The 214,621-nt window shown below is 69.0% G+C and carries 181 protein-coding genes, 2 tRNA genes, 2 rRNA genes, 1 other RNA gene and 2 pseudogenes; 51 read left to right on the top strand and 137 right to left on the bottom strand.

The annotated features are described in order from the left end of the window. From ACOOGH_RS00940 to trpS, 3 genes are all read right to left on the bottom strand, one after another. Positions 1 to 300, bottom strand: a 300-nt coding sequence (locus ACOOGH_RS00940; RefSeq protein ID WP_420447142.1) for an Ig-like domain-containing protein, incomplete at its 3' end; no start/stop codon positions are given. Between the two features lie 290 nt (positions 301 to 590). Further along, positions 591 to 1,637: a D-2-hydroxyacid dehydrogenase gene (locus tag ACOOGH_RS00935; RefSeq protein WP_420447136.1), complete on the bottom strand. Its 1,047-nt coding sequence runs from the start codon at positions 1,635 to 1,637 to the stop codon at positions 591 to 593. A gap of 13 nt (positions 1,638 to 1,650) precedes the next feature. After that, entirely contained in the window at positions 1,651 to 2,760 is a 1,110-nt protein-coding gene (gene trpS, locus ACOOGH_RS00930) for a tryptophan--tRNA ligase (protein ID WP_420447135.1), read from the bottom strand. A gap of 143 nt (positions 2,761 to 2,903) precedes the next feature. Here trpS and ACOOGH_RS00925 point away from each other — a divergent pair, with 143 nt between their 5' ends. Continuing rightward, positions 2,904 to 3,833 carry an inositol monophosphatase family protein gene (locus ACOOGH_RS00925; RefSeq protein ID WP_420447134.1) on the top strand — a complete coding sequence of 310 codons (930 nt, stop codon included), beginning with the start codon at positions 2,904 to 2,906 and terminating at the stop codon, positions 3,831 to 3,833. A 271-nt stretch (positions 3,834 to 4,104) separates the two neighbouring features. Here the strand turns inward: ACOOGH_RS00925 and ACOOGH_RS00920 are convergent, their stop codons facing one another. The 8 genes from ACOOGH_RS00920 to ACOOGH_RS00885 all read right to left on the bottom strand — a co-directional run bounded on the left by ACOOGH_RS00920 (position 4,105) and on the right by ACOOGH_RS00885 (position 10,280). After that, positions 4,105 to 4,497: a hypothetical protein gene (locus ACOOGH_RS00920; RefSeq protein ID WP_420447133.1), complete on the bottom strand. Its 393-nt coding sequence runs from the start codon at positions 4,495 to 4,497 to the stop codon at positions 4,105 to 4,107. Positions 4,498 to 4,633: 136 nt separating this feature from the next. Next, positions 4,634 to 5,818, bottom strand: coding sequence for a DUF1611 domain-containing protein (locus tag ACOOGH_RS00915; protein WP_420447132.1), 1,185 nt, complete (start codon positions 5,816 to 5,818; stop codon positions 4,634 to 4,636). After that, the gene (locus ACOOGH_RS00910) at positions 5,815 to 6,720 is read right to left on the bottom strand and encodes a PspA/IM30 family protein (RefSeq protein WP_420447131.1); all 906 of its coding nucleotides are present in this window, start codon (positions 6,718 to 6,720) and stop codon (positions 5,815 to 5,817) included. The genes ACOOGH_RS00915 and ACOOGH_RS00910 overlap by 4 nt, the downstream gene beginning before the upstream one ends. A gap of 29 nt (positions 6,721 to 6,749) precedes the next feature. Then, positions 6,750 to 7,154 (bottom strand): CesT family type III secretion system chaperone, encoded by a 405-nt coding sequence (locus tag ACOOGH_RS00905; RefSeq protein WP_420447130.1) that lies wholly within the window; start codon positions 7,152 to 7,154, stop codon positions 6,750 to 6,752. Next, positions 7,154 to 7,420 carry a hypothetical protein gene (locus tag ACOOGH_RS00900; RefSeq protein WP_420447129.1) on the bottom strand — a complete coding sequence of 89 codons (267 nt, stop codon included), beginning with the start codon at positions 7,418 to 7,420 and terminating at the stop codon, positions 7,154 to 7,156. The genes ACOOGH_RS00905 and ACOOGH_RS00900 overlap by 1 nt, the downstream gene beginning before the upstream one ends. Positions 7,421 to 7,599: 179 nt before the next feature. After that, a complete protein-coding gene (locus ACOOGH_RS00895) occupies positions 7,600 to 8,070 on the bottom strand; it encodes a hypothetical protein (RefSeq protein WP_420447128.1) in 471 nt (156 codons plus the stop codon). 315 nt (positions 8,071 to 8,385) lie between these two features. Next, positions 8,386 to 8,649 (bottom strand): hypothetical protein, encoded by a 264-nt coding sequence (locus tag ACOOGH_RS00890; RefSeq protein ID WP_420447127.1) that lies wholly within the window; start codon positions 8,647 to 8,649, stop codon positions 8,386 to 8,388. Positions 8,650 to 8,783: 134 nt separating this feature from the next. Beyond that, complete coding sequence (locus tag ACOOGH_RS00885; RefSeq protein WP_420447126.1) at positions 8,784 to 10,280, bottom strand: Ig-like domain-containing protein; 1,497 nt, start codon at positions 10,278 to 10,280, stop codon at positions 8,784 to 8,786. 268 nt (positions 10,281 to 10,548) lie between these two features. Between ACOOGH_RS00885 and ACOOGH_RS00880 the strand changes: the two genes are divergently transcribed. The 3 genes and pseudogenes from ACOOGH_RS00880 to ACOOGH_RS00870 all read left to right on the top strand — a co-directional run bounded on the left by ACOOGH_RS00880 (position 10,549) and on the right by ACOOGH_RS00870 (position 13,305). Beyond that, the gene (locus ACOOGH_RS00880; protein WP_420447125.1) at positions 10,549 to 10,764 is read left to right on the top strand and encodes a hypothetical protein; all 216 of its coding nucleotides are present in this window, start codon (positions 10,549 to 10,551) and stop codon (positions 10,762 to 10,764) included. A gap of 183 nt (positions 10,765 to 10,947) precedes the next feature. Further along, positions 10,948 to 11,907 carry a hypothetical protein gene (locus ACOOGH_RS00875; protein ID WP_420447124.1) on the top strand — a complete coding sequence of 320 codons (960 nt, stop codon included), beginning with the start codon at positions 10,948 to 10,950 and terminating at the stop codon, positions 11,905 to 11,907. 218 nt (positions 11,908 to 12,125) lie between these two features. Next, positions 12,126 to 13,305 (top strand): annotated as a pseudogene (locus ACOOGH_RS00870) (IS3 family transposase). A 356-nt stretch (positions 13,306 to 13,661) separates the two neighbouring features. Here the strand turns inward: ACOOGH_RS00870 and uvrA are convergent. Genes uvrA through ACOOGH_RS00855 form a run of 3 tightly spaced genes read right to left on the bottom strand, consistent with a single transcriptional unit; the run spans position 13,662 to position 21,245 of the window. Next, a complete protein-coding gene (gene uvrA / locus ACOOGH_RS00865) occupies positions 13,662 to 16,544 on the bottom strand; it encodes an excinuclease ABC subunit UvrA (protein ID WP_420447123.1) in 2,883 nt (960 codons plus the stop codon). Positions 16,545 to 16,587: 43 nt separating this feature from the next. After that, positions 16,588 to 17,991: a sodium:solute symporter gene (locus tag ACOOGH_RS00860; protein ID WP_420447122.1), complete on the bottom strand. Its 1,404-nt coding sequence runs from the start codon at positions 17,989 to 17,991 to the stop codon at positions 16,588 to 16,590. Between the two features lie 32 nt (positions 17,992 to 18,023). Then, complete coding sequence (locus tag ACOOGH_RS00855; protein ID WP_420447121.1) at positions 18,024 to 21,245, bottom strand: glycoside hydrolase family 3 N-terminal domain-containing protein; 3,222 nt, start codon at positions 21,243 to 21,245, stop codon at positions 18,024 to 18,026. A 220-nt stretch (positions 21,246 to 21,465) separates the two neighbouring features. Between ACOOGH_RS00855 and ACOOGH_RS00850 the strand changes: the two genes are divergently transcribed. Both ACOOGH_RS00850 and ACOOGH_RS00845 read left to right on the top strand, forming a co-directional pair. Then, entirely contained in the window at positions 21,466 to 22,656 is a 1,191-nt protein-coding gene (locus ACOOGH_RS00850) for an exo-beta-N-acetylmuramidase NamZ domain-containing protein (protein WP_420447120.1), read from the top strand. A 175-nt stretch (positions 22,657 to 22,831) separates the two neighbouring features. Further along, entirely contained in the window at positions 22,832 to 24,247 is a 1,416-nt protein-coding gene (locus ACOOGH_RS00845; protein WP_420447119.1) for a DUF222 domain-containing protein, read from the top strand. A 22-nt stretch (positions 24,248 to 24,269) separates the two neighbouring features. Here ACOOGH_RS00845 and ACOOGH_RS00840 read toward each other — a convergent pair whose 3' ends face one another. The 33 genes from ACOOGH_RS00840 to rnpB all read right to left on the bottom strand — a co-directional run bounded on the left by ACOOGH_RS00840 (position 24,270) and on the right by rnpB (position 60,617). Next, the gene (locus tag ACOOGH_RS00840) at positions 24,270 to 25,196 is read right to left on the bottom strand and encodes a diacylglycerol/lipid kinase family protein (protein ID WP_420447118.1); all 927 of its coding nucleotides are present in this window, start codon (positions 25,194 to 25,196) and stop codon (positions 24,270 to 24,272) included. A 19-nt stretch (positions 25,197 to 25,215) separates the two neighbouring features. After that, complete coding sequence (locus tag ACOOGH_RS00835) at positions 25,216 to 29,871, bottom strand: translocation/assembly module TamB domain-containing protein (RefSeq protein ID WP_420447117.1); 4,656 nt, start codon at positions 29,869 to 29,871, stop codon at positions 25,216 to 25,218. 185 nt (positions 29,872 to 30,056) lie between these two features. Next, positions 30,057 to 32,258 (bottom strand): BamA/TamA family outer membrane protein, encoded by a 2,202-nt coding sequence (locus ACOOGH_RS00830; protein WP_420447116.1) that lies wholly within the window; start codon positions 32,256 to 32,258, stop codon positions 30,057 to 30,059. Continuing rightward, entirely contained in the window at positions 32,255 to 33,088 is an 834-nt protein-coding gene (locus tag ACOOGH_RS00825; protein WP_420447115.1) for a prolipoprotein diacylglyceryl transferase, read from the bottom strand. The genes ACOOGH_RS00830 and ACOOGH_RS00825 overlap by 4 nt, the downstream gene beginning before the upstream one ends. A gap of 96 nt (positions 33,089 to 33,184) precedes the next feature. Then, positions 33,185 to 34,228: a tRNA (adenosine(37)-N6)-threonylcarbamoyltransferase complex transferase subunit TsaD gene (tsaD, locus tag ACOOGH_RS00820; protein ID WP_420447141.1), complete on the bottom strand. Its 1,044-nt coding sequence runs from the start codon at positions 34,226 to 34,228 to the stop codon at positions 33,185 to 33,187. A 26-nt stretch (positions 34,229 to 34,254) separates the two neighbouring features. Further along, entirely contained in the window at positions 34,255 to 35,202 is a 948-nt protein-coding gene (locus ACOOGH_RS00815) for a CdaR family protein (RefSeq protein WP_420447114.1), read from the bottom strand. Positions 35,203 to 35,208: 6 nt separating this feature from the next. Further along, positions 35,209 to 35,997 (bottom strand): PASTA domain-containing protein, encoded by a 789-nt coding sequence (locus ACOOGH_RS00810; protein ID WP_420447113.1) that lies wholly within the window; start codon positions 35,995 to 35,997, stop codon positions 35,209 to 35,211. 7 nt (positions 35,998 to 36,004) lie between these two features. Further along, complete coding sequence (locus ACOOGH_RS00805; RefSeq protein ID WP_420447112.1) at positions 36,005 to 37,318, bottom strand: RsmB/NOP family class I SAM-dependent RNA methyltransferase; 1,314 nt, start codon at positions 37,316 to 37,318, stop codon at positions 36,005 to 36,007. Between the two features lie 16 nt (positions 37,319 to 37,334). After that, positions 37,335 to 38,126 (bottom strand): thiazole synthase, encoded by a 792-nt coding sequence (locus ACOOGH_RS00800; protein WP_420447111.1) that lies wholly within the window; start codon positions 38,124 to 38,126, stop codon positions 37,335 to 37,337. 1 nt (position 38,127) lies between these two features. Next, positions 38,128 to 38,334: a sulfur carrier protein ThiS gene (gene thiS / locus ACOOGH_RS00795; protein WP_420447110.1), complete on the bottom strand. Its 207-nt coding sequence runs from the start codon at positions 38,332 to 38,334 to the stop codon at positions 38,128 to 38,130. After that, complete coding sequence (locus tag ACOOGH_RS00790; RefSeq protein ID WP_420447109.1) at positions 38,334 to 38,945, bottom strand: thiamine phosphate synthase; 612 nt, start codon at positions 38,943 to 38,945, stop codon at positions 38,334 to 38,336. Before ACOOGH_RS00790 ends, thiS begins: the two co-directional genes overlap by 1 nt. A 124-nt stretch (positions 38,946 to 39,069) precedes the next feature. Continuing rightward, positions 39,070 to 40,050 carry a methionyl-tRNA formyltransferase gene (fmt, locus tag ACOOGH_RS00785; RefSeq protein WP_420447108.1) on the bottom strand — a complete coding sequence of 327 codons (981 nt, stop codon included), beginning with the start codon at positions 40,048 to 40,050 and terminating at the stop codon, positions 39,070 to 39,072. Positions 40,051 to 40,066: 16 nt separating this feature from the next. Then, positions 40,067 to 40,561, bottom strand: a complete 495-nt coding sequence (gene def, locus ACOOGH_RS00780; RefSeq protein ID WP_420447107.1) for a peptide deformylase — start codon at positions 40,559 to 40,561, stop codon at positions 40,067 to 40,069. A gap of 57 nt (positions 40,562 to 40,618) precedes the next feature. After that, the gene (gene yajC, locus ACOOGH_RS00775; protein ID WP_420447106.1) at positions 40,619 to 40,912 is read right to left on the bottom strand and encodes a preprotein translocase subunit YajC; all 294 of its coding nucleotides are present in this window, start codon (positions 40,910 to 40,912) and stop codon (positions 40,619 to 40,621) included. Further along, on the bottom strand, positions 40,906 to 42,111 hold the full coding sequence (gene tgt, locus ACOOGH_RS00770; RefSeq protein WP_420447105.1) for a tRNA guanosine(34) transglycosylase Tgt: 1,206 nt from the start codon (positions 42,109 to 42,111) through the stop codon (positions 40,906 to 40,908). Before tgt ends, yajC begins: the two co-directional genes overlap by 7 nt. 24 nt (positions 42,112 to 42,135) lie before the next feature. Beyond that, the gene (gene queA / locus ACOOGH_RS00765) at positions 42,136 to 43,272 is read right to left on the bottom strand and encodes a tRNA preQ1(34) S-adenosylmethionine ribosyltransferase-isomerase QueA (protein WP_420447104.1); all 1,137 of its coding nucleotides are present in this window, start codon (positions 43,270 to 43,272) and stop codon (positions 42,136 to 42,138) included. After that, on the bottom strand, positions 43,262 to 44,323 hold the full coding sequence (gene ruvB, locus ACOOGH_RS00760; RefSeq protein WP_420447103.1) for a Holliday junction branch migration DNA helicase RuvB: 1,062 nt from the start codon (positions 44,321 to 44,323) through the stop codon (positions 43,262 to 43,264). The genes queA and ruvB overlap by 11 nt, the downstream gene beginning before the upstream one ends. After that, a complete protein-coding gene (gene ruvA, locus ACOOGH_RS00755; protein ID WP_420447102.1) occupies positions 44,320 to 44,913 on the bottom strand; it encodes a Holliday junction branch migration protein RuvA in 594 nt (197 codons plus the stop codon). The genes ruvB and ruvA overlap by 4 nt, the downstream gene beginning before the upstream one ends. Beyond that, complete coding sequence (gene ruvC, locus ACOOGH_RS00750) at positions 44,910 to 45,386, bottom strand: crossover junction endodeoxyribonuclease RuvC (protein ID WP_420447101.1); 477 nt, start codon at positions 45,384 to 45,386, stop codon at positions 44,910 to 44,912. The genes ruvA and ruvC overlap by 4 nt, the downstream gene beginning before the upstream one ends. A gap of 2 nt (positions 45,387 to 45,388) precedes the next feature. Then, the gene (locus tag ACOOGH_RS00745) at positions 45,389 to 46,141 is read right to left on the bottom strand and encodes a YebC/PmpR family DNA-binding transcriptional regulator (RefSeq protein WP_420447100.1); all 753 of its coding nucleotides are present in this window, start codon (positions 46,139 to 46,141) and stop codon (positions 45,389 to 45,391) included. A 22-nt stretch (positions 46,142 to 46,163) separates the two neighbouring features. Then, complete coding sequence (gene fusA, locus ACOOGH_RS00740) at positions 46,164 to 48,254, bottom strand: elongation factor G (protein ID WP_420447099.1); 2,091 nt, start codon at positions 48,252 to 48,254, stop codon at positions 46,164 to 46,166. A 163-nt stretch (positions 48,255 to 48,417) separates the two neighbouring features. Continuing rightward, positions 48,418 to 49,302 carry a rhomboid family intramembrane serine protease gene (locus tag ACOOGH_RS00735; RefSeq protein ID WP_420447098.1) on the bottom strand — a complete coding sequence of 295 codons (885 nt, stop codon included), beginning with the start codon at positions 49,300 to 49,302 and terminating at the stop codon, positions 48,418 to 48,420. Then, positions 49,299 to 50,516: a D-alanine--D-alanine ligase gene (gene ddlA, locus ACOOGH_RS00730; protein ID WP_420447097.1), complete on the bottom strand. Its 1,218-nt coding sequence runs from the start codon at positions 50,514 to 50,516 to the stop codon at positions 49,299 to 49,301. Before ddlA ends, ACOOGH_RS00735 begins: the two co-directional genes overlap by 4 nt. Continuing rightward, on the bottom strand, positions 50,509 to 50,934 hold the full coding sequence (locus ACOOGH_RS00725; RefSeq protein ID WP_420447096.1) for a TonB family protein: 426 nt from the start codon (positions 50,932 to 50,934) through the stop codon (positions 50,509 to 50,511). Before ACOOGH_RS00725 ends, ddlA begins: the two co-directional genes overlap by 8 nt. Continuing rightward, the gene (gene mutS, locus ACOOGH_RS00720; RefSeq protein ID WP_420447095.1) at positions 50,927 to 53,578 is read right to left on the bottom strand and encodes a DNA mismatch repair protein MutS; all 2,652 of its coding nucleotides are present in this window, start codon (positions 53,576 to 53,578) and stop codon (positions 50,927 to 50,929) included. The genes ACOOGH_RS00725 and mutS overlap by 8 nt, the downstream gene beginning before the upstream one ends. A gap of 7 nt (positions 53,579 to 53,585) precedes the next feature. After that, positions 53,586 to 54,434, bottom strand: coding sequence for an SPOR domain-containing protein (locus tag ACOOGH_RS00715; protein ID WP_420447094.1), 849 nt, complete (start codon positions 54,432 to 54,434; stop codon positions 53,586 to 53,588). Next, positions 54,431 to 55,441 carry a DNA polymerase III subunit delta gene (gene holA, locus ACOOGH_RS00710; protein ID WP_420447093.1) on the bottom strand — a complete coding sequence of 337 codons (1,011 nt, stop codon included), beginning with the start codon at positions 55,439 to 55,441 and terminating at the stop codon, positions 54,431 to 54,433. Before holA ends, ACOOGH_RS00715 begins: the two co-directional genes overlap by 4 nt. A gap of 40 nt (positions 55,442 to 55,481) precedes the next feature. After that, a complete protein-coding gene (locus ACOOGH_RS00705) occupies positions 55,482 to 56,057 on the bottom strand; it encodes a zf-HC2 domain-containing protein (RefSeq protein WP_420447092.1) in 576 nt (191 codons plus the stop codon). 113 nt (positions 56,058 to 56,170) lie between these two features. Beyond that, on the bottom strand, positions 56,171 to 56,827 hold the full coding sequence (locus ACOOGH_RS00700; protein ID WP_420447091.1) for a sigma-70 family RNA polymerase sigma factor: 657 nt from the start codon (positions 56,825 to 56,827) through the stop codon (positions 56,171 to 56,173). A gap of 30 nt (positions 56,828 to 56,857) precedes the next feature. Further along, entirely contained in the window at positions 56,858 to 57,505 is a 648-nt protein-coding gene (locus ACOOGH_RS00695; RefSeq protein WP_420447090.1) for an NUDIX hydrolase, read from the bottom strand. Positions 57,506 to 57,512: 7 nt separating this feature from the next. After that, complete coding sequence (locus ACOOGH_RS00690) at positions 57,513 to 58,877, bottom strand: M16 family metallopeptidase (protein WP_420447089.1); 1,365 nt, start codon at positions 58,875 to 58,877, stop codon at positions 57,513 to 57,515. Beyond that, positions 58,874 to 60,163: a M16 family metallopeptidase gene (locus ACOOGH_RS00685; protein WP_420447088.1), complete on the bottom strand. Its 1,290-nt coding sequence runs from the start codon at positions 60,161 to 60,163 to the stop codon at positions 58,874 to 58,876. Before ACOOGH_RS00685 ends, ACOOGH_RS00690 begins: the two co-directional genes overlap by 4 nt. A gap of 58 nt (positions 60,164 to 60,221) precedes the next feature. After that, positions 60,222 to 60,617: RNase P RNA component class A (gene rnpB, locus ACOOGH_RS00680), an RNA gene on the bottom strand. 159 nt (positions 60,618 to 60,776) lie between these two features. Here rnpB and ACOOGH_RS00675 point away from each other — a divergent pair. Genes ACOOGH_RS00675 through ACOOGH_RS00665 form a run of 3 tightly spaced genes read left to right on the top strand, consistent with a single transcriptional unit; the run spans position 60,777 to position 65,427 of the window. Next, a complete protein-coding gene (locus ACOOGH_RS00675; protein WP_420447087.1) occupies positions 60,777 to 61,883 on the top strand; it encodes a YncE family protein in 1,107 nt (368 codons plus the stop codon). Next, positions 61,880 to 64,777, top strand: coding sequence for an IPT/TIG domain-containing protein (locus ACOOGH_RS00670; RefSeq protein WP_420447086.1), 2,898 nt, complete (start codon positions 61,880 to 61,882; stop codon positions 64,775 to 64,777). The genes ACOOGH_RS00675 and ACOOGH_RS00670 overlap by 4 nt, the downstream gene beginning before the upstream one ends. Then, positions 64,774 to 65,427, top strand: a complete 654-nt coding sequence (locus ACOOGH_RS00665; RefSeq protein WP_420447085.1) for a hypothetical protein — start codon at positions 64,774 to 64,776, stop codon at positions 65,425 to 65,427. Before ACOOGH_RS00670 ends, ACOOGH_RS00665 begins: the two co-directional genes overlap by 4 nt. Here the strand turns inward: ACOOGH_RS00665 and ACOOGH_RS00660 are convergent. Genes ACOOGH_RS00660 through ACOOGH_RS00650 form a run of 3 tightly spaced genes read right to left on the bottom strand, consistent with a single transcriptional unit; the run spans position 65,424 to position 72,335 of the window. Continuing rightward, positions 65,424 to 69,170 carry an FG-GAP-like repeat-containing protein gene (locus ACOOGH_RS00660; RefSeq protein ID WP_420447084.1) on the bottom strand — a complete coding sequence of 1,249 codons (3,747 nt, stop codon included), beginning with the start codon at positions 69,168 to 69,170 and terminating at the stop codon, positions 65,424 to 65,426. The genes ACOOGH_RS00665 and ACOOGH_RS00660 overlap by 4 nt on opposite strands. A 19-nt stretch (positions 69,171 to 69,189) precedes the next feature. Continuing rightward, on the bottom strand, positions 69,190 to 71,739 hold the full coding sequence (locus ACOOGH_RS00655) for a prolyl oligopeptidase family serine peptidase (RefSeq protein WP_420447083.1): 2,550 nt from the start codon (positions 71,737 to 71,739) through the stop codon (positions 69,190 to 69,192). Beyond that, positions 71,736 to 72,335, bottom strand: coding sequence for a hypothetical protein (locus ACOOGH_RS00650; RefSeq protein WP_420447082.1), 600 nt, complete (start codon positions 72,333 to 72,335; stop codon positions 71,736 to 71,738). Before ACOOGH_RS00650 ends, ACOOGH_RS00655 begins: the two co-directional genes overlap by 4 nt. A gap of 167 nt (positions 72,336 to 72,502) precedes the next feature. Here ACOOGH_RS00650 and ACOOGH_RS00645 point away from each other — a divergent pair. Next, positions 72,503 to 72,576, top strand: a tRNA-Arg gene (locus ACOOGH_RS00645). A gap of 61 nt (positions 72,577 to 72,637) precedes the next feature. Then, complete coding sequence (locus tag ACOOGH_RS00640; protein ID WP_420447081.1) at positions 72,638 to 73,114, top strand: YbaN family protein; 477 nt, start codon at positions 72,638 to 72,640, stop codon at positions 73,112 to 73,114. Here ACOOGH_RS00640 and ACOOGH_RS00635 read toward each other — a convergent pair. From ACOOGH_RS00635 to ACOOGH_RS00565, 15 genes are all read right to left on the bottom strand, one after another. Beyond that, on the bottom strand, positions 73,111 to 73,536 hold the full coding sequence (locus tag ACOOGH_RS00635; RefSeq protein WP_420447080.1) for a type II toxin-antitoxin system VapC family toxin: 426 nt from the start codon (positions 73,534 to 73,536) through the stop codon (positions 73,111 to 73,113). The two genes, ACOOGH_RS00640 and ACOOGH_RS00635, sit on opposite strands and share 4 nt — an antisense overlap. Beyond that, positions 73,533 to 73,769, bottom strand: coding sequence for a FitA-like ribbon-helix-helix domain-containing protein (locus tag ACOOGH_RS00630; protein WP_420447079.1), 237 nt, complete (start codon positions 73,767 to 73,769; stop codon positions 73,533 to 73,535). Before ACOOGH_RS00630 ends, ACOOGH_RS00635 begins: the two co-directional genes overlap by 4 nt. A gap of 79 nt (positions 73,770 to 73,848) precedes the next feature. Next, positions 73,849 to 75,228 (bottom strand): pyridoxal-phosphate dependent enzyme, encoded by a 1,380-nt coding sequence (locus ACOOGH_RS00625; protein ID WP_420447078.1) that lies wholly within the window; start codon positions 75,226 to 75,228, stop codon positions 73,849 to 73,851. A 38-nt stretch (positions 75,229 to 75,266) separates the two neighbouring features. Further along, a complete protein-coding gene (locus ACOOGH_RS00620) occupies positions 75,267 to 77,531 on the bottom strand; it encodes a DUF5916 domain-containing protein (protein WP_420447077.1) in 2,265 nt (754 codons plus the stop codon). 7 nt (positions 77,532 to 77,538) lie between these two features. After that, positions 77,539 to 78,501, bottom strand: a complete 963-nt coding sequence (gene mmuM / locus ACOOGH_RS00615; RefSeq protein ID WP_420447076.1) for a homocysteine S-methyltransferase — start codon at positions 78,499 to 78,501, stop codon at positions 77,539 to 77,541. Continuing rightward, positions 78,498 to 79,475, bottom strand: coding sequence for an MBL fold metallo-hydrolase (locus ACOOGH_RS00610; RefSeq protein WP_420447075.1), 978 nt, complete (start codon positions 79,473 to 79,475; stop codon positions 78,498 to 78,500). The genes mmuM and ACOOGH_RS00610 overlap by 4 nt, the downstream gene beginning before the upstream one ends. Then, on the bottom strand, positions 79,456 to 82,725 hold the full coding sequence (locus ACOOGH_RS00605) for a VPS10 domain-containing protein (protein WP_420447074.1): 3,270 nt from the start codon (positions 82,723 to 82,725) through the stop codon (positions 79,456 to 79,458). The genes ACOOGH_RS00610 and ACOOGH_RS00605 overlap by 20 nt, the downstream gene beginning before the upstream one ends. Then, positions 82,706 to 85,948 carry a VPS10 domain-containing protein gene (locus tag ACOOGH_RS00600; protein ID WP_420447073.1) on the bottom strand — a complete coding sequence of 1,081 codons (3,243 nt, stop codon included), beginning with the start codon at positions 85,946 to 85,948 and terminating at the stop codon, positions 82,706 to 82,708. Before ACOOGH_RS00600 ends, ACOOGH_RS00605 begins: the two co-directional genes overlap by 20 nt. Before the next feature lie 125 nt (positions 85,949 to 86,073). Continuing rightward, entirely contained in the window at positions 86,074 to 87,258 is a 1,185-nt protein-coding gene (locus tag ACOOGH_RS00595; RefSeq protein WP_420447072.1) for an acyl-CoA dehydrogenase family protein, read from the bottom strand. After that, positions 87,255 to 87,536 (bottom strand): hypothetical protein, encoded by a 282-nt coding sequence (locus ACOOGH_RS00590; RefSeq protein ID WP_420447071.1) that lies wholly within the window; start codon positions 87,534 to 87,536, stop codon positions 87,255 to 87,257. The genes ACOOGH_RS00595 and ACOOGH_RS00590 overlap by 4 nt, the downstream gene beginning before the upstream one ends. Next, entirely contained in the window at positions 87,518 to 87,862 is a 345-nt protein-coding gene (locus tag ACOOGH_RS00585; RefSeq protein WP_420447070.1) for a hypothetical protein, read from the bottom strand. Before ACOOGH_RS00585 ends, ACOOGH_RS00590 begins: the two co-directional genes overlap by 19 nt. After that, positions 87,863 to 88,894 (bottom strand): isocitrate/isopropylmalate dehydrogenase family protein, encoded by a 1,032-nt coding sequence (locus ACOOGH_RS00580; protein WP_420447069.1) that lies wholly within the window; start codon positions 88,892 to 88,894, stop codon positions 87,863 to 87,865. Between the two features lie 2 nt (positions 88,895 to 88,896). Beyond that, positions 88,897 to 89,508 carry a hypothetical protein gene (locus ACOOGH_RS00575; protein WP_420447068.1) on the bottom strand — a complete coding sequence of 204 codons (612 nt, stop codon included), beginning with the start codon at positions 89,506 to 89,508 and terminating at the stop codon, positions 88,897 to 88,899. Next, positions 89,505 to 90,746 (bottom strand): LeuA family protein, encoded by a 1,242-nt coding sequence (locus ACOOGH_RS00570; RefSeq protein ID WP_420447067.1) that lies wholly within the window; start codon positions 90,744 to 90,746, stop codon positions 89,505 to 89,507. The genes ACOOGH_RS00575 and ACOOGH_RS00570 overlap by 4 nt, the downstream gene beginning before the upstream one ends. Then, complete coding sequence (locus ACOOGH_RS00565) at positions 90,743 to 91,735, bottom strand: sugar phosphate nucleotidyltransferase (protein ID WP_420447066.1); 993 nt, start codon at positions 91,733 to 91,735, stop codon at positions 90,743 to 90,745. Before ACOOGH_RS00565 ends, ACOOGH_RS00570 begins: the two co-directional genes overlap by 4 nt. A gap of 135 nt (positions 91,736 to 91,870) precedes the next feature. On the opposite strand from ACOOGH_RS00565, the gene ACOOGH_RS00560 reads away from it, so the two are divergent. The 5 genes from ACOOGH_RS00560 to ACOOGH_RS00540 are packed head-to-tail and all read left to right on the top strand — an operon-like array spanning position 91,871 to position 96,346. Then, positions 91,871 to 92,323, top strand: a complete 453-nt coding sequence (locus tag ACOOGH_RS00560) for a DUF1499 domain-containing protein (protein ID WP_420447065.1) — start codon at positions 91,871 to 91,873, stop codon at positions 92,321 to 92,323. Continuing rightward, positions 92,320 to 93,273, top strand: a complete 954-nt coding sequence (locus ACOOGH_RS00555; protein ID WP_420447064.1) for a hypothetical protein — start codon at positions 92,320 to 92,322, stop codon at positions 93,271 to 93,273. The genes ACOOGH_RS00560 and ACOOGH_RS00555 overlap by 4 nt, the downstream gene beginning before the upstream one ends. Continuing rightward, positions 93,273 to 94,862 carry a DUF445 domain-containing protein gene (locus ACOOGH_RS00550; RefSeq protein ID WP_420447063.1) on the top strand — a complete coding sequence of 530 codons (1,590 nt, stop codon included), beginning with the start codon at positions 93,273 to 93,275 and terminating at the stop codon, positions 94,860 to 94,862. The genes ACOOGH_RS00555 and ACOOGH_RS00550 overlap by 1 nt, the downstream gene beginning before the upstream one ends. After that, a complete protein-coding gene (locus ACOOGH_RS00545) occupies positions 94,859 to 95,551 on the top strand; it encodes an SCO family protein (protein WP_420447062.1) in 693 nt (230 codons plus the stop codon). The genes ACOOGH_RS00550 and ACOOGH_RS00545 overlap by 4 nt, the downstream gene beginning before the upstream one ends. 9 nt (positions 95,552 to 95,560) lie before the next feature. Beyond that, positions 95,561 to 96,346, top strand: a complete 786-nt coding sequence (locus tag ACOOGH_RS00540) for a cytochrome c oxidase assembly protein (RefSeq protein ID WP_420447061.1) — start codon at positions 95,561 to 95,563, stop codon at positions 96,344 to 96,346. Positions 96,347 to 96,378: 32 nt separating this feature from the next. Here the strand turns inward: ACOOGH_RS00540 and cutA are convergent, their stop codons facing one another. The 5 genes from cutA to folE all read right to left on the bottom strand — a co-directional run bounded on the left by cutA (position 96,379) and on the right by folE (position 100,481). Then, positions 96,379 to 96,699 carry a divalent-cation tolerance protein CutA gene (cutA, locus tag ACOOGH_RS00535; protein WP_420447060.1) on the bottom strand — a complete coding sequence of 107 codons (321 nt, stop codon included), beginning with the start codon at positions 96,697 to 96,699 and terminating at the stop codon, positions 96,379 to 96,381. Then, the gene (locus ACOOGH_RS00530; protein WP_420447059.1) at positions 96,696 to 98,567 is read right to left on the bottom strand and encodes an AMP-dependent synthetase/ligase; all 1,872 of its coding nucleotides are present in this window, start codon (positions 98,565 to 98,567) and stop codon (positions 96,696 to 96,698) included. Before ACOOGH_RS00530 ends, cutA begins: the two co-directional genes overlap by 4 nt. 4 nt (positions 98,568 to 98,571) lie before the next feature. Next, positions 98,572 to 99,009, bottom strand: a complete 438-nt coding sequence (locus ACOOGH_RS00525; protein ID WP_420447058.1) for a tetratricopeptide repeat protein — start codon at positions 99,007 to 99,009, stop codon at positions 98,572 to 98,574. Between the two features lie 84 nt (positions 99,010 to 99,093). Then, entirely contained in the window at positions 99,094 to 99,822 is a 729-nt protein-coding gene (locus ACOOGH_RS00520; RefSeq protein ID WP_420447057.1) for a hypothetical protein, read from the bottom strand. A gap of 44 nt (positions 99,823 to 99,866) precedes the next feature. Beyond that, a complete protein-coding gene (gene folE, locus ACOOGH_RS00515) occupies positions 99,867 to 100,481 on the bottom strand; it encodes a GTP cyclohydrolase I FolE (protein ID WP_420447056.1) in 615 nt (204 codons plus the stop codon). A 389-nt stretch (positions 100,482 to 100,870) separates the two neighbouring features. Here folE and ACOOGH_RS00510 point away from each other — a divergent pair, with 389 nt between their 5' ends. Together ACOOGH_RS00510 and ACOOGH_RS00505 are read left to right on the top strand one after the other, a co-directional pair. Further along, on the top strand, positions 100,871 to 101,155 hold the full coding sequence (locus ACOOGH_RS00510; RefSeq protein ID WP_420447055.1) for a hypothetical protein: 285 nt from the start codon (positions 100,871 to 100,873) through the stop codon (positions 101,153 to 101,155). Further along, positions 101,148 to 102,896 (top strand): amidase, encoded by a 1,749-nt coding sequence (locus ACOOGH_RS00505; RefSeq protein WP_420447054.1) that lies wholly within the window; start codon positions 101,148 to 101,150, stop codon positions 102,894 to 102,896. Before ACOOGH_RS00510 ends, ACOOGH_RS00505 begins: the two co-directional genes overlap by 8 nt. Positions 102,897 to 102,919: 23 nt before the next feature. On the opposite strand, the gene ACOOGH_RS00500 is transcribed toward ACOOGH_RS00505, so the two are convergent. Together ACOOGH_RS00500 and ACOOGH_RS00495 are read right to left on the bottom strand one after the other, a co-directional pair. After that, positions 102,920 to 104,824 carry a gamma-glutamyltransferase family protein gene (locus ACOOGH_RS00500; RefSeq protein ID WP_420447053.1) on the bottom strand — a complete coding sequence of 635 codons (1,905 nt, stop codon included), beginning with the start codon at positions 104,822 to 104,824 and terminating at the stop codon, positions 102,920 to 102,922. 83 nt (positions 104,825 to 104,907) lie between these two features. Next, on the bottom strand, positions 104,908 to 106,128 hold the full coding sequence (locus ACOOGH_RS00495; RefSeq protein WP_420447052.1) for a DEAD/DEAH box helicase: 1,221 nt from the start codon (positions 106,126 to 106,128) through the stop codon (positions 104,908 to 104,910). 78 nt (positions 106,129 to 106,206) lie between these two features. On the opposite strand from ACOOGH_RS00495, the gene ACOOGH_RS00490 reads away from it, so the two are divergent. Beyond that, positions 106,207 to 108,069 (top strand): M1 family metallopeptidase, encoded by a 1,863-nt coding sequence (locus ACOOGH_RS00490; RefSeq protein WP_420447051.1) that lies wholly within the window; start codon positions 106,207 to 106,209, stop codon positions 108,067 to 108,069. On the opposite strand, the gene lysA is transcribed toward ACOOGH_RS00490, so the two are convergent. From lysA to tyrS, 13 genes are all read right to left on the bottom strand, one after another. Then, positions 108,032 to 109,396, bottom strand: coding sequence for a diaminopimelate decarboxylase (lysA, locus tag ACOOGH_RS00485; protein ID WP_420447050.1), 1,365 nt, complete (start codon positions 109,394 to 109,396; stop codon positions 108,032 to 108,034). The two genes, ACOOGH_RS00490 and lysA, sit on opposite strands and share 38 nt — an antisense overlap. Further along, positions 109,393 to 110,829 (bottom strand): Na+/H+ antiporter NhaC family protein, encoded by a 1,437-nt coding sequence (locus tag ACOOGH_RS00480; protein WP_420447049.1) that lies wholly within the window; start codon positions 110,827 to 110,829, stop codon positions 109,393 to 109,395. Before ACOOGH_RS00480 ends, lysA begins: the two co-directional genes overlap by 4 nt. A 49-nt stretch (positions 110,830 to 110,878) precedes the next feature. Further along, entirely contained in the window at positions 110,879 to 111,430 is a 552-nt protein-coding gene (locus tag ACOOGH_RS00475) for a DNA-3-methyladenine glycosylase (protein WP_420447048.1), read from the bottom strand. Between the two features lie 50 nt (positions 111,431 to 111,480). Next, on the bottom strand, positions 111,481 to 113,736 hold the full coding sequence (locus ACOOGH_RS00470) for an NYN domain-containing protein (protein WP_420447047.1): 2,256 nt from the start codon (positions 113,734 to 113,736) through the stop codon (positions 111,481 to 111,483). A 182-nt stretch (positions 113,737 to 113,918) separates the two neighbouring features. Then, positions 113,919 to 115,514 (bottom strand): class I adenylate-forming enzyme family protein, encoded by a 1,596-nt coding sequence (locus tag ACOOGH_RS00465; RefSeq protein WP_420447046.1) that lies wholly within the window; start codon positions 115,512 to 115,514, stop codon positions 113,919 to 113,921. Positions 115,515 to 115,581: 67 nt separating this feature from the next. Continuing rightward, positions 115,582 to 116,709 carry a 3-dehydroquinate synthase gene (gene aroB, locus ACOOGH_RS00460; protein WP_420447045.1) on the bottom strand — a complete coding sequence of 376 codons (1,128 nt, stop codon included), beginning with the start codon at positions 116,707 to 116,709 and terminating at the stop codon, positions 115,582 to 115,584. Beyond that, positions 116,706 to 117,200, bottom strand: a complete 495-nt coding sequence (folK, locus tag ACOOGH_RS00455) for a 2-amino-4-hydroxy-6-hydroxymethyldihydropteridine diphosphokinase (protein ID WP_420447044.1) — start codon at positions 117,198 to 117,200, stop codon at positions 116,706 to 116,708. Before folK ends, aroB begins: the two co-directional genes overlap by 4 nt. Positions 117,201 to 117,307: 107 nt before the next feature. Beyond that, positions 117,308 to 117,502 carry a hypothetical protein gene (locus tag ACOOGH_RS00450; protein ID WP_420447043.1) on the bottom strand — a complete coding sequence of 65 codons (195 nt, stop codon included), beginning with the start codon at positions 117,500 to 117,502 and terminating at the stop codon, positions 117,308 to 117,310. A 188-nt stretch (positions 117,503 to 117,690) separates the two neighbouring features. After that, on the bottom strand, positions 117,691 to 119,424 hold the full coding sequence (locus tag ACOOGH_RS00445; RefSeq protein WP_420447042.1) for a hypothetical protein: 1,734 nt from the start codon (positions 119,422 to 119,424) through the stop codon (positions 117,691 to 117,693). A gap of 53 nt (positions 119,425 to 119,477) precedes the next feature. Beyond that, positions 119,478 to 122,801, bottom strand: coding sequence for a SusC/RagA family TonB-linked outer membrane protein (locus tag ACOOGH_RS00440; protein WP_420447041.1), 3,324 nt, complete (start codon positions 122,799 to 122,801; stop codon positions 119,478 to 119,480). A 469-nt stretch (positions 122,802 to 123,270) separates the two neighbouring features. After that, positions 123,271 to 124,995, bottom strand: coding sequence for a hypothetical protein (locus tag ACOOGH_RS00435; protein WP_420447040.1), 1,725 nt, complete (start codon positions 124,993 to 124,995; stop codon positions 123,271 to 123,273). A gap of 100 nt (positions 124,996 to 125,095) precedes the next feature. Then, complete coding sequence (locus ACOOGH_RS00430; protein WP_420447039.1) at positions 125,096 to 128,416, bottom strand: SusC/RagA family TonB-linked outer membrane protein; 3,321 nt, start codon at positions 128,414 to 128,416, stop codon at positions 125,096 to 125,098. Positions 128,417 to 128,906: 490 nt separating this feature from the next. Next, positions 128,907 to 130,094: a tyrosine--tRNA ligase gene (gene tyrS, locus ACOOGH_RS00425; protein ID WP_420447038.1), complete on the bottom strand. Its 1,188-nt coding sequence runs from the start codon at positions 130,092 to 130,094 to the stop codon at positions 128,907 to 128,909. Positions 130,095 to 130,433: 339 nt separating this feature from the next. Here tyrS and ACOOGH_RS00420 point away from each other — a divergent pair, with 339 nt between their 5' ends. Further along, positions 130,434 to 132,515 (top strand): penicillin-binding protein 1A, encoded by a 2,082-nt coding sequence (locus ACOOGH_RS00420; RefSeq protein ID WP_420447037.1) that lies wholly within the window; start codon positions 130,434 to 130,436, stop codon positions 132,513 to 132,515. A gap of 64 nt (positions 132,516 to 132,579) precedes the next feature. On the opposite strand, the gene ACOOGH_RS00415 is transcribed toward ACOOGH_RS00420, so the two are convergent. Continuing rightward, the gene (locus ACOOGH_RS00415; RefSeq protein WP_420447036.1) at positions 132,580 to 133,881 is read right to left on the bottom strand and encodes a thymidine phosphorylase; all 1,302 of its coding nucleotides are present in this window, start codon (positions 133,879 to 133,881) and stop codon (positions 132,580 to 132,582) included. A 75-nt stretch (positions 133,882 to 133,956) separates the two neighbouring features. Between ACOOGH_RS00415 and ACOOGH_RS00410 the strand changes: the two genes are divergently transcribed. From ACOOGH_RS00410 to thiE, 4 genes are read left to right on the top strand one after another with little or no spacing between them, the layout of a single operon-like run. Then, a complete protein-coding gene (locus tag ACOOGH_RS00410; protein ID WP_420447035.1) occupies positions 133,957 to 134,442 on the top strand; it encodes a V4R domain-containing protein in 486 nt (161 codons plus the stop codon). A 2-nt stretch (positions 134,443 to 134,444) separates the two neighbouring features. Next, a complete protein-coding gene (gene ruvX / locus ACOOGH_RS00405; RefSeq protein WP_420447034.1) occupies positions 134,445 to 134,909 on the top strand; it encodes a Holliday junction resolvase RuvX in 465 nt (154 codons plus the stop codon). Next, positions 134,906 to 135,937, top strand: coding sequence for an endolytic transglycosylase MltG (gene mltG / locus ACOOGH_RS00400; RefSeq protein ID WP_420447033.1), 1,032 nt, complete (start codon positions 134,906 to 134,908; stop codon positions 135,935 to 135,937). The genes ruvX and mltG overlap by 4 nt, the downstream gene beginning before the upstream one ends. A 12-nt stretch (positions 135,938 to 135,949) precedes the next feature. Beyond that, positions 135,950 to 136,603, top strand: a complete 654-nt coding sequence (gene thiE, locus ACOOGH_RS00395) for a thiamine phosphate synthase (RefSeq protein WP_420447032.1) — start codon at positions 135,950 to 135,952, stop codon at positions 136,601 to 136,603. A gap of 808 nt (positions 136,604 to 137,411) precedes the next feature. Here the strand turns inward: thiE and rrf are convergent. The 12 genes from rrf to ACOOGH_RS00335 all read right to left on the bottom strand — a co-directional run bounded on the left by rrf (position 137,412) and on the right by ACOOGH_RS00335 (position 148,285). Continuing rightward, positions 137,412 to 137,528, bottom strand: a 5S ribosomal RNA gene (rrf, locus tag ACOOGH_RS00390). A 77-nt stretch (positions 137,529 to 137,605) separates the two neighbouring features. Further along, positions 137,606 to 140,630: ribosomal RNA gene (locus ACOOGH_RS00385) — 23S ribosomal RNA — on the bottom strand. A gap of 179 nt (positions 140,631 to 140,809) precedes the next feature. Then, positions 140,810 to 141,100 carry an ATP synthase F1 subunit epsilon gene (atpC, locus tag ACOOGH_RS00380; RefSeq protein ID WP_420447031.1) on the bottom strand — a complete coding sequence of 97 codons (291 nt, stop codon included), beginning with the start codon at positions 141,098 to 141,100 and terminating at the stop codon, positions 140,810 to 140,812. After that, a complete protein-coding gene (gene atpD / locus ACOOGH_RS00375) occupies positions 141,097 to 142,533 on the bottom strand; it encodes a F0F1 ATP synthase subunit beta (RefSeq protein WP_420447030.1) in 1,437 nt (478 codons plus the stop codon). Before atpD ends, atpC begins: the two co-directional genes overlap by 4 nt. A 52-nt stretch (positions 142,534 to 142,585) precedes the next feature. Next, positions 142,586 to 143,452, bottom strand: a complete 867-nt coding sequence (gene atpG, locus ACOOGH_RS00370) for an ATP synthase F1 subunit gamma (protein ID WP_420447029.1) — start codon at positions 143,450 to 143,452, stop codon at positions 142,586 to 142,588. Continuing rightward, positions 143,449 to 145,062, bottom strand: a complete 1,614-nt coding sequence (gene atpA / locus ACOOGH_RS00365) for a F0F1 ATP synthase subunit alpha (protein ID WP_420447028.1) — start codon at positions 145,060 to 145,062, stop codon at positions 143,449 to 143,451. Before atpA ends, atpG begins: the two co-directional genes overlap by 4 nt. A gap of 50 nt (positions 145,063 to 145,112) precedes the next feature. After that, a complete protein-coding gene (gene atpH, locus ACOOGH_RS00360; RefSeq protein ID WP_420447027.1) occupies positions 145,113 to 145,646 on the bottom strand; it encodes an ATP synthase F1 subunit delta in 534 nt (177 codons plus the stop codon). Positions 145,647 to 145,676: 30 nt separating this feature from the next. Next, the gene (atpF, locus tag ACOOGH_RS00355; RefSeq protein WP_420447026.1) at positions 145,677 to 146,231 is read right to left on the bottom strand and encodes a F0F1 ATP synthase subunit B; all 555 of its coding nucleotides are present in this window, start codon (positions 146,229 to 146,231) and stop codon (positions 145,677 to 145,679) included. Next, a complete protein-coding gene (locus tag ACOOGH_RS00350; RefSeq protein WP_420447025.1) occupies positions 146,228 to 146,476 on the bottom strand; it encodes an ATP synthase F0 subunit C in 249 nt (82 codons plus the stop codon). Before ACOOGH_RS00350 ends, atpF begins: the two co-directional genes overlap by 4 nt. 108 nt (positions 146,477 to 146,584) lie before the next feature. Beyond that, positions 146,585 to 147,574, bottom strand: a complete 990-nt coding sequence (gene atpB / locus ACOOGH_RS00345; RefSeq protein ID WP_420447024.1) for a F0F1 ATP synthase subunit A — start codon at positions 147,572 to 147,574, stop codon at positions 146,585 to 146,587. Then, positions 147,564 to 147,974: a hypothetical protein gene (locus tag ACOOGH_RS00340; RefSeq protein WP_420447023.1), complete on the bottom strand. Its 411-nt coding sequence runs from the start codon at positions 147,972 to 147,974 to the stop codon at positions 147,564 to 147,566. The genes atpB and ACOOGH_RS00340 overlap by 11 nt, the downstream gene beginning before the upstream one ends. Beyond that, positions 147,971 to 148,285, bottom strand: a complete 315-nt coding sequence (locus ACOOGH_RS00335; protein WP_420447022.1) for an AtpZ/AtpI family protein — start codon at positions 148,283 to 148,285, stop codon at positions 147,971 to 147,973. Before ACOOGH_RS00335 ends, ACOOGH_RS00340 begins: the two co-directional genes overlap by 4 nt. Positions 148,286 to 148,530: 245 nt before the next feature. Between ACOOGH_RS00335 and ACOOGH_RS00330 the strand changes: the two genes are divergently transcribed. Beyond that, positions 148,531 to 149,541, top strand: a complete 1,011-nt coding sequence (locus ACOOGH_RS00330; protein ID WP_420447021.1) for an AAA family ATPase — start codon at positions 148,531 to 148,533, stop codon at positions 149,539 to 149,541. Between the two features lie 80 nt (positions 149,542 to 149,621). Next, positions 149,622 to 150,845 (top strand): hemolysin family protein, encoded by a 1,224-nt coding sequence (locus ACOOGH_RS00325; protein WP_420447020.1) that lies wholly within the window; start codon positions 149,622 to 149,624, stop codon positions 150,843 to 150,845. Here the strand turns inward: ACOOGH_RS00325 and ACOOGH_RS00320 are convergent. Both ACOOGH_RS00320 and ACOOGH_RS00315 read right to left on the bottom strand, forming a co-directional pair. Beyond that, the gene (locus tag ACOOGH_RS00320) at positions 150,842 to 151,606 is read right to left on the bottom strand and encodes a prepilin peptidase (RefSeq protein ID WP_420447019.1); all 765 of its coding nucleotides are present in this window, start codon (positions 151,604 to 151,606) and stop codon (positions 150,842 to 150,844) included. The two genes, ACOOGH_RS00325 and ACOOGH_RS00320, sit on opposite strands and share 4 nt — an antisense overlap. Then, positions 151,603 to 152,370 (bottom strand): TrmH family RNA methyltransferase, encoded by a 768-nt coding sequence (locus ACOOGH_RS00315; RefSeq protein WP_420447018.1) that lies wholly within the window; start codon positions 152,368 to 152,370, stop codon positions 151,603 to 151,605. The genes ACOOGH_RS00320 and ACOOGH_RS00315 overlap by 4 nt, the downstream gene beginning before the upstream one ends. 88 nt (positions 152,371 to 152,458) lie before the next feature. Here ACOOGH_RS00315 and thiD point away from each other — a divergent pair, with 88 nt between their 5' ends. Beyond that, the gene (thiD, locus tag ACOOGH_RS00310; protein WP_420447017.1) at positions 152,459 to 153,274 is read left to right on the top strand and encodes a bifunctional hydroxymethylpyrimidine kinase/phosphomethylpyrimidine kinase; all 816 of its coding nucleotides are present in this window, start codon (positions 152,459 to 152,461) and stop codon (positions 153,272 to 153,274) included. A 3-nt stretch (positions 153,275 to 153,277) separates the two neighbouring features. Here the strand turns inward: thiD and ACOOGH_RS00305 are convergent, their stop codons facing one another. Together ACOOGH_RS00305 and deoC are read right to left on the bottom strand one after the other, a co-directional pair. Beyond that, positions 153,278 to 155,683 (bottom strand): aldehyde dehydrogenase family protein, encoded by a 2,406-nt coding sequence (locus ACOOGH_RS00305; RefSeq protein WP_420447016.1) that lies wholly within the window; start codon positions 155,681 to 155,683, stop codon positions 153,278 to 153,280. A gap of 40 nt (positions 155,684 to 155,723) precedes the next feature. Further along, a complete protein-coding gene (gene deoC / locus ACOOGH_RS00300; protein ID WP_420447140.1) occupies positions 155,724 to 156,674 on the bottom strand; it encodes a deoxyribose-phosphate aldolase in 951 nt (316 codons plus the stop codon). Between the two features lie 192 nt (positions 156,675 to 156,866). Here deoC and ACOOGH_RS00295 point away from each other — a divergent pair, with 192 nt between their 5' ends. Beyond that, positions 156,867 to 157,160 carry a HigA family addiction module antitoxin gene (locus tag ACOOGH_RS00295; RefSeq protein ID WP_420447015.1) on the top strand — a complete coding sequence of 98 codons (294 nt, stop codon included), beginning with the start codon at positions 156,867 to 156,869 and terminating at the stop codon, positions 157,158 to 157,160. Between the two features lie 125 nt (positions 157,161 to 157,285). Beyond that, positions 157,286 to 159,412 (top strand): catalase/peroxidase HPI, encoded by a 2,127-nt coding sequence (gene katG, locus ACOOGH_RS00290; protein ID WP_420447014.1) that lies wholly within the window; start codon positions 157,286 to 157,288, stop codon positions 159,410 to 159,412. Positions 159,413 to 159,436: 24 nt separating this feature from the next. On the opposite strand, the gene ACOOGH_RS00285 is transcribed toward katG, so the two are convergent. Both ACOOGH_RS00285 and ACOOGH_RS00280 read right to left on the bottom strand, forming a co-directional pair. Further along, on the bottom strand, positions 159,437 to 160,582 hold the full coding sequence (locus ACOOGH_RS00285) for a hypothetical protein (RefSeq protein WP_420447013.1): 1,146 nt from the start codon (positions 160,580 to 160,582) through the stop codon (positions 159,437 to 159,439). Positions 160,583 to 160,812: 230 nt separating this feature from the next. Next, complete coding sequence (locus ACOOGH_RS00280) at positions 160,813 to 161,979, bottom strand: hypothetical protein (protein ID WP_420447012.1); 1,167 nt, start codon at positions 161,977 to 161,979, stop codon at positions 160,813 to 160,815. A gap of 227 nt (positions 161,980 to 162,206) precedes the next feature. Here ACOOGH_RS00280 and ACOOGH_RS00275 point away from each other — a divergent pair, with 227 nt between their 5' ends. Next, entirely contained in the window at positions 162,207 to 162,545 is a 339-nt protein-coding gene (locus ACOOGH_RS00275; RefSeq protein ID WP_420447011.1) for a hypothetical protein, read from the top strand. 2 nt (positions 162,546 to 162,547) lie between these two features. On the opposite strand, the gene ACOOGH_RS00270 is transcribed toward ACOOGH_RS00275, so the two are convergent. Further along, positions 162,548 to 163,393, bottom strand: coding sequence for a purine-nucleoside phosphorylase (locus ACOOGH_RS00270; protein ID WP_420447010.1), 846 nt, complete (start codon positions 163,391 to 163,393; stop codon positions 162,548 to 162,550). Next, positions 163,390 to 164,808, bottom strand: coding sequence for a NupC/NupG family nucleoside CNT transporter (locus ACOOGH_RS00265; RefSeq protein ID WP_420447009.1), 1,419 nt, complete (start codon positions 164,806 to 164,808; stop codon positions 163,390 to 163,392). Before ACOOGH_RS00265 ends, ACOOGH_RS00270 begins: the two co-directional genes overlap by 4 nt. Positions 164,809 to 165,118: 310 nt before the next feature. On the opposite strand from ACOOGH_RS00265, the gene dnaK reads away from it, so the two are divergent. The 12 genes and pseudogenes from dnaK (at position 165,119) to ACOOGH_RS00205 (ending at position 177,708) form a co-directional block, all read left to right on the top strand. Then, positions 165,119 to 167,065, top strand: a complete 1,947-nt coding sequence (dnaK, locus tag ACOOGH_RS00260) for a molecular chaperone DnaK (protein WP_420447008.1) — start codon at positions 165,119 to 165,121, stop codon at positions 167,063 to 167,065. Positions 167,066 to 167,229: 164 nt separating this feature from the next. Then, positions 167,230 to 168,837, top strand: a complete 1,608-nt coding sequence (locus tag ACOOGH_RS00255) for a S1C family serine protease (protein WP_420447007.1) — start codon at positions 167,230 to 167,232, stop codon at positions 168,835 to 168,837. A 99-nt stretch (positions 168,838 to 168,936) separates the two neighbouring features. After that, positions 168,937 to 169,019: transfer RNA gene (locus ACOOGH_RS00250), tRNA-Leu, on the top strand. Positions 169,020 to 169,093: 74 nt separating this feature from the next. Then, positions 169,094 to 170,365: a trigger factor gene (gene tig, locus ACOOGH_RS00245; RefSeq protein WP_420447006.1), complete on the top strand. Its 1,272-nt coding sequence runs from the start codon at positions 169,094 to 169,096 to the stop codon at positions 170,363 to 170,365. Between the two features lie 30 nt (positions 170,366 to 170,395). Next, positions 170,396 to 171,031, top strand: a complete 636-nt coding sequence (locus tag ACOOGH_RS00240) for an ATP-dependent Clp protease proteolytic subunit (protein WP_420447005.1) — start codon at positions 170,396 to 170,398, stop codon at positions 171,029 to 171,031. A 36-nt stretch (positions 171,032 to 171,067) separates the two neighbouring features. Further along, positions 171,068 to 172,315 carry an ATP-dependent Clp protease ATP-binding subunit ClpX gene (clpX, locus tag ACOOGH_RS00235; protein WP_420447004.1) on the top strand — a complete coding sequence of 416 codons (1,248 nt, stop codon included), beginning with the start codon at positions 171,068 to 171,070 and terminating at the stop codon, positions 172,313 to 172,315. Positions 172,316 to 172,349: 34 nt separating this feature from the next. Next, positions 172,350 to 172,919 (top strand): annotated as a pseudogene (yihA, locus tag ACOOGH_RS00230) (ribosome biogenesis GTP-binding protein YihA/YsxC); the annotation flags it as partial. A 6-nt stretch (positions 172,920 to 172,925) separates the two neighbouring features. Continuing rightward, positions 172,926 to 173,741, top strand: a complete 816-nt coding sequence (locus tag ACOOGH_RS00225) for an SDR family NAD(P)-dependent oxidoreductase (RefSeq protein WP_420447003.1) — start codon at positions 172,926 to 172,928, stop codon at positions 173,739 to 173,741. Next, positions 173,738 to 174,934: a DUF1214 domain-containing protein gene (locus ACOOGH_RS00220; RefSeq protein ID WP_420447002.1), complete on the top strand. Its 1,197-nt coding sequence runs from the start codon at positions 173,738 to 173,740 to the stop codon at positions 174,932 to 174,934. The genes ACOOGH_RS00225 and ACOOGH_RS00220 overlap by 4 nt, the downstream gene beginning before the upstream one ends. Positions 174,935 to 174,954: 20 nt before the next feature. Further along, positions 174,955 to 176,253 carry a sulfotransferase family protein gene (locus ACOOGH_RS00215; RefSeq protein ID WP_420447001.1) on the top strand — a complete coding sequence of 433 codons (1,299 nt, stop codon included), beginning with the start codon at positions 174,955 to 174,957 and terminating at the stop codon, positions 176,251 to 176,253. Between the two features lies 1 nt (position 176,254). Then, entirely contained in the window at positions 176,255 to 177,247 is a 993-nt protein-coding gene (locus ACOOGH_RS00210; protein ID WP_420447000.1) for an SDR family NAD(P)-dependent oxidoreductase, read from the top strand. Further along, positions 177,244 to 177,708, top strand: coding sequence for an SRPBCC domain-containing protein (locus tag ACOOGH_RS00205; RefSeq protein WP_420446999.1), 465 nt, complete (start codon positions 177,244 to 177,246; stop codon positions 177,706 to 177,708). Before ACOOGH_RS00210 ends, ACOOGH_RS00205 begins: the two co-directional genes overlap by 4 nt. A gap of 25 nt (positions 177,709 to 177,733) precedes the next feature. Here ACOOGH_RS00205 and ACOOGH_RS00200 read toward each other — a convergent pair whose 3' ends face one another. The 24 genes from ACOOGH_RS00200 to ACOOGH_RS00085 all read right to left on the bottom strand — a co-directional run bounded on the left by ACOOGH_RS00200 (position 177,734) and on the right by ACOOGH_RS00085 (position 201,860). Continuing rightward, on the bottom strand, positions 177,734 to 179,371 hold the full coding sequence (locus ACOOGH_RS00200; RefSeq protein ID WP_420446998.1) for a sigma-54 interaction domain-containing protein: 1,638 nt from the start codon (positions 179,369 to 179,371) through the stop codon (positions 177,734 to 177,736). Further along, the gene (gcvT, locus tag ACOOGH_RS00195; protein ID WP_420446997.1) at positions 179,371 to 180,960 is read right to left on the bottom strand and encodes a glycine cleavage system aminomethyltransferase GcvT; all 1,590 of its coding nucleotides are present in this window, start codon (positions 180,958 to 180,960) and stop codon (positions 179,371 to 179,373) included. Before gcvT ends, ACOOGH_RS00200 begins: the two co-directional genes overlap by 1 nt. Then, positions 180,957 to 181,874 (bottom strand): ornithine carbamoyltransferase, encoded by a 918-nt coding sequence (argF, locus tag ACOOGH_RS00190; protein ID WP_420446996.1) that lies wholly within the window; start codon positions 181,872 to 181,874, stop codon positions 180,957 to 180,959. The genes gcvT and argF overlap by 4 nt, the downstream gene beginning before the upstream one ends. Before the next feature lie 37 nt (positions 181,875 to 181,911). Beyond that, on the bottom strand, positions 181,912 to 183,396 hold the full coding sequence (gene hslU / locus ACOOGH_RS00185; RefSeq protein WP_420446995.1) for an ATP-dependent protease ATPase subunit HslU: 1,485 nt from the start codon (positions 183,394 to 183,396) through the stop codon (positions 181,912 to 181,914). Further along, positions 183,393 to 183,953 carry an ATP-dependent protease subunit HslV gene (gene hslV, locus ACOOGH_RS00180; RefSeq protein WP_420447139.1) on the bottom strand — a complete coding sequence of 187 codons (561 nt, stop codon included), beginning with the start codon at positions 183,951 to 183,953 and terminating at the stop codon, positions 183,393 to 183,395. Before hslV ends, hslU begins: the two co-directional genes overlap by 4 nt. Positions 183,954 to 183,958: 5 nt before the next feature. Next, complete coding sequence (locus ACOOGH_RS00175; RefSeq protein WP_420446994.1) at positions 183,959 to 184,903, bottom strand: tyrosine recombinase XerC; 945 nt, start codon at positions 184,901 to 184,903, stop codon at positions 183,959 to 183,961. Further along, entirely contained in the window at positions 184,900 to 187,455 is a 2,556-nt protein-coding gene (gene topA / locus ACOOGH_RS00170) for a type I DNA topoisomerase (protein ID WP_420446993.1), read from the bottom strand. Before topA ends, ACOOGH_RS00175 begins: the two co-directional genes overlap by 4 nt. A 10-nt stretch (positions 187,456 to 187,465) precedes the next feature. Continuing rightward, positions 187,466 to 188,065, bottom strand: a complete 600-nt coding sequence (locus tag ACOOGH_RS00165; protein ID WP_420446992.1) for a shikimate kinase — start codon at positions 188,063 to 188,065, stop codon at positions 187,466 to 187,468. A gap of 1 nt (position 188,066) precedes the next feature. Then, positions 188,067 to 189,254 carry a chorismate synthase gene (gene aroC, locus ACOOGH_RS00160; protein ID WP_420446991.1) on the bottom strand — a complete coding sequence of 396 codons (1,188 nt, stop codon included), beginning with the start codon at positions 189,252 to 189,254 and terminating at the stop codon, positions 188,067 to 188,069. Positions 189,255 to 189,360: 106 nt separating this feature from the next. Then, positions 189,361 to 191,187: a secretin N-terminal domain-containing protein gene (locus tag ACOOGH_RS00155; RefSeq protein ID WP_420446990.1), complete on the bottom strand. Its 1,827-nt coding sequence runs from the start codon at positions 191,185 to 191,187 to the stop codon at positions 189,361 to 189,363. Then, on the bottom strand, positions 191,184 to 191,594 hold the full coding sequence (locus tag ACOOGH_RS00150; protein ID WP_420446989.1) for a hypothetical protein: 411 nt from the start codon (positions 191,592 to 191,594) through the stop codon (positions 191,184 to 191,186). Before ACOOGH_RS00150 ends, ACOOGH_RS00155 begins: the two co-directional genes overlap by 4 nt. Further along, entirely contained in the window at positions 191,594 to 192,184 is a 591-nt protein-coding gene (gene pilO / locus ACOOGH_RS00145; RefSeq protein ID WP_420446988.1) for a type 4a pilus biogenesis protein PilO, read from the bottom strand. The genes ACOOGH_RS00150 and pilO overlap by 1 nt, the downstream gene beginning before the upstream one ends. Further along, positions 192,181 to 192,828, bottom strand: a complete 648-nt coding sequence (locus ACOOGH_RS00140; protein WP_420446987.1) for a PilN domain-containing protein — start codon at positions 192,826 to 192,828, stop codon at positions 192,181 to 192,183. Before ACOOGH_RS00140 ends, pilO begins: the two co-directional genes overlap by 4 nt. Next, positions 192,825 to 193,817 (bottom strand): type IV pilus biogenesis protein PilM, encoded by a 993-nt coding sequence (pilM, locus tag ACOOGH_RS00135; RefSeq protein ID WP_420446986.1) that lies wholly within the window; start codon positions 193,815 to 193,817, stop codon positions 192,825 to 192,827. The genes ACOOGH_RS00140 and pilM overlap by 4 nt, the downstream gene beginning before the upstream one ends. 1 nt (position 193,818) lies before the next feature. Further along, positions 193,819 to 194,670, bottom strand: a complete 852-nt coding sequence (locus tag ACOOGH_RS00130; RefSeq protein ID WP_420446985.1) for a PilW family protein — start codon at positions 194,668 to 194,670, stop codon at positions 193,819 to 193,821. Beyond that, positions 194,667 to 195,083: a type IV pilus modification PilV family protein gene (locus ACOOGH_RS00125; protein ID WP_420446984.1), complete on the bottom strand. Its 417-nt coding sequence runs from the start codon at positions 195,081 to 195,083 to the stop codon at positions 194,667 to 194,669. The genes ACOOGH_RS00130 and ACOOGH_RS00125 overlap by 4 nt, the downstream gene beginning before the upstream one ends. Beyond that, positions 195,080 to 195,529: a prepilin-type N-terminal cleavage/methylation domain-containing protein gene (locus tag ACOOGH_RS00120; protein ID WP_420446983.1), complete on the bottom strand. Its 450-nt coding sequence runs from the start codon at positions 195,527 to 195,529 to the stop codon at positions 195,080 to 195,082. Before ACOOGH_RS00120 ends, ACOOGH_RS00125 begins: the two co-directional genes overlap by 4 nt. 85 nt (positions 195,530 to 195,614) lie before the next feature. Next, on the bottom strand, positions 195,615 to 196,037 hold the full coding sequence (locus tag ACOOGH_RS00115) for a type IV pilin protein (protein ID WP_420446982.1): 423 nt from the start codon (positions 196,035 to 196,037) through the stop codon (positions 195,615 to 195,617). 127 nt (positions 196,038 to 196,164) lie between these two features. Continuing rightward, positions 196,165 to 196,671: a hypothetical protein gene (locus tag ACOOGH_RS00110; protein ID WP_420446981.1), complete on the bottom strand. Its 507-nt coding sequence runs from the start codon at positions 196,669 to 196,671 to the stop codon at positions 196,165 to 196,167. A gap of 11 nt (positions 196,672 to 196,682) precedes the next feature. Then, a complete protein-coding gene (locus tag ACOOGH_RS00105) occupies positions 196,683 to 197,810 on the bottom strand; it encodes a type II secretion system F family protein (protein ID WP_420446980.1) in 1,128 nt (375 codons plus the stop codon). 2 nt (positions 197,811 to 197,812) lie between these two features. Continuing rightward, positions 197,813 to 198,910 (bottom strand): type IV pilus twitching motility protein PilT, encoded by a 1,098-nt coding sequence (locus ACOOGH_RS00100; RefSeq protein ID WP_420446979.1) that lies wholly within the window; start codon positions 198,908 to 198,910, stop codon positions 197,813 to 197,815. Positions 198,911 to 198,945: 35 nt separating this feature from the next. Next, entirely contained in the window at positions 198,946 to 200,406 is a 1,461-nt protein-coding gene (locus ACOOGH_RS00095; RefSeq protein WP_420446978.1) for a GspE/PulE family protein, read from the bottom strand. Beyond that, positions 200,406 to 201,110, bottom strand: coding sequence for a ComEA family DNA-binding protein (locus ACOOGH_RS00090; RefSeq protein WP_420446977.1), 705 nt, complete (start codon positions 201,108 to 201,110; stop codon positions 200,406 to 200,408). Before ACOOGH_RS00090 ends, ACOOGH_RS00095 begins: the two co-directional genes overlap by 1 nt. A gap of 117 nt (positions 201,111 to 201,227) precedes the next feature. Beyond that, a complete protein-coding gene (locus tag ACOOGH_RS00085; RefSeq protein ID WP_420446976.1) occupies positions 201,228 to 201,860 on the bottom strand; it encodes an energy transducer TonB family protein in 633 nt (210 codons plus the stop codon). 222 nt (positions 201,861 to 202,082) lie between these two features. Between ACOOGH_RS00085 and tdh the strand changes: the two genes are divergently transcribed. From tdh to ACOOGH_RS00055, 6 genes are all read left to right on the top strand, one after another. After that, the gene (tdh, locus tag ACOOGH_RS00080) at positions 202,083 to 203,114 is read left to right on the top strand and encodes an L-threonine 3-dehydrogenase (RefSeq protein ID WP_420446975.1); all 1,032 of its coding nucleotides are present in this window, start codon (positions 202,083 to 202,085) and stop codon (positions 203,112 to 203,114) included. Between the two features lie 6 nt (positions 203,115 to 203,120). After that, positions 203,121 to 203,822: a hypothetical protein gene (locus ACOOGH_RS00075; RefSeq protein WP_420446974.1), complete on the top strand. Its 702-nt coding sequence runs from the start codon at positions 203,121 to 203,123 to the stop codon at positions 203,820 to 203,822. 67 nt (positions 203,823 to 203,889) lie between these two features. Continuing rightward, positions 203,890 to 205,089 (top strand): glycine C-acetyltransferase, encoded by a 1,200-nt coding sequence (locus ACOOGH_RS00070; protein ID WP_420447138.1) that lies wholly within the window; start codon positions 203,890 to 203,892, stop codon positions 205,087 to 205,089. Between the two features lie 79 nt (positions 205,090 to 205,168). After that, entirely contained in the window at positions 205,169 to 205,834 is a 666-nt protein-coding gene (gene rpe, locus ACOOGH_RS00065) for a ribulose-phosphate 3-epimerase (protein ID WP_420447137.1), read from the top strand. A gap of 7 nt (positions 205,835 to 205,841) precedes the next feature. Continuing rightward, positions 205,842 to 207,020, top strand: a complete 1,179-nt coding sequence (moeB, locus tag ACOOGH_RS00060) for a molybdopterin-synthase adenylyltransferase MoeB (RefSeq protein ID WP_420446973.1) — start codon at positions 205,842 to 205,844, stop codon at positions 207,018 to 207,020. An 18-nt stretch (positions 207,021 to 207,038) separates the two neighbouring features. Continuing rightward, positions 207,039 to 207,968: a cobalamin-binding protein gene (locus tag ACOOGH_RS00055; RefSeq protein ID WP_420446972.1), complete on the top strand. Its 930-nt coding sequence runs from the start codon at positions 207,039 to 207,041 to the stop codon at positions 207,966 to 207,968. 30 nt (positions 207,969 to 207,998) lie between these two features. On the opposite strand, the gene ACOOGH_RS00050 is transcribed toward ACOOGH_RS00055, so the two are convergent. The 6 genes from ACOOGH_RS00050 to ACOOGH_RS00025 form a co-directional block, all read right to left on the bottom strand. After that, positions 207,999 to 208,289: a BrnA antitoxin family protein gene (locus ACOOGH_RS00050; RefSeq protein WP_420446971.1), complete on the bottom strand. Its 291-nt coding sequence runs from the start codon at positions 208,287 to 208,289 to the stop codon at positions 207,999 to 208,001. Continuing rightward, positions 208,270 to 208,548 (bottom strand): BrnT family toxin, encoded by a 279-nt coding sequence (locus ACOOGH_RS00045; protein ID WP_420441709.1) that lies wholly within the window; start codon positions 208,546 to 208,548, stop codon positions 208,270 to 208,272. The genes ACOOGH_RS00050 and ACOOGH_RS00045 overlap by 20 nt, the downstream gene beginning before the upstream one ends. Before the next feature lie 61 nt (positions 208,549 to 208,609). Continuing rightward, entirely contained in the window at positions 208,610 to 209,026 is a 417-nt protein-coding gene (locus ACOOGH_RS00040; RefSeq protein ID WP_420446970.1) for a type II toxin-antitoxin system VapC family toxin, read from the bottom strand. Then, positions 209,023 to 209,367: a hypothetical protein gene (locus ACOOGH_RS00035; RefSeq protein ID WP_420446969.1), complete on the bottom strand. Its 345-nt coding sequence runs from the start codon at positions 209,365 to 209,367 to the stop codon at positions 209,023 to 209,025. Before ACOOGH_RS00035 ends, ACOOGH_RS00040 begins: the two co-directional genes overlap by 4 nt. 50 nt (positions 209,368 to 209,417) lie before the next feature. Continuing rightward, positions 209,418 to 211,028, bottom strand: a complete 1,611-nt coding sequence (serA, locus tag ACOOGH_RS00030) for a phosphoglycerate dehydrogenase (RefSeq protein ID WP_420446968.1) — start codon at positions 211,026 to 211,028, stop codon at positions 209,418 to 209,420. 24 nt (positions 211,029 to 211,052) lie between these two features. Beyond that, positions 211,053 to 212,153 carry a pyridoxal-phosphate-dependent aminotransferase family protein gene (locus ACOOGH_RS00025; protein ID WP_420446967.1) on the bottom strand — a complete coding sequence of 367 codons (1,101 nt, stop codon included), beginning with the start codon at positions 212,151 to 212,153 and terminating at the stop codon, positions 211,053 to 211,055. Positions 212,154 to 212,275: 122 nt separating this feature from the next. Here ACOOGH_RS00025 and ACOOGH_RS00020 point away from each other — a divergent pair, with 122 nt between their 5' ends. Then, complete coding sequence (locus tag ACOOGH_RS00020; RefSeq protein ID WP_420446966.1) at positions 212,276 to 212,539, top strand: hypothetical protein; 264 nt, start codon at positions 212,276 to 212,278, stop codon at positions 212,537 to 212,539. Between the two features lie 13 nt (positions 212,540 to 212,552). Then, a complete protein-coding gene (locus ACOOGH_RS00015; RefSeq protein ID WP_420446965.1) occupies positions 212,553 to 212,828 on the top strand; it encodes a hypothetical protein in 276 nt (91 codons plus the stop codon). On the opposite strand, the gene ACOOGH_RS00010 is transcribed toward ACOOGH_RS00015, so the two are convergent. Beyond that, positions 212,825 to 214,180, bottom strand: a complete 1,356-nt coding sequence (locus tag ACOOGH_RS00010) for an alanine/glycine:cation symporter family protein (RefSeq protein WP_420446964.1) — start codon at positions 214,178 to 214,180, stop codon at positions 212,825 to 212,827. The genes ACOOGH_RS00015 and ACOOGH_RS00010 overlap by 4 nt on opposite strands. A 148-nt stretch (positions 214,181 to 214,328) precedes the next feature. Here ACOOGH_RS00010 and ACOOGH_RS00005 point away from each other — a divergent pair. Further along, a partial coding sequence (locus ACOOGH_RS00005) for a hypothetical protein (protein WP_420446963.1) occupies positions 214,329 to 214,621 on the top strand: 293 nt, incomplete at its 3' end.

Below are 214,621 nucleotides of genomic sequence, written 5' to 3'. Positions count from 1 at the left end.
GAGGGCCAACTTCGTGACCCTCCCGGAAGCGTCCGTCTCCACGCCGAACCAAGCGCCCAGCGGGGCGTCCGTGCCCCAGTTGTCCGACCTCGTCCAGTCGGGCCCGCCCGTGGAGTGGTAAAGCGCCATCAGGGTCGCTGCCTGCGACACCGTCACCGTCGCGCTCCCCTGCGCAGAGCCCGATGTCGCCGTCACCATCGCGCTCCCGTCGCCGACCGCCGTCACCAGACCCGTCCCGTCCACCGTCACCACCGACGCGTCGCTCGAAGCCCAGGTCACCGCGGCACCCGGCAACGGCATCACGGCGCAAGAAACCCATGTCCTTCCGTCACTTCGCAGAGTGACACCCCAAACGGGAGAGAGGCAAGAGGACTTACATCGATAGCGTATCAATCTAGCTGGTTTCTGCACTACTCCGTCCGGCTGCTAGGGTCGCCGGGCGGGTCCTGCGGGAATCCCGCGGCTGAAGAGAGGATCGAACGATCCGGATTGCTCTGCAGCAGAAACGGAATGACCGTGAGGTCGAGCACCGGCATCTCTCGAAAATCGACAGACATCAGGGAGAGAAGCCATGACGCCGCGGTACGTCATCAGTAGCCGCGCGTCTTGTCCACCCGGTTTTCGAGCGGTTCGCCGCGCTGGTAGCGGGCGATGTTGCGCACGATCAACTCCGTCTCGCGCTCCCAGAAGCGGGCCGAAGTGCCGCCGACGTGCGGGGTGACGAGGACGTTTTCCATGCGCCACAGCGGGTGGCCGGCGGGGAGCGGCTCCGTCTCGAACACGTCCAGCATGGCGCCGCGCAGGTGTCCCGTCTCGAGCGCGGTGACGAGCGCCGCCTCATCGACGAGGGTGCCGCGGGCGAGGTTGACGAGCACGGCACCCGGCTTCATACGGGCCAGCGCCGCGGCGTCGAGGAGGCCGTCCGTCTCCGGCGTCTCCGGCGCCGTGAGCGCGACGAAATCCGAGGACTCCAGGAGTTGCGGCAGGTAATCGGGGCCCTCGAGGCGGTCGAGCTCGGGGGGCTTGGTGCGGGGGCGCCGGCGAATGGCCTGAACTCGCATGCCGAGGGCGTGCGCGCGGCGGCCGAGCGCCGATCCGATGCCGCCGTAGCCGATGATGCCGAGCGAGGCTCCGGCCACTTCGCCGCGGGCGGGCGCGGCGTGCAGGGGACTGCGGGGCGAGTTCAGCGCGGTCTGGACCCACGTGCGCTCGCGCTGCGCCCGTACGGCGAGGTCCAGGCCGCGGACGAAATACAGGATGCCGGCCAGGGCGTGGTCCGCCAACGAGTCCGCGTACATGCCCGCCGAGTTCGTGAAAATGACGTCGCTTTCGCACATCTCGCCGAAGAGCGAGTTCCGCGCCCCGGCCGCGCCCGAGTGGAACCAGCGCAGCTTGCGGGCGGCCTCGAAGACGTCGCGACGGATCCCCCACCCGCAGTAGACCTCCGCGTCGACCACGGCTTCGAGAAGCTCGGGCGGCGTCACGCGCACGCCGTCGCCCGACGCCTCGAGCGCGACTCGCACCGATTCGATCTCCCACTCTGGGTCCAGCGCGGCACCGATCCGCTCGAAGGACCAGTCGGGCATCGACCAGTGGGGGGTTTCCGGCGCGTACATCCAGATCACGAAGCGGCGCAACGTGCCTCCCGGCTCAGCTCCCGGAGCCCGCCGAGCCGGTCCCGGCGCCGTTCGCGGCCAGGTGGGGGAGGTCGACGTCGAGCGTGCGGGGGCCGACGCCCATGCGCTCGCGTACGACCTCCATCGTGCGGGCGGCCTCGGCGCGGGCGCGCTCCGCTCCGGCCGCCAGGATCTCGATCACCTGCTCCGGGTGCGCCCGGAGCTCCGCCGCGCGCTCCCGCACCGGGGCGAGGTCCTCGGCCACGTTGTCCGTGAGCTGCCGCTTGCAGGCGACGCAGCCGATGCCCGCCGTCTGGCAGAGGATCTCGATCTCCTCGCGCTCGGCCGGGTCCGTGAAGAATTCGTGCAGGGCGAAGACGTTGCACACGTGCGGGTTGCCGGGATCGTCCTTCCGCACCCGCGCCGGGTCCGTGACCGCCGTGCGCAGCCGCGCCCACAGTTCGTCCGGCTCGGCGACCATGCGCACCGTGTTGTCCTTCGACTTCGACATCTTCGCCACGCCGTCGAGCCCGCGGACGCGGGCCCCCGTGCCCACGAGCGTCTCCGGCTCCGGGAAGAAGCTCCCGAAGCGCGCGTTCCAGCGCCGCGCCACCTCGCGCGACAGTTCCAGGTGCTGCCGCTGGTCCTCTCCCACCGGCACGTAGTGGGCCCGGTAGAGGAGGATGTCGGCCGCCTGCAGCACCGGATAGTTGAGGAGTCCCGCGTTCACCGACTCGCGGCCCTGGGACTTCTCCTTGAACTGCGTCATCCGTCCCAGATCGCCCACCGGCGTGACCGTGTTGAACATCCACTGGAGTTCGCTGTGGTAGGGGACGTGCGACTGGGCGAAGAGCGTGCAGCGTTCCGGGTCGATCCCCGAGGCCACGAGCGACACCGTGAGGTCGAACACGCGGCGCAGCAGGTCCTCGCGCTCGTACTCGCGCGTGATCGCGTGCAGGTCGACGATGCAGTAGAAGCACTCGTACTCGTCGACCATCGCCGCCCAGCGCCGGAACACGCCGAGATAGTTCCCGAGGTGCGCCTGACCCGTGGGCTGGATGCCGCTGAAGACGCGCTTGCGCGGACCCGGCGGCGCCTTGTCGCTCGTGGGGGTCGGGGGGTTGGTAGGATTCGTAGCGCTCATGGTGCGCGTAGTATCGCGTCACGCGTCACACGATGCGACCCTGACGACCGTCCCGTGTCTTCGGGAGGACGGGAAACGTTCCCGCGGGAACGTCCGATGGACGTTGAAACCGGAAGAACGAACGTGAGATCGGAAGGACGAAGGTGACGCCGGAAGACGATGCGCTGATCGAGACGAGCCTCCTGGCGGCGCGGGAGGCGGCCGCGTTGCAGCGCGAAATGCAGGGGGCAATCGACCCTGCTGAGGCGGTCGACAAGGGCTGGCGCGACTTCGTCACCGTCGTCGACCGGGAGTCCGCCCGCCTCATCGTGGACCGCGTCCGTGCCCGCTTTCCGAGGCACGCGGTCCTGGCCGAAGACGACCCGCGCGAGATGTCCGACGCCGGCGGTTCCGACGAGCGGATGCTGTGGGTCATCGACCCGCTGGACGGGACGACCAACTGGCTGCACGGCTACCCGTCGTGGGGTGTGTCGATCGCGACGGTCGATGCGCGCGGGCTGAGGACGGCGGTCGTCGTGAACGGGGCCAACGGGGAGGAGTTCACGGCGCGCAGAGGAGGTGGAGCCAGGCGGGACGGCGAGCCGATCCGGGTGTCGGCGGTATCCGATCCGGGGCTCGCCCTTCTGGGGACGGGGTTTCCGTTCAAAAGGCGGGAGATGATCCCGCGCTATCTGGCCGTCCTCGGGAGGATGCTGGAGGCCTCGAGTGGGGTGCGGCGGGCCGGGGCCGCGGCGCTCGACCTGTGCGATGTCGCGTGCGGACGCCTCGACGGCTTCTGGGAGCACTGGCTGATGCCGTGGGACGTGGCCGCGGGCGCCCTCATCGTGCAGGAGGCCGGCGGCAATTTCAGTGCACTGCCGTCAGCGGAGGACGCGGTCGGCAACCCCCTTGGCGACCCCCCGCTGGACGAGGCGATCCGGGGCGGCGACCGGATCATCCGCGCCTTCGCCGGCGAGACCGAATTGGACCGCGAGATTGGATTGGACCGCAAGACGGGGGGCGGATTTCTGGCCGGAAATGGCCGCCTCGAGCCCTGGCTACGGGAAGTGTGGTCCGAAGCGGCGAGGTCGTAGGCGGCGAGGTCGTAGGCCGCCTCGAACGTGGGTGGCGTCTATTGGCTCGACGCGGGACACACTCTCGACGAGGGCTACCTGCGTCTCGCGAAAGGTTGTCATCTCGTCCCACACGAGCGTGAAGGCACCCGCCACGACCGTGAGCGCGATGGTGAGCGAGAGGCCGAGATTCCAGCGCGTGATCGTGATCCCGTCCGATGCGCGGTAACCGTCCGCACGCGACCGTCGGCCGGTGGCAGCGTGCCGTGCGGGAGGCCGGGTGTGACCGGTCTCAGGAGTCCGGCGAATTGAACCCCACCTGACGACGCGGAACATCGAGTTCGGCGATCTTCTCCACGATGGTGACGATCCCCTGTTCGACGATTTCGACTCTCTGCTCGACCCTCTCGACTCTCTGTTCGATCCTCTCGACTCTCTGTTCGACCGCGCCAACCCGTTGCTCGACCGTATCGAGCCGCTCTTCCACGGCAGTGAGCCGCACGTCCAGGTGTTCGCGCAGGTCCATGAACCGGTCGCGCAGGTCGAGGAATCCCTCGCGCAGTCCCAGTACCGTGGACTTGAGTTCCATGAAGCGGGCGTCGAACCTGGCTTCCACGGCCGTGACGATGGCATCTACGAGATCGGCGTAGTCGCCGGCGGGAGCGAGGGCTTCCTGTGTGGGCAAGAGCGGTCCTCCTGAGGCTGTCGTTCAATGTAGGGCATCGGGCTCGTGGGCGGGTCTCGTCCTGTCGACACCGCGCTCCCACAGAGAATCCGGCCGCAAATCAACGGCGGCTCAACGGCGGCTCAATGGCGGCCGATCAGCAGGCGGGGGCCGCGGACTCCCGGTGGGCCTCGCGGGCGTGGAGGATGGCGTCGACCAACGGCTCTGGGCCGAAGCGGATGGGGTCGGTGGCGGGGAGGCCGGTGACCTCGCGCGCGTGTTCGACGGCGGCGCGGGCGCGGTCCTCGGAGATGTCGTAGGTCGCCAGCGAGACGCCGATCACGCGGCCGGGGACCTCGGGGCAGGCCCAGGCGAGCGCGTCCTCGTAGCGGCGGATCACCTCGTCCAGGTCGGGGAGGACGACCCAGCTGTGGTTGCCGCCGTAGATGCGGGGGCGGCTCGGCATCCAGGTGAGGATCATCGCCTGCGGCAGCGTGCCCTGCAGCAGGCCCAGCGTGACACCGGAGTAACCGGGGTGCATGAGCGACCCCTGCCCCTCGACGAGGACGATGCCCGCGCCGCCGTCGTCGCCCCCGCCGCCGTCGTCGCCCCCGCGGTCGCCGGAGCCGGCGTCCTCGGCGAGACCCCCGATGGCCTCGAGCGTGAGACGCTCGGCGGCGCCCGAGATGAAGTCGGAGACCACGGCGTCGACCGCGATCCCCGTGCCCGCGATGAGGATGCCCGTCTGCCCCGTGGCGGCGAAGGCCGCGCGCACGCCCCGGGCCGCCAGCGCGCGCTGCAGCTCGAGCGAGACCGTCATCTTCCCCGTGTTGCAGTCCGTGCCGACGGTGAGCACGCAGAAGGCGTCCGTCCCCATCACGCGGCCGGCGCCCACCGGAAGGTCCGGGGGCGGCTTGCGGAGGTCGAAGAGAGTGCAGCCGTGCCGTTCCGCCAGCGCCGACAGCCCGGGGTCGTCGGAGAGGAAGAAGTGGAGGCCGCTGATGATGTCGAGGCCCGCCTCGAGCGCGGCCACGAGCACGGCGCGCCACGCATCGGGGAGCTGTCCGCCCTGGGGCGCGATCCCTACGAGGAGCACCTCGGGACGGGGTTCGAGCGCCATCGCCTCGGCGAAGGTGGAGACGATCGGGGTGTCGCCGCCGAAACCGAGCGTCTCACCAACCGTGCTCCCGGCGAAGCGGGAGTCGATGACCGAGGCCACGCGCTCCGGCTGGTAGCGGACCGCGGAGGAGGCGGTCTTCGCCGTCTCCACGCCGAAGGCTCCCTCGGCGAGGATCGTGATGCGAGAGGAGGAGAGTCGCTTCCGCCTCCGGTCTCGGTTCATGCGCCCCTGGCCGCCGCCTTGTCATCGCCGCCGGCATCGTCATCGCCGCCGCCCTCAAGGTCGCTCAGCAGGTCGAGGAGTTCCGCTTCGGGGATATCGTCCCCGTCGTCGTCGCCCGACCCCGTGTCCGCCCCGGCGGCTGCGCTGTCCTCCGCCGGCCTTGCCTCCACCCCTGCCTCCGCGCCGGAGCCGAGCGCCTTCACCTCCTCCGGCTCGCCGGAGGAGAGGAGGCCCATGGAGGCCTTCATGGCCAGGAGCTTGTCCTCCACGGCCGCGTCGCCACCCGCCTCCAGGGCCGCGAACTCGCTGATGAGGGTGTCGCCCGTGAGTTCCTCCGTAACCTCCGCGCTCGCCAGCGCCTGGCGCTCCGCCTGCTCGATCTTCTCCGTCATCTGATCGAAGGCACGGAAGGCGCTCTTGTCCTGCAGTCCCTGCATGGTGTCGTGGATGCGCTTCTGGGCCTCGGCGCGCTTCTGCTTCGCGATGAGGAGGTTCTTCTTGCGCTTCGCCTCCTCGATCTTCGCGTTCAGCTGTCGCAGTGAGTCCTTGAGCTTCTCCGTCTCGGCGCGGTGGTTCTGCCACTGCTCCTCGAGCTCGGTCGCGTGCTGGGCGTGCTCCTGTCCGCGCACGAGCGCCTGGCGCGCGAGGTCGTCGCGACCCTCCCGGATCGCGAGCCGCGCCCGCCGCTCCCACTCCTGCGCGCTGGAGCGCGAATCCTCGAACTGCGCGCGCAGCTTGCGTTCGTCGGCGATCGCGACGGCCACCTCCTGCTTCGCCTGCGCGAGCTGGCGGCGCATGTCCTCGATGATCGTGGTCAGCATCTTCTCGGGGTTTTCGGCCCGAGCGATGAGGTCGTTGATGTTGGATCGGATCAGCCGGGAAAGACGGTCCAGGACACCCATGGTCTATGCTCGTTTCCTGTGCTTGCTCTTCAGTCGTTGGGGATGTCGGCGGTGAGGCTGTCCCAATGCGAGGTCAGCGCGAGGGTGAGGCTCTCGAGCGTGGCGCGGAACTCGGAGAAGTCGAGGTTCTCCAGTTCCAGCGTGTCGCTCAGGATGACCTCGCCGTCCTCGAGGCCGTAGGCCCCGTGGATGAGGTCCACCGCGTTCAGTTCCAGGAGCTTCCGGTACAGCGCGAGCTGGTCTTCGTCGTCGATCGGGAGGTCGCGGATGTCGGCGCGGCACACGAGAACCGGCGGCTGGTAGTTCACCAGAATCCTCGGCTGCCACTCCGCGCTCTCGCCCTCCGGGTGGACGATCCACAGCCCATCGTCGAGTTCCTCGAAAGCCGCGCCGGTGCGGATGAGGAAGCTCTCTATGTCTTCTCTGTTCAGCATCAGTTCGATCCCCCCAATCGTGAATCGGGTCGCCGTTGCTGGCGAGGCACATCCGTCTCGAGGAGCCGCGTCATGAAGCGTTGCTCCTCGGTCAGCCGGTCCACCTCGCCGGCCAGCAGCGCGACCTGCTCCCGCAGGCTCTCGATCTCCGTCTCCCGGCCGGGTTCCAGCGCCGGCGGCGCGGAGCGGGCATCGACCAACTTCGAGACCACCTTCCCGAACGTGACGAGCGCCACAATCATGATGACAAAAAAGAAGACGCTCATCGCTGTCCTTGCCGCAACTGGTACCCTCCGGGACCGGCCGCCATCAGTGAAACGAATCTACGAGGCGGCCTGGGCCGAAGTTTCCCGGCGGACGGCCGCGCGAACCGCCGGCGGCGGGCCATGTTAACGCCCGGACACCCGCCACGGAACCCGCGCGCGGGCAAGGGGAAGGGGGGCTACTACTGGGCCGCAGCGTCCGGGGTTTCGCGGGACGAGGCGGAGTCCCGCATCTCCTCCCGGAACCGGCGCATCTCCTCGCGAAACTGGCGCATCTCCTCGCGGAAATCACCGATGTCGCTGCGGACTTCCTCGCGGAGAGTACCTATGTCGCTGCGGACTTCCTCGCGGAGATCGCCGATTTCGCGACGAACTTCGTCGCGGAGACTCCGGACCTCCACTTCGACGCGAGACAGGCCGGTGACGAGTCCCACCTGCGTGTCGCGAAGATCCGTGACCTCGTCCCAGACGAGCGTGAAGGCTCCCGTCAACGCCGTGATGGCGATGGTGAGCGAGAGCCCGAGACTCCAGCGGCTGATCGTGATCCCGTCCCTCGTCCGGTCCCGGTCCCCGCGCGGACGCGCGTCCGTACCGGCGCCGGGGGTTTCAACGGCGGGTCGAGACTTGGCAACGTCTGCCCTGGACTTCGGCATGGCGACTCCTGGTAACGGGTTGGAACGTAACCGATTGGCGTGCCGCGCGAAAATCTCGCCCGCACACCACGCACTACAGGATCGCAGCGCCTATCAAGAGAGGATCAACCGATCATCAGCAGGAGACCGGAGGGGGCGGAAGGAGCGACCTCAGCGGGGCGGGATCACGCGCGTGACGCGGCCGTCGCCGTCCACGATCTGTATGGGAACGCGCAGGAGGTCGTCGCCCAGTTCGATGAACGGACCCAGGTCGGCGACCCCGATATCTCGTTCTCGACGGGCACGACGACCCCAGCAAGGTAGAGCGAACTGCCGCTACTCCCGTTGCGCCGTACGCGGCTCGAGTAAAGCAAAGCCGGGATGGTCAGGGGGCGGGGGTGTACCCAGGGAGCGTATGTCTTCATGGATCTGCGCGAACCCCTCGGTCATCCTGCCCTCCAGCCGATTGATGCGCCGGTCCAACTGTTCCAGGTGTCGCTCGAGCGGTTGCGCGAACAGCTTCGTCATCGTCCACACCGAACCCACCAGCATGGCGAAACCGTCATCATCGGCAGGACCGATTCCCAGTTCACGCTGCACCCTCCTCTCCAGATCGCTTCCCCCTCCGAAGGTAGTCCCTCCGGTTACCGTACCAAAGTCGCGTACGGGGTCAACGAGCTATCAAGTGGGTTGGCTTGCGTCGCCGCCCCGGTCGAAGCGGCGGGGGGCAGGCCTCAGCGCGGAATCACGCGCATGATGCGTCCGTCCGGGTCGACGAAGACAAGCGGTCCTCTCCAGATGTCGTCTCCGTAGGGGATCCGCGGCGCCGCTTCGAGCGCCCTTGCGACATCCGCGCCGGGCAGCCGGTAGGGTTCGGCCAACGTCGAATCGACGTCGTAGCCGAGATCCGCGAGGGACTGAATGGTGATCGCGCTCAACGGTTCGCGCACCCCGGCGTGCAGGTACGACGTCATGAGTTCCAGGGACAGGACCGATTCTCGCCAGTGCCCGTTGCGGCTGCCCGCGCCGCCCACGTTTTCCACCGGCACCCTGGCGCCCGTGTAGCCCGTGCCGCCCGCTTCGTCGAACGCCGCGATGGCCAGTGGACCCGTGAAATGAGTATCGGGCGACCGGGTGTCCGAGGCCGGGTCGCGGAGCAGTCCCAGCCGATCCCAGATCGTTCCGATGCCCAACACATGTCCCATCTCGTGAAGGACCAACTCCTCCAGGTCACCGGCTTGCTCGAGTCGATCGAGATCGGCGCCGTCAAGCTCTATGCGACCGTAGAAGGGCAACGAACTCCCTCCCCGGAGCCAGCAGGGTCCCGCTCGTCCGAGCACACCGCCCGGGCCATCGATTTCGGCCACGGCCACCACGGCCATCACGTCGTCGATCGTCCCCACGGATCGCTGGAATCTCGGGTCGCTGCCGCAATTCAGGGTCCGGTCCACCGGGACGTCCGGGAGGTCCGTCGGCGCCAGGATCGCCATCCAGCGCTCAGCGGCGGCCCGGAACGCCGCCTCCTGGGGTCCGGTTACCGAAGTTGCGAACACCAGTTCGATGTGGAAGGTGCCCGGCGCGGAGGTCTCGACCGTCACGCCGAACGACGATGTCGCGCTCAGTCCGCCGGGGTCCGTCGCCGTCACGGTCACGGTGGCGACCCCCGCCGCGAGCGCGGCCACCGCGACGGAACTCGCCGTCGCCGAAGCCTCGACGACTCCGGCGTTCGAGGACGCCGCCGCGTAGGAGAGCGGGTCGCCGTCGGGGTCCCGGAAGTAGGCCGACACGTCCACCGACACAGCCTCGCCGATGGAAAGCGCTTGAGCGGGGATCTCGCCCACCGCTCCCGGCGCCCGGTTGGGGACGGTCACCTCGAAGCGCTGTTGCACGGCCAGGCCCTGTGGATCCGTCGCCGTCACGACGACCGTGACCACGCCACGGGCGCGCCCCGCGAGACGGACGGAGCTGCCGGCCGCGGACGCGCCGGCGACTCCGGGGTTCGAGGATGCCGCCGTGTAGGAGAGCGGGTCGCCGTCGGGGTCCCGGAAGTAGGCCGACACATCCACCGACACGGTCTCGCCGATGGACACGGTCCGGGCGGGGATTTCGCCCACTGCCTCGGGCGGCCGGTTGGGCACCGTCACCTCGAAGCGCTGTTGAGCGGCCAGGCCCTGCGGATCCGCCGCGGTGACGGTGACCACGCTGTCCAGAGTATAGCTATACAGTTGCATAGCAACGAGTTGCACTACGATTGATTCGAATGTCCCCCCATTCCATCCCTCTTCCCAGACGGGAACACAGTAGGCCTCCAAGGACCTCCTTGGAGCCCCGGGGGACTCGCGACCACAGCAGTTGCAGTTGACACCCGCGCTGCTTGGAGTACCTTCTCATGTGGTCGTCCACACGGCCAGATCCACGGCGCGCTGATCGTCGGAGCGCAATGGGCCTCCTCTCAATCTCCTCCCTTCCAGCCGATCAGGCTATAGGAGAACGAATCCGATGAAACTCCTCAAGCAAACCTCACGCCCGAAGCTGCTCTTGGCAGCTGCCCTGGTCTTCGCAATGTCGCTCTCGGTTCCGCTCATGGGATCTCCGGCAGGTCAGACGGCGGCCGCAAGCGAGGCGAGGTTGCAGGCGTGGTTCATCCCCTTCTTCGGGATCGTGTGCAAAGGCGAGTGCCGAGGCGGCTTCTGCTGCACGCTCACGCCCTTCTAGGGCAAGCACCCCATGTCGGCACCGGAGTCTCACCGAAGCCGCGGCAATCCGCCACATTCTTCTAATTCTCATGCTACCTTCCGGGTTCTTGGTTTATTCCTGCCCGCGGCACTAGCACTGGCATGTGGGGGCGACGCAAACGGACGAGGCGCGGGCTACTCGTCGGACATCGGACGGGAACCGTTGGTCGACACGGTTGCGTTCGTCGAGGCATTTGAGGTGGTGAGGTCGCTGACTCTGGAAGAGACCGAGGAGGTTGTCACCGTCTCTCCCAGAATCAGCACCGACGGCACTGGTGAACTGCTCGTTGCGGACCCTCAAGAAGCCCAAGTACGCGTATATGACCGATATGGATCCCTAAGGGGCGTCTTGGGTCGAAAGGGTACCGGTCCCGGGGAGTTTCAGATGCCACTCTCGGCCCGACGAGCCACGGATGGGCGTATCGTGGTTGCGGACGCGATGCTCGCGAGAGTGACTTTTTTCGCCCCGGAATCAGATTCCACGAGCACGGTCATACCACCCGTTCAGCTAATCATGGACGCTTACGACCTAGATAACGACCGCTTCCTGTTTGCGGGTCCGGGTGGTGAGGGTGACGCACCACGGTTCTTGCATATTTGGAATGCTCAGGAAGACCGTGTCGAACGCCGGTTCTTGCCGATGGGCGTACCTGAGGAGTCGCGGGCTGTGGCGAGCACGTTCACATCCGTCAGTGCCGCGCTTGAAGCCGATACGATCTGGGCCGTTTGGGCGCTGTCCGACACGCTCTACAAGTTCAGCCGCCGTGGGGACGCTCTCGGCAAGCTTCCCTTGGCGTTGCCACGACCGATGGGACAGCTTCCCACACCTGACGAGTTCGCTGTTGGGTACACGGGGATGAGCGGAGCTCTTGATTCGATCACCCAGCTCTCCGACGTGTTCGTCACGGCGGGGGGCGACATGGTCATCCAAGCGGTGCAGCCGCGAGGGCGCCTCTTCGAGTGCGACCTTCTGATCATGAACCGGCTCGGGCAGGTGCAACTCCAGTTGGTCGGAAGCCCGCGACTGCTACTCGTGGACCAAGACCTCTTTTATTTCGCGGATCCAACCCATCTCATCCCCAATCGCATCGTGGTGGCCAAGAGACGGATCAACTCCCAGTGAGGCGCCGAGCCGCCTTTCTGGCCATGCTGGGATGGATCTTGTTGGGTGCGGGCTTGGCCAGCACGCTCGGTTGCGAGAAGCCAAGCGAACCGCTGGTGGTCGGAGATGCGCTGCCTATCCCTGAGCTTTCACCGAATCGCCTAGCGCTGGTGTGGGTGTTTGGAGTTGCCCCGCTTTGACGGACACCTATCCATTGGGGTCAAGCAAGGAGGTGTCCTATGGCGGGCCGGCAGGGGCGGTATCCGTCCGAGTACAGGGAGCGGCTGGTGGAACTGGCGAGGAGCGGGCGTAGCGCCGCGTCACTCGCCCGGGAGTTCGATCCGTCGGAGCAGACGATCCGGAACTGGGTCCGGCGGGCGGACGTGGACGAGGGGTTCCGTAGCGACGGGCTGACGACGGAGGCGCGCAACGAACTGCGGCGCCTGGAGCGTGAGAACAAGCGGCTCAGGATGGAGCGGGACATCCTAAAAAAAGCCGCGGCCTGACCACCGCTGCGCGGCGGTGCCCCGCGCAGGAGAGCGGATCGATCCCCGGCGGGGGTACGCGTTCATGAAGGCGCACCGGGCCGAGTTTCCGCTTCGGGCCATGTGCCGGGTGCTGGGTCTCTCCCCCAGCGGCTACTACGACTGGCTCAAGCGTCCTGCCTCGGACCGCGCGCGGCGGGACGCGCAACTCGAGGCGCGGATCGGGGCGATCTGGACCGGGAGCGGCGAGACGTACGGCCGTCCGCGGATCCACGCGACGCTCAGGGCCGAGGGCGAGCGGGTGGGCCAGAAGCGCGTGGGGCGGCTGATGAGGGGCTTGGGGATCGAGGGCGCGACCAGGCGGCGCTTCAAGACGGCGACGACGAAGAGGGACACCGAGGCCCGGCCCGCGCCGGACCTGGTGAGGCGGGACTTCTCGGCCTCCGGGCCCGACGAGCTGTGGGTGGCCGACATCACGTATGTGCCCACTTGGGCGGGCTGGCTGTACCTGGCCGTTGTGCTCGACGTCTGGAGCCGTCGCGTCGTCGGCTGGGCCATGGCGACGCACATGCGGACCGAACTCGTCGAGGCCGCGCTGTCGATGGCCCTCGCGCGCCGTCGTCCCCGGGGGCGCATCGTCCATCACTCCGACAGGGGCTCGCAGTACACCTCGCTCGCCTTCGGGGAGCGCTGTCGCGAGTCGGGCATCGCCCAGTCCATGGGCTCGGCGGGCGATGCGTACGACAACGCCATGTGCGAGTCGTTCTTCGCGACGCTCGAGTGCGAGCTGATCTGGAAGCGCTCCTTCCGCACGGCGGACGAGGCGCGACGGGAGGTCTTCGGCTTCATCGAGGGCTTCTACAACACCCGGCGGCTGCACTCCGCACTCGGCTACGAGTCGCCGGCAGACTACGAGAGGAACCATGCGGCCTGAGGCGCACCGGCGGCGCGCACGGACGTCCTCTCCCGAGCGCCTGAGAGAGGCCGAAAGGAGAAGAGCCCGAGACGATCAACCACAGAAACTAACCGTCCGTGAAAGCGGGACAGCTCCACCTTCTTCATTCAACTCCTCCTTGAAAGGAAGTTTCGGGGTGGGAACGGACCAATGGCTCTCGATGCACCACACCCCAGCCCATGAAGGCCCATGTGAAAATACTCCCCCGCTTTGGCGTGCACGCCTCCCAAACGGGGGGTAAATCGGGTCTTAAACGCCGTGTTTTCAGCCTTTTCGGGCACCGACTGAGGATAGGGGGAGTCGCCTGACGCAGCGCCTCCAAAACAGGGGGGTGATTACTCCCGGGCGGCGAGGCTCGCGGCGGGGGGGGCGAGGCGGTCTTCGAGCAGCGAGACAAGGTGTTCGCCGGTGTGGCTGCCGGGGGTCTCGGCCACCAGTTCCGGGGGGCCCGCGGCGACGATGCGACCGCCTCCGGCGCCCCCCTCCGGCCCCATGTCGATGACCCAGTCGGCCGTCTTCACGACGTCCATGTGGTGCTCGATGACGATGATCGTGTTGCCTCGGTCGGCGAGGCGGTGGAGGACGCCGAGGAGGAGGCGCACGTCCTCGAAGTGGAGGCCCGTCGTCGGTTCGTCGAGGATGTAGACGGTGCGCCCGGTGCTCGTCTTCGCGAGTTCGGTGGCGAGCTTCACGCGCTGCGCCTCCCCGCCGGAGAGCGTGGTGGCGGGCTGGCCCAGGGTGACGTAGCCGAGGCCGACGTCGGACAGGGTGCTCAGGCGGCGCTTCACCGAGGGCACGGCGTCGAAGAACTCGAGCGCCTCGTCCACGCTCATGGCGAGCACGTCGGCGATGCTGCGCCCGCGGTACAGGACCTCGAGCGTCTCCCGGTTGTAGCGCCGCCCCCGGCAGATGTCGCACGGCACGTACACGTCGGGCAGGAAGTGCATCTCGATCTTCACGAGCCCGTCGCCGCGGCACGGTTCGCAGCGCCCGCCCTTCACGTTGAAGGAGAAGCGGCCCGGCGCGTAGCCGCGGATGTTCGACTCCGGCAGCCGCGCGAACAGGTCGCGGATGGGGGTGAAGAGGCCGGTGTAGGTGGCCGGGTTCGAGCGCGGGGTGCGGCCGATGGGGCTCTGGTCGACATCGATCACCTTGTCGAGGAGGTCGATGCCCTCGATGGCGTCGTGCGCGCCGGCGACGAGCTTGGAGCGGTACATCTCGCGCGCGAGCCGGCGGTACAGGATCCGCTCGACGAGGGTGGACTTGCCGGAGCCGGAGACGCCGGTGACGCAGATGAACGTCCCCAGCGGAAACTCGACATCGATGGCCCGCAGGTTGTGCTCGCGCGCGCCGCGCACGATGAGGCTGCCCCGGTCCGGGGGGCGGCGGCGTTCGGGCACGGGGATCTCGCGCTCGCCGCGCAGGTAGGCGGCGGTGAGGGAGCGCTTGTCCGCCAGCAGGCGGTCGATGCCGCCGGAGACGAGCACTTCCCCGCCGTGGCGGCCCGCGCCGGGTCCCATGTCCACGATGTGGTCGGCGCGGCGGATCGTGAGTTCGTCGTGCTCGACGACGAGGACGGTGTTCCCGAGGTCGCGCAGGGCGCCGAGCGTCTGCAGGAGTTTGGTGTTGTCCCGCGGGTGGAGCCCGATGCTCGGTTCGTCGAGCACGTAGAGGACGCCGACGAGGCGGCTCCCGATCTGGGTCGCCAGGCGGATGCGCTGCGCCTCGCCGCCCGAGAGGGTGCCGGCGGAGCGCGACAGGGTGAGGTAGCCGAGCCCCACGTGGTCGAGGAACTCGAGGCGCTCGACGACTTCCTTCAGTATCGGAACCCGGATCTCGGCCGTCTGGCCGCCGGCCGCGCGCGCCCGCTCGAGCCAGCCGCCGAGCAGAGGGCGGAGTTCGGCCACCGACTGCCCGGTGAGCGCCGGCAGCGAGAGCCCCTCCAGCGTGACGGCCCGGCTCTCGGCCCGCAGCCGGCCGCCCTCGCAGGCGAGGCAGGTGGAGAGCGTCATGTATTCCTCGAGCGCCAGGCGCACGCGCTCGCTCGTCGTCTCGTGGTAGCGGCGCAGGGTGGCGGCGATCGCTCCCTCCCAGCCCACGTCGGTGTCGCCGTAGAGAATTGCCTCCTGCTGGTCCTCGTTCAGTTCTCCCCAGGGGGTGTTGAGGTCGAACGCCATCTTGCGCGCGAGCCGCGGGAGGCGGTGGCGGCGGGCGCTCCCGCTCGGCGTCCCCATGGGCAGGAGGACCCCCTCGAGGATCGATATCTGGTCCCCGCCCACGATGAGGTCGGCGTTGGGCACGCGCTGGGAGCCGAGCCCGTCGCACTCGGGACAGGCGCCGAACGGAGAGTTGAAGGAGAACTGCCGCGGCTCGAGTTCCGGCATGCCGAGCCCGCACCCCGGACAGGCGTACCGCTCGCTGAACAGGTGCTGCGTCTCGGCTCCGTTGTCGGCCCCGGCGCCGTCTCCGGCCCCACCCTCCCCGTGCAGGGCGACTTCGACGACGCCGTCGGCCATGCGGAGGGCGGTGGCCACGGAATCCGACAGCCGCTCGCGGTCGGAGGCGCGCACCGTGAGCCGGTCCACGACGACCGAAATATCGTGGTTCTGCCGCCGGTTCAGGAGCGGCGGGTCGGAGAGGTCGATCAATTCTCCATCCACGCGTGCGCGCACGAAGCCTTCGCTCAGCGTGCGCTCGAACAGTTCGCGGAACTCGCCCTTGCGCCCCCTCACCAGCGGAGCGCGGACCTCGATGCGGGCGCCGGCGGGCCACTCGAGGATCTGCTCGGCGATCTGCGACGGCGACTGCGGGCGCACCGGGCGGCCGCACGAGGGACAGTGGGGCGTGCCGGCGCGGGCCCACAGGAGCCGCAGGTAGTCGTAGATCTCGGTGACGGTGCCGACCGTGGAACGCGGGTTGCCGCCCGCCGTGCGCTGCTCGATGGCGATGGCGGGCGAGAGCCCCTCGATCACATCGACGTCGGGCTTCTCCATAACGCCGAGGAACTGCCGCGCGTAGGCGGAGAGCGACTCGACGTAGCGGCGCTGCCCCTCCGCATAGATGGTGTCGAAGGCGAGCGACGACTTGCCGGAGCCGGAGAGCCCGGTGACGACGATGAGCCGGTCGCGCGGCAGTTCGACATTGACGTCGCGCAGGTTGTGCTCCCGCGCCCCCCGCACGATGAGAGCGCCGCTGTCGGCGCCGTTCGAGTCTCTCATAGCCGGGGATCGTAGGCGCGGGCGGCGCTCCCGCGCCAGTTGGCTACCTTCCGTGACGAGCCGGAGCCCGCCTGACACCCGCGAGGAGCCCGACCGCCACCGTGACCGCCGCGCCGATGAGGACGAACCACGGCCAGGCGACCGCCGCGCGCGCCCCGATCCATATCGCGGTGACCGATCCGATCCCGACCACGATCCCGACGCGGACCGAGCGGCTCGTGGCGCGGCGCGAGAAGCGGGCGAGCGCAAAGGCCCCGAGCAGCCCGCCGTAGACCAGCGACGCGATCCCGAGCGACACCTCGACGGCGGTGCTCTCCTCGCTCAGCGGGATGAACCCGATCGCCGCCGCCACGAGCAGCACCGTCCACACGACGGCCCCGATCCTCCCCACGCGCAGGATCCGCCTCTCGTCCGCCCCGGGACGGGCCGCCGCCCAGAAGTCGTAGGCGGTCGCCGATGAGAGGGCGTTGATCGAACTGGAGAGGGTAGACATCGCGGCCGCGAACACGCCGGCGATGAGGAGACCGCGGACGCCGGCCGGGAGCGCCTCGACGATGAAGCCCGCGAAGATCTCGTCGGAGCGCGGGAAGGAGGCTCCGTCGTACCACGCCCAGAGGCCCAGACCAACGAAGAGGAAGAGGGTGAACTGGAAGAGGACGGCGAAGCCGCTGCCGATGAGGGCGCGGCGGCTCGCCGCGAGGTCGCGACAGGCGAGGAGGCGCTGGACGATGAGTTGGTCCACGCCGTGCGAGCCCATGGAGAGAAAGGCGCCGCCGAGGAGTCCGGCCCACAGCGTGTAGGGTCGCCCGAAGTCGAGCGAGGGGTCGATGACGGTGAGCTTCCCGGCCTCCCCTGCACGGGCGAGGATCTCGGGCCAGCCGCCGGGCACGGCGCCTCCGAGGACGACGAGCGCGATGAGCCCCCCGGCCACGTAGAGCGCCATCTGCGAGGCGTCCACCCAGACGACCGCGCGGATGCCGCCGATGTAGGTATAGATGAAGGTGACGGCCCCGATCACGAGCACGGAGGTGATGAGCGGCCACCCCGTGACCAGCGTCAGCGGAATCGCCGTCGCGAACAGCCGCACCGAGTCCGCGAGAAGGCGCGTGATCATGAAGATTCCGGAAGTGAGGCGCCGGGTCTCCGTCCCGAACCGCGCCTCCAGCATCTCGTAGGCCGTCCGCAGCCGGCCCTCGCGGTACGCGGGCAGCAGCCACGAGGCGACCGCGATCCGCCCGAGTACGTAGCCGGCCGCGATCTGCACGAAGGCAAGCGACCCTCCGTACGCGATGCCGGGGATCGAAAGAAAGGTGAGCGTGCTCGTCTCCGTCGCCACGACGGAAAGGAGGACGACTGCCCACGGCAGGTCCCGGCGCCCGAGGAAATACTCCTCTCCCCCGCGCGCGCCCCTCCCCAGCCACGCCCCCCACGCCGTGACCCCGCCCAAATAGACGACGAGGATCGCGAAGTCGAGAGGCGTCAGCGGTCGCCCCCGTCGCCCGCATCGCGTCGCCGCACCGACCGGTCGCGGATCGAGGTGGCGACGGCGTCGTGCACGGCCCGCCGGAGTTCGATGTGCTTGCGGTTGTCCCGCGTCGGATTCACGCGGTTCGTGAGCAGGACGACGAAGAGATCCAGCTCCGGATCGACCCAGAAGCTCGTCCCGGTGAACCCGGTGTGCCCGAACGCCTCCTCACCGAAGTAGTCGCCCGACGACGAGCGTCCGGAGGGCGTGTCCCAGCCCAGCGCCCGGCTCGAGCCGGGGGCGGCCCGTGCCGTGAACCGCGCCACCACCTCCGGCGAGGGCGAGCCGAGACGTGCCGAGAATGAACGGGTGTACGGCCCCCGCGGCGGGCGCTCGGTGACGGGAAGACTCCGTCCTTCGCGCGCGGCGGCGAGGATCCAGGCGGCGAACTTCGAGAGGTCCCAGGCCGAGGAGAAGAGTCCCGCGTGTCCCGCCACGCCCCCGAGCGCGTAGGCGTTCTCGTCGTGCACTTCCCCGAGCACGTGCCGGTGCCGGTACACGGTGTCCACTTCGGTCGGAGCCGTGCGGCTGTACAGCGAGCGCGGCGGATTGAACCAGGTCTCCAGCATCCCCAGCCGACGGAAGACGGACTCGTGCAGGTAATAGTCCAGGGGCTGTCCCGTGATTTCCTCGATCAGGAAACCCAGCGTCATGAACCCGATGTCCGAATAGACGGTGCTGTCCCCCACCGCATAGTCGGGTTCGAGCGTATCGATCGCCTCGCGGTACGCCTCTTCTCCCTCGAGGGTGCGCCAGAAGGGACGGAAGGGCGGCAGTCCCCCCCGGTGCGTCAACAGGTGGCGGACGGTGACATCCCGCTTCCATCCCTCCGACCACTCCGTCAGGTGTTCGCCGATCCGGGTGTCGAGCGTGAGATCGCCGCGGTCGACGAGTTGCATCACCCCCGTCGTGGTGGCGACGACCTTCGTGAGCGACGCGAGGTCGTACAGACTCGAATCCGTCGCGGGAGCCCCGACGATCTCCGGAGTCCCGGGCCCTGACGGCGCCCCGGCCTCCGCCGGTGCCCCGACTGCCCAGTCCAGGCTTCCGTAGCCGCGCAGCCGGACGACGCGGTCTCCCCGTCCCACCGCCAGCACCGCGCCGGGCGTCGCGCCGTCCCGGATCGCCGCGTCGATGATCCGGTCCACGCGGGCGAGGGAATCCCCGTCCATCTCCACGTTGACGGGCCACTCCTCCCACGGCCGCCGCACGCGCCCGGCCGTGACCGGCAACCCCTGCCCGCCGCTGGGCGCCAGCCCTGCCACCGCTTCCGCTTCCGGGCTCCCGCCGCTGACCAGACCATCGCCGAGCGCGTGACGGGGCGGGAGCGAGATCGGCAGGCGGCCCGAGACCGGGGCGCCGAGGAGCGCCAGGGCAGCGGCCTCCTGCGAAGCGTCCCCCCCGCCCCACGCGATGAGGTACGTCCCGGCCTCCGGCACCGACGTGAGCAGGTAGGGGCTCCCGAACGAGACGAGCACGGATCTGCGGCCGGCGTCGTCGAGTCGGCGGAGGAAGCGGCGGACTTCCTCGGGGAGGTCGTTGGAGTCCTCGGCGGCGCCGGGCCGGACGTAGGCGGAGAAGATCACGGCGTCGGCGGAGCCGGCGCGGCGGACGAGCGCATCGTAGACGCTGGGATGCGTGTCGAAGCCGACCCGCGCGCGTCGGACGCGTACGGCCCGGCCGAGCTCGCGGTCGAAGGCGCGCCCCGCGGCCAGGTTGTTGTCGCTGGCGAAGGTCACCGAGAGCACGGAGCGCGTCTCGAGGCTGTCGAGCGGCACGGCGCCGGCGTCGTTGCGCACGAGGGTGATGGAGCGCGCGGCGACCCCGCGGGCGAAGGACTCGTGCCACCGGGTTCCCACGAGCCGCGGGACGGCGGCGGGGTCGACCTCGGCCGCTTCGTGCAGGCCGGCGCGCGCCTTCAACTCCAGGACCCGCCGCGTGGAAGCCTCGATGCGCTCGGGCGTGAGCCGGCCGGAGCGGACGGCGCCGACGACGGCCGCGATGGCCCGCAGCGGCTCGCGCGGCATGAGCAGCACGTCGCTTCCCGCCTCCAGCGAGCGGATCGCCGCCTCGCTCGCCCCGTAGTCGTCAGCGATGGCGGCCATGTCGAGCGCGTCGGTGAAGAGGACGCCGTCGAAGCCGAGGTCTTCGCGCAGCATCTCCGTCATAAAGTACGGGGAGAGCGTCGCGGGCGGGGCCCCGGGGCCGAGGATGCCGGGGGCCGCGACGTGGGCCGTCATCACCGCATCGACACCCTCCTCTATCGCGCGCCGGAAGGGAACGAGTTCCAGGCTGTCGAGTCGCGCGCGGTCGCCGGGTATCGTCGGAAGCGCGAGGTGGGAGTCCGTGCCGGTGTCCCCGTGACCGGGAAAGTGCTTGGCGGTGGCGAGGAGTCCGGCCTCGCGCGCGCCCCGGATGAAGGCCGCGCCCAGCGCCGCCACGCGCTCGGGATCCTCCCCGAACGAGCGCGTGTTGATGATGGGATTGGCGGGATTGTTGTTGACGTCGAGCACCGGCGCGAAGGTGATGTGGACGCCGAGCGCCCGCGCCTCGATGCCGGTGATCCGGCCCGCCTCGTAGGCGTAGTCCTCATCGTCCGCGGCGCCGAACGCCATCGCCGGTGGAAGGACGGTCGCGCCGGGCATCTCGAGCATGTTGGGCAGCGCGAACACGCCGCTGACGCGGAACCCCGCTCCCGACTCGAAATCCGCGGCGACGAGCAGGGGCACGTCGGCCGATGACTGCAGCTGGTTGAGCCGCGCCGCGTATCCGAGGGGGGTCCCGAGCGAGATCACGATGCCGCCGATCGCATCGTCGTGGACGAGCGACTCGATGCGCGTGAATTCCTCGTTGTCGCGCGGCGCGTAACCGCCGCTCATCCACACCATCACCAGCTGCGCGACCCGCTCCCGAAGGCTGAGACCGGCGAGCGTCTCCTCCACCCAGATCTCCGCGGCGGCCGACGGCGTGGGCTCGACCGGCGCGCCGCCGAACGGAGACGGCCGGGCACCCGAGGCAGCCGCGGGGGCGGCGCCGGCGTCAGTGGGGGCGAGAGCGGAAGCGGCGGGGTTGGAGGAGGAGAGGCAGGCGAAGGCGCCGGCGGCCAGGAGCGTGGCCAGCCCGAGGGTCGCGACCGTCCGCCTGTTTCGTCTGTCCCGCTTTCGGGCGCCGCTCAACGTCTCTAGTCTCCGCACCATGCCGACCTCCACCCGCCCCGCGTCTCGCGCTCGCTGCCCCGAACCTACACGGCGCGAGCGGAATCCGCTCTCCCGTTTCCTCCTCCCTCTTCTGCGTCTTCTTTCTCTTCTCCCTCTTTTCCCAATCCTCGGGTGTGCGGAGGCCGGGGGGGGAGCCGGCGACCAGGGAGCGGAGACACAGGCGGCGGCCGAGTCGTCGGTGTCGGACGCGCCGGCGTCGACCGTCCGTCCGGGGATCGATGTACTGCTCGCCGACTCCTCCCATCTCATCGACGGGCGGCGCGTGGGACTGATCACGAACCGGAGCGGCGTGGGGCGCGATGGCACGAGTTCCATCGACCTCCTGCACGGCTACACGGGGGCGGAACTCGCGGCGCTCTTCGCCCCGGAGCACGGGATCCGCGGCACGGAGGCGGAGGGATCCGCGATCGAGGACGCGACGGACGAGGCGACGGGGCTGCCGATCTACTCGCTGTACGGCGAGACGCGGGCGCCCACGCCGGAAATGCTGGCCTCGGTCGATGTGCTCGCCTTCGATATCCAGGACATCGGCGCGCGCTACTACACCTATGTATCGACGATGGCGCTCGCGATGGAGGCGGCCGGGCGCGCGGGCATCCCCATGATCGTCCTCGATCGTCCGAATCCCATCGGAGGTCTCACGCAGGGTCCCGTGCTGGACCCCGCCTTCGCGACCTTCGTCGGTCTCTATCCGGTGCCCGTGCGGCATGGACTCACGGCGGGGGAACTCGCGCGCCTGTATCGGGGAGCTTTCGGCGTGGAGGTGGCGTTGCACGTCGTCCCGGCCGCGGGCTGGTCGGCGGAGCGCTGGTTCGACGAGACGGCCCTGCCCTGGATCGCGCCCTCGCTCAACATGCCGTCGCTGGAGAGCGCCGCCCACTATCCCGGCACCTGTCTGTTCGAGGGCACGAACCTCTCCGTCGGCCGCGGGACGCCGACCGCGTTTCAGGTGCTGGGCGCGCCATGGCTGGACGGCGACGCCTGGGTCGCCGAGATCGAGAGCGTGGCAGGCGGGACGGGCGTGGCGGGGCTGCCGGGGGTCGAGATCCGGGCGGTCACCTTCACGCCGGAGTCGCCGAGCGACGGGAGGTTCGGGGGCGAGGAGATCGGGGGGATCCGTCTCACCGTGACGGACCGGTCGACCTACGATCCCGTGCGGACCGCCGTGGCCGCGCTGCTCGCCGCGCGTCGACTCTCCGGCGACGCCTGGGAGTGGAGGGTGCGGCACTTCGACCGTCTCGCCGGCTCCGACCGCCTCCGGCTCGCCATCGACCGCGGCGCCCCGCTCGAGGAAGCCACGTCGGAATGGGCGGCCGATGTCGCCGCCTTCGAGGCCCTCCGCCGCCCCTACCTGCTCTACTCCCGCTAGCCGGGACTCCCAGACGTTCCCGCGGGAACGTGTGGCCTGCCCGGGGCTCCTCACCGGACGCGACGGCGCGAGCCTTCGTTGATACGCCGTTGAGACTTGGCCGAATAATAACCGAAGAGGCGCCTTGCCCGTGATCGGGCCTGTACGCCAGCACCCTCGACTTCGGAGATACGCCATGTTCCACGACATGCCACACGGTGGCGACGGCCCCGCGAGCGGCGACGACCCCCGCCGCACGACGGCGCCGGACGTTCGCACGCCCATCGATCCCCTCGGCGATGAGATCGCCCACCTCTGCGCCCACATCGACGCCAGCCAATACCGGCTTCTCACGCTGCTCCAGCGCTTCGACGCGGCGGAAGGCTGGAGCGGCTGGATCTCCTGCGCGCACTGGCTTTCCTGGCGCACCGGCATGACGACGGGCACGGCGCGCGAACGGGTGCGGGTCGCCCGGCGTCTCGCGGTTCTGCCGCTCGCCTCCACCGAGATGGAGAAGGGACGCCTCTCGTGGTCCAAGGTCCGGGCCCTGACCCGGATCGCCACGGACGAGAACGAAGAGCGGCTGGTCGAGTTCGCCCTGCACCACACGGCGAGCCAGGTCGAGCGCTTCGTCCGCGCCTGGCGTTCGGCCGAGGCGGCTGCGGACGCGTGGGACGACCATTCGCAAGTCGCGACTCGCCGCTACCTGAACGTGCAGGTGCTGGAAGACGGTATGTATCGCGTGCGGGGCTGGCTCACGCCGGAGCTGGGCGCCCTTCTCATGCAGGCGCTGGAGGCGGCGGGCGACGAACTGTACCGCGCGGAACGGGCCACCGAGCGAAAGGCCGAGCAAGAGGCCGAGCGAGAGGCCGAACGGCGTGACCGGGAACCGCCCGCACCCTGGGAGCCGAGACCTCTTAGACTGCCGCGCACGCCGGGGCAGCGGCACCACGACGCACTGCAGGCGTGGCTCGAAGACACCACGAGCGCGAACGTCCAACTCGTCGTCCACACGGTGGCCGGCGCCCCCGACATCGTGAGCACCGAGGAGTGTTCACACGTTCCCGCGGGAACGTCGCGACGCCTCTCCTGCGATGCCGAGGCGGTGCGGGTCACCCGCGGCCTGGACGGCTCTGTGCTGGACGTCGGCCGCCGCCGCAGAACGGTGAACTGGCGCCTGCGCAAGGCGCTCGAAGTCCGCGACGGGGGCTGCCGGTTTCCGGGCTGCGGCTCGCGCTACACGCAGGCTCACCACGCGATCCCCTGGGCGGAGGGGGGAGACACCGCCCTGGACAATCTCATCCTTCTCTGCCGTTTCCATCACCGGATGGTGCACGAGGGCGGTTGGCGTGTGGAGATGAAGCCGCGGGAGTCCGGCGCTGGGGGCGCGGCACACTTCAGGGATCCCGATGGGACCGCGGTCCCGGCTGTCGCACCGCTACGCGAGGACGTGGAGGCCCCAGCGACGCCCGACGCGGGGCTCGCCGACTGGCACCGGCAGAAGGGGATCGACCCTTGGACGGGAGCCGGCCTGTGGGAGGGGGACCGGCTGGACATGGACTGGGCGCTCTGGGTTCTCTGGGGCCAGTACGGAGACGCCCGGGCCGCCTGAGCGCACGCTACCTGAGCGCGCGCTACCTGGGGACGATGATGCGGGCGGCGAGGGGTGAGACCTTCGCCTCCATCGGCGTCTCTCCTCGCGGATCCCCGTCGATCTCTATGGCGACGGGCGGGTCGGCCTCGATTCGCACGCTGCGGGCCTGGAAGAAGATGATCTTGTCGTCTCCCGAGTACTGGTTCCGCGTGACGCGCCAGATGATACGGGCGACCTCGGGCAGGTTGCTGGGCGCGTAGATGCACACGTCGATGAGGCCGTCCTGGAACGAGGCCCCGGGCGCCATCCGGAACTCCACGGGGAAGGGGCCGGCCCCGAGCTGGCCCGCGTTCGCGACAAGCACCATCGACGCCTTCACCTGCACTTCCTGATCGTCGGCGGTGATCCGGAAGTCGGCGCCGGGGCGGTTGATGACGTTCTTGAGTCCGCTGTAGATGTAGGCCCCGAAGCCGAGACGTCCCTTGAGTTCGGCGGTGGCGTCGGCCATGACCTGCGCGTCGAGGCCCGCGCCGGCCATGAGCGCGAACGTCTCTCCGTTCGCCTCCGCGAGGTCGATTCTGGTCACCTTGCCCTCGACCGCGACCCGGACGCTGTCCTCCAGCGACGTGGGAATGTCGAAGTTGAGAGCGAGTTGATTGGCGGTTCCGAAGGGGATGATCGCGACGGGCACGGACGTTCCGGCGACGCCCCGCAGGGCCACGCTCACCGTGCCGTCGCCTCCCGCGGCGACGATGGCTCGGTACCCCCGCGCGGCAGCCTCGCGGGTGACGTCCAGACCTTCCTCGGAATCTGCGGCCTCGATGATGTCGAAAGGGACCCCCCGCGCGGCGAAGGCGCCCCCCAGCCGCCGGCGCAACGTCTCGGGCTCCGCGTGCCGCCCCCCCGCGCCGGGGTTGAGGAGCACGAGGAATCGTTCCGAATCGGGATAGAGATGGGCGCCGGACATGGACGTAAGCTAGGGACCGTTACCGGGAACCGCTGCCGGAACCGTTGTCGGCGTCGTTGTCGGCGTCGTTGTCGGAGCTGTCGCCGGAGTCACTGTCGGAGTCACTGTCGGAGTCACTGTCGCCGAACACCCACTCGCGGAAGAGGAAGAGGCTGTAGGTGCGGTCGTTCGCGAGGTTGGTGCCCAGGGTGAGGCCGAACAGCCGCTCATCGAAGCGGCTCGCGGTGCGGCCCTCGATGGACCAGCTGGGGAGGAACGCCCACTCCACAGTCGCCCTCGGAGGCCCGCCGCCCAGCGGCTGCCAGTAGGAAAGGAAGAGCTCGTTGTTCGCGTACCACCCGACTTCCAGCGCCGTCCGGTCGAACACGCTTCGGCTGGCCGCGAGTCCACCGGCACCGCGCGGAGTCGCGATCGACGTCAGATTGAAGTAGGTGATGCCCGTCGCGCCGCCGAGAGCGGATGTAATCCCGGAACTCAGCGGACCCAGCAGGGTCTGCTGCGCGAGCCTCTGTCCCAGCTGCGGGTCGGCGGAACGGTAACAGGGCGTCCCCACGGCGAGCAGGCAGTACTGGTCGGTGTCGCTCATGGGCGGGTTGCTCGTCACGAGGAGTTCAGGTGCGATCGGCGTCCCGGTGATCCGAACTTCGACGGACACGGCGCCGTCGACCGTCCGATCCTGGTATCCGGCGGTGATGTCGAGCAGCGGATTGAAGCCGGCGTCCCCCACGAACTGCATGCTCCCCGCGGTGATCCGGAGAGGCCGGACATAGGGTGGCACGCGGTCGAAGATGTATGTGCCACGCGGTATCTCGGCGCTTCCGCTGATGTAGAGCGAGTCGATCGAACGGTCCAGGTAGACGGCCAGCCCCTCCGCCACGACCTCGGCGTCGAGCCGCGCCGAGCGCAGCGAGAGGTCGGAGCCGAGATCGACGTTCGCGTCCAGGACGAGGTTGTCGAGGAACGGGTTCCGGAACCGCGCCAGATCGCCCTCGGCGGAAACGTCGAGGAGGTCGAGGAATCCCATCTCGCCGGGATTGAAGACCTCGAGCCCGCGCAGGAACTCGTCCTGCTCCAGGTATCCGTCTGAGAGGACGACATCGCCGCTCACAAAGGGCCTCGCGTAGGCGCCGTCGAGCCGTGCCCGGCCGCTCACGGCAAACGCCATGTCGTTGCGCACGATGCCGTGGAATTCGTCCGCGTCGAAGTCCAGAGCGAAGATCGGATTGGTGATGCGGGCGATGTCTACCGTACCGCGCGCCTGCAGCGAGCCGCCCAGGTCCGACCCCACATGGGACGAATCCACGGAGGCGATGGAGGAGCCCCGGAACGCGACTCGCGCGCCGACATCGGTGAGCCAGACGCCGAGGTCCGGTACCCAGCCCCGTCCGTTCACGAGGCGCAGACCGCCGTCGTAGCGGAACGAGCCGGGGGCGCCGCGAATCGCGAGATCGCTCTCGGCGGTGCCGCTGACTTCCTCGAAGGTCCCCAGCACCAGCTCGACGAGCGCCAGCGGAAGGCGGTCGCCGGACAGGTAGAGGTCGAGCGGGTCGTCGAGGAGTCGCCGCTCGACAGGGAGGATCGCCAGATCCGTCGCCAGGGTGCCGCTGAGCCGCCCCAGGGGCGCCCCGCCATCGATGAGGTCGATCTCCCCCTCGAGTTCGCGGGCGGCGTAGCTGGCCCGCGCGTTGAGCGCGTCGTAGGCCTGGTGCTGCAGGGAGGGGTCGATGACGTCGAATTCCGCGGTCACGACGGGGTCGGCCAGCGTGCCAGTCGCCCGCACGGATCCTCCGAGCGTGCCCCCGAGAATGGGTTGTTCCGAGAGCAGGTAGCCGAACTGGTCCACCCGTACGCCGAAGATCTCCACGTCGATCTGCCCCTCGCCGACGGCGGGAATCTCGCCCTCGGCACGGAGCCGGCCGAGTTGGCCGTTCAGATAGAGGCCGTCGATGAGCAGCGCCGAGTCGGAGTAGACAACTCTGGCGGGCGTCACGAGCGTGGACTCGAGTTTGCCGAGCCGGAGGCGGAGATCGGTCAGGCCCGCGCTCCAGAGTTCGCCCCCGACGACGACGCCCTGTCCCGAGACTTCGAGGCTGGAGTCGCGCTGCGCGTAGAACTCGGCGTCCAGCGCGTTCGTGCCGGGCTCGCCGGCCTCGGAGCGGGCGAGCCGCACGGAGAGCGAGTCCACCCTCCGTCCGCCCAGTTCGACGTCCGTAGCCGTGAACTCTGAGCGGAGGTCGCCGATGCGGGGAGGGTCGAACAGTTCGACGCGGGCCGAGAGTTCTCCGGCGCGGTAGCCCCGGTACCGCGCGCCCGAGGCCTCGATGCGGGCGTCGAGGGTGAAGTCTCCCCAGCGGCCCGTGGCCGTCCCGCTGGTCCCCAGCCGGCCTTCCAGTCCCTCCGTCGGCCGCCGGGTGCGTCGGGCGCGGCCCAGCAACTCCTCGACGCTCTCGAACAGCGCTTCGCCCGCCTCGGCCGCCTCGCCGCCGGGGATTTCATCCACCACCCAGCGGTCCCAGTCGGAGAGATCGGGGGACTCCGCCTCGAAGGCGATCCGCCCGCTGCGTTCTTCCGTGAGCCCGAAGTCGCCCTGCGCCGAGAGCGTCCCCACGTCGGAGGCGAGGAACACGCTGTCGAGCGTCGCCACGCCGTCGGCCACCCGCAGCCGCACGCGGCTGTCATGGATCTCGGCCTGGTCCACCTGTGAGGGGAGAATCTCGAGATCGAACGACGCCTCCAGAGTCGCGGGATCGATGCCCTCGCCCCGCACGCGCCCGCGGACGGCGAGCCGGGACGACGGGGCGCCCTCCACCCATTGATTCAGGGAGAGGTCCGTGCCCTCGATCTCCGTGTCGTAGCGCAGCGCCTCCGAGGCGAGATCGAACTCCCCGTTCAGGGTGAGCCGGCCGCGCTCCGATTCAAGCTCCGCTTCGAGTTCCAGCGCTTCGAGACTCCCTCGAACCCGGACGGGACCGGTCACAGGGCCCGCCAGGTCGATGCCCGGCGCCCACGGGCGCAACAGCGTGAGCGCCAGCGGGTTCACGTCGACCGACGCATCGACCTGCGATTGCGCGAGGTTCAGAAATCCGGAACCGGAGAGGCGCGAGAGATCGCCGGCCGGGGTCAGATGATCGACGGCGCCATCGAAGGCAACGCCGGTGTCCTGTTCGCGATCGAGCGTGAGAGTCCCGGAGAAGCGGCCGTCGACCCCGAAGTCCAGGCCGATGAGACGGGTCCAGCGGGACTCGAAGGCGTCGACTTCCACGCCGAGACGGCGGAGGCTCAGGTACTCCTCACCGACGCCGACTCCGCCCCGCGCCTGCAGGTAGGACGGAGGCGTCCCCGGGTCGGGATCGTGCAGGGTGAGATCGGCGACGACCGTGAGGTCATCGACATAGCCCGAACCGCGCAGCGTGCCCCGCATCGTCCCCGTCATCGTCTCCGGCACCATCGCGGGCGCCCGGCCAGCCACCGCGCCAGCCACCGCGCCGACCGCCGCGCCGACCGCCGCGCCGACCGCCGCCAGGGAATCGCGTCCGAGCAGCGGCTCCAGGTGCTCGAGGTCGAAGGGGGCCAGCGTGACATTGAGACGGCTGAACCTGGGGCGCTGATCGAGGGCGAGGGCGAAGCCTCCGGTCATGCGCGTATCGCCCGTCCGGAAGTCGCCGTTCGTGATGTCCACAACCGTGGCGCCGCCGCGGGCGGTGAGGTCGATGGACATGGGGCCGCCGCCGGTCTCGGGCAGGTCGATAGGCAGCCAGCGGAGGTCCCGGACATCGAGCGGGGCGCCTTCGAGCCCGAACTCGAAGTCCCGGCCGTTCGCAGCCATCCACCCTTCCCCGCTGACCACCGACTGGTCCGTCTCGAATCTCTCGATGGCGAAGCGGGCCGTGTCCCCGAGCGTCAGGCGCATGCTGAGGCTCGAGAGTTCCAGCGGCTGGCTCACGGCGTGCAGCGTGGCGGTCGCGTCCTCGACCTCGAGCATGAACGGGGCCTCGGGATCCGTCACGCGCGCGATGGGGAAGCGGCCCCGGAGGTTCGTCAGTTCCAGCACGCGCTCGAACTCGCCGTCGGGCGTCTCGCGCAGGGCCCACGGCGATTCCCCGGCCCGCGCCTCGCGCAGCGCCTCCGCCTTGTCGGCTCCCGTGCGCGTCTCGGTCCAGGGCGTGCGGATTTCGATGCGGCCGGAGGCGACCGTCGCTTCGCGGAGCAGGATGCCGAGAGCGTCCTCCGGCGACCCGGTCGTCGCCGCCCCCTGATCCGGCTCCTGACCCGGGCTCCGGGCCGAGGCGAGGGAGGTGGCCGCCGGGAAGAGCGAGGCCGCCACCTGCTCGGCGGGCGACTCCGGCTGCGGGGGCGCGTCGAAGACTCGTTCGTAGTTCCAGCGGCCGTCCGGGTACTGCCGGAGGCGGAGGTCCAGGCCGCGGGCGTGGAGCCGGCGCACGTCGAGTTGCTGCCGCAGAAGCGCCAGCAGGTCGTATTCGATCGTGACCGTGTCGAGGGCCAGGAAGAGTCCCTCCTCCGCGTCGATGATCTCGAAGCGGGAGACGGTGAGGTCGTTGAGGAGGTTGCCCGAGATGGCGTGACCGATGCGCACCTCCCCGTTCACGCTTCCGGCAAGGGCGCTTTCGAGCAGGGAGAGCGCGGCGTCTCGACCCCTGGCGGTCTGCGTCGTCACGATGAAGACCGTCAGCACGAGCAGGCTGGCGATGACGGCCAGCGGCAGCGCGATCCGGCGCCGACGCGCGGGCGGCGGGGGGGGCGCCCCCTCGGACCCGGACGCGGACCCGTCGGACCCGGACCCGTCGGACCCGGAGGCGGAGTCCGGCGCGGGGGTCGACGCGGGGGGGCGCTCGCCGGGGCTCAGAACGCTTCTCCGATGGACACGTGGATCTGCAGGCGGCGCAACAGTTCGAGGAGGGGGTGCGGATCATCGAACCGGAACGGGTCGAACAAGACGGGCTGCGGCATCTGGACCAAGGTTCCGTCCTCCATCGATACAATTGCCGGTAACTCGGTCGCGAATGTCGTATTGTACCCAATATCGAGCCGGATGGAACCGATCGGGCTCGTGTACCGGAGCCCCAGGCCGGGCGTCCACTGGATTTTCCGCAGCTCCGTGAGCCTCTGCGAGACGCTTCCCGCGTCCGCGAAGAAGACGAGACCCCACTGCTCGCTGAGATACCGGCGCAACTCGAAGCTCATTTCCAGGTGGGCGTCGCCGCCGCGGGGCCGCTCGTCGAAGGCGCCGGGATTCTCCCTCGCGAGCCGGTCGACACACGCCTCGAAATCTCCAGCCGGGCAGTCCTCCACCTGGTCGGCCACGATCACGCGGGGGCCGAGCAGGTTCTGGCCGACGCCGCGAACGCTCTGCGATCCGCCGACGAAGAAGCGCCGCGATGGGTGGACGAGCCGGTCGGTCCGGGCCGCGCCGGGAGTGAAGATGCGGGTGCCGGGAAAGCGGACCATCCCGGCGCGCCCGCGCGCGGCCAGGACGAGGCCGGGCTCGAGTTCGTGGAAGAGCGCGGCCTGCGCCACGATGCGCGCGTACCGGTACTGCGAGCCCGTCGACTCGTGCGCGACCTCCCCTTCCGCCGTCAGGTAGTGGCCGCGCGTGGGCCGGAGCGGGTCATCCGTCCGGTTGTAGAACCAGCCGAGGGTGACGGGCGCCAGCCAGCGCGAACGCGTCACGGTGATGATGTCCTCGGGTTCGCAGAAGCCGAAGTTGATGCAGAAGAAGATGTCGGCGGACTGCTCGCCGAAGCCTGTGTAGTTGGGCGAGTATGAGAGCGAGGCGGACATCCCGGGCCCGAGCCGGCGGGTGAGGCCGAGTTCCGCACCGAGACCCTCCTGAATGAAGACGTCGGGAATCGTCTCCCGCTCGAGGAAGACCCGGGCGCTGAAGGTGTTCTCGGCCGAGAAGGCGACGGGGAGGAGCAGTTCGGCCTGGAGCAGATAGTTCAGCGTCCGGAAGTCCGCGTCGGTGCCGACCTGGGAGCAGGGGAAGCGGCCGTCCAGCTGGTCGGCGAAGATGTTCTTGAGCTGGCCGGTGATCTCCAGGCGCCGCGCCCCGCCGAAGAGGTTGCGGTGCGTGAGCCGCGCCTCGGTCTGGAGACATTGGTCGGTACTCCATCCGACGCCGAAGCGGGCGGCCCGCGGCGAGGCGGGCGTGACCTGGACGACGAGGTCGACGGTCGAATCCGGGGCGGCGGCCTCGGGCGGGGGCTCTTCCCGGCGGATCGAGGCGAAGCGAATGGCGTCGAGGCCGAACAGGTTCCGCTGTCCTTCCTGTTCGGCCTCCTGGTTGTAGTAATCGCCCCCACGCAGGGGAAGGAGGGCGCGAATCACATCCTCGCCGATCACCTCGCCGCCCTCGATCCTGACCTCCCTGAGGCGATAGCGGGGGCCGGGGCGGACATCGAGCGCCACCTGCGCCGTTCCGCCCAGTTCGCGGTTGAAGTCGGACAGGGCCATGGCCTCGACGTAGCCCTGACGGCGCAGCGAACCGATGAGACTGTCCACGCCGGCCTGGAGCCGAATGCGATCGAAGGGATCGCCGACATCGAGATCGACGAGAGTCGCGGCTTCCTCCGCGCCGAGCGCCTCGGGCAGTCCCTCGATGGAGAACTCGTCGATGAGGGTCGCCGGACCTTCTTCGATGACGAACGATACGCTGGCGTCGAGGCCGTTGGAGCGGATGATGTGGTGGACGTCCGCCTCGAAGTAGCCGCGCGAGTTGTAGTAGAGGCGCAGCCGGATGGCGTCCTCGGCGACATCGAGCGAGTCGAGGAAGGCCCGGCGGTGCGCGAATCCCCAGTTCGTCAGCAGGCAGAAAGGCGACAGCAGGAGGCTCGAGCACTCGGTGCTGCGGGTAAGGATGACCCCGCGCAACTGCCCGTCGGAGAGCGTCTCGTTGCCGCTGAAACGGAGGGAATTCACCTCGGCCCGCTGCGGCCCGGCCCCGCCGGCGGGTACCTGCGCGAGGAGTGGAGACGGCCCGACGAACGGAGGCGGCCCTGCGAGGGTGACGGCCAGCGCCAGCCCGGCCAGAGCCGCGCGTTTCACACCGCCGCCTCTCCGGCCCGGCGGCGCAGCCTGAGGACGAGGGCGATGCCCGCCGCGAACATCAGGACCGAGATCACCTGAGCGAGCGTGAAACTCCCGAAGAATCGGTCGTCCTTGGCCCGGAAGATCTCCACGACGAAGCGCTCGACCGCGGCCATCGCCAGCCACATGCCGAACAGCCACCCCTGCACGTGCGGATGCCGCCGCAGCCGCCACAGGAGGAAGAAGATGATGAGCGAGAGCCCGGTCTCGTAGATCTGCGTCGGGTGCACGGAGAGGACCTGGGCGTCGGGAATCGCGGGGTCCACCTCTGCCCCGAAGCGCCGCAGGTTGCCGGCGGTCGAGGGCGGAAGGCCGTTGGGGAAGGCGATGCCGACGAACGAATCCGTCGGGCGCCCGTAGTCGTCGCCGACGAGGAAGCAGCCGATGCGGCCGATCCCGTAGGCGAGCGCGAGGGAGGGCGAGATCGCGTCCACCCCGAGCCCGGGCGCGACGGGGCGCCGGTACAGCACCCACATGACGCCGAGAAAACCGCCGATGAAACCGCCGTACCAGACGAGGCCGCTGCGCGAGAAGATCATCCCCAGCGGATCGAGCGCGGTCCGGTCCCAGTAGAGGAACACGTAGTAGAGCTTGGCCCCGACGATGCCGCCGATCAGCGCGCCCAGCAGCATGTCCGCCGCGAGCTCACGCCCGGCGCCGAGACGCGCCGTCTCCGCGCGCAGAAGCATGTACCCGCCGAGGAAGGCGAGCGCCATCATGAGTCCGAACGAGGTGATCGTGAACTCGCCGAGAACCGGCAGCGTCAGGGTGAAGAGTTCGGGATACACGTCTGGCACGCTCCTCGTTGACCGCAGTGCTGTTGACTGCAGTGCTGTTGGCTGCAGTGCTGCTGGTTGGCTGTCCCGGCTCCCGCGCCGGCCGCCCTATGCGAGACCGGGAAACGCGAGCGCCGCTTCGGCATTGAGCGACCACGGGCTGCGCTCCCCTCTCGCCATGCGAAACCGCGCGGCCGCAGCGATCATCGCTGCGTTGTCCGTCGCGAGCCGTGGCGAGGGGGCGTACAACTCCCCGGACGTGCCCAGACGCTCGGCTAAACCTTCACGAAGACGGGAGTTCCGCGCCACTCCCCCTCCCAGCACGACCCGCCGGCAACTCGTCTGTTCCACCGCGCGGCGCGTCTTCTCGGCGAGGACGTCGACCACGGCCTCCTGGAATTCCGCCGCCAGGTCGTCGACGGCATCCGCCAGGGCGCCCTCCTCCTCCAGGTCTCCGGCGATCCGGGCCACGGCCGTCTTCAGTCCGGAGAAGGACATGTCGTAGTACGCGGGATCGCCGGGCAGATCGCGGCGGCTCAGCATGGGGCGCGGGAGCCGGAAACGGCCCGGCGCGCCGCGGGCGGCTGCGCCCCGGGCGGCCGCGCTCCTCTCCGCCGCGCGCTGGATCTGGGGCCCGCCGGGATACGGCAGCCCCAGCCGGCGCGCGACCTTGTCGAACGCCTCGCCCGCCGCGTCATCCCGCGTCTGGCCCAGCAGGCGATAGCGCCCCCAGGCGCGCGCTTCCAGCAGGAGCGTGTGCCCGCCGGACACGAGGAGACCGATGAAGGGGGGCTGCGCGCCCTCGTGCTCGAGCGCGGTGCCGAACAGGTGTCCCTCCATGTGATGGACGCCGAGCAGCGGAAGACCGCGCGCGAAGGCGTAGGCCTTGGCCCAGTTCACGCCCGCGAGCAGGGCGCCGACGAGCCCGGGACCCGCCGTCACGCCCACGCCGGCGATGTCCGCGTGGTCGACCTCCGCCTCGCGCATCGCGTGCCGCACCATCGCGTCCAGCGAGCGGATGTGCTCGCGCGCGGCGATCTCCGGCACGACCCCCCCGAACGCGGCGTGCGCATCCTGCGAGGCGATCGCGAGGCCCCGGATCCCGCTCTCGTCCACGACCGCGGCCGAGGTCTCGTCGCACGAGGTCTCGATGCCGAGAACCGGCCCGCCCCGGGTGTCTATGGGTCCGGCGGGTCGGAGGCGATGCCCGCGCTCACGCGCTCCGGCACGAGGTCGATCGTCACCGTGCCGGCCACGTCGTCGGGCAAGGCCGCGGCCACGGGGTAGGAAGCCGCTGCCTCGAACGAGTTGGGGATCTCGACGGTCACGCGCACGTCGGCGGGGTCGAGTCCGTCCACGATGCCCGCGGGCCCGGTGACGACCACGGTGACCGTGGGCGGATCCAGCGCGGCCATCAGGGCCCGGGGGCCCGTGGCGATGACCTCGCTCGTGAACAGGCGCGTGCGGAGCGAGTCGACTTCGACCGTGGCGATTACGGTGGCGGGTTCGACCGAGAGTCCCGCCAGATCGGGCGGCAGGGCGATCTCGAGTTGCCGCGTCACGCGCGCGGAGACCGCGCCCACCTCGAACGTGGCCGTCGTCACCTCGGAAATCTCGTTGACGAAGGACGCGGGTCCCTGAAGCCACACGCTGTCGGGGGCGACCTGCATGCCCACGACGAGCACGCCCGGCGCCGCCGTCGCGTCCGTGCGGCCGGCGACCGCGACCCGCTTCCCCACCCGTTCCTCGAGATACACGTTGACGACTTCCGGAGAGACTCCCACGGGAGCGACCCCGAGTTGGCGGTTGTAGATGACCTCCGACGTGGAGAGCGGGACCTGGACCACGGTGTCCTCGACCTGGTCGATGACCTTGCGGATCACGGGCTCCGCGGAGAGCGCGGCGAATACCTGGTTCCGGCCGCCGCGGAAGGTCGTCGTGATCTCGGCGGGCCGTACTTCGCGCAGACTCCACGCGGAGTCGCTCACCTGGATCTCGAGCAGCGTCGACACCGGCTGCTCGGCGACCTCGGCGTCGGCCGACACGCTGAGCCAGAGGAGCACGGACAGCACGACGGCCGCGACCTTGTAGGGCCAGTTCTTCGTGAACACGCTCTTGAAGTCCATTTGCTTCTAACCCTCCCCGTTGCCGGGTGTCGCGGGCAGCGTGTCGCGGACGGCTTCGCGCGTGAGGTCGGCGGTGGCCGGATCGGGTGGCGTCCCGGCCACGATCACCGAGACGAATCCCTCTCCGCGGAGAGCGGAGCCGGGGGTCGGACTCTGGAAGATGACACGGCCCTGCACCTCCGGCGCCTCGACCTGATAACGAACGGCGCCCAGCCGCAGGTCGACCTCCTCGAGGAGAAGCTCGAGGTCGTCCACATGGCGCCCCTGAAGATCGGGGACGGAGACGATCGGCTTCCCCAGGCTGACGAAGAGCCGGACGCGGGCGGGGAGCGTGAGACTCGCCCCCGCGGCGGGCTCGGTGCGGATCGCGCCGGCGATCGTGCTCTCGTCGGTTTCCTCGATCTCGATCTCGAACCCGAGCCGGGTGAGGAGGGTTGCGGCCTCGCTGCTCGCCAGTCCCGCCAGATCGGGCACGCGGCGCGTTTCGACGCCGGCGCTCGTCGTGACGACGATCGTGTCCCCGGCCCGTGCCAACTGGCCGGGGAGAGGCTGCTGGGCGATGACGGCGCCGGCGGGAATCTCGTCGTGATGGAGACTCCCCTGATCCGTGGGGACAAGAGCCAGCGCGGAGAGGCGTTGGCCGGCCTCGGCGAGCGGGACGCCCGTGAGGTCCGGGACGACGGCGAAGTCGACGTCGGTCGGATCTTCCGCGGCCGGGAAGAGCCGGATCGCGGCGAACAGGTAGCCGGTGCCGAACATGGCGGCGAAGAGGAGGACCAGGCGCAGGAGTCTCACGGGACCCTCACGCGATTCGCCGCAAACGCGCCGCGTAGGCGCCGTCCGTGCCGGTGAGCCATGGGCGCACGAAGAGGTCGCCGCGGGACGTCACACAGTCGCTGCGGAGCGTCGCGCCATCGCTGTGGGGCGGCTCGCGCCGGTAGTCGGGTCTGCGGTCCAGAAAGGCGTCCACCTGTTCTTCGTTCTCCTCACGTTCGAGTGAACACGTGCTGTACACGAGCAGTCCGCCCGGCCTCACGGCCGCGGCGCAGGCGTCCACGATCTCGCGCTGCAGCGCCACGAGGTCGTCGAGGGCGCGCTGTTCGAGCCGCCAGCGAGCGTCGGCCCGCCGCCCGAGTACGCCGGTGCCCGTGCAGGGTACGTCGGCCAGCACGGTCCCGGCCTCGGCGACCGGAAGCCGCCGCGCGTCGGCGACGACGGCGCTCACCGGCAACCCGAGCCGGGCGGCCGGCGCGCCGAGGCGGGCCAGCCGGCGCTGCGAGACGTCGAGCGCCACGACCGACACACCGTACCCCGCGGCGAGCCCGAGGGTCTTGGTGCCCGGGGCCGCGCACACGTCGAGCACCGGCTCCGCGAGCCGGCCGCCCACGTAATCTACCACGGCGGAGGCCGCAGGGTCCTGAATCACGGCTGTGAGGCCGGATAGCGCCATCGCCGGCAGTCCCTGTTCGAGCCTGAAGGAGCGCGGCCACCCACGGACGGGCGTGAGTTCGACGCCGTCGGGTGGCGCCGGATCATCCCCGCTCAGCATGCGGACGACGACGTCCGGCGGCCGGTTCTGCTGTTCGATGAGCCGCCGCACATCCGGCAGCTTCCAGCGCGCCAGCCATCGTCGCACGAGCCACTCCGGGTGCGAACCCCAGGAGCACAGGTGCCCCACCGGATCCGCGTCCGGATCGGGAAAGGGATCGGGAAACGGATCGGCGGCCGCGCCGGAGTCGTTGCCGCGGCTCCTCGCCAGCGCGCGGAGGACGGCGTTCACGTAACCCGCGCGTCCCCGCCCCAGCGCGGCGCGCGCGGCGGCGACGGTTTCTCCTACCGCCGCGTGGTCCGGAATCCTCAGCTCGGTGAGCTGGTACACGCCGATGCGGAGCCAGTCGCGCACGGCCCCGTCCATGCGGGACAGCGGGCGGTCGGCGAAGGTCCGGATCCGGGCATCGAGGCGGGCGCGGAGCCGCAGGCAGCCGAAGGCGATGTCCAGCGCGAGTCCGCGGTCGGCCGTATCCACCGCCGGCAGGATGCGCGACGCCGCCCGGTCGGAGAATGCCCCGCCCCGTACCTCGCCCAGTATCCGGTGGGCCGCCGCGCGGGGATTCAAGCCGCGTCTTCCGGATTCAATCCGGCGGGGGCACGCCTTCGAGCGGGCTCGAAGGCACCGCCCATTCGCGCCGGGGCATGCGACCGGCGAGGTAGGCGCGGCGGCCGGCTTCCACGGCCAGCCGCATGGCGCCTGCCATCTCGACCGGATCCTCCGCCGCGGCGATCGCCGTGTTCATGAGGATCCCGTCCACGCCCTGCTCCATTGTCGCGCACGCGTCGGACGCCGTGCCCACGCCGGCGTCGACGATGATGGGGACGGAGAGTCGGGACTTGATGATGCGGATGTTGAGCGGGTTGAGGAGTCCGAGACCGCTCCCGATCGGCGAGGCGAGCGGCATCACCGCAGCGGCCCCGGCCTCTTCGAGCCGGAGCGCCGTGATGAGGTCGTCGTTCGTGTACGGGAGAACGACGAAACCCTCGGCGACGAGCACGCGCGTGGCCTCGATCAACTCCTCGGTGTGCGGGAGGAGGGTGTCGGGGTCGCCGATGACCTCGAGCTTCACCCAGTCGCTCATGCCCGCCGCCCGCCCCAGGCGCGCGGTGCGGATCGCTTCCTCGGCGCTGTAGCAGGCGGCCGTGTTCGGCAGGAGGCTGAACTCGTCCGGGCTCAGGGTGCGGAGGTTGTCGTCCCGGTCCGGGTTCTCGATGTCGACCCGGCGCACGGCGACGGTGACCATGTCGGCCCCGGAGGCCCGGATCGCCTCCAGCATGATCTCGGGACTGGGGTATTTTCCCGTCCCCACGATGAGCCGGGACCCGAACGTCCGGCCGGCGATCTCCAGCGGCGCGCTCTCGCCCGAAGCCATCTCAGCCGCCTCCCACGAAATGGACCAGTTCGACGCGGTCGCCCGCCTCGAGGCGCACGCTCTCTATCTCGGGCCGCCGGATGATCTCCCGGTTGAGTTCGACGACGAGGGTGCGGCCGTCGAGCCCGAGATCCTGGAGCAGAGTCGCGACTGACGTTCCCGCGGGAACGTCTCGCTCCCGTCCGTTCACCTGTATCTGTATCTCCATCAACTCTCCGCTTCGAGTCTCCGCGCGAGGTCGAGCGCGGCTCGCCCCGGGTCGGGCGCGGACCACACGGCCCGCCCCACCACGATGCCGTATGCTCCGGCCTCCGTCACCTCCCCGATCCGATCCGCGCGCACGCCTCCGATGGCGAGAATCGGGGGCGGACGGCGAGCGGACAACCGGTTGGCGGGCAGCCGGTGAGCGGCCAGCCTCAGGGCCGACAGCCGGCGGCGAACCGCTGACACCGCGGCGGGACCGCTTCCCTCGACCCCCGGGTGGGATGGCGTCGCGTAGATCGTGCCGAGCACGAGGTAGTCGGCCCCCGCCCGGGCGGCCTTCCACGCCCCCTCCGCGCCGTGCACCGATGCCCCGACCGCGAGCCTCCCCGCGCAGGCCTCGACGATGCGGCACGTCTCCGCTACCCCGAGCGCGGTGCGCCCAAGTTGAACGGCCCGCGCACCCGCCGCCAGCGCCACGTCGGGACGGCCGTTCACGACGAGCCAGCTCCCGGCGGCTGCCGCGACGGGGGCGAGTTCGGCCGCGATTTCGAACAGCCGCCGGGCGCTGATCCGGGCCCTCAGGTGGACCGCGACGGGCGCCGCGGCCTCCAGCACGCGCGCGACCCCCGTCAGCCCGCCCGGACCGCCGGAGGCGCCCCGGCCACCGGAGGCGCCGCCCTCGCCGGCGCCCTCGAGTTCCCGCTCGGAGACGAGGACGTGCAGCCGCGGAAGCCGTGATTCAGCCGAAGCGGACCTCCTTTGGATCCTGGAGCCCCCGCACCCACTCGGCTGCGCTCATGCGGCGGCGGCCGGCAGGCTTCACGGCGCCGATGGCGATCGCGCCCGACCCCGTCGCGACGCGCAGTCCCCGCGCGGGATCGGCCTCGACGACGCTGCCCGGCGAGACTCCCGAGTGTGCGCTTCCCGCGCCGGCGTCGTCCGCACCGGCATCGCCGACGCCCGGTTCGAAACACTGCACCCTTGTCCCGGCGAGGCCGGCGGGCGCTGCGAGCGGCGTCCACGCGGCGGGCCACGGGTCGCAGCCGCGCAGCCGGTTCGCGACTTCGGCGGCGGGGCGCGACCAGTCGATGCGCGCCGCCTCGCGGTCGAGCTTCGGCGCCCACGTCGCGCGCGCGTCGTCCTGCGGCGTCTCGACCGACCGCCCGGAGGCCAGGTCGTCGAGCACGGCGACGAGCCGCGCGCCCCCCGCCTCCGCGGCCTCCCGGTACAGTTCCCCGGCCGTCATCGTCGCGGAGATGGGGATGCGGGTCTGTCCGAGCACGGGTCCGGCGTCGAGTTCCACGACCATGCGCTGGATGCTGATCCCGGACTCGCGGTGCCCCCGGATGATGGCCCAGTTGATCGGAGCCGCGCCGCGCAGTTCGGGTAGAAGCGACGCGTGCACGTTCAGCGACCCGAGCGGCGGCAGATCCAGCGCCGCGCGCGGGAGGAGCCGGCCGTACGCGGCGACGACGGAGATGTCGGGACGCAGGCGGCGGGCCGCGGCGAGGAATTCCTCGTCCCCGGGACGCGCGGGCTGGAGCACGGGCACGCCGGCCTCGAGCGCCCACACCTTCACCGGACTCGCCCGCAGACGGCGCCCACGTCCGGCGGGGCGGTCGGGGTTGGTCACTATGCCCGCGATCTCGTGCCCAGCCGCCCGCATCGCCTCCAGCGAGGGGAGGCCGAACTCCGGCGTGCCCCAGAACAGGACCCTCATGCCGCCCGTGGCCGTTTCAGTCCTGCTCCTGTTTCCGCCACTTCGCGAGCAGGATCTTGCGCTTGAGCGGACTCACGCGGTCGAGGAAGAGTATCCCGTCCAGGTGGTCCTTCTCGTGCTGGATGCAACGGCTCAGAATGCCCTCGGCGCGGATCTCCACCGGCTCTCCATCCAGGTCGAGGCCGCGGGCGACGATGGACTCGCTGCGCTCGACGGTCTCCGACAGTCCGGGGATGCTCAGACACCCCTCCTCCTCCTTCACGGCGCCCTTCTCCTCGACGATCTCCGGGTTCACGAGGACCCCGGGCGCGACCCCCCGTTCGCGCACGTCGTACACGAACAGACGGATCGGCACCCCGACCTGCGGCGCCGCGAGACCGATGCCGTCCGCGTCGTACATCGTCTCCTGCATGTCGGCGGCGAGCCGGCGGATTTCGTCGTCGATCTCCGCCACGGGGGCGCACTTCTCCCGCAGAACAGGGTCGCCGAAAATGCGGATGTCGAGGATCACGAAGACTCGGCCGAGCTACCGGAGCCGGCGGGACGGAGGCGGCCGGACCAGAGGCGGCTAGTTGACTTTTCCGATCTTGGAGCGCTCGACCTCCACCCGGGTGTCGCCGCTCTTGATCGTGACGATGTCGTTCGAGAGGTGGACGATCTCGCCCACGATGCCGCCGATCGTCGAGACCTTGTCCCCCCGCTTCAGGTTCCTGACCAGCTCCTGGTGCTCTTTCTGCTGCTTCCGCTGCGGACGGAAGAAGATGAAATAGAAGATGGCGATGAACCCGAACATCATCATCATGGTGGCGGCCGGATTCGCCGTCCCCCCCTCCGGGGCGCCCATGAGGTTCAGCATCAGCATGGTCCGTCCTCACCTTCGTGTTCGGTCGCGGGGCGCGGAGAGCCGCGCCGGTAGGTGTCGAGCCAGTCGTCGGCCCAGCGGTCGTATTCGCCCCGGAGGATCGCCGCGCGCGCCTGTGAAGTCAATCGAATCAGGAAGCGCACGTTGTGCAGCGAAAGCAGCCGCAAGCCGAGCAGTTCGTTGCTCACGAAGAGGTGCCGCAGGTAGGCCCGGCTGTAGTCGGCGCAGCAGGGGCCGTCGCACGTTTCATCCAGCGGCGCGGGATCGGACGCGAAGCGCGCGCCCTTGATGTTGATGCGACCCTCGGCCGTGAAGGCGGTGCCGTTGCGCCCGTTCCGGGTCGGCGCCACGCAGTCGAACATGTCCACGCCGCGCCGCACCGCCTCGATGACGTCGTCCGGATAGCCGACCCCCATCAGATACCGCGGGCGACCGGCGGGGAGCGCGGGTTCGAGGGCGTCGAGCACGCGGTGCGTGACCTCCTTCTCCTCGCCCACGGAGAGTCCGCCGATCGCGATGCCGGGCCACTCTCCCCGGGCCAGGGTGCCTTCCAGGGATTCGATGCGAAGGTCGTCCCAGGCAGCGCCCTGAACGATGGGAAAGAGGAGCCCGCCCCTGTCGGGATCCTCCTCCTGCAGCGCCTCGTGACGCGCCCGGCAGCGCTCGAGCCAGGCGAGCGTGCGCTCGACGGCGGTCCGCGCCACCTCGCGCGAGGCCTCGCCGGGGGGACATTCGTCGAAAGCCATGCGGATGTCGGAACCGATGGCGGCCTGGATCTCCATCGACAACTCCGGCGTGAGCCGGTGCAGGCTCCCGTCCAGGTGGCTGCGGAAGGTGACGCCCTCGTCGTCGATCCGGTTGATCCGGGCGAGCGAGAAGACCTGATATCCGCCCGAATCGGTGAGGATGGGACCGTCCCATCCCATGAATCGGTGGAGTCCGCCGAGTTCTTCGAGCACGCGCGTGCCCGGCCTGAGGTAGAGGTGGTAGGCGTTGCCCAGCAGGACTTCGACCCCGGCCGCGCGCAGTTCGCCGGGGGTGAGCGACTTCACGGTCCCCAGCGTCCCGACCGGCATGAAGCACGGGGTGTGGACCGTGCCGCGCGCCAGGCGGAGCGTCGCGGCACGCGCCCGTCCGCTCGTCCCCTCGACGCGGAAGCGCCCGGCGTCGGAGGGCCCCGCGGCGGCAGGCCCGGTCATGGAATCGACCTCATGGAACCGTCTTCATGTGATGACCATCGCGTCGCCGTAGGAGTAGAAGCGGTATCGCTCGCGGATCGCGTGCGCGTAGGCCTCCAGCGTGAGTTCCCGGCCCGCGAACGCCGCGACGAGCATGAGCAGGCTGGAGCGCGGAAGGTGGAAGTTCGTCACGAGGGCGTCCACGGCACGGAAGGTGTACGGGGGACGGATGAAGAGCTTCGTCCACCCCCGTCCCGGCTCGAACGGGCCGCCTGCCGAGGCGCCGGCGGCAGCGACCGTCTCCAGCACGCGGCAGGAGGTCGTGCCGACGGCGAACACTCGCCCGCCCGCGTCGCGCGTCTCGTTCAGGGCCCGGGCCGCGGCGGGGGAGAAGCTGTACGCCTCGGGAGCGACCTCGTGCTCATCGATCCGCTCCGCGGTCACGGGACGGAAGGTGCCGAACCCGACGTGCAGCGTGAGGGACACGAGACGGACGCCGCGGGCCTCGATGGCGGCGAGCATCTCCCGGGTGAAGTGAAGTCCCGCCGTCGGCGCTGCGACGCTCCCGGCCGGCGTCGCGTACACGGTCTGGTAGCGCTCCCGGTCGTCGGCATCGTCGTGTGCGCGTCGGCCCCGCTGGCCGCCCGACCCGTCGCGGGCGCCGCGGACGATGTACGGGGGGAGGGGGACGCGGCCGTGGCGCCGGATCAGGCTCCACGGGTCGCCGTCGCCGGCCAGGCGCACGAGGCGGGTGCCGTCGGGGGCGGAGTCGAGGATCTCGACCCCGAACCCGTCGGCGATGTCCACGGTGCGGCCGGGCTTGAGCTTGCCGCCCGGGCGGACCATGGCGCGCCAGAGGCGGGTGTCGGCCTCGTCGAAGGGGGCGAACGGCTCGAGCGCGTCGGACTCGGGGCGCACAAGGAGGATCTCGGCGCGGGCGCCGGTGGGCTTGCGGCCGAGCAGCCGGGCCGGAAAGACGCGGCTGTCGTTGACGACGACGGCATCGCCGGGTGCCAGCCGCTCGATCAGTTCGGGGAAGGCGGCGTCCGTGTAGCGGCCCCGCGCGCGATCGACCTTGAGGAGCCGGCTGGCGTCCCGCCGCGCGGCCGGACGGGCCGCGATCAGCTCGGCCGGCAGCTCGTAGTCGTACGCCTCCGTCCGGACCGCCCGGTCATCCGTCATCGCCGAACAGCGCACCCTGGCCCCCGCCCTCGAGCTCGCTTGGAAGGGCGTAGCCGAAGCGCTCGTACGCCTTGCGGGTGGCGGCGCGCCCCCGCTGCGTCCGCTGCATGTAGCCGTTCTGGATGAGGTACGGCTCGTAGACCTCCTCGAGCGTCCCGGCGTCTTCGCCCACGGCGACGGCGAGCGAGGCGAGTCCCACCGGTCCCCCGTCGAAGGTCTCGATGATCGCCTTCAGCACGCGGGCGTCCATCTCGTCGAGGCCGTACTCGTCGACGTTGAGCAGCGTGAGGCCCTTCTCCGCCGTGGCGGAATCGATCGTGCCGTGGCTCCGCACCTGCGCGTAGTCGCGCACGCGGCGCAGGAGGCGGTTCGCGATGCGAGGCGTGCCGCGGGCGCGGCGCGCGATCTCCTCTGCCCCGCCGGGCGTGATCGGGATCTCGAGCAGGCTCGCGGAGCGGGTGACGATGCGCCGGAGGTCGGCCCACGGGTAGTAGCCCAGACGCTCGACGACGCCGAAGCGCGCGCGCATGGGGGCGGTAAGGAGCCCGAACCGCGTCGTCGCGCCCACGAGCGTGAAGCGTTCGAGCTTCATCGAGAAGGTTTCCACGCGCGGGCCGTCGCCGAGCCGGATCTCGATGCGGTAGTCCTCCATCGCCGGATAGAGGAACTCCTCGATCACGGGCCGCAGGCGGTGGATCTCGTCGATGAAGAGGATGCCGCGCGGCGGGAGGTTCGTGAGCAGCCCGGCGAGGTCGCCCGGTTTCTCGAGCACGGGGCCGGAGGTGAGCTTGATCGCGACGCCGAGTTCCTGGGCGAGGAGGAGGGCGAGCGTCGTCTTGCCGAGCCCCGGCGGGCCGTAGAAGAGGGTGTGGTCGAGCGCCTCCTCGCGGCCGAGCGCCGCCTCCACGAAGACGGAAAGGCTCTCCTTGACCCGCGCCTGCCCGATGAACTCGTCGAGGCGCTGTGGGCGCAGGGAGGCGTCCGGTCGCTCGTCGCTCTCGAGCACCTCCGGCGTCGTGACCTCCGTGCGCGGACGGGTCTCGTCGGTCATACGTGCTGCAGCGCGTGGCGCACGAGTTCCTCGGCGTCGACATCGGGGTCTCCCGCGCCGTCGGCCAGTCCCTGCAGCGCGCGGCTCACCGCGTTCTCGGCCTGGGCGCGCGGGTAGCCGAGGCCGCGCAGCGCCTGCACGGCCGCGGCGGCGGGTCCGCCGCCCGGCACGGGGTCGTCGCCGAGGTCGTCGAGCTTGTCGGCGAGTTCGATCACGATGCGCTCGGCGGTCTTCTTGCCGACGCCGCTCACGGTCTGGAGGGTGCGGTGATCCTTGGCCCTGATGGCGCGCACCACGCGCTCGGGCGGCAGCGCCCCGAGGATCGCGAGCGCGAGCCGGGGGCCCACGCCGCTCGGGACGCGGAGCCGCTGAAAGAGTTCGCGGTCGCGCGCGGTCTCGAAGCCGAACAGTTCGTGGGCGTCGTCGCGCACGATGAGCACCGTGTGCAGTTCGACCGCGGACCCCTCGGGCGGAAGGCGTCCGGCGAGTCCGAGCGGCACGCTGATCTCGTAGCCGATGCCGTCTCCCGTGAGGACCTCGACGGCGCTCGCCGCGCGCCCGAGGAGTTCGCCCCGGATGCGCCGGATCACCGGATCGGTCCGGCGAGGAGGTGACACAGCGCGACCGCGCAGCCGTCCGCCGCATCCGCCGGACGCGGCGGCTCGCCGAGCCGCAGATGGTGCTTGACCATGAACCCGACCTGCTCCTTGCTCGCGGCGCCCGTCCCCACCACGCGCTTCTTCACTTGGCGGGGCGCGTACTCGTGGACCGGCAACCCCCGCAGCGCGGCCGCCAGGACGAGGACGCCGCGCGCGTGCCCGAGCACGAGCGCCGTCCGCGCGTTCCGTCCGTGAAAGGCGCTCTCGATCGCGACGCACGTGGGCTCCAGCCGGTCGATGAGTTCGAGCGCCGCGGTGTGGATGTCCACGAGGCGCGTGGGGAGGTCCTCCCCGCGCGGCCGCACGACGCCGCACTCGATGAGGCGATACGCGAGACCGCCCGGGCGGCTCCCTTCGACGAAGCCGTATCCGGTCGCCCGCGTGCCGGGGTCGACGCCCAGCACCTTCAGGAGGGCTCCCAGTCCGCCCCCTCCGCCTCCTCCAGATCCACGTTCGTATTCACCTTCAGCACGTCGTCGTGCTCGTCGAGTGCGTGCAACACGGCGAGGACCTTCTCCGCTTCGCGCCCCTCCAGCTTCACCGTGTTGCTGGGCACCATCGCGAGTTCCGCCTCGTCGACCGGGATTTCCGCGTCGCGCAACGCGCCGAGCACCTCGTGGAAGTCGGGCGCCTCCGTCGTCACCACATACATGCCGTCGTCGGACTCGAAGTTCTCGGCCCCCGCCTCGAGCGCCGCGTCGAGCGCCGCTTCCTCGTCGCACTCGGCGGCGGGGACGAGGATCTGACCCTTGCGCTCGAACATCCACGCTACGGAACCGCTCTGGCCCAGGTTCCCGCCCCGCTTGTCGAGCAGGTGCCGGATCTCGGCCAGCGTGCGCCGGGGGTTGTCCGTCAGGCACTCCAGATAGAGCGCCGCGCCTCCCGGTGCGTAGCCCTCGTGCGTGACCTCCTCGAAGGTCGCGCCCGGCAGATCTCCCGTCCCGCGCCGCACCGCCCGGTCGATGTTGTCGGCCGGCATGCGCTGGCTCTTCGCGTTGTCGATCGCGGTCCGGAGGCGCGGATTGAAGTCCGGATCTCCCCCGCCTTCGCGCGCTGCGACGGCGATTTCGCGACCGAGCTTGGAGAAGAGTTTCCCCTTCGCCTTGTCGGTCACCGCCTTCTGGCGCTTGATCTTCGACCACTTCGAATGGCCCGCCACGGGCTACCGCCTGCTCATCTTCCTACTCGTTATCGTCGCGCTGCGACTCGGCGATCACTCTCTCCTGAACATGCGGAGGAACCTGCTCGTACGCAGCCAGGCTGCGCGTGTGCGTCGCCTTTCCGTGCGTCAGCGAGCGCAGCGCGGCGGAGTACTTGTAGAGTTCGGACTGGGGGACGTGCGCCTTCACCACCTGCCGCCGCCCCTTCGAATCCATGCCGAGCACGCGGCCGCGCCGCTGGTTGAGGTCTCCCATCACCTCGCCCATGTACTCCTCGGGCGTCTCGACCTCGACCTCCATGATCGGCTCCAGGATCACCGGGTTCGCGTCCCGCGCGACCTTCTGGAACGCGATCGAGCCCGCGATCTGGAAGGCGATGTCCGAACTGTCCACGGAGTGGTGCGAGCCGTCGTAGCACTCGGCCTGGAAGTCGACGAGCGGATAGCCGGCGAGGACGCCCTTGCCCGAGGCCAGCCCGATCCCCTTGCCCACGGCCGGGACGAACTTGGTCGGGATCACGCCGCCCTTGATCTTATCGACGAACTGGTACCCTTCCCCGCGCGGCAACGGGCTCAGCCGGATGTGGCAGTCGCCGAACTGCCCGCGGCCGCCCGACTGCTTCTTGTGGCGCCCCTGGCCCTCCGCGGTCCTCGTGATCGTCTCGCGGTAGGCGATGTTCGGCTGGTGAGTGTCCACGTTGACCCCGTACTTCCGGGTCATCTTCTCGAGCGAGATGTTGAGGTGAATCTCCCCCAGCCCGCGGATGATCGTCTGTCCGCGCTCGGGATCGTATCCGGAGGAGAAGGTCGGATCCTCCTCGTGCAGCTTCGCGAGACCGCTTCCGATCTTGTCCTCGTCGGCCCGCGTGCAGGCGGTGACGGCGAGGGAGAGATCGGGCACGGGCCACTCGATCCCGCCGAATGAGAGCTGGCTCCCGTCGTCGCAGAGGGTGTCCCCGGTGTGCGTGTCCTTGAGCTTCGTGACGACCCCGATGTCGCCGGGGTTCAGCGCATCGACGTCGATGCGTTGCGACCCGTGCGGAATCGCGATGTGCGCGATGCGCTCGCTCGCGGAACGGTCGGGGTTGGCGAGCGTAACGCCGTTGGTTATCCGTCCGGAGAAGACGCGGAAATAGCTCAGGTCGCCGACGTGGGGTTCGGACGTCGTCTTGAAGATGAGCGCCGCCGTGGGCGACCCGGCGCCCGGCTCCAGCGACACCTCGCCGCTTCCGTCACGCGCCGTCCGGGGCGCGGCCCGGTCGGGCGAGGGGAAGAGTTCCACGATGCGGTCCATGAGGGCCGGCACTCCGGCGCTCGTCTGGCACGAGCCGCAGAACACGGGGACGATGTCGCCGGTACGGATCGCCTCCGCAAACACCTCGCCGAGCCGACCGGGGTCGAGTTCCTCTCCCTCGAAATAGGCTTCGAGCAGGTCGTCATCGCCCGACACGATCGCCTCGATCAGTTCCTCCCTGAGGTCCTCCACCTCGGACGCAACATCGGCGGGCGCATCCGCCACGGTGGCGGCGCCCTTGTCCCCTCCCTTGAGGGTGTGGGCCTTCATGGTGAGGAGGTCGACGAAGCCGCTGAAGTCGGCGCCCGCCCCGATGGGGGCGTGGACCGGCATCGCGGCGGAGGTGAGTTCGTCCCGGATCTGACCGAGGGTGCTGCGGAAGTCCGCGTTGTCCCGGTCCATCATCGAGACGAAGACGGCCCGCGGCAGGCCTGCGGCGTCGGCGGCGGTCCAGGTCTTTTCCGTCCCCACCTCGACGCCGGAGATCGCGTCGATGACGCAGATGCCGGCGTCGGCCACGCGGATTCCGGCCACGACTTCACCCAGGAAATCGAGGTATCCGGGGGTGTCGATGAGGTTGATCCGCACGCCGTTCCGGACGGCGTGGGCAACGGCGAGGTTGATCGAGATCTTGTGCCCGGTCTCTTCGGGCGTGAAGTCGGTGAGCGCGTTCCCCTTCTGGACATCGCCCTTTCGGGTGGTCCCGCCGGCGATGTAGCACATCGAGTCCACCAGCGTCGTCTTTCCGGCACCTCCGTGCCCGAAGAGGACCACGTTGCGCAGGTTCCGCGTTTGATATTCCGAGGCGGCAGACGCCATGTACACCTCCCTGTACTCTGCCTGGGATGACACCGGGGCTGGCGGCCCGCGACAGGCGCTTTGCTACGGCCACGGGCCGTTCCGTGCGCGACGCTCCCGGCCGGGGGGTCGCGCGGGGCAAACATTGTAGAAACCGGCGGGGAAAAACTCCAGCCGCAGCCGGCTAGTGCGTGCGGGTCTTCTTCCCCGTTCCCTGCGTCTGCTGGTACTGCCGACTCACCTCGTCCAGGAAGGCGCGCTCGCGCTCCGAGAGGGAGTCCATGCCGCTCGCGCGGATCTTGTCGAGGATCCGGTCCACCTCATCGAGCGAATCCCCGTCCGCCCGGCGCCGGCGGCGAGGGGTGGGCGCCGGCGGCGGTGCGGGGCGCCGGGCCCTCCTCGGGGTGGGCGGCTGGACCTCCTTGTAGAACACACTGCGCGCGAGGCGGCCGATCCGCTCTCCGAACCGGAGATAGACGAACCCGGTCACGAGTCCGCCGAGGTGCGCCCAGTGGGCCACGCCGTCCGCGGACCCCTGTACGGTCGAGAGGAGGGTGAAGGCGCCGAGCCCGGCGACGAACCATTTCGCCGGGACGGGAAAGACGAAGTAGAGGAAGATCTTCGCGTCGGGCCAGTTCATGGCGAAGGCCACGAGGATGCCGAAGATGGCGCCCGAAGCCCCGACCATGATCGTGGGCCCCGTGAGCGAGTAGAGCAGGACGGAGAAGGCCGCCGCGCCGAGTCCCGTCACCAGGTAGAAGCGGAGGAAGAAGCGGCTGCCCCACTTCTGTTCGAGCGGCGGACCGAAGAAAAAGAGCGCGAGCATGTTCATGAACACGTGCATGAAGCCGCCGTGCACGAACATGTAGGTGACGATGGTCCACGGACGCGTGAGGAAGCCGGGAACGGCGAAGCCGAGCCAGTCGACGGCGGCGGGCGGGACGATCCCGATCGCCATGACGAGGAAGATCGCGAAGTTCGCGATCATGAGGCGCTTGACCCAGCGGCTCATGGGAAAGCCGTGGCCGAACCGGACCCCGCCGGTCTGGAACGCGGGCCGTCTCATCATCCTGACCCTGCCTCGCCGTGGCGCGCCTCGCCGTCGCCTTGAAGGTCGATGGCGGAAGCGAGCCGGCCGTCGCGCTCCGCGCGCTCGATCGCCAGCCGCAGGAGTCGGTCGATGAGTTCCGGATAGGACACGCCGCTCGCTTCCCAGAGCTTGGGGTACATGCTGATCCGGGTGAAGCCCGGAAGCGTGTTGATCTCGTTTACCACCAGTGAACCCGCGGGGAGCGGGCCGCAAGCCTCCGTCGCGAGGAAGAGGTCGACGCGCGCCATCCCCTCGCAGCATAGCGCGCGGAAGGCGCGGACGGCGATGTCGCGGGCGCGCGCCGTGGTGTCGGGGTCGAGGTCGGCGGGAATGAGCAGGTCCGCGCCGTCCTGATCCAGGTATTTCGCGTCATAGGAGTAGAAGGCGTGCGTGGGGGCGATCTCCCCGGGAACCGAGGCTTCGGGGGCCTCGTTCCCCAGCACGGAGAGTTCGATCTCGCGGCCCCGGATCGTCCGCTCGAGGAGCACCTTGGTATCGAAGGAGAAGGCCTCGTCGAGCGCCCGCCGGTATTCGCCGTCCGTGCCGGCCTTCGAGACGCCGACGGACGATCCCATGTTCGCCGGCTTGACGAAGATGGGGGCGTCGAGGGCGGCCACGGCTTCGTCCCAGGAGGGGGCCTCGCCCGGCGAGAGGACGGTGATGAAGGGCGCGACGGGGATGCCGGCGTCGCGCAGCAGCCGCTTGGCCACATCCTTGTCCATGCAGACGGCCGAGCCGAGGATCCCGGGCCCGACGAAGGGGAGGTGGGCGAGGCGCAGGAGTCCCTGCACGGTGCCGTCCTCGCCCAGGGGACCGTGCAGGACGGGAAAGATGACGTCCAGTTCCGGCAACTCGGCCGGCTCCGGGCATCCCTCGCCGGAACCCTCACACTCGGCGGAACCCTCGGGGGCGGGCGGGGCGACGGGTACGATGCGGGGACGGCGGCCGGGCGTCACGGCGAGCCTGACGGGGGCGTCCGGGAGGCCGATGCGCCGCGGGTCCGAGGCGTGCCGGAGAAAGCGTACCTCGTCGGCGAGGTGCCAGCGGCCGCGGCGGTCGATGCCGATGAGCACGATGTCGAAGCGCTCTCGGTCGATGGCCTTGATGACGTTCTTCGCCGAGCGGAGCGATACTTCGTGCTCCGGGGACTCGCCCCCGAAGAGGACGCCGACGCGCAGGCGAGCGTCAGCCACCGGACGCCGGCACGGGATAGCGGATGGGGAGTCGCGCCCAGATGGCGGTCGGGGCGCCGCGGTGCTCGGCGGGCCGGTACCGGAGGAGGCGGGCGCCTTCCACCGCGGCGGAGTCGAGGACGGCATGTCCCGATGAGGTCACGACCGACACGGAGTCGACGCGTCCGGCATCGGAGATCCGAATGCGGAGGAGGATCTCCCCGCCCGCGCCTTCCTCGAGGGCATCGGCCGGATACGGGAACGCGGGGGACGCCCGGGGCTCGAGCACGGGCCACACGAGACCGCCTTCGCGAAGTTGGTCCACGCGCAGCGCTCCGACCTCGGGGCTCGGATCGTCCGCGCACCCGGTGGACGCGGCGCCGGCGAGGGCGGCGAGTACCGCAAGGACACCGGACCTGACAGCCCGTGCGCTATGCATCGCCGAACGCCTTCCATTCGGCGAGCGTGTTCAGCGCTTCGAGCGGCGTCATCCCATCGAGGTCGAGGCCGGCCAGCTTCGCGAGCACCTCCCGGGCGGCTGCGATGTCCGCGGCTTCGGCCTCGCCGGGGGCGCCGTACGGCGGAGGGTCGTCCTCCGCGCGGAGAACCGGGGCCTGGAAGAGGGAGAGCTGCCCCAGCCCCGCCTCGGCGAGCACGGCTCCGCGGCCGCCGGCGCCCCACGGGCCGCTCTCGAGCACGCGGAGGATGCGCGCGGCCCGACCCACGACATCGGGGGGCAGCCCGGCCAGCCGGGCGACGTGCACGCCGTAGGAGCGGTCCGAACCGCCGGGCTGCAGCCGGTAGAGGAAGACGATGTCCTGGCCGGTCTCCCGCACCGCGACGTTGAAGGCGGCGGCGCGCGGCAGCGACTCGGCGAGGCCGACGAGTTCGTGGTAGTGCGTCGCGAACACGGTGCGCGCGCCGAGTTCGTGCAGCCGCTCGGTCACCGCCCAGGCGATCGAGAGGCCGTCGTACGTCGACGTGCCCCGCCCGATCTCGTCGAGCAGGACGAGCGAGCGCTCCGTGGCGCCGTGCAGGATGGTCGCGGTCTCCGTCATCTCCACCATGAAGGTGCTCTGCCCCGCCGCGAGGTTGTCGCTCGCGCCGACGCGCGTGAACACACGGTCACATATCCCGATGCGGGCCCGGCGAGCGGGGACGAAGGAACCGATGTGCGCCATGAGCGCGATGAGCCCCGCCTGGCGCAGTACGGTGGACTTCCCCGCCATGTTCGGGCCGGTGACGATGAGGGTGCGCCGCTCGTCGTCCAGCCGCATGTCGTTCGGGATGAAGGTATCCCGCGCGGCGGCGGTCTCGACGACGGGGTGCCGGCCCTCTTCGATATCGAACACGATGTCGTCGCTGAGGCGCGGGCGCACGTAGTCCTCGGCGGCGGCGACATCGGCGAGGCAGGCGAGGAAATCGATCTCGGCGACCTGGGCGGCGGCGGCCTGGATCCTCCCGACCTCGGCGGCGACGGCATCCCTGACCGAGTGGAAGAGTTGCGCCTCCAGTTTTGCGATCTCGTCGTCGGCCCCGAGCACCTTCGCCTCCCACTCCTTGAGTTCCGGCGTGAGATAGCGCTCGGCGTTGGTGAGCGTCTGTCTGCGGGTCCACTCCTCCGGCACGCGGTCGAGCTTCGAGCGCGTGACCTCGAGATAGTACCCGAACACCCTGTTGAACCCGATCTTGAGCGTGTCGATGCCGGTGCGCTCGCGCTCCCGAACCTGCATGCCGGCGATGAAATCGACGGCGCTGCCTCGCAGGCCGCGCAGTTCATCGAGTTCGGCGGAGAAGCCGGGCCGAATCACGCCGCCGTCCTTGAGGGCATGGGGAGTGTCGGGATCGATGGCTGCATCGATCCGGGCCGCCATGTCGTCGAGCGGATCGAAGCCGGCCTGGAGTTCGGTGAAACGGCCGGCCTCGAGCGGCGCGAGGGCGGCGGCCAGTCCGGGCAGCGCATCGAGCGACAGGCCGAGGCCGAGGAGTTCCCGGGGCGCCGCGCGGCCCGTCGAGACGCGGGCGGCGAGCCGCTCCAGGTCGCGGATGGGCCGGAGCGCGCCCCGGACATGCTCGCGCTTCTCCGACCGCTCGACGAGTTCCTGCACGGCGTCGAGCCGGATCGCGATCTCCTCGGCGCGGACGAGCGGCCGCAGGAGGCGCCGGCGTAACAGGCGCGCCCCCATCGGGGTCCGCGTGCGGTCGAGAAGCTCCAGCAGCGACGCCCCCGCCCCGGGACGCAGCGGTTCCACGAGTTCGAGGTTCCGCCGGGTCATCTCGTCGAGGTACATCACGCGTCCGGCGCGGTCGACGCGCGGGGGCCGCAGATGGTCGAGGCCGGCCGGCCGCACCTCGTCCAGGTAACCGAGGAGGGCGCCGCTGGCCGCGAGGAGGAGCGGGTCGCGCGCGAGGTCGAGGCCGAAACCGCTGGTGGAGTTGACCCCGAACCACTCCCGGAGCCGTTCGTCGCCGAGCGAAGCGTCGAAGCGCCAGGCGGGCCGCGCGGTCAGGTGCCACGGTCCGGCCGGCGCCTCGCTCTCCTCCGGGATCACGATCTCGGCCGGCTCGAGGCGCCCGAGTTCGTCGTGCAGATCGGCGGCGGCCACCTCGCGAAGCTCGAACTCGCCGGTCGAAAGGTCGACGATGGCGAACCCGAACGGGGCCTCCCCGGAGATCGCCACCACGTAGTTGTTGCGCCGCGCCGCGAGCAGCTTGTCCTCGAGGACGGTGCCCGGAGTGATGATCTCGACGACATCCCGCCGTACGATCCCCTGTGCTTCCGCCGGGTCCTCGAGTTGCTCGCAGATCGCCACGCGGCGGCCCATCTCGAGCAGGCGGGAGACGTACTCGTTCAGCGCCTTCACGGGGACACCCGCGAGGGGCACGTTCCGCTTGCCGCCGTTGTTGCGCGCGGTGAGGGTGAGTCCGAGCAGGCCGCTCCCCTCCTCCGCGTCCTCGAAGAACATCTCGTAGAAATCGCCGACCCGGAAGAAGAGGAGCGAATCGGGGTGGCGCGACTTGATGTCGAGATACTGCCGGATGAGCGGCGTGTGCGCGCCCGGGTCAGAGGGGGCCGTGGTCATCGCCGCCTCACGAGATGACGGGGACGATGGCGGGCTCGAAGCCCGCGTCGCGCAGTCGGCGGGCGAGGCTCTCCGCCGCTTCGCGACGGACGAAACGGCCCAGCCGGACGCGGTGGAACCCGTCGTACTCGACCACGCGGGAGAAGAATCCGGACGCTTCCAAGCGCTCCTGTATCTCTTCCGCCGGAGCGGGACGCGAGAACGCGGCCACCTGAATCGAGAAGCGAGGGCCTCCCGGGGCACAGGCGAGCGACGCGGCCTCCGCAAGGAGGGCGGTCTCCGTGTCGCCGACGCGCCGGCCCTCCGCAACCGCCCGTTCCCACGCCTCGCACGCCCGATCGAGGAGACCCCGGTCCTCGAAAGTCCGCGCCGTCCAGTACCACGACTCGACCACCTCGGGGACGCGGGGATGGTCGGCCCGCAGACGCTCGAGATCGGCCGCCGCGCGGTCGGGCTCGCCGAGCGCAAGATCCAGCTGCGCGAGCCGCAGCCATGCACGGGCTGCGTAGCGAGAGCCGCCGTCCGTGGCGATGGAGAAGAGTTCCGCGCGGGCGGAGTCCGCGTCGGCGAGGAGTCGGGCCCGGAGGTATCGCGCCCGCGGGACCTCGCCGCGCGCCGCGTTCCGTGCCTCCGTGGTGAGCCAGTTCTCGATCGCCTCCGCCGCGCCTCCGAGGCTCCCGGATTCGATTCGCGCTTCCAGACGGTCCAGGTCGACGGGAGCGGCGGCCTGCGCGGCCTGCGCGGGGGAGGGGGCGGCAAGTCCCCACAGCGGCGGGCCGACGAGCAGCGCCAGCGCCCACGCGCGGGAGTTCCCGTGGCCGGGGTGACCTCTGCGGATCCGGTGGCTCCGGGTCATCCCCCGGCGCTGCGCGCCCGCCCCAGTTCGAGGAGCATCCCGGCGAGGACCGCCTGGTCCCGCCGCCCCGACTTGAGGTGCCGGTCGGCGCGATGAAGCGCCCGCAGTGCGTGATCGACTTCGTGTACGGTCCATGCCCTCGCTTGCTTCGCGTAGGCGTTCGCCTTCCAGGAGAGATAGCCGCGGCCGGTCTCCGACAGGGCGGCCCGCAAGCCGGCCGGTCCCGCTTCGAGGGCCAGACCAAGCAGAAGGTGGTGTTCCACAAGTCCGGCGACCAGCCCGACCCCCCGTTCCGATGTGAGCACGTCGTCCAACTCGCGCAAGGCGCGTCCGTAGTCGCGCGAAGCGACGAGGTCGAGCCAGCTCCAGCGATCGATTCGATGAGTCCGGGGGACGACGTCGCGGATATGCGTGTCGGTCCGGCGGTCGGCGGGAAGCGACGCCAGCTTCTCCAGCTCGGCGTCCAGGGTGGAGAGGTCCGACCCGACGGCCCCGGCGATCCACTGGGCCGTCGCCGGCGAGAGGTCGAGCTTCCAGCGCCGCCGCGCCCGATCGTGGATCCAGCCGGGGACCTCCGCCGCCCGCGGCGTACTCCATTCCAGCGTGCGGCAGCTCTTCTTCAGATCGCGGTAGAAGGCCGCGCGCGACCCCTTGGGGATGCGCGCCGTTACGATGAGGGCGATGTCCGGTGGCAGCGCCGCCGTGGCCCGCTTCAGGACCGCGCGCGCCTTCGCCCCAAGGCGTTCGACATCGCGCACGAAGACGACGCGGCGTTCCGCCATCATCGGGGGCATGGCGAGGGTGGCGGCGAGCTGCTCGTCCGTTACGTCCCCGGCCCGGAACTGGTCGTAGTTGAAGTCGCGCGTGGCCGGATCGACGGCGGCCTCGACGAGCTGCTGCGCGGCTTCGTCCCGCAGACGGATGGCGTCTCCGTGCAGGAACCACGCACCGGTGGGGGGATCCTGGCCCAAGGCTCGCGAGAGCCGCGGGTCGAGGGGCGCGCTCACGGCGCCGAGAGAGGCTCGGGCCGCGGGCTGCGACGGTGGGTCAGCGAGACTCGTCGAGTTGGCCGGCGCGTCGCTCGACCGGCAGGGAGGCGGAGTCGCTCGTCGCGATCGGCACGGCGTACGTCGAACCGAAGAGCCCGCCACCGTCGTCGAGCGCGGGAGCGAACGGGGCAAGGAACCAGTCGGGCACGTAGGGGTCGCCGTTGAACAGGGTTCCCCGACTCTCAGCCACCGCTTCCGCGGGCACGTCCGCCATCACGGGCGGGAGCTGCACTTCGACGAGAAGGGGCTGGCTTCCGTTCGACACGCCGAGGGTAAAGAGTCCCGCCGACGCCACGGCGATCACCGCGGCCCGGCCGATCTGGCCTCGCCAGGACCGCTTTGGAGGCTCGTCGACGTGGTAGAGGCGATGCTGCAGTCGGGGGAGGAAATCGTCAGAGGTCTTGCCCCGGGGGAGCGCTCGCCAGGCGGCGAGCCCGCGAGTGAGTACGCGTTCATAGCGTCGACACGCCCCGCAATCCTCAAGGTGCGTGTCGAAACGGCGACGCTCGCCAGTGGCAAGCGCCCCGTCCAGATATTCGGTGAATCGCTCGATAAACTCTTTGCAAACCATCATTGCACCATCATTGAAGACAACCGTCCGGCGTCTACCGGGCCTATCTACTCTGAGCTGCGCGTCAGGGTTCCTTCCGCCTGCCCGACCGTACGCGTACGGGCCGGGCTCCGGGCTCAGTCGAGCATCGGGGCGATGATGCGGGCGAACCGGTTCCGCGCCCGATTGAGGCGCGACTTGACGGTCCCCAGCGTCACTCCCGTGATCTCGGAAATCTCCTCGTAGCTCTTCCCTTCCAGTTCACGCAGCACGAATACGACACGGTGATGTTCGGGAAGTTCCGCGACCGCGGCCTCGACCTGTTCGCGCACGCGCCGCTTGCGGTACAGATCGTCGGGCCGGTAGGCCGAATCCTCGAATTCAAGCGGCCGGTGGTCGGCTTCCCAACTCTTCCTCAGCGAATGGAAGAGTACGAGCGGGTTGCGCGCCCGGTTCCGCAATTCGTTCTTCGCCAGGTTGCTGGCGATCGTATAGATCCAGGTTGAGAACTTCCGCGCAGGATCGAACCTGTGGAGGTGCCGGTACACGCGCACGAAGGTCTCCTGAACGAGATCCTCGGCCCGGTCCCGGTCTCCGATGGTGCGGTAGATGAAGTTCAGCAGGCGGTCCTGATAGCGGTCGGCTATCTCGTTGAACGCGAAGCGCTGTCCCCCCAGGTAATGGGTGACGAGTTCGGCATCCTCGAGGCGCTTCAACTCCCCGCGCCTGAGGGGCTCCATATCGTCCGGCGCCGCGTATTGCCTCGTGACTTCGAGGTTCGGCTTCGTGTCCATTCCGCTTCCTTTGCAGGCGGGTGTGACGCGTTAAACCCCGCTTGCGCCGATTCGATCCATCCGGCGATCAACCCGGCGATCCACCCAACGCGCCGCGAGGGTCAGCGCGCAGATCGTCTTGCCGTCGCTGATCTCTCCCGCATCGATCATTTCGATGGTACGGGCCAGAGGCAGCCGATGCACATCCATGAACTCGCTCGCCTCGTGACTCGTCTCCCCCGCCTCCAGCTCCCACGCCGCGAAGAGGTGGATGACCTCGTCCGTGAACCCCGGCGTCGTGCGTACGGAGGCCAGCCGCTCCAGGTGTCCAGCACGCAGCCCCGCCTCCTCTTCCAGTTCCCGGAGAGCGCACGCCTCGGGGAGTTCGCCGGGCTCCAGGTTCCCGGCCGGCACCTCCCAGATGAATCCGCCGGCGGCGTACCGGTATTGACGCACCAGCGTGACGACGGGTTCGAGCGGGGGCGTACCGGCGGCTTCGCCCGGTGGCTCGGGAAGGTCCAGCGCGACGACGGCCGCGGCGCCGGGGTGGCGGATCAGTTCGAGCCGACCGATGGACCCGTCCGGAAACCGCACGCGGTCCACATCGACATGGATCCTGCGGCCGGAGTAGACGCGCTCTCCGTCCACGCGGCCCGTCGGCCGGCCCGGCCCGGAGTCTCCGTCCGCGGAGTCGGTCACGGTGCGGTCATGAGACGGGCCGGACATCCACGGGCCCGAGGCCGTCCAGGGTCGGCGCGGCGGTCGCGGCGTCGCCGACGGCGAGCAGCGTGAGACGGTCGGGGTCGAGGTACGTGCGGCAGACCTCCTGCACCTCCTCCGGCGTCACGGCCTCGATGCGGGCCCGGTACGTCTCCCAATAGTCGTCGGGGAGGCCGAACACGCGCTGGCGGCTCACCCTTCCACAGATCTGCACCGCGGTCTCGAACTGTAGCGGGAGCGAGAGCGTGAGCGCGTTGCGGGCCAGCTTCATCTCGCCGGCGGTGACGGGTGTCGTGCGCATGGTCTCGATCTCGCGCAGGATCTCCTCGAACGCGGGGCCGGTCTTTTCGGTCTCGACGGCCGTGCGGGCGACGAACGGCCCGGCGCCCCGGCGAAACCGGAAGCTCGATCTCGCGCCGTAGGTCCACCCCTTGTCCTCGCGCAGGTTGAGGTTGATGCGGGAGTTGAAGAGGCCGCCGAGGATCGCGTTGGCCACGATGATCGCGTGATGGTCCTCCGTGTTGTAGGGCACGCCCACCGTCGCCACGCGGATCTCGCTCTGCGCGCTGCCGGGACGGTCGATCAGGATGAGATCGTTCGCGCGCGGTTCCGGCGCTGCGGGGGGCCGGACCCGGACGGTCTCGCCGCTCCAGGCGCCGAAACGCGCCTCCACGGCGGACATGAGACGTTCGCGGTCGAGGTCGCCGCACGCGATGAGAAGGGCGCCACCGGGACGATACCCGGCCTCGTGGAACTCCCGCACCGCTTCGGCGCCGATCTCCGACACGGTCGACCGGGTCCCGGCGGCCGGGCGGCCGTAAAGGCTGTCGCCATAGAGTTCGGCGATCGTGGCGAGGCCCGCGACGGTTGCCGGATCGTCCATCTGGCGTTCGATCTCGTCGATGCGCTCGCGGCGGATGCGCTCGACCTCGTGCTCGGGAAACTCGGAGTCGAGGACGGTGGCGGCGAGGAACTCGAGGGCCTCCTCGAACACCTCCGACAGGAAGTGCATGGAGACGGCCCCGACGGCGTAGCCGACCGTGGCGCGGTACCCTACGCCGAGTCGGTCGAGCCAGCGCGCCATCTCGATGGCGTCCCGGCCGGGGGTGCCGGCGGTGAGGAGCCGGGCAGCCAACTCGCCGAGCCCGCCGAGCTGCGGCGGCTCGGCGCCCGCGCCGCACTCGAGGACGAGGTGGAGCGACACTTCGGGCAGGCCGCGGCGCTCGGCGTGCTCGACGCGAAGTCCGTTCGGTAACGCGTGCCGCTCGAAGGACGGGAGCGCGAGCGGGCGCGGGTCGGCCGGGGCCGGACGCGCGGAACGGTCGAGGGTCACGGGTCGGGGATTCGTCACGGGGTCCCCTCCTCGGGAACGACGTGCAGCACCGTGAGGCCGCGCGGGTCGAGCACGGTGCGGGCTACGCGCTCCACATCCCGGCGGGTGACGGCGCCGTAGCGCGTGAAGGCGTCGTTCACGTAGCCGGCGTCGCCCCGCAACACGGCGGCATGCGCGATCGCGTCGGCCCGGTCGCCGAAACCGGCGCGGCCGTTCAGCAGCCCGCGCCGGGTCCGGTTGCGCGCCCCCTCCAGTTCCGCGTCCTCGATCCCGCCGTCGAGCAGGTCATCGATGACCTCCCTCACTTCCCTCTCGAGGTCGTCGGCACGGACCCCGGGGCGGGCGGTCGCGACGATGAAGCACATGCCGACGCTCTCCGTCGGCCAAGTGAAGGAGGTCACGTCCGCCGCCATCTGCTTCTCGTACACGAGCGTCTTCTCGAAGCGGGAACTGTTCCCGTCGGCGAGCAGGTAGTTGAGGGTGACGACGGCCTCGAAATCGGGGTCCGCCCAGGGCGGCGAGTGAAACATGAGGTACACGCGCGGCATCTGAACCCGGTCCCGAAGGAGCGCGCGCCGCTCTCCGCCGCACGCCGGCACCGACACGTCGGGGGGCGGGGCCACGGATCGCGCCGGAATCTCCCCGAACCAGGCTTCGACCCGCCCCAGGGCTTCGCGCGGATCGAAGTCTCCGACGAGCACGAGGGTCGCGTTGCCGGGCCCGTAGTGAAGGTCGAAGAACTCGTGGACATCCTCGAGCCGGGCCGCGTCGATGTCGGGCATGTGGCCGATGGTCGGATGACGGTAGGGGTGCCCTTCGTCATAGGCGCGGGCGAGCAGGGTCTCGAAGGCGAGGCCGTAGGGGCGGTTCTCGTACGACTGCCGGCGCTCGTTCTTCACGACCTCGCGCTGGTTGTCGAGCTTCTCCTGCGTGATTCCGGGCTTGAAGAACCCCATGCGGTCGGACTCCAGCCACAGCCCGAGATCGAGTTCGTTGGCGGGCAGAGTCTCGAAGTAGTTGGTGCGGTCGAACCACGTCGTCCCGTTGAGTGTGCCGCCGGCGTCCTGGACGAGCTTGAAGTGCTGTTCCTTCGCCACATGCTCGGACCCCTGGAAGAGGAGATGCTCGAACAGGTGCGCGAAGCCGGTGCGGCCGGCGCGCTCGTTCTTCGATCCCACGTGGTACATGACGTGAAGCGCGACGAGGGGTGCGGAGGCATCGGGCTGCAGTACGACCCTCAACCCGTTGTCGAGCGTGTGCTCGCGGATATCGAACGCCATCGCGGGTGAAGACGCTGAAGCCAAGGACTGTCGCCTTTCCGTGCTGCTGCTCTCGGTGCTGCTCCCGGTACCGCTGAATGATTTGAGGCGGAGGGAGATAAGCCGGGTTCTGTTACCGCGGGCAAGGCCCACGGCGAGGTCATCTATCTGGGACCTGCGGTTGCCCGAGGTCTCGTGCGGCCTACCCGGAACTCGAACGCGACGGGCCGCCGCTCGTTCCTGCTTGGCCTTGCTCCCGGCGGGGTTTGCCGTGCCGTCCCTGTCTCCAGGAGACGCGGTGGGCTCTTACCCCACCCTTTCACCCTTGCCTGTGCGCCTGGACCCTCGCGGGTCGCAAGCTGCCATCGGCGGTCTGCTCTCTGTGGCACTTTCCGTCGCCTTGCGACGCCCGGGCGTTACCCGGCGCCGTGCCCTGTGGAGCCCGGACTTTCCTCGAACGGCGTGCGAGCACCCGTCCGCGACCTCTTCTCCCTCCGCCGCGGACAACCTAACCGCTTGGCAACCTCTTGAGGAATTGTCTACTCTAAGGGTATGAGGTGGAGTGTCCGGCGGGAGCGTTTGCCGGTCTTGGAGTCTTCCGGAGAAGGAGTCGCGAACGCGCGTAAAACGTATGCTACCCAAGTCGAAATCACCCCGCATGGCGATGGCCCTGTGGGCGCTGGGAACCACGGTCGCGGCGGTATCGGTTGCGGCCTCCCAGGAACAAAGCCCCGGTGGCCCGTCGTCGTACTACGTCTACGTGGCGGCTGAATCGGAGGATCGTGTCGATCTCGTCCGGTTCGATGGCACCGGTGCGTCGGTGCTGGATTCCGTCTTTGTGGGCCGCTTTCCGACGGAGATCGACGGGCCGCACGGTCTGGCGGTCGATCCGAGCGGGGAACGGTGGTACGTGACGCTCGCCCACGGGAATCCCTTCGGCACGGTCGTCGCCTACTCCACGGAGACGAACCGCCCGCTCGGGAGCGCCGAACTGGGACTCTTTCCCGCCACGATGCAGGTGACGCCGGCGGGCCTTCTCTTCGCGGCGAACTTCAACCTGCACGGCGAACACGAGCCGGGTTCGGTGTCCGTCGTCGACGTCGGCGCGATGATCGAGGTCGCGCAGATTCCGACCTGCACGATGCCGCACGGCTCGCGGCTCACGGCGGACGGGGCGCGGCACTACTCGGTATGCATGATGGATGAGATGCTCGTGGAGGTCGACGCGCACCGGCTCGAAGTCGCGCGGCGCTTTCTCCTCTCCCCGGGCCTGGAGCAGGCGTGGCCGTACGACTGGCTCCCGACGCGGCCCGTTGGGGCGCCGGGGTGCAGCCCGACGTGGGCGCATCCGGCCGTGGACGGACGCCATGTGTACGTCACGTGTAACCGGAATGCAGAGGTGCTGGAGATCGATGTGCAGGCGTGGCAGGTGACGCGGCGATTCGAGACGGGCGAAGGTCCGTACAACCTCGATGTTTCCCCGGACGGCGCCTACCTCGTCGTGACGTACAAGAGCGGGCAAGCGACGGGCGTCTGGGATCTGGCCAGCGGGATGGAAACCGCCCGGGTCCCGAACACGCGGTCGCTGCCGCACGGGATCGCGATCTCTCCGGACTCGCGCTACGCCTTCGTGAGCGTGGAGGGCGTGGGCGGAGAGCCGGGCACGGTCGATGTGATCGACCTCCGGGCCGGCGTCCGGGCGGCCAGCGTGGACGTAGGGAAGCAGGCGGGGGGCATCGCCTTCTGGAAGGTGGAGTCGCCGTGAGGCGCGGCGCGCTGGCGGTGCTCGCGGGGATGCTCGCGATCGCGTGCGGGGACGCCGGGAGCACGGAGATCGGTTCTCCGCCGACGGCCCTGATCCCCATCTCCGCCGCCGTGGACACGATCGTGACGGGCGACGCCACCGACCCGCCGATCGCGGTCCGGGTCGAGGATGCGCTGGGAAACGCGGTCGAAGGCGCGCCGGTCCGCTTCGTCATCGTACAGGGCGAGGGTGAACTTTCGCCCGGAGTCGCCGTCGCGGGGCAGAACGGCGTCGCGGAGTCCGTCTACCGCGCCGGGCCCACGCCGGGCGAAGCGGAGATCCGGGTGGACATCCCGAGCGCCGAGAACGTTTCGCCGCTGCGCTTTGTCATTCTCGCCGAGGCCGCGGACACCGTGCTCCTGAGCATCGTCGAGGGCGACGGCCAGCGGGCGGAAGCGGGAAGCCAGCTGCCGCTCCCCTTCTCCATCCGGGCCGAAACCACGAGCGGTGCTCCGGCCGGCGGCGTCCGCATCGCCTTCGACTGGACGACCCCGGGGGAACCGCCGATCGCGGCGGAAGTGGCGGAAGCGGAGGAAGTGCCGGCACTGCCCGAGGCGGTGGACCCGGCGATGCCGGAGGATACGGCGACGGCGGAGGACACGGCGGAACCGCCGGCCCCGGAAGAAGTGCCGGGGAGCGGAGGCGCTCTCACGCACGACATCGTGATGACGGACGCGGATGGGCGGGGTCGCGCCGTCTTCACGCTGGGTTCGCGGGCGGGCGACTACCGGATCCACGTCTTCGCCACGGGTGGCGTGTATTCGGATACGCTCTCCTTCACGGCCACGGCTCTCGCATCGGCGGGAGGGACCGTACAACTCGATTCGGTCCGTAACGGAAGACTCGCCGCGGGTTCCCGGGCGCTCCTTCACGGCAGCGGATTCGGCCCGGTCCCTGCCAACAACCAGGTCTGGATCGAGGGCACGGCGGCGACGGTGGTGAGCTCCACGGGAACGGAACTCACGGTTGAGGTGCCGGCCTTCGCCCGCACCTGCCTGCCCGAGCGCGATGTCGGCGTGCGCGTGCTCGTGGGGTCCGAGGCCAGCAACGGTCTCCTGCTTCCGATCGAGCCGGCCACCCTGCGCGTGAACCTGGAGATCGGCGAATCCCTCACCCTGCGCGGCCCCGTCGAGGTCGAGTGTCTTCAGTTCCCGCCCGGAGCGCCCGCAGAAACGGGAGAGCCCGGAGCGCCGGAAGACGCGGCGGCGGCGACCCGGGAGTATCGGATCGTCATCGGCAATACGGGGCGTACCGCCTCGCGGGGGCTTCCGCTCCGGCTCACGATGCGGACACCCGCCGACATGTCGGGCGATGGCCAGGCGACGGAGGTGAGCCCCGGGACGATCGATCCCCGGATCGCGGAGGCCGCGCTTGCGGCCACGCGCAGGGACATCGGAATCCGCGCACGCACGCTTGGCCGACTCGAGCAGACCGGCGTCTCACCCCTTCGTCCCGACGGCTCGACGACGATTTCGGTGCCGCCCGTCGGAGACACGCTCGAGTACTTCTTCTCCGTCGGTCCGGAACTGGTGGGGACCTGCGTCGATCCCGAGCGCGCGGTGCGGGCGGTGGTGCGGGCAGTGGGCACCGGTGTGGTCCTTGTTGAGGATCTTGCCGCACCACCCGGAGGTCCCACGGAGGAAGAGTGGCTCGCGCTCGCCGAGGAGCTGGACCGGACCGTCTTCCCGGCCGTGACCTCCTACTTCGGCCCCCCCGGGGACCTCGACCGGAACGGACGCGTCGTCGTCCTGTTCACGCCCGATGTCAACCGGCTCGGCGATGGTGAGGCGGGGATCGGCGGGTTCTCCCTTCCGCAGGATCTGGCCGCTTCGGGACGGGGCAACGGTGAGTTGTCGGACCCGGGCGGCGAGACCTGCCCGGCGAGCAACGAGGGCGAGATCGTCTACACCCGGAGCGCGGATCCCGACGGGACGCTCGGGCGTGCCGTCTCGACGGAGGACCTCCTGCGGGAGACGCCCGCGCTCCTGGCGCACGAGGTCCAGCACATCATCAACGCCGGACGTCGCGTACTGGAGTCTCCGGCGGGTTTCGGGGCAGCCGAGGAAATATGGCTGGACGAGGCGCTTTCGAGTCTGGCCGAGGAAGTGACGGGACTCGCCTCGCTTGGGCTCCCCGTAGGCGATGACCTCACCTTCGAACGCGTATCCGGGACGCCCGAGCAACTCGACGCATTCAATGCGTACATGCGGGGCAACTTCCAGAACCTCGGCCTGTACATGCTCGGACTCCCCGGGGCGCCCACCGTCGCGACGGACGACCTGGACGGCGTCGGCGGGCTCCAGATGCGTGGCTTCGGCTGGTTCCTCCTGCGACGGCTTGCGGATGAGGCGGGGGGGGACGAGCGGGCCTTCGTGCGCTCCGTCGCCGGGGGCGGACAGAACTACGCGCGGGGGATCGCGAACCTGGAGCGCGTCACCGGGCGGGAATGGGCGAACATTCTGGCGGATGTGTCCGTTTCGCTCGCGCTGGCCGCGGGGACGCTGGACGAAGGGGCGGGGGAGCCCGCGGGCGAGGATCAGGAAGCGCCACCGGCAGGGCCGGGGGCGGGGCTACCGCTCGCCGCGGCAACGTGGGACGCCGGCGACGTGTTCCGATCCTTGAATCAGGATACGGACGTCGTGTCGGGTCTTCCGGCCGCGATCGCGCTCCGGGCCGAGACGCTGGGGATTGAAACCCGGGTGATGAACCTGAACGTAGGGCCTTCCAACGTTCAGTACTTCTCGCTCGTCTCGGTACCCGGCGCGCCGGGGCTTTCGCTGTCGCTGGAAACGGCAGGAGGGACCGCGACGGGCGAGACCGCGGAACCGCTAATCACGATCGTGAGGACTAAATGAGACGCCTTTCCGGCGTTCTTCTCTTTCTCTTTCTCATTCTGGGCGGGCTCTCACCTGGAGCATCGAAGCTGACAGCCCAGATGATTCCCGAGGCACCCTTCGGCAGCGACACGGGCCCGGAGTTCTTCGGGCTCGCCGGAATCCTGCAGCCGCTCAACAACCTCACGGACAATACCGGGGCGTACGGCATCGTCATGCCTCCGGACGTGATGATGGGGGGCGAGATGACGTACTGGGCTTCGCGCGCGGTCGGGATCGGCGTCATGGGGCTCTATTCTCCGGCGACGCTCGAAGCCGTCGGCAGCGGACGCGGGCAGGGTCCTGGAACGCTCGGCGAAACGGAGTACATGGCGGCTACGGTGAACTTGACCTTCCGGCTGCGATCGTCGGGGTCCGCGGGGGCGCTCGAACCCTATTTCACGATGGGCGGTGGGCTCCGGCGGTTGAAGTTCTACGGCGCCGAAGTACCGCCGCTCAGCGCGACGGATCCGATGGCCACGGCCGCCCTCGGGGTCCGGGTCCATCTCACGTCGTCGGTCTGGTTCCGTGGTGAGCTGCGGGACATGGCTTCCTACTACATCTCCGCCGCGACGGACGCGTCGAAGCTGCAGAACGACATCGGCATCACGATCGGCTTCGGCGTCCGCTAGCGGGACGCGACCCGCACTGCCGGGGTCCCGGGGGCGATCGAGACGGATGTTTCCTCGCCGCTCGGCCACACGATATGCAGCGTCGCCGAGGCCGCGTCGCCGGTCGCGCCACGCACACCCAGGGTCTGCGTCGACTCGTGGCGGGCGAGGTAACCTTCCCCTGAGCGGACTTCCCTCGCCGGACCGAGCGTGCCGTCGGCGTATTCGAGCCGGAGGCGGGCGCCGATCGCGCGCGGGTTCGCGGGCGGTCCTTCGAGCGTGGTCCGGAGACCGGGGTCCGCTCCGACGTTGCGGTAGAGACGGGTCTCGCCGCCGTTGACGCCGAAGGCCACGTCCACGCGTCCGTCGCGGTCGTGGTCCGCGAGCGCCACCGCCCGGGCATCCCCGTAGACGGCGATCCCGGAGCGGGAGCCCGCAACGGGCTCGAAGCCCCCCCTTCCATCCCCCCGCAGCCAGAGTCCGCGTCCGGCATCATAGCGTGGCACGCCCGGGCGGCCGGCGTAGAAGTTCTGCGCGAGGACGAGATCCTCGTGACCGTCGCCGTCGAGGTCGCCGCTGGCGACGCCGAACGCGGGCGCGCGCTGGGCCGCCGCGGGGAGCGGCGCGCTCTCGAAGCCGGACGGGCGATTGAGCCACACGGTGTGGCGCAGTTCGTTCGCGTCGAACCGTCGCTCGGGATCCAGGCCGCCGATGAGGTCGGTCAGGGGCGCGTTCGCGAACCGCTCGTACGTCACGCGCGCGAGCGCGGGAAGCCCGCCAGGGCGGGCGAGCGCGTCCCGGCCCCGGAGGGGGCGCCAAATGCCGGATTCCATGCGGGCCTCGACGAGGTCGACGATGCCGTCGCGATTCATGTCGCCGTAGATGAGCGAGTAGGCGGGCGGCACATCGAGATTCACGCCCCAGCCGGTGGCCACGAGGTCGGGCCGTCCGTCCTCATCGAAGTCCGCCGCGGCGAGGCCGTTCCAGCGCCCCTGGAGGCGCGTGAGCCCGAGCGCTTCGCTCGCGTCGGTGAAGCGGCCCGCATCGTTCCGGAAGAGGCGCACGCTGCCCCACTCCAGCGCCAGCACGAGGTCGGGATCGCCGTCGAGGTCGTAATCCGTGAACAGGGCAGCGGAGACGAGCCCCAGCCGCGCGAAGGGACGGGAGCGCTCCGCATCGACGCGGAGGGCGTCACCGTCGTGGATCAGCAGGCGCGAGTCGACCGCCATCGGATAGGCGCCGGGGGCGACGCGCCCCCCCACGAAAAGGTCGAGATCGCCGTCGCCGTCGATGTCGGCCTGGGCGAGGGGGCCGGTGGCCGCGGGGAGCTGCCCGGGCGGGGCGCTGGTGGCTTCGATGAGCGGGGGCGCCGGCGCGGACGCGCCGAGCGGCGCCGCGATGACTGCGGGAACGGCCGCGGCTTCCGCGGGCGAGCCTGCTTCGTACGCGCTCATGCCGATGAGCAGCGCGGCGCGGCCGTCGCCCGTGCGGTGCGGCAGCACGGCGGTCGCGTCCCACGCCAGCGCGGGCACCAGGGCCCGCGGGGCGGCGAAACCGTCGCCCTCGTTCCGCATCACGACCGGGCTGCCCCCCCGGCCGCTCCCGACGACGAGATCCGCGTCGCCATCGTCCTCCACGTCGATCCACGACACGCCGGGACCGGGTCGGTCGAGCGAATGCGGAAGGAGCGGCTGCCGGAGCCGGTCGTCGAAGGGCGTTTCGACGTGCCGGTGCCCGAGTCGGTCCGAGATATCGACGAAATGGGCCGGCGGGGTCTCGGGCACCGGCGCCCCGGCGGGCGTGGCCGCCGGCCCGGGGGGGTGCGCGGTTGCAGCATCGATGACGTACTCGCGGTTCGCGACGATGCCCTCCAGGCGCGTACGGCGGCCGTCGGGCCAGTCGACGGTGAGCGTCATCTCGCCGTCGGTGACCGCGGCGAAGCTGGCGACCGGTTCGGAGGAGGAGAGATAGGCGCCTCCCGCCGTAATCTCGCGAAGCTGGGCCGGGGCCGCCCCGGGGCGGCCGAGTCCCTCGAGGCGGATCCGGGCGCCGATCCCGCGCGTGTTCAGACCCGCCCCCCTCAGGCGCACGAGGACGCGGGGCGCCGCCGTGTCGTTCCGGTACAGGAGGGGGGGCGCCCCGAGGCGCGTCACGACGACATCGAGGTCTCCGTCGTGGTCGAGATCGCCCGCCGCGAGGCCGTGCGAGATGTCCGCCTCGCCTCCCCAGCGCCAGCGCTCGCTCACGTCGGTGAAACCGTCCTCCCCTCCCCGGAACGCGACGTTCGGCTGCGCGAGCGGGGGGAACATGCGCAGGGCCTGATCCGCAGGCAGCCCGGGGATGGCCGCGACGCGCGCGTTGGCGTCGCCGTCCAACTGGTCCCACGCGTGTCCCGTCGTGACGAGGATGTCGTTCCAGCCGTCCAGATCCGCGTCCATGATGAGCGCGCCCCACGTCCAGTCGGAGGCGGCGAGCCCGAGTTCCCACGCCGCCTCGGCGAACGTCCCGTCGCCGCGGTTGAGCTGGACCGCGTTCCGGTTCACCTGGATCCTCGTGTCCGTGACGCCCGCTGGCTCCGGGACGGCCTCGTAGCTCGGTGTCTGGACCCGGCGTCCGGCCGCGTCCCGGGCGAGCATGTCGGTCGTGAGGAGATCGAGGTCCCCGTCGCGGTCGAGGTCGCCGATGTCCACGGCCATCGAGGAGAGGCTCGTCGTGCGGACGGCCTCGCTCGAAGCCGGCGCAAACATCCCGCCGCCGACGTTGATCCAGATCCCATCCTCGCTGTTGAAGTCGTTCGCGACGTAGAGATCCGCGTCGCCATCCTCGTCCCAGTCGCTGAAGCGGGCCGCGAGTCCCCAGTCGCGCGTCGGCGCCGAGACGTTCCCGCGGGAACGCGTGAGCGGCGCACCGGGGGCCGCCGCCGCGAACCGTCCGTCCCCGAGTCCGGTGTAATACTCGTCCGGCTCTCCAAGTTCGAAGCGGCGCACGAAGCGGCCGTCGAACTCCACCCGGTAGTGCTCGTCGTAGAGTTCCCGCAGTTGCGGGGGGATGACGAGGTTGCCGTCCTCGCCGCGCTGCAGGTGGTTGATGTCGAGAACGTCCGGCGGGTAAAGATCGTCCACCTGCCGCGTCTTGTAGTTCGCGACATAGAGGTCGAGATCGCCGTCACCGTCCGTGTCGGCGAGCGTGGGGGTCGTGCTCCCCCACTCCCCGGCGAGACCCGAGTCCTCGAGTTCCGTGAAGCCGCCCGCACCGTCGCCGAGGAAGATCCGGTTGCGGCCGCCGTGAACGGTGACCACGAGATCCAGATCGTCATCTCCGTCGAGGTCGGCGAGCGCCGCGCCTCTGGCGAGAACGTCCTCGAGCGCGAGGGCGGGCGGCGTGATCTCCTCGAAGCGCCAGCCGCCGAGGTTGCGGTAGAGCGCGCTCGCGCCCCCGAAGCCGGCGAGGAAGAGGTCCGCCAGGCCGTCCCCGTCTACGTCCCCGATCGCCACGCCCTGCCCTTCGGCGAGCACCCGGTTGTCGAGGCGCGTCTCCTCGTCGACGTCGTAGAGGAAGGCCACGCCCCGCCCGGGGGCATCGAGCGGCCGGAAACCGCCGGAACCCCGGGGCCTCAACTCGCGCCACTGATATCCGTCCGCCTCGACCCAGGGCCCGGGCTCCGGAGCGCCGCACCCGACCGCCGCGAAGACGGCCGGCGCGACGAGGGCCAGCGCGAGGGGGCCCGGGCCGAGGCCGATCAGCGCGCGCGCCGGCCGCATCATCGGTCGCGGGAGGGTGTGTTCAGCTACCCTCCCCGTTCGCCGACGCCCCGTGCCCGCCGCCGATCACGCGCTCGAACAACTCGTAGATCCGCCGGTATTCGTCGGTCCACGACGACGGCTCGACGAACCCGTGGTTCTCCACCGGGTACACCGCCATCTCCCAGTTTTCCTTCCCCAGCTCTATCAGACGCTGCGCGAGGCGTACGACGTCGGAGAAGTGGACGTTGGTGTCGTACATCCCGTGCGCGATGAGGAGGTGCCCCTCGAGTCCCTCGGCGAAATAGATGGGAGAGGACTGGCGGTACGCCTCCTCGTCCTCGTGCGGGAGGTTCAGGATGCGGCTCGTGTACCAGTGGTTGTAGTGCGCCCAGTCCGTTACGGAGCGGAGCGCGCCGCCGGCCTGGAAGGACTCCGGCGCGGTGAAGAGCGCCATGAGGGTGATGAAGCCGCCGTACGAGCCGCCGTAGATCCCCATGCGGTCGGGGTCGACGCCCTCCTCGGCCACGAGATAGGCGGCCCCGTCCACCTGATCGGAGAGGTCCCAGCCCCCCATGTGCCGGTAGATCGCCGTGCGCCAGTCGCGCCCGTAGCCGGCGGAGCCCCGGTAGTCGATGTCGAGCACCGTGTAGCCCTGCGCGGCGAGGAAGTGGTGGAACATGTACTCGCGGTAGTAGTTCGACCACCAGTTGTGGACGTTGTGCAGGTAGCCGGCGCCGTGCACGAAGATGACGCCGGCCCCGTTGGGCTCGACCCCGAAGTCGGAGGGCCGATAGATGCGTGCGGGCACCGGCGTTCCGTCGCGGGCCTCGAAGTGAATGATCTCGGGCTGGAGCCAGGGGAAGGCGAGCCACGTCTCCGTCGGGGAGGTCGTGACCTGCGTCATCCCGGCCCCCGGTTCGACATCCGCCAGGTAGAGTTCAGCGGGCCGGTTCGAGCCGGAGTGAAGCACGGCGAAGCGCCCCCCGTCCGGCGACGGCGTGACGGTGAACGAGCCCTCTCCCTCGAGGAGCTGCACGCGGTTCGAGCCGTCGAAATTCATGCGCCACGGGTGCTGGTCGAAGGGCGTGAGTTCGCTCGTCTGGAGGAGGAACGCATCCCACCCATTCGGGATCGTCGCGCCGAGGACCTCCCAGTCGCCGGCGGTCAGCGCCTGCTTGTTTCCGCCGTCTGCGTCGACCGCATAGAGGTGCGAGTAGCCGGTCTCCTCGCTCACGTACCAGGCACGGGGCGTCGACCCGCTCGCCTCGGCCGGGAGCCAGCCGATGCAGCCCGCGCCCTGGAAGCCGAAGCAGGGGCCGCCCACCCACGCCTCGTCCCAATGTGTATCGAGGAGCGTGAGTTCGCCGGAGGCCGCCTCGTAGGCGTAGAGGCGCCACGTCTTGTAGTCGTAGTCCACCGCGAACACGAGCCCGTGGGAGCCGGCGTCGTTCCAGCCCGCGAAGCTCGCCACCGCGAGACGGTCATCCGACTCGTCTTCCCCGGACTCCGCGTCGCCCTCGGTGCCGTCATCGCCGACGGGTGGGGCTTCGTCCGAGTCGGGATCGGAGCCGTCGCCGGTGAGATCGAGCCAGGTGGCCTCGCCCGTCTCGGCATGGACCACGGCGAGCCGGGACTCGCCCTGTTGGTCGCCGACCTTGGGGCGCATCTCGGTGTTCTCGGTGTATCCGGACTCCGTGACCCAAAGGGGGATGTCGGTGCGCCGACCCCCATCGTTGAAGCTGCCGCGGGTCGCGGTGACCGCGATCCACGTGCCGGTGGGGTCGGCGACGAACGACTGCGCGCGCTCGCCCTGCGCCAGATGCAGCGTCTCGCGCTGGCCGGCCTCCCTCAGCTCCCGCCGCTCCTCCGCGCGCTCTTCCCGGATCCCCTGGACGCGGATGTGCTCGAACAGTTCCCGCTGCTGCTCCTCGAGGAAGGCCCTGTGCCCTTCCGCCTCGGGGTCTTCGGGCTCTTCCGGCCCGCCCACGGCGGTGAGCTGACGGATCTCGCCGTCGTCGATGTCGAAGGCGAAGAGGTTGTTGTCGCGGCGGAAGAAGATGGAAGCGCCGTCACCGGAGAAGACGGGACCGGCCTCGAAGTCCTCCGTGTGCGTCAGCCTGCGGGTCGAGGCGGCGGCGCGGTCGATGAGATAGAGGTCTCCGTCGGAGGACGTGACGCGCCAGCGGCCATCGGGAGACACATCGCCCGACGCGAGAATGGGGCCCAGCCGGAGTTCTTCCTCGTCGTCGATCCGCTCGGGCGTGCCGCCGGTCGAGCGGACGCGGTACAGGGCGCGCTGCTCGTGCCACGCCTCACCGCCCGGGAGCCAGCGGAAGTAGATCCACTCACCGTCGTCGGACCAGCTCACGCCGACGGGCGCCTGTCCGACGTGCTCGGAGCCTCGCATGATCGATTCGAGCGTGAGCGCGAAGGCGTTGTCCCGCGCGGGGACCGGCTCGAAGCCGGCGAGACCCTGCGCGTGGAGCGGCGCCTGGAGCGCCGGTGCGGCCGCCAGCGCCACGGCGACCGTGGCGATCCACGAGGCGGCGGGCCACGAGGCGGCGTGGCGGATATTCGGGGAGAACTTCACGGGGTACCTCCTCCGTTCCTGGAGGGCAGATACTGTCCCGGGATCGGCAGATCCGGCCTTTCCGCGGCCCAGTAGATCGTGACGACGTACCAGCGGTCGCCGTCGTGCATGAGCTGAATCGAGTTGATGCCGCGGGCGAACGGTTCGGGGTCGTCCGCGTTGCGCTTCGAGTCGTAGGTGGAGAACGCGTGCACCACCGGACCGAAGCGCTCCTCGCTGCGGGCGATTTCACGCTCGAAAAAGCCGGTCTGTTCGAGGGAGGCGCCCGCCTGTTCGGCGTATTCTCCCGGACTCCATACTCTGTAGCCGTGCTCGCCCTCCGCGGACCGTCCCGTGGGGATGAGCCGGGCCTCGGGGATGAACAGGGAGCGGAAACGATCCCAGTCGCGCGCCTGCCCGGCCGGGCCCGAGATCACGTCGTAGAGCGCGGTCAGGATGCTGTCGACCGACTCCACGTCATCGGAGTCGGCTTCGGGCCAGCTCTCCGCCATGGCCACGTTCGGGCGGCCCTGGGCGAGCGAGGGGGCGGGCGTCGCGAGCGCCAGCGGGCCGGCGGCCAGCGCGCCAAGGAGGAAGAGGGTTCGCAGTCGTCGCATCGTTCAACTCCGGTTCCGGGGGAAGGCGTCCCCGAATGTAGCCCGGACCGGACGCAGGGTGCGACCCGGACACAGCATTGCAGAGCGAGACGGGTCGCCGAGACGGGAGACGGCGCTCGGTTGCATCGGACGCGGGCCCGTTCTACCGTTTTCGGCTCGCGTCGCCCGCGCCCGTAGCTCAATTGGATAGAGCGTCTGACTTCGGATCAGAAGGCTGGGGGTTCGAGTCCTCCCGGGCGCATGGTCCGTCGTCCTACGAGGCAGAATCCCGAGAACTTCAAGCCCTGACGAACCTCGCCGACATGAAGCCGAATCCGAACATACGCCGGGGCCAGACCGCGCCCCCTTCGCCGGCAGCCCAGTGCCCGATCGATCACCGGGCTGCCGAGCGCGCCGCGCGGGCGCTGCCGGGTCCGGTGCGCCGTGGCGTCTACCTGGGGATCGGAGCGCTCTGCGTGAGCGCGGGGATCATCGGGATCGTGCTGCCGCTGTGGCCCACGACGTGCTTCCTGCTCCTCGCCGCGTGGTGCTTCGCCCGCAGTTCTCCGCGCGCCGAGCGCTGGCTGTACGAGAACCGCCTCTTCGGTCGCTACCTCGCGGCCTACCGGGAGCGCGGCGTGATCTCCACCCGCGTACGGCGCGGCGCGACGATCTTCCTGTGGAGTACGATCCTCATCTCGGCCGTGTTCGCGGTGGGGCAGCTCTGGCTCGTGGCCCTTCTCCTGCTCGTCGCCGCGCTCGTCACGGCCCACCTCTACTCCCTCCCGGGCGAGAGTTAGACGCCGACCGCCCCGGTTGGGGTGAGGATCCGGCAGGTGGGGCCGACGGCCCGTGCAAGGCGCCGGTCGAGCGTCAGCATCGGGCAGGAAAGCGTCTCGGCGAGTGCGATGTACCAACCGTCGTAGATGGAAACGTTGTGGCGCAGTTCCCAGGAGCGATCGGCGAGCGGTTCGAAGGGGAACAGCTCGATCTCGAGCCTGAGCAGGTCGTGCCGGGCAAGGTTCGCCTCCGCGCTCTCCAGCCGCTCGGAGAGCTCCAACCGACGAAGAACGTTACTGGCCTCGGCGGTCACGATCTGCGGACCGGCCAACGCTCGGCCCTCACGAGCTGCTTCCGCGATGACGGCTTCGGACCAGGCGCCCTCCGTCCCGAGGTGGGCTACCGCCGCCACGAGGACGGATGCGTCGACGACGACCGTCACCTCCGGTCGGCGTCTCGCGCCTGCAGGATGCTCTCGGTACTCACGCGGTTGTCCGCCAACCGCTTGCGGGTGCGAACGTTCTCCATCCACTCGTGAACGGTGGGCTTCGTCACCAGCCGCTTGAGTTCGCCACGCAGATACTGTTGCACGGACTGGCCGCGGGAGGCCGCGCGGACCTTCAACCGGTCGCGCACTTCCTCGGAGACGCCTCGGATGGTGATCTGAACGCTCATGACAGCATCGTGACATCAGTAGCAGCGTTTTGCAAGCAGACACGTTCCTGCGGGAACGTCTGAGGGCTCGCGGAAGGATCTACGCGCCGAGGGCGGCGATCAGATCGGAGCGGGTGAGGATGCCGAGCGTGCCGTCTTCTCCGCGCACGAGCACGGCAGGCTGCTCTCCGCGAAGCTGGCGCGCGAAGGCGTGGACGGGGCTGGAGGCGCGGACCACCGGAAAGGGCGGACCCATGAGATCCCGCACGAGCCGCGCACGCGCGTCCGGGTCGCCCATGAGGGAGCGCAGGATGTCGCGCTCGGTGAGGCTGCCGACGACCTCCTCCCCCTCCATCACCGGCACCTGCGAGATGCCGTGTTCCCGCATCGCCGTAATCGCGTCGTCGAGCGACATGTCGGCCGGGGCGGAGACGAGCGCCTTCCCGGTCGAACGGCGCCTGGCGAGCGCCCCCGCGGTGAGCGTCTCGGCCTCGTCGAGGAAGCCGTGCTCCTGCATCCAGACGTCGTTGTATACCTTCCCGAGCGCACGATAGCCGCCGTCGGGCATGACCACGACGAGCACCGAATCGTCATCGACCGCGTCGCGGTTCGCCTCCATCCACTGGAGGGCGCCGGCCATCGCCATCCCGCACGAGCCGCCGAGGAACATCCCCTCCTCGCGCGCGAGCCGCCGGGTCATGACCATCGACGCCTTGTCCGTGACGCGCACGTAGTCGTCGACGATGTCGAAGTTCATGTTGCCGGCGAGGATGTCCTCGCCCACCCCCTCGGTCACGTAGGGGTAGATCTCGTCCTCGTCGAACTCCCCGGTGTGGAAGTACTTCCAGTAGACGGAGCCGAATGGGTCCACGCCGATGATCCGCACGTCGGGGTTCCGCTCCTTGAGGTAGGCGGCGGAGCCCGAGATCGTGCCGCCGGTGCCGGAGCCCACGAAGAGGTGCGTGATCCGGCCCTCCGTCCCCTCCCACAATTCCGGACCCGTCGTCCGCACGTGGGCGCGCGCGTTGGCGGGGTTGTCGTACTGGTTCATGTAGAAGGAGTTGGGGATCTCCTTCGCCAGCCGGCGTGACACCTGGTAGTAGGAGCGGGGGTCTTCCGGGTCGACCGCCGTGGGGCAGACGATGACCTCGGCCCCCAGCGCCCGCAGGATCGCGATCTTCTCCGGGCTCTGCTTGTCCGTGGTCGCGAAGACGCAGCGGTAGCCGCGGGCGATGGCGGCGAGCGCGAGTCCGACGCCGGTGTTCCCGCTCGTGCCCTCGACGATCGTGCCGCCGGGCCGGATCTCGCCCCGCTCTTCGGCTTCCTCGAGCATCGAGATCCCGATGCGGTCCTTCACGGAGCCACCGGGGTTGAAGTACTCGAGCTTGGCGAGGACGGTACCGGGGAGGTGGGCGGCGAGGCGGTTCACGCGCACCAGCGGCGTGCCGCCGATCGTGCCCAGGATGTCCTCGTGCCACATGAAGATCCGCCTCTCTTGTGCCGGGCCCGTTTGCCGGGCTACCCGGCCAGGTTGAACAGCCGGCTGTACTTGACGACGAGTTGACGCTGCTTCGGCCCCGCCATGATGCCCGTGCGTTCGAGCGAGCCGGTGTGATTCGTGTCGTTCCACACGATATACAACCCGGTGCCGGCCGTATCGAGCCACGCGAACCGGACGTTGGATCCGACATCCTTCGTATCGTCGTTGTACTGGACGTTGGCCTGCAGGTACACGCGGGGCGTGAACGAGTACGACGCGTTGAACCGTACGACCGCCGTCTTGAAGCTGCCCTCGTCGAGACGGACGTCGAAGTAGTTCGCGATCAAACTCGCGCTCAGTTTGTCGCCGTAGCGGTAGGCGAGCGTCGCGTTGGGGCCGAAGCGGGTCCCGCTGTAGAAGCCCCCGAGCTCCCATCCGCCCGAGAGCGAGAGCGGGGCGCCGCGGTTGGTGTTCGCCCTGAACTCCCAGTCGATGTTGTTGTACGTGCCGGCCGGGATGACGATGTCCTCGCGGATCGCGAACGGTTCCTCGAGGCCCTCGCCGGTGAAGTTGAAGCCGGGGAGCTGGAAGAACGCGCCGTTCTCGAAGGCGAAGTGGTTGTCGATGTGCACGAGATACGACTCGTTGAAGCCGCCCAGCGTCCACCAGCTGTTCCCGGAGATGTGGGGCCGGAATTCCCGGAACCAGGGTACGCCCTCCGTGCGCAGGTGGCGGAGAAAGCGCCAGTTGACCTGGCGGTAGCCGCGCCGGTTGACGAAGCCGACCTCGGGGTTGAAGGCGTCGCCGATCTGACGGTATCCGGTCGTGACCTGCCAGTCGCGCGTCACGTACCGCATGCCGCCGGCGAAGCCGTACTCGCCGCCGTTGAAGCCCGACCCCGGCGCATCCTCCCCGGCGGAGACCGGCGTCGTGGTGAGGCTCGCCCAGCCGTCGAAGGTCAGCGCCTCCCCGATGCCGAGCCGGCCGTCGATGCCGTACGTGAGGTTGCGGTCATCCGCATCGGCCGTGTTGAGCCGCGATACGAAGATGCCTCCGAGCTGTGATCTGTTGCCGAACTCCCGGTACGCTCGCAGCACGCCGAAGTTGTTGGCCGGCGCAATCTGCTCGCTCACGCCGGCCTCGTCGTCGAAGTGGAAGGCCTCGTCGGTCTGGATATTGAGCATGCCGACCTGGAAGTCGCCGATCTTGCCCGTCATCCGTCCGCCGGCCTGGATCGGCACCTCCCGTCCGCTCTGGAGCCCGATGCGGCGGCTGAAGAAGAGTTCGGCCGAACGGCTCGCGCCGACGGCGAAGGTTCCCGCGTTCTCGAGGAAGAAGGCGCGCTTCTCGGGGAAGAAGAGGCTGAAGCGCGTGAGGTTCACCTGCTGGTCATCCACCTCGGCCTGCGCGAAATCGGTGTTCACGGTGAGATCGAGCGTGAGGCTCTGATTGAGGCCGATCTTGGCATCGCCCCCGATCTGCCGGCTGAAAGCCACCTCCGGTGACGGGACGCCGTAGTCCTTGAAGCCGTCCGCGAGCGCGTACGGGCTCACCGTGATCGTTCGCCTCGCGGGGGCCTCGAGGGTGAGGGTTCCGCCGAGCGAGATCCGGTACACATCGAACTGCCTCGGCAGGGGCGCCCACATCGACTGTTCGCTGTTGCGGCGGATCCGGCGCTCGAGATTGAGGCCCCAGTCCTGGGCTCCCCCGGCCCCGTAGCGGAGCGTCGAGAAGGGGATTCTCATCTCGGCGTACCAGCCGCGCTCGTCCCGGCTCGTGGCGACCTCCCACGAGGCGTCCCAGTTCAGGTTGAAGCCGCCGGCCGAACCGCGCTGCTGGCGGCCGCCCCCCCGGCCGCCGCCCACCCCCTCGCCGGTGACCTGGCCATCGTACTCGATCCCCGCCGGCGTGGTGCCGAAGACGAAGGCGTTCTGCCGGTCCAGGTAGGTGTCGAGCACGACGACGAAGGCGTCGGAGTCGTTTAGGGAGGCGTCTCGCAGCGTCTGGCCCGTGACGATGCCGGAAGGGTCTTCATCCAGGAGCCATGCGCCGATGAACAGGGCCGCGTCGTCGTAGCCGACCCGGACCTCCGTCGACTGCGACACCGGCTGGCCCTCGGTGGGCTCGCGCTGGGTGAAGCCATCGAGCGGCTGGAGGCTGGACCAGGCGTCGTCGTCGAGCCGGCCGTCGATGACGGGAGGCGCCTCGATCTCGGACGCACGTGCCCGGGGCGCCTGCTGGGCGTGCAGGACGCCGGGGGCCGCGAGCACGGCAATGGCGGCGATGCCACGAATCGTGCGCATGCGGTCTCTACCCCTCCGAAGTGACGGTCCGCCGCGAAGATGCGGTTCTCGCGCGGATGGCGGCGATCGCGGACGGGCCGACGCGGCAGCAGCCGCCGATGCCGTCGGCTCCCGCCGCCAGCCACTCGGCCGCGCTCCGCGCCCAGTCCACGGGGTTCGCCGCGCCGGTCCAGCGCTTCGCCTCGGCGTCCCAGACTTCCCCCGAGTTGGGGTAGACGAGGATCGGCTTCCCGGTCGCGCGGCGCGCCGCCCCGATGAGAGACACGGTGAGGCCCGGATCCGTGCAATTGACGCCCACCGCGACGACGTGAGGCTCCGCGTCGCACAGGGCGACCGCGGTCTCGAGCGGCGTGCCATCGGCGAGGTGGGCACGGTCGCGGCACTGGAAGCTGATCCAGGTCGGGCGGTGGGAGACGGCGGCCAGCCGGCAGTAGGCGCGGGCCTCCTCCACGGAGGGGGTAGTCTCGCAGGCGAGGAGGTCGGCCGCGGTCTCGGCCAGCACTTGCCAGCGGGGCGCGTGGAAGTCGTAGAGGTCGGCTGCGGAGAGCCCGTAGTCGCCCCGGTACTCGGATCCGTCGGCAAGGAAGGCGCCGTACGGGCCGATGCTTGCGGCCACGAGTGGGCGGAGCCGGCCGGCCGATATCGAGAGATCGGACATGAAGTCGTCGCGCGCCGAAACGGCGATCTCGACAGCATGCTCGAGCAGGCGCGTGGTGTCCGCCTCTTCGAGTCCCCGCGCCCGGAAGCCCTCGAAGGTCGCCTGGTACGTCGCCGTGGCAATGCAGTCGGCCCCCGCCTCCAGATAGCGGCGGTGCGCGGTGCGGACCGCGTCGGGGGCATCGAGGAGCGCCTGCGCCGACCAGAGTTCGTCGCTCAGATCGCAGCCCGATGACTCGAGTTCCGTAGCCAGGCCGCCGTCGAGGACCAGAAACCCCTGCTGCTCGAGGAACGTGCGGACGGGGTCCGTCAAAGCTGGTCCCGGCGCAGCAGGATGGAGAAGCCCTCGAACACGAACTCGACTCCGCCCGGGATCGGGTTGCCGACGGCGATGCCCTCGAACATGGCGTCCAGAGCGTCGGCAAGTTCGAGGAGCCGGGACGGCTGCGCGACCGGCGTGTTGTGCGCCGTGAACAGGGTCGTCAACTCGGGGGCGAGGTCGGCCAGCCGGGTCATCGACGTCCGATACGCCTCCAGATCCGTCTCGGGCGCGAAAAGCCAGATCGGGCCCTCGTAGAATGAATCCCCCGTCCACAGGAAGCCGGCCCCGCGGTCGAGCAGCGCGATCGCGTCGGGCGTGTGGCCGGGCACGGCGACGATTTCGAGCGTCCGCGCCCCGAGATCGATCGTGTCGCCGTCGCCGACGAAGGCGTCGATTTCGAAGGCGGGCGTGTGGTAGCTGTCCTCGGTGACCCCCGCGGGGAGGGGTCGGCAGAGCGCGCTCTCGTGCACCTCGCCGCGAACCTCGGCGTTCGGGCGGCCGAGGGCCCGCACGCGGGTGAACTGCGTGTCCATGGCGAGGACGCGCTCAAACTCCGCGTTGCCCCCGACGTGGTCCATGTGGGTGTGTGAGTTGAGCACGGTGACCGGGAGGTCGGTGAGTTCGGCGACCACGGCCCGGATGGAACCGATCCCCATCCCCGTGTCGAACAGGAGCGCGCCATCGTCGCCGAGGATCAGGTAGGAGATGACCTCCTGGAACTGGAACGGCTCATGGATCGCGTACACCCGCGGGGCGACGCGATAGGCCTGGAACCAGTCGTTCCCGACCTCCACGCGATCCAGGTCGCTGTACTGCCACCGCGGCACGTCCGCGCAAAACGTCGCCGTCGCAGCGCGCGACTCGGGCGCCACATCGGGGTCCGGCGCACAGGCCATGGCGCCCCAGGCAAGGGTGGCGGCAACCAGCGGAGCGCCGCGAAAGGCCCTACTCCGTGGTGATGACACGCCCCACCGTCCGCTGGAGGAGCCGGTTGAACGCGGCCACGTCGCCGGTGAGGAGGGCCTCGAACCGCACCTGCACCTCATCGATCTGGTCGCTCAGGATCCGCGCCACCTCCGCCTGCTGGTCCGTGGGGGGGAAGTCGGCAGTCCCCACCGTGCCCTGAAGATAGGACAGACGCCCGGCGATCATCGACGGCCACCGCGCCCCGTCCGGCCCGGTGTTCTTCAACTGGACAAGTTCGCCCTCCACCTCGATGAGCGCCTCGTCGAGCGCCTCTCCCGCCGCAAGCACATCCTCGGCGTCTCCCGCCTCCTCAAGCACGGGGCGCAGGTCATGGATCTGTCGCCGCAGCAGTTCCATCCGGTTGACGAGACCGGCCACCCGGTTGCGGTCGGCGATGATCTCGTCCAGCAACTCCCTCTGCGCCAGGATGTCCTCCAAGCTGCCGGCCGAGTCGGGATCCCGGAGCACGGTCAGCGGCTGCCGTCCGACTGCTTCTCCGTCCACGACCAGCACGACGGTGTAGGTGCCGGGGGGGTCCCGCGGCCCGGCACTCCCCGGTCCGCCGCTCGCGCGGGCGACCTCCGGCAGGGGGAACCACTCCGCGTGGAGCGGCTTCGTCCTGAAGAGGATCGGATCCGGACCCGGCCCCCGGAAGTCCCACCACACCCGGTTGAAGCCTTCGCTGTTCGAGCCGTTGAGCGTGGCCCGCGTCTCGGCGGCGGCGTTCTCGATCCGAATCCGGACCTCGCGCCCGTCCCCGCCGGCGAGCCAGTAGTTGATCGACGCCCCGTTGGGCGGGTTCTCGCCCGCGGACGGATCGGCGAACATGATCATGGGCTCGGCGGTTGGGTTGAAGCGGTAGGCGTCCCGGGGCTGGAACAGGTGCGCGTCCGAGGCCGCGATCTCCGGCGTGAGCTGCTGGATGGGACTCAGGTCGTCGAGGATCCAGTAGCCGCGCCCGTAGGTCCCGGCCACGAGGTCGTTGAAGTGCTCCTGGACGACGAGCCCGTAGTAGGGCGTCGGGGGCAGGTTCGGCATGAAGCGCTGCCAGCTCTCCCCGTCGTCGAAGCTGAGATAGAGACTCGACTCCGTACCCAGGTAGAGGAGCCCCGGCCGCACCGGGTCCTCGAGCAGATAGCGCGTGTAGTCGACCGGATGGTTGTCGATTCCGCTCGTGATCCGGGTCCATGTCTCCCCGAAGTCATCGGTCCGGTAGGCGCGCGCCTCGAAGTCGCCCACCTGGTGGTGTTCGATCGTGATGTAGGCCTTGGCCACGTCGTAGCGGGAGGCGTCTATGCTCCGCACGACGCCATCCGGCGGCAGATCCGGAATGTTCGCGGTGACGTTCGTCCACGTCGCGCCGTCGTCGCGGCTCACGTGGACGAGTCCATCGTTCGTGCCTGCCCAGAACACCCCCTGCCGGAGGGGCGACTCGTCGAATGCGTAGATCACGCAGCAATACTCGACGCCGATGTTGTCGGGCGTGAGGCCGCCCGAGATCGTCATCTTCGAACGGTCGTTCGTCGACAGGTCCGGGCTGATGACCTCCCAGCTCTGCCCCCGGTTGCGCGTGCGGTGCACGTGCTGGCTCGTGACGTAGATCGTCTCGCTGTCGTGCGGCGAGATGAGGAGGGGGAAGGTCCACTGGAAGCGGTAGCGCAGCGCCTCGGCAGGGTAGCCACCGGTGGATTCGGGCCAGACCTCCACGTGGCGGGACTGGCCGCGCGACAACTCGTGCCGGGTGACGATCCCGCCGCGCGCGCCGGACCCGGACGCGGTGGACCAGATCACGTCGGGATTGGTCGGGTCGGGAGTGGCAAAGCCGCTCTCGCCCCCGCCCACGCTGATCCAGTCGCCACGCGGGATGATCCCGGTCGTCCAGAATCCCTCGTAGCGCGTGTTCGACGGCCCGTGGACGGAGGGTCCGTCCTGCAGGTTCCCCATCACGTTGTAGGGGATCGCGTTGTCCACGGTCACATGGTAGGACTGCGCGACCGGCAGCTGGACGCGGAACCAGGACGCCATTCGGTTTTCGGTGATGTGCACGCCCATGTCGCCGCCGATGATGGACCGGTTCGGGTCCTCGGGATCGATCCAGATGTCGTGATGGTCGTAGCCGGGAGAGGACGGCTGGCGGCCGTACGGGCCGCGCAGGAAGTGATACAGGGTGTAGTTCTCGCCGCCGTCGCGGCTCACGGCGAAGCTTGAGGAGAGGAAGTAGACTTCGTCCGGATCGTCGGCTGCGACGCCGCAGCGGGTGTAGTACGCCTGCCGGGTCGCGAGGTCGTGACTGTGGTTCACCAGCCGCCACGTCCGGCCGCCGTCATCGCTGCGCCACAGCTCGCCCGTGTCGGTCTCGTAGCCCTCCATCGGTACGCCATCGCTCGTCTCGATGAGAGCGTAGACGCGGTCGGAATCCGAGGCGGACATGCAGACGGCAATCTTGCCGAGCGTGCCCGTCGGAAGCCCGTTCCCCTCGAGTTCGGTCCACGTGTCGCCGCCGTCCATCGTCAGGTGGAGCCCGCTCCCCGGCCCCCCGCTGTCGCGCTTCCACGTCTTGAGATCGAGGTCCCACATGGTCGCGAAGATCTTCCGCGGGTTCGCGGGATCGATGACCATGTCGTAGGCGCCCGTCCCGCGGTCGACGAAGAGGATCTTCTCCCACGAGGAGCCGCCATCGGTGGTCCGGTACACGCCCCGCTCGTCGGACTCCGCGTAGGCGTGGCCGAGGGCGGCGACGTAGACGACGTCCGCGTCGCGGGGGTGGATGAGGATGCGGCCCACGCGGCCGGTGCCCTCCAGCCCCATGTGGGTCCAGCTCTCCCCGCCATCGGTCGACTTCCACACGCCGTTTCCGATCGAGACGTTCGAGCGGATCGACGTCTCGCCCGTCCCGGCCCACACGACCGCGTGGTCGCTCGGAGCGACGGCGAGGGCGCCTATCGAGTGCACCGGCTGGTCGTCGAACACGGGCCGCCAGTGCAGACCGGCGTCATCCGTCTTCCAGATGCCCCCAGTTGCCGCGCCGGCGAAATAGGTGGACGGGTCGCCGGAGACGCCCGCCACCGAGGCGACGCGGAAGCCGACGGGTCCGATGTGGCGCGCCCTCAGGCCGTCGTAGTGCCGGGGCGCGAGCTGTTGCGCCCCCAGCGGCCCGGCGGTCGGAGCCGCGGCGGAGAACACCACCGCCGCCAGCACCGCCGCCAGCACCGCCGCCGGCGTGGTACGCCTACTCCGTGGTGATGACACGCCCCACTCGCGCCTGGAGCATCCGGTTGAACTCGGCGAGTTCGTCGGCGAGGACGGCCTGCAGCCGGACCTCCACCTCGTCGATCTGGTCGCTCAGGAGCTGCGCCACCTCGGCGTGCTGGTCCGTGGGCGGGAAGTCCGCCGTGCCCACCGTGCGCTGCAGGTAGGACAGGCGGCCGCCGATCATCGAGGGCCAGCGCACGCCGTCGGGCCCGGTGTTCTTCAGTTGCACGAGTTCGCCCTCCACCTCGATGAGCAACTCGTCGAGCGCCTCGCCCGCCTCCAGCACGTCCTCCGCGTCCCCCGCCTCCTCGAGCACGGGGCGCAGGTCGTAAATCTGGCGCCGCAGGAGTTCGATCTGGTTGACGGCGTCCGCGAGCCGGTTCCGGTCCTCGACGATGTCGTCGAGCAGCGCCTTCTGCGCGAGGATGTCGGCCATCGACCCTTCGGCGTTCGGGTCCCGGAGGACGGTCAGCTGCTCGGACCCCGCGTCTTCGCCATCCACGACGAGCGTGACCGTATACGTACCGGGGGGCTGGCGCGGCCCGCCGCCGCCGCCGAAGAAGCCGCCGCCGACCTGCCGCGAGACCTCGGGCATGGGCATCCAGTCCGCGAACTGCGGCTTCGTGCGGTAGAGGATCGGATTCGCGTCCGGCCCCCGGAAGTTCCACCACACACGGTTGAAGCCGTCGTGGCTCGATCCGTCGAGCGTGGCCAGCGTCTCGCCGTCCCCATTCTCGACCCGGACCTTCACCTCGCGCCCCTCGCCGTCGCCGAGCCAGTAGTTGATCGACGCCCCGTTGGGCGGGTTCTCGCCCACCGACCAGTCCTCGTACATCACCTGGGGTTCGGAGATGTCGTTGAAGCGGTAGGCGTCGCGCGGCGCGAACAGGTGCGCGTCGGAGGCCGCGATCTCCGGCGTGAGCTGCTGCACCGCGCTCAGGTCGTCGAGGATCCAGTAGCCGCGCCCGTACGTCCCGGCCACGAAGTCGTTGAAGTGCTCCTGGATGATGAGGCCGTAGTACGGCGTCGGCGGGAGGTTCGGCATGAACAGCTGCCAGCTTTCCCCGTCATCGTAGCTGATGTAGACGTTCGTCTCGGTTCCGAGATAGAGGAGCCCCGGCCGGACCGCGTCCTCGAGCAGGTAGCGCGTGTAGTCGACCGGGTAGTTGTCGACCCCGTTCGTGATCTGCGTCCACGTCTCCCCGAAGTCGTCCGTCTTGTAGGCGCGCGCGTCGAAGTCGCCGACCTGATGGTGCTCGATCGTGATGTAGGCCTTGGCCACGTCGAAGCGGGAGGCGTCGATGCTCCGCACGATGCCGTCGGGAGGCAGGTTCGGGATGTTCTCCGTGACGTTCGTCCACGTCGCGCCGTCGTCGCGGCTCACCTGCACGAGGCCGTCGTTCGTGCCGGCCCAGAACACGCCCTGCTGGATGGGCGACTCGTCGAAGGCGTAGATCACGCAGCAGAACTCGACCCCGATGTTGTCGGGTGTGAGCCCGCCGGAGATCGTCATCTTCGAGCGGTCGTTCGTCGACAGGTCGGGGCTGATGACCTCCCAGCTCTGGCCCCGGTTGCGGGTGCGGTGCACGTGCTGGCTCGTGACGTAGATCGTCTCGCTGTCGTGCGGCGAGATGAGCAGCGGGAAGGTCCACTGGAAGCGGTAGCGGATCTCCTCCGCGGGATACCCCATCGTGGACTCCGGCCATACTTCGACGTCGCGGAACTGGCCGCGCTCCCGGTCGTGGCGCACGACGATGCCGCCGACCGCGCCGGCCCCGGAGGCGCTCGACCACACGATGTTGGGATCCGTGGGATCGGGCGTCGCGAAGCCGCTCTCGCCGCCGCCGACGGTTCTCCAGTCGCCGCGGGGGATCAGGCCGCGCGCCCAGAAGCCGGTGTAGCGCGTGTTCGATGGCCCGTGGTAGGAGGGCCCGTCCTGCCGGTTCCCCATCACGTTGTACGGGATCTCGTTGTCCACGGTGACGTGGTACATCTGCGCGATCGGCAGCTGCATGCGGGACCAGGACTTCATGCGGTTCTCGGTAATCCCCACCCCGCTGTCGCCGCCGATGAAGACGCGGTCCGCGTTCGTGGGATCGACCCAGATGTCGTGCAGGTCCCACCCCGGGGCGGCCGGGTCACCGCCCGGAGGGCCGCCGCCGAGGAAGTTGAACATCTCGTACGTCGCGCCCCCGTCCCGGCTCACGCTGAAGCTGGACGAGAGGAAATACAGCTCGTCGCGGTCATCGGAGGAGACGCCGCAGCGGGTGTAGTAGGCCTGCCGGGAGGCGAGGTTGTGGCTGTAGTTCACGAGCCGCCACGTGCGGCCGCCGTCGTCGCTGCTCCACAGCTCGCCCGTGTCGGCCTCGTAGCCCTCCATCGGCACGCCATCGCTCGTCTCGATGAGGGCGTACACCCGGTCGGAGTCCGAGTGGGACATGCAGACGGCAATCTTGCCGAGCGTTCCGGTCGGAAGCCCGTTCCCCTCGAGTTCGGTCCACGTGTCGCCGCCGTCCATCGTGAGGTGGAGCCCGCTCCCCGGCCCGCCGCTGTCACGCTTCCACGTCTTGAGATCGATGTCCCACATGGTGGCGAAGATTTTCCGCGGGTTCGCCGGGTCCATGACCATGTCGTAGGCGCCCGTCCCGCTGTCCACGAAGAGGATCTTCTCCCACGAAGATCCGCCATCGGTGGTCCGGTACACGCCCCGCTCGTCGGACTCCGCGTAGGCGTGGCCCAGCGCCGCGACGTAGACGACGTCCGCGTCGTGGGGGTGGATGAGGATGCGGCCCACGCGGCCGGTGCCCTCGAGCCCCATGTGGGTCCAGCTCTCCCCGCCATCGGTCGACTTCCACACGCCGTTTCCGATCGAGACGTTCGAGCGGATCGATGTCTCGCCCGTCCCCGCCCACACGACCGCGTGGTCGCTCGGGGCCACGGCGAGGGCGCCGATCGAGTGCACGGGCTGGTCGTCGAACACGGGCCGCCAGTGCAGACCGGCGTCATCCGTCTTCCAGATGCCGCCGGTCGCGGCGCCGGCAAAGTACGTGTCGCGGTCGCCGGGGACGCCGGCCACCGAGGAGACGCGGTTGCCCACGGGTCCGATGTGGCGCGCCCGCAGCCCCTCGTACTGCTCGGGCGTGAGTTGCTGCGCTCCCAGCGGCGCGGCGGCCGCGAGGGCGAGGGCGAGACTGATGGAGAAACGGCGAAGGTTGGACATGGCTCTCTGCCTCGTGAAACGGGTCGTTTGAGCGAGGAAACGTGCGACCCCGGACGAATACGGGCCAGAGCCCGGGGGGCCGCGGACGGACCGACGATCCGAGCTCGCCACCCGCCTCCTGCTCGTCAGTTGTAGGCCGGGAGGCCGGTCGCGTCGTGTCCCAGGATGAGGGAGTGAATGTCGTGCGTGCCCTCGTAGGTGTAGACGGACTCGAGGTTCGCCATGTGCCGCATGGAGGCGTACTCGGCGAGGATCCCGTTCGCACCGAGCAGGCGCCGCGACTCGCGCGCACACTCGCACGCCACGTTCACATTGTTCCGCTTTGCGAGCGAGACGTGCTGCGGCCGCATCGTGCCCTCGTCCTTCATCCGGCCGAGCCGCAGGCAGAGGAGCTGTGCCTTCGTGATCTCGGTGAGCATGTCGGCGATCCGGACCTGCTGGATCTGGGTCTGCGCGATCGGCGTTCCGTCGAACTGTATGCGGTTCTTCGCGTATTCGACCGACTCCCGGTAGCAGCCCATGGCTGCACCCACGGCGCCCCACGAGATCCCGTAGCGGGCCTGTGTCAGGCACTTGAGCGGACTCTTGAGCCCGCCGGTGCCCGGGAGGAGGTTCTCGCGCGGGATCCTCACGTCCTGGAGGACGAGTTCGGAGGTGTCGGAGGCGAGGAGAGAGAGCTTCCCCTTCTGGTCGCTGGCCGAGAATCCGTCGCGTCCGGTCTCGACGATGAAGCCGCGGATCGAGCCCACATCCTCGAGGTCTCCGGTCTTGGCCCAGATCACGGCCACGTCGGCCATCGACCCGTTCGTGATCCACATCTTGGCGCCGTTGAGCACCCACTCATCCCCGTCCTCGACCGCCCGCGTGATCATCCCCCCGGGGTTCGAACCGAAGTCGGGCTCGGTGAGGCCGAAGCAGCCGATGGATTCGCCGGTCGCCAGCCGGGGCAGCCACTGACGCCGCTGGTCCTCCGACCCGAAAGCGAAGATCGGATACATGACGAGCGCGCTCTGCACCGACACGAAGGAGCGCACACCCGAGTCCGCCCGCTCCAGCTCCTGCATGATGAGGCCGTAGGCCACGTTGTTGAGACCCGCGCAGCCGTATTCCTCGGGGAGGTTCGCCCCGAAGAAACCCAGCTCTCCCATCTGCGGGATGAGTTCCCGCGGGAACGTGCGTTCGATGTAGTGGTGGCCGATGATGGGCAGGACTTCCTGATCCACCCACTCGCGCACCAGATCCCGAATGGCGATCTCCTCCGCGTCGAGGAGCGCATCGAGATTGAAGTAGTCGACACCCTCGAAACTCATTCGTGCATTTCTCCGGATTCTGGGCAGCCCGTGGCTGCGGGATGGTTGGCGGCGGACGTATCCGCGCGGAAACAGTGGACGCCGAGCACGATGCCGGCGACGACGAGGAAGACGCCCCCGGCGACGCCAGGCCAGCCGTACACGTGCGCGTTGACGATCAGCACGATCCCGACCATGGTCGCCAGGGCCGCGGCCGGCAGCCCCGCGAAGGTCCGGACCGCCGTCCCGGTCCCGGGGCGGGCCGCCGGGCCCTCGTCCCCTAACGGCCGCGACGCCATCGGCCGTACCCCTTTACGACCTCGCGGCCGATGCGGAAGCCGAGATAGTACGCAGCCACCAGCGGCAGCGCCCAGGCGTACGCGGGAAGGAAATCGAGTCCCGGCGACCGCCCGAGCCAGATCGCCACCCATACCGCGAACGGCAGGGTGATGAGCGCCGCAATCACGTGTCGCCACCAGCGCATCCTCTGTTGCATGCGCGGCCCGCATTCCTCGCACCAGTCGTCCTCGTCGAGTCGGTCCCGCGGGAACAGTTCGCCGCAGGCGCCGCAAATCACGCCCTTGAAGCGGATTTCCTCCGTGCCCTCGCGCCTCTTGCCGGTCATCTACGCCCCTCCGTCCAGCCGTGCGATGAGGGCGTCGGCGAACTCCGCGGTGCCCGCCGTGCCGCCCATGTCCGGGGTATGGGCGGCGCCCTCCTGGAGCGTCCGGTGCAGCGCGGCCCGGATGCGCGCGGCGATCTCGGGCTCGTCCAGGTGGTCGAGCAGGAGACAGCCGGCGAGCAGGAGGGAGGTGGGGTTCGCGATCCCCTGCCCCGCGATGTCCGGCGCCGATCCGTGCACCGCCTCGAAGATCGCCGCCTTCTCGCCAAGGTTGGCGCCCGGAGCAAAGCCGAGCCCGCCGATGAGTCCGGCGACCTGATCGGAGAGGATGTCGCCGAACATGTTCTCCGTCACGATGACGTCGAAGCGGTACGGATCCAGTGCGAGTTGCATCGCCGTGGCGTCCACGATCTTGTCGTCGAATTCCACCCTGCCCTCGTATTCGGCCGCCACGTTGCGCCCGACTTCGAGGAAGAGGCCCTGCGTGTACTTGAGGATATTCGCCTTGTGGACGAGGGTCACGAGACGCCGGCCGTGCGCGAGGGCGTACTCGAACGCGAAGCGGACGATGCGGCGCGATCCGTAGCGCGTGATCAGCATGACGGACTCGGCGACGGCGCGGGGGTCGTTCTCCATCCCGATGAAGTGCTCGATCCCGGCGTAGAGGCCCTCCGTGTTCTCGCGCACGATCACGAGGTCCACGTCCGGATAGCGGGCGGCCGGGAGGAGGGTGACCGCGGGACGGACGTTCGCGTAGAGATCGAAGTGCTTGCGGAGCGCGACGTTCACCGACCGGAAACCCGAGCCGATGGGAGTGGTGAGCGGCCCCTTGAGCGCGACGCCGGTCGCCTCGATCGATTCGAGGGTCGCCTGCGGGAGCGGCTCTCCGACGGTCTCCATGGCGGTCACGCCGCCGAGGCACTCGCGCCAGCGGACGGGCGCGCCGGCCGCCTCCAGGATCGCGACGGTGGCTTCGGAGATCTCCGGACCTATGCCGTCGCCCGGAATCAGCGTCACATCGTGTAGTGTCTTCATCGTCACGAAGGTGCGAATCGATCGGCCAGGCGCAACGCGAGCGTGGTGAGCGCAAAGGAAGAGGCGGCCTCCGCGTTCGCCCCCTCGATGGCGCCGTGCCAGAGGACGGCGCTGCGCCGGACGTCGATCACGGCGAGTTGGAGCACGGCCCGGCTCTCCCGGTACGAGACGGAGAGGGGCAGGAGAACGAGGCAGGCGCCGAAGAGGGCGGCCACCTGGCGGAGCTGCGTGTGCAGCGGTTCGTAAAGCTGCGCCCCGGGATCCGGAGCGGACAGCAGGCCCTGGTACGCGAGCCGACCCGGGTCGACGCCGACCGTCGGGTTGCGGGCGAGACGGGCCGCGACGGCGGGCGCGAGCGCCCAGCCGGAGGCCCCCGCTTCCTCCCCGAACGCGAACTCGATCTCGGCGTTGAGGAGGTCGATCGTGTGCTGCGCGCTCTCCATCCCCCCGACCCACGTCCCTCCGGGCTCCGGCACGGCCGACTGCACGGGGAGGACGACGACCGGCACGCCCGCGGGCACCGCCGGAAGGTCGCCGGCCGGAGACTGCTGCGCCGCCAGCGCCCCGGCGGTGAGCAGGGCCAGCGCGCCCGAGGACACAGCCCGCCGTCTCATGCGCGCGCTGCCTCGACGCGCGCGATCTCGGCTTCGATCTCCTCCTCCGACAGCGTGTGGTCGCATTCCTTGGCGAGCCCGAACAGGGCGTCGCAGAGGGCCTCGTCATCCGCATCGTACCCGTGCTGGCTCAGCCAGAAGCGGACATTGCTGAGGCCCGATACCGGCGAAATCTCGATGATCTGCTTCCGTCCCACGATCGAGGCCGGGACGCCGCTGTAGACGCGGTCCTCCAACCAGCCGTCGCCCTTCTGCATGGCCTTGATGATCGCGGCCGCGTGGACGCCGGTCCCCGTCCGGAAGGCGTCGTCCCCGATCACGGGATAGTTGTGGGGCACTTCGACTCCGCACATCTCCGCTGTGACGCGGCAGTACTCCGACAGCCGGTCGATCGGGTGATCGTGCGTCCCGAGCAGGCGGAGGTTCACGAGCAGCAGATCCATCTCGACGTTGCCGATCCGCTCGCCGATCCCGAGCGCGGTGGCATGCACCCGGTCGACACCTTCCTCGATCGCCGCCAGCGCATTCGCCAGCCCGAAGCCGCGGTCGCGGTGTCCGTGCCAGTCGATCTTCACGGATTCTCCCGTCCCGGCCACGATGTCCTTCGCAAAACGTACGAGTCGCCGCACCCCGTGGGGCGTCGCGTGACCGACCGTGTCCGCAAGGCAGATCCTCCGGGCCCCCGCTTCGACCGCGGCCGAGAAGAGCCGGGCGAGCGTCCTTGGCCGGGACCGGGTCGTGTCCTCCGTCACGTACATCACGTCGAGTCCCTCGCCGATGGCGAACCCGATGGCGTCGCGCGTCGAGTGGAGGATGCGGTCGACATCCCAGTCCTCGGCGTATTGGCGAATCGGTGAGCTTCCGATGAACGTGGCGACCTCCATGCTCAGGCCGGTCGCCTGCTGGACGCGCGCCACGGGCTCGATGTCGGCCCGGACCGTGCGGGCGGCGGCGGTGGCCGTGATCGGGAGTCCGCCCTCGCTGATCTCGCGAGCCAGCGCGAGACACGCCTCGTACGCTCGGGAGCCGGCGCCGGGCAGGCCGATGTCGGCGGAGTGAATGCCGAGGGCCACCATGAGGTGTAGGAGTTCGATCTTCTTCTCGATGGGCGGGTCCTTGACGGACGGATTCTGGAGGCCGTCGCGGAGCGTCTCGTCGTTCAGTTCGACCCCTGACGCCGCGTAGTCGTGGCTCCCCGGCAGCGCGTTCCAGTCGTAGATGAGTTCGTCCTGGCTCACGCCTGCTCGCCTTCGACGACGCCGTCGTCTCCCACACTGACTTTCCCGCGTACGCCTCGAAGCTTCACGCGGTCCCCGACCAGGGAATGTACGAGATCGCAGTCTTCGATGACGCTGCCCGCACCGACGATCGTATGTCGGAGGCGCGAACCCCGGACACGGCTCCCGGAGGCGATGCTCACGTTGGGGCCTACGGCGGAGGCTTCGACGATCGCGTCGCCGGCAACCGCGATGGCGCCCTCGACGGTGACCGAAGCCGGGAGGTCGGGATCCCCTCCGTGTCCGCGCTCGAGCATGACCCGGTTCGTCTCCAGCAGCGTCTCGGGCTTGCCGCAGTCAAACCAGCCGCCCACTTCCGCCGTATGGAGACGTGCGCCACGGTCGATCATGTACTGGAACGCGTCCGTGAGGAAATACTCCCCCAAGTGGGGGTCCCGGTCCATCACATGCCGAATCCCCTCGAACATCAATTCATGATCCTTCACGTAATAGACGCCGATGTTCGCAAGCTTCGATACCGGCTCCGACGGCTTCTCGATGATCCGCTTCATGTAACCGGCTTCATCAGTGAGGATGACGCCGTAGCGCTGGTAATCCTCGACCTCCTTGGCCCAGAGGATGCCGGACGCGTCGGCGTGGCTGTGCAGCACGCTGAAGTCGGCATCGAAGAGCGTGTCCACGAACACGATGAGGACGGGCCCCCTCACGTAGGGTTCCGCCAGTCCGATGGCGTCGGCCGTCCCCCGCTGGGTGGCCTGCTCCACGTAGGTGACGGGAAGGCCGGGAAACTCGTCGGCCATCCAGGCCCGAATCCGGTCCGCGAGGTGCCCGGTGATGCAGATGAACTCGTCGACGCCCTCGGCCCGAAGCTGCTCGATAACGTAGGAAAGGACAGGCCGATTGGCCACGCGCAGCAAGGGTTTGGGACGGGTGTGGGTGTGGGGACGGACCCTTGTACCCATTCCCGCCAACGGTATTATGGCCTGCATGTTGAACCGTCAGAGTTTCGGGAGAGTGGTGCTGCGGCCTTCGGAGGCCGGGAGCCCGGGCCAACCGGGCCCCGCGGATCGCCAAGCTATCCGTCGGCGGCGGACGTGGGCAACCGGGGAACGAGGACTCCCCGGATGACCGAAGGGCCTCCCGAGGGCGGGCACGGCGGCGGGCTCTCCCACTGGTTTCACGAGCATTCGGCGGACACGCGCGAGCCGGGAGGACCCGAGCCGCGCCTGTACGAAATTGCCTTCTCCCGGGTCTGGGACCAACTGCTCAAGTACGTGGCGCGGTGCTGGTGGTGGACGCTCGCCCACCGTGACGAGGATCTCGGGCTTATCTCCGTGCGGTGCGTGGTCCCGCTCCTGCGCTGGGCCGACGACCTCACGATCTGGGTTGCCCTGGACTCGAACGGGCTCACGCGGGTCGAGGTGTTCTCTCGCGCACGCCGCAGGGATTACGATCTCGGCATGAACCGGCGACGGATCCAGCGCCTGCTGAAGTCGCTCGACCGCGCGTTCGGGCCGCGCGCCAGGGTGCTTCCTCCGCTCGTCGACGGCGGCGGGGAGAGACCGGGGGAGGCGTGATTCAGGGCCTCGCGGCCAGAGCGGCCTGTCCCCGCCTGCTCTTCTGTATGCTCGCCGCCCTCTCCGCGTGCGCGGGAGCTCCCCCGGGCGAAACGTCGGAGACTGGCGGAGAAATCGGTGGCGAGGCTCTCGCGGTTGCCGTTGATGCGCGCTATCTGACGCACCTTCTCTTCGCGGCCGACGACGGGACGGCGTTCGTCGCCTCGTTCGATCAGACGGCCGAGGGCGAGGATCTGCGCCTCGACTACGACGTCCGCCTCGCGGAGGGAGACAGCTGGCGGCCGCTCATGAGGGCGCAGGACACCCTCTCCGTGGCGCGGGCGGCGTGGCGCCTCCTGCCTGCGCGCGGGATGGCGGTACGCGTCGGCGACGCCGGCCAGGTCGTGAGCCTCCTGTTCAGCGAGCCGGCGGACCGCGACCCCGCGGGCGAGAACCCCGCGGGCGGGGCCGCGGACACGGTTCGTCTCGTGGCGGGCGAAGAAGTGTCGGTTTGGACGGGGCCCACGGGACAACGTGAGTCGCTGGGGATCGCGGCGCTCCAGACCGGGGATCGCGTCGTGCCCGGCATCCTCTTCTTTCGCCGCGCCGCCCGGGCGCTGAACATTCCCGTCGCGGTGACGGACGGACAGACGTTTGTGTTCGCCGACTCACTCGGGAATGGCCTCGTGGTCCATGCCGGCGCCATCGGTCAGCCGGCCGTTTCGCACACCTGGCTGCACGGTGTCGAGGAGGCTTGGGGCGACGTGACGCTCGAACCACCGGATCCGGGTGGCACCTTCGGCCCGGCCTGGCGTTTCGAGATCCCCGGTACGACGGTGCGCGGAAGCTTCAGGCCGCTGATGAGCGAGGACCCCGCCGACGGGACCCTCATCCGCATGGAGGCCACGCTCTATGTAGGCGTGGAAGAACTCCACTTCAACGGGTTTTCCGCCACGCTGCCCTCTCCCTGATGGAATTCGACTGGCTGCGCGCGCTCGTCACGGTGGCTTTCGGCGCCCTGGCGGGCGGGATCACGAACCGGATCGCCGTCTGGATGATCTTCCATCCCTACCGGCCGCCGAAGTTTCTGGGACGGCCCGTGCGGTGGCTGCAGGGTGCGGTGCCGAAGAACCAGAAGCGGTTGGCCGACTCGGTCGGCGGGGTCGTGGGCGGCGCCCTCCTCACGCCGGAGGACATCACGTCCGAGCTGCGGCAACTCGAGTCGGCCTTTCGGGAAAGGCTGCGCGAACTCGCCAGCGAACTGACCGAAGGCGAGCAACCCGCGCTGGCGGATCTCCTCCCCGAATCCGCGCTCGTCGAGGTTCGGGAACTCCTCACCCGGATTCTCGGGCAGGGGCGGGAGTTCCTGGCAGGGACGCTGGATTCGCCCGACTTCAAGGAAGAAGCCGGGGACCTCCTCGAATCCATCCGGGAGTCGCTGAGCGACGCTTCGCTGGCCGGGACGCTGGAGCCGGAACGGGTCGCGGCCATCCGCGAGACGATCGACGGCTGGCTCGCGCGGCTCGTCGACTCGTCCGCCTTCGAAGAGACCGTTCGCCGCCACCTGGATGAGGCCGCGCGGCAACTTCTGAGGCCGCACCGGACGTTCGAACAACTGATTCCGGCGGGGCTCGTGGCTGCGCTTGAGCACGCGATCAGGGACTATCTCCCGGTCGCGATGGAGCGCTTGAGCCGGCTTCTCGACGACCCGGACGCGCGAGCGCGGATCGAGCATGTGCTCGGGGAACTGTTCGATCGCTTCATGCAGGACCTTCGCTTCCACCAGCGCGTCGTCGCTCGCCTCATCGTGACGGAAGAGACGGTCACGCAGGCGCTCGACGCGCTGCGGGAGGAAGGCGCCGACCGCCTCGGTGGCGTGCTGCGCGAACCGGAGGTACAGACGGCGATCGCGCGCAACGTCAACGATGGCGTCGTCGAGTTCCTCCGGCATCCTCCCTCGGAAGTGATCGGCGGCGCCGGCGATCCGCAGGTCGAGAGCGCGCTCGATGCGATGGCGGAGTGGCTCGTGAAGGCGGCTCGGGATCCGGGCTCGCGCGCCTTCCTGCTCGACCGGGTCGAGGGACTGCTCGAGCGCTTCGGAGAGCGGAGCTGGGCGGACGTGCTGCGCGCCGTGCCGGCCGACCGTGTGGCGGCGTCGCTTGCGGCGGGTTTCCGGTCGGACGCGGGACGCGTCCTCTTCGACTCGATCGCCGAGCCGATGGCGGACCGGCTTCTTCACACGCCGATCGGACGCCTGGGGCGTTTCCTGCGCGAGGACGCCGCCGTCCGGCTCTCGGATACGCTGGCCGCGCCCGCGTGGGACTGGATCGTGAAGCGGGTGCCGGAGGTGGCGGAGCGGATCCGGATCGCCGACCGTATCTCGACCAAGATCGAGAACTTCTCCATCGAACGGATCGAACACCTTGTTCGCGATATCAGCCAGCGTGAGTTCGACCTCATCGTGCGACTCGGATACCTGCTGGGCGCCGGCATCGGCACGGGCCTCGTGATTCTCGACTCACTCCCGGTGCTGGAGTTCCTCAGGGGTCTGATCGGATGAGGCCGGCGCGCCTCTCGGCGGTGAGCCGGGTCGTATGGGGCTTCGGCCTGACGGTGGTCGCCTGCGCCCCGCCCGACACGGCGATCGACCGCACGGAGGGCACGGGGGAATTGCGCGGGCTCGCGCTCGAACAGCCGTTCGAGGTGCCGGAGTTCACCCTCACCGATTCCCGGGGGCGTCCCTACGACTTCCGGGCGGAGACCGCTGGGTCGCTCACGCTGCTCTTCTTCGGCTACACGCACTGCCCCGACATCTGTCCGGTGCAGATGGCGGTGCTCGGAGCCGCGCTCGGCGATCTTTCCTACGCGGAACGGCGCGAAATCGAGGTCATCTTCGTGACGACGGATCCCGCGCGCGACACGCCCGAGCGGCTGCGGAGCTGGCTGGACCTGTTCGACGCGTCCTTCGTCGGCCTCGGCGGCGAGCTGGAGATGGTGAACGAGATCCAGGCCGGTTTCCGCCTCCCGCCGGCCCGGATCGAGGCGACGTCGCCCCCGCCGGACGCGGGACAGCCCTATTTCGTGGGACACGCGACGCCGATCGTCGCGATCACCGGCGACGGCGTGGCGCGCGCGCTGTACCCGAGCGGCGTCCGCCAGACCGACTGGCGCCACGACCTCCCCATGCTGCTGCAACTCCACCGCTCCGTTTCGGGGCCGGCGGGCGAGGCGGGCACGGACGGCGGCTGAGGGCCCGCGATGCAATGGTGGTGCGCGGCGCAGGGCATCCCGTGGGACTGGTCGTGGCGCCCCTACCCGGGCGTGTGGCTCTTCATCGCACTCCTGTGCTTCGGGTACCGGGCCTTTGCGCGAGGCGCCTCGCCTTCACGCTTCGAGATCGTCCGCTTCGCCAGCGGCGTGCTCGTGCTCTGGGTCGCGCTGGACTGGCCGGTGGGCGCACTGGGCTCGGGGTACCTGGCTTCGGTGCACATGGTGCAGTTCCTCCTCATCGCGCTCCTCGCCCCGCCCCTGCTCATCGCGGGACTGCCGCGCGCGGCGCTGGAGCGCGTGCGCGTCGGCGGGCCGACCTCCCTCCTCGAGTTCCTCACGCGGCCCCTCATCGCGCTGCTCTTCTTCCACACGATCGTCATTGCGACGCACTGGCCGGAAGTCGTGGACGGTCTCATGGCCTCGCAGGCGGGCTCGCTCGCGCTGGACATGGCGTGGCTGGGCGGCGGACTCGCCTTCTGGTGGCCCGTCGTGAGCCCGCGCCCGCACCGGCCGCGTTTTCCGCTTGGCGTGCGGATCTGCTATCTGATCGCGAGCACCGTGTTGATGACGCTGCCGTACGTCTTCCTCACCTTCGCGGAACTCCCCTTCTACGCGACGTACGAACTCGCGCCTCCCGTGGGCGCGCTCTCGGCGGGTGAAGACCAGCGGCTCGCGGGCCTGATCATGCGGATCGGCGGCGGCACGATCCTGTGGTCGGCGGCGGGCGTCGTCTTCTGGTTCTGGTACCGTTCGGAGAACGACGCCGCCGGTTGACGCGCAGCGGGCCGGCTGGCTCGGACGCCGGGTTAGTCGCTCACCTGTCCGGAGACCCAGTCCAGGTAGGGCGCGGAGCCGGCGGGCACGGGGAGAAAGAGGATCTCGGGGACATCGTAGGGATGGAGTTCGCGGACGCGCCTCTCGACCGCGTCGCTGCGGCTGGCGGTCGTCTTGAGGATGCCGAGGGCTTCCGCCTCTTCACACACCGCGCCCTCCCAGCGATACACGGAGGTCACGCGGTCCACGACGTTCAGACAGGCGATGAGCCGTTCTTCGACCAGGGCCCGTCCCAGCCGCACGAGTTGTTCGCGGTCAGGCCCGGTGACGAGCCCGACCACGACGCCGCTCACGGCCGGTCCCGCTCTTTGTCCCGCCCGCTCATGGCGTCCTCGGCCCGCTCGTAGAGCGCTTCGATCGCGCCGGAGAAACGGGCCTCGATCACGCGACGCTTGACCTTGAGCGTCGGCGTCAGTTCCCCGCTCTCGACGGTGAACGGGCCGGGCACGAGAAGCACGTCGCGTGGCCGCTCATAGTGTGCGAGGTCACGGCAGCTTTCGCGCACGGCGCGCTCGATCATGCCGCGCGTCCGGGCGTCGGTGACGAGGTCGGCGTCCGCCGCTTCCTCGACTCCGTGCAACTCCGGACGGACGGCCTCGAATTCCGGCACGACGATGACGATCGGGAACTTTCCCCCGTCGCCCAGCATCACGGCCTCCGCCACCATCGGATGCCGCTTGATCTCGGCCTCGATGGGCTGGGGGGCGATGTTCTTGCCGTAGGCGGTGATGATGAGATCCTTCTTGCGGTCCGTGATCCGGAGGTATCCGTCCTCGTCGATCTCGCCCACATCGCCGGTGTGGAACCAGGCGTCCTCGTCGATGGCTTCGGCCGTCGCTTCGGGCTTGTTGAAGTAGCCCGCCATGATCTGCGGCCCGCGAACGAGGATCTCTCCGTCCCCCGCGATCCGGATCTCGGTGCCGGGGATCGGCTTCCCGACCGTGCCGAGGCGGATCGCATCGAGCGGATTGAAGCTGACGGCGGGCGATGTCTCCGTGAGCCCGTAGCCTTCGACGATGGGCAGGCGCGCCGCGAAGAAGAAGCGGGCCACGGCGGGCGCCAGCGGGGCTCCGCCGCTCACGAAGTACTGGACCCGTCCTCCCGTGCGGGCGCGCAGCTTCGAGAACACGAGGCGGTCGGCGAGCGCGGACTGGAGGCGAAGACCAGACCCGACCGGGCGTCCCTCGAGTTCGGCCATCGCCCGCGCTTCGCCGACGCCGCGCGCCCAATTGAAGATCTTCTGCTTCGCCCCACCCGCCTCCCGGGCGCTGGCTTCGGCCCTCTCGAGCACCTTCTCGAACACGCGCGGGACGGCGGCCATGAAGGTGGGAGAGACTTCGCCGAGATCGCGGGCCACCGTGTTGGGCGACTCCGCGTACGCGACGGTGACGCCGGCTCTCCACATGATGTAGTGACCGACGGTGCGCTCGAACACGTGCGCCAGTGGCAGGAGCGCGAGGGCCACATGGGTGGAGTCGATGGGGAAGACCCGCAGCGCCATGTCCGCGTTCGAATGGAAGTTGGCGTGGGTGAGCATCACCCCCTTCGGGTCGCCGGTCGTGCCCGATGTATAGATGAGCGTCGCCAGGTCCTCCGGACGCGTCGCTCGGGCGTGGGATTCATAGGTCGACGCGAGCGCCTCCGGTGCGGACTCGCCGAGATCGGAGAGGGCATCCAGCTGCATCGTGACGAGCGAGGACCCCCCGGGCGCCGTCACGGCGCCGAACGCGATCACCAGCTCCAGAGCCGGGAGGTCGCCTTCCACCTCCGCGATCTTGTCCAGCTGCTCCTGGTCTTCCACGAACACGGCTCGCGCGCCGGAGTCCGCGAGGATGTAGCGGACCTGGTCGGCGGGGAGCACGGGGTAGACCGGGACGGAGGTGAGCCCGGCCATGACGATGCCCCAGTCCGCCAGGGCCCATTCGAGGCGGGTCTGCGAGAGGATGGCGACGCGGTCGCCCGCTACGAAGCCCTTGGTGCGGAGCCCGAGCGCGATCGCACGGGCGCGGCCCCCGATGTCATCGGTGGAGACCGAAGCCCAGACCCCATCGGATCCACGCGTGCGCGCCGCGTCATCGCGGGGCCGGGAGAGCCCGTCCAGGAAGAGGTCGGCCAACGTGCCGGGCCGATAGTCTTCCGGGAGCGGGCTCGAGGCTTGCACGCCGCTAGTGGGTTGCCGGTTCCGCGACCGGCACACCGAGCCGTTGCAGGGTGCGCCGGGCATGCTCGAGATGCCTCGGTTCCTCCCGGTCCCCGCGCGCGTATGCCAGGAACTCCTGAAGGTGCCGTGAGGCCTCCCGCTCGGCGCCCCTCCTCAACAGCAGGAACGCCAGGCCGTAGTGCGCGGCCGTGCTGCGCGGCCGCTCCTCGAGCGCCGCCCCGTAGGCCCGCACCGCATCATCCGTCAATCCGATGTGCGTATACACCACGGCCATCTGTTCCAACGTGGCCGGATGCCGCGGGTTGTACTTCAGGGAAAGACGAAACGAGGTGAGCGCCTCATGGTAAAGTTCCTGCTGAACGAGCTCCACGCCTTCCTCATAGAAGTCGGGCTGTCCCCGTCGGCGCCTTCCGTCACTGTCCCAGATCTTCCACCACACCATACCACCCTCCCCCGAGCGAGTTGGATCGTACATCTCACTCACACATCTTCCACACATCTGAGTACATCTGGTGACAACAGACAATTATATCGTCTCGTCAAGCGCTGGCAAATCCACACCACGTTCGCCGACCCATACGGTGGGATCGGAGGCGACTTCCGCGAACCCGGACGCGGCGAGCGCGTCGAGGTCCGCCGGGCCCGGGGTCTCCACGACGAGGCGTGCGCCGGGCCGGGCGCAGCGCGCAATCTCGGACGGTTCCAGCACCGTGGGAGCCGCGAGCGCGATGCCGTGAAGGGCGCCCGGGCGCACGGGCCAGCGGTCCGGCGCGGCCCCGAGGAGGGGGTCGACTCCGGCGGCGAGGTCGTCTACGGCCGGCGCCGCCGGAGCTGAAGAGTCTCCGGAGTCCGGCAACCAGGCCAGCACCTCGAGGCGGTCCCCCAGCCGGGCGACAGCGGGCGCGAGCGCGGCAAGTCGAGGTCCCAGGAGCACGACCATGCCGCCCCGTTCGGTCACGCCCAGCAGGGCCGCGAGGCGCAGCGCAGCCTCGGAGGCGGCTTCCCCGTCCGGCCCGGCGGAAGGCGCGATTCCGTCGGCCGGCGCGATTCCGTCGGCCGGGGTGGCCCGCCGCACGGCATCGGACAGATCGAAGCGCATCGTCCCCCGGCGGATGGGCACCTCGATCTCGCACAGGGGACAGCCCAGCCGTCCATCGACCACACGGCGCGATGCCGCCCGATCGACGAAGGCGACGAGGCCGGCCGACGCCCGGCAGTCGGGACAGTCCAGGACTTCAGCCAGTTCGAGAAACATGGTGCCGCCTTCCGCGCCGTCGGGCGGACGCGAAGTCAGGGGCGTCAGGCGTCGCGCGAGTGGGCCAGACGCAGGAACTCCTCGCGCGTCCGGTGGTCCCGCCGGAACAGACCCCGCACGGCGCTCGTGATCGTCTTCGAGTTCTGCTTCTCGACGCCCCGCATCATCATGCACAAGTGAATCGCCTCGACGACGACACCCACGCCCTGCGGCTTGAGGGCGTCTTCGATCGCCTGCGCGATCTCCTCCGTCAGGCGCTCCTGGAGCTGAAGCCGACGGGCGAACACGTCGACGATACGGGGGAACTTGGAGATCCCGACGATCCGGCCGTCCGGGACGTACGCGATGTGCGCCTTGCCGAAGAAGGGGAGCATGTGGTGCTCGCAGAGCGAGTACACTTCTATGTCCTTGACCATCACCATCGAGTCGTGGGGTTCCTCGAAGATCGCCGTCCCGATGACTTCCTCTACGGTCTGTTCGTACCCACGGGTGAGGAACTGCAGGGCGGCCGCCACTCGGGCCGGCGTCCGGACGAGGCCCTCGCGCTCGGTATCCTCGCCGAGCAGTTCGAGCTGTTCGCGCACCAGGCGTTCGAGGGGCTCGACTGTGAGGCGGGACCTCGGATCCAGACTGCGGCGCGCCACGATTTCTTCGCTCAAGACTCCCTCCAATGGACCCTGCGGGGGGGCAACGTCCCCGCGCCCCTCCCGGGATGCAAAAGGGGCGACCCGCAGGTCACCCCTCCTGTAGAACGAGATGCAAGGGGATTTCTTGAAGCCCTCCGCAACACGGTTCGGCCCCTACCATCGGTTTTCGCCGTCCCCGCAGGGCATGACGTCCGCCTCCGGATCGGAGACTCTATGGGCAATTGTTGGCTCAAGAAATATGCCCTTGCATCCGTCTGCAGGAACGTTAGTGCGGCCCCGGCCCTCCGGCAAACCCCTCTCGGCCGCCGCAAGCCGACCCGCGAAACGCCCGGCCCTCGCGGTGGCGCGGGACGGTCGCCGAAGTCATGATCCCTTCCGAACCCGCTCCCCACGGAGGCGCCATGGCCCGCCAACCCGCTCCCCCGCGCTCCCCCGCGTCGTCTCAGGAAGTGACCGACGAACAACTGGACGCGTACATCCACACGCGCCTGGCGCTACTCGGGGTCGATCTCTCCGCGCTCCCCGCCGACGACGAGGATGCGCCGGCCGATCAACGCCGCATCATGGCGTCCGCGCGGCGCTTTCTGAGGTCGACGCCCGCGGCGATCGCCGACTTCGAGTTCGACCCCATGGGGCCGGCGCCGGCGATCTATCCCGCCGAAGTGATCGCGTGGAATCGTGGGTGAGCTGAATCGGCGCCGCTTCCTCGAGCGGATGACGGCGCTGACCGCTACGGCCATGGCGGCGCCCGCGACGCTGTCCGCCGCTCCCGGGGCTCGGCCCGCGGGCGGCGCCCGGATCGGCAGCGCCGCTACCGGGCACGGGGGGCAGCCCGAACCTCTGGAGCTGCCTTCCGCGCACCGGCCGCAACCGACGGATCTCACCGAACTCACACTCGCCGAGGCGGCGCGGGCCCTGCGCGACGGCGAGGTGGGGGCGGTCGAACTCGTGGAGGCGTATTTGGCGCGGATCGGCCGCTGGGACCCGCGCTATCAGGCGTTCAACACGGTGGTTTCCCAGGCGGCGCTCGAGGCGGCCCGGAGCGCCGACCGCACGCGGGGACGGGCGCCGCTGACGGGCGTGCCGCTCGCGATCAAGGACAACTACTTCACGGCCGGCGTCCGCACGACGGCCAACTCGTTCATCTTCGAGGACTTCGTGCCGGATTACGACGCGACCTCGTGGGAGCGGCTGCGCGACGCGGGCGCGATCCTGCTCGGCAAGACCCAGATGGGACCGCTCGCGACGACGGCCGCCTCGACCCCCACGGGAGAACGCACGACGGTGAACGCGTGGGCCCCCTATCATGAGGATGTGAGCCCGGGCGGGTCATCGAGCGGATCGGCGACGGCGGTCGCGGCGCGCATGGCCGCTTCGAGTACGGGCACCCAGACGGGCGGATCGATCACGAACCCCTCGAACGCGCAGGGACTGACGGGCATCAAACCGACGATGGGCCGCGTCTCGCTGCACGGGATTCTCCCCCTCACCTACACGCGCGATCACCCGGGGCCGCTGGCGAGGGACGCGGTCGACGCGGCGCTGATGCTGCAGGTCATGGCGGGCCCCGACCCCGCAGACCCCCGTTCCCTCGGCCTTCCACCGGTCCCCGACTACCTGAGGGCGGTGCGCAAGGGCCAGGGTGCGCTCATGCATCCGGAGCGCGGAGGGGCGGTGCGGATCGGCGTGCTGCCGGGCTATCTCGACGAGCCGGAGCCCCCGGAGGAGCCCGCGCCCGACCCGGACCCCGATGTCGACCGCATCGGCAGCTCGTTCCCGCGGCGGGAGCGCACGCAGGCGGCCTACCGTCGCGAAGTGGCGACGGCGGAGGCCCGGCGGCGCATGCTCGCGACCCTCGAGGATCTGGGCGCGGAAATCGTCGAACTCGACTTCCCGACGCAGTGGGAGACGCTGACCAGCTTCAACTTCAACAACGTGCGGCTCCCGGAGCGCTCCGAGATATTCCTGGAACACCTCCGCGATGACGTGAGGCAGTTCGGCGTCTCGCTCGCTCCGTGGATCAACGGGTTGCTCCTCCCCGCGGCGGAGTACGTCCGGGGCTCGCGGGCCCGGCTCGTCCTCCTGAAGGAAGTGCTGGACGAGGTGTTCGGCCGCTGCGATCTCGTGACGCAGACCGCACCCTACCCCTTCGACATGGTCGGGCTGCCGCTCATCGGCTTTCCCATCGGCTTCGAGGCGGAGTCGACGGGGCATCCGAGACCGATCGGGGGCATGTTCGGCGCGGAGCCCTACGCGGAACACCACCTGCTCTCGGTCCTCGCGGCGTACCAGCGCGCGACGGACTGGCACCTGCGGCGCCCGGAGAACCCGGACGCGCTCCGCCCCGATGAGGGGGGCGAGGGCGGCCCCGGGGCGAGTCCCCAGGCGCGATACGACCTGTTCGACGTGATGGACACGGGGGAGTAGCTACCCCTCCCCCGCGTCGTGTCTTACCAGGCGATGCCGTAGTCGTCGCCATGGTGGCTCGAGCCGCCCCAGAAGGCCCCGTTCGCCCAGTCGAAGAAGATCGCGTTGATCGGACCCGACGTGCGCTCGGAGAAGGTCAGTTCGTAGCCCATCGATTCCAGGGCGGAGCGGATCCAGGGCGGCGTCGCGTCCTGCAGGAGCATCCGTCCCGGGCGCGTCTCATGCTGGCCGAACGAACCGCGCATCTGATAGCTGTTCATGTTCGGCGCCTCGACCGCCTGCTGCACGTTCATGTCCCACTCGACCACGTTCAGGAAGAACTGGAGCAGGTTCTGGTCCTGCCCGTCCCCGCCCTGGACCGCGAAGGAGAGGAAGGGGCGGCCGTCCCTGAGCGCCATGCCCGGCGTGAGCGTGGCGCGGGGGCGCTTCCCGGGTTCGATCACGTTGTACGGATTGTCCGCCTCGTCGAGCACGAAGCTCTGCGCCCGCTGTGAGAGGCCGATGCCGGTTTCCCCGGCGATGACCGCCGGGATCCAGCCGCCCGAAGGCGTGATGGAGACGACCCAGCCCTCGGCGTCCGCCGCCTGCACCGAGGTCGTGCCAAGATAGAAATCTTCGTCGAGCGCCGCGTGATCGCCCAGCGACAGTTCGACTCCCTGTTCCGTCGTGACGGCGGCCCGCGTCCCCCAGCGCTCGAGCAGGTCGGTGAAGGGGTTCTCCTCTCCCTGGAAGGGATAGGGATCGCCGGGCCCGGCGTTCGGATCGTTCCGGTCCCAGTCGATGGCCTCGAGCCGTGCCTTCGCGTAGTCCTTCGACAGGAGTCCCTCGATCGGTTCCGCGGGCGGGAAGTAGGGGTCCCCGTAGTAGAAGTCGCGGTCGGCGAAGGAGAGGTTCATCACCTGATAGAGGGCGTGGAGATAGTTGGCGCTGTTGTACCCCATGCCCTTGAGGTCGAGCTGCTCGGCCATGTTCAGCGCCTGCAGCATGACGGGCCCCTGCACCCAGGTCGTGAGCTTGTAGACGTCGATCCCCTTGTAGCTCGTCGTGACGGGCTCCTCCAGGTACACCTGCCAGTTCGCCATGTCCTCCATCGTGATGAGCGCGCCGGCGGCCCGTGCGCCCGCCACGAAGTCCGCCGCGATCTCTCCCCGGTAGAAGGCGTCGTACGCCGCGTAGATCGCCTCCTTGCGGCTCGCGCCTCCGGCCAGCGCCTCGGCCTCGGCTTCCACCAGACGTTCGAGCGTCCGCTTCAGGCCCGGCTGCCGGAAGATCTCGCCCTCCCGCGGCCCGGGGTTCTCCGCGTCGCCCGGGTGCGTGAAGTACACATCCATCGACGATGGCCACTGCCGAATCTCATCCACCGTATTCCGGATGCGGCGCGCCGCGTCGGCTTCGATCGGGTATCCGTCCGCCATCTCGATCGAGGGCCGGAGGACATCGGCGAGGCTCAGCCGGCCCCATTCGGCGAGCATCGTCATGAGCCCGCCGGGGGTGCCGGGGGTCACGGCCGACAGTGGGCCGAACTCGGGCGGGAAGTTGTCGTGGCCCTCCGCCCGGTAGTGGTCCGGGGTCGCGCCGCTCGGCGCCACGCCGAGCGCGTTGACGCCGATGACGCGCTCTTCTCCCGGATGGTAGATGAGCGCCTGGGTCTCACCTCCCCACGAGAGCACGTCCCACATGGTGGAGGTCGCCGCCAGCATCGCGGCGGCCGCGTCGACCGCGTTTCCGCCCTGGTGGAACATGCGTGCCCCGGCGGTGGCGCCGAGCGGCTTGCCGGTGATCGCCATCCAGTGGCGCCCGTGCAGAACCGGCTTGGCGGTGCGCTGGGCTTCGACGACCGGGGGCAGGGCCAGGAGCAGCAGAGCCGCGAGCGCGACGCGGGACGTCAGGACGTAGCGAGGGAAGCGGGAGCCGAGAGCGACGGACATGATGGAATCCTCCGGGGAAGAACCGCGCGAACCGTCAGCCGAATATGGGCCCCGCCCGCCTCCGGGCGAAAGCCGGGCCCGCGCTACTTCCGGCGCCGGATCCCGCGCCTGAGTGCCGTGGGTTCGGGGCGCTCGACCTTCAACTCCTCCGGTGGCGGCGGCTCGAGCTCGGGTTCGAAGCCGGGGACGACGCGGCGCTCGATCGTCTCGCCCAGCAGGCGCTCGATAGCCCTGATCTCGACCCAGTCGCTGGAGGCCATGAGCGTGATCGCGTCGCCCGTGTCGTCGCCGCGCGCGGTGCGGCCTACGCGGTGCACGTAGTCTCTGGGGTCTTCGGGCACGTCGAAGTTCACGACATGGCGGATACCCCGGATGTCCAGGCCTCTCGCGGCCACATTGGTGGCAACGAGGACGCGGATCGAGCCTTCGCGGAAGCGGCGCAACGCCTTGTCGCGCTGGTCCTGGTGCTTGCCGCCGTGCAGGCCCGCCACCGCGACATCGTGAGACCGCAGATAGTCGGCGAGGTAGGTCGCCGTCACCCGTGTGCGCGTGAAGACGAGCACCTGTCCCTCCGGCCACTCGCCGAGCAGGTGGTGCAGGAGGGCGTGCTTCTGCGACCAGTCCACCGGATGGAGAACCTGGCGGATGCCCTCCGCCGCGGTCTCCCGGCCCACCTTCATCTCTTCGGGATCGGTCATCAGTTCATGGGCGAGCCAGCGGACGCCATCGGGCATCGTCGCCGAGAAGAGGAGCGTCTGCCGGTCGCCAGGTGTGTGGCGCACAATTTGCTTGACGTCGTCGATGAACCCCATGTCGAGCATGCGGTCGGCTTCGTCGAGCACGAGAACCTCGACGCGGGACAGGTCCGCGTTCCCGCGCTTGACGTGGTCGAGCAACCGGCCCGGCGTGGCGACGAGCACGTCGCACCCGAACGAGAGTTCCGCTGTTTCGGGCCCGAGCGGGGTGCCGCCGTGGACGACGACGGACTCGATCGAGGAGACCGCGCCGTATGTCTTTACCGCGGCGCCGACCTGCTGTGCCAGTTCACGTGTCGGCGTGATGACGAGGCCTCGCGGGGCGATGGACGGCTCCGTGGCCGCGAGCCGTTGCACGGCCGGCAGGGTGAAGGCCGCCGTCTTGCCGGTGCCCGTGTGGGCGGTGCCGAGAACATCGTGGCCGGCGAGGATGGCGGGGATCGCCTGGCGCTGAATCTCGGTGGGCTCGACGTAGCCCGCCCTTGCCACCGACTCGACGAGATCGGAGGAGAGCCCGAGTTCGGCGAAGGGGTGCCCCTCCTCACTCACGTGCGTACCGTCTCATGAGTCGCGGGGCGCAGGGGGCGGACCGCCGGATCAGCGTGGATTTCTTCGAGAGCGGGCAGGATGACCAGACTTCGTTTCGCCATGGAATCGGACAGACGTCGGGTGCTCGCCCGACGAAGCATGCATCGCCACGGTGGGGCGCGCGAAGCCTCTTCGCAAGACGGAGGGGGACCCGGGCGGCGGACAGTCGTCCTTCTCGCCGCGCTCGTGATGTGCCTCCCCCTGGGCCTGTCGAGTGGCTGTCGGCCGGCCCCGGAGGGACCGCGCCCGCCCCGGATTCCGACGGAGCAGGCGACGCTCGATGCGGCTTCGGCGGCCCCCGACCCGGGGATCGAACTCCGGCGCCCGGCGGACCGCACCGGGTTCGATATCGCGCACTATCGGCTCGAACTCGACCTCTCGCGTCCCGCCTCGGGGGCGTTCGGCGCCGTGGCGACACTTCGCGGCGCACTGGGCGCGGGAGCGGACCGGGTGGACCTCGACTTCATCGGACTGACGGTGGCGTCCGTGACGATGGATGGCGTGGCCGTCGAGTTCGGGCGCGGCGGCTCGGTGCTCACGGTGGGGCCGTTCGAGGCGGCCGCCGCCGAGGTGGAGCGCGAGATCCGCATCGAATACGGGGGCGCCCCCGAGAACGGCCTCTTCTTCGGCGAGGATCGCAACGGCGAGCCGGCCGTGTTCGCGGACAACTGGCCCAACCGCGCCCGGTGGTGGTTCCCCTCCAACGATCACCCTCTGGACAAGGCCACCGCCCGCTTCGAGGTGCTGGCGCCGGAGGGGTACGAGGTCATCGCGAACGGGCGTCTCGTGGAGACGCGTCCAGGGGCGGAGGGAGGGACGGTATGGGTCTGGGAGACGGATCCCGGCGCGCCGATCCCTTCCTATACGATGGTCGTGGGGATGGCACGCTTCGAGCGTCGGCCCCTCGGCGGGGCGGGCTGCGGGCTTTCCCCGGCGGCGCCCCGCCCCGAAGGAGGGGGGGAGGTCTGCGCGGCCGTGTCCGTGTGGGCGCTGGCGGGCGATGGCGACTACGGGGCCGAGCGCTTCTCGCGCGCACCGGACATGCTCGACTTCTACACCGAGCTGATCGGGCCGTATCCGTACGAGAAACTCGCCCATGTGGAGTCGTCGACCCGCTTCGGGGGCATGGAGAACTCGAGCGCGATCTTCTACGGGCGCGGCGCCTGGGAGGAGCGGCGCATGGGCGAGGGGGTCATCGCGCACGAGACCGCGCACCAGTGGTTCGGCGACGCGGTGAGCCCGGCGTCCTGGAGCCACCTGTGGGTCAGCGAGGGATTCGCGAGCTACTTCGGCCCGCTCTACTTCGAGGCCCGGGACGGGACGGAGGCATTTCAGGCGCTCATGCGCGCGAGCCGCGAGGTCGCGGTGGGGTCGGACGTCGTGGGGCAGGCGATCGTCGACTCCAGCTCCAACCAGCTCTTCGATCTGTTGAACCGGAACAACTACCAGAAGGGCGCCTGGGTCCTCCACATGTTGCGCCATCAGGTCGGGGACGAGGCGTTCTTCCGCGGGATCCGCGACTACTACGGTAGCCATCTCCACGACGTGGCCCTGACCGGCGACGTGCGGGCGGCGTTCGAGCGTGCCTCGGGCCGTGAGCTGGGCTGGTTCTTCGACCAGTGGGTCCACGGGCCCGGGCACCCGCGACTCGAGGTGGAATGGGGCTCGGAGGCGGAGGATCTCGTGCTCTCGATCCGTCAGGTGCAGCCGGCGGAGTGGCCGGCGTTCACGCTCGATCTCGAGTTCGAGGTCGAGGGGGGCGGGGCCGATGGCCGTCGCGCGAGCGTGCGCGTCGACTCGCGGGAGGCCACGCTGCGGATTCCGGGCGCCGCGGGGGCCGACGGCGTGCGCTTCGACCCCGACGTCAGCGTGCTCGCGACGGCCGAACTGCGGCGGCGCTGACCGGGCGGGCGCCACGGGCGGCCCCCGGGCCGCCGAGCGACAGGTCGCACGCCAGGAGGTCGTCGTCCGTCTCGCGGCGAACCACCTCCCGCGCCGCGCCGTCCCGCACGAAGACGACGGCGGGGCGTCCGACCCCGTTGTACCGGCTCGACATCGCGAACACGTAGGCGCCCGTGCCCGGGATGGCGAGCACGTCGCCCACCTCCGTGTCGCCGGGCAGCGCCGCCGACGGCGCGACCACGTCGCCCGATTCGCAATGCCGTCCCACGACCCGGAACGTCCGGTCCGCTTCGCCGCTGGCGCGCGACACGTTGAGCACCTCGTAACTCGCCCCGTACAGCGACGGGCGCGGGTTGTCCGACAGTCCGCCGTCCACGGCCAGCGCCTCCCCCGCCCCGTCGAGAGGCTTGCGGGCGTGAATCGTGTAGAGAGTGAGGCCGGCGTTCGCGATCACGGACCGGCCCGGTTCGACGATGAGCCGATACGCGCCAAGCCGCGCCTCCGCCCCGGACCGATGGAGACCGGCCATCAGCGCTTCGGCGTACCGCCGCGGAGAAGGCACCTCTTCCCCGACGCGGTAGGGCGCGGCCAGTCCTCCCCCGAGATCCAGTTCAACCGTCTCGGGAAAACAGAGCCGCAGCGGCGCCACGAAGTCCACCGCCGCCGCCGCGACCCGGGAGAAGAGCGCGGGATCCCGAATCTGGCTGCCCGCGTGGATGTGAACGCCCGCCAGGCACCACTCTCCCGCGCCCGCGATTCGGCGCGCGACGGACGCCGCGACGGCCGGCGACATCCCGAAATGGGTGCCCGGCCCCACGGTCCGCACCTTCTCGTGGGTTTCCGGGGTCAGGTCCACGTTCAGTCGCACGAGCAGGTCGGGACGATGGCCGGCCCCGACCGCGGCGGCGGCTCTCCGGAGGTCATTGACCTCGTCCGGATGGTCGATGACGATCCGCCCCACCCCGTACGCGATGGCCCGTTCCAGCTCGGCGGCCGACTTGGCGTTCCCGTGCAGGATGACGTTCTCCATCGAGAAGCCGGCTCGCCGCACGAGTTCGAGTTCCCCGCCGGAGACGACGTCGACGAGCCAGCCATCCCGGGCCAGGAGCCGCACGAGGGCCCCGCACAGGAACGCCTTGCCGGCGTAGGTCAGCCCCGTGGCCGGCCCGAATGCGGCGCGGAAGCGGGCGAGACGGTTCTCGAGGTGACGTTGGTCGATGACGACCAGCGGCGTGCCGAAGCGCGCGGCGATGTCCGCCAGGGCCAGTCCGCCGACGTGCGCTCGCCCCTCGCTCTCCGTCCAGGAGACGGGCAGAACGCGGTTCACATCAGCGCGCCGACGACGGCGAAGCCCACTGTCGCGACCCCTCCCGCGGTGAGTGCGTACGGAATCTGCGTGCGCACGTGCTCGATATGGTCGGTGGCCGAAGCGAGCGACGCGATGATCGTCGTATCGCTGATCGGGCTGCAGTGGTCACCGAAGATGCCCCCCGACAGCACCGCCGCCACGAAGGGGGCGGGCGGCAGACCGAGGGCGTTCGCGAGAGGTATGGCCACCGCGAGCATGATCGCGAACGTCCCCCAGCTGCTCCCGGTGGCGAAGGCGATCCCGCCCGTGACGATGAACACCAGCGGCAACAGCACCATGAGCGGGAAGCTGTCTCCGACGACGCCCGCCGCGTAGAGACCCGTCCCCAGCGACCGCGTTACGTCGCCCAGCGACAGCGCGAGCCAGAGCACGACCGCCATTCCGGTGAGCGCCGCCGCCCCCTTCAGACCGACTCGGCTCAGCGCCTCGAGGTCGAGTGAGCGCTGGGCCAGGGCGAGTACCCATGCGAGGCCCAGCCCCACGAGCACGGCCCACAGCACGCTCGTCGTGCCGGAACCGTCGGCAATGGTTCCGCCCCCGGTGATCCACATGAAGACGGGCATGGAGACGACCATGGCCGCGATCGGGATCAGCATGTTGCGAGGCTTGAGCGCGACGCCCTCGGCCGGCGGCGGCGCGATCTCCTCCGGGTCTGCGAGCGCCACGGCGTGGTCCCAGTGGAGACGCCCGTCCCGCGTGCGCGCCTCGGCCTTCTTCATCGGGCCCCAGTTCCAGCCCCGGAAGGCGGTCAGGCCCGCGAGCACCAGAGCCGCGACGGCGTAGATGTTGAGCGGAATCGCGATGAGAAAGACGCCGAGCGGGTTGGCCACGCCCTGCTCGGTCAGGATCCCCAGAACCAGCGCGCCCCACGCGTTGAACGGGATGAGGATACAGACGGGCGCCGAGGTGGAGTCGACGATGTAGGCCAGCTTCTCCCGCGAGATCCTGAAGCGGTCGAAGAGGGGCCGCGACACGGAGCCCGCGACGAGGATCGTGAGGTTCGATTCGATGAACACGACGATCCCGATCAGCCACGCCATGACCTGGGCGCGCCGGGCGTTGGTCACCCAGCGGGCCTCCTCGACCCAGCGCACGAAGCCGCGCATGCCGCCGTTCGCCTCCACCGTCGCGATGAGGGCGCCGATGAGGAAGGTGAAGACGATGACCCGCGCGTTGCCCGCATCGCGGAGTACGCCGATCGCACCATCAATCGCGCTTGCGGCCCCGGTGGCCGGGTTCCAGCCGGAGAGGATCGTATGGCCGAGCCAGATGCCGGCCGCCAGGGAGAGGAACACCTGACGCGTGTAGATCGCGAGTCCGATGGCCAGCAACGGCGGTAGGAGCGACGCGAAGCCGTACGTACCGACTTCCTGGAGAGCGATTTCGACCATTCACATCCTCCTGGTCTTGCCACGGACTGGCGAATCCGTGACAGGCAGCTCAGCGCTTCGAGACCCAGCGGCTCCGTCGATCGTAAAACCTGAGGGGTTGATCCGCCGCGCGCGAGATCCCGATGCGCGTCGTCACCTCCACCTCCGCGTCAGGGACGGACTCTCCCCAGTGCAGGGAGAGCGGGGGATGGTCGAGCCGATGCCCCTGCAGTTCGGGGCCTACCGCGAGCGCCTGTGCGAGGCGGGCCGGGCCGTTCGTCAGTTCGGCGCGGCCGCGCCGATGACGCATGACATCGAGCCCCTCTGCCGGCTCGACCGCCCGCAGGAGAACCCCGGCCGGGAAGCCCTCCGGTCCGGTCACCACGTTCAGAAGCCAGTGGATGCCGTAGTTGCGGTGGATGTAGGCGGTGCCGGGGGGTCCGAACAGGGGAGCATTCCGCGCCGTGCGGCCGATCCGCGCGGCCGCGTGACAGGCCTCGTCCTCGGGCCCGGTGTAGGCTTCCGTCTCGACGATCCGGCCCGCCGTCCGCTCGCCGGCGCAATCGGAGCGCACGGTGCAGCCGAGTAGCGCCCGCGCCACCTCGACCGCGGGGCGCGTCAAAAAGTCGGCACCGATCGGCCCGGACCCGAGGCCCGGGCCGGCCGGGTCGTTCAGCTCTCGCGCTCCAGCCGCCGGGCTTCGCGGACGACCTTCGCCCGTCCCTCGGAGAGCACTTCGTTCAGGCGCGCAGGCTCCGAGTCGATGACCTCGAACACGCGGTCGCCGAAATGCTCGACGAGCACCTCGGCGGTCCGCTTCCCGACGCCCGCGTAGTTGCGGACCATGTGCCCGATGGGGCCTCCGGCCGGCTTCGCGGCCGGCTTCGCGGACCCGGTGGCCGACTTTCCGCCGTCCCCGGCCGGGCGGGCCGCGGGCCGGCTACGAGCCGGAGCGTCCGTGCGCTTCGCATCCTTCTTCGCCTTGCTCGTGGCGGGTTCCTCGTCGGTGATCGGGCCGATACGAGGCGCGCCCGCCGTCTTGGCCGCGCCCGGCGCGGCCGGCCGCCCGCGGGACCCCGACCGGTAGCGTCCCAGCGTGCGCCGGGCAGGCGTCTTCTCCCGGGCCTTCTCCCGGGCGCCAGGCTGGCTCTCTCGCCCTGCCGGCTCGCGCTTCGGCGCCGACGCCGCGGGCTCCTTCTTCGGGGGCGTCTTCTCGCGCTTCGGTGCCGAGGCCCGCTGCTCCTGCCCCCTGGGCGCGCCGCGGCGCTCGTCGGAGGCGCCACGTCGGCGATCGGGCCGACGCTGATCGGGCCGACTCTTCGCGGGCGCCTGCGAACCCTGTGCGCCCGACGGCTCCTCCGCGGGCCGTTCAGTGCGCGGCGGCGCAGCCTGCCGCTCCCGGGGCGGCGCCTCCCGCTCTCTCGGCGCCCGCGCCCTGGTCGCCGGGGATGATGGCGCCCGGCGGGAGGCCGGCGTGCTTGGGGGGGTCGCCTTGCTCCTGGGCTCCGGCTTGCTCCTGGGCTCTGGCTTGCTGGAGGGTGCCGCCTTGCTCTTGGGCGCCTCCTCGCTCTTGGGCGCCGGCCCAAGCCCGAAGCGGCCCAGCGTCTTGCGTGCGGCCCTGGCGGCCGCGGACAGCGCGGACCGCCCGCCCCCGTCGTCCCCGCTCTCGGGTGCGGTCGGCTTCGCTCCGCGCGCGGGCGCGGCCGGCGCGTCGACGACGGTCAGGTAGCTGTTGCCGTCCTCGTGCCGGGCCATCCGGACGACACCCGCGTCGTGCGCGGCACGCAGGAAGAGGCTGAACTTGCTGAAGCCGAAGGCGCCCTCATCGAACGTGGCGTCGTACTGCAGGAGCTTGCGCTTGGCCATGGAGTCGCGGACGGGCGATCCGTCCCGCGAGAGTTCGGCCACCGCGCGCTTGAGCGCTGCATAGGCACCCTCGACGGCGGTTCCCGAAGGATCCTTGGTCTTGGCCGTCATCTTCGCCTTCGCCTGCGCGGCCGGTTTCCCGCTCTTCGCGGGTGCCCGCTTTTCAGCGGCTTTCGGCGCGGCTGCACGGCCGCGGCTGGAACCTCCGCGGCGTCCTCGCCGACTCCGGCTCCTGGGCGCCGCAGTCTCCCCCCTGGAGGATACCGCGCCGCCACCCGCCGCTGCGGCCGCCGCCGCGCCCGAAGCCGGGCCGACATCATACTGGCCGTTTTCGCGCTTGTGCAGCACGATCCGCTCGCGCTTGGCCGCTTCACTCAGAAAGCGGTTGAACCGGGAGAAACCGGCGGTTTTCTCGTCGAAGCCCGGATCCATCTCCAGCATCACCTGCTTCAGGCGATCCGACCGCATGACGTCACCGCGCTCGGACATCAGCGCGACGGCCTTGCTCGTCAACTCCCACGGGTCGTGCTTCTCGGTCTGCGTTTCGTCGGCCGACTGGAGTCCCGACACCCGGTTGTAGCTGTAGTACTCGTCGCAGTTCTGGACGAGGATGTCGGATGCGGACTCCTGGAGTCCGACGCCGATCACGTATTTCCCGTACTCCTTCAGCTTGAGGACGAGACTCGAGAAGTCGGAGTCCCCCGAGAAGAGAATGAAGGTCGCGATCTCGGGGCGCGTAAACACCAGTTCGAGCGCGTCGATCGCGAGCCGGATATCGGTGGCGTTCTTCTTCGACGAGCCATAGGCGGGCGCGAAGATGAGGTCGATCGAGGACTCGGAGAGCGGCACGATGTACTGGGGATACCGCCGCCAGTCCGCATAGGCGCGCTGGACGGCCACCTTGCCGCGGATGATGTCCGAGTCGAGGAAGTTTCGGAGTTCCTGGCCCAGGTTGGACCGGATCCCCATGGTGACGTTGTCGAAATCGATGAGAAGCGCCGCGGCGTCTGCCATATCGGCGGAGGGGCGCCGGTGAGGCGCCCGCGTGTACAAGTCGTTCATGTCCTCTTGTTCCGTTCGTTGTCCCGAACGGTCCGGTGAGGCCCCTCTGCCTCGCCCCCGGTGGCGGGGGGGATGGTGAGAGGGGTCTACGGAAGACCGTTCGCGTTTTCGCCGGTCCGGTCGCGGGCCCTTTTGCCCGACGACCGCCGCAGCGATCTGATCCGGCAGCCCGTGGCTGCCTGTTACTGGTCGGCCTCCGCGCGTATGACGCGGGCCAGGCTCACGCGGCGCGCTTGAGCGCTGGAGGCCTCCGGAAACTCATCCAGAAAGTGAATAAGATCCGGCACTCTGTACTCTGCCAGAGACTCGTGGCAGAAATCGCGGATTTCGTCGGCCGTGATCAGGGCCCCTTCGGCGGTGATCACGCAGGCGCAGATGAGTTCACCCAGCACGTCGTTGGGGATCCCGAGAACCACCGCTTCTTCCACCGCGGGGTGGGACCGGAGCTGCGCTTCGATTTCGGCGGGGTGGATGCTGTTGCCCCCGCGAAGAATCACGTCGCTCAGTCGACCGACGATATGCAGGTAACCCTCGGGGTCGACCATCGCAAGGTCGCCGGTCTTCAGAAAACCGTCTTCCGTCATGGTCTTCCGGGTCTGGCCGGGCTGGCGAAAGTACCCGTGCATCACGTTGAACCCTCTCACGGCGAGTTCGCCCACGGACTCGGTGGGGAGTTCCGCGCCGGCATCGTCGAGCACCTTGAGTTCGACGCCCTCGAGCGGGCGACCCACCGTGTGGGCCCGCTTGGACTCCGGATCCGAGGGGGTGGTGATCGAGACCGTGGGAGAGGTCTCGGTGAGACCGTAGGCGATCTCGAGATCGGGAATCAGACGACGGCGCACATCGCGCACGAGGTCGTCGCCGACCGGGGCGCCCGCGATGACGCCGGTGCGCAGGGAGTCGGGACGGGCCCCGCCGCGTGCCAGCGCCCGCAGCATCATCACGAACATGGTCGGGACCCCGTGTACGACCGTGGCCTCGTGCTCCGTCGCGAGCGCGAGCGCGCCCGCCGCGCCGAAGGTCTCCTGGAGCACGAGCGCCCCCCCGGTACCGAGCGTCATGAACAGGGCGGTGAGTCCGAAAATGTTCGGCAGCGGGACGATGCACAGCGTTCGGTCGTCGCTGTCCAGCCCCATCCGCCCGGCGGTCGCGAGCGCGGTCCGCACCAGGTTGTCGTGGGTGAGGACGACCCCCTTCGGAGCCCCGGTGGTTCCGGACGTGTACAGGATGGCACAGGGGTCCCGCTGCGGGTCCACTTCCGCCGGCGGGATCTCCCGGCCGCGGCCGGTCGCGATGAGGTCCTCGAACTGGAAGATCCGGTCATCATACCAGAGATCCTCTTCCCCGACCGTCACCACGTACTGAAGGTCCGGCAGCCGGGTGAGGAGGTTCTCGAAACGCTGGAGATAGTCCACGCCGTCCCAGTCCTCCGCCGAGATGGCGACGGCAGCCTCGGAATTCCGCAGCATGAAGCGCAGTTCGCGGGCCGAACAGTTCGGACTGATGGGCACGAGGACGGCGCCCGCTTCCGCGACCGCGAGGGCGGAGATCACGAACTCGGGCCAGTTGGGCAACTGCACGGCGACGCGGTCCCCCGGCTCGACGCCCAGGTTGTGAAGCCCCACCGCCAGGGCGCGCGCCTGCGCTGCGACGCGGGAGTAGCTCCACGACCCGTCCCCCGCCTGTATGCACGGCGCGTGGGGGCTCGACTCCGCTTGTCGGGCGAAGAGGTCGGCGACGCTGAGCGTGGAGTTCTGTGACGGTTCGGCTGGGGTCACTTACTGCCGGTTCGGTGTATGGGTGCGCGGGAACTCCGGCAGCCTGCCGGCTGCGGTCCCGACAATCTCAACTGCGCGAGGCTGGTCGTAAAGCCGTCGCGAGATGTTGCGCGAGATCTTCCTCTCCGAGAGCGAAACTGTGTCGTCCATCCGGGTCGGTCGCCACCTCTCCGAGTTGCGACAGGAACACACAGCGGATCCGGTCCAGGCGCGCCTTCTTATCCTTCGACATCGCCTCCCGAATCTCCGTTGGCTCGCGGTCCGTTTCCCAGTCTCCGTCGAGCCCGCACGCCTCGAGGAGGACGGCGAGCTGATCCGAGGTCCCCTGCTCGGTGATGCCGAGAAGCTCTCCGAGGCGCGCCTCGACGCGCATGCCCGCGGCGACGGCCTCGCCATGCAGAAGCTTGTAGCCCTCGAGGGCCTCCAGAGCGTGGCCGACGGTATGCCCGAAGTTCAGGATCTCGCGGCGGCCGCGCTCCAGCGGGTCGTCGCCGACGACGGTCGCCTTGTGCCGCGCCACGCGCTCGATGAGTTCCGCTGACGCCGCCGGGTCGCCGTCCGACAGCGCCGCAGCCCCGGTCGCCATCCAGTCCCAAAGTTCCACGTCGAGAATCGCCGCCGTCTTGACGGCCTCCGCCAGGCCGGCGCAGCGCTGGTGCCGCGGCAGCGTCTCCAGGACAGCGGGATCGATGAGCACGGCCGCCGGGTGATGGAAGGCCCCGATCAGGTTCTTGCCGGCTTCGGTGTCAACGCCGGTCTTGCCCCCCACGGAACTGTCGAGCATGGCCAGCAGAGTAGTGGGGATCTGAATGACGGGGACGCCCCGCATGTAGGTGGCCGCGACGAAACCCGCCAGATCGCCCGCGACCCCGCCGCCCAACGCGATCACGGCCGAGTCCCGGCCCAACCCCGCGTGAAGCATGCGGTCGCTCAGGGCGGCCCACTGTTCGCGACTCTTGTTCCATTCGCCCGCCGGAAACGGGAACAGATCGGCGGCGTGCCCGGCGTCCCGCAGGCGGGAAACGACCCCCGCGCCGTAGAGTCGAGCGACCTGCGAATCCGGGATGACGGCGTATCGGTGCGCCGGCGCATATCGCCTGCAGATCGACGCCACCTCGCCGAGAAGACCCGGTTCGATGTGAATCGGGTAGCTCCCGCCTTCGCCGATGCGGACATCCAGAGTCCTGCGTGTCATGAGCCTCCGTTGGAAGCATCCGTCAGGCGCAGGTCCGTGACGGTCACCCCTTCTCGGTCGAGGGCAGCGGCCAGTTCAGCGATCGAGCGCCCGAGCGCGGGGTGTCGCCACTCGCCGGCAATCTCCGCCAGGGGCAGGAGCACGAAGGCCCGCTCCGCGAGGGCGGCATGCGGGATCGTCAGGCGCGGTGTCTGTACAATTTCGTCCGCGTAGAGAAGGATGTCGAGATCGAGGGGGCGGGAGGCGAATCTGGGCGCGTCCGGATCCCGCCCGGCCCTCGACTCGAGATCCTTCAGCGAGACGAGCAGAGCGGCGGGTTCGAGGGGCGTCCAGCCGACGGAGCAGGCGTTCAGGTAGGCGGGCTGTTCCAGGCCGTAGGCGGGTGTGGTCTCATAGACCCTGGAGAACCGGGGCTCGACCAGCACGGCGTCCCCAAGGCACCGGGCCGCGTCGCGCATATGATCGATGCGGGAGCCCAGGTTCGACCCCATCCCGAGGGCCACCGCCCGCAGCGGGGGGTCCGCACCGGAGGATCCCCGGCCGAACCCCGTCCAGGCACTCGGGGCGGTAGCGGCTCCCCCGGAGGATCGGGACGAGGCTAGTTCCCGGGATTCGTGTTGCCCGGCTCATCGAGTCCGGTGACTTCCACCGAATCGACCGCCGGAACCGTCGGCCCGACGTTCAGGTCCACACACCCGGTCGCGGACGCACCCGCCAAACCGATCAGGATCGCGCACGTTGCCAGGAAGTGCGTGGCCCTCAGTCTCATATATGCCTCTGTACTCTTGCGCATCACCGTCTCCATGGTCGGAAGCTAGTGCGGTGGACGATCGCCGCACAACGAGGAAACGTCCGAAGTCCGCGTTTTCTGACACTCCCGGCGCCGGATGTGAAGAGGCCACCGGGACGGACCCGGTGGCCTCTTTCGCCAACCCTCGGCCGCCCGCAGGCGTCCAGGGACCGGACTCTCCGCCGGAGGTGCTAGCGCACGACGAGATCGGCGTTTGCCGCCCGCTGCTCGGCTCTCAGATTCCGCTGCAGACGCTCCAGCGTGAACGTGGCCCGCTCCAGGGCGGCTTCGAGACTGCCCGGTACGATCGCAGGCGGGATCGGGTTCCCGGCCGAACTCGGCTCTCCTCCGCCGAAGGTGTAGATGTCCCGCTGCAGCACTTCGAGGTCGGCGGCCGGAATCGGCAACTGCAGCGCACTGCCCGCCGGCAGAATGTCGTTGCGGCGTCCATGCCAGAACTCAAGCCCGCCGAACACGTTGAACACGTTCTCGAAGTGCTCGAACCACATCGCGTCGCGCAGGTTCCCGCAGCGTCCCTGCACGTCGTACCGCTTCCGCGGCGTGCACTCGCCCTCCGCGTTAGATGGCACCGCATCCGTGGGATTCGACGGCGCCGGCGGCAGACCCGCCTCCATGCGCGTCTTGTTCACGACATCCGCGGCGGCCCCGAAGTTGCCCATGCGGTAGTGGGCTTCGGCGACGTACCCGTCCATCTCCTGGTGCGTCATGGACTCCATGTCGCCGAACTCGCAGCGGCTGCAACTCAGCGTGTAGTCGTCGTATCGCGAGTCGCCGTAGTGCGACTGCCGGTACGTGCCGCGCTCCGGCCGGAAGATGATCGTCGCGTTGTACCGGTGGCGCGGACCGTACGACGCCGCCGAGGGGCTCACGGCCTCCCCGAGCGTGCCGTGCTCGTTGACCGCCGGGAAGCGCTTGTCATCCCCGAACGTCATCTCGCGCGCCGTCCGCTGCTCCGTGGGGAACGTCAGCCAGTCCTGGTACTGGCCGCTCTGGTCCGCCAGGCCGACCCAGTCCATGTGCATGCGGTGCCAGGTGTTGTTCTCCATCATGAAGATCTTGATGCCGCTCCACCACGGAGTGCCGGAAGAACGGTCCTCGCCCAGGACGACGAGTTCGCCCAGGCCGTTCTCGGCATCCGAGATGACCCTGCCCCAGTTCACGCCCGCGGCCTCGGCGTCGGTTCGCGGCAGGTTCGCCGCGCAACGCGCCTTCCAGCTCACCAGGTAGTCGGCAAACTGGTTGTTGTCCCACGCATTCCCGTTGATCCAGGTCTCCGGGAGCGTGAACGAGGTCGCGCGGGCTGCCGCCTCCGCCTCATCCAGCTTGCTCGCGGCGTACTGGTAGACGGCGTTGTAGTCGACCGTGTCCAGCTCGCCGCTGAGGTCGACCGTCTCGTCGACGATGAAGGCCTGGTCGTACCACAGCGCGAGCAGGCAGTTCAGCATGGCCTGGCTCGCCATCGCGAACGTTCGGGCGCGCGCGTTGCGCTCGCCTCCGGGGCCGATCTCCAGACCCTCGTCGAGAGCCCGGATCCCGTCCGAGGCCCCCGAGATCCCGCCATAGGCATCGCCCCAGTTCGCCTCGAAGACGTACGAGGGGCTGTACGCGGCCGAGTTCGGCAGCGGCTCGCGGGGCTCACGACCGAGGTCGTTCATCCCCATGTTGCCCCACGTCGCCGTATGACGGCTCGACATGTGGTTGAACGCGAAGTTCGCGTTGTTCCAGAAGTGCCCGATTTCCCAGACCTTGAGGTAGGAGCTCGCGATGAGCGTCTCCACATCGTCCGGACCCGCCAAGGCTCGCGCCCGGTCCGGCTCGTTCAGGTTGTCGACCTGCAGGTCGCACCCCGAAAAGCCGACCGTCAGCGCCAGCGCGATGACAGGCAGCGTCAGCTTCCTTTTCATGATCCCTCCATTACTCAATTCCATGACCGTCCGACCTCCGTCTCCGGAGGGCATCAGAAGACGAGTTCCGCCGAGAAGGTGAACGTACGGAAGTTCGGGTAGCCGAAGCTGTCGACCCGATTCAACGTCGCGCTCCCGACCTCCCCGCCGTCCGCGCCAACTTCGGGATCGTACCCGCGGTATGCGGTGAAGGTGAACAGGTTGCGTCCGATGGCGCTCACCGTGACCCGGTCGAACACATCTCCGAACAGGGACGAAGTGAACGACTCCGGCAGCGTGTAGCCGAGAGAAAGCTCGCGAACCTTGAGCCAGTCTCCGTCCTCGCGGAACCAGGAGTTGTCAGACCCGACGTTGTAGATGACCGAGGCGTAGCCGGTCGGCTTGTTCAGCTCGAGCGGCTTGCCCGTCTGGTCCACATCCTCGCCGCGCAGTTCGCGAAGCGCCCACTGCGCCGTGTTGTTGTAGATCGAGTGACCTACCGACGACTCGAGGAGCGCGTTCAGGCTGAGGTTCCTGTAGCGGAAGTTCGTGGCGAACGACGCACTGAAGTCCGGCGTCGTGTTCCCGTACGGGAGGAAGTCCGTCAGCCGGCACTTCTCCTCGTAGTCGCCCGGGTTCTTGGCGATGCACGCCGGGGAATAGTCTTCAACGTAGAACGGATGCCCCCAGTGGTAAGTGCGGTCACCGTCTGGAGTGGACACCGTCCCTTGAGTGCCCCAGAGCTTCTTGCTGAACCCTTCCGTGTGGTCCGCGCCGCCGGTGTAGACGAGCAGCCCGTCGTCGTTCACCTGGAAGTTCGTGCTGCAGTCGGAGCCCGAGACGCCGACCGGCGCCAGATCGGCGCAACTCGTGGCGAGCACCTCACCCCACAGCTCGCCCAGCGGACGACCCTCGGAGACGTAGAAGGTCCCCACCGTATAGTCGGGCACGTCCAAGCGCGTGATCCGCTGCTTCGTCCGGTCCCAGTTCAGCCGGAACTGCAGGCCCATGTCCTGCGTGTCGATGGCCGCGTAGCGCAGCGAGACCTCGTACGTCTCCGCCGAAATCGCGCCCGCGTTCTGCCACTGGTTGGAGAAGCCCACGAACGCCGCCTGCGGTACCTGCAGGAGCTGGTCGTCCGTCGTGTTCCACGCGTACGTCAGGTCGAGGCCGATGTTCTCAAAGAACACGAAGTTGAGGCCCGCCTCTTTCTCCGTCGTGAATTCCGGCCTCAGCGCGCGGTTCCCGAGGTTGACCGGGAAGATCGCGCCCTGCGCTACGCCGAACGTCTCGTACTGGGCGTAGAAGTTCGGCCGGCCGCCCGCCGTCCCGAGCGAGAAGCGCAGCTTCAGCTCATCGATCGCGTCGATGTTCCAGAAGTCCTCTTGCGCCACCCGCCACGCGACCGAGCCGCGGTAGTAGGTCTGCCACCGCTCATCCGGGCCGAACAGCGACGAGCCGTCGCGACGGATCAGGCCGTCGACGATGTAGCGGCCCCGGTAGTCGGCGCTCGCGATGCCGAACAATCCCTCCGCCTTGATCGAGCGGACCTGGTTTTCACCGGAGGTCTCGCCGATGATCGCGCCGAAGTTCGGCACGTCCTGCACCGAGAAACGGCTGCCGAACACGCCGTTCGAGTTGAAGCTCTGGTCTTCGATCAGGTAGCGGGCCTTCCCGCGCACCGTGAGGTCGCCGTCCATGAACGTCTGGCTCGCGCCGAGCGTCACCGAGGCGTTGATCGCCTCATCGGTGAAGTTGAACTCGCGCAGGCTGCCGCCCGTGAGCTCGCCCGTGCCGCTGGCGCTCGACGTGCGCTCGTTCTTGGGCCGGATCGTGTAGTCCCGGAAGTCCGTTCGGTCGAACGAGGCGTTCGCCTCGAGCGTCAGCCAGTCGATGGCCGCGGGCGAGAAGTTGAGGTCCACCGACCCCATCGACCGCGTCCGCTTGTCCCGGCTGGTGTTCACCGCGAGCAGGTATAGCGGGTTCGCCTCGATCGACTGCGGGTCCGCGTTGATGTCGGGATACCCGTCAAAATCGGAGACGCTCGTCAGTTCGATCGCGGGCGACATGAAGGTGAGTCTCGAGAAGGCGCCGGTCGACACGGCCTTGTCGTCCTGGTCGGAGCGCGAATAAAAGCCGCTCGCCGCGATGTCCAGGTCGCCGAAGCGCGTGTCGACGTTCAGGCGCACGTTCTGCCGCTCGAAACCTTCGTCGTCCGGAACGCCGACGTTGAAGGCCGACAGGCCCTGTGCGACGCGGTCCGAGTTCAGCGTGGCGAGGTTGTCGATGCACTGTGAACAGCTCACCACGCCCGCCTCGCGGAACTGGTCCACGCTCACCCGGAAGCTCGACTCGCCGAACCGGCCCGTAACGGCGCCGTAGATGTCCATCGTCTCGCCGGGATCGAAGAACGTGTCCATGTGGTCGAACAGTTCGCCGGGGAAGGCCTGATTCGCGAACGCCGTGGCCGTGGTGCCCGGCTCGCCCACGTTGATCTGGTTGTAGAGCAGCGCCGAGCCGAAGCCGGGACGGTTCAGGTCGCGGAAATCGACTTCGCTGCCCTGCGAGTCGATGAACTTCGTCTGGGCCGCGTTCATCGTGTACGGATGTGAACGCACGAGGCCGATGTCACCGACCAGTTGGCCCAGCCCGTATTCGCCGCGCGCGAGGATGTTCAGCGAGTTCGTCTGCAGGCCCGTGCCGCGCTTCGTCGTGATCTCGATCACGCCGTTCTGCGCGCGGGAACCGTACAGCGACGCCGCCGCCGCACCCTTCACGATCTCCACGTGGTCGATGTCCAGCGCGCCCACGTCCGCAAGGGATGCGCCCTCTGACTGGATCACGCCGTCGATCACGATCAGCGGTGACGTGCTCCGGCCGGACGCGTTGATCGAGGTCGGGCCGCGCAGCATGATCGAGGCCGGCTGGCCCGGCTGGCCGGAACCGGAGATGACCGATACGCCGGCCGCCTTACCCGTCAGAAGCGATGAAGCGTCGGCCGCCGGGACCGGCAGGTCCTGCGCCGACAGCCGCTCCACCGTGAACGGGAGCTTCACCGCCGGCGTCTCGCCCACCACCCCCGTGACGATGATGTCCTGGAGGCGAAGAGCCGTCTGCTCGACCGCGAAGTCCGCCGTCGCCACCTGACCCGACGATACCGTCACGGTCTGCGACAGCTCGTGGTAACCGATCAGGCGGACCGTGATGGTCTGCTCGCCCGCCGGCACCCCTTCCAACCGGTACGTGCCCTCAGCAACCGTTAGCGCACCGATCACCGTGCCCGCAACGAACACCTGCGCGCCGGCCACCGGGGCCAGCGTCTCCGCGTCGGTCACCGTCCCCGAAACCGCTCCCTGAGCGAGCAGCGGGGCCGCGCCGATAAAGAGCCAGGCGCTCACTGCTGTGGCGGCCAGTGCGCTCGCGCGCCTCCGCCTTTCTGACAACCTGGTCAACATGGATCACCCTCCTTGTGGCAGTGGGATCCGTGAGGCCCGGGGCCTCCCTCGGGAGACCGATTCGTTCGACACCACCGGGCCACGTTTACTGCGTCGAAAAAAACCGCCCTTTATTAAGTCTGAGCCGGGAGACGGCCCGCTGGCCGCCCCCCGGCCTCTCTCATTTTCAACGCACGACCAGTTCCGAAACCCTTCCCCGTCCCTTAACTGGAACGATCGGGAGCGCTGAATTGCGACTCCCGATCATCTTGAGCGTACGCCAGTTAAGCGCACGCCTCCCGGAACCGTCACAGACGGCGCCGGGAGGCGTCCACACTCCCTGGAAGGGCTGTCTATCCAACAAACCGCCTTCCTGGTTCAAATCCTTCGGGGAGAACCGTCCCCTTGCCCGGCCCTGCCGGGCTGTTGGCTTCTAGCGAACGACCAGATCCTCTGCTCTGCGGTCCGCAACCTGGCTGGCCCTGATCCGCTCAAGCGCGTATGCCGCACGCTCCAGCGCGGAATCCAGGCTGCCGGGAACCACGGTCGGCGTAGGATCGCCGGCCGAACTGGCCCCGCCACCACCGAACGTGTAGATGTCGCGCTGAAGCACTTCGAGGTCGGCGGCCGGGATCGGCAACTGCAGAGCCGTACCCGCCGGCAGGATGTCGTTACGGCGTCCGTGCCAGAATTCGAGTCCGCCGAAAACGTTGAACACGTTCTCGAATTGCTCGTACCACATCGCGTCTCGCAGGTTACCGCAGCGGCCCTGCGTGTCATACCGCTTACGCGGCGTGCACTCGCCCGCACCGTTGGAGGGTACGGCAGCCGTCGGGTCAGACGGAGCCGGAGGCAATCCCGCTTCCATCCGCGTCTTGTTCACGATCTCCGCGGTGCCCGCAAAGTTCCCCATGCGGTAGTGCGCCTCGGCGATGTAGTGGTCCATCTCCTGCGCTGTCATGTGCTCCAGGGGGCCGGCGTTGCACCCCCAGCAACCGAGCGTGTACTCGTCATACCGCATGTCGCCGTAGTGCGACTGGCGGTACGTCCCACGCTCCGGCCGGAAGATGATCGTCGAGTTGTAGCGTGACCGCGGACCGTAGGACGCAACGGTCGGGCTTACGATATCCGACGTGGCATCGTTCTCATTGACCGGCGGGAACCGCTGATCATCGCCGAATTCCATCTTGCGCGCGGTGCGCTGCTCCGTCGGGAGCGACAGCCAGTCCTGATACTCCCCGGACTGGTCGGCCATGCCCACCCAGTCCATGTGCATCCGGTGCCAGGTGCCGTTCTGCTGCGCGTACCTCTTGAGGTGGTCCCGCCACGGAGTGTCTGACGAGTAATCCTCACCCACGACCACGACATCCCTGATGCCGTTCTGGGCGTTCGAAATAACCTGGCTCCAGTTCACCCCGGCGGCCTCGGCGTCCGTCCGCGGCAGGTTCGCCGCGCAGCGCGCCTTCCAGCTCACCAGGAAATCGGCGTACTCGTTGTTGTCCCAGGTGTTCCCGTTGATCCACGACTCCTCCATCGTGAAAGATCCTGCTCGGGCCTGGGATTCCGCCGCGTCCAGCTTGCCCATGGCGTAGCTGAACATGGCGTTGTAATCGACCGTCTCGAGCTCTCCACCCAGGTCCGTCGTCTCGTCGACGATGAATGCCTGGTCGTACCACAGCGCGAGCAGGCACGACAGGATCGCCTGGTTGCCCGCGGCGAAGGTGAGGGCACGCGCGTTCCGCTCGCCACCGGGCCCGATCTCAAGCCCGGCCTCGATGGCCCGGATCCCGTCCGATGCTCCCGAGATTCCGCCGTATGCGTCGCCCCAGTTGGCTTCGAACACGTAGGCCCAGCGATACGAAGGCGAGTTCGGCAGAGGTTCGCGGGGTTCACGACCGAGGTCGTTCTGGCCATTGTTGCCCCACGTCGCCGTGTGGCGGCTGGCCATATGGCCGAACGCGAAGTTCGCGTTGGTCCAATAATGTCCGATTTCCCAGACCTTGAGGAAGGAGCTCGCGATGAGCGTCTCCACATCGTCCGGGCCGGCCAGCGCCCGCGCCCGGTCCGGCTCGTTCGGGTTGTCGACCTGGAGGTCGCAGCCCGAGAGGCCGACCGTCAGCGCCAGCGCAAAGGCCGGTAGCGTCAGCTTGCTTTTCATGATCTCTCCGTTGTTCAATCGGTATCTCCCGATCCCCTTGTCGTAACGAGGCGGGGCCGCCCTCCGGAGAGGGCGGCCCGCCACTGCCACGGGCAAAGGGTCAGAATACCAGTTCGGCCGCGAAGGTAAACGTCCGGAAGTTCGGATAACCGAAGCTGTCGACCCGGTTTAGTCCCGCGCTCCCGAACTGTCCGCCGGTATAGCCAACCTCGGGGTCGTAACCGCGGTACTCCGTGATCGTGAACAGATTCCGGCCGATTACGTTCAGCGTAACCCTGTCGAAGACATCGCTGAACAGACTTTCGACCATGTTGTCGGGCAGCGTGTAGCCGAGCGAAAGCTCGCGCAGCTTGACCCAGCTGCCGTCCTCGCGGAACCAGTCGTTGTCGGCGTTGACAGAGTAGATCTGGGACGCATAGCCGACGGGCTTGTTGTTCTCGAGCGACTTGCCCGTCTGGTCCACGTCCTCGCCGCGCAGCTCGCGAAGCGACCACTGCGCCGTGCCGTTGTAGATCGACTGGCCCTGAGAAGTCTCCACGAGCGCGTTCAGGCTGAGACCCCGATACCGGAAATTCGTCGCCAGCGAGGCGTTGAAGTCGGGCGTCGTGTTCCCGAACGGCAGGAACTCGGTCAGCGTGCACTTGTCCTCGTAGTCGCCGGGATTCTTCGAGACGCAGGCCGGCGAGTAGTCCTGGATCTTGACCGGCAGGCCCCACGCGTAGGAGTTGGAACCAGCCGCCGTGGCAACCTCGACCTCGCTGCCCCACAGCTTGCTGCTGAAGCCCTCGGTGAAGCCGGCGCCGCCCGTCGGGACGAGGAGGCCGTCGTCATTCACCTGGAAGTTGGCGCTGCAGTCCGAAGCCGTGATACCGATCGGCGCCAGATCCGCACAGTCCCTGGCCCACCGCTCGCCCCAGAGCTCGCCCAGCGGACGACCTTCGGAGACGAAGAAGTTGCCGAACGAGTAGTCGGGAACGTCCAGACGCGTGATCTGCTGGTTCGTCTTGTCCCAGTTCAGCCGGAACTGCAGACCCATGTCCTGCGTGTCGATGGCCGCGTAGCGCAGCGAGACCTCGTACGTCTCCGCCGCGATCTCGCCAGCGTTCTGCCACTGGCTCGAGAAGCCCACGAACGCCGGCTGCGGAACCTGCAGGAGCTGGTCGTCCGTCGTGTTCCACGCATACGTAAGGTCCAGGCCGATGTTCTCGAAGAACACGAAGTTGAGGCCCGCCTCTTTCTCCGAGGTGAACTCCGGCTTCAGCGCGCGGTTCCCGAGGTTGATCGGGAAGATCGCGCCCGCCGAGACGCCGAACGTCTCGTACTGGGCGTCAAAGTTCGGCCGGCCGCCCGCCGTCCCGAGCGAGAAGCGCAGCTTCAGCTCATCGATCGCGTCGATGTTCCAGAAGTCTTCCTGCGCTACGCGCCACGCGACCGAACCGCGGTAGTAGGTCTGCCACCGCTCATCCGGGCCGAACAGCGAGGAGCCGTCGCGACGAACGAGGCCGTCGAGGATGTAGCGGCCCCGGTAGTCGGCGCTCGCGATCCCGAACAACCCTTCCGCCTTGACCGCGCTCGTGAAGTTGTTTCCGGTGGTCTCGCCGATGATCGCGCCGAAGTTCGGCACGTCCTGCACCGAAAACTGGCTCCCGAACACGCCGTTCGACTCGTAGCCCTGATCCTCGATCAGGTAGCGGGCCTTACCGCGCACCGTGAGGTCGCCGTCCATGAACGTCTGGCTCGCGCCGAGCGTCACCGACGCGTTGATCGCCTCCCTGGTGGAGTTGAATTCACGGAGGCTGCCGCCGGTGAAGTCGCGGGGGCCGGTGCCCGCCGAGCGCTCGTTCTTTGGCCGGATCGTGTAGTCGCTGAAGTCCGTCCGGTCGAACGAGGCGTTCGCCTCGAGCGTCAGCCAGTCGAGGGCCGCGGGCGAGAAGTTGAGGTCCACGGACCCCATCGTCCGCGTGCGCTCGTCCCGGCTGTCGTTGACCGCGAGCAGGTAGAGCGGGTTCTCCTCAATCGACTGCGGATCCGCGTCGATGTCGGGATACCCGTCCAACGGACTGATCTGCGTGAGGTCAATCGCGGGTGACATGAAGGTCAGCCGGGAGAAGGCGCCGGTCGACACGGCCTTGTCGTCCTGGTCGGAGCGCGAATAGAAACCGCTCGCCGCGATGTCCAGGTCGCCGAAGCGCGTGTCGACGTTCAGTCGCACGTTCTGCCGCTCGTAGCCTTCGTCGTTCGGAACCCCCACATCGAAGGACGTGAGACCCTGCGCGACGCGGTCCGCGTTCAGCGTGGCCAGGTTGTCGATGCAGATGGAACAACCCACGACGCCGGCCTCGCGGAACTGGTTGACGCTCACGCGGAAGCTCGATTCGCCAAACCGGCCCGTGACCGCACCGTAGACGTCCACGGTCTCGCCCGGATCGAAGAACGTGTCCATGTGGTCGAACAGTTCGGTCGGGAACGCCTGGTTCGCGAACGCCGTCGTCGGCGTCGCCGGGTCGCCGGGATTGATCTGGTTGTAGAGCCGGGCGGAACCGAAGCCGGGACGGTTCAGGTCGCCGAAGTCGACCTCGTTGTCTTCGCTGTCGATGAACTTCGTCCCGGCCGCGTTCATCGTGTACGGATGCGAACGGACGAGCCCGATGTCGCCGACCAGTTGGCCGAAACCGTATTCGCCGCGGCCGGTGATCGTCAGCGAGTTCGTCTGCAGGCCCGTGCCGCGCTTCGTCGTGATCTCGATCACGCCGTTCTGCGCGCGTGAACCGTACAGCGACGCCGCCGCCGCACCCTTCACGATCTCCACGTGGTCGATGTCCAGCGCGCCGACGTCCGAAAGCGATGCGCCATCGGCCTGGATCACGCCGTCGATCACGATCAGCGGCGACTGACTGCGGCCGGACGCGTTGATCGAGGTCGGGCCGCGAAGCGTAATCGACGCTTCCTGGCCGGGCTGACCGGAATTGGAGATGACCGATACGCCGGCCGCCTTACCCGCCAGAAGCGACGAAGCGTCGGACGCCGGGACCGGAATGTCCTGCGCCGACAGCCGCTCCACCGTGAACGGGAGCTTCACCGCCGGCGTCTCGCCCACCACCCCCGTGACGACGATGTCCTGGAGGCGAAGAGCCGTCTGCTCGACCGCGAAGTCCGCCGTCGCCACCTGACCCGACGATACCGTCACGGTCTGCGACAACTCGTGGTAACCGATCAGGCGGACCGTGATGGTCTGCTCGCCCGCCGGCACCCCTTCCAACCGGTACGTGCCCTCACCAACCGTCAGCGTACCGATCACCGTGCCCGCAACGAACACCTGCGCACCGGCCACCGGGGCCAGCGTCTCCGCGTCGGTCACCGTCCCCGAGACCGCTCCCTGAGCGAGCAGCGGGGCCGCGCCGATAAAGAGCCAGGCGCTCACTGCTGTGGCGGCTAGCGCACTCGCGCGCTTCCGCCTTCCTGACAAATGAAACAACATGGATCACCCTCCTGTGGCAGTGGGATCCTCTACGACCCGAGATTTTTCGGGGGACTCGCCCCCGCCCGAAGCGGCCGGGTCAGTACACCGCGTCGGGACCAAGTCAAAAAAGCCTTCCGGTTGTCGCTCCTGCGCGTCGTGTCGCGCCACTACTCCTGTACAACGATTGGCGGAGCCGTTTTGCGACGAACCTGATGCGGCGACGCTGACCGCCGACTCCCCCGGGAGCCGACACCGTGTCTCCGACATACTCCGAAGCCTCACGATTCCTGTGCCTGGCGCGGCCTTCCGGCGCACACCCGCAACTTCCCCGCAGAACGGGACCGGGGAACATGAGCCCCCACTTCGGCCCATGCAAGACCCTTGCGGGGGCCATGCAGGGAGCAAATGCGGGACCGCGCGCGCCGCCTTCGGGCTCGCGGCCCTCGAGGGCTCAGGACCGGAGCGAAACCCGCGCGAATGTTCGCTTGCCTCGCTGCACCAGGTACTCACCCGGGCCGAGGCGGAGGTCGCCCTCCCGGATCACGCTCCCGTCGATCCGCACCGCCCCCTGGCGGATGAGCCGACCCGCCTCCGAGGAGGAAGCCGCTAGCCCCGAATCGCGGAGGATGTGCGCGATCCAGAGCGTCTCCTGCTCCCCGAGAGAGAGCGCCACGGCGGGGACATCGCGGGGCACCTGACCGCGTCGGTGGACCCGGTCGAACGCTTCGCGTGCCTCCACCGCGCCCGCAGCTCCGTGGTAGCGGGCCACGATATCGCCGGCCAGCCACCGCTTGGCCGCGAGCGGATCGGTTTCCGCTTCGGCGCGGCGCGCGGCGAGATCCTCCCCGGAAGCGCTCGAGACGAGCAGGAGCCACTCATCGAGGAGCGTGTCCGGAATCGACATCACGCGCCCGAACGTCTCTCTCGCCTCCATCGCGATGCCGACATAGTTGCCGTAGCTCTTCGACATCTTCCGGCGCCCATCGGTCCCGCGCAGGAGCGGCATGATGAGACACACCTGCGGCTCCTGCCCGGCGCGCTCCTGAAGCGTCCTTCCGAGCAGCAGGTTGAAGAGCTGGTCGGTGCCGCCGAGTTCGACGTCGGCCCGCAGCGCGACGGAATCGTACCCCTGCATCATCGGGTACAGGAACTCGACGAGGCTGATGGGACGTCCGTCCCGGTGGCGCGCGGCGAAATCGTCGCGCTCGAGCATGCGGGCCACCGTGTACTGCGAGGTCAGCCGCAGGATGTCCGCCAGCGCGAGGCCGGCCAGCCACTCGCTGTTCTTCCGGATCTCGGTCGCCTCGGGATCGAGGATGCGGAACAGCTGGTCCTCGTACGTGACCAGGTTCGACTCGATCTCCTCCTCGGACAGCATCGGCCTCGTCTCGTCCCTCCCGCTGGGATCCCCGACGCGAGCCGTGAAGTCGCCCATCACGAAGACGACGCGGTGGCCGAGTCTCTGGAAGGTCCGCAGCTTGTGGATCGACACGCCGTGACCGATGTGGAGATCGGGCCGGGTCGGATCGAACCCCTGTTTAATAAGGAGTGGCCGGTCTTCTCGTACCGAACGCTCGAGCTTGGCCACGAGTTCGTCTTCGGGGACGATGGACTCGGCTCCCTCACGAATCCGCCGCATCTGTTCGTCTACGGGGAGAAACATCTGCGCCTGGTGTCGGTATATTCTCTGTCGTGCCCGTGCGGATCGCTCCCGCCGGGGGCGGAGTGACGATAGAATCGGGCCGCAGGCGGTTCGACGCGAGGGGGAGGCTCGGAGGAGAAGAGTGAAGGGCAGGGAGATCGCAGAGGGGGTAAGGGGATGAGACGTCGCCGCCGGGCCGCGCGCCGATCACGATCGGCGGGTGCGAGGAAGCAAACCACGCCGCGCAAGCGGAGAAGCGTCCGCCGGACGCGGGCCTCGGGTCGCCGCCAGGGAACCAGGCGCGCCTGGACCGCCCTCATTCCGCGCCGGGCTCTGGTGCTCGCGGTCCTGATCCTCGGCGGTCTCGGGGGCGGCGTCGCGTGGCGCGGGTGGACACACCTGTGCGACGAGTGCCCGTCCATCGCCCAGATCTACGCCTTCGAAGCGAAGGAAGCGACGAAGCTGTATGCGGCGGACGGATCGCTTCTCGCCGAGCTCGCCATCGAGCGGCGGACCCCGATCCGGATGGAGGACCTTCCGCGGCACGTGTACAACGCCTTCCTCGCGGTGGAGGACAAGCGTTTCTGGGGACACGCCGGAGTGGATCTGCTTCGAACCACGCGGGCGTTCTTCGACTTCCTGGTCAGAGGGTACGGAGCCGCGGGCGGCAGTTCGATCACGCAGCAGCTCGCCGGCAACATGTTCGAGGCGTCGGTGGACCGGCGCGACATCAGCGTGCGCAGGAAGCTGCGCGAGATGCGGGTCGCGATCGATCTCGAGCGAGCCTACAGCAAGTGGGAGATCCTCGAGGCCTACCTCAACCAGATCAACTTCGACGGGGTGTTCGGGGTCCAGGCGGCGGCGGAGCGCTACTTCGGAAAGACCGCAGCGCAGCTCAATCTGCCCGAGGCGGCGCTGCTCGCGGCCATCCCGCGAAACCCCGCCGGGTACAACCCGATCCGCCGCCCCGAGCGCGCCATCGGGCGGCGAAATCTCGTCCTCGAACTGATGGCGGCCCAGGGACTCGTGAGCATCGAGGACGCCGAGGCGGCGAAGGCGTATCCGCTGGAACTCGCGCGCGGGGCACGCATCGAGCAGGACGCGCCCTACTTCGTCGAGTGGGTGCGGCAGCGCCTCTACGACCGGTACGGAACCGACATCTATGAGAAGGGGTTCCGCGTCTACACGACGCTCGACCCGGATCTCCAGGCGGTCGCGGATTCCGCGCTGCTCGCCCAGCTGGAATGGGTGGACCGGCACCCGGCGTATTCCGGTGTCACCTTCGAGGAAGTGCGGGCGTGGCCGCCGGACAGCCTGTACCAGGTGAGCCGCGGGGGCGCGGAGATGCCGTACGTGCAGGGGATGTTCATCGCGCTCGACGCGGCGACCGGCGACGTGCGGGCCATGAGCGGGGGCCGCGATTTCGGTGATTCCGAGTTCAACCGCGCGACCCAGGCCCTCCGCCAGCCGGGATCCGTGTTCAAGCCGTTCGTCTACGCGACAGCCATCGCCTCGGGCATCCCCGCTTCGGAGATCATCCATGATCAGCCGTACTACCTCGAGAACGTGGGTGGCGACCCTTACGCCCCGCGCAACTTCGACGAGGACTTCAAGGGCCCGCTGACCCTCCGCCGAGCCCTCGCCCGGTCGATCAACGTCGTGGCGGTCAAGCTCGGGCAGCGGGTCGGCGAGGAGTCGTTCGCGCAGCTGGCCGAGCGCATGGGGATCTCGTCTACTGTTCCCCGGGTGCCGTCGGCGGCCATCGGATCGATGGATGTCCGTCCTATCGAGATCGCGACCGCCTACTCCACATTCGCGAACCTGGGCGTGAGGGTCTCGCCGCGGTCCATCCTCCGCGTGGAGAGCAAGGACGGCCGCGTCCTGTTCGAGAGCCGCGTGCAGCGCGAGCGCGTGCTGGAGCCGGATATCGCCTGGATCGCCCAATCCATGCTCCGCGATGCGGTGGACCAGGGGACGGGAACGCTGGCCGTGAGATCCCGCTACGCGATTCCGTACACCATCCCGGTGGGGGGCAAGACGGGGACGACGAACGACGCCACGAACACCTGGTTCGTCGGATTCACGCCGGACCTTGTGACCGCGACCTGGGTCGGGCTCGACCGGCCCCGGCGCATCTATCGAGGCGCCACCGGGGGAGGCACAGCGGCGCCGGTCGGGGCGGCGGTGCTGGCGCACTACTACGAGACGCACGAACACCCGGACGCCTGGGAACGGCCGCCCGGCCTCATCGAGCGGACGGTGGACGAGACCACGGGCCTGCTGTCCACGCGCTGGTGTCCGATCGAATCCAGATACGTGGAGATCTACCTCGAAGGGACGGAGCCGACCGAGACGTGCGACGCGCACGGTCCATGGAGCACGCAGGCGCCCGTGCGCCGGGACTTCGACCCGCACTAGTCGCCGGAATTTCGACTCTAACCAGTGTAGTGCCGCCACGGAACAGCCGCTGGCGGCCAATCGTTCAGGCGATCCGCTCCAGAATCAGCGGTTGTGGCGCGGGGGGCTCGGGCGAGAGCCGGATCGCGTCCGCGAGGCGGTGCCCGGCCGTTGCGGCGCTCGCCGAGTCCGCCGCATGCACAGTGAGTAGCCGTTCGCCTTCGGCAACCTCGTCCCCCGTAGTGCGGTGAAACTCGAACCCCACCCGCGGATCGACCGCATCTTCGGCGCGACGGCGACCGGCCCCGAGTTCCACCGAGGCCATACCCACCTTGCGCGCGTGGACGTCGAGCCAGCCGGAGCCGGGCGATCGGAAGGGTTCGCGAACGGGAGCCGAGGGGAGGCGGCCGGGGTCGTCGACCACGCCCGGGTCTCCGCCCTGGACCTCGATCAGGCGCACGAAGCGCTCGAGCGCGGTCCCGCTGTCCAGGATCGCTCCGAGTTCCGCGGCGGCGGCTTCCGCATGGGGTGCGCAGCCGGCGGAGACATGCAACTCTGCGCTCAGCGCGAGCGTGACTTCGCGTAGATCCGCGGGTCCTTCTCCTCTCAGAGTATCGATCGCCTCGCGCACTTCCAGCGCGTTGCCGACAGTGCGGCCCAGGGGGGTGTCCATCGCGGTGAGGAGCGCGCTCGTCCGCACTCCCTCGGCAGCGGCGAGGTCGACCATGGTGCGCGCCAGTGCGCGCGCCTGCTCCCGGTCGGTCATGAAGGCGCCGCGCCCGCACTTCACGTCCAGCACGAGCGCGCCGATCCCTTCCGCCACCTTCTTGGACACGATCGAGGCCGCAATCAGGGCCGGAGAGGGAACGGTCCCCGTCACATCCCTGAGCGCATACAACCGTCCATCGAGCGGCGCGATTTCCTTCGTCTGGCCGATCATCGCGCAGCCGACCTCGCGCAGGATGGCCCGGAAACGGTCCAGCTCCACGGACACGCAGAAGCCCGGGATCGCCTCGAGCTTGTCCAGCGTCCCGCCGGTATGCCCGAGACCGCGGCCGGACATCATGGGGACGCGAAGTCCGGCTTCGGCCAGGAGGGGCGCCAGAACGAGCGAGACCTTGTCGCCCACGCCGCCCGTCGAATGCTTGTCGACGGCCGGTGGACCGTCTTTCGCAAACCGGAGTCGCGCGCCGGATTCGATGGTCTCATGAAGGAGTACGGAGAGCTCGGCGGAATCGAGCCCGCGGATGAACGCGGCCATCAGGAAGGCGGACATCTGGTATTCGGCGACGCCGCCTTCGAGATACCCGCGCAGAAAGGCCGCGAGTTCGTCTGGGGAGAGCCGCCCGCCGTCCCGCTTCTTCTCCAGGATCCGGGTGGGGAGCATGGGCGGCAACCTTGTCCAGGGTGGGCCCCATGTCTAGCTTTTTTCGCGATGAGCTCCTCCACGCAGGACCCTTCCGTGATCCTCCCGAGGTCGGTCCTCTCGGGTCTTTTTCACCGCTGCGCGAGCCTGGGCGATGCAGGCGTTGCGGCGCTGAAGGAGGCGGGGGACCGGACCGGCGGCGCTGCCGTCTCGCTGCTCGGCGATGCGCCGGACGCGCTTCCGGCAGCCAGGTTCTGGGCTCTGCTGGACGAGATTCTCCGCAAGGCAGGCCTCGGTTCGGTGGCCTTCAAGCCGGGAGGAGCGGCTTCCGCGGCCATCGCCTGGCGCGACTCGGCCGAGGCCGCGGAAGGCTCGACGGGAGAGGCCAGCGGTGCGCGGTGCCACTTCGCGACCGGGCTTCTGCGCGGGGTATTGAGCCGCCTGGCGGGCCGCGTGGTGGAGGTCGCCGAGGTGCGCTGCGGTGGCGGCACGGAACCCTGCTGGTTCCTGATCGGATCCGTCGAGACGATGCAACGGGTGCAGGCCGGCGGCCTCTCGGCTACCGGGAGCGGGGAGCACTGAACATGCCCCGCAGTCGCGTGATGGCGCTCGACTACGGCCGGCGGCGCATCGGCGTGGCCGTCACGGACCCGACCCGGACGATCGCGGCGCCCCGTGGCGTGGTTGAGCGACCGAACCGGCGGGCTCCGGCGACCGCGGTCCCGGGCGCGCTGACCGACCTCGTGGCGGAACTGGAACCCGCCGCGATCGTCGTGGGCATCCCTTTCTCCATGGATGGGACCGCGGGCGAGATGGCCGAAGAGGTGCGGGCTTTTGCCCGGGCCCTGGAGGCAGCAACGGGCGTGCGGATCATCGAGTGGGATGAACGGCTCTCAACCGCACGGGCGGAACGAGAGATCCTCGGCATGGATTTGCCTCGAGGCCGGCGGCAGCAGAAGGGCCGGACGGACGAAATGGCCGCATCGCTGATGCTCTCCGCCTATCTGCGCAGCGTCCCGACCGGCGCAGGAGTACCTCGGGGCTCATGAAGCGCCAGCCGAAGGGTACGCGCATTCGCCTGCTCCTCGCCGCCTTCGCCGCCGCCACGCCGGTCGCGTACGGCTTCTTCTGGAGCGAGGTTCGGGGCCGCGGGACACCGGATGGGTCGAGCATCGAGGTTCGCGTACCCGAGGGCGCGACGTCGCTCGAGGTCGCCGGCGTACTCGCGGCGGAGGGGTTCATCTTCCGTCCCCGAGTCTTCGACGCGTACGTGCGTCTCAAGGGCCAGGGGCGGCAGTTGAAGGCCGGCCGCTACGAAATTCCGAGGGGCGCGTCGTACAGCTATCTGCTCAAGGTGCTCCAAACCGGATCGGTCGTTACGACGCCCCTGACGATCCCGGAGGGCCTTCGGGTCCCGCAGGTGGCGGAGCGCCTGGCCGCCTATGTCGGCGACTCGACTGCGACCGTCCTCGCATGGCTGACGGATCCGAAGCGGATCGGAGAGCTGGGCGTGCCGGGCCCCACGATCGAAGGATACCTGTTCCCGGAGACGTATCGCTTCGCCGAGGGTGTCGGTATCCCGGTCATCGTCCGGGCGATGGTCGGACGATACAAGGCCTTCTGGGGAACCGAGGAGCGAGCTCGGGCCGCCGCGCTCGGCCTCGACGAGCGGGAGATCGTGACGCTCGCGAGCATTGTCGAGAAGGAAGTCCGGTGGGGCGAGGAGCGTCCGGTAGTCGCGGGGGTCTACTGGAACCGCCTCGAGCGCGACATGCTGCTGCAGGCGGACCCCACCGTGCAGTACGCCCTCGGTGAGCCGCGCGCGCGCCTGCTCTATCGGGGCATCGATTCCGTAGCCGACCACCCCTACAACACGTACACGCAGCCGGGACTGCCGCCCGGACCCATCGCTTCGCCGGGCGCGGCCTCGCTGCACGCCGCCCTCCACCCTGCCGACCACGACTACATCTTCTTTGTGGCGCGCAACGACGGATCGCACGAATTCAGCCGGACCCTGCGCGAGCACAACAACGCGAGAAACCGGATCCGCCTCGCCCGCGAGTCGGCCGAACGCTAGGACGACGTGCCCATGCCCGGCGTGGCCATGCCGGATGGCTGGCCGGATGGCTGGCCTCTATTGGTGATCACGCACCCTCGGCCTGCCTGCGGCCGTCCGCTCGAGCGCGTCGTGGCGGAATGCGTGGACGCCGGCGCGCCCGCCGTTCAGTTGCGGGACAAGGCCGCGGACAGCCGCGCCCTCACCGCGTGCGCCGCCCGCCTCCGAGCCATCACGGAGTCCGCAGGCGCCACGCTGATCGTGAACGACCGCCTCGACATCGCCCTGGCGGTCGGCGCCGACGGCGTCCACCTGGGACCGGATGACCTCCCGGTCCCAGCCGCCCGTGCCATCGCCCCGCCGGACTTCATCATCGGCTACTCCACCGATGATCCCGACGAAGCCCGTCGCGCCGTAGACGCCGGAGCGGACTACCTGGGCGTCGGTGCCGTGTACGGGACCCGCTCCAAGCCCGGCCTCGCCGACGAAGCGATCGGCCCCGACCGAGTCCGACACGTCCGCAAGGCCAGCGGCCTCCCCTGCCTCGGAATCGGCGGCATCACTCTGCAAAACGCCCCGGAGGTGCTCGAAACCGGCGCCGGCGTCGCCGTCCTCTCCACCGTAATGACCGCGCCAGAGCCGGGGGCAGTGGTGCGACAGCTGCTCCGTATCGCTCGCGGAGGATGAGGGTGTCGGCGCTCGCTTGCTGGTGAACGCCGCGGCCGTGCCGAGCGTGCGGGGAGCACTCCGTCGCGGGGCGGCACTGGCGTACCGGGACCAGATGCGCGGGCGTTCAAGGCTGGCGCCAGCGCCGACACCCTCATCCTCCGCGGCATCACCGCAACCATCTCGCTCCCCGGCCGCGCACCACCCACCACGCCCCGCGCCTGCCACCCCCCCCCCCCGCTCTGCGACGACGTGCTCCCCGCCCGCTCAGCATGGCCTGCACTGCCACCCATCCCATCGGCGACGGAATGGGCGAGGGGGGCGTCGGCGGTTGCGCAAGCCTTGAACGCCTGCCACCTCGCCCGCTCTGCGAACCGCCGCCCCGCGACGAGATGCACCCCGGCCACTCAGCACGGCCTGCACTCCCACCCATCCCATCGGCGACGGAGTGGGCGAGGGGGGCGACGGAGTGGGCGAGGGGGGCGTCGGCGGTTGCGCCAGCCTTGAACGCCTGCCACCCCGCCCGCTCTGCGAACCGCCCCCCCGCGACGAGCTGCTCCCCGGCCACTCAGCATGGCCTGCACTGCCACCCATCCCATCGACGACGGGGTGGGCGAGGGGGGCGTCGGCGGTTGCGCCAGCCTTGAACGCCTGCCACCCCGCCCGCTCTGCGAACCCCCCGCCCCGCGACGAGCTGCTCCCCGGCCACTCAGCATGGCCGCGGCCGTTCACCAGCAAGCAACCGCCGACGCCCCCCTCGCCCACCCCCACCTCGATGCAGAAAACGCCTCGCATCCGCAACGGACACGAGGCGTTTCTGCAAACAAGTCGCCGGCAGCGACCTACTCTCCCAGGGCGTCCCCGCCCAAGTACCATCGGCGCTGAGGGGCTTAACTGCTGGGTTCGGGATGGGACCAGGTGTTTCCCCCTCGCTAAAGCCGCCGGCAAATCTGCGATCCGGCTAACGAGTCGAGTGCAGGGCGATCGAGCGCGCTGAAGCGCTTATCGACCATATGTAAAGAATGGATCAAGCCTCACGGACGATTAGTACGGCTCGGCTGAGGCGCTCGCACGCCTTACACCTGCCGCCTATCAACGCAGTCGTCTCCTGCGGTCCTTCAGGCACCTTGTGGTGCGGGAGATCTCATCTTGAAGTAGGCTTCCCACTTAGATGCTTTCAGCGGTTATCCCTTCGCGACATAGCTACCCTGCGATGCCCCTGGCGGGACAACAGGTACACCAGCGGTCACTCCACTCCGGTCCTCTCGTACTAGGAGCGGCTCTCCTCAAATCTCCAACGCCCACGGCGGATACAGACCGAACTGTCTCACGACGTTCTAAACCCAGCTCGCGTACCGCTTTAACGGGCGAACAGCCCGACCCTTGGGACCTTCTCCGGCCCCAGGATGCGATGAGCCGACATCGAGGTGCCAAACCGCCCCGTCTATGTGAACTATCGGGGGCGATAAGCCTGTTATCCCCGGCGTACCTTTTATCCGTTGAGCGACGGCCTTTCCACACAGAACCGCCGGATCACTAAGGCCTGCTTTCGCATCTGCTCGACCTGTCGGTCTCGCAGTTAAGCTCCCTTATGCCTTTGCACTCTTCGCGCGATTGCCGACCGCGCTGAGGGAACCTTTGCGCGCCTCCGTTACCTTTTGGGAGGCGACCGCCCCAGTCAAACTACCCGCCTGACACTGTCCCCAGACCGGCTTCACGGCCCAAGGTTAGAATCCAGACATCGCAAGGGTGGTATTTCACTAATGGCTCCACAGAACCTGGCGGCCCTGTTTCAATGCCTCCCACCTATCCTACACAGACGGTGCCCGAACCCAATATCAGGTTGTAGTAAAGGTGCACGGGGTCTTTTTGTCCTGCCGCGGGTACTCGGTATCCTCACCGAGACTCCAATTTCGCCGAGCTCTTGGTTGAGACAGTGCCCAAGTCGTTACGCCATTCGTGCAGGTCGGAACTTACCCGACAAGGAATTTCGCTACCTTAGGACCGTTATAGTTACGGCCGCCGTTTACCGGGGCTTCATTTCAGAGCTTCGCCGAAGCTAACCCTTCCATTTAACCTTCCGGCACCGGGCAGGCGTCAGTGCCTATACGTCGTCTTGACGACTTTGCAGACACCTATGTTTTTACTAAACAGTCGCTTGGGCCGATTCTCTGCGGCCGGGTTCGGCTCTCCTGCGCAAGGCAGGGTCACCTACCACCGGCTCCCCTTCTCCCGAAGTTACGGGGACATTTTGCCGAGTTCCTTAACCAAGACTCACTCGAGCGCCTGAGGCTACTCGCCTCGCCCACCTGTGTCGGTTTGCGGTACGGTCACACGTACTCCTCGTTCACGAAGCTTTTCTTGGCAGTACGATTACGGTCCCTTAGCGAAGTCCGAAGACTTCTTCGGCATCGGATCTCGGCTTCACCAGGCGGATTTGCCTACCCGGAAACGCCTACCTCCTTACATCGTTCATGTCCATTGAAACGACGGACCTTTCACCTCTGCGTCCCTCCGCGAACTCAAGCGCAGTACCGTGTGGTACGGGAATGTTGACCCGTTTTCCATCGGTTACGCCTTTCGGCCTCACCTTAGGGGCCGACTAACCCTGAGCTGATTGGCATGGCTCAGGAAACCTTGGGCTTACGGCGACAAGGGTTCTCACCTTGTTTATCGCGTACTCATTCCGGCATTCTCACTTGCCTGCGCTCCACGGGTAGCCTTCCGGCCCCGCTTCACTGCTCAGGCAACGCTCCCCTACCCCACGCGCAGATGCGCGCAGCCTTAGCTTCGGTGGCTAGCTTGAGTCCCGACCATTATCGGCGCAGACCCGCTTGACTGGTGAGCTATTACGCACTCTTTCAAGGATGGCTGCTTCTAAGCCAACCTCCCAGTTGTCTCCGCAAATCCACCACCTTTGTCACTTAGCTAGCACTTGGGGACCTTAGCTGAAGGTCTGGGCTCTTTCCCTCTCGCGCACGAACATTATCGCACGTGCACTTCCTCCCTGAGACCAACTAACGGGCATTCGGAGTTTAGTAGGGGTTGGTACCCGGTTTAGGGCCCTAGCCCTTCCAGTGCTCTACCTCCCGCAGTCTACACTCAGAGGCGATACCTAAATATCTTTCGGGGAGAACCAGCTATCTCCAGGTTTGATTGGCCTTTCACCCCTATCCACAGCTCATCCGAGCAGTTTTCAACCCACAACGGTTCGGTCCTCCACGAAGCATTACCCTCGCTTCAACCTGGCCATGGATAGATCACTCTGGTTTCGGGTCTGTCCCCAGCAACTTTACGCCCAGTTAAGACTCGCTTTCGCTTCGGCTCCGCCGCAGAACGGCTTAACCTCGCTACTGAGGAACAACTCGCCGGATCATAATGCAAAAGGCACGCGGTCACCCGACAGCTCTCACGAAGAGAGAATCGAGCTCCCACCGCTTGTAGGCACACGGTTTCAGGATCTGTTTCACCCGCCTCCCGGCGTACTTTTCATCTTTCCCTCACGGTACTCGTTCACTATCGGTCACGGACGTGTATTTAGCCTTGGCAGGTGGTCCTGCCGGATTCAATCGGGATTTCACGTGTCCCGACCTACTCAGGAATGGTTCCGAGATCGTAACGTCGGCTTCGCCTACGGGGCTGTCACCCTCTTCGGCTTGGCTTTCCAGACGGATTCGACTCACCGCCGCACGACGCTCCGAGAGCCGGCAGACTCTCACGAACCACCCTGCAACACCATGGAAGCAACGGCTGCCGCCTTGACACCTCCATGGTTTGGGCTCTTCCCCGTTCGCTCGCCGCTACTAAGGGAATCACGGTTGTTTTCTCTTCCTCGAGGTACTTAGATGTTTCAGTTCCCTCGGTTCGCTTCCCAACGCCTATGTATTCAGCGTAGGGATGACCGGGCATCACCCCGGCCGGGTTTCCCCATTCGGAAATCCAGGGATCAAAGCCTGCTTGCAGCTCCCCCTGGCTTATCGCAGCTTGCCACGTCCTTCATCGCCAGTCCGTACCTAGACATCCACCCTGTGCCCTTACTCGCTTGATCCATCTTTGTTGACGGCATCAAGCACCTCAGACGCACTCGGCGCCCAGCACTCTCACTCGCTACCAGATTTGTCAAAAAAGCGGATCCCCGCAAAACGCCCCAAGGCGCGCGCGGGGAAGACGGGGAACATAGGGTCGAGCCAAGGGCTCGTCAAGCACCCGGGAAACCCGGGAAAGGGTTCAGCTTTCGGTCGCCGCTTCCACCTCTTCGGCGAGGACCGCGACCGTGTTGTCGAGCACCTGCAGAAAGCCCCGGGCGACCCGGAAATGACGGGGACCATCGTCCGTACGTATGCGAAGCAGACCCTCCCCGAGGAGCACGACCATCGGCGCGTGCCCGTACAGGATCCCTAGCTCCCCGTCGTGCGCGGGGGCGACGATCGACGTCGCCGGACCGGAAAAGGCGGCGGCGGACGGCGAGATCACCGTCACCTCGAGACGCCGCCCACCCGGGACACCGGTCGCCGTCATGCGGCCTCGGCCTCCAGCCTCTTCGCCTGTTCGATCGCGTCCTCGATCCCGCCGACCATGTAGAACGCCTGCTCGGGCAGGTGGTCGAACTCGCCTTCCACCATGCGCTCGAACGATTCGATCGTGGTCTCGAGCGGGACGTAGCGGCCCGGGATGCCGGTGAACTGTTCGGCCACATGGAAGGGCTGCGAGAGGAACTTCTGGATCCGGCGCGCCCGGTTCACGATGACCTTGTCTTCCTCGGAGAGTTCGTCCATCCCGAGGATCGCGATGATGTCCTGCAGGTCCTTGTAGCGCTGCAGGGTGCGCTGGACGGCGGTGGCCACCCGGTAGTGGCGCTCGCCGAGGAACTGCTCGCTGAGGATGCGGCTGCTCGAGTCCAGCGGGTCGACCGCCGGGTAGATGCCGAGTTCGGCGATCTGTCGCGAGAGAACGGTCTGCGAGTCGAGGTGCGTGAAGGCTGCCGCCGGCGCCGGATCGGTGAGGTCGTCGGCAGGAACGTAGATCGCCTGCACCGACGTGATCGAACCGCGGGTCGTCGAGGTGATGCGCTCCTGGAGGTTGCCCATCTCCGTGGCGAGCGTCGGCTGATAACCCACCGCGCTCGGCATGCGGCCGAGTAGTGCGGACACCTCGGACCCCGCCTGGCTGAAGCGGAAGATGTTGTCGATGAAGAGGAGAACGTCGAGACCTTCGACATCGCGGAAATACTCCGCCACGGTGAGGCCGGTGAGGCCGACGCGGAGGCGCGCGCCCGGCGGCTCGTTCATCTGTCCGTAGATGAGCGCCGTCGAATCGATGACGCCCGACTCCTTCATCTCGAGCCAGAGATCGTTCCCCTCGCGGGTCCGCTCTCCGACACCGCAGAAGACGGACCGGCCGCCGTGCTCCTGGGCGATGTTGTTGATGAGTTCCATGATGATGACGGTCTTGCCGACGCCGGCCCCGCCGAAGAGACCCGTCTTGCCGCCCTTCACGTACGGGGCGATGAGGTCCACGACCTTGATCCCGGTGACGAAGATCTCCGTCTTCGGCTCCAGGTTCTGGAGGGCGGGCGACTTCCGGTGGATGGGCCAGCGCTCGGTCGCCTCGACCGGCCCCAGTTCGTCCACGGGCTCGCCGAGGACGTTGAGGATACGGCCCAGCGACGCCTCGCCGACGGGCGCCGAGATCGGCTGCCCCGTGTCCGCGACCTCCATGCCGCGGGTCACGCCGTCCGTCGCGTCCATGGCGACGGCGCGCACCTGGTTGCGTCCGATGTGCTGCGCCACCTCGCAGACGAGATCGTGCACGGTACCGTCATCGTCCTCCCAGGAGAGGGAGAGCGCGTTGTAGATCTTCGGCAGATGTTCCGGCTCGAACTCGGCGTCGATCGTGGGTCCGATGACCTGCACGACCTTGCCGACGCCTCGTTCCGTCGATCCTTCAGACATGTCTGAGCCTCATGGCTATTGGTTCGTGAGCGGCGTCGCCGCCCCGTGTTTGTTATCCGTCCAGCGCGTCCGCGCCGCCGATGATTTCCGCAATCTGATTCGTGATCTCGGCCTGCCGGGCGCGGTTGTACGTCCGCCGCAGGTTGTCGAGGAAATCGTTCGCGTTGTCCGTCGCCGACTTCATCGCCGTGCGGCGGGCCGCCTGCTCCGCCGCCGCCGTCTCCAGCAGCGCGCTGTACGTCGAGTTGGTGATGTAGAGCGGCAGGAGATGATCGAGGATCCCTTCCTCGGAGGGGTCGAGGATGTAGAAGGGCTGCGGACCCTTTCGTGCCTCGCCCACCCCGACCGGCAGGATCTGCCGGACGGCAGGCGGCGTGCTCACCATGTTCCGGAACTCCGCGAACACGAGCCGCACGGCGTCCAGTTCGCCCGCCACGAAGCGGGCGGCCAGGTCGTCGATCAGGCTCCGCGCATCGTCCACCGCCGGAGGGTCCCCGAGGTCGTTGCGGGTCTGCGTCATCCCTACGCCGCGGAAGCGGAAGTACGAGATCCCCTTGTTCCCGTAGACGTGGAACTCCACCTCGGCCCCCGCCTCGTCCAGCTCGCGGAACTGCGCCTGCGCGGTGCGTATGAGATTCGTGTTGAAGGCGCCGCACAGTCCCCGATTACTCGTCAGGAGGACGAGCGCGGCCCGCTCGATGCGGCCGGGCTGCCGCAGCAGGGGCTGGGACTCCGCCAGGTCCGGGGTGGCGAGCCGGGCGATCATGTCCATGAGTTGCGCCGAATAGGGACGCGCACGGATGACCCGCCCCTGCGCCTGCGCCAGCTTGGCGGTCGCGACCATTTCCATGGTGCGCGTGATCTTCTTCGTGCTGTCGACGGATTTCATCCGCCGATAGATGTCCCTCGACTTGCTCATGCCGCGGCGTCCGCAGCGTCCCCTCGGGAGGCGCCGTCGTGGGCGAAGATGTCGGAATAGGAGTCGATGGCCTCGCGGAGCGCGGCTTCGATCTCGTCCGACATCACCCTCTCATCCCGGATCGCCTGACCGACCTCCGGATGGTTCGTGCTCATGTAGTCGAGGAAACCGACCTCCCAGCCGCGGAGGCGTGACACGTCGAGGTCGTCGAGGTGCCCCTGCGTGGCCGCGAAGATCACCATCACCTGCTCCTCGACCGGCATCGGCTCGTACTGTCCCTGCTTCAGGATCTCGACCGTGCGCCGGCCCCGGTCCAGCTGGCGCTGCGTCGCCGCGTCCAGTTCCGTGCCGAACTGCGCGAAAGCTTCGATCTCACGGAACTGCGCCAGGTCCAGGCGCAGCCGTCCGGCAACCTTTTTCATGGCCTTGATCTGTGCGTTTCCGCCCACGCGCGAGACCGAGATCCCCACGTTCACCGCCGGGCGCACGCCCGAGTAGAAGAGATCGGTCTCGAGGAAGATCTGGCCGTCGGTGATCGAGATCACGTTCGTCGGGATGTAGGCCGACACGTCACCCGCCGCCGTCTGGATGATGGGGAGCGCGGTCAGCGAACCGCCCGGCTTCTTGATGTCCGGGTGGCCGGCGATGGCGTCCGCATCGTTGCTGATCTTCGCCGCCCGCTCGAGCAGGCGGCTGTGCAGATAGAAGACGTCCCCGGGATACGCCTCGCGCCCCGGCGGACGCCGCAGGATGAGCGAGGCCTCGCGGTAGGCGTCGGCCTGCTTCGTGAGGTCGTCGTAGATGACGAGGACCGCCTTCCCCTCCTCGTACATGAAGTACTCGCCGATCGCGCAGGCGGCGTACGGGGCCATGAACTGCATCGGCGCGGGGTCCGCGGCGTTCGCGGCCACCACGACCGTGTAGTCGAGCGCGCCCTCCTCGCGCAGCCGCTCGACGATCCCGGCGACCGTCGAACCCTTCTGCCCGATCGCGCAGTAGACGCAGATGACGTCCTCGCCCTTCTGGTTGATGATGGCGTCGATCGCCACCGCCGTCTTGCCCGTGCCGCGGTCTCCGATGATCAGTTCGCGCTGGCCGCGGCCGATCGGGATCATCGAGTCGATCGCCTTGAGCCCCGTCTGCAGCGGCTCGTTCACGGGCTGCCGGTACACGATGCCGGGCGCCTTTCGGTCGACCTTCATGTAGGTCACGGTCTCGATCGGCCCGCGGCCATCGCTCGGCTCTCCCAGCGTGTCCACGACGCGGCCGAGAATGTCCGGGCCGACGGGCACGGAGAGGACGCGGCCGGTGCGGCGCACGGGATCGCCCTCCTTCAGGGCCAGGTAGTCGCCGAGGATCACGGCGCCGATGTTGTCTTCCTCGAGGTTGGAGGCGAGACCGATCACCGAGATCCCGCTGTCGCGGGACGTGATCTCGAGCATCTCGTTGGCGACGCACGTCGAGAGACCCCAGATGCGGGCCACGCCGTCCTTCACCTCGAGAACCTCGCCCACCTCCTCGACGCGGAGTTCCTCCTCGTAGCGGTCGATCTGCTCGAGCAGGGCCTTCTTGATCTCGCTCGCTCGAAGAGTGCTATCGGAAACTGTCATCTTCTTCTCTTCTCTATTCTCGGTACCGACCGTCTCGGTACAAGACCGTCTCAGTACAGTTCGCGCCGCATCTGCTCGAGTTGCCGCCGCAGCGAGGCGTCCAGCAACTCGTCGCCGACGCGGATGATCACGCCGCCCAGAATCCTCGGATCCTCGTGGAACTCGGGGACGACTTCCCGCTGGAAGCGCCGCTCCAGCGCCGAGACCACCTCGCCCCGGACACCGTCATCGGCTTCGAAGGGCAGCGTCACCGTGGCGCGGACCCGCCCCGCCCTCTCGTCCAGAAGATCGCGGTAGGCGCGGGCGATCCCCGGGAGGGCCCGCTGCCGATGGCGATCCAAAATGACGAGCAGGAAGCGGACGAAGAGGTCCGGCGCCCTTCCCGAAAGGGCCGCCTGGAGCGCCTCCTTCTTCTCGAACAGCGACACGGCGGGCACTTCCAGAAAACGCTGAAAGTCGGGCACGTTCGTGTACAGGTCGCCGATCTCCTCGATCAGGCGCCCGTACTCCGCCTCGCTCCCGTCCCGCGCCGCGAGTTCGAACAGAGTCGCGGCGTAGTTTCGGGCCACCGCCGAAGCGCTCATCGCTCCGTCACCGGTCCTCGGGCCATCACACTAGATGTCCGACACGAATTCGTGCACGAGACGCCGGTTCTCATCGGCGTCCAGCCGCGCCCGGATCAGGCGTTCGGACGCGGCCAGAGCGAGATCCACCGCATCCCGCCGGATCTCCTCGCGCAGCCGGTCCCGTTCCTGTCCGATCTCGCGCCTCGCGTCATCGAGCATCTGCGCCTGCTGCGCCCTCGCCTCCTCCAGAATCTCCTTCCGGAGACCGTCGGCATGCTTCCGGGCGTTCTCGAGCATCTCACGCGCCTCGCTGCGGGCCGCTTCCAGCGCGGCCTCCTGCTGCGAGAGCAGCCCTTTCGCCTCATCGCGCGCGGAGAGGGCATCGTCGATCGCGCCCTGGATCTTCTCGTGCCTCTGCTCGAGTCCGCCGGCGATGAGCGGGAAGACCCACTTCGCAAGGACGAGCAGCGTGAGCACGAACAGGGCTATGGTCCAGACGAAGAGCCCCAGGTTGAGCGAGAAGATTCCCGTCTCCGTCTGGGCCGCCAGCGCCAGCGGCGTAGCGAGCCCCCAGCAGCCGGCAACCCCGGCCGAACGCATCATCCGCGGATGAAGCCGGCGATCACGAGTCCGAACAGCGCCACACCCTCGATGAACACGGCGAGCACGATCGCGGCCGTCTGGATGGTCTGCGCCTCCTCGGGCTGGCGAGCCATCGCCTCCGTCATGCGCCCGCCGATGAGACCGATTCCGATTCCGGCTCCGAGCACGGAGAGCCCGCCCCCGACGATGGCGAGACCGATCGCCAGGCCATCTCCCGTCGACATGCCCTGCAGAAGCGTCAACATGTTAAGCATCGTTAGCTCCAGTTTCCTTTCTCTGTCGGGGGTTCGGACGACACCCCCCGTTCCGTCCGCGCCGCTCCGGCGCGGAAGTTGCCCGCGGACCCTCCCGGGTCAGTGCGCGTGGCGAATCAACCCGATGAACACCGAGACCAGCATCGCGAAGATGTACGCCTGAAGAAGCGCGATGAAGATCTCCAGCATCATCACAAACAGCGCGAGGCCCATCGACCCCAGAATCGTCGCGGCTCCGACCGTCGTCCCGAACACTCCCTGGCCGACCATCGAGCCGTAGGTGAGGATGAGTCCCATGAAGGCGAGGATGACGAAGTGACCCGCCGTCATGTTGGCGAAGAGCCGGATCGCGAGTGCCATGATCTTCGAGAACTTCGCGATCAGTTCCACCGGGGCCATGATGAGCAGCGTCACCGGCTTCAGCGGCCCGGGCAGCCCCGGCGGCAGGAAGAAGATCGTCTTCGCGTATCCGACCGGACCGAGCGCCACGAACCCCGCGGTCTCGATCACGACGAGAGCGATGATGGCGAGCGCCGCCGTGACCATGATGTTCCCCGTCGCCGTCGCGCCGAAGGGGAGCAGGCCGAGCAGGTTCGCGTACAGGATGAAGAAGAAGAAGGTGATGACGAGGGGGACGAACCGCTCTCCCCCGCGGCCGATGTTGGCCATCACCACGTCATCCCTGAGGTACAGATAGAAGGCCTCGATCCCGTTGAGGATCCCGCCGGGCGCCTTCTCGCCCCCCTTGAGTCGCTCCGTCGAACGCGCGGCGATGAACATCGTGACGATCGTGAGAACGGCTGCAAACATCAGGAACAGGACGTGCTTCGTGATCGAGAGATCGACCTCGAGGCCGCCGATATTGAAGGAGGGGATTTCCGGAAGATGGACCTCGCCGAAGGGCCCGAACTCCCAGATGTTCGAGTCCACGACGTGGTGCATCATGACTTCGGTGCCCCACTCCTCGGCGTGCTCGCCCGCAGCGGCGGCTTCGCCGTGGTGTTCCTGGGCAGCCGCGGCCGCGGGAGCGGCGTGCTCTTGCACCCAGCCCGTGAGACTCCGCAGAGAGGCCATCGATCTATCGAACACCGGGTTCATCCGGTTGTGCGTTCCGTGTCGAGTTCATTTTCGTGTTCGTGCGCGCGAGCGCGAGCCACAACGCTTCCGTCCACAACAACACCATCATGGCCAGTGCGTAGGCGATCGGCAGGTCGGACGTCGCCGCCCCCATCCATGCCAGCCCGCCCGTCACGACCAGTCCTCCCGTACGGAGGCCAATCCCGCCCAGCCAGGCCCGGGTCGCCCGCCGTCCGGCCAGGAGCGCCCGGTTCAGCGGCCAGACCGCGACGACCTGAATCAGCCAGGCCGCGGCGATCCCCCATGTACGCTCCCCATCTGCCAGCCAGGCGGCCGCCGCCAACGACAGCCCCAGCGTACCCAACGCATAGGTCGGCGTACGCCGCGTCCAGCCGGCGGGAAGATTCTTCACGTCCTCCGGTCCGTGTCCCGGTCCGCGTCGGCGCCCGCAGAGCGTTCGCGCTGTGCCGCCAGCCGGCCGAACATGCTGTAGCAGCCTCCCGCGAACCCCGCGAACACGCCGAGGAGTACGAAGAGAGGCGCGGTCCCGAGACGGTTGTCGAGCCAGTTGCCGCCGACGGCGAGGAGCGCGATCGCCAGGCCCATCGCGATGCCGAGGCTCGCGAATTCCGAACCCGCCGCCTTCGCGTACCGGCGGCCGATACTGTCCTCTGGTTTCTCGGGGTCCGGCCGGTTCGTCGAACCGGGAGACGGCTGGCGCATGGGGTGACATCTCCGTCGTCAGAGCCTTCGCCCCGGACTGCTACCGACCGCTTGTGAAAAATTTCCCAAGCGCAATGTGTCCGCTTGTGAAAAATTTCGCAATGCCGGTTTCGCTTGACGCTGGGCAGAGAAGGCCTAGGTTGCTGCCACCATATTGAAGGCCTCTCGTCAACTCCGAAATGGCCTCGCCGAAGCCCGGATCCGGCAGCCCCGTACTCCCAATCACGCCTGGAGCCGATTGAGTCTTGGAAGCAGGTCGAAAGGTCGAAACGGATGACGTTCGGCTGCTCGAGGAGTTGGGCCACGCCCGGCTCCGGATCGAGGCAGAGGTCGGGAAGCGGATCATCGGGCAGCGGGAGATCGTCGAGAAGCTGCTGATCACGCTTCTGGCCGACGGCCATGCCCTGCTCGTGGGCGTCCCGGGCCTGGCGAAGACTCTTCTCGTCTCCACGCTCGCCGAGACTCTCCACCTGGAGTTCAGCCGGATCCAGTTCACTCCGGATCTCATGCCGTCCGACATCACGGGGACGGAGGTGCTTCAGGACGACCAGCGCACGGGGGAGCGCCGCTTCGCCTTCGTGCGGGGGCCGATCTTCGCCGACGTGATTCTCGCGGACGAGATCAACCGGACGCCCCCCAAGACGCAGGCCGCCCTTCTGCAGGCGATGCAGGAAGGCGAGGTCACCGTCGGCAGCGAGACGTTCCCGCTGGGTCGGCCGTTCTTCGTCCTCGCGACGCAGAACCCGATCGAGCAGGAGGGGACGTACCCACTCCCCGAAGCCCAGCTCGACCGCTTCATGTTCGAGCTCCGGATCGGGTATCCGACCGCCGAGGAGGAGTCGGTCATCGCGGACATGGCCGCGAGCGGACCGCCAGCTGCGGTGAACCCGGTCGTGACGGCCCGCCAGTTGCTGGACTACCAGGCGCTCGTGCAGCGGGTCCCGGCCTCGGAATCGGTGGTCGACTACGCGGTGCGCCTGGCCCGCGCCACCCGGCCGCGCGAGAGCTCCTCGCCGGAGTTCGTGCGCCGCATGGTGAGTTGGGGCGCCGGCCCGCGCGCCTCGCAGCACACGGTGCTGGCGGCGAAGGCGCGGGCGGCGCTCGATGGCCGTCCCGTCCCGAATCTCGATGACGTACGGGAGGTTGCACCTGCCGTGCTCAGGCACCGGGTCGTTCCCGGATTCGAGGCGGAGGCGGAGGGGAAGACCGCGGACGACATCGTCGCGGAGTTGATCGAACACAGCCGCAGCTGGTAGACGTTGGACGAAGCCGACAGTACGCAGCTCTCACCGACGGTACGGGCGGACCGTGAGGCTCCGGCCGGCGTCACCCGCCGATGATCGGCACCGTCGTGCTGCTCGTCTTCCTGCTCATTCTCTCGGGGTTCTTTTCCGGGGCCGAGATCGCGCTCTTCTCGCTCAGAGAGCCTCGGGTCCGGGCGCTTGTCCGGAAAAAGCGTCCGGGGGCGCGGGCGCTCGAGCGACTGAAGCGGAACCCCGAGCGGCTGCTCATCACGATTCTCATCGGAAACAACGTCGCAAACATCGGGGCGGCGGCCGTCGCCACCTACACCGCGACCGAACTCTTCGGTTCAGCGGGGGTGGGCCTCGCCACCGGCGTCATGACGCTCCTTGTTCTCTTCTTCGGAGAGATCACGCCGAAGAGCTTCGCGGCGCGCAACGCGGACCGGTTGTCGCTCCTGGCGGCTCCGTTTCTTTCCGGTCTGGGGCGGCTCCTTCTTCCCGTGGCCGTCCCGCTCGAGTGGCTCGTGCGGCGGGTGTTGCCCGACACCGTGGGCAGGACGCACGTGAGCGAGTGGGAGATCCGGGCCATGGTGCGCCTCGGGCACCAGTCGGGAGACATCGAGACGCACGAACGACAATTCATCGACCGGGTGTTCACGCTCGACCGTCTGCGCGCCAGGGAGATCATGACGCCCCGCGTCGACATCCTGGCCTGGGAGGACGCGCGCCACCTCGGGGACATTGCGGAGGCCCTCGCGGACATCCGCTTCAGCCGGATCCCGGTGTACGGCGAGTCGCTCGATGACGTCACCGGCGTCCTGTACCGCACCGAGGCGTACCAGGCGCTGCTCGCCGGCCGGCGGGGCGTGACGCTCGCCAGCCTCGCCCGCGAACCCTACTTCGTGCCGGACACGATCACTCTCATCGAACTGCTCGAGCAGTTCCGCGCCCGGCGCGTGCACATGGGGCTCGTCGTGGATGAACACGGCGGGCTCGACGGGCTCGTGACGCTCGAGGACATCCTCGAGGAGCTGGTCGGCGACATCGTCGACGAAACCGATGTGCCGCCGGAGCCCATCATCCGGCTTCGGCGGGACGAGATCGCGGTCGATGCCGGCGCCGAACTGCGGGAGATCAACGATTTCTTCGGCACGTCGCTCCCCGTGGCCGAGCACCGGTCGCTGAACGGCTTCCTGCTGGGCGAACTGGGCCGGGTGCCCGAGGCGGGAGAGGTGGTCGAGCACGGCGATGTGCGGATCCAGGTCGTCGCGAGCACCGACACGCAGGTGACGCGAGCCCGGATCCGTCGGCGCTAGCGGACGGCGGCTCGCAGGTACCAGTCGAAGAGCGCGTCCCCGAACAGGAACGAGACGGCGGCGCCGAGCGCGAGGAAAGTCCCGAAGGGCACGGGCTTTCCCGTCCTGAGTGAGACGGGACCGAAGGCGAGGGACCCTGCGAGCGCCCCCAGGAAAATTGTGAGGAGTGCGCCGTCGGGGCCGAGGAACGCCCCCACCATCGCCATCATCTTCACGTCGCCGCCTCCGAGCGCCGGCTTCCGGAACGCCTTCTCCCCCAACCACGCAAGGACGTAGAGAAGTCCGAACCCCAGCACCGCGCCCGAAATCGCCGCGAGCGGCGGCGTCGACCCCGGCAGCGCCGAGAGGGCGAGGCCCGCGGCGCACCCGCCAAGCGAGAGGGGATCGGGGATGACGTAGTGGCGCGCATCGATGACGGCGATCGCGAGCAGGAGCGTGAACAGCACCGCACCCGTGAGGGCGGTGACGGATGTGCCGTACATCCAGGCCATGCCAGCCCAGGCGAGGGCCGTTGCCAGTTCGATTGCGGGGTAGCGCCAGGAGATGCGGCCGCTGCAGTCGCGACACCGCGCCCGCAGCAGGACCCAGGAGAGGACGGGGAGGTTGTCGCGCCAGCGGATCGTCGCGTGGCACGCCGGGCAACGGCTGCGCGGGCGCAGGACGCTGTCCCCGGTGGGCATGCGCGCGATGCACACATTGAGAAAGGAGCCGGCGACCGTCCCGAGCAGTGCGGCCACGCCCGCGGTCACGGCGTCGGTCAATCGGGCGTCCGACTCAGCATTCGGTCGAGCAGGATGGCGCCGGCCGAGGCCACGTTCAGCGATTCCACACCCCGGGCGAGCGGCACAGAGACGACGCGGTGAGCGGCGGCGAGGAGGGGCGCCGACACGCCGTGCGCCTCGCTCCCCAACGCGAGAGCAATCGGCCCGGACGGCGGGCGCCCGAGCGGCGGGGCGCCGGCCGCGGCGGCCCAGATCGGGATCCCGCGCTCGGCCAGCCGCTCCACGGCATGCTGCGTATCCGCACGGAAGACGGGACCGCGGAACGTCGCTCCCGCCGAGGCCCGCAGCGCCTTCGGCCCCCAGGGATCGGCGGCCTCCCCGACGCCGATCACGGCGGCGGCCCCGAGCGCGAGCGCGGTGCGTACGAGAGTGCCGGCGTTGCCCGGATCCTGCACGCCGTCGAGAAGCACGATCGCGCCGCCGCCCACGTCGTCCCAGCCGTACGCCGGCACTTCGCCGATCGCGAGAAGGGGCTGGGGCGTGGCGGCATCGGCCAGCGTCCGGATGATCGCTTCGGGCACCGCCTCCGTACGCACACCCCGCGTCTCCGCGCGCGCGAGCAGCGCCGCCAGTTCCGGTTCGCTGCCCGCCCCGTCGGCGTACAGCACCGCAACCGTGCGGCCCGGCCAGGCGAGCATCTCACCGACGAGCCGCCGCCCCTCGGCCAGGAAACACCCGGTTTCCCGGCGTCCCTTTCCGCGGTGCAACGACCGCCAGGCCCTGATCTCCGCGCGCGTCGGCATACCCTTATTTTACGCCGAGCCACAACGCAGTGTCATCGCGCCGGCGGAAGCCGGCGTACCGGAGCGAACCAGGCGGAGCGGATATGTGATGCCGAAGGAGCCAGCACGGGCGACCGCACTCACGATCGCGGGGAGCGATTCCGGAGGCGGAGCCGGGATCCAGGCCGACCTCAAGACCTTCCACACGTTCGGCGTGTTCGGGACGAGCGCGGTCACCGCCGTGACCGCGCAGAACACGATCGGGGTCCAGGCGGTTCAAGCGCTCGACCCGCCGATCGTGCGGCGCCAGATCGAATCCGTACGGGTGGATCTTCCGCCGGCCGCCGCGAAGACGGGGATGCTCGCCAACGCGGACATCGTGCGGTCGGTCGTCGCGGGCCTGCACGGTTTCGATGCGCCGCTGGTGGTCGACCCCGTGATGGTGGCCACGAGCGGCGACCAGCTCCTCGACCCGGCGGCGGTCGACGCCATCCTCGACGAACTCCTGCCCCTCGCCGCCCTCGTCACGCCCAACCTGCCGGAGGCCGAGATCCTCGCGGGACGACCTGTCAGGACCGAAGCCGACATGTTGGCGGCGGCCCGCGCCATCCTCGCGCGGGGAGCGGGCGCCGTGCTGGTCAAGGGAGGACACCTGGCAGGCGATGAGGTAATCGACCTGTTCAGCAACGGGGACAGCGAGCGCGCGTGGCGGACCCCCCGCGTTCCGACGACGGAAACCCATGGCACCGGTTGCACGCTCTCGGCCGCGATCACGGCGGGGCTCGCCTCGGGGGTCGCGCTCGAGGCGGCGATCGAGCGGGGACTCGCCTTCACGCACGCCGCCATCGCCCAGGCGCCCGGTCTCGGCGCCGGCCGCGGTCCCCTGGATCACTGGGCCGATCCCGGAGGCTGCTCCCGAGCTTGAAGGCTACTCTCCGTACGGGACCCAGATATTCTTGATCTGCGAGGCGTGACGGAGGAACTCGCGCCCTTCGGCCCCGGCCCCGAACCAGTCCCGCCCCCGGCCCCCGCTCACCCACGTGCGCTTGAGGTTGGAGGCCGAACGCCTTTCCACATCGGCGGCCCCATCCGGAGTCCCGAAGTACCACATCCCGTCCACCGCGTCGTGGCCGGCGAGGGTCGGCCGCAGTTCCTCCTCGAGACCCGTGAGGATGTTGATGACGCCAGCCGGCACATCCGAGGTCTCGATCACCTGTTGGAAGTCCGTGGCCAGCAGGGGCCAGCGTTCCGAGGCGACGGCGACGACGGAGTTCCCCAACGAGACGGGCGGAATCACGGTGGAGATGAAGCCGAGGAGAGCGGGCTCCGGCGGGCAGGCGACCGCCATCACGCCCAGGGGCTCGGGCATGGCGAGGGTCACGTTGCGGAAGGGCGTACGGTGGACCGCGCCGTCCCACTTGTCCGCCCACGCCGCGTAGCTGAACAGGCGCCGCACCGAGGCCTCGACCTCGCGCCGCGCCGCCTGCGCATCGCAGCCGGTCAGCGCGCGCAGCCGCTCCTCGAACGCCACCCGGCGCGCGTCCAGATTCTCGCCCAGGTAGTAGAGGATCTGCGCCCGCAGGTGGGCCGTCGTGCGCCCCCACCCCGAGGCGAGCGCCGCCTCCACCGCGTTGCGTGCGTCCTTCCGGTTCCCCCGGGCCACTTCCCCCGCGGCGCGCCCCCGATGGTCGAGAACGTTCAAGCTGTACCCGCCGTCGGGCCGGGTCTGCCGCCCCCCGATAAAGAGCTTGGCCGTCCGGTCGACCGCGGCCGGTGGCGCACGGCCGGCGGCTTCGTGCTCGGAGTTCCCCTCAGCGCCGTCCTCCGAAGACGCCGGATCTTCCCCGGGGCCCGACTCCACGGGCTCCGGACGCTGGCGGACGTATTCCCGGAGGCCTTCCCGACCGCCCTCGCGACCGAACCCGCTCTCGCGGTAGCCGCCGAACCCCGACGCGGCGTCGAACACGTTCGTGCAGTTGATCCACACCGTCCCGGCCTTGATCTGCGAGGCGATGTCGAGGGCGAGGTTCACGTTCTCGGTCCAGACGCTCGCCGCGAGGCCGTAGCGCGTGTTGTTCGCGAGCGCGATGGCCTCCGCGGGCGTGCGGAACGTCATCTGTACCACGACCGGGCCGAAGATCTCAACCTGGGCGATCTTCGCGGCGGGCGACACGTCGGTGCACAGAGTCGGCGGGTAGAACCACCCGTCCCGCGGGACGCTCCACGACGGCTGCCAGATCGTGGCCCCCTCTCCCCGTCCCTCCTCCACCAGCGATTCGATCTTCTGCAACTGGACGGGCGCGATGATCGCCCCGATGTCGACGCCCTTGTCGAGCGGCGCACCCATGCGCAGCGTCTCCATGCGGGCGCGCAGGCGGTCGGCGAGCGCGTCGGCGATCCCTTCGTGGGCGAGGATCCGCGAGCCGGCGCAGCACACCTGCCCCTGGTTGAACCAGATCGCATCGACCACCCCCTCGACCACGCTGTCGAGGTCCGCGTCGTCGAAGACCAGGAAGGGCGATTTTCCGCCGAGCTCGAGGGAGATCTTCTTGCCGGTCCCCGCCGTCGCCTCGCGGATGATGCGTCCGACCTCCGTCGAGCCCGTGAAGGCGACCTTGTCCACGTCCGGGTGTTCGACGATCGCTGCGCCCGTCCGTCCGTCGCCCGTGACGATGTTCACGACGCCGGGCGGCAGATCGATCTCGTGGCAGAGTTCCGCGAACCGGAGCGCCGTCAGCGACGTGAACTCGGCGGGCTTGAGCACGACGGTGTTCCCGGTCGCGAGGGCGGGCGCGATCTTCCACGCCAGCATGAGAAGCGGGAAGTTCCAGGGGATGATCTGGCCCGCGACCCCGAGCGGCTCGCAGTCGGCGAGTTCGGCGTCCATGAGCTGGGCCCATCCCGCGTGGTGATAGAAGTGCCGCGCGACGAGCGGAATATCGATGTCCCGCGATTCGCGGATCGGCTTCCCGTTGTCGAGCGTCTCGAGCGTGGCGAAGAGCCGGGAGTGCTTCTGCAGGTGACGCGCAATCGCATACAGGTAGCGCGCCCGTCCGTGTCCCCCGAGCTCCCCCCAGGCACGCTGCGCGGCCCGCGCCGCGGCCACCGCGCGGTCGACATCGCCGCCGCTGCCCTGCGCGATCTCGCCCAGTCGCTCTTCGTTGCTCGGATCGAGGGTCGCGAAGAACTCCCCGTCCGCCGGCTCGCACCAGGCTCCGCCGATGTAGTGCCGGAAGCGGGGACCCCGTTCCGAGATCCACGCGCGCGCCTCGTCGGCGGCCTCCGGGGCGGGACCGTACTCCATCGTCTCGAACAGCTCCGCGATCTTCGGCATTCCCCTCAACCCCCTCTCAACTCGACCCTCACCACCGCTCTCAACCCAACGGGTGCCGGTGGTACGCGGAGTAGCGACCGGTCACGTGGTGCTCCAGCTGGCGCTCGATGTCCGCAAGCAGCGAACTCGCGCCGAAGCGGAACAGCGACCGGTCGAGCCATGCCCCACCCAGTTCTTCTTTCACGAGAATCAGCCATTCGAGCGCCTGCTTCGACTTCCCCACCCCGCCGGCCGGCTTCATCCCCACATGGAAGCCGGAGAGCTGCCGGTAGGCCCGGATCGCGCGCGCCATCACGAGTCCGACCGGCAGTGTCGCGTTGACCTTCTCCTTGCCGGTCGAAGTCTTGATGAAGTCGGCCCCGGCCATCATGCAGGTCCAGCTCGCGCGGGCGACGTTGCGCAGGCTCCCGAGTTCACCGGTGGCCATGATCGTCTTCAGGTGCGCCTCGCCGCACGCCTCGCGGAAGGCCCGGACCTCGTCGTACAGCGCCTCCCAGTCGCCCGTGAGCGCGTGGCGGCGGGTGATGACGATGTCGATCTCGCGGGCCCCGGCCTCGACCGCCTCGTGGATCTCCTCGACCCGCTGCTTGAACGGCGTGAGCCCGGCGGGGAAGCCGGCGGCGACCGCGCACACCGGGATGTCGTCGCCCGTGAGCGCCTCCCGGACGGCCGGGACCATCGTCGGATACACGCAGATGGAGGCCACGCACAGGCCGAGATCCTCCGCCCCGAGCGCGCGCAGGAGGTCGGGACGCACGGGCTGGCGGGCCTTGGCCGCGAGGCGGGCCACCCGCCCCGGCGTGTCGTCTCCGGCGAGCGTCGTGAGGTCGATCATCGTCACGGCGCGGAGGAGCCAGGCGGCCTGCCACTCCTTCTTGATGCTGCGGCGCTTGCCCAGCGTGGCGGCCCGGCGCTCGATCGCGCTGCGGTTCGCCGCCTGAGCCCGGATCAGATCCAAGTCGAGCGGGGCCCCCGCGTTGCGCGCCCGCATCGGGACGATACCGGCCCCCCCCACGATGCGGGCAGGAGGCCCGGACGACGTTGCGGGATTGGGGGAGACGCTCGGTTCCGGTGCCTTGGCCATGGCAGGAATATCGCGCACTCTCCTCACACTGGCGAGCGAACGCCTCCGGCAGACTTGGGCACATTGCCTAGTGTCGCTAGACACTTTACACTGCCGCCGATGATGAAGAGCCCGCCGCACCCCGGCAAGGTGGTTCGCGTATCCTGCCTCGAACCCCTCGGTCTCAACGTGACGGAAGGCGCGCGAGTGCTCGGCGTGAGTCGGCAGGCGCTCTCGAACCTCGTGAACGGCCACGCGCGCATCTCGACCGACATGGCGGTGCGGCTCGCGAAGGCCTTCGGCTCCACGACCGGAACGTGGATCCGACTGCAGGCGGCGTTCGACGTGGCCCGGGCGCGGGCGCGGGAGGATCAGATCGAGGTCGAACGCTACGAGGCGCCGTCGGCTCCTTGACGAGCGGCCTCTGCGGGCCGAAGCTGCCGCCGCAGCACCCCGGTGACACTCCGGGGTAGTTCGTCAATGTACCGGTCCAGAGCCAAGGGCTGGAGGACCGCCCGATCATTCGACTGAGAGATCCCATGACCAAGAACGAGACCTGGTGGCCGAATCAGCTGAGCCTGAAGGCTCTGCGCCGGAACTCCCCCGCATCGGACCCAATGGGCGGGGACTTCAACTACGCCGAGGCGTTCGCCAACGTCGACGTCGAGGAACTGAGGCGGGATGTCGAGGAGGTGATGACCACCTCGCAGGACTGGTGGCCGGCGGACTACGGCCACTACGGTCCGCTCTTCATCCGCATGACGTGGCACGCCGCGGGCACCTACCGCATCACCGATGGCCGCGGCGGCGGCGGCTCGGGCGACCAGCGCTTCGCGCCGCTCAACAGTTGGCCCGACAACGGGAACCTCGACAAGGCGCGTCGCCTGCTGTGGCCGATCAAGCAGAAGTACGGCCGCAACCTCTCGTGGGCCGACCTCATCATCTTCGCCGGCAACTGCGCCCTGGAGTCGATGGGGTTCAGGACGTTCGGGTTCGGCTTCGGCCGCCCGGACGTGTGGGAGGCCGACGAGACGGACTGGGGGTCCGAGACCGAGTGGCTCGGAGATGACCGCCACGACGAGGAAGGAGAACTACAGGAAGGGCTCGGGGCCGACCACATGGGCCTGATCTACGTGAACCCGGAGGGGCCGGGCGGCAAGCCGGATCCCGCAGCCGCCGCGAAGTTCATCCGCACCACCTTCGCCCGCATGGCGATGAACGACGAGGAGACGGTCGCGCTCATCGCCGGCGGCCACACCTTCGGCAAGGCGCACGGCGCCGGCCCCGAAGCCCACGTCGGTCCCGAACCGGAGGGCGCCGGCCTCGAGGAGCAGGGCTTCGGCTGGCAGAGCAGCCACGGCAGCGGCAAGGCCGGCGACACGATCACGAGCGGTCTTGAGGGCGCCTGGACCACCGAACCCACCCGGTGGGACAACAACTTCATGGAGCACCTGCACGAGCACGAGTGGAAGCTGACGAAGAGTCCCGCCGGCAAGTCGCAGTACACGCCGGTCAACGCATCCGAGGTGGCCACCGTGCCGGATGCGCGCGATCCCGCGAAGAAGCACGCCCCCATGATGCTCACGACAGACCTCTCTCTGCGCGAGGACCCGGCCTACGCGCCGATCTCGAAGCGCTTCCTCGAGAACCCGGCGGACCTCGAGGACGCCTTCGCCAAGGCGTGGTTCAAGCTGCTCCACCGCGACATGGGGCCGCGCAGCCGGTACCTCGGACCGCTGGTCCCCGCGGAGCCGCAGCTGTGGCAGGACCCGGTGCCCGACGTCGACCACGAGTTGATCGAGGAACAGGACATCGCGGACCTCAAAGCCCTGGTTCTCGCCTCGGGCCTGTCCGTGTCCCGGCTGGTCTCAACCGCCTGGGCCTCGGCGGCCTCCTTCCGCGGCACCGACAAGCGCGGGGGCGCGAACGGCGCCCGCGTCCGCCTCTCACCGCAGAAGGACTGGGAAGCGAACGACCCGGCCGAGTTGGCGACTGCGCTGCAAACGCTGGAAGGGATCCAGGTCGAGTTCAACGACGCGCAGAGCGGCGGAAAGCGCGTCTCCCTCGCCGACCTCATCGTCCTCGCCGGGTGCGCGGGCGTCGAGCAGGCCGCGCGCGCTGCCGGGCACGACGTGCAGGTCCCCTTCTCGCCGGGGCGCACGGACGCCTCGGAGGAGTGGACGGACGCGGAGTCGTTCGCCGTCCTCGAACCCGCCGCGGATGGCTTCCGCAACTACGTGAAGGATGGAAACGGAGCGTCTGCGGCAGAGCAGCTCGTGGAGCGGGCCTGCCTGCTCACACTGACCGCGCCCGAGATGACGGCGCTGGTCGGCGGGATGCGCGTCCTCGATGCGAACACCGGGCAATCGGCGCACGGCGTGTTCACGGACCGGCCGGGCGCGCTGACGAACGACTTCTTCGTGAACCTGCTCGACATGAGCACCGAGTGGCGGGCGTCCTCCGATGGCGCCTTCGAGGGCCGGAACGCGGCCGGCGGCGACCTCAGGTGGACGGCCACCGAGGTGGACCTAGTGTTCGGCTCCAACTCCGAACTCCGGGCCCTCGCGGAGGTGTACGCGTGCGGCGACGGGCAGGCGGCGTTCGTGCGCGACTTCGTCGCCGCCTGGAACAAGGTGATGAACCTCGACCGATATGATCTGACCTGACGGTGCGGCAGCCGGCGTGGTGCGCTACGGCACGATGTCGTAGCGCACCAGGTAGGGGATGTCGAAGTCGTCCAGTTCGTCGACCCAGCACTCCGTTGCAGTCGCGAATCGGATGTATGAGTCGGCGGGAAGCCGGAATGATCCGGTCGTGGATCCAGAGGGGTCCAGGACGAGCCAACCCCGCTCGCCGCCTTCCTCCGGCCCGGCCAGCCACGTGGCGTGGTTCGCCGCGAGCAAAACACTCGTCACCGGCGGAAAATACCGGCGGCGCTCGTAGAACGCGCGCAGGGCCTCCGCGTATTCTCGCCGGTCGACGATGAAGCCGCTGGGATCTTCCAGCTCCTGCTCGATCTCCCGGTCGAAATACCCGGCCGGTACGGGGAGGGGCTCGTAGGCGAAACGGCGATGGAACAGCGTGTCGCCCCATGAATCGACCCTCGTAACCCCGAACTCCGCAGAGCCCGAGCCTGTCCAGCTCCTCCGGTCGACGATCACGGCGCCCGATCCGTCGGGGGCGAGTCCGAGCATGTCGCTCGCCGGTAGCGGGTGGCTTCGGTACGCTCGACCATCGGACCGAATCCCGGCGGTGATCACTGCGAAGTCGTCGCCGTCGATCCGACGCAAGGCCAGCGTGTCCCGAACGGCCCCGGCGGCATCGGCGACGACGATCGGTTCCCTGACCGTTCCTGCCACCGAGACTGCGGAAGACCTGCGGGGGGCCGCCAGGAAACGTACGCCCATGCCGGCGAGTCCAGTCATTCCGCCTTCGCGATAGGCCGTCGCGTCCACCCGGAACGAAACCGTTTCGGCGTCGCCGGTCGCAACATCAAGGAACGTGAATCGGTGTCGTAGCCGCACGTCGGATACCCAGATCGTCTCCGGCCCACGCCATCCCATCATTGCCGGGGACGCCAACTCGCCCGGGCCCTCTCCTCCTCTTCCCAGGTCACGGACGAACTCTCCGCCCTGGGTAAACACCCGGATTGTGCGCTCCTGCCGCATCAAGATGTAAACCAGATCCCCGGCGGCCAGCACGTCGCCCACATCCGACAACCCATAGACCGGATGGTCGGGCTGCCCGATCGTAACGCTCCGGCGCAGGGTCCACTCCGGCACCTGCCCCGGCGCCCGCTCCGGCGCCGGGGCGGCGCAGGCGAGCGTGCACAGCACCGGAAAGCTGCTACCGAATACGTACCAAGAGGTCCTTCTAACCCCAGATGGCCGGACTCGCACGCAAAGCGTCGGCGATATTCCCACCGAACCAGTCGGCCGACAGCCGCTCGAACTCCAGGGGCGCCCAGTCGCGGTTCGCGAGGATTCGCCACACCCGAAAGGGGCTGGAACCCTGCCACGCAAGGGCTTCTCGCCTGGTCGCCGCCAGTGCAAGAGTCCTCGCATAGTCAGAATCCCTCGATCTCGAGTGCCACGATGGAGGATTCGCCGAAGCTGCCGGTGTGGAGCGCCCATACCCGGGGCCCTCGCGCTTCCAGAAGTCGGTGATCCTGCGGAAGGCGGATCGAGCCGAGGAATCGTCCGGACGGGAGGAACACGTCGTGCCTCGCCCCCGATACCCCGTGCCGGTTGCCTGTGCCGGGGGTCGGGCGGTCTCGCTGAACCCAGATGCGTCCGTCCGCATCGACGACGATTCGGGAGGTCGTCGCCGGTAGCGGGGGCTCGCCGGCGTCGGCGAGGGCTTCGCTGAGCGTGGCCCGAAACGCTTCGGGCATCTCTTCATCCATCTCCTCCCCGCGCTCGGCGGGTGAGAGCGGGAGCGGTTCCCCGGGATGGCAGAACCGCACAAGACTCGTGCCGTCCCGGTAGAAGACCTCCAGTTCGTAACGCCCGTCGGGGTCGGAGACGACCCAGGTCTCCGCCCCGACGCCGAGCAGCGAGCGTGGCCACGCGGAGAGGGCCACTCCCGAGGACATCCGCACGCGGGATCGCGTTACGGTGTCGTGCGCGGCCGCGTCGGGAGACCAGCGGACGAAGGATCGCTCCTCCCAACCATCCTCGATGGGGCCGGGGAACTCCAGCCACACCGTGTGATCCGGCTGTAGCGCCACGAACGTGACCTCGCCGGATGCGAATACCGGTGACAGGAACGCCGGATCGACCGCCGTGACGGTGGCTGAGCGAGAAGCGAGGTCCAGTGCCGTCAGCCGGAAGGTCCCGAAGTCGAGACCGAGGAGAGTGTTGGCATCTTCCCAGGTCACCGCTGCGGGTGCCTGGACCTCACCAGGGCCTTCACCGCGTGTCATGACCGGCCCCAGCCACTCTCCATCGGGGTCGAGCAGGACGACTTCGGCCAGGCCCCAGTCCGCGATGGCCACCGATCCGTCGGGACTTACGGCGACGTCAGCCGGAAAGATCAGTTCTTCCGTTTCCTCGGAACCCCCGACACGCCACACCTCACGCCAGGAAAGCTCCGTGGGCCAGCTCCCGACGCCCGAGTTCGCTACAGCCGTACCGCTGGGGTTCGTGACTTCACACGCGGTGGATCCGGGCCGATCACAACCGGCGATGACCGCGGCCAGCAGCGACATCGCGGTCCAGGATCGCAGGTTCATGTGCTTACACTGACCGGCCGACGGGCTCCCGGTCAACCGGGATTCTCCTCCTGAAAGCTGAGCCTTGCGATACGCCAGGGCGGGAAACGGAGGGCGCCGACACCCCGATCCGGCTTGAGGCCGGTGCCCGGTTGACACCACATTGATGGGCATCTGGAGGTTTGCCACATGCGGACGGCCGCTCGGCAGTGCGTCGTGGTGAACCTTTCAGCGGGAGATTCCGGGCAATGGGGTTTGATGTGATCGGACTCATCACGGTGGTCCTGGCCATCATCGGCGTCGGCGTGAAGCTGGAAGTGGGCAACCGCAAGCTCGGCGGCCGGGTCGGCAAGATGCGCTACGAGCTCCGGGGCGAGATCAGGGACACCCGCGACGAGCTCCGGGGCGAGATCAAGGATGTACGCGCCAAGCTCGGGAACGAGATCGGTGAACTACGGGTCGAGATCAGGGACGTGCGCGACAAGCTCGGGAGCGAGATCGGTGCGCTCCGGGGCGAAGTGGCGAAGACGAGCACGTCGGTGGCCCGGTTGGAGGGCCATGCCTTCGGCGACGACAGGTACTGGTGACGCTACGGGAACCGTGCGATCGACTCGGCGACGAGGCGCTGGAAGCCGGCCTGGGCGAGCTTCGTCGTCTCGAGCACTTCCTCGTGGTTCAGCGGTTCATCGAGGACGCCGGCCGCGTAGTTCGTAAGGCAGGAGACGCCGACACACCGGATCCCGAGCGCGCGGGCCGCGATCACCTCGGGCACCGTGGACATGCCGACGGCGTCGGCGCCCAGCCTCCGCAGCATGCGGATTTCGGCGGGGGTCTCGAAGGCGGGTCCGTGCATCGCGGCATAGACGCCCTCGTGCAGCGTGTGGCCCAACTCGGCCGCGGTCCCACGAACGACCGCCCGTAAGCCCCGGTCGTAGGCGAAGGTCAGGTCGGGGAATCGGCTCTCCGCCCCCACGACGGGGCCGAAGAGCGGGCTCGTACCGGTCAGGTTCAGGTGGTCCGAGATCAACATCAGTTCGCCCGGATGCCAGCCGTCGCGGATCGCCCCGGCCGCGTTCGAGAGGAAGAGAACCGGGATCCCCAGCGCCGCCGCGACCCGCACGTAGAGGACGACGCGGTCCGGCGGGCCGCCCTCGTAGAGGTGGACGCGGCCGCTCAGACCCAGCACGGGGCGGCCGCCGAGCGTCCCGATCAACGCGTGCCCGGCGTGCCCGATCACCGTGGGACGCGGCCAGCCCGGAAGGTCCTCGTAGGGCACTCGGATCGGATCCTCGATCTCCTCCCCGAGCCCGCCGAGGCCCGAACCCATCGTGATCGCGACACGGGGGGTAGCCCCGTCCAGCCGCTCCCCGATGCGGGTTCGGAGCGCGCTGGACGCCGCTTCGACACCGGCCTGGATGTCGGCGGCGCGAGTCATGCCAGGACTCCGGCCAGCGTCGCCGTCAGCCACGTCGCGACCGTGCCCCCGAGCATCGCCCGCAGGCCGAGCTTCGAGAGGTCGGCGCGGCGGCCCGGCGCGATGCCCCCGATGCCCCCGATCTGGATCGCGATCGAGCTGAAGTTCGCGAAGCCCGTCAGCGCGTACGTGCATATGATGAGCGACTTGTTCGAGAGCTGGAGGTCACCGGCGAGGCCGGCCCCGAGGTTCGTGAAGGCGAGGAACTCGTTCGCGACCATCTTCACGCCGAAGAGCGTCCCGACGTCGACTGCGTCGGCCCACGGCACGCCGATGAGCCAAGCCACCGGGGCGAAGGCCCAGCCGAAGATCCGCTCGAGCGTGATCCCCTCCACGCCGAACAGCCCCAGCACCCAGCCGAGGATGCCGTTGCCCAGAGCGATGATGGCGAGGAAGGCGAGGAGCATCGCCCCCACGTTGAGGGCGAGCTTCAGTCCGTCGCCGGCCCCCCCGGCCGCCGCGTCGATCACGTTCGCGTGCGCCTGCGGCGGGTCGATGTCCAGCGTGCCGCGGGTCTCGGGTTCCTCCGTCTCGGGCATCAGCATCTTGCTGACCACGATCCCCGCCGGAGCCGCCATGATGCTCGCCGCCAGCAGGTGCCCCGAGATCCCCGGAAACACGCCCACGAGGATCGCCACGTACGCGGCCATGGCCCCGCCCGCCACGGTCGCGAAGCCGCCCGTCATCACCGTGTTCAGTTCGGACATCGTCATTCGGTCCACGAAGGGCCGGATGAGGAGCGGCGCCTCCGTCTGGCCGACGAAGATGTTGCCGGCCGCCGAGGTCGTCTCCGCGCCGCTCGTGCCGAGGGTGCGCTGCATCGCCCAAGCGACACCGCGCACGACGTGCTGCATGATCTTCAGGTGGTAGGCGAGGGCCATGAGAGAGGAGAAGAAGATGATCGTGGGCAGGACGCTGAAGGCGAAGGTCGCCCCGAGGTTCACCATACCGCCGGCGCCCCCCTCGACCGGAATCCCGTAGTCCACGAGCGACCCGAACACGAAGCGCGATCCCTCGTTCGTGTATCCGATGAGCGCGACGAACACGTCGTTCACCGCGTCGAAGAAGCCGCGGCCGACCCCGGTCTTGAGGACGAGGAGGGCGAAGGCGATCTGAAGCCCGAGTCCCTTCGCGACGAGCGGCCACGAGATCGACTTCCGGTGAGCCGAGCAGAGCCACACGGTCGTGAGCAGGAAGGCGACCCCGAGCAAGCCCCGCGCCAGGCGGGAGAAGAACGGTTCGTCGATCGCGCCGCCCACCCCCTCGAGTCCCTGTGCCGCCAGCGGCGCCACGTCGGCGGCCAGCAGGACAAGGAGCGTCGCCGTTGCGGCCGCTGCGGCCATTGCGGAGCGGGGTGGGTCGCGACGCTGGGACATCGGCGCACTCCGGCTGGGGTTCGGGGTAGTAACCCGTGGGAAGACCCAAGAACATATCCGGTCCCGTCTTCCGCGCCACGCCGCACCGACTTCCATGCCACTTTGGCACCCCACGCCGGCCGACCGCTCCGCCGAGTGCCATTTTGTCGGAAAAGACGGCGTCGGGGCGGGCCACGACGCGGCACGGCGATTGCAACGTGTTTCTCCCCATGCGGACGCGCGCCGGCAGAGCGAGGCGCCGGTCCGCGCGATTCGGGCCTGGGACGGAACCAGCGGAAACAGCACACAAGCACAAGGCAAGGACAATCGAATGGGCAAGATCATCGGAATCGATCTCGGGACGACGAACTCGGTCGTCGCCGTAATGGAAGGTGGAGACCCTGTCGTCATCCCGAGCGCGGAGGGCGCGCGCACCACGCCCTCGGTGGTCGCCTTCACGAAGGAAGGGGAGCGGCTCGTGGGGCAGGTCGCAAAGCGGCAGGCCGTCACGAACCCCATCAACACCGTCGCCTCGATCAAGCGCTTCATGGGCCGCAAGCGGTCCGAGGTGGGCGAGGAGATGAAGCTCGTCACCTACGACATCCAGGGCGACAACCAGGACCGCGTCCAGGTCAGGATCCAGCACGCGGACAAGACCTTCACGCCGCCCGAACTCTCGGCCATGGTGCTGCAGAAGATGAAGCAGACGGCCGAGGACTACCTGGGGCAGGAAGTGACCGAGGCCGTGATCACGGTCCCGGCCTACTTCAACGACGCCCAGCGCCAGGCGACGAAGGACGCGGGCCGCGTGGCCGGCCTCAAAGTGCGCCGGATCATCAACGAGCCGACGGCCGCGGCGCTCGCCTACGGCCTCGACAAGAAGTCGGACGAGAAGATCGCGGTGTTCGACCTCGGGGGCGGCACCTATGACATCTCCGTGCTCGAACTCGGGGACGGCGTATTCGAGGTGAAGGCCACCAACGGCGACACGCACCTCGGCGGCGACGACTTCGACCAGCGCCTCATCAACTGGCTCGTGGACGAGTTCAAGAGGGACCAGGGGATCGATCTCTCGGCCGACCCGATGGCGCTGCAGCGTCTCAAGGAGGCGGCGGAGAAGGCGAAGATCGAGCTCAGCTCGACGATGCAGACCGACATCAACCTCCCCTTCATTACGGCCGATGCTTCGGGACCCAAGCATCTCAACCTTTCCCTCACGCGGGCGAAGTTCGAGCAGCTGGTGGACGATCTGATCCAGCGCACGATTCCTCCCATGGAGAAGGCGCTGGCCGACGCCGGTCTATCGGTCGACGAGATCGACGAGGTCATCCTGGTCGGCGGCTCGACCCGGATCCCCAAGATCCAGGAGGTCGTGAAGGATTTCTTCGGGCAGGATCCGCACAAGGGCGTGAACCCGGACGAGGTCGTCGGCATCGGCGCCGCGATCCAGGGCGGCGTGCTGGGAGGCGACGTGAAGGACGTCCTCCTCCTCGACGTGACCCCGCTCTCGCTGGGGATCGAGACGCTCGGCGGCGTCATGACCTCTCTCATCGAGCGCAACACGACGATCCCGACCAAGAAGTCGGAGATCTTCTCAACCGCCGAGGACAACCAGAACACGGTCGACATCCATGTGCTCCAGGGCGAGCGGAAGATGGCGAGCGGCAACAAGACGATCGGCCGCTTCCAGCTCACGGGCATCCCGCCCGCCCCCCGCGGTGTGCCCCAGGTCGAGGTCACCTTCGACATCGACGCGAACGGCATCCTGCACGTGAGCGCCAAGGACAAGGCGACCGGCAAGGAGCAGAAGATCCGCATCGAGGCCTCCTCCGGGCTCTCCGACGCCGAGATCGACAGCATGGTGAGGGACGCGGAGTCGCACGCGGCAGAGGACCAGGAGCGGCGCGAGACCGTCGAGGCCCGCAACCGGCTCGATTCGCTCGTGTACCAGACGGAGAAGAACCTCGAGGACTGGAAGGAGTCGCTCGACGAAGCGGACCGGTCCACGATCGAGGAGACGCTTGAGCGGGGCCGGGCCGCGCTCAAGCAGGACGACACCGAGGAGGTGGCCGCGGCCGCGACCGCGATCCAGGAAGCGGTGGGAGCGGCCGCGCAGAAGATGTACGCGGCGGCCGGGATGGGAGCGGACGGTTCGCCGGGCGACATGCCGGGCGCAGACGAAGGCGAGGCCGAAGTCGAGATGGAAGCGGACGACGCCGGCGAGGAGGAAGTCGTCGAGGCGGATTACGAGATCGTCGAGGAGTCCGACGAGAAGTAGCCTCGCGGCCGAAAGCCGGCACCGCGCGACCCGGGAGCCCGGTCCACGGGCAACCCCGGGTCGCGCCCCGCTCATCCTATGTGCCCGGCGGAGGGAGACGCTAAGTTCGATTCGATATATTGTGCGGCCGGTGAGGTCCACGGCCGGGAGAGGGAGATAGAGGGATGAGCAACTCGCTGCGCACTCGACTGAATCTGCTGATCGCGACGGCGATCGCGTTCGCGTTTGGAGTGGGGCTGGCCTCCGTGCTGGATCTGACGCCGCTGTCCATCGCGGCGGAGGGCAACCGGGACCCGGGGTGGGTGATCGGCGCCCCCGCGGGCGGCGCCATGAGCATGGAGAGCGGCTTCGCCGATGTGGCGCAGCGCGTGGCGCCCGCCGTCGTGACGATCTACCTGACGGCCGAGCGGGAGACCTCCTTTTCGAGCGCCTCGCCGTTCCCGCCGGGCTTCGAACCGCCGCCGGGGTTCCAACCGCCGCCGGGCTTCCCGTGGCCGCCCGATTCCGGACAGGAGCCGGACGAGGAGCGACGGCCACGGACCGTCGAGTGGAGCGGCTCCGGCTTCATCGTGTCGGAGGCCGGCTACGTGGTGACGAACAACCATGTGGTCGCGGGCGCCGAGCGCATCGACATCGAACTCCACGATGGACGGGTCTTCGAGGACGTGGAACTCGTGGGGCGAGATCCGCAGACCGACGTGGCGCTGCTTCGCCTCGAGATGGACGACAGCGCCGTCCTTCCGATCGGCTCCAGTGACGAGACTGCGGTCGGCGAGTGGGTGCTCGCCATCGGAAGCCCCGGCTTCCGCGCGGCGTCGGGACCGCTGCTATCGTCCGTCACCGCGGGAATCGTCTCCGCCAAGGGCCGCAACATCTCCATCCTCCGGGATCGCAATCGTCTCGCGATCGAGGACTTCATCCAGACGGACGCGGTGATCAACCGGGGCAACTCGGGCGGTCCTCTGGTGAATGCCGCCGGTGAGGTGATCGGAATCAATACGGCGATCCTCTCGGAGACGGGGACCTACCAGGGATACGGCTTCGCGGTGCCCATCGAACTCGCGCGCGAGGTCGTCGACGACCTGATCGAATTCGGGGAGGTCCGGCGGGCGCTCATCGGCGTCTCGATTACCGATGTCGACGCCGCCGACGCCGCCTTCTACGGTCTGGAGCGGGTCGCGGGGGCGAAGATCCAGACCTTCTCCTCCGACGACAGTCCCGCCAGGCTCGCCGGACTCGATGGCGGGGATGTCATCGTCGGCGTGGCGGGACAACCCGTCTCCGGCGTGTCGGAGCTACAGCGGCGGATCCGCGCCTTCGAGCCGGGGGAGACGGTGACACTCGATGTCGTCCGACGCTCCACGCTGGAGCGCGACCGCGCGCGTGTGCGCCTCATCTCGGCGGAGGACGACTCGCCTCCCCAGATCGCGGCGCGTCCCGAGCCGCCCGAAGCGACGGGCGACATCCTTGGCCTCGAGGTCAAGGATGGCGCGGAACTGGAAACGCAGGAGCGTGACCGGTACAGGATCGATCCCGGGTTCGCGGGCGTCGCCATCGTCGATCGAGATCCGAGGGGCGCGGTGGGGCGGCTACTTCCCGAAGGCACGCTCATCCTCGACATCAACGGGGAGGCGATCCAGGGGCGGGCCGACTACGACCGAATCATCTCCGGACTGGAGCCCGGCGATGCTCTGAGCCTGCAGCTCAATGTCCTGCTTCTGGACGGGAGCCGGCGGAACGCGTTCCGGAGCGTCGTGATCCCCGAACGCTGATCCGCGGGTCGTGCTGGGGCGGGCGCTTGCTTGCCCCCGCCCCAGCCGGTCCCGAGATTCCCGCCCGATCCGGGGCCGCGCCGGACTGCGCGGCGTCGCGCGAAAGTGGCGGAATTGGCAGACGCGCCAGCTTTAGGAGCTGGTGGCCCTTGGCCGTGGGGGTTCGAGTCCCCCCTTTCGCACTTCGTGCCGTACACCGTGTGCACACACTGAACCGTTCGCCCGTCCGGGGACACGAGCGGGAGCCATACCGACCTTGAGCGCAGCCAAGCCGCAAGCCGCCGCGACGGATCCGTTCGACGTCGAGATCAGGCAGGAGAACGATTACCTGCGCCGTCTCGACGTAACGGTGGACCCCGCCCAAGTGGCGGCAACCCGTCGCCGGGAAGCCGCCAAGCTCCGAAAGAAGACCCGCATCAAGGGGTTTCGAAAGGGGAAGGTTCCGGTGCGGATCGTCGAGGAACGCTACGGGCCCGTCATCGACGAACGGACCGTCGATGCACTCGTCAACCGGGCGTTCCGGGACGCCGTGCAGCGGCACGACCTATCCACGATCGGCGAGCCCGTCGTGAGCGAACTGGATTACCAACCGGGGGAGCGGCTCACGTTCCGCATCGACGTGGAGGTGATGCCGGCGATCGAGCTTGCGCGCACCGGGGGGTTCCGGGTAAAGCGGCGCGAGGTGGCCGTCGAGGATGCGGATATCGACGAGGTCATCGAGAACATCCGCAAGGAAAACGCCGTGCTCCAGCCCGTGGACCGGGCGCCGCAGCACGGCGATGTCGTGTCCGTGGCCATCCGGGAGGAGGCGGGAGGCGACGGAGCGGAGGAAAAGCCGTACCGATTCGAGTTGGGCGCGGGCTACGCCATTCCGGATGTCGAGGAGGCGATCCTCACGCTGGCACCCGGCGAGGAGGGGACGTTCATGGTCTCGTACCCGGAGGACTTCGGGGCGGAGGCGCTCGCCGGAACCACCCGCTCCCTGCTGATCCGCCTGGACGACGTCCGGGCCCACGAACTGCCGGAGCTGACGGACGAGTTCGCGAGCGAGATGGGAGACTTCGAGACGCTGGAGGCGTTCCGGGAAGCCGTCGAGCAGGAACTCCGCGCCCGCGGAGTGCGTCAGGCCGACGAGGAACTGGGCGAGCAACTCGTCGACGCCGTCATCGAGGCGAACGCCTTCGAGGTGCCGCCGAGTCTCACGTCGCGTTATCTTGATCGAGTGATCGACGCTCCCGAGGGAGCCGATCCCGAGCAGGTTGAAGAGGCCCGCAAGTCGGTAGCTCCGGCGGTGGAGCGTCAGATCAAGCGGGACCTGGTGCTCGAGCGACTCATCGAGGACCAGGACCTCGATCTGTCGAGCGAGGAGTTCGACGAGCGCCTGGCGGAGTTGGGGAAGGCGAGGGGCAAGAGTCTGGTGGAGGTACGCCGCGAGCTCGCGAAGGAGAAGCAGCTCGACCCCCTGCGCCGCCGTCTCGCGATCGACAAGGCGTTCCGGTTTCTGATCGATGGCTCGGACGTGAGCTGATGGGCTTCGCAAACCAGGTGAGGAACTGACTTGAGCACGATATTCGCACCGTACGTCATCGAACGGTCGAGCCGCGGGGAGCGCACGTACGACATCTTCTCGCGCCTCCTCATGGACCGGATCGTCTTTCTCGGGGCTCCGATCAACGACGATGTGGCGAACGTCGTGATCGCCCAGTTGCTCTTCCTTGAGGCGGACAACCCGGAGCGGGAAATCCACATCTACATCAACTCGCCGGGCGGCAGCGTCCAGGCGGGACTCGCGATCTACGACACGATGCAGTTCCTGAACGCTCCGGTGGCGACGATGTGCATGGGGATGGCCGCGTCGATGGGAGCGTTCCTGCTCGCGGCCGGCACGCCCGGCAGGCGGCGCTCGCTGCCGAACGCGCGGATCATGATCCATCAGCCTTCGGGCGGTTCCTACGGGACGGCGGCGGACATCGAGATTCAGGCGAAGGAAATCCTCAACGCCCGGGAGCGGCTGAACCGGATTCTCGCGGAACACACCGGGCAGGATCTCGAGCGGATCGCCGAGGATGTCGACCGCGACCGCTTCATGTCCCCCGAGGAGGCGCAGGACTACGGGCTCATCGACCTCGTGGTCACGCGCGAAGCGGAGGTCGACGCGAAGAACGGACGGCCCGGCCCCGCCGTAGCGAAGTAGAGCCGGGGCAACCCGAGGGACCGAGGGGAGGCGACCATGCCGAGCGACAAGCACCTGCGCTGCTCCTTCTGCGGCAAGTCCAAGGACGCCGTCCAGAAGTTCATCTCCGGCCCCAACGTCTACATCTGCAACGAGTGCATCGCGCTCTGTAACGAGATCCTCGCCGAGGAAGAGGAACGAGAACAGGGTGGGCGCTTCACGGAGATCCCGACGCCGTCGGAGATCAAGGAAACGCTCGACGAATACGTGATCGGGCAGGAGATGGCGAAGAAGACGCTTTCGGTCGCCGTCTACAATCACTACAAGCGGATCAACCACCGCAGCCTCGTCGACGACGTCGAGATCGAGAAGTCGAACATCCTGCTGCTCGGTCCCACAGGGGTGGGCAAGACGCTGCTCGCGCAGACGCTGGCGCGCATTCTCCAGGTCCCGTTCACGATCGCGGACGCGACGACGCTCACCGAGGCCGGATATGTGGGGGAGGATGTCGAGAACATCCTCGTCCGGCTCCTGCAGGCGGGCGAGTACAACGTGGCCGAGTGCGAGCGCGGCATCGTCTACATCGACGAGATCGACAAGATCGCGCGCAAATCGGACAACCCGTCGATCACGCGGGACGTCTCCGGCGAGGGCGTCCAGCAGGCGCTGCTCAAGATCCTCGAGGGGACGGTGGCCTCCGTGCCCCCGCAGGGCGGACGCAAGCATCCGCAGCAGGAATACATCCAGATCGACACGCGGAACATCCTCTTCATCTGCGGCGGCGCCTTCGACGGACTCGAGGAAATCATCCAGGAGCGGCAGGGACGGCGGCAGATCGGGTTCCGGGATGACCTCATCGCGGGCACCGCGGCGGCGACCGACGAGGAGAACCTCCTCGCCTGTGTCGAGCCCGAGGACATGCTCCGCTACGGGCTCATCCCCGAACTCGTCGGGCGGCTGCCGGTGCTCGTGGCGCTGCACGAGCTCGACGAGGACGCGCTCGTGGAGATCCTGCAGCGGCCCAAGAACGCGCTGCTCAAGCAGTACACGAAGATGTTCGAACTCGAAGGCGTGGGGCTCACGCTCGACCCGGAGGCGCTGCGCGCGATCGCGCGCAAGACGATCGACCGGGGGACGGGCGCGCGCGGACTGAGAGCCGTGATGGAGTCCATCATGCTCGACGTGATGTTCGACCTGCCGGGACGCATGGACATCCGCGAGGTCGTCGTCACGCGGGAGACCGTCGAGGAGAACAACCAGCCGCTCCTCATCCTCGAGCCCGGGGCCAAGCGCCGGGAGGCGTAAGGTCACTACTCCGGTCAGAACGGCCGAGTTCGTCGGCGCCATCGGCACGGCCGGACAGAAGCCGCCACACGACCTTCACCAGGTCGCGATCGCCGGGCGCTCGAACGTCGGGAAGTCGTCGCTGCTCAACCGTCTCGTGGGGCGCAAGAGCCTCGCGCGCACCTCGAAGCAGCCGGGACGCACCCGCGAGATCAACTTCTTCCTCGTCGACGACCGCTACATGCTCGTCGATCTGCCGGGCTACGGTTTCGCGAAGGCGCCGAAGACGGTGCGGAAGAAGTGGGGACGGTTGATCGACGCGTACCTGCGCCGGACGCCGAAGCTGCTCGGCCTCGTGCTGCTCGTGGACGCGCGGCGCGGACTGACCGAAGACGACGAGCGGATGATCGAGTTCCTGGGGGCGACGGGGACGCCGACGCTTTTCGCGCTCACCAAGGCGGACAAGCTGAACCGGTCGGGGCGCCAGCGGGCGACGAAGCAGCTGCGCGAGGCGCTCGAACTCGATGCGGACCAACTGGTCGAGACGTCCGCGCACACCGGCGCCGGCGTCGACACGCTGCGAGAGAGCATCATCGCCCTCATCGCCGAGGCGGAGACCGGCTAGCCGCTCGTGCCCCGTTCCTTTCCGGACCGCTACGGGAAATGGGCCGTGGTGGCGGGCGCGTCGGAGGGGTTCGGCGCCGCATTCGCCGCACAGCTTGCCGAGCGGGGCATGCACCTCGTGCTCATCGCCCGCCGTGGCCACCTCCTGACGGCACTCGCGGAGAGGCTCAGCTCGGAGTACGCGGTCGAAGTGCGTTGTCTCGCGCTGGATCTTGCCGAGCCCGCTTCCGCCGGGGCGCTTGCGGAAGCCGTCGCCGAACTGGATCTCGGAGTCCTCATCTACAATGCGGCGCACATCCCGCTGGGCCCGTTCCTCGAGGCGGAGGATGATGCGGTCGACGGGGTCGTGGATCTCAACGTTCGCGGGCCCCTCCGGCTGCTGCGGGCGCTCGTCCCCGGCATGTGCGAGCGCGGAAGGGGGGCCGTCGTGCTGGTTTCATCGCTGTCGGGGCTGGTGGGCACGCCTCACGTCTCCGTCTACGCCGCGAGCAAGGCGTTCAACGTCGTCCTTGCCGAGGGGCTCTGGTGGGAGTTGCGGGCGCACGGCGTCGAGGTCGCCGCGTGCCTGGCCGGAGCGATGCGCACGCCCGGCTACGTGCGGTCCTTCAACCGCGACGTGCCCGGCATGCTGTCTCCCAACGAGGCGGCGCGCCGGACGCTCGATGGACTCGGCAGGGGTCCGCGCATCGTGCCGGGACTCATCAATCGGCTGTCCGCCCAGCTCATGGGACGCCTCCTGCCCCGCCAGACGGCGATCCGACTCATCGCCAGGAACACCATGCACATTGAGGCCCCGGGCGCGGGTGGAGAGGAGACGCGATGAGGAGGCTCGTCATCGGACTGCTCGGGCTCTTCCGGCGCCTCTCGCTCGCGGCGCACAGGCTGCGGGGCCGAACGCCGGCGGACACCGCCGCGCAGCGCGTGGTCAGCGGGCGGACGTGGGACGAATTCTGCGACACGCTGAAGGCGGCCGGGGCCGCGCTGACCTTCCCCGGCACCCCCCGCGACCCCTTCAATCAGGCCGAGGGATACCGGTATCTCAGCCGCCTGACCCGCGCGGGGCTCATGGCCTTCGTGGAACACGCCGACCCGCGGGCGCCCGTGCTGCACCGGGTGGCCCACGAGACGGTGAAGCTCGGGAGCGACAACCCCGACAACTACTACCAGACGGCCGCGATTCACGGCGACTTCGAGTACCGGATCTCCGGGCGCCGCAACACCGTGACCTACCTCGGCTTCGGCACGCAGGCCGGGCACTACGGGCAGAGCGGCGGCCTGCCCCCCACCGGTTACGTCGAGGCGAGCGGACTGGAGATCGGCGAGGACGGGACCTTCGAACTCATCGTCAGCAGCCGGCGCCACGAGGGGAACTGGCTGCCGATGACGGCGGAGAGCCGCACGCTGATCGTGCGCCAGACCTTCCTCGACCGCGAGACCGAGGTGCCGGCCGAACTTCACATCGAACGCATCGGGTGCACGGACGACGAGAAGCAACCCGGTCCGCTCACGCCGGAGGAGATCGATGAGGGGCTGAAGTCCGCCGGCACGCTGGTCGCCGGCGCGGCGATGTTGTTCGCGAACTGGGCGCGCGGCTTCCGGAAACACTCGAACACGCTGCCCATGTTCGATCCGGATGTGTCGCTTCAGGCGGGGGGCGACCCGAACATCGTCTACTACCACAGTCACTGGTCCGTGGCCGAGGACGAAGCGCTCCTCATCGAGGCGATGCCGCCCGAGTGCGAGCACTGGAACTTCCAGCTGAACAACTACTGGATGGAGTCGCTGGACTACCGATATCACACCATCCACACGAACAAGCACCTCGCGCACCATGAGGAGGACGGTTCCGTGCGCCTCGTGGTGGCCCACGAGGATCCCGGGCTCCCGAACTGGCTCGAGACCGCAGGCCATACGTCGGGGACGATGTGCTTTCGGTGGATCAGGGCGGCGGAGCATCCGCAGCCGCGCACCCGGCTCGTGAAGCTCTCCGAGTTGCGCACGCCGGGCGGGTCATAGGCGGGGCGGACGACAGCCCGGTGCGGACATCGACGGAGTATCGCAGGCCGTACCGCCCCCTGTCCGTGGCGCTCTTCAACCGGGCGGGGCGGGCGGCACGGCGGTTCGGCCTCGACGACGCCCTCGACGTCGACCGCATGATCGCCGCCGCGAGGCGCAAGACGAAGCTCTCCGACTTCGGCGATGAGTGGTTCATGGAGCCCCTCGAGGTCCTCGTCGAATCGATCAACGCCGAGGCTCGATTGACACCGCTCGGCGCGAGGATCCAGCACTCGCGGATCGTATCGGCCCTGGCGACCCGGCTGCGCGCGGAACGACTGCTTCGCGAGCACCCGGAGATTCTCGACGTGGAGCTGGGGCGCATCCTCCTCATCGCGGGCCTGCAGCGCACCGCGACGACCACGCTGCACCGGTTGCTCGCCGCGGACCCCGCGATTCGCGCACTGAACGGGTGGGAAGTGCTGAATCCGGTGCCCCTCGCCGGCGAACGGAGGGGGGCTCCGCGCCGCCGCATACGGCAGGCGAAACACGCCGCGCGGGCGATCGGGTTCCTGGCGCCCGATTTCCGCACCGTCCACCCGCTGGCCCACGACGCGCCGGAGGAGGACGTCCTGTTGCTCGACCTCTCCTTCATGAGTCAGGCGCCGGAAGCGGCGATGCACGTGCCCAGCTACTCGCGATGGCTCGAAGGCCAAGACCACACGAAGTGCTACGCGTACCTGCTCACGATGCTGAAGATCCTGCACTGGCAACGGCCGGCCGGTGCGGGCGGCTGGGTGCTGAAGACGCCGCATCACATGGAATACCTCGACGTGATCCTCCATGTCCTCCCCGACGTGTGCGTCATCCAGACGCATCGCGACCCGAAGAAATCGGTGCCGTCGTTCTGCAGCATGGTGGCGCACGGGCGGGGCATCTTCAGCGACCATGTGGATCCAGTAGAGATCGGGACCCACTGGCTGGGAAAGATCCGCCGGATGATGGAGCGCTCCATGAGCGTGCGGCGAAGCGCCGACGAAGGCGTGTTCGTCGATGTATCGTACTACGACCTGATCGCGGACCCGCTCGGCGAGTTGCGCAGGATCTACGGGGCCGCGGGGATCGATTTCACGGCGGAGGCCGAGGCCGCCGCGAGGACCGCTTCGGAACGGAGCGGGAAGAATCGCTACGGGAGGCACGTCTACGCGGCGTCCAGCTTCGGTCTCGACGACGAGACCATAGACGGGTACTCCGCCGCCTACCGGCGCAATTACCGGATACCGGACGAGACCGCCATGTCCGATGGCGGCTCATTGGGGACTCGCGACGAGACACGGTGACATGCGAACCACGAACTACAACAGGAAGTTCAGCGCCTTCGCCAGCGGGGTCGTCGATCGTTTCTCGCAACGCCCCGCGCTGAATCCCGTACCGGAGAGCGCCCGCCTCGACGGCAAGGTATGCCTGGTCACGGGGGCCAACCGGGGCCTCGGGCGGGCGGTGGCGGTCGACCTGGCGAAACGCGGCGGGCACGTGCTCATGGCCTGCCGCGGCGGACATCCCGATGCCGGCGTGGAAGTCGGACGACTGGCCGGTTCCGACACGGTCGACATGCTTCACGTGGACCTGGCCGACCTCGACTCCGTGCACGCGCTGTGCGACCAGCTCGAACGCGACGGCCGCCAAGTGGACATCCTCGTGCTGAACGCCGGCGTGATGCCGGCGAAGGCACGCAGGTCGGCCCAAGGCTACGAGTTGATGTTCGCGGTCCATTTCCTGGCTAACCGCGTGCTGGTCGACCGACTCCTGTCGGACGGCACGATGCGACCCGCCGGGCACGGCGATGAGATTCCCAGAATCGTCTTCATCGTGTCCGAAACGCATCGAGCCGCGGATTCGATCGACTTCCGCAATTTCGGCGCCTTCACCGACTACGGCCTCAAGGACGGGCTGAAGTACTATGCGTTGAGCAAGCTGCACCTGTGCACCTATGCGCAGGAACTGTCGCGCCGGCTGAACCCGGAGGGAGAGGTCCGGATCGCGGTGAACTCGCTCTGCCCGGGGGCGGTCGACTCCGACCTGATGCGGGAAGCGCCGTGGTTTCTGAAGCCCCTGCTCTACCCGGCGAAACGCCTGCTCTTCGCGGCGCCCCACAAGGCGGCGGCATCCGTCACCTATGCTTGCTGCGCGGAGGACATGGGTCGGCGCAGCGGCGTCTATCTGCACCTGCTGCGCGAGAAGGAGATGTCCGCACCGGCCATGGACCTCTCCGCCGGCGCGCGCCTCTGGGAGGCGAGCGAGGCCCTGCTCGCCAGGTCGGGTGAACCTCAGTGAAAGGCAACGCCTTGTTCAAGGGGCATGTGAGTTCGGATACAGTGGAGATCGAAGCGCCGATCGAACGGGCGTGGGACATTCTCACGGACTTCGAGCGCTACGGAGAATGGAATCCGTTCACCCCGTCGGTCGCGACGGAGTTCGACATCGGCTCGCCGGTCGACCTGTACGTGCGAATGGGACCCTGGAGGCTCAAGCAAGTCGAGCGGATCGAGGCCATCGAGCCGCCGCACCTCATCGCGTGGAGCACGACGATGGGCCACCGCTTTCTGATCTCGGCCCTCAGGGAGCAGCGTCTCGAACCCGTGGGAGAGGGGCGCTGCCGCTACCGGACGACGGATGACTTCGCCGGCCTCCTCATCCCGCTCGTGATGCTGCTCTTCGGAGGATTCGTACGCCGCGGTTTCAACGACGTGGCACGCGGGCTGAAGGCGCGCGCCGAAGCCGCCCCGGAGGTGTGACGCGACGCTGGCAGGCCGAGGCCAGCTAGAGTTCGATGCCGTACTTGCGGATCTTGCGGTAGATCGTGCGCTCGCCGATGCCCAGGGTCTCGGCGGCCTTGCGGCGGTTGCCCCCGGCTTGGCGGAGCACCGCGATAATCGCCTGGCGCTCGATCTCCTCCATCGTCATCCCCGGCCGGATCGCGATCGTCTCCGCGTCGTCCGGGTCGGGGCTGTCCCCGGCTGTTGAAGCGGCCTCGGCCTCGACCGCATCGATCCCATCGACGGCATCGATCCCGGCGACCGCATCGGTGATGTCGATTTCGATCCCATCGCCGATGTCGTCCCCCGCCCCGCTCCGGGAGGGAGCCGCGAGGAGGTGTCGGTCGCCTCTCCTGAAGGCCTCGAACTCCCGCTTGAGGTCGTCGATGTCCACCTTGAGATCGACGAGAGTGCGGAAGACGAACGCGAGTTGCGGCGAACTCGGGATGGCCCCGGCGCCCGCGTCGATCGGAGGCGCGATGAGCGCCGGGGACGGCACGAGGCTCACGCCGCCCGACCGGATCTCCGGTGGGATGTCCTCCGGACGGATGACGGAGCCCGGCGCGAGCACGACCATGGACTCGATCAGGTTCCGGAGTTCACGGACGTTCCCCGGCCAGTCGTAGTCGAGGAGGATCTGGAGCGTTTCCGGGGCGAGTCCGCGGAACTCCCGGTCGTGCTGACGGCTGAACTCCGTGATGAAGCGGCGGATGAGGACGGGGATATCGCGCCGCCGCTCGCGGAGCGGGGGAACGTGGACGTTGAGGACGTTGAGGCGGTAGTACAGGTCGCGGCGGAACTCCCCGGTCTCGACCGCCTGCCGGAGGTCGCGGTTCGTGGCGGCGACGACGCGCACGCTGACCTGGATCTCGTGGTCTCCGCCCACCCTCATGAAGCGGCGGCTCTCGAGCACTCTCAGGAGCCGCGTCTGGGTGGGGAGCGGCATTTCGGCGATCTCGTCGAGGAGGAGCGTGCCGCCATCGGCCAGTTCGAACATGCCCCGCCGCAGCGAGGTGGCTCCGGTGAAGGCGCCCTTCTCATGCCCGAACAGTTCGGACTCGAGCAGCGACTCGGGCAGCGCGGCGCAGTTCACGGCTATGAACGCCCTCGCGCGGCGCGGCGAAAGCCGGTGGAAGGCGCGCGCCACGAGTTCCTTTCCGGTCCCGCTCTCGCCCGTGAGGAGGACGGTGCTCATCACAGGGGCGATCATGTGCACCCGCTCGAGGATCTCGTGCACCGCCTCGGTGCGCCCGATGATCCCCGTCTTTCGCTGCAGGTCGTAGCGGTCGAGGTGCGTCTGCAGGGCGACCCGCATCTCGTCGGGATCGACGGGCAGCGACAGCGCCTCGTCGAGATCGAACGACCGCGCCAACCGCCGGCGCGCGTCCGCCTGGGTCTCCTCCGTGAGCCCGAGCACGGGAGGGCGCGGAATCTCCGCTTCGAAAAGGCCGCGCATCGCGGCGGCGCGCGATTCGTCGGGAGGGCCCGTGAGGACGAGGGCGACTTCGGCCGCGCCACCGAGCCGTCCCTCGAGTTCGCGCACGGACTCCACGAACTCGACCTCGTGCCCGTCGGCCTGCGCGGCCTGCCGGACGGCGATGGCGGCCTCCACCGCGCGTCCGTCGACGAAGACGCGGGCCATCAGCCGCCTGGCGAAGCGTGCACGGTATCGCCGCGCAGCAGATCGACCGCGTGGTCGACCACCGGCTCGAGAGCGGCGAGGCCGTCGGAGACGCCGCCCGGGCTCCCGGGCAGGTTGATGACGAGCGTCTCGCCCCGGATTCCCGCAAGTCCGCGGCCGAGCGCGGCGTAGGGCGTGGACTCGGCGCCGGCGCGGCGCAGCATCTCGGCGATCCCCGGCGCCTCGCGCTCGAGGACGGTGCGTGTCGCCTCCGGCGTCACATCGCGCGCGGCGAGCCCGGTGCCGCCGGTCGTGAGGACGAGGTCAACCCCCTGCACATCACACCAGTGCAGGAGACGGGAAGTGATCGCGGCGCTCTCGTCGGGCACGACATCCGCGCCGGCCAGCGAGTAGGCGCGCCCCTGAATCCACTTCCTGATGAGATCCCCGGAGCCGTCTTCCCGTTCTCCGGCGTGCACGCCGTCGGAGATGGTCATAACGGCGATCCGCGGCGCGATGCGGTGCAGCGAGCCGCGCGGATAGAAGGGCGGACGCACGACCTCGGCCGCGATCGCCTTCCCGCGGATCATGATCTCGACCGCGGCGCCAAACCCCGCGGCGACAGGCAGGTAGGCGGTCGCGATCCCGTGCCCCATGGTAGGACTCACGGTGCCGCTGCGGACCTCGCCGACGGCCTCCCCCTTGAATCGCACCTCGTAGCCCGCCCGCGGGAAGCCCCGCTCGAGCAGTCGCAGGAAGCGCAGCTTGCGGGTGAGGCCGGCGGCGCGCTGCGCGGCGAGCGCTTCGGAGCCCATGAAGTCGCCCTTGGCGTACTTCACCAGCCACCCGAGGCCGGCCTCGAGCGCGGTCGTCTCGTCGTCCACGTCGTTGCCGTAGAGGGCGTACCCCATCTCGAGCCGGAGTGAGTCCCGGGCCCCCAGACCGGTGGGGACGGCGCCGGCCGCGACGAGCGCCCGCCACGTCGGCACCGCGTACGCATTCGGCATGTAGAGTTCGAACCCGATCTCCCCAGTGTAGCCGGTCCGGCTGATGACGCACGGCGCGCCCGCGACCTCCCCGTGCACGAACCGGTAGTACTCGATCTCCGCCAGCGGCTGTTCGGTCAGCGGCGCCAGCATCACCTCGGCCAGGGGTCCCTGGAGGGCGAGAAGGGCGATCTCGTCGCTCTCGTCCGTCATCGTCAGGTCGAAGCCCCGCGCGAGCGCGTCGAGGTGTGCCCAGTCCTTGGCCATGTTGGCCGCGTTAACGACGAGCCGGTAATCCGCCTCGCCCATGCAGTAGACGATGAGGTCGTCGATGACGCCGCCGGTATCGTGGCACATCGCGCTGTACTGGGCGTCACCCGGCTCCAGGCGCGAGGGATCGTTCGTCGTCGCATAGGCCACGAACGCCTGCGCGTCCTCGCCGCGGACCCGGAACTCTCCCATGTGGGAGACGTCGAACAGGCCGGCCGTCTTGCGCACGGCGTGGTGCTCGGCCCGGATGCCGGTCGGGTACTGCACAGGCATCGCGTAGCCGGCGAAGGGGACGATCTTTCCGCCCAGCCGGACGTGTTCTTCGAATAGCGGGGTCTCTTTCAGATCCTTCACGATGCCGCTCCCATGAGCATGGCGAGAATCGCCTTCTGCGAGTGGAGCCGGTTCTCCGCCTCGTCCCAGACGCGGGACGCAGGCCCGTCCATGACTTCGGCGGCGACTTCCTCGCCCCGGTGCGCGGGCAGACAGTGCAGGAAGATCGCATCACCGGCGGCCCGGGCCATGATCTCCGCGTCCACATGGTACCCCTCGAAGGCCCGTGCACGTTCCGCGGCCTCCTCCTCCTGTCCCATCGAGGCCCAGACGTCCGTCGTCACGACGTGCGCCCCCTCCGCCGCCTCCGCCGGCACCCGGAAGAGGTCCACCTGCGTCGCGCGTCCCGCGGCGGCGAGGATCGCGGGGTCCGGATCGTAGCCCTCCGGGCAGGCGAGACGGAGCTGAAAGCCGAGTTTCGCCGCCGCGTTCAACCAAGAGTTCGCGACGTTGTTCCCGTCGCCGATCCAGGCGACGGTCCGTCCCGACAGGTCCGGGCCGAATTCGGCGCGCGCGGTCTGCAGGTCCGCCATGATCTGGCAGGGGTGCAGCAGGTCGGTGAGCCCGTTGATGACGGGGATCGAACCGTGCGCGGCCAGCGCCTCGACATCGGACTGCGCGAACGTCCGGATCATGATTCCGTGCACATAGCGCGACAGCACCCGTGCCGTGTCGGAGAGCGGCTCTCCGCGCCCGATCTGGATGTCGCGCGCGGACAGGAAGAGCGCCTGGCCACCCAGTTGGTGCGTCCCCACCTGGAAGGACACCCGGGTGCGGGTGGAACTCTTGGTGAAGATCATGGCGAGCGTCTTCCCCGCGAGGGGACGGCCCGCCGCGCCGGGGTCCGCCTTCAGGCGGTCGGCGAGATCGAGCGCCTCGCGCAGTCGCTCGGGCGACCAGTCGGCGATCGAAAGAAAGTGTCGGGTCCGGTCCATGGGTCCGTGGGTCCTCGCCTCTCCGTTCAGAGTCCCGTCAGAGGATGTACCGTCTCAGGTCCTCGTCGTCCGCGATGCGCGACAGACGATCCCGCACGAAGTCCGCGTCGATGGTGATGGTCTCGTTCGCCCCCGCCTCCGGCAGGTCGAAGAGGATCTTCTCCAGGAGCGTGCTGAGCACGGTATGGAGACGCCGGGCGCCGATGTTCTCCGTGCGTTCGTTCACATGGCTCGCGATGCGGGCGATCTCGCGCACCGCGGCCTCCTCGAACTCTAGGCGGGTGGACTCGGTCTCGACGAGGGCCTGGTACTGCGCGAGGAGGGCGTACCGGGGTTCTTGGAGGATGCGCGTGAAGGCCTTCGCGTCCAGACTCTCGAGTTCCACGCGGATGGGGAACCGGCCCTGGAGTTCGGGGATCAGGTCCGAGGGTTTCGCGATGTGGAAGGCCCCGGCCGCGATGAACAGGATGTGATCCGTGCGGACCATCCCGTGCCGCGTCTGGACCGTGGACCCCTCGACGATGGGCAGGAGGTCGCGCTGCACGCCCTCGCGCGACACGTCGGGTCCGGCCCCGCCGTGCTTCCCGGCGACCTTGTCGATCTCGTCGAGGAAGACGATCCCCATGCTCTCGGTGCGGCGGACCGCCTTCTCCGTGACCTCATCCATATCCACGAGGTTCGAGAGCTCCTCGGAGCGCAGGATCCGGCGGGCGTCCTTGACCGTGACCTGGCGGCGGCGGGTCTTCTTCGGGAGCACCCCCTTGAGGACCTCTCCCATGTTGAAGTCGACGCTCTCCATGCCGCCGCCCACGTCCAGCATGGAGATCGGGCTCTCGCTGACCTCCACCTCGACCTCGCGTTCGTCGAGCATGCCGTCGCGCAGGAGGCCGCGGAGTTTCTCTCGCGTGCGCTGCTTGCGCTCATCGGTGGGCCCGTCGGAGGGGGCTTCGGAGGCCTGGCCCGCGAGCGACACGACGAACTGCCGCTGCTGCCCGGTGCCGGGTCCGGCCGTGGGCTCCGCGTCCGCCACGGGGGGAAGAAGGAGGTCGAGGAGGCGCTCCTCGACCCGCCGGTCCGCGATCTCTCCGTGCCGGGCCTCCTGCTCCTCGCGCACGAGCTTGATCGCGATTTCGACGAGATCCCGGATCATCGATTCCACATCGCGGCCCACGTAGCCCACTTCGGTGAACTTCGAGGCCTCGACCTTGATGAACGGCGCCCCGGCGAGCCCGGAGAGGCGGCGGGCGATCTCGGTCTTCCCCACCCCGGTCGGGCCGATGAGGATGATGTTGTTGGGGAGGATCTCCTCGCGCATCCCCTCGTCGACGTTCTGCCGGCGCCAGCGGTTGCGAAGCGCGATCGCGACGGCCTTCTTCGCCTCGTCCTGTCCGATGATGTACTGGTCGAGTTCCTCGACGATCTGTCGCGGGGTGAGCGCCGCCGCGATTCCGGCGTCGCCGGAACCCGGGACCGGGCCGATATCGGGGCGGTGCGTCATCCGCCCGCCGTCGCTGGTCGTCATGATTCGTTCCCGTTGCCGTTATCGCTGCCCGAGAGTTCGAGCACCGAGATTTCCTGGTTCGTGTACACGCAGATCTCCGCCGCGATCTCGAGGGCCTGCCGGGCCACTTCCGCAGCCGGCAGATCCGTCCGTCGGGCGAGGGCCCGGGCGGCGGCGAGCGCGTGCGGCCCGCCGGAACCGAGCGCGAGGATGCCATCGTCCGGTTCGATGACTTCTCCCGTGCCGGCGATGAGCAGGCTCGTCTCCCGGTCGGCCACGGCGAGCAGCGCCTCGAGCCGGCGAAGATAGCGGTCGCTGCGCCACTCCTTCGCGAGTTCGACCGCCGCGCGGGTCAGGTGGCGGGGATACCTCTCGAGTTGCGCCTCGAACTTCTCGAACAGCGTGAGCGCGTCGGCGACGCCGCCGGCGAAACCCGCCAGGATGCGGCCATCGCGCATCGTGCGGAGCTTGGTCGCCTTCGCCTTGACGACGGTCTCCCCCATGGTCACCTGGCCGTCGCCGGCCATCGCAACCTCCCCTCCGACCCGAACACAGAGGATCGTCGTGGCTCGTATCATTTTCTTCATTCTCCTCCGCGCGGATGGGCCCGGGAGTGTACGCGCTTGAGCCGGTCCACGGATGTGTGCGTGTAGATCCGGGTCGTGCTCAGGCTCGCGTGTCCCAGCATCTCCTTCACCGAAACGAGGTCCGCCCCCCGATCGAGAAGGTGCGTGGCGAAGGAGTGGCGCAGCGAGTGCGTGGTCAGCCGGTCGCCGTCCGCGACCCGCGCGAGTTGGGCCGTCACGTCGCGCTGGATCTGCCGCCGCGAGAGGCGGGTGCCGCGAACCGAAAGAAACGCGGCCCGCGACGCGCTCTCCGCCCGCTTGCCGAAGTAGGCGTCGAGCGCTTCCGAGGCGCGCCGGCCCAGGGGGACCACGCGCTCCTTCCCTCCCTTGCCGAGCGCGCGGACCTGCCCGGTGCGGGAGTCCACGGCGGTCACGTCGAGGCTGTGCACCTCCGCCAGCCTGAGTCCGCACGAGTACAGCAGCTCGATGAGCGCCCAGCGCCGGAGCGCCACGGCGGACCCGTCCCGCCGCGCGGCCTCGCCGGCCGAATCGAGCAGTTCACGCGCGTCCTCTTCGCTCAGGAAGGAGGGCAGCGTTTGGTCGCGGCGGGGGGTGCGCACGAGCCGGGCCGGGCTGGCCTCCACGCGGTCCGTGCGCTGGAGGAAGGCGAAGAAGGCGCGCACGGCGGCGAGCTTGCGGGCGATCGAGGAGCGCTTCAGTCCGCGCAACTCGAGGTCTCCCATGAAGGAACGGATGGACACGCGATGTACGTCCGCCCACCCCCAGTCGTGCGTCCCCTCGTACGCGCTCACGAAGGCCTCGAACTGAGCGAGGTCGCGACAGTAGGCGGACACGGTGTTGGGGGACAGCCGGCGCTCGGCACGGGCATAGCGAAGGAAGTCATCGACCCATGCGTGCCGGGCTCGCGCTCGCGCATCGGCGGGCGCGGACGTCGCGGTCATTTTCTCGACGACTTCTTGCGGGGGCTGCCGCGCCGCCCCCCCGCCTTCCTGGTCGCGTCGCGCTCCTTCCGCTTCCGCAGCAGATCCAGCGCCACGCCGACCGTGACCTCGTCGGGCTCCATCCCCTTGGGCAGCGAAGCGTTCGTCTTGCCGTGTTTCACGTAGGGACCGTAGCGGCCCTTGTAGATCGCGACCGGTTCGCCGTCGTCGGGGTGCGCACCGACCTCCCGCAGCGGTGTGGCGCTCGCCCGCCGGCCCCGCGTCTTGGGCTGGGAGAGCAGTTCCATGGCACGCTCGAAGGTGATCTCGAGCGGATTATCGTTCCCCGTCAGCGAGCGGAAATCCTTCTGGTGGACGACGTACGGGCCGTAGCGCCCGATCCCCACCTTCACCGGGTCGCCGCTTTCCGGGTGCGGCCCGAGCGGGGCCGGCATGGCGAGCAGCTTGAGCCCGGTCGCCAGCGTCACGTCCTCCGGCTGCATGCCCTTCGGGAGTGAAGAGCGCTTCGGCTTCCCGCCGTCCCCCGTCTCACCTCGCTGCACGTAGGGACCGTAGCGCCCCTCCATGAGGTAGATCGCCTCTCCGGAATCGGGGTCATCGCCCAGACGATCCGGACCCTCGGCGCGCTTCTGGAGGAGGTCGATCGCCTCTTCCTCGCTGAGGTCGGCCGGGGCGACATCGTCCGGCAGGGACGCAGTGAGCCGATCACCGTTGCGTTCGAGTTCGAGGAAGGGCCCGAACTTGCCGATCCGCACGCGGGGGGTGAGGTCGTGGAGCCTCACGGTCGATGCCTCGCGCGGGTCGATGGCCGCTTCGCGCTCGAGAAGTCGAGCTTCGAGACCATTCCCCCCGCTGTAGAAATCCGCCAGGTAGGAGCGCCAGTCCGCGTTACCGCGCGCGATCTCGTCCAGTTCCTCCTCCATGTCCGCGGTGAAGCCGGTGTCGACGAGGTCCGGAAAGTGGTCCTCGAGGAGGCCGGTCACCGCGAAGGCGATGAAGGTGGGGACGAGTTGCTTGCTCTGCCGTACGGCGTAGCCTCGGTCGACGACGGTCGAGATGATGGCGGCGTACGTGGAAGGGCGGCCGATGCCGTCGGCCTCCAGTTCCTTCACGAGCGCCGCATCCGTGAAGCGGGGGGGCGGCTTCGTCTCGTGCTTCCGGCTCTCCAGCTTGCGCTTGTCGAGCGCCTGGCCCTCCCGCATGTCGGGGAGGACGGTTTCCTGGTTCTCCAGCGCCGCGTCGGGGTCGTCGGAGCCTTCGACGTACGCGCGGAAAAAGCCGGGGAACTCGATCACCTTCCCCGCGGCGCGGAAGCGCGCCTCCTCCGCCTCCACCCGGACGTTGAGGTGCCGCAGCCGGGCGTCCGCCATCTGCGTCGCGACCGCGCGCTTCCAGATCAGGTCATAGAGCGCCTTGTGCCGCCCGGTGAGTCCGAGTTCAGCCGCCGTCCGCATGTCGGTGCCGGACGGGCGAATCGCCTCGTGGGCCTCCTGGGCCGAGCGGGACTTCGTCTTGTAGCGCCGCGGGGCCGGGCTCAGGTATTCCTTCCCGTAGCGGGCCGACACGCGGCTTCGGATCGCCGAGATCGCGGCCTCGGACAACGTGACGGAGTCGGTCCTCATGTAGGTGATCTGGCCGGCCTCGTAGAGAGCCTGGGCGATCCGCATCGTCTCCCGGGCCCCGAGGTTCAGCTTGCGGTTGGCCTCCTGCTGGAGGGTCGCCGTCGTGAAGGGCGGATACGGGCTCCGCTTCGAGCGCTTCTCCTGCAGCTTGGCGACCGTGAAGATCGCGTCGTCCAACCGCGCGCGGAGCGCCTCGGCGCGCTCCCCGTCGAGCAGGACGACCTTGCGGCCGGACTTGAGCGCGCCGGTGCGTTCATCGAAATCCCTGCCGCTGGCGATCGCCACGCCGTCAAGCGCGGCCAGCTCCGCCGTGAAGGCGTGCCCGTCCGCGGCGAGGTGGGCGCGCAGGCGCCACCAGGTGCCGCTTCGGAAGGCGCGCCGCTCCCGTTCACGCTCGACGAGCAGGCGGACGGCGACCGACTGCACGCGCCCCGCGGAGAGCCCCGGCTTGATCTTCTTCCACAGGAGCGGGGACACCCGGTATCCGACGAGGCGGTCCAGAATCCGGCGCGCCTGCTGGGCCTCGATGCGGGGGAGGTCGATCTCACCGGGCTCCTCGAGCGCCGCGAGCACCGCACCCTTCGTAATTTCGTTGAAGGTGACGCGGCGGAACCGCTCTCGAAGCGTCTTCTTCCGCGCGGTCAGCGCTTCCACGATGTGGTAGGCGATCGCCTCGCCCTCCCGGTCCGGGTCCGTGGCGAGGAGGATTGAATCCGCCTTGGCCGCGGCCGCCCGCAGCTTCCTGAGGACGGGCTCCTTCCCCTCGATCGTGACGTACTCGGGCTCGAACCCGTTCTCCACGTCGACCCCGAGCCCCTTCTTCGGGAGGTCCCGCACGTGCCCGACGGATGCCTGCACGCTGAACCCGGCCCCGAGATACGACTCCAGGGTGCGGGCCTTCGCAGGCGACTCCACGATGACGAGATTCACAGGCTCTCCCTCAGCTCTCCGCTTGTCCTTCCGAGCGTGCCTCGGAAGGTCCTTCCGGTCGTCCTGCCGAATCCTCCGGCGGGCGGGCGGCGAAACGCCGCAGACTCTTCAGCGCTACCTCCACGACGTCCTCCGGTTCCCGTCCATCCGTCTCCAGCGCGACTTCGGCCTCCGCGTAGGCGGCCTCCCGCTCCGCGAGCAGAGCGGTGAGCGTGGCGGCGGGGTCGGGTCCGGCCAGCAACGGCCGGGCCTCGGCACCGTCCCGCGAGAGGCGATGGATCGCGGTCTCGGGGCGAACGCGCAACCAGACGCGCACCCGGCCCCCGGACGTCCGGTCGATGTCCCGGCGCGCCATCCACCCCCCTCCGGTCGCGACGACGACCTCCGTCGCCCGTGCCGCCCGCGACGCAGCCCGGGCCTCGAAGCGCCGGAATTCGGCCTCTCCGCCGACGCGGAACAGGTGAGGGATCGTCGCGCCCGACAACTCCTCGACCTCGCGGTCCAGATCCACATAACGATACCCCAGCCGCCGGGCGAGGAGCGGTCCTATCGTACTCTTCCCCGCCCCGGAGAGGCCGACGAGCCAGATCTTGCGCGGCACGTCCGCCACGTCACGTCCCGATCCGGGCGAGATAGCTCTCCATGTTGGCCCGCATGTCGGAGATGTTGTCGCCGCCGAACTTCTCGATCCACGCGTCGGCCAGCACGAGCGCCATCATCGCCTCTCCGACGACACCGGCCGCCGGCACGGAGCACGTGTCGCTGCGCTCCAGAAGCGCCTTGGCCGGCTCGCCGGTCCGGGTGTTCACGCTGTCCAGGGGGCGCCGGAGCGAGCTGAGCGGCTTCATGGCGACGCGGGCCACGATGTCGCCCCCCGTCGTCATCCCCCCCTCGAGTCCGCCGGCGTTGTTCCGGCGCCGCCGATAACCCCCGCTCGCGGGGAGGGCGGGATCCCGCTCGATCTCATCGTGCACCTCCGACCCCCGGAGGCGCGCGGCCTCGAAGCCCATGCCGATCTCGACGCCCTTCATGGCGTGGATCGACATCATCGCCCCGCCGATGCGGCCGCCCAGGCGGGTCTCCCAGGTGACGTGGCTCCCGAGCCCCACCGGCACGCCGCGCGCCACGACCTCGAACACCCCCCCCAGCGAATCCCCGGCGCGGCGCGCGGCATCGATCGCGTCGACCATCGCCACCGACGCGTCCGCATCGATGCAGCGCACGGGCGACGCGTTGGTCACGGCGAACAGATCCTCCGGCAGCGGGAGTCCGGGCGGGATCGACACGGGGCCGATCGACACCACGTGGCTCTCGACACGCACGCCGAATCTGGCCAGCAGGCGCTTGGCGATGGCCCCGGCGGCAACGCGCGCGGCCGTCTCACGTGCGCTGGCCCGCTCGAGGATGTCGCGCGCATCCTCCCTCCCGTACTTGAGCATCCCCGCGAGGTCGGCGTGTCCCGGCCGCGGCATGTACACCCGGCGCAGGAGTTCGTCGTCGTCCACATCCGGCGCGTCGATCGCCATCGCCGCGCGCCAGTTCCTGTGGTCGCGGTTGGGGATCCGGATCGCGATCGGCGCCCCCAGGGTCTCGCCGAGCCGCACGCCGCCGAAGATCTCGCCCACATCCTTCTCGATCCTCATGCGGCCGCCGCGGCCGTACCCTCCCTGGCGGCGGACCAGTTCGAGGGTGAGGTCGCCGGGCCTCAGAGCCAGCCCGGCGGGGATCCCTTCCAGCACGGCCACCACGGCGGGGCCGTGTGTTTCGCCCGCCGTCGTCAACCTCAGACACCTCAGCATTCTGTCACCATCCCTTGCCGCATCGCGCGGATCTCTCCTCCTCGAACGTCCTTCCGACGGCGGCAAAAGGATGCGCCGGGGGCCGGACCCGCAACCACGACCCCTTCTACGGCGTCTCGGGAAAGTGCCGAATGATATGCGGAGTGACGAGGATGATGAGGTCCTGTTTCACCTCATTCTCCTTCGTGTTACGGAACAGAGCCCCGAGCAGCGGAAGGTTCATGAGCCCTGGAATGCCGCTCCGACTTCGACTCACTTCGGTCAGCGTGAGCCCTCCGATCACGGCCGTCTCTCCATCGTCCAGCAGGAGGGTCGTCTCTCCGATCTGTTTCTCGAACACGAAACCCACATCCGACAGCCCGAGCTTCAGGCCGGATCGCTCCGCCATCAGCTCGAGGCGGATCTGATCGTTGTTCGTCACGTGTGGGACGACGTCAAGGATGATGCCGGTGTCCTCGAACTGGACATTGACGCGCGCGTTCTCGGTCTGGGCTCCCGGCTCGAGGACGCGGATCGGCGTGCGCTCGCCCACCTGAATCCTGGCGTGAGCATGGTCCACGACCTGGATGGAGGGCGCCGCCTGGACGTCGGACAGCTGGTGGGACTCGAGGGCCTCGAGGAAGGCGAAGAGCGAGAAGTCGCCGAACGCCACCGCGGTCAGAATCTGGAGCGCCGGCCCGATCGGCCGATCGTTCGCGTTCGCCAGCGCCGCGATGGCGGAGCCCCCCAGGTTCACGAGCGTCTCGTTCGTCCGCCGCACGAAGGCGTCGTCCGGTACGCCGTCGCCGTCCACGTCTACGAGTTGGGGCGGCTGGTCGGGGTCGGGAACGGCGATCAGGTCGTTCAGCCCCTGCTCGACGAAACCGCCGTTCCGCTCCTTCAGGTCGTACACGATCCCGAGTTGCTGCACATCCGTCCGGTCGACGAACACGATCTTCGCCTCGATCGCCACTTGGGGGAGCCGCCGATCCAGGGCCGCGACGATGGTGTCCATGCGCGCGACGACGGAGGGCGCGTCCGTCACGATCAGGGTGTTGCTGCCGGAGAAGGATACGATCTGCCCGCGATTGGGCGTCGCCAAATGGCGGAGCGTCTCCGCAATCGAATCGGCGCTCGCGTAGTTGACGCGGATAACCCGCGTCTCGCTGAGCAACTGGTCCCGCGCCTGCAGGTTCTCGAGCCAGTCGACGACGATGATCCCGCTCTCCGTCGTGTGCCAGCCGAGGTTCTGGGCGGAGAGGATCGCGTTCAGGGCCACGTCCCACGGCTGGTTCCGAATATCGATGCCGCGCACCGTCACGGAGGCGACCTCGCCGTTGGGGACGACCGAGACATCCGCGAACTCGGAGAAGCCCGCGAGCACGTCGAGCATGCTGGCGCTGTCGTACACGACGGAGATCCGCGGCTGCGCCTGCTCGGAGACAGGCGCGGACCGCAACGCATCCGACGAGGGGACGTCGGCGAGGACCGGGACATCGTCCAGGGTGGGGAGAAAATCCGGGCTCGGGACGGCATCCGAAGTCGACCACGGGGCAAAGGCCGGCCCGGGATTGGGGAAGGTCACGCGAACGACGCCGCCATCCGTAGTCACGCGATAGTCGGTTCCCCGCGTCAGGTCGAAGATGAACCGCACGATGCCGGGCTGAAACTGGCTTGACCGGATGCCCACGACACCGCCTCGGCCGATCCCGGCGTAGTCGCGCCACTCCAGGGCGTGAACCGCCTTTTCGATGTCGAGGAGGAGCCGCGGAGGGTCGGCGAGCATGAGATGCCGGGCCTCGACGGGGCCGCCCGCGCCAATGGTGATCTCCGTCTCCGTCCCCGCAGAGACGACGCTCACTTCCCGCACGTCGAAGGAAGAGTCCGTGGGCACCTCCGCCGACTGCGCACCGGCCATCGCCAGCACGAAGGGCACGATCGACCTGAAGATCATGGTTTCGTCCCCTCGCGCCGAACTCGGAGCGTCTCCTCCCGGCGGACGCCGAAGCTCGTAATGGCGAAGTCTACCTCCTCCGGGCGAATCCGTACGACGCGGACCTCGCCCAGCATGTCGTGTTCGCGCACGCGATACCGCCTTCCAGTCTGCCGGTCGGTAAGGGTCGCCACACTCCCGAGCCCCTGGTGGTACAGGACGCCGGACAGCGTGAGATCTTCGAAACGGGGACCCGTTTGGGTCCCGAGGTGAAGGGGCTGAAACGGGTTGCGTCGCTCGATGGCCGGATAGGTGAACACCTCCCGTTCGTAGATGGGCAGGGACGGCGACTGGGCCGCGTTCCGCGCCGGCCCGCTCACCAGCGACGCGAAGGCGAACGCTGCCGCGAGGCTCGGGGGCGCGCGCATCAGCCACCCTCCCGCGGAGCGATGCCCTCGGGCGCGAGGACGAACGTCTCCAGGCTGAAGCGCGCGAGAACGAGTTGACGTCCCGAATTCGTGATCCGGGCGGGCACGATCTCCTCGACCCGGGGCCGCACGATGCGTGGAAAGCCGGCCACGCGCGTCAGGAATTGCCCCACATCGTGATACTCGCCCTCCACTTGCATCGCCCAGTGCTGTCGAAGGAAGTACCCGGCGGAGTCGGGCACGGGGTCGGCCGGGACGGCGTGGACGAGTTCGAGACCGAGCGACTGCGTCTCGGCTGCAATGGCTTCGTAGATCGCCGCAACCTCGCCCTCTCCGGGGACGAGCCGCTCGAGCATGGCGAACTGCCGCTCACCGAGCGTGAGGTCCTCGCGGAGGGCTTCGAGGTCGCCGGGGCGCGTTTCCGCGAGCGCATTGGCCCGTTCCGCCTGTTCGACGCGCCGTGCCAGGGCGGCGAGCTCCATCCTGCGCGGATTCCAAACGTACAGATAGAAGACGACGCCGAACCCCAGCAGGAGGAAGAGGGCAAGGAGCCGGTGGCGCGCCCCGACGTCACGTGGCAGAAGGTTCAATGTTGGCCCCCGTCAGCCGCGACGATGGGCGCCACGCGGCCGACCCCGGTCTCATCGGCGAACTGAAGGATGAGCGTGAAGGCCTGTCGTGCGACGTCGCCGGCATCGAGGCCCTGTTGCTGGCTGCCGATGATCTTCACGTCCGCGATGTGATCGGAGGCGTCGAGGCTGTGGACGAACTGAGTGATCGCAAGCGGATTGGCGGCAACCCCCTGTAGCTCGACGGCGAGCGCAGGTGGTGGGGAGAGTTCGCGAAGCGAGATCAACCACGCGAACGAGGGGAGTGCACGGCTGATCTCATCCAGCATGTGAGGCCACGCGAATCGGTCGCGGTCGAGTCGCTCGACGAGGGCGATGCGTTCGCCGATCTCGCGGAAACGTTCCGCGAGACTGTCGCTCGCGGCGCGGAGCCCGGCGAGTCTCGCCGAGTCGGCCGAGGCGGCTGCCACACGCGCGTCGAGTCCCCGGGCCTCTGCGTGTTGCGTCCACCAGAGTGAGAGCACTGCCGGCGGCACGATGAAGACCGAACCCCACAGGGCAAGGGTCAGCAGGGCATTGCGGCCGCCCAGCGGGCTGAAGGCGCCCGCGGGGTGGGTCCCGGCTCCTCGCCGAAGGGACTCCGGCAGCAGGTCGATCTCGATCACGGTCTCGCTCGCTTTTTCGGGTTCGGGGGTCCTTCGATGGGGCTTCGGAGCGCGAGGCCGATCGAGAGCATCAGCATCGGCGCGATCGAACCGATGTCCGGCCGATCGGCCACTTCGGGCGCAACATCGAGACGCTCGAAGGCGCTTGCGAGACGGGTTTCCACACCCAGCTTCTCCGCCAGGGTTTCGGCGAGGCTCGGGGCGCCGGCTCCGCCGCCGCACAGGTAGACGCGCGCAATACCGAGGTGCGTCTCCGATTCGACGAACCCACCGGCTCGCCGGAGGCCGCGCGCGATGCGCTGCACAGCCTCGCTCAGTCCCTCCGGCGTCGGCGCGACGACGGCCAGTTCACGCGTGAGCACGGGGAGCCCACCCTGGAGCAGGTGCACGGTCGTGGAGCCACTTCCGATGTCGACGAGCGCGGTCACATCCTGCATCGCGCTCGGATAGTTCATCTCGAGCGCGTTGTGGAGGGCCAGAGCGTCCACATCCACCGTCACGGGGTTCAGCCCGGCTCGGCGCAGGAGCGATACCCGCTCCTCGACGAGCGTGCGTTTCACCGCTGCCAGCAGCACGGTCATCGCCGGGCCGTCTCCGTCCGGATCGATGATCACGAAGTCCAGTTCTACGTTTTCCATCTCGAACGGTACGTGCTGTTCCGCTTCCCACGGGATCACTGCGCATGCCTCCTCCTCGTCCATGCGGTCGATCTCGATCACCTTGCTCATGACGTCTCGGCCGCCGATGCCGATGACGACGTCGCGGGCGTCGATCCGTTCCTGTTCGAACATCGAGGAAATCGCGTCGGCGACTCGGTCCGGATCGCCGCCGCCCCCACCGCGGCCTGCGCTGGTCTCGTTTGGCGCCAGAGCGACCCGAACGAGGCGTGGGGCACCAGCTCCGTGCTCGATGACCGCGGCCTTACAGAACCCGGTCCCGATGTCCACCCCGACGGTCCTCTTCCGGCGCCGCCTGCCGAAGCCCGCCATCTCAGTTGTGGAGCGGGATTACGTAGACCATTGGCCGACCGGGCCCGCGGCCATTTCGTCCGGTCGCCGTGCCGACGAAGCGGACCTGGCGCACGCGGGGCAGATCTGCGGCCGCGACGCTCGCCTGGACGATCCCGCCGACAAGCCCGTACTCGAAAACCGCCCCGGGCTCCAGTCGCGTCACGAACTCCTGACCATTGCGTCGCACGGAAACCGTCCCGGGATCGGACGTGGAGGGTCGAATCGCGTACGTGAGGCGCCCGTACACTCGCGCGAGCGAGCCGGGAGCCGGCGTCCCTCCGAACCCCGCGTTCCAGTCGCGGGCACGGCGGAACGACCTGGAGGGAGCCCGGTTCGCGGGATCCGCTCCGTTGGCCCGGCACGCGGTCTCAGCCGCTGCGGAGACACCGGACGTCGGCGTGAACGCATCGGCGTAGATCCAGTCCGCCGAGTAGGGGCCGGACACCGCCGTTCCCCGCCACGGGGAGCGCAGGTTCGTCGCGGTGACGGAATCGAACGCGAACAGATCGGCCTCACCGCCACTGACTGTGTCGCACACCACGGCTCGCAGCACGTCGAAGCGGAAGGACACCGTGTCGGGGGTGGCGAGGATCAGGTCGCCGGGGCTCGCGCCACGAATCTCCGCCCCCATCCCGTCCGCGAGAGCGCGCGCGATCTGCGAGGCGTGGACAGCATCCTCATTCCGCAGGTGGAAGCGGCTCTGGCTTGCCAGGATACTGATGAGCAGACCGCCGATGAGGCTCGCGCCGGCGAGCGCCACGAGCATTTCGACAAGCGTGAATCCTCCGCAACCGGGATCAAGCTCGGGCGGCGACAGACGCGGGGCGCTCATGGCGCCGTCGGGAGTGGCCGCGGCCGCGAGACGATGGATTCCAGCACGGATTCCGGCGCATTCGGGAGGGTCGCCGTCAGTCGCAGGTGCTTGAGTCGCGGCGACAGCGGAGTGACCTCGAACGAGAGATCGCACGCTCGACCGCCGACCTCCACGACACCCGAGCCGGAGACCACGGAGGTGAATCCCGCGTGCATGAGGGAATCCACGCCGCTCCGCCCCACCACCGTGTGATCGGTATACCAGGAGGTCCGACGCCCCAGCGAGGCGATTCCGAGCACGACCCCGGAGGCCCCGAGGATCCCCACCGACGTAATCACGATGGCGAGCAGGACTTCGACGAGGCTGAAGCCGGCGGACCCGCTTGACGCACGACACGTCGCGACCGGAGTCACGTTGGAGGCCGCCTTCATTGCGAAAACGACTCCGCGCGGACCCGGCCCACGAAGTTTGCCACGAGGCGAATGCCGTATCTGCCGCGGTACAGATAGAGGCTCCCGGAAGATCCGTGCCCCCGGGAGTTGAATCGCAGCGTGGAGGGCCGCACCCGCGCCGAATCGAGCCGGCCCAGAGCGTGCCGCCCGAGGTCGACGCGGGACAGCAACCGCCCTCCGCGAAGCGACACTTCGAGCCGCGTCCCGTTCAGCGTCACTTCGGTCGGTGAATGAGTGGCGACGGCGTGGAGGCGCGCCAACGCGAGTTGCGATTCCGCCACTCGGGCGGCACGGGTCAGACTGAAGCGGTCGAGCGGTTCTCGCGGTATGACGAAGGCGGCGGCGAGGCCGGCGAGCGCAATAGCGACCGCGACCTCCACGAGGCTGAACCCACTTCGCCCTGTACCGGGTCCGGGGATATCCACGGGGTGACTCTCCTCATCGAATGAGCGTTGCAACTTCCGCCCATAAGGATCACCCCCCGTATCAACCCCGCATTAACCGCGACGATCAGCAGGTGGTTCCCGCCACGATCTGCCCGACCTCGCCCGTGGCGTTCGCCGCCGACGAGTTCACGCACCACGTCTGCTGCGAGGATGCGTGTTTCGCCGTGATCCGGTAGCCGTCCGTCCAGATCGTCACCGTCAGCTCGACGTTCCTGCTGGCCTGGAAATCCGGTGTGCCATCGGTGTCCAGATCGGCGGTACCGCCGGCCGCGACGGTGGCCGCGACGTACGCCTGATTGGCGAAGAAGTACGATTCCTCCGCCGTCATCATGTTGCGGATATCGCTCTGCGCCGCGGCATCGAACGCCCGTTCCTTCGTGCTCGTGAACTGCGGAATCGCGATTGCCGCGAGAACGCCGATGATGACGACCACGATCAGGAGTTCGATCAGCGTGAACCCGCCCTCCTGCCTCATTCTGCGCGCCATGTCTTGTTTCATCGCACTTCCCCTCCCTCTCCACACATCCGGACCGATCGCCGGCAGCCGCCGTCCGCGCGGAATCGCGGTGGACGGCTCTGCCCCAATCAACCTTCGCCGAACATCCCGGTATCAACTACTCGTCCGGCTCCCAGTCCGGCGGCTCATCGAAGCCGGAGACCGAACGGATTCGCCCAGCGCGCAGTACAGCCGTGAGGGAGTGCACCCGTCCCGCTTCGTCACGCAGCGGCCGGCGTAGATCCCCACTGGCGGCGGTCGCGGCCGGGCGCTTCGGGGTCGGCAACCCGAGGGCGCGCTGAGCATCCGCCATCGTGTCGAAACCTCGTGCAAAAGCGGCGGTCCAGGAGCGGACGCGGGCCGGGCCGCCGTCGCCGCCGGGTCTGGCGCGCAGACGCAGGCTCCAGCCGGGACCCTCGAAGCGCAGCCACCGGTCCAGTCCCGCCACCCGGTCCGCCCCCGCCCGTCCGTACCGCTCGAAGGCGATCTCGAGCGGCGCGCCGAGAAGCCCCCGGACGTCAGGTGCCGCACCGCCCTCCCCGGGTCGTCGATCTTCGCTGTCGGCCGTGGACATGCGGGGAAAAAGCGGGTCGGGAAGGAACCCCGCAAGGCGGCGGGGAGTCACGGACCGCCGGTTCACTGAATCGCGTCCACGAGATCGAAGATGGGGAGATACATGGCGATGGTCATGCCGCCTACGAGACCTCCGAGAACCACGATCAGGGCGGGTTCGAGGATCTTGAGGAGGCTCTCGACGCCTGCGTCGACTTCTTCGTCGTAGAAGTCGGCGATCCTGGACAGCATCCCGTCGAGATCTCCCGTCTCCTCCCCAACGTGGATCATCCGGGCCACCATCGGCGGAAAAACGCCGGTCTCGCGCAGGGGCCGCGCGATGGATTCCCCACCCCGGATCGCGGTTCGGCTCTCGAGGACCGCGTCCTGGATCACCCGGTTGCCGGCTGTGCGAGCCGTGATCTCAAGCCCCTCTAGAATCGGAACGCCCGCCGAGAGGAGGGTGCCGAGCGTCCGCGTGAAGCGGGATACGGCAGCTCGGCGCCACAGCGGGCCCAGCACCGGCAGCCGCAGCAGCAAGCTGTCGAAGCGCCGCCGGCCGGTTTCCGTCGCCACCCAGCGGCGCAGAAGCAGGCCGCCCCCGCCCGCGGTGACGACGACCGCCCACCACCAGTTCTGGACAGCTCGGGAAAGGCCGATGACGGTCCGCGTCGGAAGCGGCAGCAGGGCGTTGAAGCTCGCGAACACGGTCTCGAATGTGGGGATCACGAACAGCAAGAGCGTCGCGACCACTGCGACGGCCACGGCGAAGATGACGGCGGGATAGAGCATCGCGCCCTTCACCTTTCGGCGGATCCGTTCGTTCTGCTCGAGGAAGGCGGCGAGACGTGTGAGGATGCCGTCGAGCCGGCTCCCCGATTCACCCGCGCGGACCATATTCACGTACAGCCTCGTGAAGACCCGGGGGTGCCTGCCGAGGGCGTCGGCCAGCGTGTTCCCGGACTCGATGTCGTACAACGTCTCGCGGGCCACGCGCTGCAGGACGGGGCTTTCCGCCTGCTGCGCGAGAGTTTCGAGCGCCCGGGTGAGCGGCAGGCCGGCGCTGATCATCACAGAGAGCTGCCTGGTGAACAGAACGAGGTCACGGTTCCTGGCGCGTGGCGGCGGGAGGAGCCGGAGAGGGGTGAACCGACCGCCAGCCCCCGCATCATCCACCCCGCTTCCGTGCCAGCGGCCGGTCACCTTGTCCATCTTCACTTCAGGGCTGAGCCGGGAAGAGATGTCCCCGTCATGCGCCGGAATTCGGTCGGATCAGACGTGACGCGAAGACACTCCGCGAAATCCACCTGTCGCCGCGTATAGAGTTGGTACAGGGCGTCGTTGAGCGTCTGCATGCCGAATCTGCGGGCAGCCTGCATCGCGGACTGGATCTGGTGGATCTTCGCCTCCCGGATCAGAGCCCGGATCGCAGGCGTGGCGATCAGCACCTCGCACGCGACGACGCGGCCTCGGCCCTCCGCCCGGGGGAGCAGGGCCTGGGAGATCACCCCCTCGACGACCGCCGCGAACTGCACGCGCACCTGTTCCTGCCGATGGGCCGGGAAGGCGTCTATGATGCGGTGGATCCCCTCCGCCGCGGAGCGCGTGTGCAGCGTGGCGAGGGCGAGGTGCCCCGTCTCCGCGACCGTGAGCGCCGCCTGGATCGTTTCCGGATCCCGCATCTCGCCGATGAGGATCACGTCGGGATCCTGGCGCAGGACGTGCCGGAGGGCGGTGGCGAAGGTGCGAGTGTCCTTCCCGACCGCGCGCTGGTTCACGATGCAACTCTTGTGGGCATGCACGAACTCGATCGGATCCTCGATCGTCACAATGTGTCCCGCGCGCTTCGTGTTGATGCGGTCGACCATCGCCGCGAGCGTCGTCGACTTGCCGGAGCCGGTCGGACCCGTGATCAGCACGAGCCCGCGAGGCTTCTCCGTCAAACGCCCGACGACCGAGGGGAGGCCGAGTTGACTCAGACTCCGGATCTCGACCGGGACCCGGCGAATCGCGCACGCGACACTGCCCCGCTGCCGGAAGATGTTCGCACGAAAGCGGGACAGGCCCGAGACGCTGAAGCTGAAATCGAGATCTCCGTCGCGCGCGAAGTCCGCCCGTCCCTCTTCGCCCAGCAGCGAGTGCCCCAACTCCGCAGTGTCCCCCGGCCCGAGCACGCCGGCCGTGCCACAGTCGGTGAGGCGACCGTCGATTCTGAGCTTCGGCCGTTCCCCGGCCGTGAGGTGCAGGTCGGAGGCATCACGCTCGACCAGTTCGTTCAGGAGCGTGACCAGGCGGGGCTCAAGGCGTTCCACGGTATCCGTCGCATTCATTGCGGGATGCGCCCGGCTTACGCCGGGGTCTCCCGCAGGACTTCGTCCAGCGTCACGATCCCCTCCCTCGCCTTGAGCAGACCGTCTTCCCGCAGCGTCACCATCCCCTCGGCCACGGCCCGGCGTTCGATCTCCTCCCCGGAGGCGCCGGCGAGCACAAGGCGGCGGATCGCCGGCGACATCGGAAGGACTTCGTACAGTCCCTGCCTGCCGGCATACCCGGATCCGCCGCACGCATCGCACCCTGCGCCACGGGAGAAGACCCATGCCGCGCCGGTACCTGCTTCGAGACCGAGCGAGCGGAGGACTTCGGCCGGGTAGTCCGCCTCCGTCCTGCATCGGCGACAGATCCGGCGGACGAGACGCTGTGCGGTAATGGCCCTGAGGGCCGCGGCGAGGTTGAAGGCTTCTATCCCCATGTCCACGAGGCGCGTCGTGGTCGTCGCGGCATCGTTCGTGTGGAGCGTGGAGAGCACAAGATGGCCCGTGAGGGCGGCCTTCACGGCGATGTCCCCGGTCTCGCGGTCACGGATCTCCCCCACCATGACGATGTTCGGATCCTGTCGCAGGAAAGCACGGAGTGTCGAAGCGAATGTGAGCCCAATCTTCGGGCGCACCTGAACCTGATTGATGCCCGGGAGGCTGTATTCGACCGGATCCTCGGCGGTCATGATGTTGACCTCCGGCGTGTTGAGCCGCACGAGAGCGCTGTACAGCGTCGTCGTCTTCCCCGATCCTGTCGGCCCCGTCACGAGAACCATCCCCGTCGTGTCCGCGATGGCCCGGAGCAGCACCCGTTCCGCGCGCGCCTCCATGCCGAAGGATTCGAGGTCGAGGGCCAGCCGCTCTTTGTCGAGGATCCGGAGCGCGATTCTCTCGCCAAACAGCGTCGGAAGGGTCGAAACGCGGAAATCGATCACCCGGTCCCCGAGGCGGATCTTGATGCGGCCATCCTGTGGAATCCGGCGCTCGGCGATGTTCAGATCGGCGAGGATCTTCAGCCGCGATGTGAGAGCCGCCGCCATGGAGGGCGGGGGGCGCATCATCTCGCGAAGTATCCCGTCGAGCCGATAGCGGACGCGCAGTTCACCCTCGTACGGTTCGACATGGATGTCCGAGGCCCCTCGGCGCACGGCATCGGTGAAGATGTCGTTGATCAACCGGACGGCGGGTTCATCATCGACCTCCGTCCTCGCCGCTCCGGCCCCGTTCTCCCGGGACTTGCTCTCGGGCTCGGAAGCGGCGCCGTAGTTCTTGTCGATAAGCTGGAGGAGTGTGCGTTCCTCGACGGCCACGGCCTCTATCTCGAATTGCGTGAGGAAGTGGAGGTCGTCGACGAGCGCCGTGTCCGCGGGATCCGCCATTGCGACGGTCAAGCTCCGACCGCTCCGCCGCAGGGGAAGGACCAGGTGTCGTTTGGCGAAATCTTCCGGGATGAGGCGGAGGACTCCGCCATCGGGCTTCAACGGCGAGTTCACTACGCCCCCGCGCAGATGCGGTCGGCCAGCCGGGCCAGTGAACGCTCGCCGATCCCCTTCACGCGGGTGAGCGCTTCGGGTGTCTCGAACGGCCCGTTCACCTGTCGATCCTCGATGATGCGCCCGGCGATCGCGGGCCCGACCCCGGGCAGACTCTCCAACTGCCCGCGGTCGGCTCGGTTGAGGTCGATCCGCCCGCCGCCGGGCGGACATCCGGACGGCCGCCACGCCGCCGCCCACGCGGACCCCGAGGGACCAGAGGGTGACGCGCCGCCAGGCCCGGGCCGGGGCGCCGCGGGCTCGAAGCGGAGATGCGGACCGAGCCGCCGGGCGGTGACCTCACCCACTCCGCTGATCCGCTCGAGATCCTTCACTCGGCGAAACGGGTTGTTTTCCCGTTCCTCGATGATGGACTGCGCCATGCTTGGGCCGACTCCCGGGAGCCGGCGCAACTCATCGGCGGGCGCGAGGTTCACGTCGATCTGCTCGCCTTCGGCGAGAGGCGTTTGCGCCCGCTGCTCGCGCCGCAGGGCTGAAATCACCTCGCCCTCGACGCCGTCCAGGTCCGTCGCGGGGTCGATCCCCTCGAGACCCTCCACCCGCCCGGGGTCGGGCGCGAGCAGCGTGCGGACGACGAGACTCACTCCTACGAGCACGAGAGCCGTGCCCAGTGCCTTGCGTTCCGCGCGATTCAGATCCCACACCCCTCACCTCCCCGGCCAGACGGATTCCTGCCCGAGGATCGGGGCGCGGATCAACGCGGCGTCAAGCCGTCATCGGCGGATGGTGTCAGACGGCAGAGGAAAGTGTCGAAAACGGCGTCAGAAGATGAAGGTGATCTCGGCCCAGCCGTCGACCGGGGACCCGTTGCGCAGCGCGGGCCGGTACTCCCACGCCCGCACCTGGCGCATGATGTCGCGGTTGAAGTCCTCGTCCGGGGTCGGGGGATCCAGTTCGACGAGGCCGGGGCGCCCCCTGGCGTCGACGAAGACGCGCACCGTCACCTCCATGCCGCGCACGGAGCCGGGGGGATCCCAGTGCGGCACCACGGACCTCGGCACGGGCGACACGTAATTCTCGCCCTCGCCTCCGCCGGCCCCCTCTCCCTCCCCGGGACCGGTTCCCGTCCCGCGCCCGGCGGAGGGCGCCGGCGCGCCGACCGGCAGCAGTTCTGAGGACACCTCGATCTCCTCCTCCGGGATCTCGATCTCGGGCATGTCGACGGCGAGGATGGGCCTGGGCGGTGGGGGAATCTCGATCCTCCGGGGCATGGAGACCCGCAGCGCCTGCAGACCGCCCCCGCCGGCGGGGAGATCCGGATCGGCGCCGGGCCGGGCCGCCCGCTCGAACTCGGGCGCCGGGCGCGCCCACGCGAACAGGAGGAGCGCGTGCAGGAGCACGGAGGCGAGCATGCCACCCCACCACACGGCCCGCTCCCGCGGATGTGAGCGCAACCACGCGACCCTCGGTCGCCAACCCCGGCCTTCCCCTGTCGCGCGCACGATTCGATTCGACTCCCGGGCTGTCAGGCGGCTTCCGGCGGGCTGTCCGCCGGCCCACGAGGCATCCTACGGCAGGCCGCGGTTTCAGGTTCCGGCGCTTGCCGCCCCGTCAGACCTTCCGGCACATTGTGCGCCACCCGACACGTCTCCATCCAGGAGCCATCTTCCGTCTCCATGAAAGCGATCCGCAAACCCGGGGCGGTCCCCGGCCTCGTGCTGTGCGACGCGCCGGTGCCCGAGATTCGCTCCGGCGACGTGCTCATCAAGGTGCGGCGGGCGGGGATCTGCGGCACGGATCTGCACATCCAGCAGTGGGACCAATGGTCGCAGCACCGCGTGACTCCGCCCGTCACCCTCGGCCACGAGTTCATGGGAGAGGTCGCCGAGATCGGCCGGCTGGTGCAGAACATCGAGGTCGGCGACCGCGTGTCGGCGGAGGGACACCTCGTCTGCGGGCACTGCGAGTACTGCGGCACCGGGCACGCGCACGTGTGCCGGGAGACCCGCATCATCGGCATCGACCGGGACGGCGCGTTCGCCGAATACGTCTCCATTCCGGCGGCGAACATCATCCATATCCCCGATTCCATCGACGACGACCTGGCGGCGGTGCTGGACCCGCTCGGCAACGCTTTCCACACCGTTCTGCACACGGACGTCGCCGGGCGCGTCGTGGCCGTGGTGGGCTGCGGCCCCATCGGCCTGTTCGCGATCGGAATCGCGCGCGCGGCCGGCGCCTCGAGGGTCATCGCGGTCGAGCCGCACGAGGGGCGGCGCGCACTCGCCGCGAGCATGGGCGCGCACGACTGCCTCGACCCGCTCGAGGGGGACGTGGAGACCCGGATCGCAGACCTCACGCACGGCTACGGGGCGCACGTGGTGTGCGAGATGAGCGGACACCCGGACGGCGTGCGCTCCGCGTTCCGCATGTGCCGCAACGGGGGCCACGTCCGCCTGCTGGGGCTGCCCAAGGACGCGGTGAAGGTCAACCTGGCGCGCGACGTGATCTTCAAGGGCCTCAACGTCTACGGCGTCGTGGGGCGCCTGATGTACCGCACGTGGATCGAGATGCGGGACTTCCTCGTCGAGGGGCGTCTCGACATCGACCCCGTGATCACGCACCGGCTCCCGTTCGACCGCTTCCAGGATGGGTTCGACGCCATGAACTCGGGCGAGGCGGCGAAGGTCGTCCTCGCGCTGGACTAGCGGCCCGTGGCAACCCCCCCGGACGGCCAGCAGCCCGCGGCGCGACCCGCCGGCTCCTCCGTCCCCCTCGTATCGGTTCTCGGCCTCGCGGTGCTGCTGGCGGCGGGGTGCTGGCGCATCGGGGATGCCACGCCCAGCGACGCTCTCGTCACCTGGGCCGCCTACCCCGAGACGGTGCGGGTGGACGAACCCTTCTCGTTCGAGTTCGCCGGCCCGGTGTCTCCCGACCAGTGCGGACGGCTCGACACCGCCACCCTGGCGATCACCGACGCCTCGATCGAACTCGCCGCCGTGCGGAGCACCTTCCGCACCATGTGCTCGCCGCAGAACGTCAGCTTCTACGAGGCGCGGCCGCTGAGGATCGCGACGCCGGGAGCGTATCGCGTGCGCGGCTCGGCCGGCATCGATCTCGGCACCCTGATCGTCACGGACACCGGGTCCTTCTCGGGCATCCGCATGTGGGGCGAGGGCACGATCCGCGAGGCGGCCGGGTGCTGGCTGTTCGGCCCGGGGTGGATCGGGACCCAGCGGGTGTTCGCGCTCGACGGCCTCAGCCCCGAGCTTCGCGAGGTGGGGACCGAGCGGGTCCTCCACGTGCGCGGACGGTTGCGGGCGTTCAGCGACTGCGGCAACTGGGGTTCGCGCCCCAGGATCCGTGTGGACACCGCGTGGGCGACCGACAAGACGGTCGGCGATCTCTATCCGTGAGCGACACGAGTCCGGGACGGCGCGATCATGGCACGGTATCATGACACTGTATGAGGAACGGGATGTGATGACGTCGAATGTGAACCGGGGCCTGGAGGGCCGCCTCGTCTCCGAACTCGGGGAGATGAAGGAGAACGGGGTCCACAAGGAACTGCTGCACATCATGGGGCGGCAGGCTCCCGTCGTGGACATCGATGGCCTCGGCGAGACCATCAACATGTGCTCGAACAACTACCTGGGCCTGTGCGACGAACCCTCCGTGATGCAGGCGGTGAAGGACGGGGTGGACAAGTACGGCGCCGGCACCTCCTCGGTGCGCTTCATCTGCGGGACGTTCGACATCCACCGCGAACTCGAGGCGGTGATCGCCGACTTCCTCGAGACACCTGCTTCCCTTACCTACACCTCCGCGTGGAACGCGAACGAGGGCCTCTTCGCGCCGCTCCTGGGGCCGGAGGACGCCCTCATCTCGGACCGCCTCAACCACGCCTGCATCATCGACGGCATCCGCCTCTGCAAGTCGCGCCGCTTCATCTACGACCACATGGACATGGACTCGCTGCGCGAGGCCCTCGAGGCGAGCCGGGACGCGCGGCACCGCCTCGTCATCACCGACGGCATCTTCTCGATGGAGGGGGAGATCGCGCCGCTCCCTGAGATCCGCGAACTGTGCGACCGCTACGACGCGATCATGGCGGTGGACGACTCGCACGCGACGGGGGTGCTGGGCGACACGGGACGCGGGACGCCCGAGCACTGGGGCATGCACGGGGAGGTCGACATCGTCACGTCGACGCTCGGCAAGGCGCTCGGGGGCATGGCGGGCGGCTTCACGGCGAGTTCCGAAGCCGTGATCGACTTTCTCAATCAGGCGTCGCGGACGCAGCTGTTCACGAACGCCCTGCCCTGCCACTCGGCGGCCGGCGCCATGGCCGCCATCCGCCATCTGGAAGCGCACCCGGAACTCGTTGCCCGGCTCCGCGACAATACGGAGTACTACCGGGAGGGATTGATCGAGCTCGGATACAAGCCGATTCCCGGCGGCACGCCCATCGTGCCCGTGATCGTGGGAAGGACGGCGGACGCGATACGCCTCAGCCGCGAACTGCTGCGCGAAGGGGTGTTCGTGATCGGGTTCGGCTATCCCGTGGTCCCGCGCGGGGAGGCCCGGATTCGCTGTCAGCTGTCGGCCGCGCACGAACGTGAACACATCGACGCCGCCCTCGCCGCCCTCAAGAAGGTCGGCCGGCGGCTCAACCTGATCTGACGCCTCTTGGCGCCACCGAGACTGCGGGGAGCATGGGATCGTGACTGAGCGCGGACTGAATCGGGAGCTACCGGGGGGGATGGTCATCGCCCCGTCGATCCTCGCCGCCGACTACGCGCGGCTGGGGGCGGAGGTGGCCGAGGCGGAGGCCGCGGGGGCGGAGTGGTTCCAGCTCGACGTCATGGACGGGCACTTCGTCCCCAACCTCACCATCGGGCTGCCCGTGCTGGAGTCGCTGCGCGCGGTCTCGGACTCGTTCCTCGACGTGCACCTGATGATCGACAACCCCGGCGAGTTCCTCGGGGCGTTCGCGGAGGCGGGCGCCGACATGCTCACGGTCCACCAGGAGGTGTCCGCGCACCTGCACGGGGAGCTGCACCGGATCCGGGAGCTGGGCTGCTACGCCGGCGTCGCCTTGAACCCGGCCACGCCCGCGGAGACGCTGTCGGAAGTCCTCGGCTACGTGGACCTCGTTCTCGTGATGACGGTGAACCCCGGGTTCGGGGGACAGACGTTCATCGCCGAGGCGGTGCCGAAGATCGCGACCGTGCTGCGCATGGCGGCGGACCAGGGGGTGGCGCCCCCCGTGATTCAGGTCGACGGAGGGATCGACCCGACCTCGGCTCCGGTGTGCGCCGCCGCGGGGGCGTCGGTGTTCGTGGCCGGCTCCTCCGTCTTCAGGTGGGCGCCCGGCATCGACGCGAACATGGCGGCGCTGCGCGACGCCCTCGCGCCCTACGGCTGAGGTCGCGGTGAACGGCGGCGGGCTCTCGCGCGAGGAGCTGGTCCGCTACGGGCGGCACGTCAGCATCCCCGAGGTGGGGCTGGAGGGACAGCGGCGCCTGCGGGCCTCGAGCGTCCTCATCGTGGGCGCGGGCGGGCTGGGGTCGCCGGCCGCGCTCTACCTCGCCGCGGCGGGCGTGGGGCGGCTCGGACTCGTGGATCACGACCACGTGGAGCTTTCCAACCTGCAGCGGCAGGTGCTCTACGACACGGATTCGGTCGGGACGCCGAAGCTGGCCTCCGCCCGGGCGCGACTCGCCGGACTGAACCCCCACGTCGCCGTCGAGACCTTCGAAGCGCGACTCGAGTCGAGGAACGCGCTCGAGATCCTCGAGGGGTGGGACTTCGTGATCGACGGGAGCGACAACTTCCCCACGCGGTATCTCGTGAACGACGCGTGCGTGATGCTCGGGACGCCCTTCGCGTACGGGGCCATCCTCCGCTTCGAGGGCCAGGCCTCGGTCTTCGCCGCCCCCGACGGCCCGTGCTATCGCTGCCTGTTCCGGGATCCGCCGCCCCCGGATCTCGTGCCCAACTGCGCGGAGGCCGGGGTTCTTGGCGTCCTGCCGGGCATCGTAGGATCGATTCAGGCGAACGAGGCGATCAAGTGGCTGGCCGAGATCGGCGACACGCTCGCCGGGCGCCTGCTTCTCATCGACGCGCTCCGCATGGAGTTCCGCTCGCTGGACATCGCGCCGGACCCCGAGTGCGTGGTGTGCGGCCCCGAGCCGACGGTGACGGAACTCATCGACTACGAGCGCTTCTGCGGGGTGCCGGACGACGGCACGGCGGACGATGGCACGGACACGGAGGGTACCATGCACGACCTCGACATCGACGTGCACGAACTGAAGCGCCGGGTCGACGCCGGCGAGAGCTTCCAGCTCATCGATGTGCGCGAAGACTACGAGTGGGCGATCTGCAACCTCGAGGCGGCGGGCGCGCGGCTCGTGCCGCTCGCGACGCTCCCGCAGGCCGTCGAGAACCTGGACGCGTCGGAACCGCTCATCATCCATTGCCGCTCGGGTCCCCGTGGGGACCGTGCCGTCGAGTACCTGCGCGCGGTCGGGTTCGAAAACGCGGTGAACCTCGCGGGTGGCATCCTGGCGTGGGCCGAGGAGATCGACCCCGCCATGCCGCAGTACTGATGGCGGCCTGACCCGCCGATGTCGGCGCCCCCCCGCATCGTCTCGCTCCTCGCCTCGGGGACGGAGATCGTTGACGCCCTCGGCCTCGGCGAGTGCCTGGTGGGCATCTCGCACGAATGCGACCATCCGCCGCATCTGCTCGACCGTCCGCGCGCCAGCCGGCCCCGCTTCGATCCCGAGGGGCTCACCAGCGGCGAGATCGACGCCGCCGTGCGCCAGGCCATGATCGAACACGGCAGCGTGTACGAGATCGACGAGGCCCTCCTTGAGCGGCTCGATCCGGACGTCATCATCACGCAGGCCGTGTGCGAGGTGTGCGCGGTGCCCACGGGCGGGGTGCGGGAGGTGCTCGGCGCGCGCGGGATCGAGGCGGAGATCGTGTCGCTCGACGCGCACACGATCGAAGACATCCTGGCCTCTCTCGGGCAGGTGGCGCGGGCGGCCGGGGATCCGGAAGTCGCTCGCGGACCGGGCAGGTCGCTTCGGGGGCGACTTGATGCGGTGCGAGCGGCGGTACGGGACGCCGACCCTCCACGCGTGCTCGGCATCGAGTGGTTCGACCCGCCCTTCGCGCCCGGGCACTGGGTGCCGGAGATGATCAAACTTGCCGGCGGCCGGAACCTGGCGGGCGAGGCGGGACAGCCTTCCCGCGAGGTGTCCTGGGATGAGATCGGAGACCTCGATCCGGACGCGTTGCTGCTCATGCCCTGCGGCTACGGCCTCGAAGCGTCGCGCGCAGACGCCGACGCGCACGCGGAACGTCTACGGGAAGTGGCTCCGCGCGCGGTGGCGGAGGGGCGCGCCTGGGTCGTCGACGCCTCCTCCTACTTCAACCGCTCAGGCCCCCGCTTCGTCACCGGCGTCGAGATCCTGGGCGGGCTGCTCCACCCCGACCGCCTCCCCGCACCCGATCCGCGGCACGCCGCCGTGTGGACGCCGCCGGGCTGACCGCCGCCACGGACCGTGCCGCGAGTGCGGTCAACGGCTTGCTCCCTCCCTGGTGTCGCCGTGGTTTCCCGTCCTGTACCGCACATAGCTCTCGAGTACACGGTTCATCCGCGTCTGGTAGCCCTTTCCCGGAGCCTTGAAGTAGGCCAGCACGGAGCGCTTCACGCGCATGGTGATCTGGTCGGTGCGGTCGGGCTCGACGAACTCTGCCCGGTCCCAGAAATCCTCGTCCAGTTCGGGGATCTCGCTGAAGTCGATGCTCTCGTCCTCTACCGCCGCGATCTGCTCGGCCGTGAGGGGCCTATCGTAGCGTCCGCTCATGGTAGATTCTCCTTTCCTTGCGCGACGCCGGGCGGGCGGAGATCAGACGAATGCGCCCGCGACGCTCGGTGTAGGCAACCACGATCAGCGCTCCGGGCTCCACCCGACCGATGCTGATGTGGCGCTCCTCGCCGTAGTCCCGGCGACGGTCGGGCGACGTTGCGATGGTCCCCTCGAAGATGCGCCTGGCAATCTCGAACCCGATACCGTGCTTGCGGATGTTCGTTTGATTCTTGGTTTCGTCCCACTCGAATTCCATTATCGATTATACATATAATATGTAATTACAGCAACCGTTTTCGCGAGTCGCATCGCGTCCCTCAAGTCCTCCCAGGGACCATCACGAACCCCGCCGTTCCGAAGCGCCGGTCCAACGTCAGGGCCTCTTCGATACCCAGTTCGGACATAATCGCGAAGCTCGTCGCGTCTGCGAGCGAGAAGTCCTGGTCCGCGAAACGCCGGATCCACTCGCCGATGGCCGCCTCTTCCCGTTCCGGCGTCACCTGCTCGACCCGGTTCGGCGGCTGCCGGACCGCGTCCAGGAAGGCGAGCGCGACGCGTCGGCCTGCGCGCCGCAGCAGGAGCGTGTGGATTTCGGCCACCACGAGGTTGGACGTCACGACGGCGACGCCGGCACGCACCCGAACGCGGAGAGCTTCGGAGACCGCCCGATGGTCGGGGTGGGCGAGGTCAGCCAGCGGATACCACGCGCTCGTGTCGACGAACAGCGCGCTCACTTCGAAGCGGCACCGGGTCCATCGGTCGCCTCGGGGGACCACGAGGCGATCTCGGCGTCGGCCAGAAATTCGTCGTGGGCGCGCGCCACATCGGAACTGGGCTCGCGATCCCGCGGCGCCGTACCGCGGAAGAGGCCGATGATCGACAGAGCGGGGTGACGATCGGGGTCCGAGAGCTGGGACTCCAGCGCTTCCAGACCTTTGCGCAGGACATCGGACTTGGTCGTGTCGAGGATGTTCCGCAGGCGTTCCAGGCGCTCGCGCTCCGTGCGCGAAAGATAGACCTGCACGGGCTCGCGGACCCGTCCCGCTTCACCCTCTGAATCATGAATGGACATCATGATTCATGATAGGATTTATGGTATCCGGATGCCAACCGCCCCGGGGGAGGTCAGTCGAACGTGACCTGGCGGACCTCTTCGACGCCGTCGAGATCGTTCAGCGCCTGCAGGACCTCGGGCGGCAGTTCCTCATCGATTCTCACGACCCCGAACGATCGACCGCCGCCCCGTCGGCGCGCGAGGTGGTATTCCGCGATGTTCGCCTTCGCCTCGCCGAGAATGGTGCCCACGGCGCCGATCACGCCCGGCTGGTCGCGATTCCGGATGAGGAGGCAGGTGCCGCGGGGCTCCGTCTCGATGCGGAAGGTGCCGACGTGCACGACGCGCGGTTCCATCCGGGACCCCATGAGCGCCCCGCCCACGGCCATGCCTTTGCCGCGCGCGGAGTCGGCCGAGAGTCCGACGTAGTTCGTGTAGTCGCCCGACGCCTGGGCCCGAACGCGAACGATCTCCAGGCCGCGCTCCGCCGCGATCGAAAGGGCGTTGACGACGTTGAGCGGGGGATCGACCCGGCGCTCGAGGAACCCGACGGCCACACTCGCCGCGAGAGGTCCGAGCACCCCGTCCCGCGTCCCCCCGTAGCGGACCTCGATGCGGCGCGGTGGCGCATCTTCGAGCCCGTGGAGGAGGCGCGCCAGACGATACCCGAGGTCCATGATCGGACCCGCGCCGTCGCGATCCTCCGCCTCGAAGGGGGCGTTCAGCGCGGCGCTGAAGTCGCCATCGACGAGCGCGTTACGCACGGAGACGGCGATCTGCCGGGAGACCTGGCGCTGGGCCTCGTACGTGGAGGCGCCCAGGTGCGGACTCAACACGAGTTGGGGGGCGTCCCGCAGCGGGCTGTCGGCGGGGAGCGGTTCCGTCTCGAACACGTCCAGGCCGGCGGCTCCCAGATGGCCGCTGCCGAGCGCCTCGGCCAGCGCCGCTTCATCCACGAGCCCGCCCCTGGCCGCGTTCACGAGGATCGAACCCTGCCGCATGGCCGCGATCTCTCTGCGGCCGATGAACCCGCGGTTCTCGTCGGAGAGGGGGACGTGCACCGTTATCGCGTGGCATGCCGGAAGGAGTTCGTCGAGGCTTGCGAGTTCCACGCCCAGATCGCTCGCCCGCTCGTCGCTCACGAAGGGATCGTGGGCCACCACGCGCATCCCGAACGCGCGCGCCCGCCACACGACCTCCGCTCCGATCCGTCCGAGCCCGATCACGCCGAGCGTCTTCCCGCTCAGCTGGATCCCGCGCAACTCCTTGCGCCTCCATTCCCCGGCGCGGATGCTCGCGTCCGCCTCCGTGATCCGGCGGGCCGCGGCGAGGAGCAGGGCGAAGGCCAGTTCGGCGGTGGACTGCGTGTTCGCCGCGGGAGCGTTGAGCACGGCGACGCCGCGGCGGGTGGCGGCGGGAATGTCGATGTGGTCCACGCCCACGCCCGCGCGTCCAACGACCCTCAGACGGTCGGCCGACTCGATGAGATCGGCGGTCACTTTCGTGCGGGAGCGCACGATGAGCGCCGATGCGCCTTCGAGCGCGGCGCGGAGCGCCTCCCGGTCCGATTCCGTGTGATCCTCGACCACGAGCCCGGGGGCGGCCCGCAGCGTCTCGATCCCATCCGGGAGGAGGGGATCGGCGATGATGACGCGAAGGTCGCCCTGTTCGGTTTCGCTCACGGGACTTCGCTCACGGCGCCTGGTTCACAGGACATCGTCGAGGACGGCCAGAAGCGCCTCCAGCTCGTCGAGAGTGTGTTCGCCCATGTGTCCGATTCTGAACGACTCCTGCTTCAGGGGCCCGTAGCCGGCAGCCACCGTGTATCCGCGCTCGAGCGCGCGGGACACGACATCCGGACCCGTCAGTCCGTCCGGAAGCATGATGACCGTCACGCACGGCGAGCGGTAGCCTTCCGGCGCGAGCACATGCCACGGCTGGCCCGTCCGCGCGGCCGTGTCATCCACCCATTCGTACGTCCGGCGGGCCATGGAGTCGTGACGCTCCCAGCGCGCCTCCATGCCTTCCTCCATCATCCGTTCCAGTTGGCGCTCGAGGGCGAAGAAGAGCGAGACCGCCGGGGTGTTCGGCGTCTGCCAGCGCTCGAGGTTCTTCTCGAACTTGAGGATGTCGAAGTAGAAGCCCCGGTGTTCGACCTCCCGCGCGCGGGCGAGCGCCCTCTCGGACGCCACGGCGAGCGCGAGTCCCGGGGGCAGCGCCACCGCTTTCTGCGACCCCGTGAGGACGAAATCCAGGCCCCACTCGTCGGTCTCCACCGGCGCCCCGGCCAGCGACGAGACCGTGTCCACCGCGATCAGCACGTCGTCGAACTCGTGTACGACCTCCGCGAGTTCCTCCAGCGGGTTTAGAACGCCGGTCGAACTCTCCGAGTGCACGACCGTGACGAGGTCGTACCGTCCGGGCGCCGCGGAGAGCGCGTCGTGCAGCCGCTCCGGCAGGTTCGGCTCGCCCCACTCCGCCTCGAGCGCGTCCGCGGGGCGTCCCGTCGCTTCGGCGATCGCGTGGAACCGCTTGCTGAACGATCCGTTCGTGAGGCAGAGAACGCGGCGGCGCGTGAGGTTCGTGATGGCGGCTTCCATCATGCCGGTGGCGGACGACGTCGACAGGTACGCCGGCCGCGAGCTCCGGAAGAGCCGCGAAACGGAAGGCTGCATACGTTCGACCAGGCCCGAGACCTCGGCGCTCCGGTGTCCGACGACGGGCCGTCGCATGGCGTCGAACAGATCCAGAGGGACTTCGGTCGGGCCGGGAAGAAAGAAGCGGCCGAACGAGATTGGAGGGTTCATGTCGGGAGATGGTATCGCCCCCGGACCCGTGGGGCCAATAGTTGGTCGATCGTTCGGTTGACGGGCCGCCGGGGACGGAAGATCTTGCGCCCCCGAACCCGATCGCCGAACCGGAAATCCACATGCGATACGTCACCATCACCGACCTGTCCCCGGAAGATGTCCTCGACCGCGCCAAGACGTTTTTCGGCCGGCACTCCGGGCTCACGGTGCGCGAGGAGACGGAGGCGTCGGTCACCTTCGCCGGGGAGATCGGCCTCGCCCGTTTCGCGGTCGACCGGGCGGGCGGCCACACGAACGTCCGGGTGGAGACCGACCGCGTGGTGGGGCTCGACGTGACCGACCTCGCGAAGCGTTTCCTCTACACGCTCCGCAACCTCCATTGACGCCGAGGGCCGCATGAGCGCAATCACGGTTCGTCTGATCATGCCCGACCGCTGGCTCGAGCACGTGATGGAGTTGCCCGCCGATACGACCGTGCTCACCGCCAAGGCGATCGGCATCCGCGAGATGCTCCAGCGCTCCTCGGACGACCCCGCCGACTTCTACGCCGAATTCTCCGAGCGCCGCATCCGCGATGAGACGCGGACTCTGGCCGACGTGGGGCTTGATTCGCGCGGCGTCCTCTCGATCCGGGCCTACGACCTCGGCCACTACCCGCCCTTCCGCGGCTAGCTGCGGTTGAAGTAGCTCCGGGTCTCCCTCCATACGACGCCTGACAGGAGCAGCAGTCCCACCAGGTTCGGCGCCGCCATGAGACCGTTGAGGATGTCGGAGATCAGCCACACGACATCGAGTTCCACGACCGCCGCGAGCCCGACCACGAGCACGAACGCCAGCCGATAGGGGCGGATCACGCGTTCGCCGAAGAGGTAGGCGAAGCTCCGTTCGCCGTAGTAGGACCACCCCAGCATCGTGCTGAAGGCGAAGGTCGCGAGGGCGAGGGCGACGATGATGTCCCCGGCGCCCGCGAGGAGGCTCGTGTCGAAGGCCAGCTGCGTCATGTTCGCGCCCTCGGCCCCCGACCGCCACGCCCCCGTCGTGAGGATCGCGAGTCCCGTGAAGGTGCAGACGACAATGGTGTCGATGAACGTCTGCGTCATGGAGACGAGGGCCTGCCGCACCGGCTCGCGCGTCCGGGCCGCGGCGGCGGCGATCGCCCCGGTCCCCAGTCCTGATTCGTTGGAGAAGATTCCGCGCGCGACGCCGAAGCGCATCGCCTGCATGACGGTGTAGCCGAGCGCGCCGCCGGCCACCGCGCGTCCCCCGAACGCGTGCTCGAACACGAGCCTGAAGGCGGCCGGGATCTCCGCCGCGTTGGAGATCAGCACCAGACCGGCAACGCCCATGTAGAGGATGATCATCGCCGGCACGATGACGCTCGCCACGCGCCCGATCGAGCGGATGCCGCCGATGATGACGAGGCCGACGGCAGCCGCGGTGACGAGTCCCGCGACCCAGTGCGGCAGATGGAACGATTCGTTCAAGGCGTCCGCCACCGCCTGGGACTGAACCCCGTTTCCGATCCCGAACGCGGCGAGGGTCGCGAAGAGCGCGAACGCGATCGCCAGACCCCGGCCGAGCGGGCTGCGGCCGAGACCGTGCTCGAGGTAGTACATGGGGCCGCCCGCCTTCTCGCCCCGAGAGTCCGTCTCCCGGAAGCGCACGCCGAGGACCGCCTCCGCGTACTTCGTCGCCATCCCGAGGAGTCCCGTCACCCACATCCAGAAGAGGGCCCCGGGGCCGCCCGCGCCGATGGCGGTTGCAACGCCGACGATGTTCCCGGTCCCGACCGTCGCGGCGAGCGCCGTCATCAGCGCCTGGAAGTGCGAGATGTCGCCCTCGCCCCCGGGCTCGCGGCGCTTGACGAGCGCCAGCCAGAGCGCGTGCCTCAGGCGGCGGAACTGGAGGCCGCGCAGCAGCAGTGTGTACACGAGGCCCGTGGTGAGAAGGAGGATGATGAGGGGGACGCCCCACACCCAGGCTTGAATCGCCTCCAGGGTTCCGACTACGTGAATTACGGTCACCTTCTACTGGAGGTCATCGGGGGAGCGCGCGCCGGACGGCTGCGGCGAGCGGGCTGGGACGTTAGACGCGCCTCCGAGCCGCCGTCAACGTAACGGGACCGGCACGGGACCCCGGCGGACGGGTCCGCACTTTGGACGGACGGACGCCTTGCGTACCTTCCCAACCGATGCGGGCGACGGCCCGTTCACGACCCTCGTCCAGCTCGTTCCCGGGATCTCGCTCTTGAAACAGGACCAGCCGGAGCATGCGGTGGAATCGGCCCCGCCGTCGCCGGAGGCGCTCGAGGCGCTGTCGGCCGCGATCGAACGGGGGCGCCACCTCGCGCTCATTGCCGCCGAGGGGGCGGGTCTCGCCCAACTGTACGCGGCCGCCGCGGTACGCGATCTGGCGGCGGGCGAGGCGGGTGGGCGCGTCTTCGTGCTCACCGTGACCGTGGATCG

Origin of the sequence: Candidatus Palauibacter sp. (assembly GCF_965213655.1) — a bacterium.
Lineage (GTDB): Bacteria > Gemmatimonadota > Gemmatimonadetes > Palauibacterales > Palauibacteraceae > Palauibacter.
This window is presented reverse-complemented; position numbering and strand designations above follow the sequence as displayed.

Coding starts and splice junctions, on each gene's coding strand:
- trpS (WP_420447135.1), bottom strand. CDS start 2,760: ATGAGCGCTACGAATCCTACCAACCCCCCGACCCCCACGAGCGACAAG.
- ACOOGH_RS00915 (WP_420447132.1), bottom strand. CDS start 5,818: ATGAACCGAGACCGGAGGCGGAAGCGACTCTCCTCCTCTCGCATCACG.
- ACOOGH_RS00910 (WP_420447131.1), bottom strand. CDS start 6,720: ATGGGTGTCCTGGACCGTCTTTCCCGGCTGATCCGATCCAACATCAAC.
- ACOOGH_RS00905 (WP_420447130.1), bottom strand. CDS start 7,154: ATGCTGAACAGAGAAGACATAGAGAGCTTCCTCATCCGCACCGGCGCG.
- ACOOGH_RS00900 (WP_420447129.1), bottom strand. CDS start 7,420: ATGAGCGTCTTCTTTTTTGTCATCATGATTGTGGCGCTCGTCACGTTC.
- ACOOGH_RS00895 (WP_420447128.1), bottom strand. CDS start 8,070: ATGCCGAAGTCCAGGGCAGACGTTGCCAAGTCTCGACCCGCCGTTGAA.
- ACOOGH_RS00885 (WP_420447126.1), bottom strand. CDS start 10,280: ATGCAACTGTATAGCTATACTCTGGACAGCGTGGTCACCGTCACCGCG.
- ACOOGH_RS00880 (WP_420447125.1), top strand. CDS start 10,549: ATGAAACTCCTCAAGCAAACCTCACGCCCGAAGCTGCTCTTGGCAGCT.
- uvrA (WP_420447123.1), bottom strand. CDS start 16,544: ATGAGAGACTCGAACGGCGCCGACAGCGGCGCTCTCATCGTGCGGGGG.
- ACOOGH_RS00845 (WP_420447119.1), top strand. CDS start 22,832: ATGTTCCACGACATGCCACACGGTGGCGACGGCCCCGCGAGCGGCGAC.
- ACOOGH_RS00840 (WP_420447118.1), bottom strand. CDS start 25,196: ATGTCCGGCGCCCATCTCTATCCCGATTCGGAACGATTCCTCGTGCTC.
- ACOOGH_RS00815 (WP_420447114.1), bottom strand. CDS start 35,202: ATGGACTTCAAGAGCGTGTTCACGAAGAACTGGCCCTACAAGGTCGCG.
- ACOOGH_RS00800 (WP_420447111.1), bottom strand. CDS start 38,126: ATGGCTTCGGGCGAGAGCGCGCCGCTGGAGATCGCCGGCCGGACGTTC.
- thiS (WP_420447110.1), bottom strand. CDS start 38,334: ATGGAGATACAGATACAGGTGAACGGACGGGAGCGAGACGTTCCCGCG.
- fmt (WP_420447108.1), bottom strand. CDS start 40,050: ATGAGGGTCCTGTTCTGGGGCACGCCGGAGTTCGGCCTCCCCTCGCTG.
- yajC (WP_420447106.1), bottom strand. CDS start 40,912: ATGCTGATGCTGAACCTCATGGGCGCCCCGGAGGGGGGGACGGCGAAT.
- tgt (WP_420447105.1), bottom strand. CDS start 42,111: ATGACCGGGCCTGCCGCCGCGGGGCCCTCCGACGCCGGGCGCTTCCGC.
- queA (WP_420447104.1), bottom strand. CDS start 43,272: ATGACGGATGACCGGGCGGTCCGGACGGAGGCGTACGACTACGAGCTG.
- ruvB (WP_420447103.1), bottom strand. CDS start 44,323: ATGACCGACGAGACCCGTCCGCGCACGGAGGTCACGACGCCGGAGGTG.
- fusA (WP_420447099.1), bottom strand. CDS start 48,254: ATGGCGTCTGCCGCCTCGGAATATCAAACGCGGAACCTGCGCAACGTG.
- ACOOGH_RS00735 (WP_420447098.1), bottom strand. CDS start 49,302: ATGATGAGACGGCCCGCGTTCCAGACCGGCGGGGTCCGGTTCGGCCAC.
- ACOOGH_RS00725 (WP_420447096.1), bottom strand. CDS start 50,934: ATGCATAGCGCACGGGCTGTCAGGTCCGGTGTCCTTGCGGTACTCGCC.
- mutS (WP_420447095.1), bottom strand. CDS start 53,578: ATGACCACGGCCCCCTCTGACCCGGGCGCGCACACGCCGCTCATCCGG.
- ACOOGH_RS00715 (WP_420447094.1), bottom strand. CDS start 54,434: ATGACCCGGAGCCACCGGATCCGCAGAGGTCACCCCGGCCACGGGAAC.
- ACOOGH_RS00705 (WP_420447092.1), bottom strand. CDS start 56,057: ATGATGGTTTGCAAAGAGTTTATCGAGCGATTCACCGAATATCTGGAC.
- ACOOGH_RS00700 (WP_420447091.1), bottom strand. CDS start 56,827: ATGGACACGAAGCCGAACCTCGAAGTCACGAGGCAATACGCGGCGCCG.
- ACOOGH_RS00675 (WP_420447087.1), top strand. CDS start 60,777: ATGGCGATGGCCCTGTGGGCGCTGGGAACCACGGTCGCGGCGGTATCG.
- ACOOGH_RS00665 (WP_420447085.1), top strand. CDS start 64,774: ATGAGACGCCTTTCCGGCGTTCTTCTCTTTCTCTTTCTCATTCTGGGC.
- ACOOGH_RS00660 (WP_420447084.1), bottom strand. CDS start 69,170: ATGATGCGGCCGGCGCGCGCGCTGATCGGCCTCGGCCCGGGCCCCCTC.
- ACOOGH_RS00650 (WP_420447082.1), bottom strand. CDS start 72,335: ATGCGACGACTGCGAACCCTCTTCCTCCTTGGCGCGCTGGCCGCCGGC.
- ACOOGH_RS00640 (WP_420447081.1), top strand. CDS start 72,638: ATGAAGCCGAATCCGAACATACGCCGGGGCCAGACCGCGCCCCCTTCG.
- ACOOGH_RS00630 (WP_420447079.1), bottom strand. CDS start 73,769: ATGAGCGTTCAGATCACCATCCGAGGCGTCTCCGAGGAAGTGCGCGAC.
- ACOOGH_RS00625 (WP_420447078.1), bottom strand. CDS start 75,228: ATGTGGCACGAGGACATCCTGGGCACGATCGGCGGCACGCCGCTGGTG.
- ACOOGH_RS00620 (WP_420447077.1), bottom strand. CDS start 77,531: ATGCGCACGATTCGTGGCATCGCCGCCATTGCCGTGCTCGCGGCCCCC.
- ACOOGH_RS00600 (WP_420447073.1), bottom strand. CDS start 85,948: ATGTCCAACCTTCGCCGTTTCTCCATCAGTCTCGCCCTCGCCCTCGCG.
- ACOOGH_RS00595 (WP_420447072.1), bottom strand. CDS start 87,258: ATGAGTTTCGAGGGTGTCGACTACTTCAATCTCGATGCGCTCCTCGAC.
- ACOOGH_RS00590 (WP_420447071.1), bottom strand. CDS start 87,536: ATGGCGTCGCGGCCGTTAGGGGACGAGGGCCCGGCGGCCCGCCCCGGG.
- ACOOGH_RS00585 (WP_420447070.1), bottom strand. CDS start 87,862: ATGACCGGCAAGAGGCGCGAGGGCACGGAGGAAATCCGCTTCAAGGGC.
- ACOOGH_RS00580 (WP_420447069.1), bottom strand. CDS start 88,894: ATGAAGACACTACACGATGTGACGCTGATTCCGGGCGACGGCATAGGT.
- ACOOGH_RS00575 (WP_420447068.1), bottom strand. CDS start 89,508: ATGAGACGGCGGGCTGTGTCCTCGGGCGCGCTGGCCCTGCTCACCGCC.
- ACOOGH_RS00565 (WP_420447066.1), bottom strand. CDS start 91,735: ATGCAGGCCATAATACCGTTGGCGGGAATGGGTACAAGGGTCCGTCCC.
- ACOOGH_RS00560 (WP_420447065.1), top strand. CDS start 91,871: ATGACCGAAGGGCCTCCCGAGGGCGGGCACGGCGGCGGGCTCTCCCAC.
- ACOOGH_RS00550 (WP_420447063.1), top strand. CDS start 93,273: ATGGAATTCGACTGGCTGCGCGCGCTCGTCACGGTGGCTTTCGGCGCC.
- ACOOGH_RS00545 (WP_420447062.1), top strand. CDS start 94,859: ATGAGGCCGGCGCGCCTCTCGGCGGTGAGCCGGGTCGTATGGGGCTTC.
- ACOOGH_RS00540 (WP_420447061.1), top strand. CDS start 95,561: ATGCAATGGTGGTGCGCGGCGCAGGGCATCCCGTGGGACTGGTCGTGG.
- ACOOGH_RS00525 (WP_420447058.1), bottom strand. CDS start 99,009: ATGGTGTGGTGGAAGATCTGGGACAGTGACGGAAGGCGCCGACGGGGA.
- ACOOGH_RS00520 (WP_420447057.1), bottom strand. CDS start 99,822: ATGTTTCTCGAACTGGCTGAAGTCCTGGACTGTCCCGACTGCCGGGCG.
- ACOOGH_RS00510 (WP_420447055.1), top strand. CDS start 100,871: ATGGCCCGCCAACCCGCTCCCCCGCGCTCCCCCGCGTCGTCTCAGGAA.
- ACOOGH_RS00500 (WP_420447053.1), bottom strand. CDS start 104,824: ATGTCCGTCGCTCTCGGCTCCCGCTTCCCTCGCTACGTCCTGACGTCC.
- ACOOGH_RS00490 (WP_420447051.1), top strand. CDS start 106,207: ATGACCAGACTTCGTTTCGCCATGGAATCGGACAGACGTCGGGTGCTC.
- ACOOGH_RS00480 (WP_420447049.1), bottom strand. CDS start 110,829: ATGGTCGAAATCGCTCTCCAGGAAGTCGGTACGTACGGCTTCGCGTCG.
- ACOOGH_RS00470 (WP_420447047.1), bottom strand. CDS start 113,736: ATGAACGACTTGTACACGCGGGCGCCTCACCGGCGCCCCTCCGCCGAT.
- aroB (WP_420447045.1), bottom strand. CDS start 116,709: ATGACACGCAGGACTCTGGATGTCCGCATCGGCGAAGGCGGGAGCTAC.
- folK (WP_420447044.1), bottom strand. CDS start 117,200: ATGGGGTCGAACCTGGGCTCCCGCATCGATCATATGCGCGACGCGGCC.
- ACOOGH_RS00450 (WP_420447043.1), bottom strand. CDS start 117,502: ATGCGCAAGAGTACAGAGGCATATATGAGACTGAGGGCCACGCACTTC.
- ACOOGH_RS00445 (WP_420447042.1), bottom strand. CDS start 119,424: ATGAAAAGGAAGCTGACGCTGCCTGTCATCGCGCTGGCGCTGACGGTC.
- ACOOGH_RS00435 (WP_420447040.1), bottom strand. CDS start 124,995: ATGAAAAGCAAGCTGACGCTACCGGCCTTTGCGCTGGCGCTGACGGTC.
- tyrS (WP_420447038.1), bottom strand. CDS start 130,094: ATGCGGCGGATTCGTGAGGGAGCCGAGTCCATCGTCCCCGAAGACGAA.
- ACOOGH_RS00415 (WP_420447036.1), bottom strand. CDS start 133,881: ATGCTCCCCACCCGGATCCTGGAGAAGAAGCGGGACGGCGGGCGGCTC.
- ruvX (WP_420447034.1), top strand. CDS start 134,445: ATGCCCCGCAGTCGCGTGATGGCGCTCGACTACGGCCGGCGGCGCATC.
- mltG (WP_420447033.1), top strand. CDS start 134,906: ATGAAGCGCCAGCCGAAGGGTACGCGCATTCGCCTGCTCCTCGCCGCC.
- thiE (WP_420447032.1), top strand. CDS start 135,950: ATGCCCGGCGTGGCCATGCCGGATGGCTGGCCGGATGGCTGGCCTCTA.
- atpC (WP_420447031.1), bottom strand. CDS start 141,100: ATGACGGCGACCGGTGTCCCGGGTGGGCGGCGTCTCGAGGTGACGGTG.
- atpD (WP_420447030.1), bottom strand. CDS start 142,533: ATGTCTGAAGGATCGACGGAACGAGGCGTCGGCAAGGTCGTGCAGGTC.
- atpG (WP_420447029.1), bottom strand. CDS start 143,452: ATGAGCAAGTCGAGGGACATCTATCGGCGGATGAAATCCGTCGACAGC.
- atpA (WP_420447028.1), bottom strand. CDS start 145,062: ATGACAGTTTCCGATAGCACTCTTCGAGCGAGCGAGATCAAGAAGGCC.
- atpH (WP_420447027.1), bottom strand. CDS start 145,646: ATGAGCGCTTCGGCGGTGGCCCGAAACTACGCCGCGACTCTGTTCGAA.
- atpF (WP_420447026.1), bottom strand. CDS start 146,231: ATGATGCGTTCGGCCGGGGTTGCCGGCTGCTGGGGGCTCGCTACGCCG.
- ACOOGH_RS00350 (WP_420447025.1), bottom strand. CDS start 146,476: ATGTTGACGCTTCTGCAGGGCATGTCGACGGGAGATGGCCTGGCGATC.
- ACOOGH_RS00335 (WP_420447022.1), bottom strand. CDS start 148,285: ATGCGCCAGCCGTCTCCCGGTTCGACGAACCGGCCGGACCCCGAGAAA.
- ACOOGH_RS00325 (WP_420447020.1), top strand. CDS start 149,622: ATGATCGGCACCGTCGTGCTGCTCGTCTTCCTGCTCATTCTCTCGGGG.
- ACOOGH_RS00315 (WP_420447018.1), bottom strand. CDS start 152,370: ATGCCGACGCGCGCGGAGATCAGGGCCTGGCGGTCGTTGCACCGCGGA.
- thiD (WP_420447017.1), top strand. CDS start 152,459: ATGCCGAAGGAGCCAGCACGGGCGACCGCACTCACGATCGCGGGGAGC.
- ACOOGH_RS00305 (WP_420447016.1), bottom strand. CDS start 155,683: ATGCCGAAGATCGCGGAGCTGTTCGAGACGATGGAGTACGGTCCCGCC.
- deoC (WP_420447140.1), bottom strand. CDS start 156,674: ATGCGGGCGCGCAACGCGGGGGCCCCGCTCGACTTGGATCTGATCCGG.
- ACOOGH_RS00295 (WP_420447015.1), top strand. CDS start 156,867: ATGATGAAGAGCCCGCCGCACCCCGGCAAGGTGGTTCGCGTATCCTGC.
- katG (WP_420447014.1), top strand. CDS start 157,286: ATGACCAAGAACGAGACCTGGTGGCCGAATCAGCTGAGCCTGAAGGCT.
- ACOOGH_RS00280 (WP_420447012.1), bottom strand. CDS start 161,979: ATGAACCTGCGATCCTGGACCGCGATGTCGCTGCTGGCCGCGGTCATC.
- ACOOGH_RS00275 (WP_420447011.1), top strand. CDS start 162,207: ATGGGGTTTGATGTGATCGGACTCATCACGGTGGTCCTGGCCATCATC.
- ACOOGH_RS00270 (WP_420447010.1), bottom strand. CDS start 163,393: ATGACTCGCGCCGCCGACATCCAGGCCGGTGTCGAAGCGGCGTCCAGC.
- ACOOGH_RS00265 (WP_420447009.1), bottom strand. CDS start 164,808: ATGTCCCAGCGTCGCGACCCACCCCGCTCCGCAATGGCCGCAGCGGCC.
- dnaK (WP_420447008.1), top strand. CDS start 165,119: ATGGGCAAGATCATCGGAATCGATCTCGGGACGACGAACTCGGTCGTC.
- ACOOGH_RS00255 (WP_420447007.1), top strand. CDS start 167,230: ATGAGCAACTCGCTGCGCACTCGACTGAATCTGCTGATCGCGACGGCG.
- clpX (WP_420447004.1), top strand. CDS start 171,068: ATGCCGAGCGACAAGCACCTGCGCTGCTCCTTCTGCGGCAAGTCCAAG.
- ACOOGH_RS00220 (WP_420447002.1), top strand. CDS start 173,738: ATGAGGAGGCTCGTCATCGGACTGCTCGGGCTCTTCCGGCGCCTCTCG.
- ACOOGH_RS00210 (WP_420447000.1), top strand. CDS start 176,255: ATGCGAACCACGAACTACAACAGGAAGTTCAGCGCCTTCGCCAGCGGG.
- ACOOGH_RS00200 (WP_420446998.1), bottom strand. CDS start 179,371: ATGGCCCGCGTCTTCGTCGACGGACGCGCGGTGGAGGCCGCCATCGCC.
- argF (WP_420446996.1), bottom strand. CDS start 181,874: ATGGACCGGACCCGACACTTTCTTTCGATCGCCGACTGGTCGCCCGAG.
- hslU (WP_420446995.1), bottom strand. CDS start 183,396: ATGACGACCAGCGACGGCGGGCGGATGACGCACCGCCCCGATATCGGC.
- hslV (WP_420447139.1), bottom strand. CDS start 183,953: ATGATACGAGCCACGACGATCCTCTGTGTTCGGGTCGGAGGGGAGGTT.
- ACOOGH_RS00175 (WP_420446994.1), bottom strand. CDS start 184,903: ATGACCGCGACGTCCGCGCCCGCCGATGCGCGAGCGCGAGCCCGGCAC.
- aroC (WP_420446991.1), bottom strand. CDS start 189,254: ATGCTGAGGTGTCTGAGGTTGACGACGGCGGGCGAAACACACGGCCCC.
- ACOOGH_RS00155 (WP_420446990.1), bottom strand. CDS start 191,187: ATGATCTTCAGGTCGATCGTGCCCTTCGTGCTGGCGATGGCCGGTGCG.
- ACOOGH_RS00150 (WP_420446989.1), bottom strand. CDS start 191,594: ATGCGCGCGCCCCCGAGCCTCGCGGCAGCGTTCGCCTTCGCGTCGCTG.
- pilM (WP_420446986.1), bottom strand. CDS start 193,817: ATGGCGGGCTTCGGCAGGCGGCGCCGGAAGAGGACCGTCGGGGTGGAC.
- ACOOGH_RS00130 (WP_420446985.1), bottom strand. CDS start 194,670: ATGAGCGCCCCGCGTCTGTCGCCGCCCGAGCTTGATCCCGGTTGCGGA.
- ACOOGH_RS00125 (WP_420446984.1), bottom strand. CDS start 195,083: ATGAAGGCGGCCTCCAACGTGACTCCGGTCGCGACGTGTCGTGCGTCA.
- ACOOGH_RS00115 (WP_420446982.1), bottom strand. CDS start 196,037: ATGGCGCGCAGAATGAGGCAGGAGGGCGGGTTCACGCTGATCGAACTC.
- ACOOGH_RS00105 (WP_420446980.1), bottom strand. CDS start 197,810: ATGGACAAGGTGACCGGCCGCTGGCACGGAAGCGGGGTGGATGATGCG.
- tdh (WP_420446975.1), top strand. CDS start 202,083: ATGAAAGCGATCCGCAAACCCGGGGCGGTCCCCGGCCTCGTGCTGTGC.
- ACOOGH_RS00070 (WP_420447138.1), top strand. CDS start 203,890: ATGACGTCGAATGTGAACCGGGGCCTGGAGGGCCGCCTCGTCTCCGAA.
- rpe (WP_420447137.1), top strand. CDS start 205,169: ATGGTCATCGCCCCGTCGATCCTCGCCGCCGACTACGCGCGGCTGGGG.
- ACOOGH_RS00055 (WP_420446972.1), top strand. CDS start 207,039: ATGTCGGCGCCCCCCCGCATCGTCTCGCTCCTCGCCTCGGGGACGGAG.
- ACOOGH_RS00050 (WP_420446971.1), bottom strand. CDS start 208,289: ATGAGCGGACGCTACGATAGGCCCCTCACGGCCGAGCAGATCGCGGCG.
- ACOOGH_RS00045 (WP_420441709.1), bottom strand. CDS start 208,548: ATGGAATTCGAGTGGGACGAAACCAAGAATCAAACGAACATCCGCAAG.
- ACOOGH_RS00035 (WP_420446969.1), bottom strand. CDS start 209,367: ATGATGTCCATTCATGATTCAGAGGGTGAAGCGGGACGGGTCCGCGAG.
- ACOOGH_RS00025 (WP_420446967.1), bottom strand. CDS start 212,153: ATGAACCCTCCAATCTCGTTCGGCCGCTTCTTTCTTCCCGGCCCGACC.
- ACOOGH_RS00020 (WP_420446966.1), top strand. CDS start 212,276: ATGCGATACGTCACCATCACCGACCTGTCCCCGGAAGATGTCCTCGAC.
- ACOOGH_RS00015 (WP_420446965.1), top strand. CDS start 212,553: ATGAGCGCAATCACGGTTCGTCTGATCATGCCCGACCGCTGGCTCGAG.